A 211441-nucleotide genomic window follows, 5' to 3' on the forward strand; every position below is an offset into this window, starting at 1 on the left:
CTGCTCGCCAGCGGCGGCGGCCTTCGATGCCAGCAGCGCGCTTTCAATGGTTTCGGCGGTAGCCAGCAGGCGCTCGCCCGCCGCCGTCAGCGCGTAGCCGACGTGGCTCTTATGGAACAGCCGCGTGTTGAGCGCGCGTTCCAGCGCGTGAATGTGTCGCGCCACCGTGGTGTGCTCGGTGTCCAACTGCTGGGCCGCGGCCGATAACGTGCCGCCACGCGCCACCGCCAGAAAATATCGATAATCGTCCCAGTTGTCCTGGGTGCGCGCCGCACCGCGATTGACGCCAGGGCTGTCGGTTTGTTTGGCAACCATAGGAAACGATCCCGTTAAACGCTGGCCGTCGACGCATGGCGCCGATCGCGATGCGCCCGGCGATACGCGCCGGGACCGACGCCGAAATGCTGTGTGAAAACCCGGCCGAAAGCGGCTTGCGATGCGTATCCGCATTGCTCGGCAACGGCCGTTGCGGACATTCCGTCCTGACGGAGCAGACGCGCGGCGCGTTCCATGCGCAACGTCGTCACCAGTTCCAGCGGCGTCATGCCAAGCTGCGCAAAGCGCCGCGCCAGCGTGGCGCGCGACACGTTGCACACCGAGGCCAAGGCATCGATGGTCCACGGTTTTTCCGGATGACGCACCACGGCGTCGACGGCCCGCGCCATACGCGCGTCGGCCAGCAACGCCATCACGCCGTGCGACACAGCGCCCTGGACCAGCAGCGTGCGCAACAGCACCGTGAACAGCGCGGTCGAAAGATTGGCGATGATCGCTGCACTGCCCGGCCCCGCGGCGCTGGCTTCGGTATGCATCATGCCGATCAGCCCGCGCAGCCAGCCCGCATCGTCGCCGCGCGAGGCATCGCCGCTATCCGTGCCGACGCACAGCATTTCCGGCATGGCCCGCAGCAGGATCGCCGCCGAGCTGCCCAGCACGAACGTGCCGCACAGGATATCGAGCGGCGCCAGCGCGCCCGGCACGGACACTTCGGTCACCACGCCGTTGAAATGACGCGATTCGGCGGACCTGCGCCTGCCGTCCGGCTGCCCCGCCTGGGGCGATTGGCGTGACTGCATCGATTGCGCCGACAACGTATGCGCCGCGCCGTGCGGAAACAGCAGCACATCGCCGGCCTTGACCTGCAGGCGCTGCTCGCCGACCGCCAGGTCGGCCTGCCCGTCGAGGATCACGTGATACGGCACATGCCCCGGCGGCGCCTGCTCGTGATGGGCGGACCACGCCCCGGCCACCCGGCAATGCAAGTCCACGGTGCCCGAAGGCGCCAGCAGGCGCACCAGTTCGCTAAGACTATCCATATCGGCTTGAGACGATCGAGCAAAAATTTGAGCCGATTCTAATCGATACGGATCGCTGGCGCACCTACCATTGAGTCCAAGGCAGCGCTGTACCAAGCAACGCCCGAACGCAACGATCGAAACGCAACCACTGGCCGACCTAGCGGCCCACTCAGACTCGAAGGAGAAACGTCATGACCACGCGCCTGCATACCATCGCCACACAAGACGCCACGGGACAAACCGCTGAACTGTTCGGCGCCATCCGCAAGGCCGTCGGCAAGGTGCCGAACGCCTATGCCACGATCGGCAGCAACTCGCCTGCGGTCCTGGCGCAGGCGCTGCAGACCAACGCGGTGCTCAAGCAAGGGAGCCTGTCGGCCAAGGAACTGGAAGCCATCAACCTGGCCGTGAGCGAGCACAGCGGATGTGACTACTGTCTGGCCGCACATACGTTGTCCGCGACCAAGCAGGCTGGCTACAGCATCGAACAGACGCAACAATTGCGTCGCGGCAGCTTCCCGGAGGATGCAAAGATCGACTCGTTGACACGCTTCGCCGTGGAACTGGTGAGCACCAGCGGAACGGTGCCGGCAAGCGCTGTGGAAGCGGTGCGCGCGGCAGGATATACCGACGCGCAAATCGTCGAGGCGATCCAGGCAATCAGCGCGATCCTTTTCACCAACATGATCAATCGGGTCAACGACACCACGCTCGATTTTCCCGCCGTGGCATGACGCGCGGTCCGGCCCCGGCACGCAGGATGTGCGGGGCCGCACGTGGTCAGTGCCAGGCGCTGCCCACCTGGATATAGAACGCGTTCTGATCCTTGCTGTGGGCGACGTCGATACCCATCGACAGCCCCAGCTTGCGCGCAATCATGTAGCGGAATCCGCCGCCGACGCTGACCACGTTGCTGGCATCGGAAAAATCGTGCCAGCGCCCATACGCCCTGCCCGCGCCCGAAAACGCCAGCAGCGACCAGCGTGGCGTCAGGTCGTAACGCACTTCCGCTTCCACGGCCAGCGCATTACGGTCCTGAAAACGGCCGCGCTGGACGCCGCGCAAATCGACATAGGGCTGCGCGTAGAACGGCACATCGCCCGACGAGAATTTGGTATCGGCACGTAATCCGAGAATCCATTTGTTGGAAAGCGGCAGCCAGGTGAAGCCCCGTGCGTTATACATATTGAACGTCTGCGTACTGCCAAAACCGCCCCGTGCGAATTGCGCCTCCAGTTCGGCGTAGATGCCCTTGCGCGGATAGAAGATATTGTCGCGCGAATCATAGTCGATCACGAAACCGCCCTTGCCGATACGCTGAGACTTGTCGATCGATGCGAGTTCATTGACCGTATTGCCGAACTTGAAGGTCGCGGTGGTATCGGCAAAAACATAACGCGGACCGATATACCATCGCGAATCACCGACGCGCACCAGCAGTTGCTGCACCAACGCGAAACCTTGCAGTTCGTACGAACGCGCCTGGTTTGCCACGCCGAAGTATTCGAGATTGGCGTCGACCTTGCCGACCGCACCGAGATAGCGATAGCGATCGCCGTCCCAGCTGTGGAAGTGCGCGGCACCCGCGGCCCACGTACCGTTTTCCGTATATGCGCCGCCGATCACGGTGATATTTGGTGGCGCCGGTCCCTTGCCGCTTTCCTTTGCGCGCTGCGCGGCTTCCGCCATGGATTCCGAAAAGAACATCAGACCCAATCCGAATCCGTATCCCACGGCCGGTTCGGTAATGATCGTCGGTACCGGCAATGCACCTTTGTGATGCAACAGAAAATCGCTCAGATCGAGCATGCCGTCTTCCGGATCGAAGAAAGACAGCTTTTTTGGCGCGGCGGATGGCGAGATTGCGGCCGACGGTGGGGATCCAGAAGCGGCGGGAGCGTCGGCAGCGGCCGGGCTGGCGACTGGCGGTGCGCCGGCGCTGGCGGGCGAAGGCGGGCTGGTGGGCGGCGGCGCCGATTGTGCGTGCGCCAACGACAACGACGCTGCGGCTGCAAGCAGCGTCAGCGTCGTGCAAATCAAAATGGGGCGTGTCAATGTCATCGTCCGAAGTTCATATTCAATCCTGCAAAAATCGTCCACTGCGGAACCCCCGATCCCGCGTGCAACACGGAATACTGGGGCTCGATAAACGCGTTGAAAATGGTCTTGCCGTCCTTCCATGCCTTGCCGGCGCCGAATCCGACCGGCACATAGTAATTGCCGTGCTGCAGGTCGAATGTCCACACGCCGGTCGATCGCAAGTACCAGCCCTGCGGCAGATTGAAAATAACAAAGGGCTGCGCGGTAAGTGTCTGAACATCTGGCCGGCTGCTTTGTCCGGCAAATGAATGCTGCCACTGCAGCAGCATGCCCAACAGCCGCGCCTGCTTGGCGTCGACCACTACGGCGGCTGCGCCCGCCTGCCATTTACCGGTGCCGAGACTGCGATCGGTTGCGGTGGGAATGGTCAATAACGGCCCGGCGCCAATCTGTACGCCACGGCTGCGCAACAGGAATATATCGAACAGGCTGATATCGCCAATGCCGCTCTGATAAGAGCCGTCCAATGTGGGCCGAATGCTGACCGGCAGCGTGCCGCGAACGATCTGCGGTACGCCGATCCATTTGCCGGGCGCCAGCGGAAGGGTCGGACGCAACAGAAAGTCTGCGGTGTGCGCGTTGCTGTCGGACAGGCGCGGCGAATAATAGCTATGGATATTGAAGGACGGCGCCGGATTCAACGGATTATTGGTCTTGTTGGCGGCATCGGCGCTCCCCTGGGCGTGCGCGTGCGCAAACAGACAGACGGCGCACAAAACGGCCAGATTGCGCATGACTCTGACAGCAAGATCCAACGGCATTGCTCGACTCCCGGGCTGAAGCAAGATGACGCCGCCATGGAATGGTGGGCCAGCAGGTCTGGAGCAATGTACTGGAGCGCGCCGGCCATGGCGTGCCTTGACGTCATGAACTTTCTTGCGCCACTCGTTAAGTATTTTCCTATATCACCCAGACAGGTCGGATGCCGCGCCGCCCTGTATTGGCGCCGCTTGGCGCCTTGACATTTAAATGTCTGCTTATTTGATTAACCCATACGGGTGATTATCTCCGTACCTTGTTTGCATTATCAGTTAGCTATTGAACAGGTCTCGCGAGATTCATTTCTTCTATATCGAAAAATCACAAAATTGAATTCCCATCGGGATCGTCATTTGCCAGACTAGGACCCACTGAATGCCCCAGCCGGTGCATTCATCATTGCTGAAATCGATCACCCGAATGGGTATATTCCCCTAGCTGCAAGACCAGAGGAGCGACCGTGAAGCACTACACGCCGGAAAATTTTCAACTAACCCAAAGCATTGCCTTTCATTTGAACAAGGCGCGCAATAGTTTGTTGATGGATATGGACGCCGCATTACGATCGTTGGATATCAATGCCCAGCAGATGGGTATTCTGCTTTCCCTGACGCGCGGCATGGCCAGCACGCCATTTGAAATCAGCAAGCTGCTCGGCATCGACAGCGGCCTGATGACGCGCATGCTGGACAAACTGGAAGAGAAAGGCCTGCTTGAGCGCAGTCGCAGTATTGATGACCGTCGCGTAGTGAATCTGACCCTGACGCCCAAGGGCAAACACGTTTCCGAGGAACTCCCGACCATTGCGCCGGAAGTACTGAATCACCGGCTGAGGGAATTTTCAGTCGAGGAATTCGAAGAATTTCGCCGGCTGTTGCAGAAATTCGTCACTGGCAGCTGATGCCGCAATGGGCAGGCCCGTGTCGATTCCGGCGCGTCCATCGCACTGCCCAGATTCCCCTCAATACTGCCGCGTGGTCATTCAATTCGCTGCGTCCAGCGACGCGACGGCGCGCTGCGCCTGGTCGATAGCTGCAGTGACTGACGGGCTTCCCGCTGTATCGGCGCCGGCAATGCGAATATTGCCGACGCCGCGCTCCGCCATTTGCAGCGCGGCCTGCCACTGGCCATCATCGGACGACAGCGTCGATCCCATATAGCTATAACCGTGCGCCCAGCGATTCACCGTAATGGCCTTGATATCGCGCGCCGAGCGGAATCCGCCCGCACCCAGCACCCGATCGAGTTGCGTACGAATATCGCGCTCGAGCACATCGAACGGCGTGCCCAGCAGGAATGCCCTTCCCGCGCGAAACCGGTCGCGCGCCGGCATGCCGCTATCGGGCACGACGGGCACATAAAGCATATGCAGTACAACCGGGTCGCCGCTGCCGCCGCTGGGCGACTCCAGCCAGAAATCGGCATACGGCATGGTCGGCGCATGAATGCGCCAGGCTTTCAGCGCTTCGAATGCGCGCCAGTTGTCCAATGCCACTTTGCTATAAATCAGCGGCGCCTTGACGCATCCCCGCAACGCCGTTTTTGTCGCCGCCGGTAAGGAAGGCAGCAGAAACGGCACCATCATGTTGTAACCGGCCACGATCACGTGTTGCGCTTCCACGCGCTGCAAATTGCCTTGCCAGCCATACGTGACACGCGTAATCCGAACATCGGGTTCGATGGCGATAGCCGTACTGTTTAGTCGGATTCTCACCGGCCTGCCGTCGCGATCGAGCTTCGCATAATCGAACCTTGCCCCGCTCAGCCCTCCAGGACCGGGCGACGCGATATCTGGCACCAGCCGCTGAACCAGGGCGCGGGCCAGCGTCGCATTACCATCCGGAAACCAAAGCCGCGACGCCGGCGATTTACCGAGCCGGGGGTCGACCGCCGGAGCCGGCATTCCCGCGCCCGCGGGCAATCCAATCGAGATGGCCTGCGCCACGGAAATGCCGTCGGCATCAAGCGCGAATGCGTCAAGGCTGCGACTGCGCAGGAAACGCAAGGCCGACAGGCCCAGCCCCGCCTTGTCGCGCAGGAACACGGCATACCGCGTGGTTTCGATAAAGCGCGCGCGATTCTCCGCCGTCGTGCCCGCGAGGTAATCCGTTTCGCCCTGCAGCAGGCGTAGCAATGCCTGGCGATCCGCCGCAGAGACTGGCGCCTTGCCGAGAAAATCACGCAGCGGCTCGATATTCGACGTGGTGCCGCGATTGCGCGCATCGACCCATGCCGCGAAGGGATCGCCGGTCAGCCATTGATCGCGGCCGAAATGCTCGGCATTGAAAAATACGGCGCGGCCAAGTCCGCGTTTTTCGTACTCGTCGCCGGGCATTGGCCGGGTGCGGGCTGCCGGATCGATCCCAAGGCCTGCCAGCAGCGTACGCACCGCGGCATTATCGTTCACCGAGGGCGGCATTTCGGCGCTGCCGCCATAAGTCAGCAATGTGCGCCCGCGCACGGTAAATTCATTGCGTTTGGCGTGGCCGCCGAAATCGTCATGATTATCGAGTATCAGAATGCGCCGATTCATGCCGAATTTCCGCTGATAAAACCACGCAGCGGCCAGTCCGCTAATGCCGCCGCCCACAACCACCAGATCGTACGATTCACGCGCCAGTACGCCAGGATAGGTGGCGCCCTCGCGCGCCAGGCTGTGCGCCAGCGTGAAGGTGCCGGCGTGATTGCCGCGCAGGCCCGTCAGCGCCGGTGGATAAGCTGCCGATGACTCCGCCGCAGCCATTGCCGGTTGCGATGCCGCCGCGCGCGCCAGCCCGGCGGGCGCAATGCCGGCAGCAATCGTCAGCGCCGTACCGTTCAGAAAATCTCTGCGGGTGATCGTCATGGTGTGTCCGAAATGCGGGCGCGCGGCCCAAGCGCCTGCCGGCGTGCGGCGACGGCCTCGGGCGACACCGGTCCCGCGCGATTGCCCCAGCCGCCACGGATAAAGGTCAGCAGATTGGCCAGTTCCTGGTCTTCCATGGTCCAGCCATAGCCGGGCATGTGGTAGTCGCTAGGCGCGGTATTCACACGTGCGGTCACCGCGCCATCGAGCAGCAGGTTGATCAGCGAGGCGGGATTGGGATCTACCACGGTAGGATTGCCCGCCAGCGGCGGGAATACCCGCGCGAAGCCCTTGCCGTCGGCGTTGTGGCACGGCATGCAATAGGTGGCGTACTGGCGTGCACCGGGCGTGTCGAAGCGGCCCTGCGCGAGCCGCATGGCGGTCGCAGGGTCGTGCCGATACGGTTGCGCCTCGCCGCGTGCGCCCGGGATCGACTTCAGGTAGGTGGCCACGGCGACGAGGTCGCCCGCGCTCAGATATTGCGTCGACGCGGCAATCACGGTCGACATCGGTCCGAACGAGGTGGCGTGGGCATTGCGGCCCGTATGCAGGTATTCGACGATATCGGCCTGCGACCACGCGCCAAGGCCGGTCAGCACGTCGCCGGTCAGGTTGGTGGCGGACCATCCCTCCACGGTCGCGCCGGACAGGAAATGCCGGCTGCGTTCGTCGCCGGCCTTTTCGCCATAGAGCATGCCACGCGGCGTATGGCACGCGCCGCAATGCGCGACGGCCTTCACCAGATAAGCGCCGCGGTTCCACACCGGGTCATGCGCTGCATCGGTGCGCATCGCGCCGTCATCGAGGTTCAGCCAGTTCCACGGCGGCAGCAGCCAGCGCATGCGATACGGCCAGCGCAGCACGGTTTCGCGATTGGCCTGCCGCACCGGCTTCACTTCGCTGCGCATCCAGGCATAAATGGCGGCGACATCGTCGCGGGTCATCCTGGCGTACGACACGTAGGGCATGGCCGGATACAGCCGCGTGCCGTCGCGCGCCACGCCGCGCCTGACCGCGCGATCGAAATCGTCGAACGTATATCGTCCGATGCCACTGTCCGGATCGGGCGTGATGTTGGTGGAATAAACGTCGCCGACATCGGTCCGCAAGGCCAGCCCGCCCGCCATCGGCGCGCCGCCCTCGGCGGTGTGGCACGCCGCGCAGTTGGCGATGCGCGCCAGGTAGCGGCCGCGTTCGATCTGCTCGGCCGATGCGGGGGAAGTGGCCGGGAGCACCGAAGCAGGTGCCGAAGGGGGCGCAGCCCGGGCCATGCCGGCCGACATCGCGATGCAGATGGTCAGCGGCGCAAGCAGGCGAATAGCAATGACGTGTCGCATGGGCGTGGTCGGTCCGAAGTTACTGTGCACGATTGCGCTGGCTCCACCATTCCATCGCGCCAAATGCGCCCTGCACCGCCAGCGCCAGCACCGCTGCCGGAATGGCTCCGGCCAGCAGTTGGGTGGAATCGTTGAGCGCCAGGCCGGCGACGATGCGCTCACCGTAGCCGCCTGCGCCGACGAATGCGGCAATGGTCGCGGTGCCGACACTGATGATGGCCGCGGTCTTGATGCCGGCCAGCACCACGGGCATCGCCAGAGGCATCTCCACGTACCGCAGCACCTGCATCGGGCGCAACCCCAGCGCCCGCCCCGCGTCGCGCATGCCCTGGGAAATTCCCTGCAGGCCCGTGCAGGCATTGCGCACGATCGGCAGCAGCGCATAGAGAAACAGCGCGATCATCGCCGGCCACACGCCGATCCGGCCTAGCAGCGGGATCAGCATCGCCAGCAACGCCAGCGACGGCACGGTCTGCAGCACGCCCACGGCCGCCAGCATCATCTGTCCGATACGTCGGCGGCGCGCCGCCACGATTCCCAGCGGCACGCCGAGCAGCGTGGCAGCCCCGACGGCGCCGCCGACCAGCGCCAGATGCCGCGCGGTCAACCGCCATGTCTCGGCGCCCGTCAGCACGCGCAACAGGCCTTGACGATGCTCGTCCTGGCCCGGCGCGGCGTCGTGGCCCGCGAGAAAACGGCTCGCAATATCCGCGAACGACGCACCGTCGATCTCGGCCGACGCATTCATGTCGATCATGGCCGCCACGCCGATGCGCCCGGACAACTGTTGCAGCGCTTGCCACGCGGCAGGAAAGCGCTGCGGCACGTCTAGCCGGTAGACGATCACCGCGTCGTAGCGCGGAAATACATGGCGCGTGTCTTCTAGCACGCGCAGCTGGAACCGGCGGATCTTGGCATCGGTGGAATAGATGTCGATCGCGTCGATCTGCCCGCTGGCCAGCGCGTCATAGGCGATGCCGTGGTCGATCCCGACCGGCCGTTGCGGCAGGCCGTAGCGTTGCGCCAGCGCTGGCCAGCCATCGGCGCGGCCGATGAATTCGTGCGACAGGCCCAGCCGCAGCGTCGGCTGGCGCGCCAGATCGTCGAGTGTGCGCAGATTGCCGGCGCGCGCTTCGGACACGGCAATCGCATAGGTGTTCTCGAAGCCCAGCGGCACCGCGGCGCCCAGCCCCATCGGCGCCAACGCGCTGTTGATCTGTTCGAGCGACACCTTGCCCGGCAGCTTCAGGATCTCGCTGGCCAGCGTGCCGGTGTAGTCGGGATAAGCGTCGATGCTGCCCGCCTTGAGGGCCTCGAAGACGATGGCGGTATTGCCCAGCCCCGGCAGATGGCGCGTGTCGACATGGCGCGCCGCGGTCTGCGTCAGGATTTCGCCAAGGATGTATGACTCGGTGAAGCGTTTCGAGCCGATGCGCAGGGTGTCGGCATGCGCGGCCAGCCTCGGCGCAAGCAGCAGGCACAGCACGGCCAGCGCCGCGTTAAGCCAGGCGCGGTGCGACCGGGAGCGGGCCTGGCGGTACATGCGAGGCCAATGCAGTATCCGAGCGGGCACTGGCCAGAAAGGCGACGGCCAGGCGCGGTGCGACCGGGCGATATGGGGCAAGCCGGAACCTCCGGAGGGATCGTCCCGTCATCATAAAGCCATACGACGGCCATACAAGCGCGGCGTGTCCGGCGTCAGGCCTCAGGCCTCAGGTGTCAGGTGTCAGGCGGTTGGCGTCACATGAACGGCGAGCCAGATCGTCGGCTGCGCGGCGTCGGTGCGCGCCACGCGATGCCTGCAGCGCGCCGGCAGTTGCAGCCAGTCGCCAGCGCCCAGCGTATGCATGGTGCCGTCGTCGATTTCCACCTCGGCGCTGCCGCTGATGACCAGCACCCACTCGTCGTCGGCGCTGTCATACCAGAAGCCGGGCGGGCTCGCCTGGCCGTTCGACACAATTCGTTCGATGCGCACGCGGCCCGTGGCCTGCCACGTCAGCAGATCGGTAAAGACCTCGCCTTCGGCATGCACCGGTACGTCGTGCAGCAGATTGCCCTGAACGGATGCCATCGCCGAATGCTCCTGTGGATGCGATCTTGCGTTGTCCGGTCCGCCAGCCGCGCTGGCGTGCAGATCTAGTCGGGGCCGCCGGGCGCGAGGACTTCGCGCGTGCCGTTGCGGCCCATCGGCGAGACCAGTCCCGCCGCCTCCATCTGTTCGATCAGTCGCGCGGCGCGGTTGTAGCCGATGCGCAATTGCCGCTGAACCGCGGAAATCGAGGCCCGGCGCGATGTCAGCACAATCTGTGCGGCTTCATCATAGAGCGGATCCGCTTCGCCCTCGCCGCTGTCGCCCAGCAGGTCGCCAGCAGCGCCTTCGGGCACGTCGCCGGCCAGGATCGCTTCTTCATAGTCGGGCTCGCCAAACTGCTTCCAGTGCTCCACTACGCGGTGCACTTCCTCGTCGGCGACGAACGCACCGTGCACGCGCTGCGGATAACCGGTGCCCGGCGGCAGGAACAGCATGTCGCCCTGCCCCAGCAGGCTTTCCGCGCCCATCTGGTCCAGAATCGTGCGTGAGTCGATCTTCGATGACACCTGAAACGCCACGCGCGTCGGGATATTGGCCTTGATCAGCCCGGTGATCACGTCGACCGATGGACGCTGCGTCGCCAGGATCAGGTGAATGCCGGCCGCGCGCGCTTTTTGCGCCAGCCGCGCAATCAATTCTTCGATCTTCTTGCCAGCCACCATCATCAGGTCGGCCAGTTCATCGATCACCACCACGATCAGCGGCAGCGTGGAAAGCGGCTCGGGCGCATCGGGCGTCAGCGAGAACGGATTCGGCACCTTCTGCCCGGCCGCCTGCGCCGCGCGGATCTTCTGGTTGTAGCCAGCCAGATTGCGCACCCCCAGCGCAGACATCAGGCGGTAGCGCTTTTCCATCTCGCCCACACACCAGTTCAGCGCGTGCGCGGCCAGCTTCATATCGGTCACGACCGGCGCCAGCAGGTGCGGGATGCCTTCGTAGACGGACAGCTCCAGCATCTTCGGGTCGATCATGATCAGGCGCACGTCTTCCGGCGTCGCCTTGTAGAGCATCGACAGAATCATGGCGTTGACCGCCACGGACTTGCCCGAGCCAGTGGTGCCGGCCACCAGCAAGTGCGGTGCGCGCGCCAAGTCGGTCACCACCGGATTGCCGGTGATGTCCTTGCCCATCGCCAGCACCAGCTTCGATGCATGCGCGTGGAAGGCGCTGCCGCTGACGATCTCGGACAGGCGGATCATCTGGCGCTTCGGGTTGGGCAGTTCCAACCCCATGCAGGTCTTGCCCGGAATGGTCTCGACCACGCGAATCGAAGTCACGCCCAGCGCGCGCGCCAGGTCCTTCACCAGGCCGACCACCTGCGCGCCGCGCACGCCAACCGCGGGATCGACTTCAAATCGTGTAATAACAGGACCGGCGCTGGCGCCAACCACCGACACGGGCACCTTGAACTCGGCCAGTCGCTGGGAAATCAGTTCGCCGGTTTGCTGCAGCCGTTCTTCCGAGACCTGTTCGGCATGTTCGTCGGCCGGCTCCAGCAGATCGGCGCCCGGCAGGCGATAGTCGACCACCATGCGCGGCGCGGGCGGAATCACCGGAGCTGCTGCCACGGCGGGCGTCGGCGACGCGGCGACGGCCGGCGCAATCGACGACAGCGGCACGGTCCGGCCGACCACGGCCGGCAACACGATGCGGGGTTTCGGCGCCGGCTGCACGAACGCGTTGGCATCCTCGACCGCCGCAGCATCGTCGGCCGATGACGCATCCCCGCTTTTCGTGTCATCCGCGGGCGACGATGCATCGGCCGTCTCAGCCTCGTCGAATGCCACGCTCGGGCTCACGCCGGCGGCAGCCATCGATCCGGCTTCGCCTGAAAAAACGGCTTCAGCGCGTGCCCTGGCGTCGGCAGCGGCCTCTTCTGCCTCGGCTTCCGAGATCGACGCCGCGACGGCCTGCTCGATGGCCTGCACGACCGTCGGCTCGGCCGGCAAGTCGTCGACCGTCGGTTCGAGCGGGCCGATGTCGCCCGGCGCCTCGCTTTCGGGTGCCGGCGCGGTCATGTGATCCTCGCCAGCGGCGGCAATCGGCATGGCCACCAATAGCGTTTGGTCTTGCGAGGGCGTGTCGGCCTGCGCGGCCATTTGAGAGATTTCCGGCGCGCTGACGGCAGTCATCGCCGCGGGCGTCGCCATGCCCATCGGCCGACCGGCCAGTTCGCGCAGTTCGGCCAGCAGCGCCAGCGCCTCGTCACGGAGCGCATCGAATGTGACCGGCGGCGACGCGGACGTGTCCGCTTCAGGCGATGTGGGTGCAGGCGTGGCTGTCGCACCAGCGTCCGAAATGGTTGCGGTATGAGGATCGACCGATGCGGGAGCAACCTGGGACGCCCCCGCCGCTGCCGTCGCAACTTCGGCGGACGGCGACGGGCTCGCCGAGGTCGCCACGACGGCGCTGCTTTCCACTGCCACTTCCGCCACGACTGCCGTGGCCGCTGAGGCGTCCCCAGCCGGTGCCGGCTTCCTCATCGCTTCGGGCAGCGTCGTGATGGCCGAGCGCAAACCGAGCTGCGGATTGCGGAACGGGCTGCTCACGATGGTGGCCTGCGGGGCGGCTTTTGGCTCGGCGCGGGTCTCCGCGCGCGCAGCGGGACGCGCTTCGGGCCTGGCTGGCGTCCTGGGCTGCGGCTTCTGCGCGACGGTTTCAGCCCTGCCGGCCGGCTGTGCTGGCGCGGGCTTGATGGCTGCCGCAGAAGTCGATGCGGTGGCTGTGGCGGTGGCCGGATCGCGCCGGGTCGCGCCCGGCGCGGGAGCGTGATGGAGCCAGATCTCACCGGGTTGCGGAGGCGACTGGCGCGTGCGCGGCGGCGGCTGCCATGCCGGTTGACGCCGTGCCGATACGGCTTCGATGCCCTTGTGGCGCGCCGGCTGCCGCGCGGCAGCCGACTGCGCAGGCAGCGACGTGGTTTCCCAGCGTTGCGGCGCCTCGCGGGCGGCAGACGCTTGCGGCCCAAAGTCGGTGCGGTCGGTGCGGTCGGTGCGGTCGGTGCGGTCGGTGCGGATGTCGGTGCGCGGCTCGGCACGCGGCGCGATGGGCTCGTCGTCGGACACGGCGCGCGGACGACGCAGCAGGAACAGGCTGCGCCACGTCTCTCCAAATACCATTGGCGCCGCCAGCCCAAGCAGCGCCAGCATCATCAGCAGCGCGCCGGTCCAGCCGAGCAGGCCGGATGCCACGCCTGCCAATGCATGCCCGGCAGCGCCGCCGGCCGTGCCGCCCTCGCCGCCGGTCAGCGCCTCCAGCGTGGCGCTGGCGCCCAGCACCAACACCGTCCCCATCCACACGCGCAGCGAGCCGCGGCCAAATACACGGCGATCGCCGGCAAGCGCGCGGCCTACCGTTCGCCAGACGAGCGGCAGCAGCCACAAGGTCGACAATCCGAACCAGCCCAGACCCATTTTTGATATGACACGATGAAAACCACGGGCAGCGATTGTAGCGGGTCTGGCTGCGCGCAACGCCAAGCGTGCACGGAAACTTACGCTTTATTGCCCGGCGCGAAACGGATACTTCGCGAAGATCAGGCCAACCACCTTGTCGATCGCCGCCTGATTGTTCTGCGGATCGGTCTGGCCCGCTTCGCCCTGGGCCACGCCTTCCCAGACCAGCTGGTTCTTTGCGGCATCGACGATGTCGATGTTCAGCGTGCCCTCGGTATACGTATAGGTATCGCTGTACAAGCCATAGCCGGGCCATGGCGCGTACATGCCGCCGCGATAGGCGTAGTAGCCCATGTAGCCGGGCGGCGGCAGCGGCGCGGGGCTGCTGACGATTTTCTGCTGCAGTTGCATGTTGAAATTGAGCAGCAGATCGGGGTTGCGCGGCGCGTAGGTGTAGCCGCGCGCGGTCATCTCGCGCTGCGCGGCGGCTTTCAGGTATTGCGTGGTCAGGCTCTCGTAGCCCTGGCGGTCGGTGCCGACGCGCGGCACGAATGCGAACGTACGGTAATGCGAAAAGTCGTTGGCCCGGTTGTAGTCCGTACGAATCTCGGGGCCGATGGCGCAGCCTGCCAGCATCATCGCCACAAGCGCCAGCGCCGCGGGCTGCCACGAGGCGCCCGGGAAGGATCGGTGGCGCATGGCCGGCTCGGTCAATTCCATTTGCCGTCGTACCCGCCCACGCTGAGGCGCCCCGCGCCAAGCAGCGCCACGGCGAGCGCGGCGCCCAGGTACATCCCCTGCAACTCCAGCGCCCAGCCGCCTGTTGGCGCCATCTCGCCAAGCTGCTTGGCATGGACCAATGCGAAGGCAAACAGCATGTTGACCGCGATGATCACTGCGCCGAGGCGCGTCCAGAGTCCGATGATCAGCAGGATCGGCGCGACCACTTCGCCGATATAGACCAGATAGGCCACCGGCGCGGGAAGCCCCGCCTGCGTGACCACCTGGACGACGAAGCCGGGACCGGCCATCACCTTGGCGATGCCGTGCAACAGGATCAGCACGCCCAGTACGATGCGGAGAATGGCTTTGCCCAGATCCTGCGTTCCTTGCGTGCGGCTCATTGCGTTGGCTCCTTGCGGTTGTTTGCGTGCGCAGCATGTGACCTGCACAACTACCTTAGATCGTGCTGGCGTGAAGGTAAAGGCGCAGCGTCCGGCCCGCGTGGCGCCCGCGCATCGGCAAACGTCGATGCGACGCGGGTCTGCCTAGCGCGGCGCTTCCGAATCGTCCTGGTCCAGCGCCGGCGCCATCGGCGCCATCGGCGGCGCGGCATGCATCGGTGTGGTGGCGGTCATCATCCCGACCTTGCGCCCGTGCTCGGGCAACACCTCGGCCAGGAAATCGAGGAAGCGCCGCAACGCGGGCGTGACGCCCTGCCGCGAAGGAAACACCGCATGCAACACGCCCAACGGCAAATCCCACTGCGGCAGCAGCACTTCGAGTTCGCCGCGCTCGATTTCGTCGCGGCAATACATGCGCGGCAACATCGCCACGCCCACGCCCGCCACCGCGGCCTCGCGCAGCAGCGCGAATTCATCCGAAATCAGGCGCGGGTCGTAGCCGATGTGGACCGGATCGCCGGCCTTGTCGAACAGCGTCCAGATATGCCGGCCTTCATGCGGCTTCTGGGCAAGCCCCGGCATGCCCTCCAGCGCCTGCGGCGTTCGCGGCCGGCCAATGCTGTCCAGCAGCGCCGGGCTGGCCACCAGCTTGAGGTCGCTCTTGCCGAATGTACGAACCGCCAGGCTGGAATCGTCGAGCACGTTTCGCACGCGCAGCGCAAGGTCATAGCCTTCGCCAATCACGTCGACGCGCCGGTTGGTCGCATCGACTTCCAGCTGGATGCCCGGATTGGCGCGCATGAAATTGCCGATGTTGGGCGCCAGCAGCACCTGAACGATCGCCACCGGACAACTGATCTTGAGGATGCCGCCTGGTTGCTCGCGCGCGTTGTCGATTAGTTCGCGGGCGGCTTCCGCGGCCTGCAGCATGTCGCGACAGCGCGCGTAATAGGCCTCGCCAAGCGGTGTAACGCGCACTTGACGCGTGGTCCGACGCAGCAGCTGCACGCCCAGATCGCGCTCCAGCTGTGCAATGCGACGCGACAGGCGCGACTTGGGCACGCCCGTAGCGCGGCTGGCTGCGGAAAAACTGCCGTGCTGCACCACCTGCGCGAACAGCGATAAATCGTTGAGATCCTGCATGGGCCCGCTCCTTGGAGTCTCGTTGCACCGATAGAACAATCATTTGCATTTTGCCTCACTACCGGCATCAATGGGGAATCTCTATCTTTCACTCATCCCAACCGAACCCCCGTGGAGCCAAACATGAACATCCTGCAGATCGATTCGAGCGTACTGGGCGACAACTCCGTATCGCGCAACCTGACCGCCAGCATCGTGGCCGATATCGTCGCGAAGAATCCCGACGCCAAGGTCACCGTGCGAGACCTGGACCGCGAAGCCCCCGCTCACCTGGTCAACCATCTGCTGCCCGTGCTGGGCGGCCCGAAGGACGGCCTGAACGATGTGCAGCAGGCCGAACTGGAACGTACCGAGCAGCTCCTGGCCGAGTTTCTGGCCGCCGACGTGCTGGTAATTGGCGCGCCGCAATACAACTTCGGCATCCCCAGCCAACTGAAAGCCTGGATCGACCGTATCGCGCAGGCCGGCCGTACGTTCCGCTACACCGCCAACGGCCCGGAAGGTCTGGCCACCGGCAAGCGCGCGATCGTGGTGTCGTCGCGCGGCGGCGTGCGCCAGGACGCCAACGCGCTGGATCTGCATGAGATCACCATCGACACGGTGCTGCGCTTCCTCGGCATCACGGACATCACCTTCGTGCGCGCCCATGGCCTGGCGATGGGTCCCGAAGCGCGCGACGCCGGTCTGACGACGGCCCGCACTCAGATCGCCGCGCTCAATGACGCCGGCCGCGCCGCCGCCTAAGCGCCGTCCTATGCAGTCCCCCGCGCCTGCCACCGCGCAGGCGCGCCCGTCTCAGTGAAGTACCCGGCGCTGCCCCTTCGGCGCCGGTGCTGTTCCAGACAGGCATCCCGTTACGGGGTGCCTGTTTTTTTTCGACCGCAGCCGGAAACCGCACCATGGCCGGCGACGGGTTGGCGGCCCGCGGTCAAGCTGTAGGGGACCGCCTACAAGCGCGCCGGACTGCACCCCGCTCGCCGCGTCCGGCGTATGGGTCTATGATGGTTCGACCGATCGCCCGTCGGGGCCGACGGGCCCGCGCCTACCCGCCAAATCTCCATCCGTCTTCCGGGAGCCTGCATGACCACAGCCTCAGCACTGTTGCCTGCCGCCGTCAGCCATCCACCCCACGAGCCCGCGCTGCTAAGCCAGTATCGGCACGTGCGTGCGGCGACGGAAGCGCTGGTGGCGGACTTGTCCGATGCCGACGCAACCGTGCAGTCGATGGACGACGCGAGCCCCGCCAAATGGCATCTGGCCCATACGACGTGGTTTTTCGAGGAATTCGTGCTCGGCGCCCGACTGCCCGATTACGAGCCTGTCGATCCGCAATACCGCTATTTGTTCAATTCGTATTACGAGGCGGTCGGCGCGCGACATCCTCGGCCGCGGCGGGGTCTGCTGACGCGCCCGTCGCTCGACGAAATCCTGGCCTATCGCGAGGCGGTGGACGACAGCATGCTGTCATTGCTGATGACTGCCCAGACCGACGACGAAGCCGCCCTGATCACGCTGGGCCTGCATCACGAGCAGCAGCATCAGGAATTGCTGCTGACCGACATCCTCCACCTGTTCGCCCAGAATCCGCTGCGGCCCGCCTACGCCCCGGCGCTGACCGTACCGGTAGTTGCCGACCCTCGCCCGGCGCCCGAGTGGGTGTCGTTTGCGGGCGGCATCGTCGCCATCGGGCACGACGGCGACGGTTTTGCTTTCGACTGCGAAGGCCCGCGCCACCAGGTGCTGTTGCGGCCGTACACGCTGTGCACGCATCCGGTCAGCAACCGGCAATGGTTTGAATTTATCGAAGATGGCGGCTATCAGTCGGCCGGGCTCTGGCTTTCCGACGGCTGGCGATGGGTGTGCGACAACCAGATCGATGCGCCGCTCTACTGGGAAGCGCGCGAAGGAACGTGGTGGCAGATGAGCCTGCGCGGCATGCATCCGGTGGACCCGGACAGTCCGGTGACGCACATCAGCTTCTATGAAGCCGATGCGTTCGCGCGTTGGGCCGAACGGCGCCTGCCGAGCGAGGCCGAATGGGAGCACGCGGCGCAGAGTCTATCGGCCACCGGCAATTTCATCGAAGGGCGCGCGCTGCGACCGCTGCCGGATCGCCAGAACACATCGGGCGTCCTGCGCCAGATGTTCGGCGACGTATGGGAATGGACGGGCAGCGCCTACCTGCCGTATCCCGGATTTCGACCCAGCGCCGGCGCCGTGGGCGAATACAACGGCAAGTTCATGAGCAGCCAGATGGTATTGCGCGGCGGCTCCTGCGTGACGCCCGAATCGCACATCCGCGCCAGCTATCGCAATTTCTTCTATCCCCATCAGCGCTGGCAGTTCACCGGCCTCAGATTGGCCGACGACGCATGACGCGGCAACAGCAAGCCGGCTGCGCTGCGAGTCCCGAATTCCCAAATTCCCCGGACAAATCCTCCTTCTCTCTGAAAGCCAGGCATTTTGAGCCTCTTCCGCCTGCGGAAGAGGCTCAGGTCTTTCGATCGCCTCGTATGGCAGTTAATTGCAAACTAAAGAAACCAAAAAAGGATTGGGATGTGGGCGCGCGACAGTAGCCACGCAAGCACAGCGGAAAATCAGCCGTCGCGCAGGCGACGCCACAGCGTCGTCGCGCTGATGCCAAGTTGCGCGCAGGCCGCGGCACGGTTGCCGTCGCATTCGGCCAGCACACGCCTGACATGCTCTGCCTCGGTGGCGCGCCCCACTCCCGCCAATGAGCGTGGGGCGTCGCCGGTGGCATGGGCGGTGTCCGCTGGCGCGACGGCCGGCATACCGGCGAACAATTCCGGAACGGCGGCCTGCACTTCGCGCCGCAACGCCGCGGCATCGAGCTGCGCGCCGGCCACCAGCACGGCCACGCGCTCGGTCACGTTTTCCAGTTCGCGGATATTGCCCGGCCATGCGTAGTGCGCCAGCCTCGCCCGCACCAGTTCCGGCAACGGCTGCGGCGCGTCGAGCCCGAGCCGCTCCTGCGCGCGGCGATACAGCAGCGCGGCCAGCGCCGGCAGATCGGCGGAGCGCTCCCGCAGCGGCGGCATCTCGATGCGCAGGATATTGAGCCGGTAATACAAGTCCTGCCGGAACGATCCTTCGCGCACCAGCGCGCTCAGATCCCGATGCGTGGCGGCGATCACGCGCACGTTGACGGGCACGGCCTCGATGCCGCCGATCGGCAACACCTGCTTTTCCTGCAGCACGCGCAGCAGCCGCGTTTGCAGCGCCGGCGGCATGTCGCCCACTTCGTCCAGGAACAGCGTGCCGTTGTGCGCCGATTCGAACAGGCCGGCCTTGCCGCCGCGCCGCGCACCTGTGAAGGCCCCCTCCTCGTAGCCAAACAGCTCCGATTCGAGCAGCGTCTCCGGAAACGCCGCGCAGTTGACGGCGACGAACGGAAACGCGCGGCGCGGGCTGGCATCGTGCATGCCCTGCGCCAGCACTTCCTTGCCGGTGCCGCTTTCGCCGCTCACCAGCACGGTCGAATCGACCATCGCGTAACGCCGCGCCAGTCCGCGCAGATCGCGCATCGCCGCGGAGTCGCCCGCCAGATCGTCGAGGCTGTAGCGCACGCCGGCCGCGCGGGTACGCGTGCGCGAGCGCAAATTGCGGTCGGCGCGATGGATCGCGTTGGCGTCCTGGATCGTGAGCACCGCGCCCGACGTGCCTGTATCGCCGACGATGGGAATCCGGTTGACCACCACCATTTTGTCGCCGAGCCGATGAATCGCCTCGAGCTCGCGCGTGCCGCTGTGCATCACGCCGTCGAGCGACAAACCCGGCGCCAGCGTCGCCAGCTTGCGGCCGACGGCAACGCCAGCCGGCGTGCCCAGAAAGCGCTCCATGGCCGGATTGAACGCCTGCACGCGGCCTTCCGCGTCGACGGCCGCCACGCCCTCGTTCAGATGGGCCAGGATGGCGTTGACATAGTCGCGGCGCGTCGATTCGATGCGCCGCAGGCGCGCGGCCTCGATCGCGTCTTCCAGCGCCAGCCGCACGGCGTTGCCGGAGTACAGGAACACGCCAACCAGACCGTACTTGTCGGCCAGATCAGTGACCATGCCAGGCCCGACCACCACACGGATGCCCTCTTCCTTCAAAGCTCGCACGCGCGCCGTGGCGTCGTCTTCGGTCAGATAGGTGTAGCGTGGAATATCGAGCCCGAAGGCGCGCACGAATTCGTCGACTTCCGCGTAGGTCGATGCGTGCGTGACCAGCGCGACCTTCGGCGAAATGCGCCGGGCGGTCGCCAGCGCATTCATCACGTCGAAGCCCGTCACCTTGACCAGCACCACCGGCACATCGACATGCTGGCGCAGATAGGCGCCGTTGGATCCACCGGCCACCACCACATCGACGCGGTTCTCGCGTGCCTCACGGTTGATCGCGCTTGCAGCGGCTTCGAATGCGCGTCCGACGATGCGGAATTCGGCCCGCGCGGCATAGGCCGGGATCAGGTCGGCAAACGCGCGCGACAGGCGGCTGATGCCCATCGCCCAGATGCGTGGCCGGGCGCCGGCCGCCAGCGCGGGGGCGGGATTGAGGGGGATGGGGGATGGAAGCGATGACATGGCAATCCTGCGGTAAATCGCGCAAGCCCACGCCGAGGTCTGCCGGGAGCGCGAAAGTCCTGCCATTGTCTTCCCACGCGCGCCGATTTTCAACTTTGAAATCCATGAATTTCACAAATGAAATTCAACTCAACTTTACGCCGCATGAAGCATACTGCGCGGCGCCCCGAGACATCCCGCCAAGCCGCTGATTCGTAAGCACTTTTTAGCCGAAAAATGGCGTATGGCCCACCTTTTGAAAACGCACACCGCCGCTGGCACACCCCTTGCGCTTACCTGCGCCGCCCCTGTTTCGACAGGCTCACGAACATCAGACTCACAGATCCACACCCATGACTTTTTCCGCCAACGACCTCGCGCGCTCTGCCGGCGCACGCTTCCGCCAAGCCCTGATCGACGAAACACCGCTGCAGATTCCTGGCGCGATCAATGCCAATCACGCGCTGCTGGCCAAGCGCGCCGGCTACCGCGCAATCTATCTGTCGGGCGGCGGCGTGGCGGCTGGATCGCTGGGCCTGCCCGACCTGGGCATCTCGAACCTCGACGACGTGCTGACCGATATCCGCCGCATCACCGACGTCTGCGACACCCCGCTGCTGGTCGACGTCGACACCGGATTCGGTTCGTCGGCCTTCAATGTGGCGCGCACCACGCGGTCGCTGATCAAGTTTGGCGCCGCGGCCATGCACATCGAGGATCAGGTCGGCGCCAAGCGCTGCGGGCATCGTCCCAACAAGGAAATCGTCGGCCAGGATGAGATGGTCGACCGCATCAAGGCGGCAGTCGATGCGCGCACGGACGAGAATTTCGTGATCATGGCGCGCACCGACGCGCTGGCCGTGGAAGGCCTGGACCGCGCCATCGAGCGCGCCGTGGCCTGCGCGGAAGCCGGCGCCGACGCCATCTTCCCGGAAGCCATGACCGACCTGGACATGTACGCGCGGTTTGTCGATGCGGTGAAGGTGCCGGTGCTGGCCAATCTGACCGAATTTGGGGCCACGCCGTATTTCACGCTGGACGACCTGCGCGGCGTGGGCGTCGCCATGGCACTTTATCCGCTGTCCGCCTTCCGCGCCGCCAACAAGGCCGCCGAGAACGTCTATACGGCGATCCGCCGCGACGGCACCCAGCGCAACGTGGTCGACACGATGCAAACCCGCGCCGAACTTTACGAGCGCATCGACTACCATGCCTACGAGCAGAAGCTGGACGCGCTGTTCGCCCAAGGCAAGGCCAAGTAAGCGGCCTCCAATCATCCAGAAGACAACCGAGACGAGACGCAAGTCGCGCCACACACCATGGCAGCTCGCAAACCATCCACAAGAAGCAAGGAGACCCCAATGTCCGAAGCCCAACCGCTGGCCACGCCAAAACCCAAGAAGTCCGTTGCCCTGTCCGGGATTGCCGCCGGCAATACCGCGCTGTGCACCGTTGGCCGCAGCGGCAACGATCTCCACTATCGCGGCTACGACATCCTGGACATCGCCGATACCTGCGAATTCGAGGAAATCGCCCACCTGCTGGTGCACGGCAAACTGCCCACCCGCTCTGAACTGGCGGCCTACAAGACCAAACTGAAATCGCTGCGCGGCCTGCCCGCCAACGTCAAGGCGGCACTCGAATGGGTGCCGGCCAGCGCGCATCCGATGGATGTGATGCGCACCGGCGTGTCCGTGCTGGGCACCGTGCTGCCGGAAAAGGACGACCACAACACGCCGGGCGCGCGCGATATCGCCGACCGCCTGATGGCAAGCCTGGGCTCGATGCTGCTGTACTGGTACCACTACAGCCATAACGGCCGCCGCATCGAGGTGGAAACCGACGACGATTCGATCGCCGCGCACTTCCTGCACCTGCTGCACGGCGAGGCGCCGTCCAAGCTTTGGGAACGCGCGATGCAGACGTCGCTGATCCTGTACGCGGAGCACGAGTTCAACGCCTCGACGTTTGCCTGCCGCGTGGTGGCCGGTACCGGCTCCGACATGTATTCGGCGATCTGCGGCGGCATCGGCGCGCTGCGCGGTCCCAAGCATGGCGGCGCCAACGAGGTGGCGTTCGAGATCCAGAAGCGCTACGACACGCCGGACGAGGCCGAGGCCGATATCCGCCGCCGCGTGGAAAACAAGGAAGTGGTGATCGGCTTCGGCCACCCGGTCTACACGATCAGCGATCCGCGCAACGTGGTGATCAAGGAAGTGGCGCGCAAGCTGTCGAAGGACGCCGGTTCGATGAAGATGTTCGATATCGCCGAGCGCCTGGAAACCGTGATGGCCGACGCCAAGAAGATGTTCCCGAACCTGGACTGGTTCAGCGCCGTGAGCTATCACATGATGGGCGTGCCGACCGCGATGTTCACGCCGCTGTTCGTGATTGCCCGCACCTCTGGCTGGGCCGCGCACGTGATCGAGCAGCGCATCGACAACAAGATCATCCGCCCGACGGCCAACTACACCGGCCCCGAGAACCTGAAGTTCCTGCCGATCGACAAGCGCGCCTGATCGTCACCCGCAACAAGAACAGTGCCGCCGCCCGCGCCCGCGCACATGCCGGGCGGCCGGCACGACAGTCTCCACGACGCCATGAACACTGCATACCGCAAACCGCTGCCCGGCACCGCGCTCGATTACTTCGACGCCCGTGCCGCAGTCAACGACATTTCCCCGGGCGCCTGGGACAAGCTGCCGTACACATCGCGCGTACTGGCCGAGAATCTGGTGCGCCGCTGCGACCCCGCCACGCTGACCGCGTCGGTCAAGCAACTGATCGAACGCAAGCGCGACCTGGACTTTCCGTGGTATCCGGCGCGCGTGGTGTGCCATGACATCCTGGGCCAGACGGCGCTGGTCGACCTGGCCGGCCTGCGCGACGCGATTGCCGATCAGGGCGGCGATCCGGCCAAGGTCAACCCGGTGGTGCCGGTGCAACTGATCGTCGACCACTCGCTGGCGGTGGAATGCGGCGGTTTCGATCCCGATGCGTTCGCGAAGAATCGCGCCATCGAGGATCGCCGCAACGAGGACCGCTTCGACTTCATCAACTGGACCAAGAAGGCGTTCCGCAATGTCGACGTGATCCCGCCGGGCAACGGCATCATGCACCAGATCAACCTGGAAAAGATGTCGCCGGTGATCCACGCCGACCATGGCGTGGCCTATCCCGATACCTGCGTCGGCACCGACAGCCACACGCCGCACGTCGATGCGCTGGGCGTGATCGCTATTGGCGTGGGCGGCCTGGAAGCCGAAAACGTGATGCTGGGCCGCGCGTCGTGGATGCGCCTGCCCGATATTGTCGGCGTGGAGCTGACCGGCCGCCGCCAGCCCGGCATCACCGCCACCGACATCGTGCTGGCGCTGACCGAGTTCCTGCGCAAGGAAAAGGTGGTCGGCGCCTATCTGGAGTTCCGCGGCGAAGGCGCTGCCAGCCTGACGCTGGGCGACCGCGCCACCATTTCGAACATGGCGCCCGAGTACGGCGCCACGGCGGCGATGTTCTTCATCGATGCGCAGACCACCGAATACCTGCGCCTGACCGGCCGCGACGACGCGCAGGTGCAACTGGTGGAAACCTATGCCCGCACCGCGGGTCTCTGGGCCGATGCCCTGGTGACCGCCGAATACGAGCGCGTACTGCATTTCGACCTGTCCAGCGTGGTGCGCAACATGGCCGGCCCGTCCAACCCGCACAAGCGCCTGCCGACCTCCGATCTGGCGGCGCGCGGCATCGCGGGCAAGTGGGAAGAAATGCCGGGCCTGATGCCCGACGGCGCGGTCATCATCGCCGCCATCACCAGTTGCACCAATACCAGTAACCCGCGCAATGTGATTGCCGCCGCGCTGCTGGCGCGCAACGCCAATGCGCGCGGCCTGACGCGCAAGCCGTGGGTCAAGTCGTCGCTGGCGCCGGGATCGAAGGCGGTCGAACTCTATCTGCAAGAATCGGGACTGCTGCCCGATCTGGAAAAGCTCGGCTTCGGCATCGTGGCATTTGCCTGCACGACGTGTAACGGCATGTCCGGCGCGCTGGACCCGAAGATCCAGCAGGAGATCATCGACCGCGACCTCTATGCCACCGCCGTGCTGTCGGGCAACCGCAATTTCGACGGGCGCATCCATCCGTACGCGAAGCAGGCGTTCCTGGCGTCGCCGCCGCTGGTGGTGGCCTACGCGATTGCCGGCACGATCCGCTTCGATATCGAACGCGATGCGCTGGGCACGGACGCGAGCGGCCAGCCGGTGTACCTGAAAGACCTGTGGCCCAGCGACGAGGAAATCGACGCCATCGTCAAGCAGAGCGTGAAGCCCGAGCAGTTCCGCAAGGTCTACGAGCCGATGTTCGCGATTCACGCCGACAGCGGCGAGCGCGTGGACCCGCTCTATGACTGGCGTCCGCAGAGCACGTACATCCGCCGTCCGCCGTACTGGGAAGGCGCGCTGGCCGGCGAGCGCACGCTGCGCGGCATGCGCGCGCTGGCGGTGCTGGGCGACAACATCACGACCGACCACCTGTCGCCGTCGAATGCCATCCTGCCGGACAGCGCGGCCGGCGAATATCTGGCCAAGATGGGCCTGCCCGAAGAGGATTTCAATTCGTACGCCACGCACCGCGGCGATCACCTGACCGCGCAGCGCGCGACCTTTGCCAACCCGACCCTGACCAACGAGATGGCCGTGGTGGATGGCGCCGTGAAGAAGGGATCGCTGGCGCGTATCGAACCCGAAGGCAAGGTCGTGCGCATGTGGGAGGCGATTGAGACCTACATGGCGCGCAAGCAGCCGCTGATCGTGGTGGCCGGCGCGGACTACGGCCAGGGATCGTCGCGCGACTGGGCGGCCAAAGGCGTGCGGCTGGCGGGCGTGGAAGCCATCGTGGCCGAAGGCTTCGAGCGCATCCACCGCACCAACCTGATCGGCATGGGCGTGCTGCCGGTGGAGTTCTTCCCGGGCACCAACCGCATCACGCTCGGCATCGACGGCACCGAAACCTTCGATATCGTCGGCGCGCGCAAGCCGCGTGCGGAACTGACGCTGGTCATCCATCGCCGTACCGGCGAAAAAGTGGAAGTGCCGGTGCTGTGCCGTCTCGACAGCGACGAGGAAGTGTCGATCTACGAAGCCGGCGGCGTGCTGCAGCGCTTTGCGCAGGACTTCCTGGAATCGTCGCGCGCGGCGGCCTGAACGGGAACGAACGGGAAACATCACCATGTCTCACGCACCTCAAATCAAGATCCCCGCCACGTACCTGCGTGGCGGCACCAGCAAGGGCGTGTTCTTCCGCCTGCAGGACCTGCCCGAAGCGGCGCAGACGCCCGGATCGGCGCGCGACAAACTGCTGTTGCGCGTGATCGGCAGCCCCGATCCGTACGGCAAGCAGATCGACGGCATGGGCGCCGCCACGTCGAGCACCAGCAAGGCGGTGATCATCTCGAAGAGCACGCACCCTGATCACGATGTCGATTACCTGTTCGGCCAGGTGTCGATCGACCAGCCGTTTGTCGACTGGAGCGGCAACTGCGGCAATCTGTCGGCGGCGGTCGGCCCGTTCGCGGTCAGCAACGGCTTTATCGATGCCTCGCGCATTCCGCGCAACGGCACCGTGGTCGTGAAAATCTGGCAGGCCAATATCGGCAAGACCATCGTCGCGCATGTGCCGATTACCGACGGCGCGGTACAGGAAACCGGCGATTTCGAACTCGATGGCGTCACGTTCCCGGCCGCGGAAGTCCAGCTCGAATTCATGGACCCGGCCGCCGAGGAAGGCGATGACGGCGGCGGCGCGATGTTCCCGACCGGCAACGTGGTCGACGACCTCGAAGTGCCCGGCGTCGGCACGCTCAAGGCGACCATGATCAACGCCGGGATTCCGACGATCTTCGTCAACGCCGAAGCCATCGGCTACACCGGCACCGAACTGCAGGACGCCATCAACGGCGATCCCAAGGCGCTGGCGATGTTCGAGACCATTCGTGCCCACGGTGCGTTGCGCATGGGTCTGATCCGGAACATCGACGAAGCCGCGCGGCGTCAGCACACCCCCAAGGTGGCGTTTGTCGCTAAGCCGGCCGCCTACGCCGCGTCCAGCGGCAAGACGGTCAAGGCCGAAGACGTGGATCTGCTGGTCCGCGCGCTGTCGATGGGCAAGCTGCACCACGCGATGATGGGCACCGCGGCCGTCGCCATCGGCACCGCCGCCGCGATCCCCGGCACGCTGGTCAATCTTGCGGCCGGCGGCGGCGAGCGCCAGGCCGTGCGCTTCGGCCATCCGTCGGGCACGCTGCGCGTGGGTGCGCAGGCCACCTTCGCCGACGGCCAATGGGCCGTGACGAAAGCCATCATGAGCCGCAGCGCCCGCGTGCTGATGGAAGGCTGGGTGCGCGTGCCAGCGGACGCGTTCTAATCCATCCTCGCAAGTCTTCGCGCACGGTTGGCGGCGGCATCTGCCCGGGAGGGTAGATGCCGCTTTGTCTTAACGGGCATACGTTTGCGAGGGCGCGCATCACGCCAGGTTGTCGACGCAACGCACATGCGTCGGTATAGTTGCCGCTCCGTTGGCAAGACATGCCAGGCAGAACCCAGGCATGCCGTGCCGGCGAAAATCCGTGAAACGATGACAAGCGGCCCGCGCGTATCCACAAGACCCGCGCCACGCCGACAAGAGGAGAACCATGCAACGCACTGCCCATCTCAAGCCTTTGGCCGCCCTGCTGCTCGCCGCCAGCCTGCTGTCCGGCGCCGCCCACGCCCAGCTTTCCCCGGCACCGGCCGCGAGCCCGGCGGCGCCCGTCAGCGCCCCGGCCGAAGCGCGCAAGGCCAACATCGTGATCATCGGCACCGGCGGCACCATCGCCGGCGCCGGTGCATCGGCCACCAACACCGCGGCCTACCAGTCCGCCGTGGTGCCGGTCGACAAGATCATCGCGTCCGTCCCGGAAATCTCGAAGGTTGCCAACGTCAAGGGCGAACAGATCTTCCAGATCGGCTCGGAGAGCTTCAACAACGAGCGGCTGCTCAAACTGGGCAAGCGCGTATCGGAACTGCTCAAGCAGCCCGACGTGGACGGCATCGTCATTACGCACGGCACCGACACCATCGAGGAGACCGCGTATTTCCTGAACCTGACGCTCAAGAGCGACAAGCCCGTGGTGGTGGTCGGCTCGATGCGGCCGGGTACGGCGCTGGGCGCGGACGGTGCGCTGAACCTGTATGACGCCGTGCTGGTGGCGTCGAACCCGGTGTCCAAGGGTAAGGGCACGCTGGTGGTGCTCAACGATGAAATCCACACCGGCCGCGACGTCACCAAGACCAACACGTTCAAGACCGAGACGTTCCGTTCGCCGTTTGGCCCGCTGGGCTACGTGGTGGAAGGCCGCACGCTGTTCTACCGCATTCCGGCGCGTCCTCACACGCTGCAGACCGAATGGGACATCGACAAGATCGACAAGCTGCCGGAAGTTGCCGTGGTGTACGCCTACGGCAACGTCAATCCGGCCAGCATCGATGCCGCGGTGAAGAACGGCGCGAAGGCGATCGTTTATGCAGCCACCGGCAACGGCAGCGTGGGCGATTACATGGTCGAACCGCTCAAGGCCGCGCAGGCCAAGGGCGTGCAGATCGTGCGGGCATCGCGCACCGGCAGCGGCGTGGTGGTGCGCAACGCGGAACAGCCCGACGACAAGTACGGCTGGGTGGTCACCGATGACCAGTTGCCGCAGAAGGCCCGTATCCTGACCGCGCTGGCGCTGACCAAGACCAACGACCCGAAGGCGCTGCAGGAAATCTTCTGGAAGTACTGACGCGATAGCTAGCGAGGCGGCCCGACGATCGACACCGCGGGCCGCCGATGCGGCCTACCGCGCCCGGGAAAGCGCCATAGGGCAACACCACGCGCAGAACGCCTCCCCCGCCGCTATAGCAGGGCCGTGCTCATCAGCGCCTTGGCCGCGAGCACGGCCGCCTCGGCATCGCGCTGCGCGTAGACCGACACCTCCGTCACCACCTGGCGCTTGCCGCGCCGCACCACATCGGCCACGCCGCGCAGCGTTGCGGACCGTGCCGCCGCAAGGTACTGGATCGACAAAGACCCAGTTGCACCGCCCTTCACCACTTCCAGGTCGACGCCGGTAAATGCCGCGGCCGCGCCGGCCACGTCGATTAGCGTCGCGATCACGCCACCGTGGACCATATCGCCCACCGTGATGTGTTGCATGCTGAACGGCAGCAGCACCTCGACGTGATCGAGCGCCACCACATCGAATCGCATACCGAGCATGCGCGCCACCGGCGAGCCCATCAGCACGGCTTCCAGCATCGCGGCGTTGCGGGGATCGACGGTCGGGACGGATTCAGGGTTGGACATCAGCGGGCTCCGGTGATGGCAAACGGGAAAAATGGAAAAAGGGAAAAAGGGGAAAAACGAAATCGAAGGCACGGTTCAGCCTAGTCGCCATGCACGCCGACCACAATGACTTCCGGGGTAATCCCCCACCGTCGGGGGCGACCACCCGGCCCGTTTATAATGTGCGGCTAATTGCTGCCCCCGTCCCGCTTGATGCCCGCCGATCCTTCCGAAATGCCCGTCCCCACCGCCGCTGTCGACTCTGTCGACCCCGACCCGGCGCAGACGCGGCTGGAGCATCGCCCGGACCAGGGCCTGGACGACCGGCCGGACAGCCCGTGCGTCGGCATCTGTTCCACGTTGTTCGACGACGTATGCCAGGGATGCGGCCGAACGGCGGCCGAAGTCAGCAACTGGGTGTTTTATAGCGACGCCGAAAAGCAGGTGATCTGGGAACGCATCACACGGGAAGGTACGGCGCGCCGCTTCCAGCGCGGCTAGTCACCAAGCCGGGAAGCGGCCCGCCGGCGCATCATCCTCCGGCCAGGCGCCTTTCCATATCCTCGACCTCGCGATTTGCCACGCGCTGGCGCGCCAGCTTGCGCCAGCTTTCCGCCAGCGGCGCTAACTGCGCCATCTCTTCAAGCGCCGCGTAGTCGAGCCGGTCCACGTACAGCACGCGAAGCAGGCGCTGCAGGGTCCATTGCGGAAAAGGCCGATCGAGAAGCACCAGACGGCTACCGGCCGCAACCTCGCCGTCTTCGAGTACGCGGTAATACCAGCCCGTCCGCCCGCTGCCCTGCACCGCGCGCGACATGCCCGCAAACCCGAAACGGTGATTGAGTTTCCAGCACGGCTGGCGCGCCTGCGATACCTCGACCAGCGCCGACCCAAGCCGGAAACGGTCTCCCACACACACGTGGGCCTCGATCAGACCCGACGTGCTGAAGTTTTCACCGAACGCGCCCGCGCGATCAAGCATGGCGAGGTTCGCGCCATGCGCGGCAAGATTGTCGCGCCACGCGGCGTAGTGATCGCGCGGGTAGTGATGCAGCGCCTTCTCCGCACCGCCATGGTGTTTCGGATCGCCCTGTTCGTCGACTGCCAGGCCCGTGCGCGTCACGCGCACAGGGCCGTCCACCGGCGTTTTATCGATAGCGCTCGGCACGCCCTTCGGACCGAACGGCCGGATCGCGCCGGCCAATACCGTATCGATCGGAATATCGATATCGACCATGCTCACAGCCCGGCTTCCTCCATCCATCGCGCGAACATCAGTTCTCCGGCGCTGGCCACCGTTGCGCCAATCTCGGCGGTACGGCGGCGGATCGTACGCGGATCGATGCCCGCCTTGGACAGCTCCACTGTATGGCCGATCAGCCAGGTCTCGATGTCACCCGGCTTGACCTCGGGATGGAATTGCAGCGCCAGCACCTGCTTGCCGATGGCGAAAGCCTGATGCGGCGTGGCGTCGGTGGACGCCAATAGTTCGGCGCCGGCCGGCAGGTCGAAGGTGTCGCCGTGCCAGTGCAGCACCTCCCAGTCGGCGCTGGCCAGCGCGGCAAGCGGCGAGCCCAGGCCGGCCGGCGTCGGCGTGATGGGCGCCCAGCCAATTTCGCGCGTGCCGGGGTAGACCCGCGCGCCGGCCGCGGCGGCGATCAACTGCGCACCCAGGCACGCGCCGAGCATCGGCAGTTCGGCCTCCAGCCGCTGGCGAATCACGTTGATCTCGACTTCCAGCCACGGATAGGCCTCAGTTTCGTAGACGCCGATCGGCCCGCCCAGCACGACCAGCAGATCGGCGGGATCGCTTGCCACGAGTGTCAGGTCGTCGACCCCGGCCTGGAACAGGCGGATCTCGTGGCCGCGGTCGCGCACCACATCGGCGATGACGCCGGCATGCTCGAATGCGACATGCTGGATCACGTCGGTACGCCGTTGACGGTGTTCACTCATCAGATAACTCCTGCATCAATTACGTCGGTCGGTCTTGGATCGATTGGGGCGAACAGGAAAGATCGCACTGCACGTCGAAGTCGATGGCACCACAGCTTCAAACGGTTGCACGAACAATCAGCGAATCAGCGCTGGCCGTCGCGCGCTTCGGAATCGGGGCGCAACACCAGCGTTTCGAAACTGTCTCCGCCGGGATTGCGTCGGTGGGACCCGATGGTGATGTACTGCACGCCGGCCCACTTGTCCGTCCAGTCGCGATAGTGCGGCGACAGGGCATTGCCGGATTGTCCGGTCGAGGACATGAATCGGGAATCAGACAGATCTGAAAGATCGTAGATGGCGCGCAGGCTGGCCGCGTGCACGCTTTCAAACGGCGCCTTCTCGTCGCGGAGATTGTGACGTCCCACGTCGACTGTATAGGTATCGCCGCCGGTGCGCACGCGCACGTTGAACAGCCCCGCCAGATACGGCACCTTGCCGAACGGCTTGTGCTCCGAGCGCGCGGTATGGGCCTTGCCCCAGCGCCATTTGGCCGGATCGTCGCCATAGCGCTGGTCGAGGTCCGCGATGGCGCGCTGCCACGCCAGCCCGATGGTCTGCGCGCAGCTTTCGCGCGCGGTTGTGCGTGAGTTGTCGCACCAGAACGCGCCGACGCCTTGCGGATCGCGGATCGCGTTAAGCATCGGCAGCTGTACGTTGCGTTGCTCCCATAACTTCGCAAACATTGGATCGCCGACCTTGTCCTCGAACAGCAGGCGTGACAGTTCACGTAGCCATGCGGTGACCACCAGCGGCTCGGCGCGATCGGCCGACATCGTGCCATCCCACTTGCGCAAGGCTTCGAACAACGCGCGCTCACGCGGCGCGCGCGTGGCGTCGCTGGCCACCGGCGCGGCCAGCAGCAGCGGCAGTGCGTCGCGCACGGCCAACGACACAACGTCCTTCTGAATCACGCCGAAACTGTCGGGCGTGTGATGCGGCTCGGCCTCCAGCAGGGTCTGGATGCGCTGCGCGCGGTACGGCACGCTCCATTCGCTGGTGATGAAGAACGGATACTGGTCGTCGACAATCTTCTGGTTGGCCGTCACGATCATGCCGGTGGGCGGATTGAAACGCTGCGGCAGCTGCTCGAACGGAATGAAACCCTGCCAGTCGTAGCGCGCGTCCCAGCCCGGCGCTGGCGCGAGGCCCATCAGGTCATTGTCCGCCCTCCGGATCGGCACGCGGCCCGGCGCGATGTAGCCGATATTGCCGTCCACGTCGGCATAGACGATGTTCTGCTGCGGCGCATGGAAATCCCTCAGCGCCGCGACAAAGCCCTGCCAGTCGCCCGCGGTGCCGATCTTCAGGCCGGCCTGGAAAGTGCGGTCGTCCGGCCGCAGCGCGGTCCACTGGAAAGCCATCACGTACTGGGCGCCCAGCGGCTTGGCGGCGGCGCCGATCGGCTCGGCCACATCCGACATCACCGGCCCGTGGCGCGTGGCGCGCACCTTGAGCGTCACGTCGTCCGCGCCCTTGACGCGGATGGTCTCGGTGCGCGTATCGAAATTGGCCCAGCCGTCCGGCGTCTGATAGCGATCGGGATTGGCCGGATCGATCCGCTCGATGTAAAGGTCCTGCACATCGGGCGCGGTATTGGTGAAGCCCCACGCGATGCGCTTGTTGTGGCCCAGCACCACCAGCGGCGCCCCAGGCAGGGTGGCGCCGGTGATATCCAGGCCGGGCGCCTGCAGATGCGCGAAATACCACAGCGCGGGTGCCTGCAATCCCAGGTGGGGATCGTTGGCCAGTAACGGCTTGCCGCTGCGCGTGTGCGCGCCGGAGACGACCCAGTTGTTCGAGCCCATGCCCTCCACGTAGCCGCCCGGCGCCGCGTCCGCCACGCGCGCCATGGCGGTGGCCACCGGCGCCAGTTGGCGGTAGAAGCTTGCGTAGTCCATCGTGCGCATCGGCTTGTCGCCTGGATAGGGCGCCAGGATTTCGGCGATGCGCGAGGTCGGCAATTGCTGCGACAGCCCCATCCGCAGCACCTCCTGCGTCCAGTTCGCACCGAGATCCCACGCCATCATGGTTTGCCAGCCCAGCGTATCGGCCGGCTCCCAGTGTTCCGGCCGGGTGCCGAGGATCAGGAATTCGGGCGGCAGCGCGGCCTTGCGCGTGTCGATGAACGCATTGACGCCGTCGGCATAGGCCTGCAGCACCGCGCGGGTCTCGGGCGAGGACTGCGCGAGGATCGCCTCGGCGTTGCGCCGTACCCCGAGCGTACGCAGGAAACGGTCCGTATCGAGCGCGCTGGGGCCGAGGATTTCCGCGAGCCGGCCCGCCACGATGCGCTTGTTCATCTGCATCTGCCAAAGCCGATCCTGCGCGTGCACATATCCGAGCGCGTAATAGGCGTCAAGCGCATTGGCGGCCTGGATATGCGGCACGGCGTTGCGATCGCGCACCACCACCACGCGATCGCGCAGCCCGGGCAAGCGCATCGTGCCGGCCGTATCGGGCTGCGAGGCCTGCCGATACCAGATATAGCCGCCGATCGCGCCGGTCACGGACAGCAGCAGCGTGCCCAGCAGGATCCACCCCAGCCGTTTGAACCAGCGCATCGCATTTCCTCCCGATGGAAAGTCGCAAGCATCGCAGATTTCCGCGCGAACAAAAATGCCCGGACTGGCCGGGCATCGATGAAAGCGACAAAAACCGCCGGTCAGGCCGGCTTCTTCAATTGCAGCGACTTGTATTCGAGGAATTCCTCGAGGCCGAACTTGCCGCCTTCGCGCCCGTTGCCGGACTGCTTGAAGCCGCCGAACGGCGCGTTCATATTGAACGGGCCGCCATTGATGTCGACCTGGCCGGTGCGGATGCGGCGCGCCACGCGGATGGCGCGCGCCTCGTCACCGGACCAGACGCCGCCGCCCAGGCCGTAGATGCTGTCATTGGCAATGCGGATCGCGTCGTCTTCGGTGTCGTAGCAAATCACCGACAACACCGGGCCGAAGATCTCCTCCTGGGCCACGGTGGCCTTCGGATCGACATTGCCGAGCACCGTGGGCTTGACGAAGAAGCCGCGGTCGAAGCCGGCCGGGCTGTCCGGGCCGCCAGCCACCAGTTCGGCGCCCTCTTCCAGCCCGCGCCGGATGTAGCCGGTCACGCGGTCCTTCTGCACCGCCGAAATCAGCGGCCCGAGGCGCGTGGCGTCCGAATGCGGATCGCCGACGGTGAAGCCTTCCACCACCTTGGCGGCAATCGCCTTCACTTCGTCGTAACGGCTGCGCGGCACCAGCATGCGCGTGTGCGCCGAGCAGGTCTGGCCGGAATTCAGGAAACACGCGCTGATGGTGCCCTTGACCGCGGCCGGCAGGTCGGCGTCGTCGAGGATCACCGATGCCGATTTGCCGCCCAACTCCAGCGCCACGCGCTTGACCGACTGCGCGGCCAGCTCGGACACGCGCTTGCCAGCACGCGTCGATCCGGTAAACGACACCATGTCGACTTCGGGATGGCTGGCCAGCACCTCGCCGACCACCGGGCCATAGCCGGTCACCAGATTGAACACGCCCGGCGGCAGGCCAGCGGCCTCGATCACCTCCGCCAGCACAAACGCGTTCAGCGGCGCCACCTCGGACGGCTTGAGCACGACCGTGCAGCCCGCCGCCAGCGCAGGCGCGACCTTCAGCGTGATCTGGTTGAGCGGATAGTTCCACGGCGTGATGGCCGCCACGACGCCCACCGGCTCGCGCACGACCAGCGAATTGCCCACCTGCTCCTCGAATTCGAATGACTCGAGCAGCGTGGCGGCCTGGCCCCAGTTGTACACCGGTCCGCCCACCTGGATCGCGCGCGCCAGCTTGATCGGCATGCCGACCTCGCCCGCGATCAGTTGCGCCAGTTCCTCAGCGCGGTCCTTCAGCCCTTCGGCGATCTTGCGGATATACCGGGCGCGCTCGGCCGGCGGCGTACTGGCCCAGCCATCAAAGGCCGCGCGCGCGGCCGCGATGGCATCCTCGGCGTCACGGGCGTGCCCCTCGGGGATCTTGCCCATGATCGCCTCGGTGGCGGAATGCACGACATCGATGCTGCCCGAGCCGTGGGGCGCCACCCATTTGCCGTTAATAAAAAGTTTGTCTCGTTGTTGCATGGCCACAAGCCCTCATTAGTGGATCGGCGATTGCAATTTTTTTGTTACTTTTATGGTGCACCACATTGTAGAGCGGTTTGCCGATTCACTTTTCTTTCCCTGGCAACCGGCTCTGACAACAAGATGGCGATAATCGGCCGCGCAGTATCTTTCCGAAGGGACTCACTCCGCGGGCGGCCGATCGATAACAAAAGGAGCGAGACATGGTCGACCCGATCTATCACAAGACGGAGGCTGGTCAGGAGGAAATCCGCACGCGCGCGCGCAAGCTGGACCAGAAACTGCGGGCGTTGCTGCTGATGGTCAACGGGGAACGCGCCAGATCCGAGCTGCTGGCGCAGGTCAGCGGCATGGGTGTGACGCCCGACGCCATGGACACGCTGCTGGCGCTGGGGCTGATCGAGGCGGTACGCGATCCCGGCAAGGCCGCGCCGACCTCAGTGTCAGCGACTTCGGCTGCCTCGGCGCAGCCGGCGGCGGCGTCCGCCCAGAGCGGCGCGCGCCAGGCGCGCGGCGAGACCAACCTGTTCGCGGCCTATTCGGGCTTCAATTCGGCGGCTGGCAAAGGCATCGACGACCGCGTAGACGTGCTGGCGGACACCACGATCGCCCCGGCGCTGGCCCCTTCCACGCCCGTCACGGCCGGCCCGCTGGCCCCGGTGTCCAGTGGCGCCGACGGGTACAAGCGGCTCTACCACTTCTTTACCGATGTGATCGGCCATCATCTTGGGTTGCGCGGCTACGTCATGCAGGTCAAGGTGGAAAAGGCCGCGACCGTGGTGGAACTAGCCGCCCTGCGCGATGCGCTGGGGACCGCGCTGCAGAAATCGAAAGGCGAAATCACCGCGCACGCGATCATCGGCGAACTGGACGCGCTGCTGGCGGAAATGGGCGTCGCGCCCGCGCGCCAGGCGTAAAAAAACCGGCGCGCCTGTGACGGCGGGCCGGTTTTCTTTGTCATGCGACGCCGCGCGTCAGGCCGTGCGCAGGCCCGGCCGGGCGGCAGTCGTTGACGGTTACGCCTCGATGCCCTGCGACTGCAGATACTCGTCGTACGTGCCCAGATAGTCGGTGATGGTGCCGTCGGTGCGCACTTCGATCACGCGCGTGGCCAGGCCGTTGATCAGCTCCCGGTCATGCGAGACGAAGATCAGCGTGCCGGGATACTTGTCCAGCGCGATCTGCAGCGATTCGATCGACTCCATGTCCATGTGGTTGGTCGGCTCGTCCATCGCCAGCACGTTATGGCGGCCCAGCATCAGCTTGCCCCAGATCATGCGGCCCTTTTCGCCACCGGACAGCACCTTGACGTTCTTCTTGATGTCGTCGGCCGAGAACAGCAGGCGACCCAGCGTGCCGCGCAGCGACTGGTCGTCGTCGCCGGCCTGCGTCCACTGGCTCATCCAGTCCATCACGTTCACGTCGTTGGGGAATTCCTCGTACGTGTCCTGCGGCATATAGCCGACGTTGGCGTTTTCAGCCCACTTGACCGTGCCGCGGTCGACTTCGACGCCGCGCTGCACGCCGGTCTGAACGATGTTGTTCAGTAGGCTGCGCAGCAGCGTGGTCTTGCCCGCGCCGTTTTCGCCGACGATCGCCACCCGCTCGCCCGCCTGGATGGCCATCGACAGGTTGTTGATGATCTTGCGGTCGTAGGTCTTGGTAATGCCCTCGACTTCCACGGCCAGGTTATGCAGCTTCTTCTCGAATTCGAACCGCACGAACGGATTTTGGCGCGACGACGGCTTGATGTCCTCGACCTTGATCTTGTCGATCTGTTTCAGACGCGACGTGGCCTGGCGCGCCTTGGACTTGTTGGCCGAGAAGCGGCGCACGAAATCCTGCAGTTCGGTGATACGTTCCTTGGCGCGCGCGTTGGCGGCCACCTGGCGCTCGCGCGCCTGCATCGACGCCTGCATGTAGTCGTCGTAATTTCCCGGATAGACCTTCAGCGTGCCGTAATCCATGTCGGCCATGTGCGTGCACACCGAATTGAGGAAGTGGCGATCGTGGGAGATGATGATCATGGTGGAATTGCGCTCGTTGAGCACGTCTTCCAGCCAGCGGATCGTGTTGATGTCCAGGTTGTTGGTCGGCTCGTCCAGCAGCAGGACGTCCGGGTTCGAGAACAGCGCCTGTGCCAGCAGCACGCGCAGCTTCCAGCCCGGTGCGATGTCGCTCATCGGGCCCTGGTGCTGGTCGGTGGGGATGCCCACGCCAAGCAGCAGCTCGCCGGCGCGCGCCTCGGCGGTATAGCCGTCGTACTCGGCGTACTTGGCCTCGAGCTCGGCCGCGCGCATGTAGTCTTCGTCGGTCGCCTCGGGGTTGGCGTAGATCGCGTCGCGCTCGCTGGCGGCGGCCCACATTTCCGTGTGGCCCATCATCACCACGTCGAGCACGCGGTTGTCTTCATAGGCGAACTGGTCCTGGCGCAGCTTGCCCAGGCGCACGCCCGGCTCCAGCATGACGGTGCCGGCCGACTGTTCGAGATCGCCGCCGAGGATCTTCATGAAGGTGGACTTGCCGCAGCCGTTCGCGCCGATCAGGCCGTAGCGGTTGCCCTCGCCGAACTTGACCGAGATGTTCTCGAACAACGGCTTGGGGCCGAACTGCATGGTGATGTTTGCGGTAGAAAGCACGTCTGAACCTTGTCTGGAGTGTGGGCGCGCCGCCTGGGCACGCCGGATATGGCTGCTGCTGCCGGTCGGTCGACCCTGGCTCGCCCCGATTGGCGGGCCCGGCGCAGCGAAAATGCGGAACCCGGAATTTTACCACTCGCGCGCGCATCCCGTAAGACACGCGGCCCGCGGCGCCTACAGCGTCGGATATTCGGACAGCGACAGCGCAAAGCCGTCGGCCCGGACCACCAACCGTGCCTGGCCGCCCACCGGCAGTGTCAACTTGCGCGGGCAATGGCCGAACGGCAGGCCGGTCAGCAGCGGGATGCCCAACTGCGCACGTAGGTAATCGAAGACGGCGTCCATGTTGTAGCCGTTGTCGTAGTCGGCGGTGCGGTAATTCGAGAAATCGCCCAGCACAATGGCCTGCTGCGACGCCAGCACGCCGGCCTGTAGCAACTGCAGCAGCATGCGTTCGATGCGGTAAGGCGGTTCGTTGACGTCTTCGAGAAACAGGATGCCGCCGTCGACGCGCGGCATGAATGGCGTGCCCAGCAGCGTGCACAGCATCGCCAGGTTGCCGCCCCACAGCGTGCCCTGGACGGTAGCCGGCGCGCGGATGGCCTGCGGCGCCTCGATTTCGATGTGATGCGTCCGGTTGCGCAGGATCGCCTCGAAATGCTCCCACATGAACGGATCGACGTGCTCTTCGCCGAAATCGGCCAGCAGCATCGGGCCGGCAAACGTCACGCCGCCAGTGGCCGCCAGATAGGCCAGTTGGAACGCGGTGAAATCGCTATGACCGACGATCGGCGTGCCGCTGGCGCGCGCCTGGTCGGCAATGCGGGCGAAGTCGATCTGGCCGAGCAGGCGCCCCAGTCCGTAGCCGCCGCGCACGGCGAGCGTCAGTTCACGCGTGGGGCCGGTGCCGATCGCGTGCAGGTCGGCCAGCCGCTCCGCGTCGGTGCCGCCAAACCGCAGGTAGCGGCGCGCCAGTACATCGGGATTGCTGACGTGGTAGCCGTGATGCCTGAGCCAGGCGCAGCCGCGCGCGGCAATGGCAACGTCATGCGGATAGCCGGACGAGGCGATCAGTCGGACTTCGGTGCTGTGGCTCATGCTTCGGATTCTGGATCGGAAGCATGAATTCTGTCCGAATCGGCCGGCGATTGCGAGGGCGACGCGTCCAGCGCGTCATCCAAGGCGGGCAGTGCCGCGGCGCGCGCGGCCTGTTGGGCAGCCTTCTGCGCGCGGCGGCGGGCGCCGAAGAAATCGCGCAGCAACTGGCCGCATTCGTCGGCCATCACGCCGCGCGCAAGCGTGGTCTGATGATTGAGCGTGGCCTGCGCGAACAGGTCCACCACGCTGCCTGCCGCGCCGGTCTTAGGATCGGTGGCGCCGAACACGACATGCCGCAGCCGCGCATGCAGGATCGCGCCGCTGCACATCGGGCACGGTTCCAGCGTGACATAGAGCTCGCACTCGGGCAGCCGGTAGTTGTCCAGCACCTTGGCGGCGGCGCGCAGCGCCTGCATCTCGGCGTGCGCCGAAGGATCGACCGAGCGGATCGGCAGGTTATGCCCGCGCGCGATGATCTGATCGTTCCACACCACTACCGCGCCCACCGGCACTTCGCCGGCGGCTTCCGCCAGCCGCGCCTCTTCCAGCGCCGCCGCCATATAGAAGCGGTCGCGCGCGGCTTCGTCGGCAAATACGGGCGCGTCGGGCATGGCGTTATCGGGCTTTCAGTCCTGCGCCGGCAAGCGCAGCGGCGCGCTGACTTCGGCCCAGCAGTTCGGCGTTTCGAACAGTACCAGCCGGGTCAGTTGCAGATGATGGTTGAAGCAGTCCTTGAACACCGGCGCCAGGATGTCGAACGCCGCCTGAGCCAGATTCTCGACCGTCGGGATGCTATCGATCACCACGGTCTTGTGGTTATCCATCGATTGCAGGAAATTCAGCAGCGCGGTGTCGCCGCGATAGATCAGGAACGCGTGATCCCACTTCGATACCAGGTGTTCGTTGGCCAGCGTCTTGATATCGCCGAAATCGAGGATCATGCCGTCGTCGGGCGCGCCTTCCTGATGCAGGACTTCGCCGGACAGCGTCAAGTCCAGTCGATATCGATGGCCGTGGATGTTGCGGCACTGGCCGCCGTGGCTCGGAATGCGGTGGCCGGCGTCGAATTCGAGCCGGCGCGTGATGGAAACTTGTTTGCTCATGTGTCAGCGAATGCCCAGCAGCTTGTGGGTCTGCAGCGACAGGCGCCAGCGCGGATGACGCTGGCAGAAATCGACGGCAGCGGCCGTATTTTGCCGCGCCAGCGGGCCGTCCATGGCCTGCACCATGAAATAGCGGAAATCCAGTTGCTCGTATGCCGCGAAGTCCTGGCCGTCCTGCGGAATCACGACCTTGAGTTCGTCGCCCTTCTTCACCACCAGTTCCGCGCCCATTTTGGGACTCACGCAAACCCAGTCGATGCCGTCGGGCACGGCGATCGTGCCATTGGTCTCGATCGCGATCTCGAAGCCCTGCGCATGCAACGCGTCGATCAGCGGCGCGTCAAGCTGCAGCAGCGGCTCGCCGCCGGTGCACACCACCAGCGGGCTGCCGCCCGCGCTCGCCGGCCATTCCGACGCGACTACCGCGGCCAGTTCTTCGGCGCTGCGGTACTTGCCGCCGCGCGTGCCGTCGGTGCCGACGAAATCGGTATCGCAGAACTGACACACCGCGCGCGCCCGATCTTCCTCGCGGCCGGTCCACAGGTTGCATCCGGCAAAACGGCAGAACACCGCGGCGCGGCCGGCGTTGGCGCCCTCGCCTTGCAGCGTATAGAAGATTTCCTTGACGGCGTAGGTCATGCGATTGCGGGATGCGGTAGTTATGGCGGTGATTGTCGCTGAGTTTGCGATTTGCGCTGTTCTGCTGCGCCTCGCCCTGGCGGGACGGTCCGCGCGGATTGCTTAAAAACTAGGCAAAGGCCGCGGCGCGGGCGCGGCGCGGGTAACCGGTAATTGTATCAAGAACCTAGGGTTTCCGCTAAGTTCGACGTGATGCGCATCAAGCCTGCCGCAGACAGCCGCCCTCGACCGCCCTCGACCGCCCTCGACCGCCCTCGGCCGCCGCGGCAGCGTTCGGCCGATCGGGGCCGCGGCTATGGCAGCGCCCGCAACCGCTCCGACAGGAAATCGAGAAATACGGCGATCCGCGCCGACAACTGCGTATTCAGGTAGTACACGGCGTGGATGGGCTGCCGCACCTCGATGGTTTCCTGCGTCAGTACCTGCACCAGATCGCCGGCCCGACGGTCGGCGTCGGTCATGTAATCGGCAAGACACGCGATGCCCTGCCCGGCCAGCGCCAGTTGCCGCAGCGTTTCGCCGCTCGAAGCCGTCAGCGCGGGGCGGATCTGCAGTTCGTTGCCGGCGGCGTCCCGCAGCGGCCAGCGGTTCAGGGTTTCGGGCTGAGTAAAGCCAATCAGCGTGTGATTGTCCAGATCCTGCGTCGTCTGGGGCCGGCCATTGGCCTTCAGATACGCAGGGCTGGCCACCACGCGGATCCGGCTGGTGCCCAGCGGCCGCGCGTGCAGCGTGGAATCGCGCAGCGGGCCGATGCGGATCGCGACATCGGTACGGTGTTCCAGCAGATCGATGATCTGGTCGTTGGTGTTGAGTTCGAGCGTGATTTCGGGATACGCCTGCCGAAACGCGCCGACCAGCGGCACCACCACATGAAACATGAATGGCGACGCGGCATTGACGCGCAGGCGTCCCGACGGCTTTTGCCGCCGCAGCCGCATCTGCTCTTCGGCCTGGTCGGCGGCGGCCAGGATCTGCCGCGCATGCGCCAGCATCACCGCGCCCTCCTCGGTCAATTCCAGCCGGCGCGTGGTCCGCCGCAGCAGCGTGGTGTCGAGCTTGTCTTCAAGCCGCGACAGCGCGCGGCTGATACCCGACACGGTAAGGTCTAGCTGCTCGGCGGCGGCGGTGATCGACCCACTGTCGACCACGGTGACAAAGGCCAGGAGTTCTTCAAGTGTCAGCGTCATTCTTGAATTCTAGTCAAATATGTTCTGTCGATAACCGGCTTTTTCTGCAAGAAATTCGCCGGCACACTGCGCTCCAACCTGAAAAACCGGAGCGCATCATGCCTATTGCCTTATTGGCGCTGACCATCAGCGCCTTCGCCATCGGAACTACCGAATTCGTGATCGTCGGGCTGATCCCGACGATTGCCAGCGATCTGCACATCAGCGTGCCGTCGGCCGGGCTGCTGGTCAGTCTCTATGCGCTGGGCGTGGCCGTGGGCGCGCCAGTGCTGACCGCGCTGACTGGCCGGCTGCCACGCAAGGCGCTGCTGCTGTCGTTGATGGCGCTGTTCACGGCCGGCAACCTGCTGGCGTGGCGCGCGCCCAGCTACGAATCGCTGGTGATGGCCCGCATCCTTACCGGGCTGGCGCATGGCGTATTCTTTTCGATCGGATCGACCATCGCCACGAGCCTGGTTCCGCGCGAAAAGGCGGCCAGCGCCATCGCCATCATGTTTACGGGCCTGACCGTGGCGCTGGTCACCGGTGTGCCGCTCGGCACCTTCATCGGTCAGCATTTCGGCTGGCGCGAGACCTTCCTGGCCGTTTCGGCGCTGGGCGTGATCGCGTTCGTCGGCAGTCTGCTGTTCGTGCCGTCGTCGATCCGGCATACGCCGCCCGCGTCGCTGCTGCAGCAGGCCCGCGTGCTGGCCGAACCGCGTTTGCTGCTGGTCTATGCCAAAACCGCGATCGGTTACGGTGGCTCGTTCATTCCGTTCACGTTCCTCGCGCCGATCCTTCAAGACGTGTCCGGATTCAGCGCGAGCGCGGTCGGACTTGTGATGCTGGTCTATGGTGTGTCGGTGGCCTTTGGCAATATCTGGGGCGGACGCCTGGCGGACCGTCACGGGCCCATCGCCGCATTGCGTATCGTGTTCGTGCTGCTGGCCGCGGTGCTTTTCGTGCTGACATTCACCGCGCCGCATCGCTGGCTGGTGGTGGCCACCGTGCTGGCTTGGGGCGCCGTCGCCTTCGGCAATGTGCCGGGACTGCAGGTCTATGTCGTCAAGCAGGCGGAGCACCACACGCCGCAGGCGGTCGACGTGGCCTCGGGTCTGAATATCGCGGCGTTCAACCTGGGCATTGCCGGCGCGGCATGGGCTGGCGGATTGATCGTGGAACACCTGGGGCTGATGCACACACCCTGGATCGGCGCGCTGGTGGTGCTGGTGGCGTTGGGCCTGACCGAACTGAGCGGCCGTCTGGACCGCGCCGCGGGCATCGACGTGCGGTCCGGCGGCTTGCCCGCCGGCGCCGTGCAGCACTGATGGCTGCCATCGCATTCATTCATTTCGACCTTTTTCGCTGGAGCCTCTCATGCAAATGCCTCAACTCGGCCTTGGAACCTTCCGACTCAAGGATCAGCAGGTCATCGATTCCGTGACGATGGGCCTCGAACTTGGCTATCGGCATATCGACACCGCGCAGATCTACGGCAATGAAGCCGAGGTCGGCCAGGCCATCGCCGCCAGCGGCGTGGCGCGCGACGAGTTGTTCGTCACGACCAAGATCTGGACCGAGAACCTGGGCCGCGACGCGCTGCGCGCCAGCCTCGAAACCAGCCTGCAGAAACTGAAGCTCGATCGCGTGGATCTGACGCTGATCCACTGGCCGTCTCCAAAGGACGCCGTGCCGCTGCACGAATCCCTGCAAGCGCTGGCGCAAACCCAGGCAGACGGACTCACAACGGCCATCGGCGTATCGAATTTCACGATCGCGCACCTCAAGCAGGCCATCGACGTGGTGGGTGCCGGGACGATCGCCACCAATCAGATCGAAGTGCATCCGTTCCTGCAGAATCGCAAGGTCACCGCATTCATGGCCGAACACGGCATCCCCGTGACCGCCTACATGCCGCTGGCCTATGGCAAGGTCATGGACGATCCGGTGCTGCGCGATATCGCCGCCACGCACGACGTCTCGCCCGCGCAGATCGCGCTGGCGTGGCTGATGCAGCAGGGTTACGCGGTGATTCCCTCGTCGACGAAGCGGGCCAATCTGCAAAGCAATCTGGCGGCCCGGCGGGTGACGCTCACGGACGCGGAAATGGCCGCGATCGGCGGACTCGATCGCGGCGAACGGCTGGCAAATCCGGGCTTTGCGCCAAAGTGGGATTGACCGCAGCGCGCTGACATCAACCAGAAAAAAACGGGCCTGCGGGCCCGTTTGTCATGCTGCGCACGCAGATCGCTTCAGCGTGGGCCCAGATAGTCCATCTTGCCGATCTGCACGCCCTTGTGACGCAGGATGTCGTAGGCGGTCGTCACGTGGAAAAAGAAATTCGGCAGGACGAAACCGAGCAGATAGCTCTTGCCATCGAACGTCACGGCATTGGCGCGCAGCTTCAGTTCGATCACGCGCGTCTCGCTACCGTCGAGCTGTTCCGGGCGGATCGATTTCAGGAAGCCGATCGTCTTGGCGATACGCTCCTGCAACGCGGGAAAGGTGCTCTCGTCGTCGGCATAGGACGGCACCTCGATCCCGGCCAGACGCGCCGCGCAGCCCTTGGCCGCGTCACTGGCGCGCTGCACCTGGGCGGGCAGCGGATCCATGTCGGCCACCAGCCGGGTCTGGATCAAATCGGCGGCGTCCATGCCCTGCGCCTGGGCGTGGGCGGCGCCCTTGTCGAGGATTGCAGACAGGTTGGTAAGTGCGCGGATAAATACCGGTATCGATACTTCGTACATCGAGAGGGCCATGGGCGCTCCTTGGATGGGTCGTGGGATGTGTCTGGTGTGCGTGTTTTCCGGCCGCGTCTGGGAACCCGCCAGCGGGGGCTTGAGGGAACGCGTCCGGCCGCAGGCCAGAGCATAGACCGGATTGGCGCGGCATGCTGGCGCTGCAGGGGACGCGCCGCAGCGCATGCGGATCCCGGCCATCGCGGCGCGATCGATGCGCTACACTTCGGCCCGCGCCGCTGCGCCGCCATCCCCCATTTTCCAAGTTCGCCCCGCATGCACAGTCAACCGGCCCTCGATTCCGTTCCTGCCACCAAGGCCCCCACTTCGTCCTACGCCTGGAAGGCGCTGGCCGGCTCCACGCTCGGCTATGCCATGGATGGCTTCGACCTGCTGATCCTGGGCTTCATGCTGCCCGCGATCACGGCCGGTCTGGCGCTATCGACTGGCCAGTCCGGCGCGCTGGTGACGTGGACGCTGGTCGGCGCAGTGGCCGGCGGCATCATTTTCGGCGCGCTCAGCGACCGCTATGGGCGCGTGCGCGTGCTGACGTGGACCATCGTGCTGTTCGCGGTGTTTACCGGTCTCTGCGCGTTTGCGCAGGGCTTCTGGGATTTGCTGGTCTATCGCACCATCGCCGGGATCGGGTTGGGCGGCGAATTCGGCATCGGCATGGCACTGGCCGCCGAGGCCTGGCCCGCCAGCAAGCGCGGCCGCGTGTCGTCCTACGTGGCGCTGGGCTGGCAAAGCGGCGTACTGATGGCCGCCCTGCTCACGCCGCTGCTGCTGCCGCTGATCGGCTGGCGCGGCATGTTCCTGGTCGGCGTGATTCCGGCATTCGTGGCGTGGTATGTCCGCAATCGGCTGCACGAGCCCGAAGTGTTCGTGCGCAGCGCGCAGACCGCAAGCCGCGCCAACGCCTTCCGCTTGCTGGTTGCCGACGCGCGTACCACGCGTACCAGCATCGGCATCGTCATTCTGTGCGCGGTCCAGAACTTCGGCTACTACGGCATCATGATCTGGTTGCCGACCTACCTGTCGAAGACGCTCGGTTTCTCGCTGACCAAATCGGCCATGTGGACCTCGGTCACCGTGCTCGGCATGATGCTCGGCATCTGCGCGTTCGGCCATCTCGCCGACCGCATCGGCCGCAAGCCCACCTTCCTGCTGTTCCAGGCTGGCGCGGTGGCGATGGTGCTGACCTATTCGCGGCTGTCCGACCCGTTCACGATGCTGTGGGCCGGTGCGCTGATGGGCATGTTCGTCAACGGCATGATCGGCGGCTACGGCGCCCTGATCTCCGAGGCGTATCCCACCGCGGCGCGCGCCACCGCGCAGAACGTGCTGTTCAATATCGGCCGCGCCGTGGGCGGACTCGGGCCGATCGTGGTGGGCGCCATTGCCGCCACATGGTCATTCCAGATTGCCATTGCGCTGCTGGCAAGCCTCTATGTGCTGGACATGCTGGCCACGTTCTTCCTGATCCCCGAACTGAACGGCGTGGAGCTCGAATAACAGTCGGGCAGCACCCCACCGCGCCGCCGGTTCTCCGGCATGCTTGTTGCACAGGTACGGGCTCCAAAACGCAACCTCAAAGGAGACAGCGATGGAACCTACCAATCCCAATCTCGGATCGCATTCGGGCGCAACAATCGTCGGCGCCGGCGTGGGCGCCGGCCCGGGTCCGGAAGTGATGGCCGCGTCGAGTCTCGATGGCACGAAGGTCTATTCGTCCGACAACGAGCATGTCGGCGAGATCAAGGAAATCATGATCGATGTGCAGGGCGGACGGGTTGCGTACGCCGTGCTGACCACCGGCGGATTTCTCGGCATCGGCGATACGCTTCACGCCATCCCGTGGAGCGCGCTTGTGATGGACACCGATGCCAAATGCTTCCGGCTTGGACTGACCGCCGAGCGCATCAAGGACGCCCCGGGCTTCAACAAGGACAGCTGGCCCAGAATGGCTGACCCGCAGTGGGCCACCGATCTCTACAGCTACTACGAACGCACCCCGTATTGGACGGAACCGGGCGGCCCGCTTTGATCGCATGAAATACCGCGTCCGCGCGGGCAGTTCTACCATCGACGACGAGCTTACAGGCACGTCTTTCAAGCAGGGCCGTAGCGCGGCGCACAACGAGGCGCCGATCGTGATCGCCAGACGGCGGCAACGGCCCATTTCCCTTGTTTCACGACTCGCCCGCCACGCCGCAACCTCTGCGGCAGGGTCCGCACATCTGGCTGGCAGGGATCTTGCGATTTCCCGTTCCATTGAAACTTCTCACCGGTTCCATGGACGTTCGCGAAACCCTTGCCGCGCTGATCGGCGCCCATGTCGGGCGCGAGGATGTTCCCCTGCCCGGCCGCGGCAGGACGGCGCAGCGCTGGTCGCTGTTCGCGCGGATCGCCGCCGAGCATGGCGCGGTCGCCATCAAGCTGTTCGAGGCCCATGCCGACGCGCTGGCGATTCTCGCGGAACTGGCCGATGCGACGCCGCGGCGCGACACGCGCTGGGCAGTGTGGGCGGCCGAGCCGCCCGACGCGCGTGTGCGCGCAAGCGCCCGCGCGGACACAGCCGCAGCACGCGCCGCCGCGCACGAACTCGCCGCCGCCATTGGGGTCACGGACGTCCGTCCCGTCGTGCTCGATGGCCGCAAGGCATGGTGTTCCGGCGCGCGCGGGGTATCGCACGCCTTGATCACTTGCGAGGATCGCGACCACGGCGCGTGGCTGGCCGCGATCGACCTGAACGGCGCGGGCGTCACGATTACCGACGAAGGCTGGCATGCCGTCGGCATGGCCGATACCGGCAGCGGCGACGTCCTGCTCGACAACTGTCCGGCGCTGCTGATCGGGCCGCCGCGTGGCTATGTGGAGCGCCCGGGCTTCTGGCACGGTGGCGCGGGCATCGCCGCGTGCTGGTATGGCGCGGCGCTGCCGATGGCGCACGCCGTGCGACAGGCCGTGCAGCGGCGTGGCGATGCGCATGCGGCCGCCCACCTCGGCGCTATCCACGGCGATCTGCATGCGGCCGCGGCATTGCTGCGTGAAACCGCCGCGTGGATCGACGCCCATCCCGACGCCGATGCATTCGTTCCAGCTATGCGGGCGCGCACCACGGTAGAGGCCGTAGTGCAGCGCGTGCTGCACCGCGCCGGCAGCGTGCTCGGCGCCGGCCCGCTTTGTCGCGATGCGCGCCTGGCCGCGCTGTTCGCCGACCTGCCGGTTTTCCTGCGCCAGAGCCATGCCGAGCGGGACCTTGCTGCGCTCGGCATGGCGCTGCGCGAAATCGATACGGACATCACGCTATGACGCCCGCGACGACGACGCCCTCGTCCGATTTCGACGCGATCCTCGCGCAAGCGGATCCATGGGGATTCGAGTCACTCTGGTACGAAGCCCGCAAACGCGATGTGCTGATCGCGTGCCTGCCCGAACAGCGCTATGCGCGCGCGTTCGAAGCCGGGTGCGCCACGGGCATGCAGACCGAGCGACTGGCGGCGCGTTGCGATGCGCTGCTGGCAGTCGACGTGGCACCACGTGCCATCGAACGCACGCGGGCGCGACTTGCTGACCAGCCTCACGTCGACCTGCGCGTTGCCGAGTTGCCGCGCGACTTTCCGGCAGGCCGCTTCGATCTGATCGTACTGAGCGAACTCGGCTACTTCTTCTCGCCGCAGGACTGGGCCGACACTGTGCAACGCGCCGCAGCGGCGCTGGCTGAAAACGGCACCATCGTGGCCTGCCACTGGTTGCGTCCGTTCGCGGAGCGCCGCATGCCGACCCGCCAGATCCATGCGGAGATCGCGCGGCAGCCGGGATTGCATCGCCACGTGCGCCATCTTGAGCCCGACTTTCTGCTGGAGGTGTGGTCGCGCAACGCCACGCCTCTGCGCCAGCGGGAGGCCGCGCGATGATCGGCGTCGTGGTGCCCGTGCATAACGAGGAGGCTTGCCTCGAAGGCTGCCTGATGGCGCTGAGCGCGGCCGCGCTGCATCCCGATCTCAACAGCGAACCGGTGCTGGTGGTGGTGGTGCTGGACGGATGCGATGACGATTCGCATGCGATCGCCCAACGCCACGCCACCACGCCGCTTATCTGCCTGTCGATCTCGGCGCGCAACGTCGGCATGGCGCGCCACACTGGCGCCGAATATTTGCTGGCGCGCGATGCGCGCTGGTTGGCGTTTACCGATGCGGACAGCCGCGTGGCGCCGGACTGGCTGGTTGCGCAGCTGGCGTTGCGTGCAGACGCCGTATGCGGGCTGGTCACCGTGGACGACTGGAGCGAACAGCCCGCACACGTGCCGGCGCGCTTTGCGGCGCGCTATCGCCCGGAAGACAACCACCGCCATGTTCACGGCGCCAACCTGGGCGTGTGTTCGCACGCCTATCGTCGCGCGGGCGGCTTTCCGCCGCATGCGACTAGCGAGGACGTGGCGCTGGTTCAGCGCCTGATCGCCATCGACGCACAGATTGCCTGGAGCACGCAGCCGCGCGTCATCACCAGCGCACGTGCGCAGGGCCGCGCGCGCGGCGGCTTTGCCGATCATCTGGCGATGCTGGCCGCCCTATCGGCCGAGGCGATGCCGACGGATTGAACCGGGCGAGGCGACTTGCGACGCCCGCTTCATTGCGCGCCCGACTCAAGCCGCTTTGTCCTCCGACTTCTCCTTGCCTCGTTTCACGAACGTGACCTTGCCATTGCGCTCGACCACGATGCGCTCGACATCGGCAAGCGAATCCGATTGCAGCGACGCACGGATGTTCGCGGCGAGATCCTCCTCGCTGAGCATGGACCGCTGCATCGCGCTCCGGTCGAGGTTGCCGTGCTTGAGCAGATCGATGGCCGTGCCGCCCATCGCGCGATCGAGCCAGGGATGGCGGCTGGCCAGCCATCCAAGCAGACGATGCAGCGAGACCAGCATCAGCGCGGCGGCCAGCGTGGCACCCATCGGGCTCGCGCCAACAATCGCGCGCGACAGCACCGCGCCGAGCAACAGGATGATGCAGAGATCGAATGCGGTCTGCTGCGAAAACGCGCGCCGCCCCGCGCCGCGCAGCATGACCCATGCGGCGAAAAAGATCACCGCCGCGCGCAGCGCCATCTGATACCACGTCAGGTCGTTGCCGCGGCCAAACCAGTCGGAAAACTGCATCAGCGCGCTCGACATGCAACGATGTTTGCGCTCTAGCCGACGTAGCGCCGTGGATCGTGCTCAAACGAGCTGCGCGCGCGCACTTGCCCGTCGCGACCATGGATCAGCAATTCCACGTTGTCGCGCTGCGCTCGGGCCGTGCCCGCCTCGATCGCCTCGTCCTGCGTTGCGTAGAGCGTTCTGTGGCCGCTGCCGGCAGCTTCTACGGCCCAGCCCTCGCCCGCCGGCACGACATGGATGTTGGACGCCATTTTGGTTCTCCCTCGAATCCTTCGATGACAGCAGTGTTACGCGCACGCGAGCCATAACGCTATCGGTGGCGGTCTGACAAATCCACGGGATTTTCCAAGTGTGGGGCGCGCCCTGTTGGCCGTCGATGCAGGCATGGCACGCATTCTGCGGAGGTACGCGTTTGCGCTGGACGCGCGAGCGGCCAGAACGGTCCTTTTTCACGCACGACAACGGAGATAACGCCATGCCGAAGCAACCGCCGAACAAGCAGACGCCACGGAAATCCGCCTCGCAAGGCGATGCCGCAACGCAGCAGGGAATCGCGCAGCACGATCCGAATCCGAGCCAGAACACCGCCGCCGGCAACAACAACGACGGCTCCTACGAAAGCGCGGTGGCGGATCGGCTCGCCAAGCGGCCCGCACGGCTTGGGTCGCCAAGTGTCGGCAACCTGGTGTCGAACGCCGGCAGGACGCTGACCACCAACCAGGGGCTGCAGATTCCGCAGGACGACGATTCGCTCAAGCTGGGATTGCGCGGCCCGACCCTGCTGGAAGATTTCCATCTTCGTGAAAAGATTACGCACTTCGACCACGAGCGCATTCCCGAGCGCGTGGTGCATGCGCGCGGTGCTGCGGCGCATGGTTACTTCGAGTTGACCGAATCGCTCGAAGACTACACAACCGCTGACCTATTCACGCGCGTCAATGAGAAGACGCCGGTCTTCGTCCGCTTTTCGACCGTTGCCGGCTCGCGCGGGTCGGCCGATCTGGCGCGCGATGTGCGCGGTTTTGCCACCAAGTTCTACACGCGGCAAGGTAATTTCGATCTGGTCGGCAACAACATCCCGGTGTTCTTCATTCAGGACGGCATCAAGTTTCCGGACTTCGTGCATTCGGTGAAGCCGGAACCGCACAATGAAATTCCGCAGGCCGCCTCGGCGCACGATACGTTCTGGGATTTCGTCTCGCTGCAGCCGGAATCGATGCATATGGTCCTCTGGACCATGTCCGGGCGCGCGATTCCCCGCAGCTTCCGCACCATGGAAGGTTTTGGCGTGCATACGTTCCGGCTGATCAACGCGAAAGGCGAAGCCACGCTGGTCAAATATCACTGGAAGCCGGTGGGCGGCGCGCATTCGCTGATCTGGGACGAGGCGCTCAAGATCAACGGCAAGGACCCCGATTTTCATCGGCGCGACCTGTGGGATTCGATCGAGGCGGGCCAGTATCCCGAGTACGAACTGGGCGTGCAACTGGTGCCCGAAACCGACATGCTCAAGCTCGGCTTCGACCTCCAGGATCCCACCAAGCTGATTCCAGAGGAACTGGTGCCGGTGCGCCGCATCGGCCGGATGGTGCTCGATCGCAACCCCGACAATTTCTTCGCCGAGACCGAACAGGTGGCCTTCCATCCGGGCCACATCCTGCCCGGCATGGATTTCACCAACGATCCGCTGCTGCATGCGCGGCTGTTCTCGTATATCGACACGCAGATCACGCGGCTTGGCGGCCCCAACTTCCACGAACTGCCGATCAACCGACCGCTGTGCCCGGTGCACAACAACCAGCGCGACGGCTTTATGCGGCAAACCATCGTGCAGGGCAAGGAAAGCTACCAGCCCAATTCGGTCAGCGGCGGCTGTCCTTTCCTGGCTGGCGACGCCGACGCCTACCGGCATTTCCCCGCACCTGCCGAGGATGGCGCGATCAAGGCGCGAATCCGCAGCCAAACCTTTGCCGATCACTTCTCGCAGGCCAACCTGTTCTGGCGCAGCCAGTCCGATGTCGAACGCCAGCAGATCATCGCCGCCTATACCTTCGAGCTGTCCAAGGTGTCAGACCCGGCGATCCGGGCGCGCGTGGTCGGGCAGATCGTCCATATCGCGCCGGAGCTGGCGGAAGGCGTGGCGCAAAACCTTGGCATCGAAGTGGAACCTGTCGGCGCCGACATCCAGATCAACGATTACGGCATCGACGCTTCGCCGGCACTGAGTCTCGACGCGCAGCCCAAGGGCGATATCACGGGCCGCAATATCGCCGTGCTGGTCAATGATGGCGTCGATGATGGCGCGATCGCCTCGCTGCAGAAGCTGGCCAGCGCGGCCCGCGCCAACATCCGCATCGTCGGTCCGCGCGCCAACAGCGTCACCACCGCAAGCGGCGCGTCGCTGCCGGTCGACCATGCGCTGTCGTCGGTGGGGTCCGTGCTGTTCGACGCCGTCTATGTGCCCGACGGCAAGGCGCCGCCGGCCGATCCCGATCCCGCAGCGCTGTTGTTCATCAGCGAGTCGTACAAGCACTACAAGGCGGTTGGCGCGGGCGGCAGCGGCGCGATGCTGGTGGCAGAGGCTGCGCGGCGCACGGGCATCGACGGCGGTTTTGCGGGCCCAGGGCTGATCGTGGCGAAAGCCGACAATGCCAAGCAGCATCAAGCCTTCCTGGACGCCGTCGGGCAGCATCGCTGGTGGCAACGTCCCGACGCCGAAAAGATTCCGGTCTGATTGGCGGCATCACGCCGGCGCGCTGGATGCGCCGGCGTGATGGCGTGCGATGCGGTTCAGGGGGTGCGGCGCGATGATTCCAACGAGTGCCGCCACTTCGACGTCCTCCGCGTTGCGCGGTACGGCCTGCGTGGCATTGCGCCATCGCAGGCATCGTCTGCAGGCAATCAGATGCGCCGCATCGGCAATCTCGTCATGCTTACCAGAGCGTGGCGACAAAGCCGACCACGATCAGCGCGATACCGATCAGGAAGATCGGGTGCGTCCAGGTGTAGCGGCGCGTGCCGCGCAACTGCTGCATTTTCTGGTTGCGATCCTGCACATCGTTGTGAAGCATGTTGTATCTCCATGGCGATGAGCCCGACGGCTCGACATCGCATCCACGTGCAGGATACGTGCCATGGGTATCCATCCCGCGGCATGCGCCACGCCGGGCCATAGCCGTGGCCCATGCCGACTTGGGGCAGGTAAAAATCGCCTCTCGTGTGGCAGATGTACTGGTAGCCCCTGCATTGCCGCCGCGCCGAGCCGCTCTTGTTTCGTCCGTCGCTTCATCCCCATGTCACGAACAATCCAAAGTCTCGCGCGGCTCGGGGACGCACTTTCCGCCTCAACCACGAGCCAGCCATGTGCTATCGGCGCTTTGCCGGGAGTCTGCCAATGGGCCACATTCGGTCAGCAACCCGGGAATCGTCGCGCGTCGATCGATGCGGACAGCGCCGCGCGGGCAGGCGCGGGGCGCGAATCGACTAAGATGTATGCCCTTTTCGATTTCCGCTGTTCCCGCAACGCTTGCCATGGCCCGCCTCAAACTCGATCTGCCCGCCGACCAGTTGTGCTTTTCCACCCATCTCACGGTACGTGTCACCGATATCAACGCGGCCAATCATCTGGCCAACGATTCGATGATTTCCATGATTTCGGAGGCACGGGCCCGCTTCCTGTTTGAGTACGGCAGCGAAGGCGACCGGGTGGAAGGCGCCGGCATCATCGTCACCGATCTGGCGACGATGTACCGCAACGAGGCCCACGCGCGCGACCAGCTGTTGTTCGAAGTCGGCGTGATGGACTTCAACAAGTACGGCGGCGACATCATCTTCCGCATCACGCGGCCGCAGGATGGCGCCCTGATCGCCATGGCCAAATCCGGCTTTGTGTTCTTCGACTACGCCAGCAAGCGCGTCGTACCGATGCCGCAAGGCTTTGCCGCGCGTTTTCCCAAGGTCAACTGGGTCGCTTGATCCAATGCCCGGACGGCCCGGCCGCGCGTCCGGCAATCGGCCCGTCGCCTCATGCCTTTGCATGCAGCGCGCTGTGTCGTCCCTCACTCATTGAACACCCGCCGTTATGAATCAGAACCACGACAGCGCGCCGGAGACCGAATCTCCGCCGATCCATGAACCCAGGCTATGGCGCGACCGCGGCTGGACCGCGCGCGTCATCAAGAACGAAGATGGCGAAGGCTGGGCCGTCGAAATGATCCGCGATGGCAGTGCGGAACCCGCGTTGGTCGGTCCGTGGACCATGGGTCGCAACAAGGTCGATCCCAAGCCGCTCGATGCGACGGCGCACCAGACGCTGGTGAAGACCGCCTCGGAGGTCATCCGCCGCCACGAGCAGCAACTGCATGCGCAGCTCAATAAGCAGGTGACCATCGAGATCGAATCGGACACGGTGACGGTAAAGCTGGCGATCACGCCCGACGAGTTCGAGCCGTTTGCGACCCTGACGGCCGTCGGCGCCTTCGGTGACGTCCTTGCAACCGCGACCGTGCCGCCGGATTTCCGCCTGACTCGGGAAAGCGCCACGCGCTGGGCGACGGGCGGCTTTGCCGATATCCGGCGATAGCAGATTCGGGCAAAGCGACAAAAACCGGGCAAATCCAACACGCGTGCTACAGTTAGCGCCCTTACGTCTACGGCTTGCATGCCGCGTGGCGCAAACCGCCCCGCATTCGACGTGCCTGGGTTTGAATTTATATCGACGACTAATCGAGCCCGGCTGATAGATCGGGAGTCCGCTTGCCGCCCCCGATCGCTCGCTTCTTGTCGCCCGCCCCCACATCGAGCACCGCGTGGGTTTTTCACCTTTCTCATGCGCGTGCTGCTTATGGATCCTCGTCCTCAGTCTTCGAATGATGTGCTCTGCACGTCGCTGCGCCTGTTTTCGGCGTTGCCGTTATCGGCAGTGCATATCGCCGGCCGCTTGCTGGGGCGTCTGGTGTACGCGCTGCCGGGCGGTTATCGGCGGCATCTGCGCAGCAATGCTTCCCAGGCCGGATTCAGCGATCCGGATTTTGCCCGGCAGGCCGCTGGCGAGACAGGCGCGATGATGACCGAACTGTCGCGCGTATGGTTTCGCAGCCAGGTCAGTCTGGACCAGGTGATCTGCGACGACTGGGCCGTGATCGAAGAGGCGCTGGCCGAAGGCCGCGGGCTGATCATGCTGACCCCGCACCTTGGCTGTTTCGAACTGGCCGCGCGCTATGCCGCAGAAAGGATCTCGCTGACGATCATGTTCCGTCCGCATCGCAAGGCAAAACTGCGCGGGTTGCTGCAATTCGTGCGCGATACGTCAAAGCTGAAGGCGGTGCCCGCCACGGCCCAGGGGGTTCGTTCATTCGTGCGCGCCTTGCGGCACGGCGAAGCGATTGGATTGCTGCCGGATCAGGCGCCCAAGGGGGATGGCGTCTGGGCGCCCTTCTTCGGCCGCATGGCCTACACGATCACGCTGCCTGGCAAGCTCGCTGCGCAGACCGGCGCGCCACTGATCGTGGCCGCGGGCGAACGTCTGCCGGATGGAAAGGGATGGCGCATGCACGTGAAGCGGCTGACCGGGCCGCTGCCCGAGACGGTCGAGGCGCAAGCCGCATGGATCAATGCGGAGCTGGAAGAGATGATCAGACGATTCCCTCTGCAATATTTGTGGGGATACAACCGGTTCAAGGTCCCCGCCGGGGTATCGGCGCCGGCGGCGGCGTGAAGGCGCAGCGCCCGGCCGTGACACCGCGATAGCGACATCGATGTGGCATCGGCAGCGTCCGCCGATCGGCGACCGCCCCGGTTGCCTGCGCGGCGCCTGCTGGGTTGCTGCCGCGAGTCGGGTACACGCACAATCCACGGCGAAGCGCGCGCGGCTATAATCGGCGCAAACTTTTATTTGGCTTAAGGCGATGGGTTTCGAACAACTTGCAGCACTGAAGAAAGAACTGGCAGCAAAGGCAAAGCAGGCGGCGCAAGCCAAACGCGAAGCGCAGCCGTCGCGCGAATCGACGGCCAAGCCGGCACGCCCGCAACGCAAGCCAGGGGCCGGTGCGGCCAAGGCCGGCGGAGCGAAGGACGGCGCTGCAAAGGCTGGCGCGGCAAAAGCCGGCCCGACCAAACCTGTCGATCCAGTGGTCCAGACCATCGGCCGGCTGCAGAAGCGATTCCCTCAGGCATTTCCGAAAAAGCCGGCGCCCAAGGTGCCGCTCAAGATCGGCATCCTCGAGGACATCCTGCAACACGCGCAGGAACTGGGCCTGAGCGAGGCCGAATTACGCGATGCGATCCGCACGTGGTGCCGCGGCGCCCGCTACTGGATCGCCCTTGTGGAAGGCGCCCCGCGCCTGGATCTGACGGGGCAGCCGCAAGGCAGCGTCACGCAGGCCGACGCGCGACGCGCTCAGTATCTGCAGAACCGACGCCCCAAACCCGCGCCCGAAGCCGCCGCCGCAGCGCCGGCGAGCGAGCCTCCTGCCTCGGAGTAACGATCGGCGTAACTGCCGGCGTCAGCGATCGGTTGCCGGCTGCCCCGGCAACCGGCACCACATCCGTCGCCGTCGCAGAATGCCCGGCGACGCCGCGCGCCCACAGGTCCAGGCTGTTCCATATTTTCTGGAACGAAGCCAAGCCCATGACCTTCCGGCTCCAAATCGCAACGCCGTACGACATTGCTGAGATCGAGGCAGTCACGATTGCCGCCTTTGCCGATACGGCCACGTAAATAGTCGCCTCACCTTCCAGTAAACCTCGCCGGACGCCGTTCGATGAAGTGCGACACACCTTCCGTGAAATCCTCGCTCTGGATGCTCTCGAACATTTCGGTGTTGGCCAGTTGCGTGGCTTCGGCCAGCGTCTGGAACGGTTGCTCCCAGAGTTGGCGCTTCATTACGCCGATCGAGCGTGGCGAAACGTTTTCGGCCAGATCGTCCGCATAGGCCAGCGTGCTGGCCATCAGGCTGTCGGGCTCGTATAGGCGGTCCACCAGCCCCATCTGCAGCGCCTCCTGCGCGGTGACTTTGCGAGCGGAGTACAGCAGGTCCGCCGCATGGCCTGGCCCCACCACGCGCGGCAGCAGCCACGCGATGCCGTGCTCGGCAATCAGGCCACGCCGTGCGAAGGCTGTGCTGAATGCCGCCCGGCTACTGGCGAAGCGCATGTCGCTATATAGCGCGAAGACGAGTCCCAGCCCCGCCGCCGCGCCATTGATCGCCGCGATCACCGGTTTTCGCATCGCCGGAAAGTATCCGTATCGGGACTGGTAGTCGGCGCGCCGGTTCATGTCGTACGGCCGCATCCATTGCGCCGCGCGGATATCGCCTGGCGGCAGTATCTCAAGTTCGTTGATGTCCATGCCCGCGCAAAAGCCCTTGCCGGCGCCGGTCAACACCACCACGCGGATGGTGTCGTCGCGGTCCGCCGCTTCCATAGCGTCGCGCAGTTCGGCCTCCATCACCTTGGTCAAGGCATTGAGCTTGTCCGGCCGATTCATGGAGATGATGGCGACATGATCGTTCCGCTCGGAACGGGTCACCGTGATTTCCTGGTACATGCTGGAATTCCTGGAATTGGCTTACTGTGGAAACTGGACCGCGCGCGGCTCCAGGAACTCTTCGAGTCCGTAGACGCCGCCTTCACGCCCGACGCCGGACATGCCGAATCCACCGAATGGCGCGGCGGCGTTGAACCGCGCACCGTTGATATCCACCTGCCCCGCGCGCAGTTGATCGGCCACCGCCTCGGCGCTCGCGTCATCGGCTGCCCAGACGGTGGCGGCCAGCCCGTAGCGGGTGCCGTTTGCCAGCGCAATCGCTTCGTTGACGGTGTCATAGCAGAGCACGGCCAGCACCGGGCCAAAGATCTCCTCGGTGGCCAGGCGGCTGTCCGGCGATACGTTGCCGTAGACCGTTGGGGCCACGAAGTAGCCGCGCTCCGGGACGGCGGCATCGGGGCCGCCGGCGATGCGCTCGAAGCCGGCCCGCTCCGCCTCGGCGATATGGGCCAGCACGCGCTGGCGCTGCAAGGCGGAAAGCAGCGGGCCCACGCGAGTCGCGCCATCAGCCGGATCGCCCAACACCATGCCGGCGACGGCGTCCGCCAATAGCGTGCGGCATTGCGGATAGTCGGCCCGGGGAACGATCAGGCGCGTGGTCGCGCTGCAGGTCTGTCCGGCATTTAGAAAGCACGAAGCGACGGTAGCCTTGACCGCGCGGGCGAGGTCGGCGCCGGGCAGCACGATGGCTGGCGACTTGCCGCCCAGTTCCATCGACACGCGCTTCATGTCGCCCGCTGCCAGCGCTGCCACCTTGCGGCCGACCTGCGTCGAGCCGGTGAACGAGACCATCTGCACACCGGGATGCGTCACCAGTGCCTCGCCCACTTCGCCGTCGCCCCAGACGATGTTCAACACGCCCGGCGGCATGCCAGCCTGCTCGCACGCCGACATCAGATGCGCCGCGGCTGCCGGCGCCAGTTCCGAGGGTTTCAGCACCACCGTGCACCCCGCCAGCAGGGCTGGCGCGAGCTTGCCGGTGATCTGGTGCAGCGGATAGTTCCAGGGTGTGATGGCGGCCACCACGCCCACGGGCACCATCGTGACCCGCGAGTGACCGACTTCGCGCACGAAGGCGTAGGTACCGGCCAGTGCCGCCGTGGCACGCCAGGCTGCAACAGGTGCATCCACCTGAATGCGCTGTGCCAGCTTCAGCGGCATGCCAACTTCCCGCGAGATCTGTTGTGCCAGCGCCTGGCCGGTAAGCTCCAGCGCATCGGCAACGGCGCGCAGCACCGCCGCACGGGCATGCACGCCTAGCCGTTGCCATGCGGCCAGCGCGCGCGCGGCGGCCTTGACTGCCTGGTCGACGTCGCGGGCGTTGCCAAGATGCACGTCGCCCAATGGGGCTTCTGTCGCGGCGTCATGAATGCGCACGGTCCTGCCATCGGAAACCGCACATCGCTGGCCATCGATGAAGTGTTGGTTCCACTCGATCATTGTTTTTCCTTCGCATTGCGTTGGCTGAGAAATTCGGCCATTACGCGCTGTGGTTCACCATCGGCATAGCATTCAAGCTGCGCGCGGATGCCCGCCACGCAGGCGTCGTCAAAGCCTGGCTGGGTCATGGCGCGCAAGCGCTGCTTCGACAAGCGCACCGACGTCGGCGGCAACGACGCGAGCGAACGCGCGCGCGCCAGCGCGGCATCCATCAGTTCGGCCTCGGCATGCAATGCCGTTACCAGGCCGATTTCGTAGGCACGCTGCCCGGACACCAGTTCGCCAGACAGCGACATCTGCACGTTATGCGTGTGTCCCACGTGCAACGTCATCAGGTACGAGCCGACGATGCTGGCCAGGCCCGCCTTTACCTCGGGCTGTCCCCAGCGGCTGTCCGGCGTGGTCAGCCGCCAGTCCGCGCACAGCGCCAACTGGAACCCGGCGCCCGCGGCCACGCCCTGCACTGCAGCTACGCAAGGCTTGTCGAGATCGCGCACGGCCTGGTACATCGCCCGCTGGCGATTGAGCCACGGCACGATCTGCTGCCATGTCACCGCAGCGGCTTCGTCCAGGTCCTGGCCCGCGCAGAACGCGCGCCCACCCGCCCCGGTCAGCACCACCGCTCGCACGGACGTATCGGCATTGAGGCGGCCCAGCGCGGCGATCAGTGCGCCGCGCAGCGCATCGTTGACGGCATTCATGCGCGCCGGCCGGTTTAGTGTGACGACGGCCAGGCTGCCATCGCGCTCCACAAGCACAGATTCCATATCAGGCTCCATGAAGTTCCACCACGGCGTCGACGGCCAGGACGCCCTCGCCCGCGGCCATCACCATCATGGGATTGATGTCGACCGACTTCAGCGCGCCGCGATGGCGCAGCGCCCAGTTGCCGAGCGCCACGGCTGCCGAGGCCAGCGCATCGAGGTCCAGCGCGGGGATGTCGCGGTAGCCATCGAACAGCGGCGCCAGCCGCAGCCGCGCGCAAGCCGCCTTCGCCTGCGCCACGTTGAACGGCGCCAGCAACGTGACAATGTCCTTGCGCAACTCGAGCAGCGTGCCGCCCTCGCCGATCATCACGAGCGGCCCGAACACGGGATCGACCGATACCCCCAGCGCAAACTCATGGCGCCCCTTGACCATCGGCGCCACCACCACGCGCGGGGCGTCCACGCCCAGGGCACCCAGCGTGGCCAGGCAGTCTTCGGCGGCCTGCGCCACGGCGGGTACATCGGACAGCCGCAGGCGCACCAGTCCGTGCTCGCTCTTATGCGGGACCTCGGCAGCGCAGCCCTTGACCACGACCGGCCCGCCACCGAGCGCAGCAAACGCGGCCACCGCTTCGCTGGCGCTTGCGCAGAAGCGATACGGCACTACCGGGACGCCGGCTTCGGCCAACAGCGACAGGCTGCGAGCCTCATCCTGCAGGCCGTGGCCCGGCAGCGGCTGCGCGGCCGGAGGCACGCAATCCTCGGCAGCGGCCTCCAGCCGTGCATGGGCGGCGTACTGGGCCAACGCGGCAATCGCATCGGCCTCGGTCACAAAGGTGGGCACGCCATGGCGGACAAAGGCCTCGCGCACCGACCCTTGCGGCGCGCTGGCCACCAGCGGCTTGCCCAGCCGCTCGCTAAAAGCGGCCGCATCGCGGGCCAGCGCCTCCACGTCGTAGCCCGGGCCCGCCACGGGGATGCCGACCATGACCATATCGGCCTGCGGATCAGCGCCCAGCGCATCGAGCACACACGGGAACATGTCACCGTGGCCCATCAGTGCCGCCGTCATGTCCAGCGGATTATTCGCGGTACCGAATTCAGGCAGGATGGCGCCAAGCCGGTCCAGCGTTTCCGGCTGCAACTCCGTCAGCGGCAAGTCGTGGCGCTCCGCCAGGTCCGCCGCCATCACGCCGACGGCGCCGCTATGGCTCATCACCACGGTGCGGCCTTGCCCCGGTGTGCGGTTTTGCAGGTAGAGCGGCACGGCACGCACCAGTTCGCCGATGTCGCCGGCCCGCCAGATACCGTGACGCGCCAGAAAGGCGTCGATGGCCGCATCGTTGCCAACCAGCGCGCCGGTATGCGATGCCGCCGCGCGCGCGCCGCGCTGGCTGTTGCCGGCCTTGATCGCCACGATACTGACGCCACGGCTACGCGCCAGCGCGGCGGCACGGGCCAGTGCAGCCGGGTCCGAGATCGATTCCAGGTAGACCAGGATCAACCGCACCGCCGGGTCTTCGGCGACGGCACAGGTCATGGCACAGGCGTCCAGGTCTGCGTCGTTGCCGGTCGCAACCAGATAGCGCACGCCAAGTCCGGCCTGACGCAGCAACGCATAGGGCATGACGCTGGCCGCGCCGCTCTGGCTGATGATGGCGATGGGTCCATCCTGGGGCGCCACCTCCATGAACATTGTCGAGAAATTCAGCACGGCGCCGCTCGCGAAATTGGCCGTGCCCTGCGCATTCGGGCCCACCAGCCGCATGCCGCCCGCATTCGCCACGTCCACCAGTTGTTGCTGGCGCTGCCGCCCGGCCTCGCCGGTTTCGGCAAACCCCGACGCCATGATGACCGCCGCCTTGACCCCGGCCTCGGCGCAGAGCCGTACCTGCTCCAAGGTGGCATCACCCGATACCGCGATGACCACCGCGTCTGGCGTTTTTCCGATGGCGTCGAGCGTGGGATACGCGCGATAGCCCTGGATCGTGTCGCGCCCTGGATTTACCGGAAACACCTCACCCTGGTAGCCAAACTGGCGCAGGTAGTGGATCGGCCGGCCGCCCACCTTGTTGGGATTGTCCGAGGCGCCGATGACGGCCACCGAGGCCGGCGCAAACAGCGCGTTGAAGGTCTCAGTCAAGGGTCGCTCCCGATGCCTTGACCACGGGCGACCACTTGGCTGCGTCATGCTGGACCAGCTTTGCGAAATCGGCAGGCGTGCCCGGCAGTGGCCGCGCTCCCAGGGAGGCCAGTTGGCGCTGCACGTCGGCTTGCGCCAGTACCTTCTGCAGCTCGCCGTTGAGTTGGTGGATCACTTCCGGCGGCGTGCCTTTGGGCGCTGAGAGTCCGAACCAAATGGTGACGTCAAACCCCGGCAGCCCGGACTCGGCGATCGTCGGCACCTTGGGCAGCGTTTCCGAGCGCGTCGGGCCGCTCACGCCCAGTGCCTTGACCTTGCCGCTGCCGATGTACTGCACCTGGCTCGAGACCGTATCGAACATCATCGAGATACGCCCGCCCAGCAGGTCTGTAAATGCAGCGGCCGAGCCCTTGTAAGGCACGTGGACGATATCGATGCCAGCCATCGACTTGAACAGTTCGCCAGACAGGTGATTGGAGCTGCCGTTGCCGGCGGAGCCAAAGGTCAGGGAGCCCGGCTTCTGTTTTGCCAGCGCCACGAGTTCCTTGACGCTGGCGACCGGCAGGCTGTTGGGCACCACCAGCACGTTCACCGTAGACGCCACCGAGCCCACCGCATCGAACGCCTTGACCGGGTCGACCTTCATCGACCGATAGAGCGACGGGTTGATGGCCATGGTGCCTGTGGTGGCGAAGAACAGCGTATAGCCATCGGGCGCTGCGCCAGCCGCCGCTTCGGTGGCGATCGTGCCGCCCGCGCCGCCGCGGTTGTCGACGATCACCGGCTGGCCAAGCTGCTGCGAAAGATGCTGCCCGATCAGCCGTGCCATGGCGTCGGTTGGGCCGCCCGCCGGAAACGGCACAATCAGCCGGACCGGCTTGGTGGGATAGCCGGCGGCCGCGTGCGCCATGGCGCCGAACGCCAGCGGCGCCATGGCCAGCGCCCACGCGCATAACGGCCGGCGCAGCGCACCCCATATCTTCGGAAAGGTTCGCATCTTGTCTCCATATCGTTGGTCGCCCCTCTCTGCCATGGAGGGATGACCGCAGTGTAGGGAGACTTCAGCCGACGCAAAAGCGTATAGTCTGCGATACCTGATATCCATTTTTTGGATGGCTGCAGAAAATGAATCTAAAACAGCTGGAAACCGTGGCGCTGGTGGCCGAACTTGGGTCGCTCTCGCGCGCGGCGCGGGCGATGGGGACCGCCCAATCGCTGGTCAGCCGCGCGATTGCGCAGATCGAGTCCGAATGGGGCGACCGACTGTTCGAGCGGACTGGACGGGGCGTGGTCCTGTCGGAATTCGGCAAGCGCGTCTTGCCGGAAATCGAGCTGCTGCTGGTGCAGTCGGCACGCTTGCATGACGAGGTGCGCAATGCGGCCGGCGTGCCGACTGGCGTCGTACGGATCGGGGTGTTGCCTTCGATGACCCGACGGCTGATTCCGGCGCTGTTTGAGGATCTGAAGATCACCGCGCCGGGTGTGCGGCTGCGCGTCAGTGAGGGATTTAGCGGCCAGCTCGACGAACAGCTCGATTCCGGCCATCTCGACCTGGCCGTCATCAACCGCTACGGACCCAGTCCGCGCCAGAACGAAGACGTGCTCGCCAACGTGACAACCTATCTGATCGGCAAACCCGACCATCCGCTGGCAAGCCGGCGCACCGTCGATTTCAGACAGCTCGATGGCGTGCCGCTGGTATTGCCGCCCGCCCCCAATGGCTTGCGCTCGATCCTGGACCAGCATGCCCGGCAGCAAGGCGTGACGCTGGACGTGGCACTGGAAGTGGAATCGCTCAATACGATGAAGGAGGTGGCGCTATCGGGTCACGCCCTGACCATCCTGCCCGAACTGGCCGTGGATCGTGAAATCGGCACCGGACAGCTGGCTGCGGCCGAAATCGTCGAGCCGCGGCTGACACGCTCGATCAGCCTGGCGCTGACCCAGCATCATCCGCTGTCGCGAGCGGCCCGTTTGGTGCTGTCACGTCTGCACGGCCTGGTGCCGCGCGTGGCCAGCGGTGATTGGCCACGGTCGCAGTGACGACGTCCGGTTTCTTTGAAAACAAAAAAAAGATCACTAAACAGTGACCTTTTTTGGAATGGCAAACCTCCGGCCGGTGCCGCAATCGCTTCGGAATCGGTGGACGGGAATTCTTTGAGCCCAGCCTCCGGTTCTTACGGCAGGCTTTCTCGCCGACTTGTTTCGCTAGCCGGCGATAGCCCCGGAAGTACCTGATTTCACTCCCACTCGATTGTCGCAGGCGGCTTGCCCGATACGTCGTAGACGACGCGGTTCAGGCCGCGGACTTCGTTGATGATGCGGTTCGAGCAGCGGCCGAGCAGCGCATACGGCAGGTGCGCCCAGTGTGCGGTCATGAAATCGGTGGTCTGCACGGCACGTAGTGCCACGACGTAATCGTACGTGCGGCCATCGCCCATCACGCCTACCGACTTGACCGGCAAGAACACGGCGAAGGCCTGGCTGGTCAGGTCATACCAGCTCTTGCCTACCTGATGCGGCTCGCACAGGCCCGCGGCGGCGTCCTGCTCGGTCGCGATGGTCTTGCGCAGTTCCTCGATGAAGATGGCGTCCGCGCGGCGCAGCAGTTCCGCGTAATCGCGCTTGACCTCGCCCAGGATCCGCACGCCAAGGCCCGGGCCCGGGAACGGATGGCGGTAGACCATCTCGGGCGGCAGGCCCAGCGCCACGCCGAGTTCGCGCACTTCGTCCTTGAACAGGTCGCGCAGCGGCTCCAGCAGCTTCAGGCCGAGGGTCTCCGGCAGGCCGCCCACGTTGTGGTGGCTCTTGATGGTGGTGGCTTTCTTGGTCTTGGTGCCGCCCGATTCCACCACGTCCGGGTAGATCGTGCCCTGCGCCAGCCATTTGGCATTGCTGAGCTTTTTGGCTTCGGCCTGGAACACTTCCACGAATTCGCGGCCGATGATCTTGCGCTTCTGCTCGGGGTCGGTCACGCCGGCCAGATGGCCCAGGAACTGTTCCGAAGCATCGATGTGGACGACCTTCGCGTGCAGGCGGCCCGCGAACATGTCCATCACCATCTTGCCCTCGTCGAGCCGCAGCAAGCCGTGGTCGACGAACACGCAGGTCAGTTGGTCGCCGATCGCGCGGTGGATCAGCGCCGCCGCCACCGACGAATCGACGCCGCCGGACAGGCCCAGGATCACTTCCTCATCGCCCACCTGCTCGCGGATCTTTTGCACGGCTTCGGTGATGTGGTCGCGCATCACCCAGTCGGCCTTCGCACCGGCGATCTGCAGTACGAAGCGCTCGAGCATCTCGCGGCCCTTCGACGTGTGCGTGACTTCGGGGTGGAACTGCACCGCGTAATAACCGCGCGCCTCGTCGGCCATGCCGGCGATCGGGCAGCTCGGCGTCGATGCCATCAGCTTGAAGCCATCGGGCAGCGCCGTGACCTTGTCGCCGTGGCTCATCCAGACCTTGAGCATGCCGTGACCTTCCGGCGTGCTGAAATCCTCGATGCCCTTGAGCAGATTGGTATGGCCATGGGCGCGCACTTCCGCGTAGCCGAACTCGCGCGAATCGCTCCATTCCACCTTGCCGCCCAACTGCACGGCCATGGTCTGCATGCCATAGCAGATGCCCAGCACGGGCACGCCGAGATCCCACACCGCCTGCGGCGCGCGCAGCTGATGGTCTTCGTACGTGCTGGCGTGGCTGCCGGACAGGATCACGCCCTTGGGCGCGAACTCGCGGACGAACTCGTCGCTGACGTCGTTGGGGTGGATCTCGCAGTAGACGTGTGCTTCGCGAACGCGGCGCGCGATCAGTTGCGTGACTTGCGAGCCGAAATCAAGAATGAGGATTTTGTCGTGCATGATGAGCCGTTGGCAGTGCGTCCGGATCGGGTTCGGGCATCACCTCGGTGCCCGGACCATAGCCGGGCGGCGGCGTGATGACCGGCTCGCGCCGGTATTCGGGAGATACGGTGGATGCGTTGGCGCGCGCCGGACGGGCCGCGCCAACATCGGCGACGTCGGTGACGTCACGGACATCGTTCGGATGGTAGACAGCAGTTGCGCGTGCGTCGCGCTCGGCCTTGGCCTGGTCGGCCAGCACGCGCTCGCGCAGCCGCACCTTCTTGGCAGATGGAATCTGCACGATGGCGAAGAACAGCATCATCGCGGCCAGCGTGAGCAGCCAGACCTTGCCGGCGCCCTGCACGGGCATATCGAGGAACAGCGTCCAGACAGCGATCATGACGGCGCTGACCAGATTGGTATAGCCCACCGAGCGGGCCACGGGCACCGTCAGCTGGCCATTGATGGTGGCCAGGAACAGCAGCCATGACAGGCCGATCGTTGCCACGCCCAGCAACTGCCCGAACAGGGCCGGTTGGGCCGGGGGCAATTGCAGCGCGGCGTACAGCGTGGAAAAAGGCGACATCAGCAGCAGGATGCCGAGCAGCAAGTGAAGCAGCGCATCGAAAAACAGCACGGCTCGCAGCAATACCTTCATGGGCGCTCCTTATTGCGGCGCGGCCGCGCGGCCCCGTCGACTTCAACGAAACCAGCGCGGCCGTGATGCCCTGTCGGGCGGGGCCAGATCGAATCAATCGATATGGTAGTTCGGCGCTTCCTTGGTGATCTGCACGTCATGCACGTGCGATTCGCGCATGCCGGCCGCAGTGATCTGCACGAACTCGGAAGTTTCGTGCCATTGCGGAATCGAGCTTGCGCCGCAGTAGCCCATCGACGCGCGAATGCCGCCGGTCAGTTGGTGGATGATCGCCTGCACCGGACCCTTGTAGGCCACGCGGCCTTCGATGCCTTCCGGCACCAGCTTGTCGACGTTGGCAGTGTTGTCTTCCTGGAAGTAGCGGTCCGCTGCGCCGTCCTTCATCGCACCGACCGAACCCATGCCGCGGTAGCTCTTGAACGAACGGCCCTGGAACAGGAACACTTCGCCCGGCGCTTCCTCGGTGCCCGAGAACATGCCGCCCATCATCACCGTGTGGGCGCCTGCCGCCAGTGCCTTCGCCACGTCGCCCGAATAGCGGATGCCGCCATCGGCGATCAGCGGCACGCCCGTGCCCTTCAGCGCCTCGGCAACGTTGGACACCGCGGTGATCTGGGGCACGCCGACGCCTGCCACGATACGCGTGGTGCAGATCGAGCCCGGGCCGATGCCGACCTTGACGCCGTCGGCGCCATGCTCGACCAGGGCCAGTGCCGCGGCGCCGGTGGCGATATTGCCGCCGACCACCTCGACCTGCGGGAAGTTCTGCTTGACCCAGCGAACGCGGTCCAGCACGCCCTGGCTATGTCCGTGTGCCGTGTCGACCACGATCACGTCCACGCCGGCCTTGACCAGCAATTCGACGCGTTCGTCGTTGTCCGGGCCCACACCGACCGCGGCGCCCACGCGCAACTGACCATGCGCATCCTTGCTGGCCAGCGGGTTGTCCACGGCTTTCTGGATGTCCTTCACGGTGATCAGGCCGCGCAGTTCGAACGCGCTGTTGACGACCAGCACGCGCTCCAGGCGGTGGCGGTTCATCAGCCGCTTGGCCTCGTCCAGCGGCGCGCCTTCGGCCACGGTCACGAGCTTTTCGCGCGGCGTCATCTTGGCGCGCACCGGCGCATCCAGTTCTTCTTCGAAGCGCAGATCGCGGTTGGTGATAATGCCGACGACGGCCTTGCCTTCCAGCACCGGAAAGCCCGAAATGCCATGCTGCTGCGACAGTGCGATCACATCGCGCACTTTCATGTCGGGCGAAATGGTGATCGGATCACGCAGGACGCCGGATTCGTAACGCTTTACGCGCGCGACTTCGCGGGCCTGATCGGCGGGCTTGAGGTTCTTGTGGACGATACCGATACCGCCGGCCTGCGCCATGGCAATCGCCAGGCGCGCTTCCGTCACCGTATCCATGGCGGCGGACAGCAGCGGAATGTTGAGTTCGATCGAACGGGTCAGGCGGGTGCGGAGGGAAACATCCCGAGGCAGGACGGCCGAATAGGCCGGGACGAGCAGCACATCATCAAACGTGAGTGCTTTCTGGACAAGACGCATAGCGAATCCTCTAGGCGCAAAAGCAGATTATACAGGAATGCAGGATTTGCTGATGCGTTCCTGCAAGGCCTTTGCTATTCTCGGCCACCTTTTCAAACGGGATCGGCGGAGCATGGGAATTGGCGTGTTGTGCGGCCTGCTGGCCGGCGCGTTCTGGGGCATGGTGTTTATCGCACCGAAGCTGCTGCCGGTGTTTTCGCCGTGGGAACTGGCGATCGGCCGCTACCTGGCGTACGGGGTGGTGGCGTTCGTCGCGGCGCTGCCGCTGATGCGCCGGATCGCGCGCAAGCTGACGCGCGCCGATTGCGCTGCCCTGCTGCGCCAGGCCTTTACCGGCAACCTGCTTTACTACGTGCTGCTGGCATTCGGCGTGCAGCTGGCGGGTGTGGGGCCGACATCGCTGATCATCGGCATCCTGCCGATTTCCGTGACGCTGATGGGACGGCGCGACCACGGCGCGGTGCCGCTGCAACGACTTGCGCTACCACTGCTCGTGGTGGGCGCGGGCATTGCCTGCATCAACATCGACCTGTTCGGCGGCGCAGGCGCTGCGCACGGCGCCGCGGCCGGCGAAATCGCGCGCCCAGTGTGGCAGAAGATTGCGGGCGTGCTGTGCGCGGTCGGCGCGCTGATTTGCTGGACGCTCTACGCGGTGGACAACGCACGATATCTGCAGCGCAACCCGCACTTCAGCGGCAACGAATGGTCCGCGCTGTACGGGCTGTCGACCGGACTGGTGTCGCTGATGCTGGCCGCAATCGGCTGGGCCTTATTTGGCGACGCGCTGACCGCGGCTGACAGCGGGCGCGACTGGCGCTGGTTCTGGATGGTCAACGCGGCCGTTGCGCTCGGTGCGTCGCTTATTGGCAACAATCTCTGGAACATCTCAAGCCGTCGCCTTCCCCTGACGCTTTCCGGCCAGATGATCGTGTTCGAGACGCTATTCGCGCTGGCATACGGCTTTGTGTTCGACCACCGCTGGCCCCGGCCGCTGGAACTCGCCGCCATTGTGTTGCTGATGGTCGGCGTGGCATGGTCGGTCCGCTTGCACGCCACCGACAAGTCTCAGTAGACTGGCAGGCGATGCTGGCGGGATCACATCGAAGTCCACCCCCCACTGGCGCCAGATGGACCATACAACCCGCTCGACTGCACCTGCACCCGCCATGACACGATCGTCCGCGCTGTACCTGCTGATCGCCGCAAGCCTGGCCACACCGGCCGCCGCGTTCGCGCAATGGCAATGGAAAGACGCCAACGGCCGGACGGTCTACAGTGACGTCCCGCCGCCGCCATCGGTGCCCGAGCGCGCCGTGATTTCCGCACCGGGCCGGCTTGCGGGCGCATATCGTCCGCTGGAGGACGAAGCGGGCAGGACCGACGCCAAAGCGGATGCCAACGCAAAACCGGACGCAAGGATGACCGGCAACGCGCCGCGCATGCAGCCCGTCAGCGCAAAGCCAAAATCCGAGAAATCGAGCGATCCCGACGAAGCGTTCCGGGAACGCCGCGACGCGCGTATCAAGGCCGATCTTGAAGCGGCAACCAAGGAACGCGAACAATTGGCACGGCAGCAAAAGTGCGAGGAAATGCGCAACTACGCCACGGGTCTGAGCCAGGGCCTGCGGGTGTCGCGTGTCGCTCCGGATGGTTCGCCGGTACGTCTCGATGGCGCCGAACGCGAAGCGGAACTTGCCCGCGCCAATGAATCGCTGAACCAGGCCTGCAGCGGCTGACGCAACTTTTCAACTGGATCGCGCCAACAGGAATGGCGTCAGGAAAAGCGTGTCAGGCGCCCTGTCCGCCGGTTCCGTCCCGGCGGCGCAGCCACTTCTGGCCTTCGCGCACACCGGACTGCCGCACCTTCTGCACACGCTTGCGGCGCGCGGTTTTTGGGTCCGCAGTGAGCGCCCGGTAGACCTCCACCCGGTCGCCCTCACGCACGATGGTGTCGAGCGTCTTGAGCTTCCCGTAGATGCCGACCCGCGCCGCCGTGGGATCGACTTCCGGATGCGCTGTCGTCAAGCCGCTCAGTTGGATGGCATCAAGGATCGTCGTACCGGCCGCGACCGCGATCTCGCGCAGGAACACCGCATCCGGCAGCGCGTAGCAGACCGATAGCCGAATGTCGGCGCTTTCAGGACTGGCTGGCATAGACCACCTCGGCTCGCTTCACGAAGGCGTCGACAAAGGTATTGGCGATCATGCTGAACACGGGGCCAATGATCTTCTCCAGAATGACGCTGGAAAACTCGTAGTGCAGGTGGAATTCGATCTTGCACGCATCCGCGCGCAGCGGCGTGAAACGCCACGTCCCGTTGAAGGCCTTGAAAGGGCCGTCAGCAAACGTCATATCGATACGGGTTGGCCGTTCCTGCGTGTTGCGCGTGTGGAAATACTGCTTGATGCCGTTGAAATGAATGTGAATCTTGGCGTCGAGCAGCGTGTCGGTCTGCTCGAAGATCTCCACCCCGCCACACCAGGGCAGGAACTTGGGATAGTCTTCAACGCGCGTGACCAGGTCGTACATCTGTTCGGCCGAGAAACCGAGCAGGACGGATTTATGGACGTCTGCCATGTATTCGGGAAACTGGCCCCGTCCGGTCTGGGCCGAGGCGGAGCGGTTTGCTAAAATCATGATTTTAGCCGACGGCGGCCGATGCGGCACGCTGGGCGGCAACCACGGCATCACGCCACTGAACCACCGGCCGCTCGACCACGAGCGGCGACCTTGCCTAGGAACTCACCTCCCGCATGACGATCGCTGACAACAAGAAGGCCTTTTTCGACTACTTCATCGAAGAACGCTACGAGGCCGGGATCGTTCTGGAGGGCTGGGAAGTCAAGGCAATCCGCGCCGGCCGCGTGCAGATCAAGGAAGGCTACGTCGTCGTGCGAAATGCCGAGATGTACCTGATCGGCGCCCACATCAGCCCGTTGCAAAGCGCATCGACGCACGTAAAACCGGACCCCGTTCGGACCCGCAAGCTTCTGCTGAAGGCCGATGAGATCAAGAAACTCATCGGAAAGGTGGAACAGCGCGGCTACACCCTGGTGCCGCTGAACCTGCATTACACGCGCGGACGCGTCAAATGTGAGATCGGCCTGGGCAAGGGCAAGAAGCAATTCGACAAGCGCGAAACGGAGAAGAATCGGGACTGGCAGCGGGAAAAGGCGCGGATCATGAAAGGCGGCGAGAAGGAATAAGGTGGGCCGCCTGGTGTAAAGCTGGCAGCGCGGCCGCCGGTTGGCCGTGGTGCCTAGGCCGTGATTTCCTGCCACTGCGCGGCGACGAGCCCCTCAATATTCGACAGCACTGCGAAAATCTCGCTGGTCATTTCGTCGATATCCCTCGACATACTGAAATGATCGTCGAACGCGTCCAGCCAAGCGCGATTTAGCTTGTTACCCACAAATTGAATTGCCGGCATACGCGGCGGCGGGCGATGAACATCGGCTCGCAATCCCATGCGCGTGTAAAAACCGATCGCCGAATCCTTGGCCACCAGACGGAGCGTGGAAAGCCCCATCGTCGACGCGTGGCGACAAGCCAGGTACATCAGTAATCGGCCCACACCGGGAAAAGGATTGTGGGCGTCAGCCGCATTGCTATGGCCAAACACGTCGATTCTTTGGATCGACAATTCCGAATCGGCCTGACAGATTCTAAAACTGACCTCCCCTACGGCATCGTCGCGCTGCTCGTCGACCAGCATAAAGCTGCCCATCCGATTCTTGCCATATACCATTTCCGGTTCTACATGCAGCGTCAACGTACGATCGCTGCACCTATCAAGAAAACGTCTCAACTTCAAATGTCCTGCAATGAAGGGGGCGACTTGTCATGATCAATACATGGAGTGCCGGGGCGCTCTGGCAAACACGATAAGGGACTACAGCACCTTGTCCGCTTTCTGACCCTTTGCAATCTGCAAGGCCGACGCAATCATCGAACTCATTTCCCCGAGATTGCCGGGCACAATCAATGTGTTGCCCTGCTTGGCAAGATTGCCGAAGGCTGCCACATATTCCTCGGCCACCTTGAGGTTGACGGCTTCCGCACCGCCTTCGCCGCGGATGGCGTGACCGATTTTTTCGATCGCCTGGGCATTTGCCTCGGCCACTGCGAGAATAGCCGACGCCTCGCCCTGCGCCTTGTTGATCGCCGCCTGCCGTTCGCCCTCGGATTTCTGAATGGCCGCTTCACGCGCACCCGAAGCGAGGTTGATCTGCTCCTGGCGCTTGCCCTCCGATGCGGCAATCAAGGCGCGCTTTTCACGTTCTGCGGTGATTTGCGCCTGCATCGCGTGCAGGATTTCCTTCGGCGGCGTCAGGTCCTTGATCTCATAGCGCAGGACTTTTACGCCCCAATTTGCCGCTGCTTCGTCGAGCGCGTTCACTACGCTGTGATTGATGAATTCGCGCTCCTCGAAAGTCTTGTCCAACTCGAGCTTGCCGATCACCGAGCGCAGCGTGGTTTGCGAGAGCTGCGTGATGGCCACCACAAAATTGCTCGATCCATACGACGCCTTCATCGGATCGGTTACCTGGAAATACAGCACGCCATCGACCTGCAATTGCGTGTTGTCTTTCGTGATACACACCTGGCTGGGCACATCGAGCGGAATTTCCTTGAGAATGTGCTTGTATGCCACCCGGTCGATAAATGGCACGACAATGGAAAGTCCGGGCGTCAGCGTCGCGTGGTAGCGACCGAGACGTTCGAGCACCCAGGCATGCTGTTGCGGAACGATCTTGATCGACTTGGCGATCAGCACGATCGCGGCGATAAGCAGAATCAGCGGAAACAGACCGAGCTGAAAGGCAAGCATGTGGGACTCCGTCGAAAAATGGCCCAAACGGCCATGCATGGCAATTGAAAACCCGCTGCCCAAAGCAGCGGGTTGAGAATGCACACTAGAGCGGCGAAACGATCAACGTAGCGCCACGAACCTCGACGATCCGGTAGCGCCCGGCGGCCGGATCAGCATCGGGGGCCAACTCGACCGTCCATTCTGCCCCACGGTAAGGAACGCGGGCACGACGATAGTCATCCCAATCCGAAACATCGACTTCCTGACCGATATCGAGGTTGACACCAGGGTCGGTGGCCGCATCGCGCCGGCGTACCTTACCGAAGCGCGTGCGGCGCAGCGCAACGATGGCAATCAGCGCAACCAGCGCCGCCACAACGGTCTGCAGCGGGACATCGAGCCCCAGGATCGCGGCCAGGCCTCCTGCCACGACGCCGCAGGCGATCATCAGTAAATAGAAGGTTCCGGTGGCCATCTCGGCGATGACCAACACGACTGCAGCAGCGAACCAAAGATGGTACGACGTCATCTCGCTTCCTTCCTGGAAACAAGCAGCAAAAACAAAAACCCCCGCGTAACGCCGACGGCGCTGCGGGGGCAGTGGTAACACCTGCCACGAGGCCGGTGCCAGCCGGCGCGCTGGTCTTTCGACCGCGCGCCGCTCAGGTGTGGTGTCTTGCTATTGTGACGCGGAATGCCTTAGGAAGCCAGCTGCTGCCAGGTTTCCACCACGGAATCGGGATTCAGCGAGATCGACTTGATGCCCTCTTTGGCAAGCCAAGCGGCAAAGTCCGGGTGGTCCGAAGGGCCCTGCCCGCAGATGCCGACATACTTGTCCAGGCGCAGCGCCGTGGAAATGGCGCGCTGCAGCATGAAACGAACCGCAGGATCGCGCTCGTCGAAGTCCTTTGCCAGCAGTTCCATCCCCGAATCGCGATCCAGACCCAGCGTGAGCTGCGTCAGGTCGTTAGAGCCGATCGAGAAACCATCGAAGAACTGCAGGAATTCCTCGGCCAGAATCGCGTTGGAGGGCACTTCGCACATCATGATGATGCGCAGGCCGTTTTCGCCACGCTTCAGGCCGTGCTTCGCCAGCAGTTCGATCACGCGCTCGGCCTGGCCAAGCGTGCGCACGAACGGCACCATGATTTCGACGTTGGTCAGGCCCATTTCGTCGCGCACGCGCTTCATGGCCTTGCATTCCATTTCGAAGGCCTCGGCGAAATCGTCAGCGATATAACGCGACGCGCCGCGGAAACCCAGCATCGGGTTTTCTTCGTCCGGCTCATAGCGCGAACCGCCGATCAGCTTCTTGTACTCGTTCGACTTGAAGTCCGACAGACGCACGATCACCGGCTTCGGATAGAACGCCGCACCGATCGTGGCGATCCCTTCGGCGAGCTTGTCGACATAGAACGCACGCGGACTGGCGTGGCCGCGTGCCACCGATTCGACCGCCTTCTTCAGGTCGGCGTCGACCTGCGGATAATCGAGAATGGCCTTCGGGTGGACGCCAATGTTGTTGTTGATGATGAATTCGAGACGCGCGAGGCCGACGCCGTCGTTGGGAATCTGCGCAAAATCGAAAGCGAGCTGCGGATTGCCGACGTTCATCATGATCTTGGTGGAAATCGCCGGCATCTCGCCGCGCTGGACTTCCGTCACTTCGGTCTCGAGCAGACCGTCGTAAATCCGACCTTCGTCGCCTTCCGCGCAGGACACGGTCACCAGCGTGCCGTCCTTGAGCAGATCGGTCGCGTCGCCGCAGCCCACCACGGCAGGCACGCCCAGTTCGCGCGCAATGATCGCCGCGTGACAGGTACGGCCGCCGCGATTGGTGACGATCGCCGCCGCGCGCTTCATCACCGGCTCCCAGTTCGGATCGGTCATGTCGGCCACCAGGACATCGCCCGGCTGCACGCGTTCCATTTCCGACGGGTCGTTGATGACGCGCACTGGGCCCGTACCGATCTTCTGGCCGATGGCGCGACCGCTGGTCAGCACCGCGGACGTGCCCTTGAGCTTGAAGCGCTGCTCGGCCTTGCCGGCCGCCTGACTCTTCACGGTCTCGGGACGGGCCTGCAGGATGTAGATCTTGCCGTCCTTGCCGTCCTTGCCCCATTCGATATCCATCGGGCGGCCATAATGCTTCTCGATGATCATCGCGTAGCGCGCCAGCTCGCTGACATCGTCATCGGAAATCGAATAACGGTTGCGCAGTTCGGGTGGCACGTCGACGGTCTTCACGCGGCCGGCTTCGCCAGGCTTGGTGAATTCCATCTTGATCAGCTTGGAGCCGATCGAGCGACGGATAACCGGATACTTGCCGGCTTCCAGCGTCGGCTTGAAGACGTAAAACTCGTCCGGATTGACCGCGCCCTGCACCACCGTTTCACCGAGGCCGTAGCTGGAGGTGATGAAGACCACGTCCGGGAAGCCCGACTCGGTGTCGATCGTGAACATCACGCCCGAGGCGGCCAGGTCCGAACGGACCATGCGCTGCACACCGGCAGACAGCGCCACCACGTCGTGGGCAAAACCCTTGTGCACGCGGTACGAAATGGCACGATCGTTGTAGAGCGAGGCGAATACGTGCTTGATCTTGTCCAGCACGTCATCGATACCGCTCACATTCAGGTACGACTCCTGCTGGCCCGCAAACGACGCATCGGGCAGGTCCTCGGCAGTGGCCGACGAGCGCACCGCGAACGACGCCTCGGCACCCTCGCGCACCGAAACACGGGCGTAGTGTTCGCGGATTTCCGCATCCAGACGCGGCTGCAGCGGAGCCTCGACGACCCAGCGGCGGATTTCCGCGCCGGCTTCGGCAAGCGCCTTCACGTCGTCCACGTCGAGCGCCTTGAGGCGATCCGAAATGCGTGCGGTCAGGTTGTTGTGCGCAAGAAAATCGCGGAAAGCGAGCGCGGTGGTAGCAAAGCCGCCGGGCACGCGTACGCCGGCGCCGGCCAGTTGCGAGATCATTTCACCTAGCGAAGAATTCTTGCCGCCGACGGTTTCCACGTCCTGCATGCGCAATTCTTCGAACGGAAGCACATAAGCGCCGTTGTCTACCTGGTTGGTCATAAAAGCCTCAAAGCAAAGTAAGAAATCTTTTGCACCGACCGGTATGTTGTTGGAGTTCTGCCCCCGGCGGATCGCTTGGCTGAGCAATTCCGACTGCCATCGGAAAGCTCCGATGCTGCAATGCACATTGTCGACAATCCGGCCGAAAATCGTTGGCTGGCCGGCGTTGGCGGAATTGCTTAGCCAAAAGATCGCCGCTATTCTACCGTGCCGCATCGCACTTTCGCGCAGCGGCAGCTCCAAATTATTGTTAAGACATGTCCCTGCCCGACGCGCCCGACGCACTGCCACCGGCTTCCACCCCGCCATCCCAGACTGCGCCGGACGTGAGCGGCAATCCAGCGGCCGCGCCTGCGCCGGCCATTGCGAGCGCCGATCGCCCTGCTGTGCGTACGGTCTTTATCGTTTCCGATGGCACGGGCATTACCGCCGAGACATTTAGCCATTCGATCCTGGCGCAGTTCGAAATGCGCTTTCGCAAGGTCCGCATGCCGTTTGTGGACACCCCGGATAAGGCACATGTGGCGGTCGGCAAGATCAACGAGGCGTTCTATAACGAAGGCGTGCCGCCCATCGTGTTCACCACGCTGGTCAATGCCGAATCGAACAAGGCGATGCGGCGCGCCAAAGGCATGATTCTCGACATGTTCCAGACCTTTATCGAACCGCTCGAAAAGGAACTGGGGCTGAAGTCGACCCACGCGATTGGCCGCTTCCACCAAAATGCGGATACCGAGGCCTACAAGAACCGGATCGAAGCGATCAATTTCTCGCTGGCGCACGACGACGGGCAATCGCACAAGAACCTGCAGGAAGCCGATGTCATTCTGGTAGGCGTGTCGCGCAGCGGCAAGACGCCAACGAGTTTGTATCTGGCCATGCAATACGGCCTCAAGGCGGCCAACTATCCGCTGATTCCCGACGATTTCGAACGCGGCCGCCTGCCCTCGGCGCTCTATGCGTTCAAGCCCAAGATTTTCGGCTTGTCGATCGATCCGCAACGGCTGACGGAAATCCGTAACGAGCGGCGTCCCGGCAGCAAATATGCTGCGCTGGAAAACTGCCGCTACGAAGTGAATGAAGCCGAGGCAATGATGCGTCGCGAGGGCATCAAATGGTTATCCTCGACCCATAAGTCGATCGAGGAAATTGCCACCACGATCCTCCAGGAAATCAAGGTCGACCGCGACAATTACTGACCGGCCTGTCCACCGTATTATCCGAATCGTCTTACGGTGGCACCGACAGATAATTGCGACGGAGGCCGGCAGCGCGCCTGCGCCAAAAGCGCGCGATTATCCTGCCCGGCGCTGGCGCACCGTTTCGAACAGGCACACCGCCGTTGCGGCGGCAACGTTCAGCGATTCCAGGCCGCCTGGCTGAGGAATGCCGACGGTGCGCGCAACGCGGGCCATCCATTCCTCGCTCACACCGGACCCTTCGTTGCCGACCACCCAGCCCAGCGGTTGGCGCAGGTCGGTATCGAAGACAGCTGCGTCGGCATGTGACGACGTGGCCAGAAGCGGCACGCGCAGGCGGCTTTCCAGCATGTCCAGCGTGCAGTGCTCGACGATGTTCAAATGGAAATTTGCACCCATGCCAGCGCGCAGCGTCTTGACAGACCAGGCGAAAGCGCAGCCCGTGGTCAGGAATGCGTGCGGTATCCCAGCCGCGGCCGCGCTGCGCAAAATCGACCCGACGTTGCCCGCATCCTGAACGCCATCAAGGATGATGCAATCCGTGTCGATCGTTGCCGGCAGGTGCCCGCTGGGCGTATCGATGACAAGCATCAGCTCCACACCATTGGCGACGGGGCTGATCTGCGCGAACAGGGCATCGGCCAGTACGACCACCTTGTCCGGATCGATCCGGTCCAGCAGCGGGCGCACCTCGGCATGATCATAGTGACGTTCGCCAACGATACAGCTCACCGGCTGGCCCAGCGCCGTGATGTAGGCCTGCGCAAGATGCACGCCGTCGAGCACAGACTGCCCCGCCTTGCGGCGTTGATGCGTGGAGCCCGTCAGGGCCTTCAGATGCTTGAATAGCGCGTTATCGCGCGACGTGACGTGCTTCAAGGACGTGCTCAAAAAGGCGGCGCTTCTTGCGGAATGCCCGACAGGCGTTCCCTTTCGAGCGCCATGCGCACCGGTGCAAACGAGCGGCGGTGATGCGGGGTCGCGCCGTGCTCCTCGAGCGCGGCAAAATGCTGCGGCGTGGGATATCCAAAATGGGAATCGAATCCGTACTGCGGATATTCCTCGTGCAGCGCGAGCAGATTACGGTCCCGCGCCACCTTGGCCAGGATCGATGCCGCGGAAATCGCCCGCACCTTGGCGTCGCCTTTGACAATTGCCTCGACCGGATATGCCACTTGCGGGCAGCGATTGCCATCCACCTGTACCAGATCGGGAATAACACCGCTGGCGGCAAGGCCCTGCACCGCGCGCTGCATGGCCAGCATCGAGGCGTGAAGAATATTGATCGAATCGATTTCCTCAACCGTGGCGAAGGCAATATGCCACCCGAGCGCATGTTCGCAAATCCGCTCGAACAGGCTCTCGCGCTTGGCCGCCGTCAGGATTTTCGAATCGGCCAGACCGCGAATCTGCCGTTTGGGATTCAATACGACCGCTGCCGCATAAACGGGACCGGCAAGCGGTCCGCGCCCCGCTTCGTCCACGCCGCACAGGTGTTGAATGACGGCGACCGTCTGCGTCAGTTCCAACCCCATTTGTGGCGATTCATCGGATTTTGCACGCGGCATCAGCGCACTCCCCGGGCACGCATTAGATCGACGACCACGCCCGCAGCCAGATTAGCGGTGTCCCGTTTCAGCGTTTCATGCATCGCGGTGAAATGTTCGCGCAGAAAGGCGATATTCCCTTCGTCATTCAGTTGCAAAAGCGTTTCGCGCGCCAGTGCCTCCGGCGTTGCGTCATCCTGCAACAGCTCCGGGACGACAAAACGCCCTGAAAGGATATTAGGCAGTCCGACGTAAGGAAGGTAACCCTGCCGCTTCATGATCTGCGCAGTCAGCCAGGGCACCTTGTACGAAATGACCATGGGCTTTTTGTACAGCGCGGCTTCCAGCGTTGCGGTGCCGCTTGCGAGCAGCACGACATCCGAAGATTCCATCGCCAGGTGCGACTGTCCATCCACAATCGTCAGCGCGATCTCGGGATAGCGCGCGTGCAGCTCTTGCACGATTTCGCGCAATGCAGCATTGGCAGCGGGCAACACGAATGCCAGATTGCCGTCCATGCGCTGCATGCGCGCCATGGCATCGAAAAACGTGGCGCCAAGATTGCGGACTTCGGACTGGCGGCTACCGGGTAATACCGCGACGATTCGCTTGCCTTCCGGCAATCCCAGTTTTGCACGGGCGCCGGCCACGTCGGGCACCATTGGAATTACGTCAGCCAGCGGATGACCGACATAAGTAGCCGGAATTCCAGCCTTGGCATAGATTTCCGGCTCAAACGGAAACAGACAAAGAATATGGTCGACGGCGCGCGCAATGGTGCGAATACGACCGGCCCGCCAAGCCCAAATCGAAGGGCTGACAAAATGCACGACCGGGATCCCCGCGCGCCGCAGCGGCACTTCCAGCCCGAAATTGAAATCGGGCGCGTCGACACCGATGAAACACAATGGCGGCTGCGCCAGCAATTGCTCGCGAATCGCGCGGCGCGTGGCAAGAATTTCGCGCAGCGACCCGAGCACTTCGACATAACCATTGACCGACAGCGTTTCCATCGGCCAATGCGAGACAAAGCCCTGCGCCTGCATGCGACGTCCGCCAATGCCGGCGAACTCCACCGAGTCGCCGAGTCGCGCGTGCAGCCCTTCCAAAAGTAGCGAAGCCAGCAGATCGCCGGAGGCCTCGCCGGCCACCATGGCAATCTTGCCGCGTTTGTTCACGTTGGCTTCCACTTCCGCGGGAAGCGCGGCCTGGACGGCGGCGTCAATCATGTCCGGCGCGGATCAGCGAACGATGCCGCGCTGCGTCGCGGACAGAAATTCCACGAACGACTGCAGCGGCGCAGCGGTGACGGCGTCCGACTGGCCCAGCAGCGCCGAAATTTCCTGGCGCGCATCGTCGAAGCTCAAATCCGATTTGTACAGCAGCTTGTAAGCCTGCCGCAGCGCGGCGATCTGCGCCGCATCGAAACCGCGCCGACGCAGACCTTCGACATTGATGCCATGGGGCGTGGCCTTGTTACCGCTCTTGTCGCTCGCCGCGATCACGAACGGCGGCACGTCCTGGACCAGCGCCGACGCGCCGCCCAGCATGGCGTGCGCACCGATCCGCACAAACTGATGCACGCCGCTCATGCCACCAAGGATCGCCCAGTCGCCAACCTCGACGTGACCGGCAATCTGCGCATTGCTCGAAAAGACCGTGTGATTTCCCACGCGGCAGTCGTGCGCAATATGCACGTAGGCCATGATCCAGTTGTCATGGCCCAGGCTGGTGACGCCGCGGTCCTGGACCGTGCCGGTATGAATGGTCGTGAATTCCCGGATCGTATTGCGATCGCCAATCTCGAGTCGGGTGGGCTCGTTGGCGTATTTCATGTCCTGCGGAACGCCGCCCACCGACGCGTACGGGCCGATGCGGTTCCCTTCCCCAATCGTGGTGTGGCCTTCGATCGTGGAGTGCGAGCCGATTCGCGTGCCGCTGCCAATCCGCACATTGGGGCCGACGATCGAAAACGGACCGACTTCCACATCGGAAGCGAGTTCAGCCTTCGGATCGACCAGTGCGGTGGGATGGATTTGCGTCATACGTCGTGTCCTGTGGTGTCTCGGTTCTGCTCGATGCAGCGCATCAGGCTTCGGCTTGCTTGACCGTGCACATCAGTTCGGCTTCGCACGCCACCTCGCCGTCCACGGTGGCGCTGGCCTTGAATTTCCAGATGCCGCGAATATAGCGCTCGACGGTCACGTTCAAATGCAGCTGATCGCCGGGATAAACGACACGCTTGAAACGCGCGCCGTCGATACCGACGAAGTAATACAGCGCGCCTTCCTTGCGCTCCATGTCGGCACCGAACGTCAGCAGTCCTGCCGACTGGGCCAGCGCTTCCAGAATCATGACGCCGGGCATTACCGGTTGTTCCGGAAAATGCCCCATGAAGTACGGCTCGTTGATCGTCACGTTCTTCAGGGTCTTGATCCGCTTCTGCGGTTCAAATTCCAGCACGCGGTCAACCAGCAGGATCGGATACCGATGCGGTAGCAGCTTAAGGATCTTGCGGATGTCGATGTCGGAGGCTGTCATGATGATTTCTCTTCGTCTTGTTTGCTATTGGCCCCGGTGGATGCGCCGCGTAGCCGACGCTCCAGTTGAACGACTCGCTCGCGTAACTTCGACAAGCCGCGCACGATGGCGGCATTGCGCTCCCATTCGCCGTGAGACGTGAATGGAAAGACGCTTGTGAAATGCCCACCGGGCTTTGTAATCGATTTGGTAATCGACGTGCCGCCCGAAACCGTGGTTCGGTCGGCGATATTCAAATGGCCGGAAAAATTGGCGGCGCCCCCGATCACACAGAACTTGCCGATCTTCGTGCTGCCCGAAACTGCCGCCGTACCCGCGATGACCGTATGCGCGCCGACATGCACGTTGTGCGCAATCTGCACCTGGTTATCGATCTTGCACCCGTCCTCGATCACGGTGTCTGCCATCGCCCCACGGTCCACGCAGGTGTTCGCCCCGATTTCCACGTCGTTGCCCAGCACGGCCCGGCCGACCTGCGGGATCTTGACGTACTCGACTCCAGTCGGACCGATATCGGGCGCAAAACCAAAGCCGTCCGCACCGATCACCGCCCCGCTGTGCAGGATGTTGCGCGCACCGACCACGCAACGATGATAGACAGAAACGTTTGCGTAGATGAGCGTATCTTCGCCGATCTCCGCGCCTGCGCCGATAAAGGCATTTGCCAGAATCCGCACACGTTCGCCCAGCTTGGCGCCGGCTTCAATGACGACATTGGGGCCGACAAAGCAGGATGCGGGCACCGATGCATCGGCGGCTACGCTGGCGCGCGGGTCGATGCCCACACGCGGGTCGGTATTCGCCTCACGATCGAAACGCTGCGCGACACGCGCGAAACACACGTACGGATTACGCGCGATCAGCCAGTTGCGGCCGTCGGACGTCCCTTCGGCACGAATGCGGTCGAGATCCGAAGGCGACACGATAATGGCGCCGGCCTTCGATGCCAGCGCCTGTGTCAGGTACAGGGGATTCGAAAGAAACGAAAGATCGCCTGGACCAGCCTGGTCGAGCGGCGCCAGGCCGCTCACAGCCAGGTCGGGATCACCCACAACCTGCGCGCCGTTCTCGGTGGCGAGCTGACCCAGTGTGGGTGTCTTCATGGCAGTACTTCCTTGAAAAACGTAAGCGAGAGACCAGTGCGTCGCCGCTTACTTGCCCGAGCCGCTATTGAGCGCCTTCATCACGTCGTCCGTGATGTCGATGCGAGGGTTCACATAAACGGCTTCCTGCACAATCAGGTCGTACTTGCGCTGCTCGGCCAGTTGGCGGATCACGCGGTTGGCGCGTTCCAGAACCTGCGCCAGTTCTTCGTTGCGGCGCTGGTTCAGGTCCTCGCGGAATTCGCGCTGCTTGCGCTGGAATTCGCGGTCGAGATCGGCCACCTCGCGCTGACGGCGCTGCCGATCGGAATCCGCCAGTACGGCAGTGTCCTTGTCCAGCTTGTCCGCCATGGCCTTGATCTTCTGCGCCATGTCCTGCAACTCGCGGTCACGCTTGGAAAACTCCTGCTCAAGCTTGACCTGCGCCGCCTTGGCGGGCTGCGAGTCACGCAGAATACGTTCCGAGTTCACCGCGGCAATACGAGCCTCCTGCGCCATCGCCGGGGCTGCCACGCAAAAGGCCGCAGCGGCCAGCGCGGCCGCGCTCAGGGATTTCATCAATGGAGTATGGAGTTTCATCAAACAAATCCTTTTTGGGGATCAGAACGCGGTACCGATCTGGAACTGGAAGCGTTGAACCTTGTCGTTCTCGTCCTTCTTCAGCGGGAAACCCATGCTGACCTTGAGCGGGCCGATTGGCGACAGCCACGACATACCGAAACCAGTCGAGTACTTCAAATCGCTGAACGAAAGCGGCGCACCTTCCTGATAGACGTTACCGAAATCGAAGAATGTAAAGAGGCGCAGCGTGCGATCGACACCCGAGCCCGGCAGCGGGAACACGAATTCCACGTTACCGATCATCTTCGAGGCACCGCCCACCGGGTTGCCATTCTGGTCCTTCGGTCCCAGCGTGCTGGTCTGGTAACCGCGCACCGACCCGATACCGCCGGCGTAGAAGTACTTGAACACCGGGAACGGCGTGTTGCCGTAGCCATGACCGTAGGCCACTTCGCCGTTGAACGCCAGCGTGAAGGCTTTCGAGAGCGGATAGAAATACTGCTGCTGGAAGCTGGCGCGATAGTACTGCGTATCGCCGCCGGGCACGCCGATTTCCAGGTTGGCCTGGGTGTAGGGGCCCTTGGTCGGGATCAGTGCGCTGTCGCGACGGTCACGCGCCCAGCCGATCGTGAACGGGAAGTTGTTGATCGGATCGCCGCTGGCCTTGCCCACCTTCTGCAGCCACGCCGTGTACTGGCTCGGCGTATTGGTCGAGGTGTACACCTGCGTACGCTCGTAACCGATGCCGAAGAACACCGTGTCGTTTTCAGAGAACGGCACACCAAACTTGAAGCCGCCGCCGGCCGAAACGATCTTGTAGTCCTCGTCGCCGGTGTAATACAACGGGCGCGACGTACGGTAGTAGATATCCGTCGAACGGCTAATGCCATCCACGGTGAAATACGGATCGTACTGGGTCAGCGCAATAGTACGGAACGACTTGGCCGTGTTGACATCGAGGCCCAGGCTCGTACCCGAACCGAACACGTTGTCCTGACGCAGACCCGCCTGCAGCACGAGCTTGTCGGTCGACGAAAAACCGAGACCCAAGCTGATCTGGCCGGTCGGCTTTTCGGTAACGTTCACGTTCACGTCGACCTGATCGGGCGCGCCGGGCACGTCCTCGGTCGTAATGTTGGTGTCGGTGAAATAGCCGGTACGATTGATACGCGCCTGCGATTGCGTGAGCTTCTCGCTATCGAACCAGGAGCTTTCCATCTGGCGCATTTCCCGACGCACCACCTCGTCGCGCGTCTTGCTGTTGCCGACCACGTTTACGCGGCGCACATACACGCGGCGTCCCGGATCGACCATCAGCGTTAGCGCAACCTCGCGCTTTTCCTTGTCGATTTGCGGCTGCGGGTTGATCGTCGTGAAAGCGTAGCCGTAGGTGCCAAGCAGGTCGGTGATCGATTTCGTGCTGGCAGTGAGTTTCTCGGACGAGAAAATATCGCCCTTCTTCAACTGCAGCAGTTTCTCCATTTCCTCCTGCTTGCCCAGCAGTTCGCCCGCCAGACGGATGTCGGATACCTTGAACTGCTCGCCTTCGTTGATATTCAACGTCAGGTAGATATCCTTCTTGTCCGGCGTGATCGAGACTTGAGTCGACTCGATCTGGAATTCCAGATAACCGCGATTGAGGTAGTACGAACGCAGCGCTTCCAGGTCGGCCGTGAGCTTCTGCTTCGAGTAAAGATCGTTCTTGGTGTACCAGGACAGCCAGTTGGGCGTGGACAGCTGCATTTCGTCGCGCAGCGTGCTTTCCTTGAAAGCCTTGTTGCCGACGATATTGATCTGGCGGATCTTGGCGACCGGGCCCTCTTCCACATTGAAGACGACCGAGACGCGATTGCGGTCGACCGGCGTCACCGTGGTCTGCACTTCGGCGGCATAGTAGCCGCGCGCCACATACTGGCGCTTCAGCTCTTGCTCGGCCTTGTCGATCAGCGCCTTGTCGTAGTAACGCGCCTCGGCCACGCCGACGGCCCGCAGGGAACGGCGCAGCGTGTCCTTGTCGAATTCCTTGATGCCGACGAACTCGAGCTGCGAGATGCCCGGGCGTTCCTCCACCTGCACCACCAGCACGCCGTCCTCGGCGCGGATCTGCACGTCCTTGAAGAAGCCGGTATTGTAGAGGGCGCGAATCGCGTCGGCGCCCTTGTCGTCGGTGAAGGTTTCGCCGACGCGAACCGGGAGATAACCGAACACGGTACCCGGTTCCACGCGCTGCAGGCCTTCAACGCGAATGTCCTTGACCACAAACGGATCCGCGGCCCAGCCCGCCGGGCTCCACGCCGCGATAATGGCACTCGTCAGCAAGCCCAGCGAGATGCGCTTATTTCTGATCAAAGTCGATCCCCTCTTCCTCATCGATTTCATGCAGGGTAATGGCTCCAATGCCATTTGCAGCTACGCCTGATAATGCCGGCAGTACCGATCTGCTCCGATGGATACATGCCCATCGGAATACGACTGCCCCCGGCCGACTTACGCTTCTGGCTGCGCGAAACTAGCCGCGCGCAAGAAACAGTCGGCTGACGTCATTGAACAAAGCGAGTGAAGTCAGGAGCAAGATGCACGCGATGCCGACCTTCTGCAGCATCGCTTGCCAGTGGTCTGGTACAGGCCTGCCAGTCAAAAATTCCACGCAATAATACAGCAAATGCCCCCCATCCAGCACCGGAATGGGTAACAAATTCAGTACACCGAGGCTGACACTGACCAGCGCAAGAAAGCTGATGAAAGGCTGCCAGCCCATATGGGCGGCGCGTCCAGCGTAGTCGGCGACGGTCAGCGGACCGCTGAGATTCTGCAGGGACGCCTGCCCCACCAGCATCTTGCCGAGCAGTTTCAACGACAGGACGCTGGTGCTCCAGACTTGGTCCGTCGCGCGCGCCAGTGCCTGTACCAGCGGATATCGCACGATCTCGGTCCGCACGGCCTGATTCAGCGCGGCGCCGAGCTTGCCCACCGTGGCTGCCGGCGCGCCGCTCTGGTCAGGCTTGCCGCCGGCGGAGGCGTCCAGCTTGACTGTGACGTTCAACCGTTGCCCGGCGCGCTCGATGCCCAGTACGACGTCCTGGCCCGGCCGGGCGCGCACGCCGCGAATCAGGTCACCGGCTTGTGTCAAGGGCTGGCCCTGCCAGGCGACGATCGTATCGCCGGCTTTCAGCCCGGCCCGCTGGGCCGCGGAATCGGGCACGATTTCGGTAATGGTGACCGGGCCGCCCTTGAGCGCCAGGCCCAGCGTGGCGAGCGGATCGATCTCCGGATTGCTTCCCGTGTCCGGCAGGCGGCCCAGAGCGACATCGCGCTCTCCGCCATCGCTGCCGCGCACGCGCAAGGTGGCGCTGGTATCGCCGAACCCGCGCGAAAAAATCGCCATGCGCAGGTCATTCCAGGACCGCACGGCTTCTTCCTGGCCATTGGCTGCCAGGGACAGCACGGTGTCGCCGTCGCGCACGCCGCCTTGCGCAGCCACGGTGCCCGCCGCCGGCGCGGCAAGCTCGGGCACGGGCTCCCGCACCCCACCGGCGAACAACACCATATACAGCGCGATGGCCAGCGCGAAATTCGCCAGCGGGCCGGCCGCCACGATCGCAAAACGCTTGCCGACCGGTTGCCGGTTGAACGCGCGTGGCAGCTCAGCGGCGTCGATGGGCGGATCGGTTTCGGGGTCCCGCTCGCGCTCGTCGAGCATTTTGACGTAGCCGCCGAGCGGAATCGCGGCCAGCGTCCATTCCGTGCGGTCACGCCCCTTGCTGACCCAGCGCGCCAGGGGCCGGCCAAAACCGATCGAAAAGCGGAGCACTTTGACGCCGCACGCGCGCGCGGCCAGGTAGTGCCCCATCTCGTGCACGAAGATCAGGATGCAGAGGGCGACGACGAACGCGATAACGGTTTGCATGGCAATTCACCCTTTCCAGATCCGGCCGCGCCGCACAGCGGTCAACGGCCAGCCAATTGTTGCAGCATGGCCTGCGCGGAGCGGCGTGCTTCGCCATCTGCCGCCAGGACGCCTTCGAGCGAATCTGCCGAGCCTTGCACGGGCTCCTCCAGTACATCGGCCACCACGCGCGCGATATCGGTGAAACGAATCCGTCCCGCCAGAAAAGCATCCACTGCGATCTCGTTGGCCGCGTTCAGCACCGCCGGCGCCAGACCGCCTGCGCGCAGTGCATCAAAGGCTAATCCGAGACACGGGAATCGTTCAAGGTCAGGAATCTCAAAATGAAGACCGCCGGCCACCGTGAGATCCAGCGGGGTCACGCCCGAATCGATGCGTTCAGGGTACGCCATGCCATACGCGATCGGCGTACGCATATCCGGGTTACCCAATTGCGCCAACACCGAACCGTCCGCATAGGCAACCATGGAATGGACGATGCTCTGCGGATGGATCAGCACCTCGATGCGGTCGGCCGGCGCGCCGAACAACCAGTGGGCCTCAATCACTTCCAGCCCTTTGTTCATCATGGTGGCCGAATCGACCGAAATCTTGCGCCCCATCACCCACTTGGGATGCGCGCACGCCTGATCGGGCGTGATGTCGTGCAGCGTGGACGGGTCGCGCGTGCGGAAAGGCCCTCCGGACGCGGTCAGCAGCACTTTCGACACGCCGGCACCGTAACGCGGGTCGGAGGTCGGCAAGCACTGGAAAATCGCGTTGTGTTCGCTGTCGATGGGCAGCAGGGTCGCACCATGTTCACGCACCGCATCCATGAAGATGCCCCCCGACATCACCAACGATTCCTTGTTGGCCAGCAGCACCCGTTTGCCCGCGCGCGCGGCGGCCAGCGAGGAACGCAGGCCGGCGGCGCCGACGATGGCGGCCATCACGGCATCGGTTTGCGGATCCGCGGCAATCGATTCGAGCGCCTCGGGGCCGTATTCGACTTGCGTGTCGAGGCCAGCGGAGCGCAGTCTGGACGCGAGGTCGGCCGCGGCATCGGCCGATCCGACCACGGCGCGGGCAGGCCGGAACTCGACGCAAGCGGCGGCCAGCTTTTCAACCTGCCGGTGCGCGCTGAGCGCGTGCACGGTATAGCGGTCCGGGTGGCGCCGAACGACGTCGAGCGTGCTTTCGCCGATGGAGCCCGTGGCGCCCAGGATCGTAATACGTTGCATAGAACCAGATGAATTCAGTTGTGATCAGACCCAGGCCAGCAGCAATGCGGCCAGGGGAAATACCGGAATCAGCGCGTCGATGCGATCCAGAACCCCGCCATGACCGGGCAGCAGCCGGCTGCTGTCCTTCATGCCGGCCTGCCGCTTGAGCAGCGATTCGAACAGGTCGCCAACAACGCTGGCAGCCACCAGCAGGGTGGTGAGCGCAACCAGGAAGAGCAGTCCCCCGTGGTCCGCCATGAGCGAATACCAGGTCGGTGCAAACGCATGAGTGGCGGCAAGCCCCAGAGCGAGCGACGTTGCCAGCAGCCAGCCGCCAATCGCGCCTTCCCATGATTTGCCCGGGCTGATGGTCGGCGCCAGCTTGCGGCGGCCGATCGCCTTGCCAACGAAATATGCGCCGATATCAGCCGCCCAGACCAGCACGGCGGCCGTCAGCAGCACGCCGATGCCGGCCACGCGCAACGCCATGACGGCATGGCCGAACGCGGGGAGCATGATGAGGCCGAGCACAGCGCCCAGCACCGTGAAAGCGGGCGTCGGCTGGCGCACGCCGCGCGCCAGCAGCATGACTGCCACACCCCACGCCACCAGCGACAGTTCAAGCAGCCAGTTGATGGCATCGCCGGCGGGAGCCAGATGCCAGCCGATCATCGCCAGCAGGCAAAGCACCGCATAGACGTAGGGCCATGGATGCGGCAGCTTGATCAGGCGCCCGAATTCCCAGCCGGCCAGCAACACGATGACTGCCACCAGCACGGCAAGCGCCGTGGGCGGCGCCAGAAACAGAATGGGCAGGATCAACAGCAACAGGCATACGGCGGTGATGACGCGGGTAAGTAGCATGCGGCTGCGGGTCCCGTGATGGTGTGAAGGGTACGGCGACGATGGCTCAGGCCGTTCCGGACAGGCCGGGAGCCACCAGTTGCGCGCTGGTCCGTCCAAAGCGGCGTTCGCGCTGACGGTACGACGCAAACGCCTTGTCCAGTTCGGCAGCGTCGAAATCTGGCCAGAACGTCTCCGTGAAATACAACTCGGTATAGGCGAGCTGCCAGAGCAGGAAATTGCTGATGCGCTGCTCGCCACCGGTGCGAATGAACAGGTCTGGCTCCGGTGCATAGGCCATCGCCAGGTGCGGCGCCAGCACCGATTCGTCGATCGACTCGCTGTCGAGCATGGGCGACCGGGCCAGCATCTTGCGCATGGCCTGCAGCAGATCCCAACGCCCGCCGTAATTGGCGGCGATGGTCACGGTCAGACCCGTGTTGGCCGCGGTGCGGGCCTCCGCATCCTTGATCAGTTGCTGGATGCGCGGGCTGAAGCGGCTGAGATCGCCCACCACTCGCAAGCGGATGTTATTTGCGTGCATCTTGACCACTTCGCGACGCAACGCGGTCATGAACAGCCGCATCAGAAAGGACACTTCGTCCACCGGGCGGCGCCAGTTTTCGGAACTGAACGCAAATAACGTCAAATACTGCACGCCGCGCGCGGCGCATGCCTGCACGATCTCGCGCACTGTGTCGAGGCCGCGCGTATGACCGGCCACGCGCGGCAAGTGACGCTGCGTCGCCCAGCGACCGTTGCCATCCATGATGATGGCGACGTGTCTGGGCACATAAGTGGTATCTGGAACGCCGAGCGTCGAACTGATGTGCTGCATGGATGTGCGGACGGTATCGGGCAACCCGGCGGCAAGCCGCCGGGACGGCCTTACACCGTCATGATCTCCTTCTCTTTCTCGCCGACCAGCCTGTCGATCTCGGCCACGTATTTGTCCGTCAGCTTCTGAACGTCATCGACACCGCGACGCTCGTCGTCCTCGGAAATGGTCTTGTCCTTGACCAGCTTCTTGAACTGTTCGTTGGCGTCGCGACGCAGGTTGCGGACGGCGACCTTCGCACCTTCCGCCTCGCTCTTGACCACCTTGATCAGTTCCTTGCGGCGCTCTTCGGTCAGCGCCGGCATCGGCACGCGGATCACGTCGCCCATGGTGGCGGGATTCAGACCCAGGTCCGCATCACGGATGGCCTTTTCCACGGCCTGCACCATCTTCTTTTCCCACGGCTGCACGGTGATCGTGCGCGCATCGCCCAGGCCAACGTTGGCCACCTGGCTGATCGGCACGGGCGAACCGTAATAATCCACTTGCACATGGTCGAGCAAGCCGGTGTGCGCACGGCCGGTACGGATTTTCGCCAGATCGGCCCTGAAGGCTTCGATCGACTTCTGCATCTTCTGCTCGGCGCTCTTCTTTGTGTCGGCGACGGTCATGTTTACCTCCGGAAAACTGCCTGACAGGATCCCGCCGGGCGGGATCGAAAATGGAACATTCTACCCTCAGGCCGGACAGAATCTTCATTCTGCCGCGGCCAAAAGCACTTAAACGTGCACCAGCGTACCTTCGTCCTCACCCAGGATCACGCGCTTGAGCGCGCCGGGCTTGACGATCGAAAACACCTTGATCGGCAGCTTCTGGTCGCGGCACAGCGCGAACGCGGTGGCGTCCATGACCTGAAGGTTGCGCGAAATGGCTTCGTCGAAGGAAATCGTGGTGTAGCGCGTTGCGCTGGGGTCTTTCTTGGGATCGGCCGTGTAGACGCCGTCCACCTTGGTGGCCTTGAGGACGATTTCGGCGCCGATTTCCGAGCCGCGCAGCGCGGCGGCCGTATCGGTCGTGAAGAACGGATTGCCGGTGCCGGCCGCAAAGATCACCACCTTGCCCTCTTCCAGTTGACGGATGGCGCGAGGACGGATGTACGGCTCCACCACCTGGTCCATGCGCAGCGCGGACTGGACGCGGCCCTCGATGTTGGCGTGACGCATGGCATCCTGCAGCGCCAGCGCGTTCATCATGGTGGCCAGCATGCCCATGTAATCGGCAGTGGCGCGGTCCATGCCGGCCGCACCGCCGGCCACGCCGCGGAAAATATTGCCGCCGCCGATCACGACGGCAACCTGGACGCCCAGCTTCACGATTTCGGCAATGTCATTGACCATGCCTTCGATAGTGGCCCGGTTGATGCCGAAGGCATCGTCACCCATCAGGGCTTCACCGGACAGTTTCAGAAGGACGCGCTTGTAGGCTGGCATGTTCACCCTCGGGCTGGTTCTTGATCGTTCGTTTGAACGGATGGATGGGCGCGGGCGGCACGAAGCATCTGCGCACCGGCCGCGCATGAATATGGAATGCTTGACAGCTGATTAGCCGGTTTTCGCCGTCATCTGCAGGTATCGCGCGACTAAAATCCCGCAAACTGCCGGTGACTGCGAAAACTGACTGACATCGCGCCAGGCGCGTGCCGTACTTGTGCAGAGGGGCACCTCGCGGCGCCCCTCGGCATTATACGGTGGCGGGATCAGTGCTCCTCGGCAAACTGGCCCGCCACCCGGACATCAGGCCTTCTGGGCGGCTGCCACTTGGGCGGCCACTTCGGCGGCGAAGTCGTCCTGCTTCTTCTCGATGCCTTCACCCACCACGTACAGCGTGAAGCCCTTCACGACGGTGTTGGCGGCCTTGAGCATCTGCTCGACGGTCTGCTTGTCGTTCTTCACGAACGGCTGGTTCAGCAGCGACACTTCCTTCAGATACTTCTGAACCGAACCTTCCACCATCTTGGCGGCGATCTCGGCCGGCTTGCCCGATTCGGCAGCCTTTTGCTCGGCGATGCTGCGCTCCTTGGCGATCAGCTCGGCCGGCACCTGGTCCGACGACAGCGACACCGGCTTCATGGCGGCGACGTGCATCGCCACATCCTTGGCGGCCACGTCATCGCCTTCGAACTCGACCATCACGCCGATGCGGGTGCCGTGCAGGTACGACGCCAGCTTGCCGCCATTGGCATAACGCACGAAGCGGCGGATCGTCATGTTTTCGCCGATCTTGCCGATCAGCGCCGAACGCACTGCATCGACAGTCGAACCGTCCATTTCCAGCGCCGACAGCGCGGCCACGTCGGCCGGAGCCTGCTTGGCGACCAGTTCGGCAACCTTGGCGCCGAAGCCCAGGAAGTCGTCGTTCTTCGAAACGAAGTCGGTTTCGCAGTTCAGCTCGACCAGCGCGCCGGTGGTGCCGTCGATGTAGGTGACGACAATGCCTTCGGCGGTCACGCGCGAAGCGGCCTTGCTGGCCTTGTTGCCCAGCTTGACGCGCAGCAGCTCTTCAGCCTTGCCCAGATCGCCATCGGCTTCGGTCAGGGCCTTCTTGCATTCCATCATCGGCGCGTCGGTCTTCGCGCGCAGTTCTGCAACCATGCTTGCGGTAATTGCCGCCATTTGTCACTCCTTGTGTGGTTGGCCTCATCCGCGGCAAAGCTTATCCGCCACGGATGACACTGAATCTGTTTGCAAAAAGGGGGCGCCAGAAGTGCCCCCTTTCTTGGATGCCGCAAGGCGAGCGCCCGTGGCCGGTGTGCCCCGGCCTCAGGCGCAGGCGGGCAATCAGCCTTCCTGAACTTCGACGAATTCGTCGTCGCCGCGCACGGCTTCCACCACTTCCTGCACCGCGTTGGCACGGCCTTCCAGGATGGCGTCAGCCACGCCGCGCACGTACAGGGCCACAGCCTTGCTCGAGTCGTCGTTGCCCGGGATCACGTAGTCGATGCCTTCCGGGGTGTGGTTCGTATCGACCACGCCGATCACGGGAATGCCCAGCTTGTTGGCTTCGGTCACGGCAATCTTGTGGTAGCCGACGTCAACCACGAAGATGGCGTCCGGAACGCCGCCCATGTCCTTGATGCCGCCGATGGACTTTTGCAGCTTGTCCATTTCGCGCTCGAACATCAGCGCTTCCTTCTTGCTCATGGTTTCCAGCGCGCCGGCTTCCTTGGCGGCTTCCATGTCCTTCAGGCGCTTGATCGAGATCTTGACGGTCTTGAAGTTCGTCAGCATGCCGCCGAGCCAGCGGGCGTCGACGTAAGGCATGCCGGCGCGGCCAGCTTCTTCAGCCAGGATTTCGCGCGATTGACGCTTGGTGCCCACGAAAAGCACGGTGCCGCGGTTTGCAGCCAGTTGACGCACGTACTTCAGCGCGTCCTGGAACATCGGCAGGGTCTTTTCGAGGTTGATAATGTGGATCTTGTTGCGATGACCGAAGATGTAAGGGGCCATCTTCGGGTTCCAGAAGCGGGTTTGGTGGCCAAAGTGGCAACCGGCTTCCAGCATTTCGCGCATAGTCACGGACATGTGAGGGACTCCAATAGGGTTGTGTCTGAAGTCCGCCCCGACATTCCTGAAAAGGAACACCCCGGATGGGCGGACCAGCGATTTACAAAAAACGACCAATCAACAACATTTGCCGGCGAACTGCCCAATCAATTCGGGACCGCCACCAAGCAAGCCCACGATTGTAGCAACAAAGCCATGGTCTGCTCAAGCCCTGCTTGCAACCCGAAGAACCCCCTGCGAGCTTTAGTCAATCGACGAATCCCCGTATTTCCCTGCTTTCTCGTCACGAAGGTGAGATAATCCCGCTTTGCGAACAGATTTCGGCACAGCGTGTGGCTGCGCCATCACATTTCCAGGCAACGCAGCATGAGTATCCATATCAACACCGCCGAAGACATCGCCCAAATGCGCGTGGCTTGCCGCCTTGCCTCCGAAGTCCTCGACTACATCACGCCCCACGTGAAGCCCGGTGTCACCACCGGCGAACTCGACAAGCTCTGCCACGCCTATATGCGTGACGTACAGGGCACCGTGCCGGCGCCGCTGAACTACGCGCCGCCCGGATACCCGCCCTTCCCGGGCGCCATCTGCACTTCCGTCAACGACGTGATCTGCCACGGCATCCCCGGCGACCGCGTGCTCAAGAGCGGCGACGTGGTGAACCTGGACATCACGGTAATCACCAAGGAAGGCTACTACGGCGACACCAGCCGCATGTTCGTGGTCGGCGAAGCCTCGATCCTGGCCAAGCGCCTGTCGCAGATCACCTATGAATGCATGTGGAAGGGTATCCAGCAGGTGCGCAACGGCGCGCGCCTGGGCGATATCGGGCATGCCATCCAGGTTCACGCGGAAGGCGCGGGCTACAGTGTGGTGCGCGAGTACTGCGGCCACGGCATCGGCAAGGTATTCCATTCCGATCCGCAGATCCTGCACTATGGCCGTCCCAACACCGGCATGGAAATCAAGACCGGCATGATCTTCACGGTCGAGCCGATGATCAACGCCGGCAAGCGCGACATCCGCACGATGCCGGACCAATGGACGGTAAAAACGCGCGACCGCAGCCTGTCGGCGCAGTGGGAACACACGGTGCTGGTGACCGAAACCGGCTACGAGGTGCTCACGCTGTCGGCGGGCTCGCCCGTGCCGCCGGCCTTTATCACAGACACTGTCGCGGCCTGATCCCGCATCCACGCCAGGGCGCCCACCAAGGCGCCCTTTCTTCTTCCAGCCGTGCCCACGAACTTGCCCGCCTACCCCATGGACACCACGCCGGAATTGCTGCTCTGCCAGCGCATTCGCGACAAGCTCAAGGCCGACAAGCAGGCCCTGTTCGCTGATTTCGACGTCACCAATCAGGTCACGCCGCTGGTGACCAGGCTGCGCCGCGCCGTCGACGCCGCACTGGTGGAAGCGTGGACGAGCCTGGAATTGCCGGCCAGCGCCGCGCTGGTGGCCGTGGGTGGCTATGGCCGCGGCGAGCTGTTCCCGTATTCCGACGTTGACGTGCTGCTGTTGCTGCAAGCCGAGCCTGACGCCGACACGGCCGCCCGGCTCGAGCGCTTCATCGGCCTGTGCTGGGATCTGGGCCTGGAAATCGGCTCGTCGGTGCGTACGGTCGACGACTGCATCCGCGAGTCGGCGGCGGACATCACCATCCGCACGTCCTTGCTCGAAGCCCGGCTGCTGACCGGCAACAAGCCGCTGTTCCAGGCCATGCAGACGCGCTACCTGGCCGATATGGACGCCGCCGATTTCTTCCAGGCCAAGCTGTTGGAACTGCGGCAGCGCCACGCCAAGTATCAGGACACGCCCTACGCGCTGGAACCGAACTGCAAGGAAAGCCCGGGCGGATTGCGCGATCTCCAGGTCATCCTGTGGATGACCAAGGCAGCGGGCCTCGGCGACAGCTGGAAAGAGCTTTTCGAGCGCGGCCTGCTGACCGAGCGCGAATCGCAGGAACTGGCGCGCAACGAACGTCTGTTGCGCACGATCCGCGCGCGCCTGCACCTGCTGGCCGGGCGGCGCCAGGACGTGCTCGTGTTCGACTTGCAGACTGCGCTGGCCGAAGCGTTCGGCTATCGTCAGACCACGCACAAGCGCGCCAGCGAACAGTTGATGCGGCGCTATTACTGGGCCGCCAAGGCGGTGACGCAGCTCAACAGCGTGCTGCTGCTGAACATCGAGGCGATGCTGTTCCCGAGCGAATCGAAGGTGACGCGCGTCATCAACGAACGCTTCGTCGAACGCCAGGGCATGCTGGAAATCACCAGCGACGATCTGTACGAACAGAATCCGCACGCGATCCTGGAAACGTTCCTGCTGTACGAGCGCACGCCGGGCGTGAAGGGGCTGTCGCCGCGCACGCTGCGCGGGCTGTACAACGCGCGCACCGTGATGGACGCCAGTTGGCGCAACGACCCGGTCAACCGCAAGCTTTTTCTGGCCATCGTGCAGGAACCGCAAGGCATCACGCATGCGCTGCGCCTGATGAACCAGACCAGCGTGCTGGGCCGCTATCTGATCAACTTCCGCCGCATCGTCGGCCAGATGCAGCATGATCTGTTCCACGTCTACACCGTGGATCAGCACATCCTGATGGTGGTGCGCAACATGCGCCGCTTTGCCATCGTCGAGCACACGCACGAATTTCCGTTCTGCAGCCAGTTGATGGCCAGCTTCGACCGACCGTGGGTACTCTGGGTGGCGGCGCTGTTCCATGACATCGCCAAGGGCCGCGGCGGCGATCACTCCAAGCTCGGCACCGTCGATGCTCGGCGCTTCTGCAAGCAGCATGGCATTTCGCGCCAGGACACCGACCTCATCGCGTGGCTGGTGGAAAATCATCTGACGATGAGCCACGTGGCGCAAAAGCAGGACATGACCGATCCCGAGGTGGTCAAGGCGTTTGCGCAGGTGGTCGGCAACGAACGCTACCTGACGGCCTTGTACCTGCTCACGGTCGCCGATATCCGCGGCACCAGCCCGAAGGTCTGGAATGCGTGGAAAGGCAAACTGCTGGAAGACCTGTACCGCATCACGCTGCGCGTGCTGGGCGGCGCGCAGCTCGATCCGCATTCGTTGTGGGCGCAGAAGCGCGATGACACGATCGCGCAGTTGCGCCTGAAGGCGTTCGATCCCGAACTGGCCAAGCCGCTGTGGAACAAGCTCGACATGTCGTTCTTCATGCGCCACGATGCGCGCGACATCGCCTGGCTGACGCGGCACCTTTTCAACCAGGTCGATGCGGTCGAGCCGGTGGTCAAGGCGCGCATCTCGCCGGCCGGCGAAGGGCTGCAAGTCGTGGTCTACGTCAAGGACCAGCCCGACCTGTTCGCGCGGATCTGCGGATATTTCGAACGCAAGGCCTTTTCGATCCAGGACGCCAAGATCGAGACCACGCGCGATGGTTACGCGCTCGACACCTTCCAGATCACCGATCCCGGCCTGGACGGCGACTATCGCGACATCCTCGCGCTGGTCGAGCACGAACTGGCCCAGCACGTGCGCCAGGAAAGCCCACTGCCCGACCCCACCCAGGGCCGGCTGTCGCGCCAGTCGCGCAGCTTCCCCATCAAGCCGCGCGTCGATTTGCGTCCCGACGAACGCGGCCAGTATTACCTGCTGTCGGTGTCCGCCAACGACCGCACCGGCCTGCTCTACGCCATCGCGCGGGTGCTGGCCAAACATCGCGTGTCCGTGCATTCGGCGCGCATTAATACGCTCGGTGAACGCGTGGAAGACGTGTTCCTGGTCGACGGCTCGCGCCTGACCGCCGACAACCGATTGCAGATTCAGCTTGAACAGGATTTGCTCGACGCGCTGGCCATCTGACTCTTCCGATGGCCAGCGCATGAGCGCTTGGAACGATATGACCGATAGCACCCCTCCCGGCCGCAAGACGCTGGGCATCAAGACCACCTCCCCCTCCGACGCACCGCGCAAGGCGAAGCGGCCTGTACGCGTATCGGACTTGAACCGCAAGCGCGTCCAGGACGTGGTCACGGGCATCAAGCAAGCCAAGGAGCGCGCATCCGAAAAGGAAAAGCGCAAGCCCGCGGAAGGCGCGCCGCGCCCGGAACGCCAGGCCCGCCCAGCGCGCCCACGTCCGGCCGAAGGGGAACGCGCGCCACGTCGTTACAGCGATGAAAATCGCGCCGAACGTCCGCGTCGCTTCGACGACCAGAATCAGACCGACCGTCCACGCCGCTTCGCAGGCAACGAAGGCGCAACCGATCGCCCGCGTCGTTACGGCGATGACAATCGCGCCGAACGTCCGCGCCGCTTCGACGACCAGAATCAGGCCGACCGGCCGCGCCGATTTGCCGGCAACGAAGGCGCAACCGATCGTCCGCGCCGCTACGGCGATGACAATCGCGCCGAACGTCCGCGTCGCTTCGACGACCAGAACCAGTCCGACCGGCCGCGCCGATTCGCAGGCAACGAAGGCGCAACCGACCGTCCGCGCCGCTTCGCAGGCAGCGAAGGCGCAACCGATCGCCCGCGTCGTTACGGCGATGACAATCACGCGGAGCGTCCGCGCCGATTCGCAGGCAACGAAGGCGCAACCGATCGCCCGCGCCGTTACGGCGATGACAATCGCGCCGAACGTCCGCGTCGCTTCGACGACCAGAACCAGACCGACCGGCCGCGTCGCTTCGCCGGCAACGAAGGCGCCACTGATCGCCCGCGCCGTTACGGCGATGACAACCGCGCCGAGCGTCCGCGTCGCTTCGACGACCAGAACCAGGCCGACCGGCCGCGCCGCTTCGCCGGAAACGAAGGCGCAACCGATCGCCCGCGTCGTTACGGCGATGACAATCGCGCCGAACGTCCGCGTCGCTTCGACGACCAGAACCAGACCGACCGTCCGCGTCGCGATGACAACGGCCCGCGCCGTGGTGCTGCGCCGGCGCGTCGCTTCAGCGACACCGCAGACCGCGCCCGCCCGGTGCGCACCGAGCGCGACGATCGCCCGGCGCCGCGTCCCGCCGCTGCGCAGGCGCCAGCAGAGCCGCGCGACGACGGTCTCGTCCGTCTTTCCAAGCGCATGTCCGAAATGGGCCTGTGCTCGCGGCGCGAAGCCGACGAGTGGATTCCGCGCGGCTGGGTGCTCGTCGATGGCAAGCCGATCACCGAGCTCGGCACGCGCGTGCGCCCCGATGCGGAAATCGAAATCCTGCAGGAAGCGCGTTCGGAACAAGGCGAGCGCGTGACCGTGCTGCTGAACAAGCCGATCGGCTACGTGTCGGGCCAGGCCGAGGACGGCTACGAGCCCGCCGCCGTGCTGTTCGCGCCTGAAAACCAGTGGGAAAACGATCCCACGCGCAAGCGCTTTGCGCCGTGGCAGCGCAAGAATCTGGCCCCGGCAGGCCGGCTCGATATCGACTCCACGGGCCTGCTCGTGCTGACGCAGGACGGCCGCATCGCGCGCGCCCTGATCGGCGACGATTCCAATGTCGAAAAGGAATACTTGGTGCGCGTCGTGTGGGAATCGCCGCAGGGCCCGGTCGAGCGCAATATCAGCGCAGTATTTCCTGAGGACCTGCTCGAACGGCTGCGTTTTGGCCTGTCGCTCGATGGCGTGCCGTTAAAGCCGGCCAAGGTGAGCTGGCAGAACGAGGAACAGCTGCGTTTTGTGCTGCGCGAAGGACGCAAACGCCAAATCCGCCGCATGTGCGAACAGGTGGGACTGAAGGTAGTCGGCTTGAAGCGTGTGCGCATGGGCCGCATCGTGCTGGGCGATCTGCCGCCGGGCCAATGGCGCTTCCTGGGCGCGTTCGAAAAATTCTGACGCCTTGCCGACCGCCGTGCACCGCCGCCCGCGGCGCACGGCGCGACGCTTCGAATGCTCAGGCCGGCTGTGCGATGTCGCGCAGCGCCGGCAGCTTGCGCAACGCCGCCTCGGCGTGCTCGTCGGCCGGCACATAGACCAGCAGCCGTGCTCCATTACGCGGCGCGGTCCAGAAATTCGTCTGGGTCAGGTTGAACGGCCCAGTCGCGGGATGCGTAAAGCCTTTTACGTGGTTCTGAATGCCCCGCACCTGATAGCGCTGCCATAAGCCGCGAAAACGGTCCGACGCCGCCATGTAGCGCGTAAGCTGTGCCTCCCACAGCGGATCCTGCACGTGCTCGGCCATCGCCGCGCGATACAGCGCGACCATATGGCAGATCATGCCTTCCCAATCGATCACCGCGCTGCGCCAGCCCGGGTGCGTCAGCGCCAGGTAAATGCAATTGCGGTCTTCGGGCGGCAGGCGCGGAATATCGACGCCCAGCAGCCGGCAATACGCGTCGTTGTGCGCCACGATGTCGAATCGCGCGTTCTGCACCAGCGCCGGAATCGGATCGAGCTGGTCGAGCAGACGCTGCACGGTGATCGATACAGTTTCGCAAGCAGCCGTGCCCGCCAGGGCCGACGGACGTTGCAGACCAGCCAGCGTGAACAGATGATCGGTTTCCGATGCCGAGCACTGCAGCGCCGCCGCCACCGCGTTCAGCACCTTTGGCGAAACGCGAATGGGGCGACCCTGTTCGAGCTTGGTGTACCAGGTGATGCCGATGTCAGCCATCGCTGCCACTTCCTCTCGCCGCAAGCCCGGCGTGCGGCGGCGTCCGATCCGCGACAAGCCAAGCCGCGCCGGATCGAGGCTTTCGCGGCGTGCGCGCAGGAACGCGCCAAGTTCAGCCTCACGGCCCGTCGCCGCAATGGCCTCGTGTGAGTCGAGATCCGAATCCAATAACGATGAAGGGTCCTGGCGGGCGTTCACGATGCTTCACTCCTGCATAGCCTGACACTTTTTATACCAGTCTAACTGGACTCTTGTACCAGTCTGGATGGGTGACCATACTCCGGACCTCAAGCTTTGTCGAGGTCCTCCATGCGCACCCCACCCGCTACCGTTTCCACTGCAACGCCGGCTGCCACGCCAGCATCGACTACCGCCACGCCGACGCTTGGCCCCGGCGGTCTCTACGTGCTGCTGGCCGGACAACTGTTGCCGCAGATCGATTTCTCCATCGTCAACGTCGCACTGCATCCCATCGAGCACGGCCTGCATGCCAGTGCGACCGAGCTGGAACTGCTGGTGGCCGTCTATGGCGTGGCCTTCGCCGTCTGTCTGGCGATGGGCGGGCGGCTTGGCGACAACTTCGGCAGGCGCCGGATCTTCAATCTGGGAGTGCTGCTGTTTGGCATCGCCTCGCTGCTATGCGGCGTGGCCGGATCGATGCCGATGCTGCTCGGTGCGCGGCTGCTGCAAGGCGCGGCGGCCGCGCTGTTGGTGCCACAAATCCTGGCGACGATCCACGTCGGCCTGCGTGGTGCGTCGCACGCGCGTGCGCTTGCTCTGTTTGCGTCGGTGGGCGGCATCGCGTTCATCATCGGGCAGGTGCTGGGCGGTTTCCTGGTCGACGCCGACATTGGCGGGCTCGGCTGGCGCAACGCCTTCCTGATCAACCTGCCCGTCTGCGCGGCGATTCTCGCGCTTTCGCCGCGCGTGATTCCGGAAACGCGCCGCGACAATGCAGCCGGCGTCGACGTGCCCGGTACCACGCTGCTGGCCATCATCATCCTGGCGATTCTGCTGCCCATTTCGATGGGGCCGATGTTCCACTGGTCGTGGCCGTTGCTGGCGGTGCTGATGTCCGCCGCACCGCTTACGCTATGGCTGTGGCGCGTTGAACTGCGCCAGGAGCGGCGCGGCGCCCACCCCCTGCTGCCGCCTTCGCTGGTACGGCTGCCGAGCGTGCGCTTCGGCTTTATCGTGGCGATCCTGTTCTATGCGTGCTGGAGCGGTTTCATGTTCGTTCTGGCGCTGGCGTTGCAGGGCGGCGGCGGCATGACGCCGACCATGGCTGGCAACGCGTTCATTCCGCTGGGCTTGGCGTTTTCGGTCACCGCCTTGCAGAGTCCGCGCATCGTGAATTGGCTGGGCCGCACGCGCGTGCTGGTGTGCGGTTGCCTGATCCAGATGGCCGGTATGGCGGCGCTGGCCTGGACGCTGCGCCATGTCTGGCCGCATCCGGACCTGCTGAACCTGGCGGCGCCGACCATGCTGATTGGCGTGGGCAATGCGATGGTGGTGGGCTGCTTCTACCGCATCGGTCTGGCGGATATTCCGCCCGAACACGCCGGTGCGGGCAGTGCCGCACTGGCAACGGTGCAGCAGGCTGCGCTGGGATTGGGCTCCGCGCTGTTGGGCTCGGTATTCGCCCAGTCGCTCCATCATGGCGGCGGCTATCTCGACGCCACGTTGGCCAGCCTGGGCGCGGAACTGTGCGTGATGACGATCCTGGTGGCCGCGGCGCTGGTTTATCACACGCGCCACGGCCAACCGGTGCAGGCGCGCTGCGCCGCCGCCCCGGCTCAGTCGTCGTAGTTGGCCGGCAACTCCGGGAACAGCACTTCCGTAAAGCCAAAGCGCGTGAAGTCCTGGATCCGCATCGGATACAGCACGCCGATCAAATGGTCGCACTCGTGCTGTACCACGCGCGCGTGGAACCCCTCGGCCACGCGGTCGATCGGATTGCCCAACAGGTCGAATCCCGAATAGCGCAGGCTGACATGACGCGGCACTACGCCGCGCATGCCGGGCACCGACAGGCACCCTTCCCAGCCCTCCTCCATGTCGTCGGACAGCGGTTCGAGCACCGGGTTGATCAGTACCGTCTTCGGCACGGTGGGCGCGTCCGGATAACGCGGATTACGGTCGAAGCCGAAAATCACCACCTGCAGGTCCACGCCGATCTGCGGCGCGGCAAGCCCGGCGCCGTTGGCATGTTCCATCGTGTCGAACATGTCGTCGATCAGCACCCGCAACTCGGGCGTATTGAAGTGCGTCACGGGCCGCGCCTTCTGCAACAGCCGCGGATCGCCCATCTTGAGAATCTCGCGAATCATTGCGCGTCTCCGGTTTGCACTGCAGCGGAATCGGCCAGCAGTTTCAACATGCCGTCCTCGTCGAGTACCGGCACGCCAAGCGCCTGCGCCCGCTCGAGCTTGCTGCCGGCCTCGGCGCCCGCCACGACATAGTCGGTTTTCTTCGAGACCGATCCGGCCACCTTAGCGCCGGCCGCTTCGAGCCTTTCCTTGGCGTCCTCGCGCGACATCGTCGGCAAGGTGCCGGTCAGGACGATTGTCTTGCCCGCCAATGGCAGCGGCACGCGCGCGGCGGGCTCGGATTCCGGCCAGTGTACGCCGGCGGCGCGCAGCTGTTCGATCACCTCGACGTTGTGGGCCTCGGCCAGGAAGTTCGCGATCGACTGCGCCACCACGGGCCCCACATCGTTGACTTCCAGCAAGGCGGCTTCGTCGGCGGCCAGCAGGTTGTCGAGCTTGCCGAAATGCTTGGCCAGATCCTTTGCCGTGGCTTCGCCCACGTGTCGGATGCCGAGCGCAAAAATAAAGCGATTCAGCGTGGTTTCGCGCGAAGCGTCGATCGCCTGCACGAGGTTGGCGGCCGACTTGTCGGCCATACGATCGAGCGCCGCCAGCTTGGCCACGCCGAGTTTGTATAGGTCGGCCGGCGTGCGCACGATGCCCTGGTCAACCAGTTGTTCCACCACCTTGTCGCCCAGGCCTTCGATATCCATGGCGCGGCGCTGCGCAAAATGCAGCAGCGCCTGCTTGCGTTGCGCCGCGCAGATCAGTCCGCCCGTGCAGCGCGCCACGGCCTCGCCTTCGAGCTTTTCGACATGAGATCCGCATACCGGGCACGCCGTGGGCATGACAAACGCCCGCGCGTCGGCGGGACGCCGCTCCAGCACCACCGCCACAACTTCGGGGATCACATCGCCCGCGCGGCGCACGATGACGGTATCGCCGATATGCACGTCCTTGCGGCGGATTTCGTCTTCGTTGTGCAGCGTGGCGTTGGTCACCGTCACGCCGCCGACAAACACCGGCGCCAGCCGCGCGACCGGCGTGATTGCGCCGGTGCGGCCCACCTGCACCTCGATATCCTCGACTGTGGTGGTCATTTCCTGGGCTGGAAACTTGTGCGCCAGCGCAAACCGCGGCGCGCGCGAGACAAAGCCCAGTTGCTCCTGCTCGGGAATCGCGTTGACCTTGTAGACCACGCCGTCGATGTCGTAGGGCAACTGATCGCGCCGCTGACCGATATCGCGGTAAAACGACAACAATCCTTGCGCGCCCCGCACCACGCGGCGCTCGTCGCAAACGGGCAGACCCATTGCGGCAAACCCGTCGAGCATTACGCTGTGCGTCGGCGGCCGGTCGGCGCCCTGCAGTTCACCGAGCCCATAGGCAAAGAACGACAGCGGACGCTTGGCCGTGATGCGCGGATCGAGCTGGCGCAGACTGCCCGCCGCAGCATTGCGTGGGTTGACGAACGTTTTCTCGTCCGCCTCGGCCTGGCGCGCGTTGAGCTTGTCGAATTCGGCGCGATACATGAACACTTCGCCGCGGACTTCCAGCACCGCTGGCGCCTTGCCGCGCAGCTTCAGCGGAATGGCCTTGATCGTGCGCACATTGGCGGTCACGTCCTCGCCGGTCTCGCCATCGCCACGCGTCGCGGCCTGCACCAGCTTGCCGTCCTCGTAGCGCAACGACATCGCCAGGCCGTCGAACTTCAGTTCGCACGAATACTCGACCGCGTTGTCGGCGGCATCGGCCGCGCCGAACAGATCGTCCGCGGGTGCTGCGGCGGCGGGCGCGCGGCCCAGCCCCTGCGCACAGCGCCTGTCGAAATTGATTACGTCCTCGTCTTCGAAGCCGTTGTTCAGCGACAGCATCGGCACACGGTGACGCACGGTGTCGAATGCCGACAACGGCGCCCCACCGACCCGTTGCGTGGGTGAATCGTCGGTCAGCAGATCGGGGTGTTCGGTCTCCAGCGCCTGCAGCTCGCTGAACATCGCGTCGTATTCGGCATCGGGAATCGTCGGCGCATCGAGCACGTAATACTGATGGCTATGGCGCTCGATTTCGGCGCGCAGCCATTGCACGCGCTGCGCCGGCGTCGCATCGGCGGGCAAAGCGCCGGCGGGCGCCACGGCCGGAGCCGGCGCGCCTGGGGTCTTGGCAGTCATGGGACGGACTCCTGCTACAGGCTGAACAGGCGAACGGCCACCGGGGATCCGGCTGGCATGCCACGGGCTTCCAGCTTGTCGTAGAGTTTTTCGAGCTGGGTGAAGATCGCCACGAACGACGCCTCGGTGAGCGGACGCATATTGTCGTCGACCAGTTGCGCGCCCATGCGTTGCGCGAGGCTGTAGCCGTATTCGCAAACCGTCTTGAACGGCTTGATTTCCTGCGGCGCCTGCGGCACGTCCAGCAACAGCGTGATCTGGCGGCCCGCGTTGAGCGTCAGGTCATCGCGCAGGAAATTGGTGTCGCCGAACTGCAGCGTAAACAGCGGCTTCTGCACGCCGTCGGCATCGGGTTCGTAGCGGATGAAACGCGTGCCGTCGCGCGACAGCACGAGGCCGTCCTGCGTGGCCACGGTCTGCACATAGGCGGCGGACCACGGCGCGCCGTCCGAGATGACATTGACGCCAAGCTGCACATCGGCCCCTGCGGCAAAGCCGTCCAGCTCGCGCGCGTTGGCCACGGTTTCGGTCATGTCGGGCAGATCGGCCGACGCATCGAGCGATTCGGCGAGCGCCTCCACGGCGTTGACGAACTCGGAGAATTCCAGCGCGTTGAGCGGACCGCTGCGATTGGCCAGTTGCACCGCCACTTGCAGGTCTTCGTATTGATGGCCGGCCGTCACGGCTTCCCAGGCGTTGGTTTCCGCGCGCAGGCCTTCGATGTGCACCTGCTTGGTTCCGGCGCGGCGCAGGCGGCCCGTCAACGGCAGGATCCGGTCCCCCGAGGCCTTGCGTTCGAGATGCATCGGCACGATGCAGTCGATCAGCGGATCGATCAAGGCGGGCGTGGGCTGGCCGTCCGGCACCGCGGGCTCGGCCTTGGCGCTTGGCTGTCCGCTGGCCTGCGCGTGCGCTTCGGCGCGGCTGTCCGCGTGAGTTTCCGAATGGGCCTCGGAATGGGCGTCCTGACGTGTGTCCGCATGCGCATCCGCTTGCGCGGCTGCACCGGCTTCGGCGTGCCCGGCGGCTACCGCCACCTCGTCGGCCACGATCTCGTCGGCATCGGCCGAACCAGCGGCGGCGTGCGCGGCCACGGTCGCCGTGGCGACATCGGCCGGATCGTCGCGTTCCGGCTGCATACCCTTGCCGGCCTGACCCAGCGTGGGCTCGCGGCGCGATACGTGTTCGGGCGGCGCTTCCTTGAGCCTCGCCTGCGTCTCGGGCTGCGTGGTCTTGCCGACCACCGGCTCGCGCATCGGCGGCAGGTCATCCTCGGGCATCAGCGGGCGCACGCGGCGCGCCTTGTGAATCTGCCAGCGGTTATAGGCCACCAGCAACAGCAGCAATACAACCCCCGCGATGATCAGTGCGTTTTGCAGTTCCATCTTAAGCGGCCTCCGCCATCGATACGGCTGCATCCATGTCCACCGCCACGATGCGCGAAACACCCTGTTCCTGCATCGTCACGCCAATCAGTTGATGGGCCATCTCCATCGCAATCTTGTTATGGGAAATAAATACGAACTGGGTCTTGTCCGACATGCGCGCCACCATATTGGCGTAGCGCTCGGTATTGGCGTCGTCCAGCGGCGCATCGACCTCGTCGAGCAAGCAGAACGGCGCCGGATTGAGCTGGAACATCGCAAACACCAGTGCAATTGCCGTCAGCGCCTTTTCGCCGCCGGACAGCAGGTGGATCGTCGAATTCTTCTTGCCCGGCGGCTGCGCCATGACCTGCACGCCGGCGTCGAGAATTTCCTCGCCAGTCATGATTAGGCGCGCCTGCCCGCCGCCGAACAGCGACGGGAACAACTCGCCAAAGTGATGATTGACCTGATCGAACGTGCCTTGCAGCAGCGCGCGCGTTTCCTGGTCGATCTTGGCGATGGCGTCTTCCAGCGTGTTGATGGCGTCCGTCAGGTCGGCCGACTGCGCGTCGAGGAAAGTCTTGCGCTCGCGCGCGGCGGCGAGTTCGTCCAGCGCGGCCATGTTGACCGGTCCCAAGGCGTTGATGGCGTTGTTCAGGCGCGTGACTTCGCCCTGCAGGTACGACGGCTTGAGGTCCGCCGTCAGTTTTTCGGCCAGCGCGGCCTCGTCCACTTCGGCCGTGGCCAGTTGCTCGGTGAATTGCTCCTGGTTCAGGCGCGCCGCCTGTTCCTTGAGCTGGCATTCGGTGATGCGGTCGCGCAGCGGCTGCAGGCTGCGCTCGGCGGCCAGCCGCTGTTCATCGAACTGGCGCAGTTGCGCCGACAGCGCATCGAGTTCGATGCGCGCGGCGGACAGCTTCTGCTCCTTTTCGGCGCGGATCTCGAGCGCTTCCTGCAGCCCGGTATTGGCGGTCTGCTCGTTGATGGTCTCGAGTTCCGCGCGCGCGTTTTCGAGCGATTCCGCGATGCGTTCGCTCTGATCGCCGGCCATCTGGATATTGCGGCGCAATTCGTCGATGCGTCCGGCCAGGTTGCGCTCGGCAAACAGCGCTTCCTGCGCGGCGCGCTCCAGATCGCGCAATTGCTGACGGGCGCCGGCCAGCTTGGCATCCATCGCATCGAAGGCCATCTGCTGGTCTTCATGCGACGCCTGCAGCTCGGCCAGTTGCGCGTCGTGCTGCTCGAACGCGGCCTCGGACTCGGCGCGGATGGCGCGCTGCTCATCGATCTGCGCATCGATTTCGGCCAGTTCCTCGCGGATCTGTCCGCTGCGCGCGGAAAAACGCTCCATCGCCTGCGACAGCTTGAGCACATCCATCTGCAGCGCATGCACGCGGCGCGTAGCCTGTTCGGCGCGCGCACGCGCATCGATCAGCGCCGTGGCCGCATGCGTGTACGCCGCTTCGGCGCGCACCGATGCCGACTTGGCCTCATCGGCCAGCAGATTCTGCGCGCGCGACTGCTTCTGCAGGTTCTCGATCTCCTGCTCGCGCGCCAGCATGCCGGCCTGCTCGGAATCGGCGGCATAGATCTGGATCGCATTGCGGCCGATCAGATGGCCATCGGCGACCACGAACTGCGCGCCTTCGGGCAGCGACTGGCGCGCGGCCAGCGCCTGCGCCATGTCGGTGGCCGTGTAGACATCGGCCAGCCAATCCTGCATGACGGCGCGGATGCCGGGCTCGGTGATCTGCAGCAGCGACATCAGCGGACGCAAGCCCGCCGGGGTCTCCACCGGACGCGCGGCGGCCGGCGGCGTGTAGAACGCGAGCTTGGCCGGCGGCGCATCCGACAGGAACGCCTTGACCCAGTCCAGGTTGGAAACTTCCAGCGCGGCGAGTTTTTCGCGCAGCACCGATTCGAGCGCGTTTTCCCAGCCCGGTTCGATGTGTACCTTTTTCCAGAGCCGCGGCAGTTCTGCCAGACCATGGCGCTCGAGCCACGGCTGCACCTTGCCATCGGTCTGCACGTTTTCCTGAAGCTGACGCAGCGCGGCGAGGCGTGCGTCCAGCGCCGCGATCGCACCGGCTTCGCTCTGCACGCGCTCCTGCGCGGCGCGGCGCTCGGCGTCCAGGCGCGGCACCGCTTCCTCGCAATCCATCAGCACGGCCTGCGCTTCCTCGAGCATGGCCTCCTGCTCGGCCAGGTCGACGCGCAATTCTTCCAGGCGCACTTCGTCCGGGCGGTCCAGGCTCTTTTCCTCGCCCTGCAGACGTTCCTTGCGCTGCTCCAGCTGCTGCAGCAGCTGATTGGCGTTGCGTTGCTGCGCGGCTTCCAGCTTGAGCGCCTGCTCGGCCTGCATGATGCCGCCACGCTGGTCGTTGAGCATGGTCTGCGCATCGCGCCACTGCGCTTCCAGCGTCGGCAGCTCATCGCTCTTCTGTGCGACGGTTTCCTGCGCCTCGATGGTGCGGGCCTCGGCCAGCGCCAGGTTTTCCTCGGCCTGCGCCAGCTCTTCGCTGGCCTGGTCGGCCTTGCCCTGCCACTGTTCGCGCTGCGCGCTCAGGGCCGCGATCTGTGCCTGCAGACGGTTGCGCGACTCCACCACGTAGCGGATTTCGGCCTCGAGCTTGCTGACTTCGGCGTTGGCCTCGTACAGCGCGCCCTGCGCCGCGTGCATGCCATCGGACGCCGCGTAGTGCGCCGCGCGCATCGTTTCGAGCTCCGCTTCGACATGGCGCAGCTGCGCGGTCTGGGCTTCGAGGTCGATCTGGGCCTGCTCGATGGCGCGTGCATGGCGTTCCTGCTCGGCCTGCGCCTCGCGCTTGCGCAACAGCCACAGCAGGTGCTGCTTTTCTTCGCCTTCGGCTTGCAACTGCTTGAAGCGCTGCGCCACTTCGGCCTGGCCTTCGAGCTTTTCGAGGTTGTTGCCCAGTTCGCGCAGGATGTCTTCCACGCGGGTCAGGTTTTCGCGCGTGTCACCGAGGCGATTTTCGGTTTCGCGGCGGCGTTCCTTGTACTTCGACACGCCGGCGGCTTCTTCGAGGAAGATCCGCATGTCGTCGGGCTTGGCCTCGATGATCCGCGAGATCATGCCCTGCCCGATGATCGCGTAGGCGCGTGGCCCAAGGCCCGTGCCCAGGAAGATGTCCTGGATGTCCTTGCGTCGCACGGCCTGATTGTTGATGTAGTACGAGGACGTGCCGTCGCGCGTGAGCACGCGCTTGACGGCCACTTCGGCGTACTGGCTCCACTGGCCGGCCGCGCGGCCTTCGGCGTTGTCGAACACCAGCTCCACGCTGGCGCGCCCCGCGGGCTTGCGCGCGGTGGAGCCGTTGAAAATCACATCCTGCATGGATTCGCCACGCAACTCAGACGCGCGTGACTCACCAAGCACCCAACGCACCGCATCGATAATGTTGGATTTACCGCAGCCGTTGGGACCTACGATGCCGACCAATTGGCCGGGCACTTGAAAATTGGTGGGATCGACGAAGGACTTGAAGCCCGCCAGCTTGATCGAGGACAGTCGCACGGTTGTCGTGTGGTTTGGGCGATACGAGAAATGGAAAGGCCGGGCCGATGCCAGAGTCCGCGGCCGGACGTGACGCCAGCGCCGCAAATCACTCCCGGAGCCCGTGAGATTGGCGGTAATCATACCATCGCCAATCGCCCCTCCGGACGCTTTCTCGACCGTTGCGCGCATCATGAACACGCTGCCTGGCGCTACGAAAAACCTTTTTACATTCGCAACTTGCATGAGTTGCTGCAAGTATTTTCTAGTCCGTAAAACTGTTTCATGAAAACGTCATCGCACTAAATCCAACGGAAACTTCCTAGGGTTAGTGCTAGTCTCTGCAAATGCCTGCGTGATCCCGGAGGCCCTCTACGGGAAGCGCTCTCCCCGCCGCTCGGCCTCGACAAACACTGTCCGCCAACCCGAGCGGCCAGTCTGAAGCCTGATTGCAATCGGTACAGCAGCCTGGAGGACCCAGCATGACCGCACCATCATCGGCGCCAGTTTCCGCTGATCTCCCGTGGTCGATTTCGGACATCGACTACTCGTCCATCGATATCGCCAAGGTGCGGGACGATCGCACCCTGTTCTACCTGCTGACCGCGGCGTCGTTCATCGAAAGCGGCTCCGACACCTACGCAGGCAATCTCGCCCAGTACTACGCCGATGTGCCCGACGCCGCCGAATGGCTGTCCGACCATTGGGAAAGCGAGGAACTGCAGCACGGACGCGCCCTGCGCCACTACGTCGCGCACGTCTGGCCCGAATTCAATTGGGAGCGCGGCTACCAGCGCTTCTTCGAGGAATACAGCAAGACCTGTTCGATCGACAATTTCGAGCGCTCGCAGGCGTTGGAAATGGCGGCGCGCTGCGTGGTGGAAACCGGCACCGCGACGTATTACCGCGCACTCGAGCAGGCCACCGACGAGCCGGTGCTGCGCGACCTGACGCGCCGCATCGCCAATGACGAAGTCCGCCACTACAAGCATTTCTTCCGCCATTTCAATGCGCTTGCCGACCGCGAGCGGCTGGGGCGCACGCGGGTGCTGGCGGCGCTGGCGCGGCGCCTGCTGGAAATCAAGAACGAAGACGCCGAGATTGCGTTGCGCAACGTGCTGCGCATCGAGCAGGACCGCGAGGACGTATCCGAGCACGAGGTCCGCGCGCTCAATTCGCGCTGCAGCGCCGTGGTGCGCCGCCATCTTCCGCTCGAAATGACGGTCAAGATGCTGCTGCGGCCGCTGCACCTGCACGCCCGATTCGAAAGTTTTGTACGGCGGCCGATCGTCGCCATGGTGTCGCGCGTGATGTTGTATTGACATCCGCCGCGCCCCGCCCGGGGCGTGCCTTTTTGCGCGGATTCCGCAGGTAGGGGCGATACGCGGCATTCCTTTATAATGCTGCGTTTCAACCGCCCCGCCGCCAGCCACCGTGAATCCGCGCCTCGACCTGCTCCAGACCTATCCCTTCGAGAAACTGCGCGTGCTGGTGGCCGACGTGAAACCCGCCGACAAGCCTGCCATCAGCTTTGGCATCGGCGAGCCCAAGCATCCGACACCCCAGTTCATCAAGGACGCCATGACCGCGTCGCTGTCGGGCCTGGCCGTGTATCCGGCCACCGCCGGCACCGATGCGCTGCGCCAGACCATCGCGGGCTGGCTGGAGCGCCGCTATCGCCTGCCGAAAGTCGATGCGGCCACCGAGGTACTGCCGGTCAGCGGCTCGCGCGAAGCGCTGTTCGCGTTCGCCCAGACCGTGATCGACGCCAGCAAGCCCGATCCGCTGGTGCTTTGCCCCAATCCGTTCTACCAGATCTACGAAGGCGCGGCCCTGCTGGCCGGCGCGCGCCCGGTGTTCGCCAACAGCGATCCGGCGCGCAATTTCGCGCCGGCGTTCGACCAGATCGGCGCCGATGTCTGGCCCAACGTGCAATTGCTCTATGTGTGCTCGCCGGGCAATCCGACCGGCGCAGTGCTGTCGCTCGAAGACTGGAAGCAACTGTTCGAGCTGTCGGACCGCTATGGTTTCGTGATCGCCTCCGACGAGTGCTATTCGGAAATCTATTTCGACGAGGCCACGCCGCCGCTGGGCGCGCTCGAAGCCGCCCACCGTCTGGGCCGCGGGTTCGAGCGGCTGGTGATGTTCTCGAGCCTGTCCAAGCGCTCGAACGTGCCGGGCCTGCGCTCCGGCTTTGTCGCCGGCGACGCGGCAATCCTCAAGAAATTCCTGCTATACCGTACCTATCACGGCGCGGCGCTCAATCCCGCGGTGCAGGCGGCCAGTGTGGCGGCGTGGAACGACGAGGCGCATGTGCGCGAAAACCGCGCGGCGTACGTGCGCAAGTTCGCCCAGGTCACGCCGATGCTCGCCGAAGTGCTCGACGTGCAAATGCCCGATGCCGCCTTCTATCTCTGGGCCGACGTCTCGCGCACCGGCCTGAGCGACACCGAGTTCGCGGTGCGGCTGCTGGCCGAACAGAACGTCGCGGTGCTGCCGGGCAGCTACCTGGCACGCGACGCGCACGGCGTGAATCCCGGCACACAGCGCGTACGCATGGCGCTGGTGGCCACGCCCGACGAATGCCTGGAAGGCGCGCGCCGGATTGTCGAATTCTGCAAATCGCTTGGCTGACCCGGCCCGCGCACCGATTGCTTTACTGAACGCCCAGGCGCCGGGGCGCATGTCCCGACGCCGCATCTCCTACACAAATCAACACTGAGAAACTCGCCATGACGCAAGCTCTGCAAGCCCTGATCGACCAGGCCTGGGAAGACCGCACCAGCCTGTCGCCGAAGTCCGCCCCGAACGATATCCGCGAAGCGGTCGCCAACGTGATTTCGCAGCTGGATGCCGGCACGCTGCGCGTGGCCGAGAAGCAAGGCGCCGACTGGATCGTCAACCAGTGGGTCAAGAAGGCCGTGCTGCTGTCGTTCCGCCTGGAAGACAACGCGCCAATGAGCGCCGGCGGTTTCGCCCAGTTCTACGACAAGGTGCCGACCAAGTTTGCCAACTGGAGCCAGGAAGACTTTGCACGCGCGGGCTTCCGCGTGGTGCCGCCCGCCGTGGCGCGCCGCGGTTCGTTCATCGCGCGCAATGCGGTGCTGATGCCGTCGTACGTGAACATCGGCGCCTATGTCGATGAAGGCACCATGGTCGACACCTGGGCCACGGTCGGTTCGTGCGCGCAGATCGGCAAGAACGTGCACCTGTCCGGCGGCGTCGGCATCGGCGGCGTGCTGGAGCCGCTGCAGGCCAACCCGGTCATCATCGAGGACAACTGCTTCATCGGCGCGCGTTCGGAGGTGGTGGAAGGCGTGATCATCGAAGAAAACTCGGTGATCTCGATGGGCGTGTACCTGGGCCAGTCGACCAAGATCTACGACCGCGAAACCGGCGAGATCCACTATGGCCGCGTGCCGGCTGGCTCGGTGGTGGTGGCGGGCAACCTGCCGTCCAAGGATGGCAAGTACAGCCTGTACTGCGCCGTGATCGTGAAGAAGGTCGACGCGCAAACCCGCGCCAAGACCAGCCTGAACGACCTGCTGCGCGGCGACTGATCCCGCCAGCCGGTTGACGCAATCGCCGCCGGGCCATCCCCGGCGGCTGGAAGTCCCGCCGATGCCATCCCTTCGCAAGCGACTCATGGCCCTCGATCCCGCCACTGTCAGTACCGTGCTCTCCCTGCTGCCGACCATTCTCGAACAGGCCAACAAGACCATCGAGAAGCTCAAGAAAGGCAAGCGCCGGGACGATGGCGCGCAGCCTGACGCAACGGAGCCGCGCGACCCGGCCGTCCGCATCGCGGAGCTGGAGGCGGCGGCCGTGCAGCAGGCCGAGTCGGTCAAGATGCTGGCCGAACAGCATGCCATCACGATCGAGGCGCTGCGCCGCGAGGCCGCGCGCCTGGACCGGCGCCTGCGGCTGATGACCGCCGTGGCCATGGCTGGCGTGGCGCTCGGCCTGGGCGGACTGGTGATCGCCCTCAACCTGCTTTTCCGCTAACCCGGCCCCTCGCCAGGCCGCCGACCCGCACCACCATCATGACCGTCCTGCTTTACGGCATTCCCAATTGCGACACCGTCAAGAAGGCCCGCACGTGGCTGGATGCGAACGGCGTGGCATTCACGTTCCACGATTTCAAGAAGCAAGGCGTCGACGAAAAGATGCTTCGCGCGTGGCTCAGGCACGTACCGCTGGCCACGCTGCTCAACAAGAAGGGCACCACCTATCGCGCGCTGTCCGATGCCGACAAGGCAAAGGCCGAAAGCGAGGCCGGCGCGATCGCACTGATGCAGGCCAGCCCTTCGCTGATCAAGCGCCCCGTGCTGGACCGCGACGGCCAGGTCAGCGTCGGGTTCTCCGCCGACGCCTACGCCGCGCTGTTCTGACGTTTCTTGCTCCACCCTGCCCCATGAATCCGACCCTTGCCCTGACCGAAGACCTGATGCGCCGCCGCTCGGTCACCCCCGCCGACGAAGGCTGCCAGGCCGTGCTGCAGGCGCGCCTGTCCGCGCTTGGCTTTACCTGCGAAAACATCGTCAGTGGCCCTGACAGCTTCCGTGTGACCAACCTTTGGGCGGTCAAGCGCGGCACGCAAGGCGCCGCCGGCAAGCTGCTGGCGTTCGCCGGACACACCGACGTGGTGCCCACCGGCCCAATCGAGCAATGGTCGTCCGATCCGTTCGAGCCGACGCACCGCGACGGCAAGCTCTACGGCCGCGGCGCCGCCGACATGAAGACGTCGATTGCCGGCTTCGTGGTGGCGTGCGAGGAGTTCATCGCCAGCCATCCCGACCACGCCGGCTCGATCGCTTTCCTGATCACCAGCGACGAGGAAGGTCCTGCGCATGACGGCACGGTGAAGGTGGTGGAGGCGCTGCAGGCGCGCGGAGAACGCCTCGACTACTGCGTGGTGGGCGAGCCCACGTCGGTCGACACGCTGGGCGACATGGTCAAGAACGGCCGGCGCGGCTCGCTGTCGGGCAAGCTGACGATCCAGGGCGTGCAAGGCCACATTGCCTACCCGCACCTGGCGCGCAACCCGATCCATCTGGCCGCGCCCGCGCTGACCGCGCTCGTGAACGAAACCTGGGACCAGGGCAACGAGTATTTCCCGCCGACCACCTGGCAGATGTCGAACATCCACGCCGGTACCGGCGCCACCAACGTGATTCCGGGCCACGTCACGATCGATTTCAATTTCCGCTTCTCGACGGCCAGCACGCCCGACGGCCTGAAGTCACGCGTGCATGCGATTCTCGACCAGCACGGCCTGCAGTACACGCTGGACTGGACGCTCGGCGGAGAACCGTTCCTGACGCCGCGCGGCGATCTCTCCGAAGCGATGGCCGCTGCCATCGCGGCGGAAACCGGCGTCACCACCGAGCTGTCGACCACGGGCGGCACGTCCGACGGCCGTTTCATCGCCAGGATCTGCCCGCAGGTGATCGAGTTCGGCCCGCCCAACGCCAGCATCCACAAGATCGACGAACACGTGGAAGTGCGCTTTATCGAGCCGCTGAAGAATGTCTATCGTGGCGTGCTCGAACGCCTGATCGCCTGATCGCTGGAGCGACACCCGCCATGCCTACCCCATCCCCTCTGCAAACCGTCCGCGACCTGCTGCGCCTGGCGGTGTCGCGCTTTACTGCCGCCAAGCTGTCGTTTGGCCATGGCAGCGCCAACGCCTACGACGAAGCGGCCTATCTGGTGCTGCATACGTTGAGCCTGCCGCTCGATACGCTCGATCCGTTTCTCGATGCACGACTGCTGCCCGAAGAAATCGATGCGGTGCTGAAGGTGATCGACCGTCGCGTCACCGAACGCGTGCCGGCCGCCTACATCACGCATGAAGCGTTCATGCACGGCTTGCGCTTCTACGTCGATTCCCGCGTGATCGTGCCACGCAGCTTTATCGGCGAATTGCTGCAGGACGGTCTGCAGCCGTGGCTTGGCGACGTCGAGGAGATTGGCCCGGTACTGGAGCTGTGCACGGGGTCTGGCTGCTTGCCGATCATCGCCGCGCACGTCTGGCCCAATGCGCATGTCGATGCCGTCGATATCTCGTCCGATGCGCTCGCCGTGGCGCGCCGCAATGTGGCCGACTACAAGATGGAGGATCGCATCGCGCTCTATCAGGGCGATCTCTACGCGCCGCTGCCGTCGGGCGCCACGTACGACGTGATCCTGACCAATCCGCCCTATGTGAACGAGCAGTCGATGCGCGACCTGCCGGCCGAATACCTGGCCGAGCCGCGCATCGCGCTGGCTGGCGGTGACGACGGCATGGACATCGTCCGCCGTATCGTTGCCGGGGCGAAAAAGCGCCTGAATCCGGGCGGCGTGCTGGTGGTGGAAATCGGCAATGAACACGCCAACGTGCAGGCTGCGTTCCCGGAGCTCGATATCGTGTGGCTGTCGGTCAGTGCCGGCGACGATCAGGTGTTCCTGGTCACGTACGACGCATTGCCCGACTGAGCGGAGCGGATCGCCCCCTGCGCGCGCCGGCGCAGGCGAAACATCCGGTCGCCCAATAAAACGCGCCATGAGTGATCATGGCGCGTTTTCGTTTGGCAAGGCGCGCGCAATGGCGCGTCACATGCCGCCAGGGCCGACCGAGTAGATCGTGCCGTTGGACGACACCTGGTAGTAGTCGGCGCCAACCCCCACCCAGTGATAACCCTTCTTCGGCGCGGGCAGGTTGTAGTCCTTGTACTTGTCGATCACGTATTGCCGGTCACGGAACTCGGTGGGCAGCTTTTGCCCCTTGCTCCATTTCTGCGGCGTATACGGCGATTGCGCGCCCATCGGCATGCTGCCGCTGCTGCCGGATTGCATCCCTTGCTGCATACCGGGCTCCATGCCCTGCTGCATCGATCCGGGGCGCGATGGCGCCATGCCGCGTGGCGGGGTGCCGCCACGTGCCGGCGGCATCGGCGTGGCCGACGGTGGCATCGCGCCAGCCTGTCCGGGCGACGGCATCGGGGTCGGGCCCGACGGCTGGTTCTGGCCCGGCATCGGTTGCATCTGGCCCTGCATCGGCTGTTGCTGCTGCGCCTGCGCGAACGGCATGGTCAGCAGACCGGCGGCGACCATGACGGCGGGTATTAACGTCTTCGTTTTCATCGTGATCTCCTCACAGATGGAACACGGCAGACTGCCCGCGAACCGGACAGCCCCAACCAAGCTTAGTAGCAATTGCGGGGCCCGCATTGTCAGATATGCGGAAATCGTCCGAACAATGACGTTTTTTGCCAATCGATTCAGGTACTTGGGCCACCGCGGTGAAATCGGCGCAAGTCCGCGTGCCCGTTCCCGAATGCTGGCGCACGCAGATTCGGCCAGTATCGTGTGTAGCAATTTCCGCGACCGTGCTGCGGCGCGGCACATCTTCTTCTTGCGGCCATGCTGAAAGTTTCCTAGAAATTGGTCAGACCGCTTGACCATTTGTCCGCTGCTCGCCCGGGAAACCCCATGCCGCTTCAGCAGATCGAACCGCGTCGCCTGTACCGCCAGATTGCCGACCAGTTGCGACGGCTGATCGAAGGCGGCGAGTTTCCGGTGGGGTCGCGCCTGCCGCCCGAGCGCGACCTGGCGGCGCAACTTGGTGTGTCACGCCCATCGGTGCGCGAGGCGTTGATCGCGCTGGAAGTGGAAGGGCTGGTCGAAGTGCGGATGGGCTCCGGCATCTACGCCTGCGCCGCGGACCCCGCGCCGCTCGCCACGCCCGCCGGCAGCGTGGTGGCCGAGCCGCCTTTGGATGTCATCCGCGCGCGCCAGACCATCGAGGGCGAAATGGCCGCTAACGCCGCGCGCCAGTGCACGCCCGCGCTGCTCGATGCGCTGGCCGCATCGGTGGCCATGATGGAAGAAGAGGCCGCCGGGGGCAATATTCCCGTGCGCGGCGATCGCCTGTTCCACCTGCGCATCACGGAAGTTTCCGAGAACGCCGTGCTGTCGCGGCTGGTAGCCGAGCTGTTCGACGAACGGCACAACCCGCTGTTCGCGCAGTTCGGCAGCCATTTCGAGAACGCGGAAAGCTGGTCCGCCGCCATCGCCGAGCATCGCGCCGTGATCGCCGCAATCGCGTCGGGCTCGCCGGACGCGGCGCGCGCCGCAATGTGCGATCACCTCGAACAATCGCACAACCGTTTCTACGCCGCGTGGCCCGGCCATGCCGACGGCGCGACGCAACCCGCGCCATCAGCGCCAGCCGGCCCGACGTCTCCGGCACGCCAGCGGCGCAGGAAATCCGCGAAGGCCGATGTCGGCGCCAACACGCTCAGCGAGGAATCGTGATGTCCCTGACCTGCCATATCCACGCCAGCGAAGACCTGCGCTTCAGCGATGTCGTCCCCGTCGCGCCCGGCCCGCACGAGGTGCTGGTTCGCCTGGGCGCCGCCGGTATTTGCGGATCGGACCTGCATTACTACTTCCACGGCAAGGTGGGCGCATTTGTGATCAAGGAGCCGCTGACGCCAGGGCATGAGGCGTCGGGCATTGTCGAAGCCGTGGGTGGCGCCGTGACGCGCGTCGCGCCCGGCGTCAAGGTCGCCATCAATCCGTCGCACGCATGCGGCCAATGCGATTACTGCCGCACCGGGCGCGACAACCTTTGCCGCAACATGCGCTTCCTGGGCAGCGCCAGCATCTATCCGCATGTGCAGGGCATGTTCCGCCAGCACTTCCTGATGCACGAGCAACAGCTCACGCCTGTGGACGCCGACATCTCGCTGGGCGAGCTTGCCTTCGCGGAACCATTGTCGGTGGCGCTGCATGGCGTCAATCGCGCGGGCGAACTACTCGGCAAGACCGTGCTCGTAACCGGCGGCGGCACTATCGGCAGCCTGACGGTGATGGCGGCGCGCCTCGCAGGCGCGGCGCGCATCGTGGTGTGCGATATCGCCCAGCGTCCGCTCGATGTGGCACGCGCGGTCGGCGCCGACGAAACCATCCAGACATCGCAGGTCAGTCCCAACGCACTGCGCGATATTGCCGACGTCAGCCTCGAAGCCGCGGGCAGCGCGGCCGCGCTTGGCACCTGCCTGGCTGCCACGCGCCGCGGCGGGCGCATCGTCCAGGTCGGCACGCTGCCGGCCGAAGGCCTGCGTTTTCCGGCCAACGACATCATGGCGCGCGAACTCGACTACGTCGGCGCCTTCCGTTTTGGCCGCGAGTTCGACTGGTCGGTGCGCTATCTGACCAGCCGGCGGCTCGATGTACGCCCGCTGCTGTCGGCACAACTGCCGCTGGCGCAGGCCGTGGACGCCTTCCATCTGGCGGCCGACAAATCCCGCAGTACCAAGGTGCAGTTGACTGGCTGAGGCGAGCGCCTCGCAACCGACCGGCCCGACCGACAACGCCATACCAACAAGGGCCGGCGGCTTCAACCAAAAACAGGAGACAACCCATGATGCGAATCCGCCGGCAGTTCTCGTGCATGCTCGGTGCGGGCGTGCTGCTCGCCGCCACTGCGTTCTGCACGCCCGTCCTGGCGCAACAGGCGCCGATCAAACTCAAGTGGGCGCACGTGTACGAGACCTCGGAGCCGTTCCACAAGTGGTCGGTATGGGCCGCCGATGAAATCAAAAAGCGCAGCAACGGCAAATATCAGATCGATGTCTTCCCCGCGTCGCAGCTCGGCAAGGAAAACGATATCAACCAGGGCCTGGCGATGGGCACGGTGGACATCATCATCTCCGGCTCGAGTTTCGCGGCCAAATCGTTTCCGCGTATCGGCGTGACGTACTACCCGTACACGTTCCGCGATCCGGCGCATCTGCTGGCCTATACGAAGAGCGACATCTACCGGGAACTGACCACTGGCTACGAACAGAAAACCGGCAACCATATCGTGGCGACCACGTACTACGGCACACGCCAGTCCACCTCGAACAAGCCGTTCTCGCATTGCGCGGAAATGAAGGGCCTGAAGATGCGCGTGCCCGATGTGCCCGCCTATCTGGCGATGCCGCGCGCGTGTGGCGTCAACACATCGCCGATTGCGTTTGCGGAGGTCTATCTGGCCCTGCAGAACGGTACGGTCGAAGCGCAGGAAAACCCGCTGACGACCATCGAGGCAAAGAAGTTCTATGAAGTGCAGAAGTACATCGTGCTGACCGGCCATATCGTCGATCACCTCAACACGGTGATTTCCGGATCGCTGTGGAAGCGGCTGTCGGAACCGGAGCGCAAGATGTTCGGCGAGGTGGCGCAGGAAGCCGCCGCCCGCGCGAGCGCCGACGTGGAAGCGCGCGAAAAGGAACTGGTCGCCGTGTTCAAGCAGAAAGGCCTCACGGTCACTCCGGTCAGCGTGCCCGAATATCGCGACGCCGTGCTCAAGAACGTGAGCTTCGAATCGCAGGGATATCGCCAGGCCGATTGGGAAAAGATCCAGGCGGTGCGCTAGTCGCGCGCCAGGCCACTTCGCCCTTCCCCGGGCCCTGTCCCGCAGCACTGCCCTGCCCTTCAGCAGAACGGAGCCGATGCGATGCAAATGCGATCCCAAGCCATGGACGGCAATGCGCCCGCCCAGCCGCCGTCCGAAGGCGCGCCGCACATGTCCTCGGTCGAGGAAATCGTCCAGAGTTTCGAAGAGGCCGATGCGCAACCGGTGGACCTGTCTGGCTACGCTGCCGAGGACTGGTTCAACTTCGGCTTGTTCTGGCTGATGACACTGCTGGTCTTCCTGCAGTTCTTCACGCGCTACGTGATGAACGATTCGCTGGCGTGGACCGAGGAACTGGCCACCTACTGCCTGATCGGCGTGGTGTTTATCGGCGCATCGATGTGCGTGCGCAAGAGCCGCCATATCCAGGTGGACCTGCTGTATCGCTACCTGCCGCACCGCCCGGCGCGCGCGCTGTCGACGCTGGTCGACGTCGTGCGCACGGCTTTCCTCGGCTATGCGGTGTATCTGGTCTGGCGCTTCATCGGCATCGTCGGCGACGAGCCGATGACCACCGTCGCGTGGAACAAGAGCTACGTCTACTGGCTTGCTCTGGCCGGCTTCGTGCTGATGACCGCGCGCTCGCTGCAGGTGACGTGGCAGAACTGGCGTAACGGATATTCGATCCTGGAACGCCCCGCGGCGTTCGATGCGCTGGACAACTGAGGAGCAGCGGCAATGTGGATCCTGATTGCATCGTTTCTGCTGTTGATGCTGGTGGGCATGCCGGTCGCGATGTCGATGGCGCTGGCGTCGCTGCTCTATATCTGGGCCAGCGGCACGGCGCCCGACGTCATCCTGGCCCAGCGCATGATCGCCGGCGTCGAGAGCTTTCCGCTGCTGGCCGTGCCGTTCTTCATCCTCGCCGGCAACCTGATGAACGTGGCCGGCATCACCGGGCGCATCTACAACTTTGCCGTGGCGCTGGTCGGCTGGATGCGCGGCGGGCTCGGCCACGTCAACATCATCGGCTCGGTGATCTTTTCCGGCATGAGCGGCACGGCCATCGCCGACGCGGCGGGGCTGGGCACGATCGAGATCAAGGCGATGAAGGACCACGGCTACGAAACCGAATTCGCGGTGGGCGTGACCGCCGCATCGGCCACGCTCGGCCCGATCATTCCGCCATCGCTGCCGTTCGTGATCTACGGGATGATGGCCAACGTCTCGATCGGATCGCTATTCCTGGCTGGCATCGTTCCGGGGCTGGTGCTGACGCTGTTCATGATGGCGACGGTGGCGTGGATCGCGCACCGGCGCGGCTGGGGCGGCGACACCGCGTTTTCGTGGAAGCTGCTCCGCGCCGCCTCGATGGAAATCGTCGTGGTGCTGGCGTTCCCGCTGGCGATCTGGCTGGCCGTGTCGGCCGGCGTATCGACCAATACGGCCGCGATGATCGCGCTGGTGGTGCTGCTGGCGCTCGACTGGTATTTCGATTTCTCGGCCGTGATGGCGCTGATGGCGCCGGTGATCCTGATCGGCGGCATGACGCTCGGCTGGTTCACGCCCACCGAGGCGGCCGTCGCCGCCGTGATATGGGCGCTGTTCCTTGGCCTGGTGCGCTACCGGTCGATGACGATGCGCGCGCTGGCGCGCGCCACGCTGGACACCATCGAGACCACTGCGTCGGTGCTGTTCATCGTCACGGCTGCGTCGATCTTCGCGTGGCTGCTGACGACCAGCCAGGCCGCGCAGGCGCTGACCGACACGATCCTCGGTTTCACGCACAACAAATGGGTGTTCCTGCTGCTGGCCAATGTGCTGATCCTGATCGTCGGCTGCTTCATCGACACCACGGCGGCCATTACCATCCTTGTACCGATCCTGCTGCCGATCGTGCTCAAGCTCGGCATCGACCCGATCCACTTCGGGCTCATCATGACGCTGAACCTGATGATCGGCCTGCTGCATCCGCCGCTGGGCATGGTGCTGTTCGTGCTGGCGCGCGTGGCCCGGCTGTCGGTGGAGCGCACCACCATGGCGATCCTGCCCTGGCTCGTGCCGCTGTTCTTGACGCTGATCGCCATCACCTACGTGCCGGCCATCACGCTGTGGCTGCCCGGCCTGGTGGGCAGCAAATGACAACGATCACTCATGTCGATCTGATCCAGGTGGATCTGACCCCGCCGGTGGCGCGCTCCGATGCCATCCAGTCGTTCGCCACGCAGGAAACGCCGCTGGTGCGCATCCGCTGCGCGGACGGCAGCGAAGGTATCGGCTACAGCTACACGATCGGCACCGGCGGTTCGTCGGTCATGGCGCTGCTGCGCGACCATCTCGCGCCGCAGCTGATCGGCCGCGATCCGGCACCTATCGAGTCCATCTGGCGCGACCTGCTGTTCAGCACGCACGCCACCTCGGTGGGCGTCATCACCAGCCTGGCGCTGGCCGCCATCGATACGGCGCTGTGGGACTGGCGCTGCCGCCGCGACAACCAGCCGCTGTGGCTGGCCGCGGGCGGCGCCCAGTCGCGCGTGCCGGTCTACTCGACCGAGGGCGGCTGGCTGCATCTGTCGCAGCGGGCGCTGGTGGAACAGACGCTGGCCGCGCGCGAAGCCGGATTTCTCGGCGCGAAGATCAAAGTAGGCAAGCCGCAACTGGCCGACGACATCGAGCGGCTCCACGCGGTGCGCGAGGCGGCCGGTGCGCATTTCGCGCTGATGATCGACGCCAATCAATGCTTCACCGCGTCCGAAGCGGTGCGACGCGCCGCGCATTTTTCCGGGCTTGGGCTGGGCTGGTTCGAAGAGCCGCTGCCCGCCGACGATCTGGCCGGCCATGTGCGGCTGGCTGCGTCCACGCATCTGCCGATCGCCGTGGGCGAGTCGCTGTATTCGATCGGCCAGTTTGCCGATTACCTGCGCCTCGGCGCGTGCTCGATCGTGCAGGCCGATGTGGCGCGCATCGGCGGTATCACGCCGTGGCTCAAGGTGGCGCATCTGGCCGAGGCGTGCAACGTCCCGATCTGCCCGCATTTCCTGATGGAACTGCATGTGTCGCTGTGCGCGGCCGTGCCCAACGCGGCGTGGCTCGAATACATCCCGCAACTCGACGCGATCGCGCACAGCCGCGTGGCAATCATCGATGGCCACGCCCGGCCGCCCGATGCGCCGGGACTTGGCATCGCGTGGGACTGGCCCGAAATCGAGCGCCGCGCCAAGGCGCGCGCGAGCGTTTCCTGAACCGCTTACGCTTATCAAGGAGCTATCCATGTCGAATCGACTCGCCGGCAAGACGGCGCTGGTCACGGCCGCCGGACAAGGCATCGGCCGCGCCACGGCCGAGGCATTCCTGCGCGAGGGCGCACAGGTCATCGCTGCCGATATCAACGCCGAAACCCTGGCCGGACTGGCCGCGCTGCCGGGCTGCCGCACGCTGCGGCTCGATGTGACCGACGGCGCCGCTGTCGACGCCTCCGCGCGCGAAACGGGCCGCATCGACGTGCTGTTCAACGGCGCGGGGTTCGTGCATCACGGCACGATCCTCGAGTGCGATGCCGAGGCTTTCGACTTCTCGATGAACCTGAACGTGCGCGCGATGTATCGCATGATGCGCGCGTTTTTGCCGGCGATGCTCGACGCCGGCGGCGGATCGATCATCAACATGGCGTCGGTGGCGGGCAGCATCAAGGGCGCGCCCAACCGCTTCGTGTACGGCGCGACCAAAGCCGCCGTGATCGGCATGACTAAGGCGGTGGCCGCGGATTTCATCACGCGCGGCATCCGCTGCAATGCCATCTGCCCGGGCACCGTCGAATCGCCTTCGCTGCGCCAGCGCATCAGCAATCAGGCGGCCGCCAGCGGCAAGACGCTGGCGCAAGTGGAAGCCGATTTCATCGCGCGCCAGCCGATGGGACGCATTGGCACCGCTGCCGAAATCGCCGCGCTGGCCGTGTACCTGGCATCCGACGAATCGGCCTTCACCACCGGCACCGCGCAGATCATCGACGGCGGCTGGTCCAACTGAGCGGCCCTACAACACAGGCCCAGAACAACGCAGGCCCCAAACAGGAGTGGCGCATGTCAGCCGCACCCGCCGCGATCCGGATCCATCCCGCCGATGATATCGTCATCGCCTGCCGGCAGTTACTGCCCGGCACCGTATTGCCCGAGGAAGGCATCACCGTGGCCGGCATGGTGCCGCCCGGTCACAAGGTGGCCGTGCGTGCCATCGCAGCGGGCGCGCCGGTGCGCCGCTACAACCAGATCATCGGCTTTGCGCGCCAGGCCATCGTACCGGGCCAGCACGTCCATACGCATAATTTGGCGATGGGCGATTTCGCGCGCGACTACGCGGCCGGCAGCGACGTCCACGCGACGCCCGCCGCCAGCGATGCCGCCACGTTCGACGGCATCGTGCGCGCCGACGGCCGCATCGCCACGCGCAACTACATCGGCATCCTGACATCGGTAAATTGCTCGGCCACCGTAGCACGTGCAATCGCCGATCACTTCCGGCGCGACATCCACCCCGAGGCGCTCGAAGCGTTTCCCAACATCGACGGCGTGGTGGCGCTCACGCACGGCGCGGGCTGCGCCACCGACAGCGATGGCGAAAACCTGCGCGTGCTGCGCCGCACGCTGGCCGGCTATGCGCGCCATGCCAATTTTGCCGCCGTGCTGGTGGTGGGACTCGGCTGCGAGACCAACCAGATCGACGCGCTGCTCGACGAACCGGGCATGGCGGCGCTGGCTGCCGGCACGCGCTTCCATAGCTTTAATATCCAGGACACGGGCGGCACCGCAAAGACCGTGGCGCGCGGCATCGGCATCGTGCAGGCGCTGCTTGACGACGCCAACCGCGTCACCCGCCAGCCGGTTTCGGCCAGCCATCTCGTGGTCGGGCTGCAATGCGGCGGGTCGGACGGCTATTCGGGCATCACGGCCAATCCCGCGCTGGGCGCGGCGGTGGACCTGCTGGTGGCGCAGGGCGGAACGGCGATCCTGTCGGAGACGCCCGAGATCTACGGCGCCGAACATCTGCTCACGCGCCGCGCCGTATCGCCCGACGTGGCCGCACGCCTGATCGCGCGCATCCGCTGGTGGGAGCAATACACCGCGCGCAATGCTGGCAGCATGGACAACAACCCATCGGCCGGCAACAAGGCCGGCGGCCTGACCACGATCCTCGAAAAATCGCTTGGCGCGGTGGCCAAGAGCGGGACGACGAATCTGGTCGACGTCTACGAGTTCGCCGAACCGGTCCGCGCGCATGGGCTGGTGTTCATGGATACGCCCGGCTACGACCCGGTGTCGGCAACCGGCCAGGTGGCGGGCGGAGCCAACCTGATCTGCTTCACCACGGGGCGCGGATCGGCCTATGGCTGCGCGCCGTCGCCATCGTTGAAGCTGTCCACCAACAACGCGCTGTGGCAGCGGCAGGGCGAGGACATCGACATCAATTGCGGCGACATCATCGACGGCGCGTCGACCATCGCCGAGAAAGGCGCCGAGATTTTCCGGCTGATGCTCGATACCGCGTCGGGCCGCAAGACCCGCAGCGAAATCCACGGTTACGGCCAGAACGAATTCGTGCCCTGGACGCTGGGCGCGGTGATGTAACGGTTACGTCTTTCCCTATCCGGAGACCTGCATGAAGATCACCAAGGCGCGCGTCATTGTGTGTAGCCCGGGCCGCAACTTCGTCACGCTCAAGATCGAAACCGATGAAGGACTGACGGGCATTGGCGACGCCACGCTCAACGGCCGCGAACTGGCGGTGGTCAGCTATCTGCAGGACCACGTGATTCCGTGCCTGATCGGCCGCGATCCGCACCAGTCCGAAGACATCTGGCAATACCTGTACCGTGGCGCGTACTGGCGGCGCGGCCCGGTGACGATGAGCGCGATTGCGGCGGTGGATACCGCGCTGTGGGACATCAAGGCCAAGGCCGCCAATCTGCCGCTGTACCAGTTGCTGGGCGGCAAGAGCCGGACCGGCGTGATGGTCTATGGCCACGCCAACGGCAGCGACATCGCGCACACCGTCGACGAAGTGCTGCGCTACAAGGAAATGGGCTACAAGGCGATCCGCGCGCAATCGGGCGTGCCGGGACTCAACAAGGTCTACGGCGTATCGCGTGACCGCTTGTTCTACGAGCCGGCCGACGCCGACCTGCCGTCCGAACACGACTGGAGCACCGAGCGCTATCTGGAACACACCCCGCGGCTGTTCGAGGCGGTGCGCGAAGCGGTCGGCCCGGACATCCACCTGCTGCACGACGTGCACCATCGCCTCACGCCGATCGAGGCGGCGCGGCTCGGCAAGTCGCTGGAACCGTATCGCCTGTTCTGGATGGAGGACGCCACGCCGGCCGAGGACCAGCGCGCGTTCCGCCTCATCCGCCAGCACACGGTCACGCCGCTGGCCGTGGGCGAGATCTTCAACAGCGTCTGGGATTGCAAGACGTTGATCGAGGAGCAACTGATCGACTACATCCGTGCCACGGTCGTGCACGCGGGCGGCATCACGCATTTGCGGCGCATTGCCGACTTCGCGGCGATGCATCAGGTACGCACCGGCTGCCATGGCGCCACCGACCTGTCGCCGGTGTGCATGGGTGCGGCGCTGCATTTCGATATCTGGGTGCCCAACTTCGGCATCCAGGAATACATGCGCCATACCGAGGAAACCGACGCGGTCTTCCCGCACGCCTACACGTTCGCCGACGGCATGCTGGCGCCAGGCGATACGCCGGGCCACGGCGTGGAGATCGACGAAACGCTGGCCGCGAAGTACCCTTACCAGCGTGCGTATCTGCCCGTGAACCGGCTCGCGCACGACGGCACGTTGTGGCACTGGTAGGAGAGGACCATGAGCGATATCACGCAATTGCCACGGCTGCATCCGGACCGGCTCGGCGCGCTGCCCGCCGCGGTGCGACGGCCAGCCTATCCGCGCGAGCAACTGCGCGCAGGCATCGTGCATCTGGGCGTGGGCGCGTTTCATCGCGGCCACCAGGCCGAGATCACCGAGACCGCCATCGAGGCCGCCGGTGAGCGCGGATTGCAGTGGGGCATCGTTGGCGTATCGCTGCGTCGGCCCGATACGCGCGACGCGCTCAAGGCGCAGGACGGTCTCTATACACTGTCGCTGCGCAGCGCCGATACCGAGCAGTTGCGCGTGATTGGCGCATTGATCGATGTGCTGGTCGCCGAAGAAGACCCCGAGGTGGTGCTCGACCGCATCGCCCATCGCGATACGCGCATCGTCAGCCTTACTGTCACCGAGAAGGGCTATTGTCACGATCCCGCCACGGGCGCGCTGAACCGCGAGGATCGCGGCATCGTCGAAGACCTGTCCGGCTCCGCGCATCCGGTTACGGCGATCGGCTACCTGGCGCGCGGCCTGCAGCGCCGCATGGAACGCGGCCTTGGCCCGGTGACGCTGCTATCGTGCGACAACCTTGCCAGCAACGGCGACACGCTGCGCGGCGTGCTGCTGGCGTTCTGCGCCGAGATTGATCCCGCACTGCGCGATTGGGTTGCGGCGCGCTGCACGTTTCCCAATTCGATGGTCGACCGCATCGTGCCGAAGACGACGGCCGACGATATCGCGCGCGTATCGGGCGCGCTGGGGCGCTACGACGCATGGCCCGTGGTCGGTGAACCGTTCTTCCAATGGGTCATCGAGGAGCGCTTCGCAGCGGGCCGACCCGATTGGGAAGCAGGCGGCGCGCAGTTCGTCGCCGACGCCAAGCCGTTCGAAGTTCTCAAGCATCGCCTGGTCAACGGCAGCCAGTCGATGATGGCGTACATGGGCGTGCTGGCGGGCTGGCCCACCACCGACCGCGTGATCGCACAACCGGCCGTGCGCACGTTCATCTCCGACACCATGGCGCGCGAAACACAGCCCACCTTGCCGCCGTTGCCCGGGCTCGACGTCGACGCATATCGCGCCAGCCTGCTGCCGCGTTTCACCAACCCTGCGCTCGGGCATCGCACGCGGCAGATCGCCATGGACGGTTCACAGAAAATTCCGCAGCGCCTGCTTGCGCCGATCCGCGAGCGCATCGCGGCCGGGTTGCCGTTTCCGCGCCTGGCGCTGGGCGTGTCCGCCTGGCTGCATTTCCTGCGCGGTTACGACGAAGCTGGCAACGCGTTCCCGATCGAAGACCCACTGGCTCAGCCGCTGGCTGCCGCCATGGCGCAGGCGGCACGCGACACCGAAAAGCTGTTCGATGCACATGCGCGCGAGCGGGCGCGCGTGCGCATCATCGCCGGCTTCGCGCCGGTGTTTGGCGATCTGGGCCAGTCGCGCGAATTTGTCGATACCGTGGCTACGCAACTCGAAGCGCTATGCGCATATGGCGTCACAGGCGCCCTGACCCGCATCAACCAGACGGCATAAACGGCGCATGCGCGAATCGCCGGCAGCATAATCGCGGATCCTTGGATGACCGTGCGCGCACCGATGACATTCCCTTCAAGACTGGCGGCCCCGATCTCTGCCTTGCAGGCCACTTTCCTTCCCGGCTGGATCGCCGGCCTCTTCATCGCCCTCCTCGCCGGCCTTGTCCCGGTGCTGCCTGCCAGAGCCCTCGCCGCCGAACCCGTCTATGACGACTACGACGCCTTCTACGCCGCCCTGCCGGGCGCCGTGTTCGACACGCCGCTGACCACTTCGGACAACACGCTCTACTCCTATGCCGATCGGCCGGGCATGTACGTGGATGCGCAAACCTCGTTTTACGGCCAGCGCCTGAAGATCGAGATCGGCGAGGACCGCATCGTCGTCAACGGCAGGGATTTCCGCTTCCGGCGCGCCACGACATTCCGACGCGAGCAATTCTCGAAAATCTATCCAGCAAGTGCCACCGTGTTTGCCTCGGACGCCAACGGCAATCGACCTCCGATGCTATGCGTGACCGGTCACAGCGACGGCTCCGGCGAAGCGAATCGCCACGCGCAGATCTACCTGCTGCTTGACCCGCTGGGCATTCGCGGGCGGCCGCGGCTGCTGCATCTGCCGAGCCTGCTGTCATCGTGCCGCGCCGTGATCGCAAGCGAGGCCGGCGAGCTGCTGTTTCCGAAGAACACCTACGTCATCGATACCGAGGGCGAGGCCCGCACCGGGCTGTTGATTTCGTACTACACGTTCCGGAACAGGTTTGTCGCCGCGGATCGGCCGCCGCTGCGGCTGCGCTTTGCCGAACCCGAGAACCCATTCCGTTTTACCGTGCAAAACGGCGATTGAGATCTGATGCTCTCCGGCCGGCGCGCGGCTGGTATGCGCTGGCGTCATGGCGGCATGCGCAGAATTCGTTTCCGGTGTCACGACGCCGCCCCTAAGATCGGGCAAGCCCAACGGCCAGCCCCCACAAGCGCGGGCGCGCCGCAGCGGCGTTCAGGAGGAAAGGAGAGACATGCAAGCCAGCGCCCCCATCTATACCGGCACGGGGCCCCACATCGGGGCCAGCCAACGCCGCCGCGCCATCATCGCCACGGTGATCGGCAACGGTCTCGAATGGTTCGACTTCACGGTGTACAGCTTCTTTGCCGTGATCATCGCCAAGCTGTTCTTTCCCACCGGCAATGAACTGTCTTCGCTGCTGCTGGCCGTGGCCACGTTCGGCGTGGGATTTTTCATGCGGCCCGTGGGCGGCATCATCCTCGGCGTCTACGCCGACCGCGTCGGCCGCAAGGCGGCGCTGTCGCTGACCATCCTGCTGATGGCGGCCGGCACCACGCTGATCGGCATCGCGCCGACCTACGACCAGATCGGCCTGTTCGCACCGCTGCTGATCGTCCTCGCACGGCTGATGCAGGGCTTTTCCGCCGGCGGCGAAATGGGCGGCGCCACGGCCTTCCTGACCGAATACGCTCCGGAACACCAGCGCGCCTACTATTCGAGCTGGATCCAGGCCAGCATCGGCGTGGCGGTGCTGCTCGGCGCCGCCGTCGGCACCTTCGTCACCGCGTCGCTGAGCCCGGAAGCGCTCAACAGCTGGGGCTGGCGGCTGCCGTTCCTGATCGGCATGATCATCGGGCCGGTCGGCTTCTATATCCGCCACAACCTCGATGAAACGCCGACGTTCCAGGCCACCACCGACAAGACCGATTCCCCGCTGACCGAAGTACTGCGCGACTACCCGCGCCAGACCGCGGCAAGCTTCTCGATGGTGATCCTGTGGACGGTCTGCACCTACGTGCTGCTGTTCTACATGCCGACGTATGCCGTGAAGGTGCTCAAGGTGCCGCAATCGACGGGCTTTATTGCCGGCATGGCAGGCGGACTGGCGATCATGGTGTTTGCACCCCTGGTTGGCATGCTGGCCGACCGCATCGGCCGGCGCGGGCTGCTGTCCGGCGCCGCCGCGCTGATCTTCGTGCTGGCGTGGCCGATGTTCGCGTACATCAACCACACGCCGGGCCTCGTGTCGCTGCTCGTGTTCCAACTGGTGTTCGGCGTGCTGATCGCCGCGTACACCGGCCCGATCCTGGCCGCGTTTGCCGAGCTGTTCCCGGCCAAGGTGCTGTCGACGGGCCTTTCCGTGGCCTACAACCTGGCCGTGACGATCTTCGGCGGCTTCGCGTCGTTCTTCATCACATGGCTGATTGCCAGCACCGGCAGCACCATGGCGCCGGCCATCTACGTGATGATCGCCGCGGCCATCAGTTTCTGCGGCACGCGCCTGGTGCGCGAGCCCGCCTACCTCAACAAGAAGTAAATCCGCATGACCCAGATCCTGCTCAAGGGCGGCAACGTCCTGGACCCCGTACGCGGCGCACTGCTGGCGCGCCATGATGTGCTGATCGACGGCGAGCGCATCGTCGAGGTATCCGCCGCTGCAATCAACGCGCCGCACGCCAAGGTGATCGACGTGAGCGGCAAGACCGTGATGCCCGGGCTGATCGACCTGCACGTCCATGTGCTGGCATCGCTCGCCAACCTGGGCATCAACGCCGTACAGCCCAACGTGCTGGTGGCGTTCCGCGCCATGCCAATCATGCGCGGCATGCTCGAACGCGGCTTCACCACCGTGCGCGATGCGGGCGGCGCCGATTGGGGCCTGTCGCAGGCCGTTGCCACCGGACTGATTCCTGGCCCGCGCATCTTCCCGTCGGGCAAGGCGCTGTCGCAGACTGGCGGCCATGGCGATTTCCGCCCGCGTTCCGACACGCTGGAGCCGTGTTCGTGCGCGTTCCGTGCCGGCGCGATTGCCCGCGTGGTCGACGGCGTCGACGCGGTGCGTCTGGCGGTGCGCGAGGAAATCCAGAAAGGCGCCACGCAGATCAAGATCATGGCGTCCGGCGGCGTGGCATCGCCGACCGATCCGATCGGCAACACGCAGTACAGCGAAGACGAAATCCGCGCCATCGTGGCCGAAGCCGAGGCTGCGCAGACCTACGTGATGGCCCACGCTTACACCGGCCGCGCCATCACGCGCGCCGTTCGCTGCGGCGTGCGCACCATCGAACACGGCAATCTCGTGGACGCCGCCGCGGCGCGCGTGATGCGCGAGCATGGCGCGTTCGTCGTGCCCACGCTGATCACCTACGACGCGCTCGCGCGTGACGGCGCACGCCTGGGCCTGCCGGCCGATTCTGTGGCCAAGATCGAAACCGTGCGCCAGGCTGGCCGCGATTCGCTGGCGATCTACGCCGAGGCCGGCGTGCCGATGGGCTTCGGCTCCGACCTGCTCGGCGAAATGCACCAGTACCAGTCCGAGGAATTCCTGATCCGCGCGGCGCTGCTCGGCAATGCCGAAGCGCTGCGTTCGGCCACCTCGATCGCGGCGCAGATCCTGCAGCGCGAAGGCGAACTCGGCGCAATCCAGGCCGGTGCGCTGGCCGATGTGCTGGTGGTCGACGGCGATCCGCTTGCGGACATCGGCGTGCTGGCCGGCCCCGCATCGCGCATCGAGCTGGTCATGCAGGCCGGCAAGATCCACAATGCATAACGGACGGCGCACCGCGTAGTGCGCGCTGGAGCGCGCTTCGCGGGCACACCTTAGAAGCCGTCGCGCCCCGATGGCATGGGGCTTGCGTCTATCATTGGCAGCAACCTCGCCATTGATGACGCCTGCCCCATGCGCATTTCCCCACTCCCGCCGCTTGCCTGCCTGGTCGCCTTCGAATCGGCGATGCGGCACGGCAGCTTCACGCGCGCCGCCGCCGAACTCCATCTCACGCAAAGCGCGATCAGTCGCCAGGTGGCGCAGCTCGAGCGCTTTCTCGGCAAGAAACTGTTTATCCGCGAACCGCGCGCGTTGCGGCTGACCGTCAGCGGCCAGCAATACGCCGAGCAGGTGCAACGCCTGCTGGTCAGTTGTGCGCAAGCCACCGAGGACGTCATGAAGCGCAAGGGCCAGGTCGAATTGACCGTGGCCTGTTCGTCGGGCGTCGCCGTGCTGTGGCTAACGCCGCGGCTGGCCGCGTTTCGCGCGCGGCATCCCGATTTCCATGTGCGGCTGGTGGTCAACGACAGTCTGGCGTCGCTGTCGGACACCGATTTCGATATCGGCCTGTATTACCTGCGCGAAGGCGCGCCGAGCGGCATGGCCGCGCGCCGCCTGTACGACGAAGAGGTGTATCCGGTCTGTGCGCCGTCCTACCTGGCCGGCAGGCGGCTCGCCGTCGCCGACCTGCCCAGGGAGTCGCTGCTGGTACTGGAAGACGCCCAGCGCATCTGGATGTCGTGGCCTGCATGGTTTGCACGAAACGGCCTGCGTGAAACGCGCTTCGAGCGCGAACTCGTGGCCAATACCTATCCGGTGCTGGTGCAGATGGCCATCGAAGGCCAGGGCATCGTACTGGGGTGGGAACACATGATCGACCGCTGCGTGGCGGCCGGACTGCTGGTGCGCGCGTGCGACGCCAGCGCGTCGCTGGGCGGCGGCTATTACGCCGTGTGGCCGCGCGACCGTGCCGAGCCGGCGGCGGCGCGCGCCTTCCGCCAATGGTTGATCGAGGAAAGCGGCGCGGATGCGTGAGTCGAGCGCAGCGCGCCCATCAATGGCCGAATCACAGGCGCCTGAACCACATCGCCGCTATGACGTCAGCGCCTTGCGCACGGCATCGGTCACCTGCGTCACCACGCCTTCGCGCCAATCGTCGGCGTCGCCATAGAACGCCCGCCACACCGCGTCCTTGATCAGCGAGCACTGATTCTCGTCGGCCTCGGGATGCACATGTAGCCAGTGGTCGCCGCGCAATGCATCGAGTACTTCCGACAGCGGCAGCGTGCCGAATTCGAGCGCGATGCCGGCGTAGTCGATCGACGGCAACGTCTGCGGCACGGCCAGCCACGCCAGTCCGGTCAGATTGGCCGATGACGACGAGCCGTCATAGATCGAGGTCACGCTGGCGCCCCAGATCGTACGGGCGCGCGCCAGATGCGCGTTGTCGTCCGGGCCCATGTAGATTGGCTCGCCGTAGCCCCAAGGACCCAGCCCGGTATGTACGTCGATCCAGCGCAACGCGCTGCGGCCCGCGCCGAAGCGCGCCAGCACGCGGCGCAGCGTGTAGTTGCTCCACGTGGCCTTCTGCCCGCCGAAGAACATGCCGTGCGGATCCTGATATTGCCCGGCGCTGACCGCGGCCTGATACCACGGCATGCCTTTGCGCGCCACGGCCGTCATCAGCGCAGTGTGCTCGTCGCACGACGGCGGCCATTGCGATGGCAGCAACAGCGGCGCCACTTCCGCATAGGCCGGATTGAGCGGCAGCGGCCGATCGAAATCCATGAAGTTGCGGTTCAGGTCGACGTTGTCCTCGTTGACGCGCCGCAGATGCGAGAAACCATAGGGATTGACCGCGTGCACCAGCATCAGCGCCACGCCAGCGCGCCGGCAGTCCGCATGCAGCGCGGTGTCGTCGAGCATCGCCACCTGCGCGCCGGATCCGCAAAACCCCTCGGCGCCGTGCGTGCCCGATGTCACCAGCACCACTCGCTGCGCCTGCGCATCGCCAAGCCATGCGACATCCATCGCCAGCGTTTCGCCATCGCGGCCGGTCTCGGTGGGATGCGGAAACTCGGTCAGGGAAGCGCCGCACGCGTGCGCGGCATCGAGAAATTTTTGCCGCGCTTCGGCATAGCTGCGGGCGAAATACCGCGCGGAACGAACCTTCGGACTGGCAGCCATGGCGGGACGTTGGACCGGGGCCGAGTGGGGATGCCGTCAATGTAACGCCATTCGCCCCCGGACTGCCAGACGGCGCTAGAAACGTTCGGCCGCGCCGTCTTCGTCAGGCCATGCGGAACGGAATGCATGCGGATGCATGACGATGCCAGCCGCTTCGATCTGCGCGGCGGATAACACCAGATGTCTGGCCAGCCAGTCATGCAGGCTGCGCAGAAAACGTATGCGATCCACGCGGTTCGATGCGGCAATCAGCCACTCGAGCTTGACGTGCGCGGTGTAGACATCGAGCAGGTTGACGCTCTTGAGCTTGGGCGGCGTGGCGGGACTGCGTTCGATCGCCAGCACGCGCTGCGCTTGTGCCTGCGTCAACGGACGCCCAGCGGCGATCTGCTGGTAGAGGTCGTCGAGCGCGGCAAAGCGCACCGTCGGCTGCACGCGCGGCACCGATGCGACCTTTTCCATGCGCAGCACGACATAGCGCGTAGCCGCGTTGCGACGCTCCAGTTCCAGTTCCGCGGCGGTCGGCTTGCGGCGCGGCAGCGGCGCGAGCGCGGCGTCGAGGCGATGGATGGCGTCGCGCTCGGTATAGTCGGGAATCTGGTCGAGCATGCCCGGCGCCGCCAGCGCGGCCCGCGCGCATTCCAGGCCGAACGGATACTCGTGGCCGTCCGGCCCGCGCAGGATCCATGCGTGGCCTTCGGGAAAGCCATGATGCCGCCCACCCTTGGCACTGCGCGCATGGCAGCGTGTAGTCGACGGATCGGCAAAGTCCTTGCGAACGGGAATCCAGCTCCCGTGCATGGGTGAAGTCATCGGCGTGGCAAATGGGAAAACGGCCGGTATTGTCCCACTGTTTGGTCATCTTGCCGTTTTCCCGCACGGATCTGCGCGCCGTTATCTTGCAGCACCGATCTGGGCGAATCCCTTCGGCTCCGCGCATTTCCGCGCAGGCGCCACGCCGATCACTTGAGCATGAAAGACATCGCCGAGCAGCAGTTCAGCATCCGCACGGCGGCCTGCACGCTGGGCGCGACAAACGACAGCGTGACGCCGTCCACACGTTCGAAGGTGGGCCATTGGCAGAACAGGTCGGCATGCGCGGTGGTCTGCGTCTGCAATCGGCACGTCACCGGTCCGGCCAGCTCCAGGCAGCGCGCCTGCGGATGAGCGATCGCCTCGCGCGTCACGGCCTGCGCGGCGGCGGCAATCGCCTCGCGCGCGGCCCCTGGCGACAGCGTGGTGCCACTGCCCTGCCCGCCCGCCGTCTTGGTCTGCACGAAGCGCACCCAGGGCATCAGCGGCTGGGTCTCGGCGATGAAGACGTCGTCGCCGCTGGCCATCAGCACCGGCACATCGAACTCGCCGGCCAGCGCCGCGTAGATGCCCGCCTCGCCCAATTCGAGCCCATTGAACCAGACCCGCGCGAAGGCGCTGCTGTTGATCGTATGCGCCAGCACGCCGCGGCTCTGCGCACGGCTGTGGTAGCCGATCATGAACACGCCGTCACAGTCCTGCTCGACGCCGGCCATCATGCTCAGGTAGCGCGGCTTGCCCAGCACCAGCTGCGCGCGCGGATCGATCTGGTCGGGCAGCAGGTTGCGAAAGCCGCCATGCGAATCGTTGACCAGCACGGCCGTGGCGCCGCCCGCGAACGCGCCCTGCACGGCCGCGTTGGCCTCGGCGGTCATCCATGCGCGGGCGCGTTCATATTCGCCGTTGCCGGCGCGCGTCTGTTCGGTGTGGAATACGCCGGCCACGCCTTCGATATCGGCGGAAATCAGAATTTTCATGCGATCAGGTCTTGCAACGTCTCGCGCAGCGCGCGGCGGAAATGGCCATCGCGGCCATGGACGGTTTCGGCGTGCCACAGCGCACTGACGATGGCTTGTTCGACGCAGTCGGCCACGGCACGGAACAGCGGATCGATCCGCGCTTCATGCACCATCGCCACAGCGGGCATCGGCGTTTCGGCGCGATGCGGAACGGTATAGGCCGTCGAGAAGGCCAGCGCGATATCGCCCGAGCCATGCCCGTAGACCGACCCGGTCCGTGCCAGGCCGGCGCCGGCGCGCATCGCCAGGCGACGCAGTTGCCGCGCATCGAGCGGCGCGTCGGTGGCCACGATCATGATGATCGAGCCCTTCTCGGGCGATTTTTCCTGCTGCAGGCGCGCGGCGAGCGCATCGCCCAACGGCCGGCCGGCAAACACCAGCGATTCCGGCGTGCCGAAATTGGCCAGCACCAGCGCGCCGACGGTATGGCCGCCGGCGACACGCGACGCACTGCCAATGCCGCCTTTGACACCGAACGACGACATGCCGCGTCCGGCACCGACCGCGCCCTGCGCGAACTGCGCTGCCGCGGCGCCCAGTGCGGCGTCATAGTGCTGGGCTTGCACCGCCATGGCCTGGATATCGTTCAGATAACCGTCGTTGCATTCGAACACCAGCGGATTGACGGTGGGCCATGCACGGCCGATGTCGGGATTGTCGGCAATCGCAGCGCGGATCTGTGCCTGCGCGACAGCGCCCACCGAAAAGGTATTGGTAAGCGCGATCGGCGTCTCGAGCACGCCAAGTTCTTCGACCTGCACCAGCCCGATACTCTTGCCGAAGCCGTTGATCACGGCGGCGGCGGCGGGCGTCTTGTCGACATAGACATTGCCCGGGTGCGGGCGGATCACCGTGACGCCGGTCTGGCAGGCGCCTTCGGCAAGCGTGCAATGGCCCACCGTGACGCCGGGCACATCGGTGATCGCATCGCGCGCGCCGGCAGGCAGACTGCCGACAAACGGTGCAGGCGGCGCGATGCGCGCATGGGACGTGTCAGGCATGGATCAGCGGCGGTCGATCTTCGGGTCCAGCGCGTCGCGCAGGCCATCGCCGAGCAAATTGAACGCGAGTACCGTCAGGAAGATCGCCAGGCTGGGGAAGATCGCCACGTGCGGCGCGGTGACCATGTCGGCGCGCGCCTCGTTGAGCATCGCGCCCCACTCGGGCGTGGGCGGCTGCGCGCCCAGACCGAGGAACGACAGCCCTGCCGCAGTGATGATCGACGTGCCGATCCGCATCGAGAAATACACAACGATCGACGACACCGTACCTGGCAGGATATGCCGCATCAGGATCGTCCAGTCGGACGCGCCGATGCTGCGTGCCGCTTCCACATAGGTCAGGCGCTTGAGCATCAGCGTGTTGCCGCGCACCAGCCGCGCAAACGCGGGAATGCTGAACACCGCTACGGCAAAGATCACGTTGACCATGCCGTTGCCGAGAATCGCCACGATGGCGATCGCCAGCAGAATGCCGGGAAACGCGAACAGCACGTCGCAGACGCGCGTGACGATGCGGTCCCACCAGCCTTCGTAGTAGCCGGCCAGCAGGCCCATCACGGTGCCGATGATGGCGCCGATAATGACCGAGAAAAAGCCGGCGGCCAGCGAAATGCGCGTGCCGGCGAGAATGCGGCTGAAGATGTCGCGGCCCAGCGAATCGACGCCCATCCAGTGCGCCATCGACGGCCCGGCGTTCAGCGCGTCGTAGTCGAAAAAATTCTCCGCATCGTACGGCGCGATATACGGCGCGAGGATCGCGATGACCACTAGCACCAGCACGAACGCGCCGGCGCCCAGCGCCAGATGCTGCTTGCGGAACTTGCGCCAGAATTCGGTCCAGGGGGTGCGCACCGCTTCGGGGACCGGGTTCGATGCAACGGCGGCAGACGTGGAAAGCTCGGACATGTCGGCCTCCTTACTTGTAGCGGATGGTTGGGTTGATCACCGTGTAGAGCATGTCCACGACCAGGTTGATCAGAATGAATTCGAGCGAAAACAGCAGCACTTCGGCCTGGATGACGGGGTAGTCGCGCATTTCCACGGCGTCCACCAGCAGCCGGCCCAGGCCGGGCCAGTTGAACACTTTCTCGACCAGGATCGAGCCGCCCAGCAGAAAGCCGAACTGCAGGCCCATCATCGTGACCACGGGAATCATCGCGTTGCGCAGCGTGTGCTTGATCACCACCACGGTTTCGCGCACGCCTTTGGCGCGCGCGGTGCGCACGAAATCCTCCTGCAGGACTTCGATGAACGACGCGCGCGTGAAACGCGCCATCACCGCGGCCACCGCCGCGCCAAGCGTCAGCGACGGCAGGATGTAGTGCTTCCAGCTATCGGCGCCGATCGACGGCAGCCAGCCCAGTTGCACCGAAAACACTTCCATCAGCAGCATGCCCAGCGCGAAGGCGGGAAACGAAATGCCCGACACGGCCAGCGTCATGCCCAGGCGGTCGGGCCATTGGTTGCGCCACACGGCCGAACTGATGCCGACCGCCATGCCGAATACCACGGCCCACACCATCGAGGTAATCGTCAGGTAGAGCGTAGGCAGGAAGCGCTCGCCGATCTCGTCGGAAACCGGGCGCTTGCTGCGCAGCGATATGCCGAAATCCCCCCGCAGCGCGTTCGAGAAATAGCGCACGAACTGCTCGTGCATCGGCAGATCGAGCCCAAGGTCCTTGCGCACCAGCTCGACAGTGGCCGAATCGGCTTCCGGGCCCGCGGCCAGCCGCGCCGGATCGCCAGGCAGCAGATGGACGAACAGAAACACCAACACTGCCACGATCAGCATCGTCGGTATTACGCCCAGAAATCGTTTGAGGAAGTAATTCAGCATCCTGACACCAGAAAACCAGAAATTGAGACCGGCGGCCGCCCACCCTTTCACCCCGCGTACACGGGCAGGCGGCCTCACGGCTTACCGCATCGTTGAACAGCTTGTTATGGCACTGCCTGAGTGCTAGTTGCCACCACGGCCTGCGCGGCCGTGGCAGCGGCACCGCGTCGCGCCTTGTTTGCGCAGCGCGGCATGCGACACACGCTTACTGCTTGATGTCGATCTCGTCGAAGTTGAACGAGCCGTCCGGCATCACATAGGCGCCGGTGAGGCGCTTCGAACGCGCGTACAGGATCTTCTCGGTCACCAGGAAGGCCCACGGCGCATCCTTCCAGATGCGTTCCTGCGCGTCCTTGTAGAGCTTGGCCTTTTCGCCGCGATCGGTGGTGCGCAGCGCGCCGGCGATGTCGGCGTCGACCTGATCGTTCTTGTAGTAGGCCGTGTTCAGCAGCTTGGGCGGCATCGATTCCGACGCCAGCAGCGGACGAAGCGCCCAGTCCGATTCACCGGTCGACGACGACCAGCCGACGTAATACATGCGCACGCCGGCGTCCTCGGGCTTCTGCACGCTTTCCACGCGCTCCACGCGCTGGCCGGCTTCGAGCGCCTGCACCTGCGCCTTGATGCCAACCTGCTGCAGCTGCTGCTGCACGAACTGGATCACCTTCTGCGCGGTGGTGTGGTTATAGGCCGACCACAGCGTGGTCTCGAACCCGTTCGGATAACCGGCTTCCTTGAGCAGCTCGCGCGCCTTGGCCGGGTTGTACGGCCACGGGCCGAGCTTTTCGGCGTAGTCGACGCCCGGCGGCACCACGCCTTCGGCCGGCACCGCATGACCGGCGAACGCCACCTTGGTCAGCGCTTCCTTGTTGATCGCATAGTTGATCGCCTGACGCACCTTCGGGTCGTTGAACGGCTTGACCATCGTGTTGAACGACAGGTAGCGCTGGATGATCGAAGGCGAGTCGATCATGTCGACCTTCGGGCTCGCCTTGAGCACGGCGGCCTGCTCGAACGGAATGCTGAAAGCGAAGTCCGCTTCGCCGGTCTGCATCACGGCCGAACGCGTGTTGTTGTCGACCACCGGCTTCCACGTGATGGTGTCGATCTTCGGATAGCCGGTCTTCCAGTAGCCGGCAAATTTCTTGCCCTTCAGGTAGTCGGTCTGCTTCCACTCGACGAACTCGAACGGGCCGGTGCCGACCGGATGGAACGCGATTTCCTTGCCGTACTTCTTGAGCGCCGTGGGGCTGATCATCACGGCCGACGGGTGGGCCAGCACGTTGATGAACGGCGAGAACGGCTCCTTGAGCGTCACGCGGGCGGTGTACGGGTCCACCACCTCGGTCTTGGCCACGCGGTTGAACAGCGTGTAGCGCTTGAGCTTGTTGGCGGGATCGGTCACGCGGTCGAAGTTGGCCTTGACGGCCGTGGCATCGAAGGTGGTGCCGTCGTGGAACTTGATGTTCTTCTTGAGCTTGAACGTGTAGACCAGACCGTCCTTGCTCACTTCATAGCTCTCGGCCAGCACGTTGACCAGCTTCAGATCCTTGTCGAAGCCGAACAGGCCTTGATAGAACGACTTGGTCGCCGCTTGCGACAGCGTATCGTTGGCGTCGTACGGATCAAGCGTGGTGAAGGTGGAATACACCGCCATCACCGCATCCTTGGCGGCAAACGCCGGCGCGGCGGCCAGCATGCCGACGGCGCCTACTGCGGCAGCACCGGCCATCAGCCGGAAAGAAACCTTGGACATCTCTTCTCCTCTCAGGGAATACAGGGACTTCAGTACTTCGGTACAAAAACGGATCGATCAGTAGGCGCCGCCGACGGCGTGCCGCGCCACGTAATGGCCATGCGCACCGCTGCCCGCGACGGCCACCAGCGGCTGCACCACGGGCTCGTCGCCGACCGCGCGGATCGGGCTCGGGATTTCATCGGACAACGGTTCGCGCTTCAGATGGCGGCGCGCCGGATCGGCGATCGGCACCGCCGACATCAGCTTGCGGGTGTACGGGTGCTGCGGATTCTCGAAGATCGCGCGGCGCGGGCCGATCTCGACGATTTGGCCCAGGTACATCACCGCCACGCGATGGCTGACGCGCTCCACCACCGCCATGTCGTGCGAGATGAACAGGAATGCCACGCCGAGTTCGCGCTGCAGATCGAGCATCAGGTTGACAATCTGCGCCTGGATCGACACGTCGAGCGCGGACACCGATTCGTCGGCCACCACCACCTTCGGATTCAGCGCGAGCGCGCGCGCAATGCAGATGCGCTGGCGCTGGCCGCCGGAGAACTCGTGCGGATAGCGCGAGGCATGCGCGGCGGTAAGGCCGACTTTTTCGAGCAGCCATGCGACGCGCGCCTCGGCGTCCTTGCCGCTGGCCACCTTGTGCACCAGCAACGGCTCCATGATCGAATAACCGACCGGCACGCGCGGATCGAGCGATGCGAACGGGTCCTGGAAGATGAACTGGATATTGCGGCGCAGCGCCTGCAGCGCCGGGCCCTGCATCTTGCTGATGTTCTGACCGGCGAACTCGATGGTGCCGCTTTGCGCGTCGACCAGACGCAGCAGCGAGCGGCCCGTGGTCGATTTGCCGCAGCCCGATTCGCCCACCAGCGCAAGCGTCTCGCCGGGATAGAGATCGAAGCTGACCCGCTCCACCGCATGTACGCGACGCGTGACCTTGCCGAACAGGCCGCCCGGCACATCGAATCGCGTCACCAGATCGCGCACGCGCAGGATCGGTTCGGCGCCCGCCGGCACGGTGTCCTGCGGCAGCTCCACGACCGGCGCCGCGCCGTCACGCATTTGCACCAGCGGAAAGCGCGCCGGCAGATCGGTGCCCGACATTGCGCCCAGCTTGGGCACGGCCGACAGCAGCGCGCGCGTATAGGGGTGGGCCGGCGCGTGGAACACGTCGTCGGAGGTGCCCTCCTCGACTTTCTCGCCGCGATACATCACCAGCACGCGATCGGCTACCTCGGCCACCACGCCCATGTCGTGCGTAATGAAGACCACGCCCATATCCATTTCGGCCTGCAGGTTGCGGATCAACTGCAGGATTTCGGCCTGGATCGTGACATCCAGCGCGGTGGTCGGTTCATCGGCGATCAACAGCGCCGGCTTGCACGACAGCGCCATGGCAATCATCACACGCTGACGCATGCCGCCGGACAACTGGTGCGGATAGCGGTCCAGCACGCGGCGTGCCTCGGGGATGCGTACCAATTCGAGCATGCGCAGCGCCTCGGCGCGCGCCGCCGCGTTGTTCTTGCCCTGATGCAGGCGGATCGATTCCGCGATCTGCTCGCCGACCGGAAATACCGGATTCAGCGATGTCATCGGCTCCTGGAAGATCATCGCGATGTCGGCACCGCGCACCGTACGCAAGGTCGATTCGCCTGCCTTGGCCAGATCGAGCACTTCGCCGCCGCGACGGCGCAGCAGCATGCTGCCGCTGGCGAGCTTGCCGCCGCCATGCTCCACCAGCCGCATCAACGCCAGCGACGTGACCGACTTGCCCGATCCCGATTCGCCAACCACCGCGAGCGTCTCGCCGCGATCGACGTGGAACGAGAGGTCGCGTACGGCTTCAACCGTGCGCTCAGACGTGGCGAAGCGCACGGTGAGATTGTCTACCGCCACCACCCGCTCGGGGGGCAGCACGATGCCTTGCCTTGAAACAGTAGTCGCCATATCAGCCGTAAATCCAGACGTTGACCGGTTCGCCGACGCGGGCCACGCCGCGATACATGCCTTCGGTGTTGAACGGCAGCGTGACGTTGCCGTCCCGGTCGACAGCGATCAGCCCGCCACGGCCATGGATCGCCACGAGTTTTTCCATCACCACGCGGCGCGCCGATTCCTCCAGCGACAAACCCGCGTAGCGCATTTGCGCCGATACGTCGAACGCCGCAACGGTGCGAATAAACATCTCGCCGGTGCCGGTGGCCGAGACCGCCGCGATGTCGTCGGCGTAGCAGCCCGCGCCGATCACCGGGGTGTCGCCAACACGTCCCACCTGCTTGTTGGTGACGCCGCCCGTCGATGTCGCGGCGGCAAGATTGCCATTGGCATCGCACGCGACCGCGCCGACCGTGCCGAACTTCTTGTCGGCGTCGAGCGGATCGGCGCCTTTGGCCGCCAGCGCGGCGGCGTCGTGATCGAGCAGCGCCATGCCAGTGCCGGCCTGGGCGCGCTGCCATTGATCGTGGCGCGCCTGTGTGAAGTAGTAGTCGGGCGACACCAGTTCCAGCCCCTGCGCCTGGGCAAACGCTTCGGCGCCTTCGGCGGCAAACAGCACGTGCTCGCTGTGCTCCAGCACCGCGCGCGCGGCCAGCACCGGATTACGCAGGCGCTTGACGCAGGCCACCGCACCGGCGTTGCGCGTCGCCCCGTCCATCACCGCGGCATCGAGCTCATAGGTGCCGGCGTGCGTCAGCACCGCGCCCTTGCCGGCATTGAACAGCGGGCAGTCCTCGAGCAGGCGCACGGCTTCGGTCACGGCGTCGAGCGCGCTGCCGCCCTCGGCCAGCACGCGCTGGCCGCTTTGCAGCACCTGCTCCAGCGCGGCGGTGTATTCGCGCTCGCGCCGCGCGTCCATGGCCGCACGGGTAATCGTTCCGGCGCCGCCGTGAATGGCGATAACAGCTTGGGGCATAGATCCTTCTACTTCAGTCAGATTCAGTCAGATTCAGTCGGATGATTTCGGCGCCGCGCGGCCGTCGCGCGCACCGGGCGCGCCGTACAGCCACGGCAGCAGGAACTCGGTCATTGCGGCGGCGGCCTTCACCGAGCGCGCCGAGCGATAGGCCACCGCGCCGCACAGCGCTTCGATCAACGCCAGCACCGTGGCATCGGAATTGGCAGACAGCCGGTTGCCCGCGTTCGCGTACAGCGCGATATCGGCCAGCGGTGCCAGCGGCGACGTCGGACCATCGGTCAACGCCAGCAACCGGCCGCCGTGATCCTTCACGCGCTGTGCCAGCATCAACGAATCGGTAACGTAGCGCGGAAAGGCAATCACCACCACCAGATCTTGCGCAGTCAGTTTGAACAGCTGGCGTGCCGCGTGCGAGGCGCCGCCGACGGTGGAAACCGACGTCACCATATGGCAATGCATCTCCAGTCCGTGCTGCATCAGACCCGCCAAAAAACCGCTGGCGCCAAAGCCCATCACGTACACACGCTGCGCGCTCAGGATCGCGTCGACCGCGCGTTCGATCGATTCCGGGTCGAGGCTGCGGCGCGTCGATTCCAGATTGCGGGCGCCCTCGTCCAGCGACGCCGCAAAGACTTCGGCCACGGTGGTCGGACGCGCCAGTTCGTCGCGCAGGCGTTCCACGGGCGCCAGCGTCGCCTCGAAGCCGCGCACCAGTTCGGCGCGGAATTGCGGATAGCCGTCGAACCCGAGCGCCTTGGCAAACCGATTGGCCGTGGCCACCGATACATCGACGGCCGTGGCAAATTCGTCGATCCGCATGGTGGCCGCGCGGAACAGGTTGTCCAGCACGTAGTTCGCCATGCGCTGATGCGCCGGCGTCAGCGTGGGCAAGGCGCGTGCAATGCGTTCGGAAATCGACTGGCCGTTTGACATGCGGGGCAGCTCGGAGCGTGGGTTCGGAAAAATGCGTTGCACCACTTCGGCACCATTTCCAGGAAACGGCGATGAAAAGGCACTTTCGCAGTGCGTCAATTTATGTAAATAAATTTACACGCAATTCATGTGCCTGGAACCCGAAAAGTGCCCATTTAGGGGAAATCCCTGAAGACATGGACGCGAACATGCCGGCCGGGCCGGGCTTCGGCGCAGGGCCGTGCAAGGCCTTGCCACGCCAGCGGCGCGCTACAATGCCGGCCTGCCGAACAATCGGCGTCTTCCAGCTTCAAGCCTTCCTCCGTGATACGAATCGACCAGCTTGTCCTCCAGCGCGGCACCAAAGTGCTGTTCGACCACACCAGCGTGACGCTCAACCCCGGCGAGCGCGTGGGCCTTGTCGGCGCCAATGGCAGCGGCAAATCGACGTTGTTTTCGATGCTGCGCGGTGAACTGCATCCGGATGGCGGCGACCTGTTCGTGCCCGCGCAATGGCGCATCGCCCATGTGGCGCAGGAGACGCCGGCGGTAGGCCGCACCGCGGTGGACTATGTGATCGACGGCGACACGCGGCTGCGCGAGATCGAGGCCCGCATTGCCGCCGCGCAAGCCAGCGGCGACGGTTCGGCCGAAGGCGAAGCCCATGCGGCCTATGCCGATGCCGACGGCTACACCGCTGCGGCTCGCGCCGAGGCGCTGCTGCTGGGCCTGGGCTTCACGCTGCCGCAGGTGTCGCAGCCGGTGGCATCGTTTTCGGGCGGCTGGCGCATGCGCCTGAACCTGGCGCAGGCGCTGATGTGCCCATCCGATCTGTTGCTGCTGGACGAGCCGACCAATCACCTGGATCTCGATGCAATCGTCTGGCTGGAAGACTGGCTGGCGCGCTATCCAGGCACGCTGGTGATGATTTCTCACGATCGCGAATTTCTCGATGCCATCTGCAACGTCACTGTGCACATCGAAAACCAGCAACTGAAGCGCTACGGCGGCAACTACACGCAGTTCGAAACCATGCGGCTGCAACAGATGGCCCAGCAGCAGGCCGCGTATTCGCGCCAGCAGAAGGAAATCGCGCATCTGGAATCGTTCATCACGCGCTTCAAGGCCAAGGCCACTAAGGCGCGCCAGGCGCAGAGCCGCGTCAAGGCGCTGGAGAAAATGGAACGGCTGGCGCCGGTGCATGTGGCGGCCGGCTTCGCGTTCGAGTTCCGCGAGCCCGATTCGGCGCCCAATCCGATGATGGTGCTCGATGGTGTGGACTGCGGCTACGCCGAAGCCGATCCGCCCGTCACCATCCTGCACAATCTTGCGCTCTCGATCCAGAACGGGCAGCGCATCGGTCTGCTGGGCGCCAACGGCCAGGGCAAGTCGACGCTGGTGAAAACGCTGGCCGGCACCCAGCCGCCGCTCAACGGCACCGTGCGGCTCGGCAAAGGACTGGTCATCGGCTACTTTGCCCAGCACCAGCTGGAAACACTGCGCGATCACGATTCGCCGTTGCAGCATCTGGCACGGCTGGCGCCGGACGTGCGCGAGCAGGAACTGCGCGATTTCCTGGGCAGCTTCAACTTCCGCGGCGATATGGCGACTTCGCCGATCGAGCCGTTCTCCGGCGGCGAAAAGGCCCGGCTGGCGTTGTCGCTGATCGTCTGGCAAAAACCGAATCTGCTGCTGCTGGACGAGCCGACCAACCACCTGGACCTGGACACGCGCGAGGCACTGACCATGGCGCTGGCACAGTTCGAAGGCACGCTGATCCTGGTGTCGCACGACCGGCATCTGCTGCGCGCCACGTCGGACCAGTTCATGCTGGTGGCTGACGGCACCATCCGTCCGTTCGACGGCGACCTGGACGACTATCGCGACTGGCTGCTGCAACAGGCCGCCGCCAAGCGCAACGCCGCCACCGCCGCGCACGCCGCCGATATGTCGGCGCCGGCAGTCAACCGCAAGGACCAGCGCCGCGCCGAGGCGGACGAACGCCAACGGCTGTCCGTGCTACGCAAGCCGCTGACCCGCGAACTGGAAAAGGTGGAAAAGCGCATGGCGACGCTGCAAGCCGACAAGACCGCAATCGACGCCTTCATGGCCGACTCGGCCAGCTACGAAGACGCCAACAAGACCCGGCTGATGGAAATGCTCAAGCGCCAGGGCGAAGTCACCAGCGAACTCGATCAGTTGGAAGAGCGATGGCTGGAACTGCAGGAACAGATCGAACAGATTGCGTGAGACTGCGCTGAAAACAAAATGGCTGACATCGAAGTGTCAGCCATTTTTTTATTGCAGCGCGGTTCAGCGATAGTGTTTCTCGCGCCGGATCAGGCCGATGGCGAGCGTGAAGGTCAGGATCACGAGCCAGATCAGCGACCAGGCCGGGATCGACAGACCAAACAGCGGCGGCAGCGGCGCCGTGCACAGGCCGTCCGCGTAGAACACCTGCGGCAGCAGCTTGGCGGTGGGCAGCGCGTTAACCCAGTTTTCCAGCGGATCGATTCCGCACGACGCCTTGGGGTTGAGCAGCAGCGACACGTGGTAGCCCGCCACCGCAATGCCGGCCACGCCGGACAGCATGCCCAGCCCTTGCCACAGCGTGCGCGTGTTCTGCGCGATCGCCGCCAGCAGCGCGAAGATGCCGATACCCAGGAACGCGAAGCGTTGCATGATGCAGAGCGGGCACGGCTGCAGGCCCTCCACATACTGCATATAGAGCGCTGCGCCGAGCATCGCAAACGAGGCGACGGCGATCAGCAGGAAGTAGGCACGGGAATTGGCTTGCATGGGTCCATGGGCAAGGATTGCATCGACGCGAATTATTACCGATTTTTCGTGCGGCGATGGCAGTGTCGAAACAATCCGCCACACCTGTCGCCGTGGCGGATTGCCGCACCCTCTGAATCTGCGCGACGCATCGCGCGAAGTCCGAAAGGCCGGCGTCGGCGCTAGTCCAGATTGCGCACGCGGTCGATCGCGTGTTCGAGCCGATCCACCGCGATCACCTGCAGGCCTTCGATCGCCTGCTTGGGCGCGTTGGCCTTCGGGATAACGGCAATCGTGAAGCCAAGCTTGGCGGCTTCCTTGAGGCGCTCCTGGCCGCGCGGGCTGGGGCGGATTTCGCCCGCGAGGCCGACTTCGCCAAACACCACGAGGCCGCGCGGCAGCGGCTTGTTGCGCAGCGACGAGTGGATCGACAACAGCACGGCCAGGTCGGCCGCAGGCTCCGTGATTTTGACCCCCCCCACAGCATTCAGAAACACATCCTGGTCGAAACACGCGATGCCGGCGTGGCGATGCAGCACCGCCAGCAGCATCGCCAGTCGGTTCTGTTCCAGCCCCACGGCCAGCCGGCGCGGATTGGGCACGTTGGCCGTGTCGACCAGCGCCTGCACTTCCACCAGCAACGGCCGCGTGCCCTCCTGCGTTACCAGCACGCATGAGCCCGCCACCTGGTCTTCATGCTGCGACAGAAACAATGCCGACGGGTTGCTGATGCCGCGCAGCCCGCGCTCGGTCATCGCAAACACGCCAAGTTCGTTGACCGCGCCGAAGCGGTTCTTGAAGGCCCGGATCAGTCGGTGCGACGAGTGCGTGTCGCCCTCGAAATACAGCACGGTATCGACGATATGTTCGAGCACGCGCGGACCGGCCAGGCTGCCTTCCTTGGTGACATGGCCGACCAGGATGATCGTGATGCCGCTGCTCTTGGCAATGCGCGTCAGTTGGGCCGCGCATTCGCGCACCTGCGCCACCGACCCCGGCGCGGACGTGAGCGCATCGGAATAGAGCGTCTGGATCGAGTCGATCACCGCCACTTCGGGCTTGTCCGATTCCAATGCGGCCTGGATCTTTTCGAGCTGGATTTCGGGCAGCAAGCCGAGCGTGGCGGCTTCCACGCCCAGGCGCTGCGCGCGCAGCGCGATCTGCGCGCCGGATTCCTCGCCGCTGACATACAGCACGCGCCGCGAGGCCGACAGGTTTGCCAGCGCCTGCAGCAACAGCGTCGACTTGCCGATGCCGGGATCGCCGCCGATCAGCACCACCCCCCCCGAGACCAGGCCGCCGCCGAGCACGCGGTCGAATTCGTCGATGCCGGAAGAGAAACGCGGCACATCAGCCGCCTCGATCTCGGACAGCTTGCGCACCACCGCGGACGCCGCGAGCGGCTGGAAGCGGCGCGCGGCCGACGAGCCCGTATCGGCCACCGTTTCGACCAGCGTGTTCCAGGCATTGCACTGGGGACACTGGCCGGCCCAGCGCGGCGCGGTGCCGCCGCACTCGGTGCAGGTAAAGACAGTCTTGGTTTTTGCCATGAAATGGGAGCGGGATCGGGTCGGCTTGAGGATCAGGCGGATCAGGCGCGGGCGACGTCGTCCGCCGTGGTCAGCGTGGCGACGGTGGTCGGCACGCGCGGCGCCAATGCGCACATCAGCTCGTAGCCGACCGTGCCGCTCGCGGCGGCCACGTCGTCGATCGGCAGGCCGTGGCCCCACAACGTGACCGGCGACCCGATCTTCGCCTTCGGGCACGGCGTCAGGTCCACACAGATCATGTCCATCGACACGCGACCAACGAGGTCGGTGCGCACGCCATCGACCAGCACCGGTGCGCGCCGCTCGCCCCAGCCCAGCGCGTGACGCGGATAGCCGTCGGCATAGCCGCACGCGACCACGCCGATTCGCATCGCGCGGTCGGCCGTGAACATCGAGCCGTAGCCGACGGTATCGCCGGGCTGCAGATCCTGGATGGCGATCAGTTCGCTGTGCAGCGACATGGCCGGCTGCAGCCCGGTGTGCTCGATATCGGCGCTCAGGCCCGTGGGCGAGCCGCCGTATAGGATCACGCCCGGGCGCACCCAGTTGCGATGCGCCCCGGGATGCCACAGCACGGCCGCCGAGTTCGACAAGCTGGCTTCGCCCGGCAGATTCGCGGTGGCGGCGTCGAACGCCTCGATCTGATGCGCGATGCCGCGCGGGCTATCCGCATCCGAGAAATGCGTCATGTGGACGATACTGCCCACACAGGACATGGTGCGGGCCCGTTCCCAGGCAGCGCGATATTGCGCCGGACGGAAGCCAAGCCGGTTCATGCCTGTATTGAGCTTGAGCTGGATCGCAAGCGGCCCCTTCGGCCGGGCCTGCTCAAGCATGCGCAGTTGCTCTTCGCAGTGCACGGCCGTGGTCAGCCGGTATTGCTCGATCACCGCGATGTCCTGCGGATCGAAAAATCCTTCCAGCAGCAGGATCGGGCCCTGCCATCCCAGCTCGCGCAGCAGCACGGCTTCGCTGAGGTCTAGCAGGCCGAAACCGTCCGTAGCCTTGAGGCCGGCGAACGCGCGGCGAATGCCGTGCCCATAGGCGTTGGCCTTGACTACCGCCCAGACGCGGGCGTTTGGCGCGTGGCGGCGCACCACCTCAAGGTTGTTGGCCAGCGCGGGCTGGTGGATGACGGCGTGAATGGGTCTGGGCATGAAATATGACGACTTGGGCGGATTGCCTGGCGGGAGATCGCCCGGCGCTGCACCAGATCAGGGAAGACCCGGTCGGCAACCCGCAGAATTTGAGCGTTGAGATGGCACGGACTGTGCGGTAGCGGGCATCTGGGACAACCGGCGGCCGGCATCGTCCGGGCGACTTTCTCGCAGGCGATATTTGACCACATTAAAGCGAAGATTCCGGGAATCCATTGAGCGACATTGTGTCCAATCCGCGTTTGCCAGTGTGCTGAATCGTCGCAGTTTCGTGATATAAAGCCGGACGCTCCGGCCATGTTTTAAAAGAGAAGCAATATGTCAATGACGGCGAGGCAAGCCGCAAGGCGCGCGAAAGTTGCGCAGCAGCCCCAGTTTGACAAGGCCGGCGCAGCAGGTTCCCTGCAAGCCGCGACGCTGCCCGCCGGCGCGCTTTTGCCCGTCCACACGGACATCCGCGATGGAGACAAAGTCGACAGTATGAAGAAGGGTTTCTACACGATCATGGCCGCGCAGTTCTTCTCGTCGCTGGCCGACAATGCCCTGCTCATCGCGGCCATTGCCCTTCTGACCGAGTTGCACTCCCCGCAGTGGATGACACCGCTGCTCAAGCTGTTCTTCGTGCTGTCGTATGTGGTGCTTGCGGCATTTGTGGGGGCCTTCGCCGATTCGATGCCCAAGGGCAAGGTGATGTTGATCACCAATGCGATCAAGATCGTCGGGTGCGCCATCATGATGTTCGGGTTGCACCCGTTATTGGCCTACGGCATCGTGGGCTTCGGCGCGGCGGCCTACTCGCCGGCCAAGTACGGCATCCTGACCGAATTGCTGCCGCCCGAAAAACTCGTGATGGCCAACGGCTGGATCGAAGGCCTGACGGTCGGGTCGATCATCCTGGGTACGGTGGTTGGCGGTGCGCTGATCTCCGTGCACATTTCGTCGCTGTTGCTGCGCTTCGACCTGCCCTATATCGATACGGGCATCAACACGCCGGCCGAAGCAGCGATGGTGGTGATCATGCTGTTCTATTTCATCGCCTCGGTCTTCAACCTGTTCATTCCCGATACCGGTGCCCGCTATCCGCAACAGGAAAAGAACCCGATCAAGCTGATTGCCGAATTCGGCGACTGCTTCATCGCGCTGTGGCGCGACAAGCTGGGCCAGATCTCGCTGGCTGTCACCACGTTGTTTTGGGGCGTCGGCGCCACGCTGCAGTTCATCGTCCTCAAGTGGGCGGAAAAATCGCTGGGCCTGAATCTGTCGCAAGGCGCACTGCTGCAGGCCGTGGTGGCCGTGGGCGTGGCGGTCGGCGCGATCATGGCCGCCGCGCGCATTCCGCTGCGCAAGTCGCTGTCCGTGCTGCCATTCGGGGTCGCGATGGGCGCCACGGTCATGCTGATGGCGTTCTATACCAAGGACACCATGCCCGCGGTGACGCTCGATGTGCTGGGCATGCACATGCCGCTCTACATGGCCATCGCGTATGTGTTCCTGATGATCGTCGGTGCGATGTCGGGCTATTTCGTGGTGCCGATGAACGCTCTGCTGCAACACCGGGGCCACGTGCTGCTGTCGGCGGGCCACTCGATTGCGGTGCAAAACTTCAACGAGAATGTTTCCGTGCTGCTGATGCTGTGCCTGTACGCACTGATGATCAAGCTGAACATTCCGATCGGCTTCGTGATCGTCGCGCTGGGTCTGTTCATCTGCGTCACCATGGCGCTGGTCATGCGACTGCACAAGCACAACGTCAAAATCCATAACTCGCTGGCGATGATCGGCGAAGACAAGCACCACTAGCCCGCCAGCGGCATCCGGCGGCCTCGGTGCCGCCTCGATTGCCAACCGGCCGCACTGCGCTGGCCGCTTATCCCTTGCTCACACCCTCTTGATGGCGGCGCCGTCCCGGCCCGTCAGCGCGTGCGCAGCCGCGCCCGCGCCTCCCAGTCCAACGGCACGATAAATCCGCGCGAACGCTCCTGCCAGAAGCCTGGTTCGTCGGCGGGCTCCAGTTCGCAAACCATCACCGGCGATTCGCGCCGCCACGCATGCTCGGGATCGGCGAAGCGGCGTATCAACGCCGCATGCAGCGATGCAGCCGATTCGGTCTGCGACTCCGCCACCCGGGCGCCGGACAGCCAGTCCGCGCGCGGCAGCCGATACCACCGCACCGCAGCGCCGTCGGCAGCGGCTGCTCGCGCCATCCAGGCATCGAGGTTCGACCACCAGCCGTGCAGATGATCAGCCGCGATGCCCAGCGCATCGAGACCGGCCGGGATCTCTCCGTCGCGATAGAACAGCCAGCCGAGCAGATAGATTTCGCTGCGGTCGATGGTGTGCCCGAGCATTGCGCGCGCCTCGGCCGTGCGGCCCAGCGGCAATTGTCGATGGAGGATGTGATCGAGCTTGTCGCCCAGGCGATCGACCAGATTCGGCCCGACGAACGCGCGCCGGTCAGGCACTGCATCGGCCATTAGGTAGAACTTCGCGGCCATTTCCCAGTGCACGATCTGGCGCGAAGCGGGCTCGCGCCAGATCAGGTCCAGTTCGCCCAGCGTCTGCACGCCGTGGCCATTGGCGCGGCGGATCGGCACATTGGCGGCCAGCAGTTCGATGCCAGGCATCCGGGTAAACGCAAAATGCAGCAGCCGTTCGGCATGGCGGCCCAGCCGCAGGCTGCGGCTGGCGGTGGGGTCGGGATGGCCGCTCAGTTCCGCAATGGTCTCGGGCAACGTCGCGGGATCGGCATGGGCCAGCCACGAGGTCCAGTCGCTGGCGACGCCGGCTGGCAGACGCGCCAGCCGCACGTCGTCGTGCTGCACGCCGGGAGGCAGACTGGAAAGCAACTGCGGCGACAGCGAGCACCACGCCAGGTCGCGCGTGCGCTGGGACGCGGCGCTGCGCCAAAGCGGCGGCGCGTCGGCAGGCGCTACGCCGGCGGTGGCTGGTGGCCCGCCGGGGCACGCCATCTGGACAGGATCAGGCTTGAGCTCCCGCACGTTCATGTACCTCGCGCGCCAGACAGAGGTCTTCCCACGCGCGCGCCTTGTCGGTCGTCGTGCGCAGCAGATAGGCCGGGTGATAGGTCACCACGACCGGAATGCCTTCGTACTGGTGCACCGCGCCGCGCAGCTTGCCGATCGGCGTGGTGGACCGTAACAGCGATTGCGCGGCAAACCGGCCCAGCACCACGATCACCTTCGGCTTGATCAGCGCAATTTGCCGCTTCAGGTATGGCTCGCATTGCGCTACCTCGTCCGGTTCGGGATTGCGATTGCCAGGCGGCCGGCACTTGAGCACGTTGGCGATGTAGACATTGCGCCCGCGCGCCATGCCGAGTGAAGCCAGCATGTTGTCGAGCAGCTTGCCGGCCTGGCCGACGAACGGCTCGCCCTGGAGATCCTCGTTCTCGCCGGGCGCCTCGCCGACGAGCATCCATTCGGCATTCATATCGCCGACGCCGAACACGGTATTCGTGCGCGTTTCGCACAGGCCGCAAGCGGTGCAACCGGCCACGCTCTGCGCCAGTTCCGTCCACGGCATCTGCGCAATGGACGCCTCGCGCGATTGCTGCGCCGGCGAGGATTGACGCGGCGCCGGCGCGACAGCGCGCGCGGGATCAAGCGGCGGAGGCGCATCAAACGCTTCGGCCATCCGCGCTACATCGGCCACGTGAGCTGCCGCGGCTGCGGCATCGGCATCGACCATCGCGTCGGCGACTGGATTTGTCCTGACATCGCCTGCGGCATGGGCCGTGGCGGGCTGTGCCGGCGCGGACTGTTCGACCATGGCGGGTGCGGCAAGATCACGCGCTGGCGTGGCGCTGGTCGTGCCCGCTTGCGGCGCAACGCCGTGCGCCGGATCGGACGCGGCATCGGCATGCGAATCGGCTTGCGCGTCGTTAAGCCCGCGCGGCAGCCACTCGGTCGTGATGCCCAGCGCTTCCAGAAACATGACGCGGCGATTCATACCGGATCCCCCTCATGGGCATCCGACCAGACGCGCCGCAGCACCAGGGCGTCTTCGCGTCCCGTTGCAGTGGCCGGATAGTAGTGCTTGCGTCGGCCGATTTCGACGAATCCAGCTTCGGCATACAGCGCAAGCGCGCCGGTGTTCGACGGGCGCACTTCCAGCAGCATGGTATGCAGATGCTGCGCATGCGAGGTGGCCAGCGCCACGGCCAGCAACAGGCGCCCATAGCCTTGCCGCTGGTAGACCGGATCGACCGTGATATTGAGCAGGTGCATTTCGTCGACCACCGGCATCAGCATGACGTACCCGACCAGCACCGCCGCCGGATCGCGCAGCGTCAGGCCGAAGTGCCCCGCCTTGAGCGAGTTCTCGAAATTGCCGCGCGTCCACGGATGGCTGTACGCACGCTGTTCGATCTCGGCCACCGCTTGCAGATCCAGCGCACTCATCTGATGCAGTTGCCAACCTGGCGCCAGCGTCGGCATCTCTGGCACATCGGGCCACGCCAGCGTATTGGCGAATCGCTCCGGCGCGGCGCTCACGCGGCATCTCCCCGGCCCGGGGCCGCTTCCATGGCCTTTGCTGCGGTGGCGGCGGCTGCAGCCTTGGCCGCCGCGACGGCTTCGCGCTCGACGATAGTCTGCGCGACCTTATCGCGCACGTAGATCGGCATGGCCTGGGCCGCGTCGATGGTCTCGCCGCGCGCCAGCGCTCGCACGCCGATCGACACCATCGCGCGGGCGTCGGGCAACGCGTCCGGCAGAATCCGCGCCGCCTGCGCGGCTACCGCCAGGCGCTCGCCGAACACGGCTGCCGCATTGCCGGCCAGCCAGTAAGGCCCGGCGGGCGCAACAATTGCCTCGGGCGCGCCGACATGCATCGCCCCTTCCATCGACCAATCGCCGCGGCCTTCGTCCCAGCGGAACGCCGCGGCATAGACTTCGTCCATGCGCGCATCGAGTCCGACCAGCACCGACGCGCCGGCCGGCAGACCGGGCGTGGCGGTACGCGCACTTTCGGCGCAGGCCATCAAGACATTGACGGGAATGACGGGGAGATCCGCGCCGAAGGCCAGACCCTGTGCCACGCCGCACGCCGTGCGCAGGCCGGTGAAAGATCCGGGGCCCGCGCCAAACGCGATCGCGGCGCAATCGGCCAGACGAATGCCGGCTTCGGCCAGCACCTCGCCGGCGGCAGGCAGCACGCGCGACGACGAGCGCGCACCAGTATGCTCATGACGGAAAAAACACTCGACGGCGCCGCCGGAAACGGCACGCCCGAGTGCAACGGAACACCACTCTGTGGAGGTCTCGACAGCAAGAATCCAGGACATGGCAGCGATTGTATCCGCTCTCACGCGCAAAGCTGTACTGGCGATGGCCGTGCGCGCCAAACGCCTCGCGCGGCAAAGGCCAGCGCGCCGCCGACCGAGAGCTTCTTCGGATTTTTTTGTCCGATACGGACGGCGCCGCCCTATATCATCCGCAACTGTTATCGACAAACTGCCACCCCGGAGACACCATGAGCGACCTGCAGGCCCAATTCGACCAGGCTCAAATTGACGTCAAGACCCTGACCGAGCGCCCCAACAACATGACGCTGCTGCGCCTTTACGCGCTGTACAAGCAAGGCGCCGAGGGCGACGCGCACGGCGACAAGCCCGGCATGACTGATTTCGTCGGCCGCTACAAGTTCGAAGCGTGGGAAGCGCTCAAGGGCACCAGCCAGGACGATGCCAAGCAGAAATACATCGAGCTGGTGGGCGACCTGCTGGCAGGTCGCGCCAGCTGAGCCTCAGGCCGCCGGAACCGGCCGCGGGCGAATGCGCCACGCGGCCAGAATCGCGGTGGCAATCACCAGACCGACCGCCAGGAACGTCTCGTCGAATGCGTGAATGCGCGCGGCCTGGGCCGCCGCATCACCGCCCGTGCCGAGCACTGCCCCATGTTCGGCCAGCCGCCACTGCAAACCCACGCCAGCCAGCCCCACGCCAATCGCCCCGCCAAGCTGCCGCAGGAAGTTGATGCAGCTAGACCCCTGCGCGATCAGAGAAAAATCCACGCCGCGCATCGAACCCAGCGTCAGCGACGGCAGGATGCAACCCAGGCCGATGCGGCCAACGATTGCGTAAAGCACCAGCAGAAGATAGGGCGTGACCGTCGACACAGTCGCCATCAGCAGGAATGACCCGGCCAGCAGTACCAGGCCAAACGACACCTGTCGATGGGGCGGCACCCGGCTGGTCAGGCGCCCCGCCGCTGCAATCGTGAGCGCGAGCGCGATGCCCGCGGGCATCAGCACGATGCCGGCCGCCGACGGCGTATAAGACAGCGCCGTCTGCATGTAAACGGGCAGCAGGTAGGTGGATCCGAACAAACCCGCGCCGTAGATGAATGCCACCACGGCGCCGGCGGCAAACTGTCGGTAGCTGTAAAGCCGCATGTTCATCAGCGGATCGGCCGCGCGCAGTTGCCAGGCAACGAAGGCGACCAGCATCGCCACGCCGAAGGCGGCCAGGCCCAGCCCTTCGCCAAGGCTCTCGCGCATGGCGACCAGTCCGTTGAGCAGACTCACCGTGGCGACGCCCACCAGCGCCAGCCCACGCCAGTCCAGCGGCTTGCGCTCGCCCATCATCGCGGAATCCACAGCCATGAAGCGCCGGCCCATCCACAGGCCGATCAGCGTCAACGGCACCACGACGAAAAAGATCGAGCGCCAGCCGAAGGTTTCCACCAGAAAGCCGCCCACGCTGGGGCCGATGGCGGGCGCCAGCACCACGCCGAAGCCGAACAGCGATAACGCCTTGCCCTGCTCGCGCTCCTCGAACACGCGCAGGATGAAGATATTGGGCAACGGCTGCATGATGCCGGCGGCGATGCCTTCTGCCACGCGCATGGCCAGCATCACGCCGAAGGTCGGAGAAAATCCGCCGACGAAGCCGCCCAGGCCCAGTAACAGCAACGAGCCGATAAACGTGCGTCGCAGCCCGTAGCGGTTGAGCAGCCATGGCGTCAGCAGCATCGACAGCGTCATGGCAATCATGAAACTGGCGGCGACCCACTGGGCGCGTTCCTGTCCCAGATGGAAATGGCGGCTCAGATCGGGAACGGCCACGTTGACGATCGTCGACGACATGATCGAAGACATCGTCCCGAGCATCAGCGTCACCAGAATCAGCCAGCGCAGGCGGTCGCCATAGCGGGCGCGCAGCGTCGCGCGCGTGGGGCCGCCGCGCTTGTCACCGGACTTGCCGGGCTTGTCGTCAGGCTCGTCCGGCCCGCCGCTTCTGTCCGCCCTGCCTGCCGCATCCCCGCTGCCGGTACGTGCCGGCGCAGTGGACGGCCGCGTCACCCTAGCCTGCCCGTCAGCGCGATTTCACGGATCTTGCGCACGGTGTCGAGATCGGCCTCGTGGTATGCGGACTTGACGATCTCGGCATAGCGGTCGTCACCGCTGGCATCGACCGCCGGCATGGTCGTCTGATAGATAAAGCGCACCAGCAACGCGCCGGGCGCGGGCGTCTCGATGATCATTTCGAGCGTGCCGCCTGCGTGCTCGGCCGTGGCGGCCGATTCGTAGCGCACGGCCTGTCGCGGCTCGTACACCACGCGATCGCGCACATGGGCCTTGCCAAAATGCAACACCCGTTCGATCCAGCCGTCGCCGCGGTCGACAATTTCCGCGCTGTCGAGGCCCAGCATGAAGAGTTCCGGCGATTCCGCCCGCAATACAAGGCCTTGCCAGAGCTGGTCGGCCGACAACGGCTCCAGCGCCGGGTTGCCTGGGTCATTGATCTCCACCAGGTGTTCGAAACGCAACTTGACTCTCCCAATCGTGAATTTGCATATTATGGGCCCTCCCGCGCGAGGCTGCGTCGCCGACATGGGCGCGGCGTCCGTCATCACTGCTGACAAAATATGTCAGGAGCGGGCGCGCAGAATGCTGGCCCGGTGTGTGCAAGTGCGTCAGTAGTCGTCACCAGTCGTCACCAGTCGTCAGGAGCCGTCAGGAGCGGCTCCGCGGGCGCGCGCCGGAGAACGCTCAGGAGGCAGGCATGGAGTTGTTGATCAACATCGACGTCGATGACCTCGAACGCGGCATCGGCTTTTACGAGGCAGGGCTGGGGCTGCGGCTTCACCGCAAGCTGTTCGACGGCACGGTGGCCGAGATGCATGGCGCATGCGCGCCGATCTATCTGCTGGCCAAGGCGGCCGGCTCGCTGGCCACCACGCGCAGCGACACGCGGCGCGACTACACGCGGCATTGGACGCCCGTGCACCTGGACTTCGTGGTCGCGGCGCTCGAACCCGCCATCGAACAGGCGCTTGGCGCCGGCGCGGAACTGGAAGACTGGCCGCAGGATTTCCCATGGGGCCGCCAGGCCCGCCTGTCCGATCCATTCGGCCATGGCTTGTGCTTCATAGAATGGAAGTCCGGCGGATACGACGCGCCGGGCTCGCGACCGGTCTGAATCGGTATCAACAAAAAACCCCATGGTTTTGGCCATGGGGTTTTTTGCTGGCGGACGCCGGAACAACGAGCGACGCTCAGACTTCCTCGTACAGCGGCAGCGTCAGGAATTCGGCAAAGTCTTCCGAAGTCGACATCTGCTCGAAAATCTGCGCGGCGCGATCGTAGGTCTTCGTGTCGCCACCGACCACTTCCTTCACCTTGGCCAGTTCTTCCGGGATCAGGCCGCGCACCAGCTCGGCGGTCACCTTGCGGCCGTCTTCGAGCTTGCCCTTCGGCGAACGGATCCATTGCCAGACCTGCGAACGCGAGATCTCGGCGGTGGCCGCATCTTCCATCAGGTTGTGAATCGGCACGCAGCCGTTGCCGGCCAGCCAGGCGCCCAGGTAGTGGATGCCGACGTTGATGTTCATGCGCAGGCCAGCTTCGGTGATCGGCGCTTCGGGCTTGAAGTCGAGCAGATCGGCCGCCTTGACTTCGACGTCCGGGCGTTGCTTCTCGAACTGGTTGGGCTTGTCGCCCAGCACGGCCACGAATTCCTTCATCGCCGGCTCGACCAGCCCCGGGTGAGCCACCCAGCCGCCGTCATAGCCATCGGTGGCGTCGCGGCGCTTGTCGCCGATGATGCCCTGCATGGCGATCGCGTTCTTCTCCGGATCGTTCTTGATCGGGATCAGCGCGCTCATGCCGCCGATGGCCGGAGCACCGCGCTTGTGGCAGGTCTTCAACAGCAGCAGCGCGTAGGCGCGCATGAACGGCGAGGTCATCGTCACCTTGGCGCGGTCGGCCAGGCAGAAGTTCTTGTCCACCTTGAACTTCTTGATGCACGAGAAGATGTAGTCCCAGCGGCCGGCGTTCAGGCCCGCGCTGTGGTCGCGCAGTTCGTACAGGATTTCTTCCATTTCGAACGCGGCGAGGATCGTCTCGATCAGCACGGTCGCCTTGATCGTGCCTTGCGGCAGGCCAATCTCGTTCTGCGCCATCACGAAGATGTCGTTCCACAGGCGCGCTTCCAGATGGCTTTCCATCTTCGGCAGGTAGAAGAACGGGCCGGCGCCGCGGGCGATCTGTTCCTTGGCGTTATGGAACAGGAACAGCGCGAAGTCGAAAATGCCGCCCGAAATGCGCTTGCCGTCGATCGTGACATGCTTTTCGTCGAGATGCCAGCCGCGCGGACGCACCTGCAGCGTGGCGATCTTGTCGTTGAGCTTGTAGTGCTTGCCGTTGCTGTCCAGCGTCAGCGTGCGGCGCACCGCCGCCTTCAGGTTGACCTGCCCCTGCATCTGGTTGTGCCAGTTCGGGGTGTTCGAGTCCTCGAAGTCGGTCATGTAGCTGTCAGCGCCCGAATTGAAGGCGTTGATCACCATCTTGGCTTCGACCGGGCCGGTGATTTCCACGCGGCGGCATTCCAGCGCCTTGGGCACCGGCGCCACCTTCCAGTCGCCTTCGCGAATGGCCTTGGTTTCCGGCAGGAAATCGGGAATCTCGCCGGCGTCCAGGCGCTTGGCGCGCGCCACGCGCGCAGCCAGCAGTTCCTGACGACGCGGCTCGAAGGCGCGGTGCAGCTTGTCGACCAGGGCCAGGGCTTCCGGCGTGAGGATGTCTTCGTAAGCCGGCAGGATCTCGCCGGTAATCTTCATGCCCGCGGGCAGCGTGATAGCCATCAGTCTTCTCCTGTATGTGCGATGGTGTGTGAGGGGATGACCACGCTTGTCAGACCGTTGCGCCCGAGGCGGCAACGAAAGCAAGCAGGTCGTTCATGTCGTGCCCGGTGCCGGTGGGCGCCACGTCGAGGCGCTCCGCCGGGTGGCCGGCACGATTGATCCAGAAAGTGGTGTAGCCGAACCACGTGGCGCCGCATGCATCCCAGCAGTTCGACGAGACGAACAGGATCTCGGCGACCGGCAGCCGGAACGCTTGCGGTCCCAGCGCATACGCGGCCGGCGCGGTCTTGTACTGGCGCACCGCATCGACCGACAGCACATGGTCGAACAACCCGTGCATGCCTGCGCTCTTGACCGCGATGTCCAGCATCTCCGGATTGCCATTGGACAGGATGCCCAGCGGCAGATTCGCACGACGCAGGCGCTTGAGCGCCGCGAGGTTTTCGGGGAACGCCGACAGGCACGCATATTCCTTGAGCAAGTGAGCCTGCGACGCTTCGTCGAGGTCCAGCGCCAGCCGGTCCGCCGCATAACGCAGCGCGTCGATCGTGATGTCCCAGAACGGCTTGTAGCGCGCCCCGTCCGGCGCGGCCAGCGAGCGCAGCCGCGAATAATCGATCTGGCGTTCGCGCCACAGCAGCGCCAGCGCTTCGCCCTTGCCCGGAAACAATTGCTCCGCGCGCGCCGTGACGGAATACACGTCGAACAGCGTGCCATAGGCATCGAAAACGACCGCGCGGATCTTGTTCATCTATGGACTCTATAAACGCCAGGGACTGAATGGGGCTGTACACGATTGAATGCATCGAATTCTAGAGACACGTTGCAGTGCGGCAAAGCCAAGTGCGGTCACTTGATCTTTTACTTTTGCACTACTAATCTTGGCCTTCCTCATCAAGACTGTGTATCAGCGAGCGAACATTCGTGGACCATTTCAAGCAACTGGAGACTTTTGTATCGGTCGCATCACGTGGCAGCCTCTCCGCCGCGGCGGCTGCCGAGGGCGTGGCGCCGGCCATCATCGGCCGGCGCATCGACGCGCTGGAAGAGCGCCTGGGCGTCAAGTTGCTGGTCCGCACCACGCGCAAGATCACGCTGACCTTTGAGGGCTCGGCCTTCCTGGAGGACTGCCAGCGCATCCTGAACGATCTGCACAATGCCGAAGCAAGCGTCTCCGCGGGCGGCGTGAAGGCCAGCGGACACCTGCGCGTGACCGCGCCGGCCGGTTTCGGCCGCAAGCATGTGGCGCCGGTGGTGCCGCTGTTTATCGAATCGCATCCCGACGTCACGCTGACGCTCGACCTTTCCGATCGCGTGGTCGATCTGGTCAACGAAGGCTTCGATTGCGCGATTCGCCTCGGCGATCTGCCCGATTCGAGCCTGGTGTCGATCCGCCTGGCCGAAAACCGGCGCGTGGTGGTGGCGTCGCCCGAATACCTGGCGCGCTCCGGATCGCCGCAGCAGCCGGACGACCTGTCGCGCCACAACTGCCTGGCCTTTGGCGCCAGCGCCAATGTGCAGCGCGGCTGGGTATTCCAGCAGGATGGCCGCGCCATCACGGTCAAGGTTGGCGGCACGATGGAATGCACCGACGGCGCGGTGCTGCACGCCTGGTGCCTGCAAGGCCACGGCCTGGCATGGCGCTCCTGGTGGGAAGTCGGCCATGAGATCGCCAGCGGCCGACTGGTCACCGTGCTGGACGAATTCCAGGCGCCGCCGATCGGCATTCATGCGGTATTCCCGCAGCGCAAGCATCTGCCGCTGCGCGTTCGTCTGTTCATCGATCATCTCAAGAACACCTATGGCAACCCGGCCTACTGGCGACGCGCCGAACAGGCGCCGGCCAGCGGTGCCGACTAAGCTGGCCAGTGGCGCGGACCCACTGCGCGGACCAGATTCGCGGCCGACGCGACATCGCCGATTGCTTGAATCGCAATGCGCGCGATTGGCGGACAAAAGTTCCTTCGCCCACCAATCGGTTTGATATTTCGCAATGACGGACACTTCACACTGACTACAATCAATCAGACAGGCGCTGACTTGGCCTGCCCCACTCGTGAAAGGAGGTCCGGTATGTTCAAGCACATCCTGCTACCCACCGACGGTTCTGAGTTGTCCAAGAAGGCCATCGATGGCGGCCTGGAACTGGCAAAGGCGATCAACGCCCGCGTCACTGCCTATGTCTGCCTTGAGGAATATCCGTACACGCCCTTCAGCGAAATCGTGGTCGAGGCTCCGCAGGCGTTCAAGGAACGTATCGAGAACCAGGCCAGGCTGTACCTGAAGGAGATCGAAACCGCCGCGGTCGCCGCCGGGCTGCCGTTCGATGCGGACATGACCACCTTCGCGGTGCCCTATCTCGGCATCATCGACGCGGCGGAGCGTCATGGCTGCGACGTGATCTTCATGGCCTCGCACGGCCGGCGCGGCCTGTCCGGCCTGCTGCTCGGCAGCGAGACCCAGAAAGTACTCACGCATACGGATATTCCCGTTATCGTCTATCGATAGTCAGCCGCCCTGCCAAAAAAGCCGCGCCGCAGGTCATGCGGCGCGGTGCCAAACTGACGGCGTGATGGTCGCACGCCGTCCCCGAATTACCTTTCGCGTTGCCTGGCCGAATGGCTCAGGCCACCTTCTTGTCGAAGAACTGTTCGTCTTCGGTCGAGCCCTTGAGCGCGGTCGTCGACGACTGGCCGCCCTCGATGGTCTGCGTCACCGCATCGAAGTAACCGGTGCCCACCTCGCGCTGATGCTTCACGGCGGTGAAGCCCTTCTCGGCCGCGGCGAACTCGTTTTCCTGCAATTCCACGAACGCGCTCATCTGGTTGCGGGCATAGCCGTAGGCCAGGTTGAACATCGAGTAGTTCAGCGAATGGAAACCGGCCAGCGTGATGAACTGGAACTTGTAGCCCATCGCGCCCAATTCCTTCTGGAACTTGGCGATCGTCGCATCGTCAAGATTCTTCTTCCAGTTGAATGACGGCGAGCAGTTGTACGCCAGCATCTTGCCCGGGAACTTGGCGTGGACCGCTTCGGCAAAGCGCTTGGCGAATTCCAGATCGGGCTTGCCGGTCTCGCACCACACCAGGTCCGCCACCTCCGCATAGGCCACGGCGCGCGCAATCGACTGATCGATGCCGGGCCGCGTGCGGTAGAAACCTTCCACGGTGCGCTCGCCGGTCAGGAACGGCTGGTCGCGCTCGTCCACGTCCGACGTCAGCAGGTCGGCCGCTTCGGCATCGGTACGGGCGATCACCAGCGTCGGCGTGCCCGACACGTCGGCGGCCAGCCGCGCGGCGGTCAGCTTCGCCACGGCTTCGCGCGTGGGCACCAGCACCTTGCCGCCCATGTGACCGCACTTCTTGACCGACGCCAGTTGATCTTCGAAGTGCACGCCAGCGGCGCCCGCCTCGATCATCGACTTCATCAGCTCGAATGCATTGAGCACGCCGCCGAAGCCGGCCTCGGCATCGGCCACGATCGGCGCGAAGAAATCGGTGTCGCCGGTGCCTTCGCTCCATTGGATCTGGTCGGCGCGCTGGAACGTGTTGTTGATGCGCTTGACCACCATCGGCACTGAGTTGGCCGGATACAGCGACTGATCCGGATACATTTCGCCCGCCAGGTTGGCGTCGCCAGCGACCTGCCAGCCCGACAGATAGATCGCCTTGAGTCCGGCCTTGACCTGCTGCAGCGCCTGGTTGCCGGTCAGCGCGCCCAGCGTGTTGACGAACGGCTCGGTGTTCAGCAGGTGCCAGAGCTTTTCCGCACCGCGACGGGCCAGCGTATGTTCGACCTGCACCGAACCGCGCAGGCGGACCACGTCTTCAGCGGTGAAGTTGCGCTTCACACCCTTCCAGCGCGGATTGGTATCCCAATCCTTTTGCAGGGCTTCAATCTGTTGTTGGCGCGTAGTCATATTCACTCTCCTGATAGCAATGCCAGGGATTCGCTTCGAAATTTGCGACACGGCCCCGTTGCCGGGGAGACCGAGGCGACGCTGTGGTTCCAGCGTCTCAAGTCATGTGTCTTATATAAGAGTGTAGGGAACGATCCCGCGTCGCAACAGCGCCAACTGTGGTCAAGGCCTCGTTTTTTTATTCTTTACTTTCAATGAGTTGCCGATCGTATGCCACGATGTGGAAGGGAGTCTTCCATCATGAGAAACGGAGCTTGTGCTGCGCACCGACATGTTTTTGCGAAACAAAACAGCTTTCCGCATCATGAAATTTCAGCAGCCTCGGGATTCACACGCGCGGCCTGCAGGTCGGTCGATGCGGGCGCGCCGGCCAGATGGTCGACAAATTCGCCGATCATGGCGGCCATGCGTTGCGGGTGGGACAGCGGCAACCAATGATGCGCATCGACTTCGCGACGCCACAGATGCGCGACCCACCGCCCGAAACCCTCGGTCACGGCCGGCCGCACATAGCGATCGCGCAGCGGCACGATGATCTGCACCGGCGCATGGGCGCGCCTGTCGCGCGGCGCACGCAGGCGGACGCGAAAGTTGGCACGATACAGCCGCAGCCCGTTCACACCGTCGGCAGTCTGGGTGGGATTGGCCGGCGCATGCAGTCCTTCGGTCTTGCGCAGCCAGAACGGCCAGCTTCGGCCGAGCCAGACCTTCCAGTTCCATTCCGGCAGTTTCGGCAGATGAAAGAACACGATGTACCACGATGCCAGCGCCTGACGCAGCGCGGCGCCCCACTGCCGGAGCGAGCGCCGGCCGGTGCCGCGCAAGGCGATCGCGGCGTAATCGAGGCACGGCCCCGAACACGACGTGAACGAAGCGATGCGCCCATACAGGCGCGGATCGGTGACGAATTCCCAGCCCTGGATCGATCCCCAGTCATGCCCGACCAGGTGCACGGCGCGATCGGGCGAAACGGCGTCGATCACCGCGATGAAGTCGTCAGCCAGGCGTTCAAGCCGATAGTCGGACACGTTAGGCGGCGCGTCCGAGGCCCCCGCACCGCGCACGTCGTAGGCAATCACATGAAAACGCTCGGACAGCGCCTGCGCCACGCCGTGCCAGACGTGGCTGTTATCGGGATAGCCGTGCACCAGCACCACGACGGGATGGCTTGGGTCCCCCCACGCCGAGGCGGCGAGCCGCACGGTGCCTGTCTGGATATGAAACGCGAGCGGCGATGGCCGCGAGGAAATCGGCAGAGTCATGGCGTCGGGCATTGACAGTATCGAATGTCATCGTCGCCCATGCTAACGCCGCCGCATACCGCGCGACTGCGTTTGAAACGGCGAATCTCAGGCCGCCGCCGCATCGCGCGCGCGGCGCCACGCGACCCAGTCGCCGCCATCGATGCGCGGCAGGCCGGTCACGGCGCCGTCGGCCACCGGGTACATCAGGCAATCGAGCGCGACGCCATCGCACAGTACCGGCCGGGATTCGCGGATGAACAGCGTGGCCTGCCCGGGATAGACCTCCTCGATCTCGTCCAGCACCGGCAACAATGCATCGGGAATGTCGTAGATGTCGCCGGCCACGGGCCCGGCCGATGGATCGAGCACGAGACCCGGATAGCTGCCGAAGTCATAGAGCCGGCCCGCGATCGCGCCGCTGCCAACCAGCGTCGGCGGCGCAATGCCATGCCGCGCGGCGGCGTGATTCAGATCGTTGACCTCGCCTGCGCGCAGCGTGCCATAGACGAAAACGCGCGGCATCGATCAGGCCTCCAGTTGCTGGTCGGCGACCAGCACGCCGTCGGCATCGGCGTAGATCCAGTTGCCGGGACGCACCACCGTGCCGGGCATCTGCACCGCCACATCGGGCTGGCCGATATTGCGCTTCTGGCTTTTTTGCGGATGCACGCCGAGCGCGCGGATGCCGACGTCGCAGGCGTTCAGTTCAACGCTGTCGCGCACGCAACCGTTCACGACGATGCCGGCCCAGCCGTTCTTTTCGGCCAGTTCGCCGAGCATGCCGCCGACCAGCGCGCAGCGCATCGATCCGCCGCCATCGACCACCAGCACCCTGCCCTGTCCCGGCGTCTCCAGCGCGGCGCGCACCAGCGAGTTGTCCTCGTGCACCTTCAGCGTGGCGGCCGGGCCGGCAAACGCCACGCGCTTGCCAAAGTGGAGAAACCCCGGCGACAGCACCCGCAAGGTGCCGTCGGCCAGGCGCGATTCATTGGCGTCGCACAGATCGGTGGTGACGGGCTTCATCGATGACTCCTCTGACAGTTCGTGAGTGGCACAAAGCGGCCATGTTAGAGGAAATTCCGCGCCACCGGCCGTCGCATGCCTGGCGCGCACATGGCACGCTACATCTGCTTGAACAGATGCGCGTACTGTCTGGCCACCGGCAGCGATTCGGGCCGGTCGCGCAGCTTCAAAGACAGGCGGCCCAGCGACTGGTTGACCGCGCTGGCCACGCAATCGATATTGACCACGGTGCCGCGATGGATCTGCCAGAAACGGTCGGGATCGAGCTGCTGGGTCAGTTCGCGCAGGCTGGTGCGGATCAGCGCATCGCCGCTGGAAGCCACCACGTTCACGTACTTGTCGGTGGCTTCGAGATAGATCACCTCGTCGACCGGGATGATGCGCACTTCCTGCCCGACCAGCGCCTTGATAAACCGCAAGTACTGGCCGCGCGCGACAGCCGGCTTGTCGAGCGATTCCAGCCGCTGCAGCAGTTGCGCAAGCTTGTCCGCGTCGACCATCGCGCCGATCTCCGGTGCGGCGTCGCCGGCATGGTCATCGGTGCGACCGTCATGGGTGGGTGTGGCATGACGCAGCACGATGCGCGCTTTCAGGCGTTCCACGGTGGCTTCCAGTCGCTCGTGCTGTACGGGCTTGAGCACATAGTCGACCGCCGCGCGCTCGAACGCCTCCAGCGCGAACTGATCGTAGGCGGTGACGAACACCACGAGCGGCGGGTTGTCGAATTCGATCAGTTCGCGCGCCACGTCCATGCCGCTCATGCCCGGCATGCGGATATCGAGAAAGGCGACGTCGGGCCGGTGCGCGCGCGCGGCCTCCAGCGCGGCCACGCCATCGTGGACCACCGCGGCGATGGTGGCTTCCGGCCACAACGATTTCAGTTCGGATTCGAGCACGCGCGCGAGCAGCAGCTCGTCGTCGGCGATCAGCAGGGTCGGAGACATGGGGGCGCGAATGTCAGGGACTGCGGTTCAAGAAATTGGGCGATGCGCCGGTACCGCGGCCTCACGGACGCGAAATCGCCGGCGTCACGTTGGGCGACGCAGACGCGCGCGGCGGCTCCTGCGCTGGCCGCGCCGGCGCGACGGTCGGATCGGTGCTGCGCGTCAACGGCAGCGTCAGGCGCACCACCACGCCGCGCGGCACGTTTTCCTCCATCTGCATGCTGGCCGCGGCGCCGAAAATACGCGCCAGGCGTTCGCGCACGTGGGTCAGGCCCAGACCCGATCCACCCTTGCCGCTTTTTGCGCCCTGCGTGAAGCCCACGCCGGTGTCGGCGATGATCACCTGCAGGCTGCCGTCGGCGGTCTGCTGCGCGGACAGCAGGATCTTGCCGCCGCGCATGCAGGGCTCGATGCCGTGCGTGACCGCGTTTTCGACAATCGGCTGGATCAGCATCGGCGGGATCTCGGCGTCGGCCAGCGCCGCCGGCAATTCCACGGCGTGATCGAGCCGGGAACCGAATCGCATGCCCTGGATATCGAGATAGCTGCGCAGCAGTTCGAATTCCTGCGCCAGCGTGCAATGCTCCGCGCGCGTGTGCGACAGCGACATCCGCAGGAAGCCGATCAGCCGTTGCAGCAACTGGCGCGCGGCACGCGGGTCAGTCGCGATCAGACCATCGAGATTGGCCAGCGAATTGAACAGGAAGTGCGGTTCGATCTGGGCCTGCAGCGCCATCAGTTGCGCCCGCACCAGCTGCTTTTCGGCTTCCTCGCGCTGCAGCGCGTCCAGCGCGGCCTGGCGTTCCAGATAGGCCAGCTTCTCGCGCGACCAGTAGAAGTAGATCATGCTCGCCGATGCCAGCATGCCGACGATCAGGCACATGCGCAGCATATCGCCGGTGGCGGCCGGCGATTTTTCGGGCAGGTTCAGCAGTTCGCGCGTGGCCCAGCTGCCTAGCACCACGCCCATCGGCACGGCCACCACTGCCAGGCACATGAACGGCCAACGGCGCGGCCGGTCGTTCCACCAGATCAGCACGCGCGGCACATCGATCAGCACCCAGATCGACAACCCGATCAATTGGCTATAGACGAAGTTCTGCACCAGCGAGCCGCCGGTCCGGAACCCATAGTTGAGGCTGGCGGCAATGACTGTGTTCATGCAGACCACGAACAGCAGATCGCGCGCAAGAATGTTGAGCCGCGACGGCACCGCGCCTGGCATGCGCATGGTTCTCTCCCTCCTTCTGCTCCACAAGCCGCGTGCAAATCTGTGATGCACTGCAGCATAGGCAACGCCCCATGCATTCGGTCGGATGGGGCGGCTGCGATGAGAGGGAATGTACGCCTGACGGCGGCGCGAGGAAAGCGGCTTGCGACGAACTGACGACTGGCGGCGCGACCGGTTGGCGGATCCTACCGGCAGGTAGATCCGCGCGCGGCAAACGCGCGTATGAACCGCGCGGTTTCAGACAATTTCGGGCGCCATTCCGCGACGTCAGGCCGCCACGGCGATCCGGCTCGACGCCTCGGCCAGCGCGGTCGACACCGTGTCGCGCGACAGATGCGGGGCGAACATGTTGATGAACGCGTGCGCATAGCCGCGCAGGTAGGCGCCACGGCGCACCGCCACGCTGGTCGTATTCGGTTCGAACAGGTGGTCAGCCTGAATCCGCACGAGCCCGGCGTCCTTGCGTTCGTCATAGGCCATCGAGGCGATGATGCCGACGCCGAGGTCCAGTTCGGCGTAGGTCTTGATCACGTCCGCGTCCATCGCCGTGAGCACGATCTCGGGCTGCAAACCCGCGTCGGCAAACGCGCCGTCGATCTTGCGGCGACCCGTGAAGCCGGCGTCGTACGTAATGATCGGGAAATTGCACAGGTCTTCGAGCGTGGGCTCGGGCAAGCGCGTCAGCGGATGCTCGGGCGAGACCACGATCACGTGCTGCCAGCTGTAGGCCTCGAACGACGTCAGCCCGGCCTCGCTGGCCACGGCTTCGGTGGCGATGCCGATGTCGGCCTGACCGGTCAGCAACAGTTCCACGATATGCGACGGCGATGCCTCCTGCAGCGCCAGCGTGACGTGCGGATATTCGCGCCGGAAGCTCTGCACCACCTTGGGCAGCGCGTAGCGCGCCTGGGTATGCGTGGTGGCCACCGTCAGCCGGCCGGTATGGCGGCCCGCGAATTCATCGCCGGCCTGCCGGAGATTCTCGGCCTCCAGAAGCAGACGCTCGACGATCCGCACGATCTCGCGGCCCGGCTCGGTCAGACCCGTCAGGCGCTTGCCATAGCGCTCGAAGATCTCCACGCCCAGTTCTTCTTCGAGTTCGCGGATCTGGCGCGACACGCCCGGCTGCGATGTGTACAGCGCGTTGGCCACTTCGGTCAGGTTGAACTGGCGGCGCACCGCCTCGCGGATCGATCGCAATTGCTGAAAATTCATTTGGCCGTCCCTTGTTGTGCCGCGTTAGTCTGGCTGCGATTGAAGACGCGCAACTGGCGCGGCCGCACCGCCAACAGTTCGCCCTCGCGAAAGCCCTGGTGACGGAAGCGTTCGAGCGGCAACGCCACCTCGATCACGTCCTGGTTGTCTTCGCGCTCCAGTTCCAGTTGCGCCACCGGGCCCAGCGTCAGCGCGCGCCGCAATGTCACCGCGATGCCGTCCGTGCCCGGCGCATAGCGTTCGACTTCCAGATCGTGCGGCCGCACATACGCCACCGCATCGCCCGCGGTCTCATGTCCACTGCCGACCACCGGCAGCACGGCTTCGCCGGTGTGCAGAAGGCCGCCCGTATCGCCCACTTCCAGACGGCCGTGAAACAGGTTCACGTTGCCGAGGAAGCCGAACACGAATGGTGTGGCGGGATGGTTGTAGACCGCTTCGGGCGTGCCGAATTGCTCGACCTTGCCGCGATTCATCAGCACGACCTGATCGGCCACTTCGAGCGCCTCTTCCTGGTCATGCGTCACGAACACGCTGGTCACGTGCAGTTCGTCATGCAGGCGGCGCAGCCAGCGGCGCAGTTCCTTGCGCACTTTGGCGTCGAGCGCGCCGAACGGTTCGTCGAGCAACAGCACGCGCGGCTCCACGGCCAGCGCGCGGGCCAGCGCAATGCGCTGGCGCTGGCCGCCGGAGAGCTGCGACGGATAGCGGTCGCCCAGCCAGTCGAGCTGCACCAGTTCCAGCAGGGACTTCACCTTGGCGCGGATGACGGCCTCCGACGGGCGCTCGGCGCGCGGCTTCACGCGCAGGCCGAAGGCCACGTTCTCGAACACCGTCATGTGCTTGAACAGCGCGTAGTGCTGGAATACGAAGCCGACGTTACGCTGGCGCACGTGCTGGGTCGACGCATCCTGCCCGGCCAGCACCACCTGCCCCGCATCGGCGCGCTCCAGCCCGGCGATGATCCGCAGCAGCGTGGTCTTGCCGCAGCCCGACGGCCCGAGCAGCGCCGTCAGTTCGCCCTCGGCGAAGTCCAGCGAGACGTTGTCGAGCGCCACGAAATCGCCGAAGCGCTTCTGCACGTTCCTGACCTGAATGCTCATGATGGCTGCCCTTCCTGTGCGTGTTCCTTGCCGGCGCGGATTTCGACCAGCGTCTTGATACCGAGCGTGACCAGCGCGAGCAGCGTCAGCAATGACGCCACGGCAAACGCGGCCGCGAAGTTGTATTCGTTGTAGAGAATTTCCACATGCAGCGGCATCGTGTTGGTCAGCCCGCGAATATGGCCCGACACCACGGACACGGCGCCGAATTCGCCCATCGCCCGCGCATTGCAGAGAATCACGCCATACAGCAGGCCCCAGCGAATGTTGGGCACCGTGACGTGCCAGAAGGTCTGCCAGCCCGATGCGCCCAGCACGATGGCGGCCTCCTCTTCCTCGCTGCCCTGCGACTGCATCAGCGGAATCAGCTCGCGCGCGACAAACGGGAAGGTCACGAACACCGTAGCCAGCACGATGCCCGGCACCGCGAACATGATCTTGATGTCGTGCGCCTCCAGCCATGGGCCGAACCAGCCCTGCGCGCCGAACATCAGCACATAGATCAGCCCCGAGATCACCGGCGACACCGAGAACGGCAAATCGATCAGCGTGATCAGCAGATTCTTGCCGCGGAAATCGAACTTGGCGATGGCCCACGCCGCCGCCACGCCGAACACCAGGTTGAGCGGCACCGCGATGGCCGCCACGGTCAGCGTCAGCTGGATCGCCGCGACCGCATCCGGCTCGACCAGCGCATCGAAATAGGTTTGCACGCCCTTGCGCAAGGCTTCATAGAAGACCGACGCCAGCGGCACGAACAGGAACAGCCCGAGAAACAGCACCGCAACGGTAATCAGCGTGTAGCGCACCCAGGCGGATTCGCCCGTGGCGCCGTACGGATGCGCGGCGCCCGATGCGCCCAGGCGGGAAACGGCTCCGGCCATGTCAGTTCACCTCCGGATTGCCGTCAGGCAGCGCCGCGGCGCGGGCGCCGCTCTGATGGCGGCGCGTCCACGCCTGCAGCAGGTTGATCAATAGCAGCAGCACGAACGAGATCACCAGCATCACCACGGCCACGGCAGTGGCGCCGGCGTAGTCGTACTGCTCCAGCTTCGAATAGATCATCAGCGGCGCGATCTCCGACACCATCGGCATGTTGCCGGAAATAAAGACCACCGATCCATACTCGCCGGTGGCCCGCGCGAACGACAGCGCGAATCCGGTCAGCAGCGCTGGCAGGATGGCCGGCAGGATCACGCGGCGAAAGGTCTGCAGGCGTGTCGCGCCGAGGCTGGCGGCAGCCTCCTCGAGTTCGCGCTCGACGTCTTCGAGCACTGGCTGCACAGTGCGCACCACAAACGGCAGGCCGATGAAGGTCAGCGCCACCACCACGCCCAACGGCGTGAAGGCCACCTTGATGCCAAGCGGCTCGAGCCAGCGGCCGATCCAGCCATTGCCGGCAAACAATGCGGTCAGCGCGATGCCCGCCACTGCGGTAGGCAGTGCAAACGGCAGATCCACCAGCGCATCGATAAAACGCTTGCCGAAAAACCGGTAGCGCACCAGCACCCACGCCACGACGAGGCCAAACGCGGTATTGATGATCGCCGCCACCAGCGACGCGCCGAAGCTCAGTTCCAGCGACGCCACCACGCGCGGATTCGATACCGTCGTCCAGAAGGCATCCCACGTCATCGTGAACGTCTTCAGGAACGTCGCCGAGAGCGGGATCAGGACGATCAGCGTCAGATAGAAGATCGTGAAGCCCAGCGACAGCCCGAAACCCGGCAGCACCGTATAGCGCTGGCTGGCGGGTGCCGGGCGCAACTGCGCGGCGGGAACCGTGGGCGGGGGCGCGTCCGCCAGGGAAATTGTGGAAGGCATGTCGTCTCGTCTTTATGATCGCGGCGCATAAGGCGCCGGTCTACGAGACAAATTTTGAAGATGCGCCCTTATAAACAGAACGAATCTTTTCGAATTTTCTTAATCGTTTTAGATATAAGGAGCCGGCTGTACGACATCCGCGGACGCTTCCCAGGTGTCTGAGCCGTCACCCATGTTAAGAATGCGCCCCGTGGAGTCGATCCGCTGCAGCAACGTGGCGAGCAGCGCCTGTCCCGCGGGCCAGTCGTCGAGGTCCGAATCGGCGTTGATATGGCCGCGCGGGCCGGCATCGACCAGTTCGCTGCCCCACAGCGTGCCCCAGCTGAATGCCGTGCGCTGCGACATCCATGGATCGTTGGTGCTGGCCACCACGATGGTCGGAAACGGCAGGCGCCAGGTCGGCAGCAGCGTGCCGACGCCGAATTTGTCGGGATCGGCGGGAGCCACCAGCAACGCGCCGGCAATGCCGACCGGATCGAGCGACGCCTGGCGCAATGTTGCCAAGCATCCGAAGCTGTGCGCCACCAGCACCGCGCCGCGCGATGCCACGCGCTGCGCGCGGGACACGCCTTCGGATACGCGCTCGGCCCACAGCGGCAGGCTCGGCCGGCCCCAGTCATGCTGCTCGATGCGCTGCCAGTCCGGATACAACGCTTCCCAGCGGCTTTGCCAGTGCGCCGGCCCGCTGCCGTGCAAGCCTGGAACGGTGAGGATCTGCAGACCGCGCGGCACTTGCAGCCGCGCGCCGCCGCCCGATAGTGTCGATGCCACCATACGTTCTCCTTCTCTCGCTCGTGTTGTTCAGTGCTTATGGGGTGCTGCCAGCTACATCATGAGCATGCAAGGCGCGTGCCGACACCGGTCCGCCAGCCACGGCCTCGCCCTGTCCAAGTACGATGCCGGCGTTCTGCAGACGCTCGACGACCTCGTCGTTCTGCAAGCGCCGGCCGATCAGCGTCACGCCCGCGCCGTCCGCGCTGGCGCGCAGCCCGGCCAGTTGGCGGTCAGTCCAGGTGCGCCGCATGTCGAGCTTGAGCCAGTCGGGCAACGCATGCGCCATCAGCGCACCGGCTTCGGCCGGGTCCGACGCCTGCAGGCTCACGGCAAAGCCGTTGCGGCGATAGTTGCCCACCACATGCAGCAATAGCGGCAGGTCATCGTTGGCACTGGCGGGCACCTGGATCACGAACCGCTCGATCGGCAGGCCCAGCGATTCCAGCGCGCGCCGGAAAGCCGCACCGTGATCGTCGGCCACCGCGGCCAGCAACCGGTTATGCACATTGAGCACGAGCTTGTGCTCGCCGTGCGCCGCGAAATAGTTCATGGCGTGCACCAGCCGCGACAGGCGGTCCAGCGACACCAGCGACGCGTCGTCCGCCGCCATCGCAAACAGTTTCCACGCCGCCAGGCCGACGCCGTCCTCGGCATAGGTACGGATTGACCCCTCGTGCGCCACGACGTCGCGGCCGGACAAGGTCACCAGCGGCTCGAACGCGCTGGTCAGCGAGCAATTGAAGTACTGGCCCTGCACCTGTCCGCGCGTATCGCGCCAAAGCTCGCGGCCGGGGACCGGCTCGCGCGGCAGCGTTTCAAGATAGCGTTCGAGTGCGGTAGCAATGGTCATGCTCGGTCCATGTCGTTACGCGCGCGGTTCGGCCAATGGCTCATGATAGGAGCTAGGCGGCAACCGCGGCATGAAGATTCGTTGATGATGGGGCGTCGGGCGACAGTTTCATCACGCGACGCAGCACCGCTTCTTCCAGCCGGGCGAACGCCGCGTCGCCGCGTTGGCGTGGCCGGGCCAGCGCGACGGGCTGATCGAGCGCGATGCGGCCGTCTTCGATCAGCACCACGCGGTCGGCCAGCGCGATCGCCTCCGACACATCGTGGGTGACCAACAGCGCAGTGAAGCCGAGCCGGCGCCACAGCGATTCGATCAGCGCCTGCATTTCGATGCGCGTCAGCGCATCGAGCGCACCAAGCGGCTCATCGAGCAGCAACAAGCGTGGGTGGTGCACCAGCGCGCGGGCCAGCGCCACGCGTTGCCGCTGCCCACCCGAAAGCCGCGCCGGCCATTCGGCGGCGCGTTCGGCCAGCCCCACCTGCGCCAGCACGGCCTGCGCGTCGGCGCGGCGCTCGCGCGGCAAGCCCAGCGCGACGTTGTCCAGCACGCGCTTCCACGGCAGCAGCCGGGCATCCTGGAACATCACGCGGATACTGTCCTGCAAGTCGCGGCCGTTGCGATCATCGAGCGTGACGGCGCCGCCATCGGCATTTTCAAGCCCGGCCACCAGGCGCAACAGCGTGCTCTTGCCGCAACCACTGCGCCCAACAATGGCCACGAACTCGCCGGGCCGAACCTGCAGGTCGACGCAATGTAGCACTGCGCGACCGTTGTAGTGCTTTACCACCTGTTGCACGCGCAGCGCCACGCCGCCTTCGGCTGGCGTCGGCGCCGTTGCGGGACGCGCTGCCTCGCGGCGGGCCAGATCGTGTTCGAGCCAGGCCAGTGCGGCCTGTTCCACGGGATAAAGTGTCTGCATGAATCTCTCCTCGGTTCGCAACGGATCGCTACCGGTGACCTGGGTGGAATGACGTACCGCTATCCGCTACCGGATGCCTCGCTCGTTTCAAGCGGCCTGATAGCCGGGATGCCAACGCAGCCAGAAGCGTTCCAGCGCGCGCGATAGCACATCGGCCAGCTTGCCCAGCAGCGCATAGAGCAGGATGCCGACCAGCACCACATCGGTTTGCAGGAATTCGCGCGCGTTCATCGTCATGTAGCCGATGCCCGATTGCGCGGAGATCGTCTCCGCCACGATCAGGATCACCCACATCAGCCCCAGCGAAAAACGCACGCCGACCAGAATGTTTGGCAACGCGCCGGGCAGGATCACTTCGCGATACAGCCGCCATCCGGACAGCCCGTAGCTGCGCGCCATTTCCACCAGCGCCGGATCCACCGCGCGGATGCCGTGGAACGTATTGAGGTACACCGGGAAGAACACGCCCAGCGCCACCAGAAAGAGCTTGGCCGTCTCATCGATGCCGAACCACAGGATTACCAGCGGAATCAGCGCCAGCGTGGGGATGTTGCGCACCATCTGCAGCGTGCTGTCGAGCAGTGTGGCCGCAGTGCGGAACGTGCCAGTCAGCAGACCGAGCAGCAGGCCCAGCCCGCCGCCGACGGCCAGTCCGATCAGCGCGCGCCACGTGCTGACCCAGACGTGGCGCCACAGTTCGCCGGATGCAGCGAGACCCCACGCCGCTTCCACCACCGCCAGCGGCGCGGGCAGGACCCGGCTGGACAGCCATCCCAGTTGCGATGCGCCCTGCCAAGCCACGATCAGCAGCACCGGCACGATCCACGGCGCGACCGCCTGCGCCGCGCCGCGGCCACGCGTCGATGTCGATGTCGATGTCGATGTCGATGTCGATGTCGATGCCGATGTCGATGCCGATGCCGATGCCGATGCCGATGTCGATGTCGGTTGCGACACGGATTCCAGGTTCGCCATGATCACCGCCTCAGCTTTGCGAGGCGCGCGGCACGATGCCGGTGGCCATGACTTCGCCAAACGGGCCCGATAGCACCTGCCCCGGCAGTCTGTCGCGCAACTGGCGCGGCAGCAGCGGGAATACCAGTTCGGCAAACCGGTACGCTTCCTCCAGATGCGGGTAACCCGAGAAGATGAATGTGTCGATGCCCAGGTCCGCGTATTCCTGCATGCGCGCGACCACGGTGTGCGGATCGCCGACCAGTGCCGTGCCCGCACCGCCGCGCACCAGACCCACGCCGGCCCACAGGTTGGGACTGATTTCCAGCGCCTCGCGCGTGCGCTTGGCCCCGCCCGCATGCAGCGCGGCCATGCGTCGCTGCCCTTCGGAATCCATCTTGGCGAATACGGCCTGCGCGCGCGCCACGGTTTCGTCGTCGAGCCTGCTAATCAGTTCGTCCGCGGCGGCCCACGCGGCGGCTTCGGTCTCGCGCACGATCACGTGCAGCCGGATGCCGAAGCGCACCGTGCGGCCGTGTTTCGCCGCACGGGCGCGTACGTCGGCGATCTTGCGCGCGACATCCGCCGGCGGCTCGCCCCATGTGAGATACGTCTCCACCTGTTGCGCGGCGAGATCGTGCGCGGCGTCCGACGATCCGCCGAAGTAGACCGGCGGATGCGGCCGCTGCACCGGCGGGTACAGCACGCGTGCGCCCTTCACATGCAGATGCTTGCCCTCGAAGCTGATCTCGCCGCCATCGTGGCTGGCCGCCAGCACATCGCGCCAGATGCGGATGAATTCGGCAGACGCCTCGTAGCGTGCCGCGTGATCGAGAAATAGCCCGTCGCCTTCCAGTTCCGCGACATCGCCGCCGGTCACCAGATTCACCAGCAAGCGGCCGCCCGAAATGCGATCGAACGTCGCGGCCATGCGCGCGGCCAGCGTCGGCGTCATCAGCCCCGGACGCACTGCCACCAGGAACTTGAGCTGGCGCGTCACCGCGGCCAGCGCGGACGCCGCCACCCACGGGTCTTCGCACGAGCGGCCAGTGGGAATCAGCACGCCCTCGTAGCCGAGCGTATCGGCCGCGACGGCAATCTGCTTCAAATAGTCGAAGTTGACCTCGCGCGCGCCTTCGGACGTGCCAAGGTAGCGGCTGTCACCATGGGTGGGGATAAACCAGAAAACTTGCATGTCGTGCCTCGTGTGCCTGTTACCTGTTGTGGTCGGGATGGGCGATGGCGTGGATCAGCGCCGCGCCTGCTGTGCCGGCGGCGTCCATGCGGCATCGGCCACCTTGATCGGCTTGGGAATCAGCTTCAGCGTCACGAACGCGTCGGCGATACGCTGCTGTTCGGCGAGGACCTCGGGCGTGACGGGCTTCGCGCCATAGGAAAAGCGCGAGACGGCCAGCGCCAGCACGTTGGTGTCGAGTCCGGTCTCTTTGGCCAGGAACTGCGTGGCGTCGTGCGGATGCTTTTCGGCCCACTGGCCCAACTGCGCCAGTTCATCAAGGATTGCCTCGACCACGTCGGGCCGCGCATTCGCGTAGGGGCGCGAGGCCAAATAGAACTGATGATTGCTGACGACGTTCCGGCCGCTCGCATCGCGGCCGTCGGCCAGCACGCGCGCGCCGAGTTGCTTTTCGGCGGCGGCCAGGAACGGATCCCAGATCACCCAGGCGTCCACCGCGCCGCGTTCGAATGCCGCGCGGGCGTCGGCCGGCGGCAGGTACACGGGCTGGATGTCGCTCCAGGCCACTCCGGCCTTTTCAAGCTGGCGCACCAGCAGATAATGAACATTCGAGCCCTTGTTAAGCGCCACGCGCTTGCCGCGCAGATCGGTCACGCTTTTCAGCGTCGACGTCTTCGGCACGACGATCGCTTCGGACGTGGGCGCGGGCGGCTCATTGCCGATATAGGCCAGTTGCGCGCCGGCGGCCTGCGCGAAGATCGGCGGCGCTTCGCCGACCGTGCCGAAATCGATGGCACCGACGTTGAGCCCTTCGAGCAATTGCGGGCCGGCCGGGAATTCGGTCCATTTCACGCTGATGCCCTGCGACGCGAGGCGCTTTTCCAGCGTGCCGCGCGCCTTGAGCAGCGTCAGCGTGCCGTACTTCTGATAGCCGATGCGCAGCAGCTTTGGATTGGTGTTGGACGACTGGGCCCGGGCCGGCGAGGCGGTGAGGCCGTAGATCACGCCGGTGGCGATCACGAGTGCGCCGAGGATCAGGCGGCGGCGCAGCGAGGCAGGTTGGCGGGCAAGTGTTCCGGTTCTGGAAGTGGTCATGTCGGGTCCGTGCAAGGCGATGGCGATGAAATCTGTGGCGGCACGACGCCCTGCCGGCGCCTTCGCGCGGCATCGCAGGGGTCATGCGTGGGGAATCTTCAGATCAGGCGGGACATCGCTCCGGGGCGATGCAAGACACTGCGAGGCGGACGATGCGAGCAGCGGACATGGCGGACTCCTTCTTCAGGGGCGCCGGGGCAGCGCTGGCCGCCCCGGCGTCGCGATCATCGCTTGCCGGGCTGGTAGACCTGGTCGAACGAACCGCCATCGGCAAAGTGCGCCTTCTGGGCCTTGGCCCAGCCGCCGAATACCTCGTCGATCGTGAACAGCTTCACCTTGGGGAAGTTGGCGGCGTACTTGGCGGCCACCTTTTCCGAAATCGGACGGTAGTAGTTCTTGGCCGCGATTTCCTGGCCTTCGTCGGTGTAGAGGAATTGCAGATAGGCTTCGGCGGCCTTGCGCGTGCCCTTCTTGTCGACCACCTTGTCGACCACGGCCACCGGCGGCTCGGCCAGGATCGACACCGACGGCGCGACGATATCGAACTTCTCGGGACCGAGTTCCTTGATGGCCAGAATTGCCTCGTTTTCCCACGCAATCAGCACATCGCCCAGCCCGCGCTCGACGAACGTCGTGGTGGCGCCGCGCGCGCCGGAATCGAGCACCGGCACGTTCTTGAGCAGCGCACCGACGAACTCGCGGGCCTTGGCCTCGTTGCCGCCCGGCTGGCGCAGCGCATAGCCCCAAGCGGCCAGATAGTTCCAGCGCGCGCCGCCCGATGTCTTGGGGTTGGGTGTGATGACCTGCACGCCCGGCTTGATCAGATCGTTCCAGTCCTTGATCTGCTTGGGATTGCCCTTGCGCACCAGGAACACGATGGTCGATGTGTACGGCGAGGCGTTGTGCGGCAGGCGCTTCTGCCAGTCCGGCTTGATCAGCCCCTTTTCGGCGATGGCGTCGATGTCGTAGCCCAGCGCCAGCGTGACCACATCGGCGTCGAGTCCGTCAATGACCGAGCGCGCCTGCTTGCCCGATCCACCGTGCGACTGGCGAATCTGCACCGTATCGCCGCCCTGCGCCTTGTATGCCTTGGCGAAGGCGCTGTTCACGTCGACATACAGCTCGCGCGTGGGGTCGTAGGACACGTTGAGCAGACTGGTATTGGCCAGGGCCGTCTGGGCGGCGCCGAGGGCGGACAGTACTGCGAGGCCGATGGCCAGCTTGCGAATCATGTTCAGATGCTCCCGTCAGAGATGTCGTGAAATGTCCCCGTCGCAAGGCAACGGGGCTTCTTTGGCTTCTTGTCAGGGAGAAAGGCTACCGGTGCGGCTATCTGAACGGAACGAATGGTTTCGCCGATCCAAGCACGTTTTCCGCATAAGATCGCGCGGAAATATCGACATGCCCGAAGACGGCGAGGCGGGTCGGCCAGGGGGCGTCAGAATTTGGACCGGAATCCTGCGCCCGAGCGGGCTAGGCATGACGTCACGCCAAAAAGAAAAAACCCGCAGTGCCGGAGTTGCGCTGCGGGTCAAGTTTCCATTCCGGAAACGGGTAGACAAGTCATGAAGAGCGCCCCCGCATCTCCATGACGGATGTGATAGTAGCCAGCCGCACGCCTCAACAGGTTGACACAAGTCAATCACCAACCGATTCCAATCAAACCCATGCAATCTGTTGCGATTGGCAACCAGCCGCGCGGCGTTGCGGCTGGCTGGTGACGCCTATGCGGCGCTTACGGCGTAAAGGTATTGCCGAGCACGACGCCCTCGCGCCGCGGGTCGGTACCGCCTTGCAGCACCGACGCCCCACCGGTCTGGGTGCGCAGGATCGTATTGACGCCGCTCGACTGCGCGCTGGTCGAGATGGTGTGTCCGAGCGCCTTCAGTCCGGTGATCAGCGGATCGTTGTTGCCGCCGTTGCTGATGTCGATATTGGGATGCTCGCCGCCAATGGTCGTGGTGGGATTGTTGCTGGCGCCAAAATCGACCAGCCCGGAGGCCTGTTGCGCGTCGAGTCCCCAGTCGAGCACGCCGACCAGCGTCTTGACCACGTACTGCGGAATCGTGCCGCCGCCCGGCGATCCCGTGGCCATCAGGAAGTCACCCATCGATCCATCGGCAGCCTTGCGAAACACCATGGTGGGCGCCATCGAACTGCGCGGACGTTTGCCCGGCTGCACGCGGTTCGCAATCGGATTTCCGCTGGTATCGGTTGGCGCCGCACTGAAATCGGTGAGCTGATTGTTCAGCAGGAAGCCATTGGTCATATGGAACGATCCCATGCTCGATTCGACCGATGTGGTGGCGCTGACCACGTTGCCCTGCGCATCGACGATCGAGTAGTGGTTGGTGCCATGCTCGATCAGCGACGACACGCCGAGCGGCACCGGCCCGAGGTTGCCGGCGGTGGCCGTTCCCATCGAATGCGCGGGGTCGATCAGCGCGGCGCGCGACTGCATATAGGTCTTGTTGAGCATGGTGTCCCACGTGCCGCCGGGCAACGGCACGAAATCGGTGTCCGCGACGTATTTGTCGCGATCGGCGTAAGCCAGTCGCTCGGCTTCGCTGACCCGATGCACGCCCTGGACCGTCGGCTTGCCGCCTTCGCCATCGACAGGATTCGGCTTGAGCGACGCCATGTCGAAGTTCTCCAGAATCTGCATCGCCGCGGCCACCGTGATTCCGCCCGAAGTCGGCGGCGGCGCGCCGCAGATCCAGTACGCGCGGTACGTCACGCACACCGGCGTGCGCAGCTTGGCCTCATACGCGGCCAGATCGGCCAGCGTGGTCTTGCCCGGGGTGGTCGGTGTCCCATCGGCAGCTACGGTCGAGCCGATCTTGGCGATGATGTCGTTGGCAATCGGGCCCTTGTAGAGTGCGTCGGCGCCCTGCGCGGCCATCGCGCTCAGCGTATTCGCATAGGCGGGATTCTTCAGGATCGTGCCGAGCGCCTTGGGCGTGCCGTCGGCGTTGAAGAAGTACGCCGTCGCCTCGGGATCGCGCTTCAGATTCGTCGCGTTCGATGCGATGGCCTGGGCCAGCCGGCCGCCGATCGGGAAGCCGTTGGTGGACAGCGAGATCGCATCGCCGAACAGGTCTTTCCACGCCAGCTTGCCGTGTTCCTTCTGCACGCGTTCGATCAGCCTTGGCACGCCAATGGTGCCGATGGACCGGCCGCTGGCGCGCGCGTTGGGCTTTGGCAGGCTCGTGTCCGTGGCGTCGTCGACATAGCGCAGATAGTTTTCCGTGGCGGCGGCCGGCGCGCTTTCGCGCCCGTCGTAGGCCTGGATCGTCTTGGCGGCCGCATCGTAATAGAGCATGAACCCGCCCGATCCCATGCCCGTCGCTTCCGGCACCGTCAGACCCAGCACCGCCTGCACGGCCACGGCCGCATCGGCTGCACTGCCGCCCTTCTGGAGCACCGCACAGCCGGCGGCGCTGGCATAGGCGTTCGACGTCGAGACCATGTAGGTCTTCGCGTAGACCGGCTTGAGCGCGGTGCGATAGCCGGTGGCGGGCTCGGGCAGCGCGGGATCGCCGGGCTGGTTTGAACCCACCACGACGGTGCTGCCGTTACTGGCCAGCACTTGGCAACTGTTGTCAGCCTGCGGGGTCGTCGGGGTTGTCGGCGTGGTGGGCGTCGATCCGTTGTCGTCGCTGCCGCCGCAGGAAATGACCAGCAGCGCGCTCGCGACAGCGCACGCCACGGCCAGGGGGGCCTTCCGTTTTTGCAACACGATGATTCCTCCAGCTTCAAGAAGCGCCTGGGGCGCGGATTGCGATCGATCGTTGGAACGGCAGGCGCGGGGCAATGCGGCAGGCGCCTGTCGAGGTGTTCTTCTTCGTGAGGACGAACGCCATCCACCGGCGGTGAGTGTCCGGAAAAAGGCTGCGGCGGAATGGGGAAACACCGCGCATCCTGCGCGGGATGCGGGGCTCGGTGCGAAAGGCTAGGACGAGTTGGTCAGGACACTGCGGGGAATCGTCACGGTGGTGATCGTGGATATGTCAACGATGTGTCCAGACTAGTACATGTGCGGCATAAGACAAGCGTCTTATGCGCACATAGGGTTTTGCCAGCGTTGGCAATCAGACATTCACGCGGATGCCGCTTCGATTACAGCTTCGCAGCGGATCGGAAAATTGACCGAACGCGCGATGTAGCACTTCTCGTGCGCCACGTGATGAAGCTGCGCCGCGCGGTCGGCGTCATCGCCCGCCCGAATGGTCACGCGCGGGCGCAGCACGATTTCCGTGAACTGTCCGCCCTGCGGGCCGTCCCGCATCGTGCCTTCGGCTTCGTCGACATAAGCCACCACGGCGATACCGGCGTCCGAACAGAGATGCAGATACCAGAGCTTGTGACAGGCTGACGCCGATGCCACCAACAGGTCTTCGGGATTCCAGCGCGCAGCGTCGCCAAGGAACGCCGGATCCGACGAGCCCGCGATGTCCGGTTTGCCGCCCGCGCGGATCGTGTGGTCCCGGCCGTAGGCGCGGTAGCCGGACGTGCCGGTGCCGCGGTTGCCGGTCCATTCCACATTGACGTGATACTTGTGCTCGCCTTGAGCCATGAGATCGCTCCGGTTGGGAAATCGCGCAAGCCCGTATTGTGACGAAAAAAAAGGACCTCCGAAGAGGTCCCTTGCATGACGCGGGTGCGTACGGCGTTAATGCACGATGCGTCCGAACGTGAACTCGCCGTCCACGTAGTCCACCGGCACCACATCCTTGGCCGCGAACTTGCCTTCCAGGATGGCCTTTGCCACCGGGTTCTCGATCTGCTGCTGGATCGCGCGCTTCAGCGGACGGGCGCCGAACACCGGGTCGTAACCCGCGCTGGCGATCTTTTCGAGCGCCTTCTCGCTGATGTCGAGCGTCATGTCCATCCGCGCCAGGCGCGCCTGCAGACGCTGCAGCTGAATCTTCGCGATCGACTCGATGTTCTTCTGGTCGAGCGCGTGGAACACCACCACCTCGTCGATCCGGTTCAGGAACTCGGGCCGGAAATGCGTGCGCACTTCCTGCCAGACTGCTCCCTTGATCGCTTCCTGCGGCTCGCCCGACATCGCCTGGATCACGTGCGAACCGAGGTTCGACGTCATCACGATGACCGTGTTCTTGAAGTCCACGGTGCGGCCCTGGCCGTCGGTCAGGCGACCGTCGTCAAGCACCTGCAGCAGCACGTTGAAGACATCCGGGTGCGCCTTTTCGACTTCGTCGAGCAGGATCACCGCGTACGGCTTGCGGCGCACGGCCTCGGTCAGGTAGCCGCCTTCGTCGTAGCCGACATAGCCCGGCGGCGCGCCGATCAGACGGCTGACGCTGTGCTTCTCCATGAATTCGCTCATGTCGATGCGGATCAGGTGCTCCTCGGAATCGAACAGAAATTCCGACAGTGCCTTGCACAGCTCGGTCTTGCCGACGCCGGTCGGTCCCAGGAACAGGAACGACCCATAGGGCTTGTTCTCGTCCGACAGGCCCGCGCGCGAGCGGCGGATAGCATCGGACACCAGCCGCACGGCTTCGTCCTGGCCCACCACACGCTGATGCAGGCGGTCTTCCATCTTCAGCAGCTTCTCGCGTTCGCCCTGCATCATCTTGGCCACGGGGATACCCGTGGCGCGGCTCACCACCTCGGCGATTTCCTCGGCGCCCACCTGCGTGCGCAGCAGCTTGTTGGGCTGCTTCTGCTCGCTGGCCTCGGCCTTGTTGGCAGCCTGCAGCTTGCCTTCCAGCGCGGGCAGCTTGCCGTATTGCAGCTCCGCCACCTTGTCGAGCTTGCCTTCGCGCTGCAGCCGCGAAATTTCCAGCTTGATCTTCTCGATCTCTTCCTTCAGCGCGGCCGTGCCCTGCGCGGCGCCCTTCTCGGCGCGCCAGATCTCGTCCAGGTCCGCATATTCCTTTTCCAGGCGCGTGATTTCCTGTTCGATCAGTTCCAGACGTTTGCGCGAAGCCTCGTCGGTTTCCTTCTTGACCGCCTCGCGCTCGATCTTGAGCTGGATCGTGCGGCGCTCGAGCTTGTCCATCGCTTCAGGCTTCGAATCGATTTCCATCTTGATGCGCGCGGCTGCCTCGTCGATCAGGTCGATAGCCTTGTCGGGCAGGAACCGGTCGGTGATATACCGATGCGACAGCTCGGCCGCCGCGACGATAGCCGGGTCGGTGATTTCCACGCCGTGGTGCAGTTCGTACTTTTCCTGCAGGCCGCGCAGGATGGCAATGGTCGACTCCACGCTTGGCTCGTCCACCAGCACCTTCTGGAAGCGGCGTTCCAGCGCGGCGTCCTTTTCGATGTACTTGCGGTATTCGTTCAGCGTGGTGGCGCCGATGCAGTGCAGCTCGCCGCGCGCCAGCGCCGGCTTGAGCATGTTGCCCGCATCGATCGCGCCTTCGGCCTTGCCGGCGCCGACCATGGTGTGGATTTCGTCGATGAAGACAATGGTCTGCCCTTCGTCCTTGGCCACATCGCTGAGCACGGCCTTCAGGCGCTCCTCGAATTCGCCGCGATACTTGGCGCCGGCCAGCAGGCCAGCCATGTCGAGCACCAGCACGCGCTTGTTCTTGAGCGTTTCCGGCACTTCGCCATTGACGATGCGTTGCGCCAGCCCTTCGACGATGGCGGTCTTGCCCACGCCCGGCTCGCCGATCAGCACGGGATTGTTCTTGGTGCGACGCTGCAGGATCTGGATGGCGCGCCGGATTTCGTCGTCGCGGCCAATCACGGGGTCGAGCTTGCCGGCGCGGGCGCGCTCGGTCAGGTCCACGGTGTACTTCTTGAGCGCCTCGCGCTGCGATTCGGCGTCGGCGCTATTCACGCTGTCGCCGCCGCGCACGGCCGTGATGGCCGCTTCCAGCGACTTGCGCGACAAACCGTTTTCGCGCGCGATACGGCCCGTTTCGTTCTTGTCGTCAGCCACGGCCAGCAGGAACAGCTCGCTGGCAATGAACTGGTCATTGCGCTTGATCGCTTCCTTTTCGGTGGCGTTGAGCAGATTGTTGAGATCGCGTCCGACCTGGACCTCGTTGGTGCCCTGAACCTGGGGCAGACGCTGAATCGCCGCGTCGAGCGCCGTTTGCAGGCCGTTCACGTTGACGCCAGCGCGCGACAGCAGCGTGCGGGCCGCGCCGTCGTCCTGCGCCAGCAGTGCGCGCAGCAGATGCTGGGGTTCGATGTACTGGTTATCGTGGCCCAGGGCCAGCGATTGCGCTTCTGCCAGCGCTTCCTGGAACCGGGTGGTGAGTTTGTCAATTCGCATTGGGGAGACCTCTCTCTTTAGAAAGTGTGTCCGCATGCGGGGAGGCGAAGTGGCTGCGACGCGGCCACCACTTCGCAAATGCCCAGCCGGACACGTTACTCCCGAAAGATAGGGCTTTGCGTTGACATTTCAAGGGAACGGCCATGCAAGTTGTACAGACAGCAAATGCATGGCCGTGCACTTCGAGACACCAAGTCAGTTCGGCACGTCCACCGAAGTATCCGTCACCAGAATCACGTCCCCGGCTGCGGGCGTGAGCGAGATCGGCGGCACGTTGGACGGCAGAATTTGCGGTCCGACGACATCGGTATCGTTGCCGCCCCGCGGCGTGGTCCGCACCACCTGGGACGGCGGCAACGCCGTGCCGGTCTTCAGGTTGGTATAGACCGCGTCCAAAGCGCGGTTCAGGTAGACGTGCATCGGGATATACCGCTTGGCATAGCCCGGTACCGCGTCGATAAACCCATCGAAATGCTGGCCGTTGGTCACCTCGATATAGGACAGCTTGGTCGTTGGCCCTTCAACCCGACGATTCAGCCCGAGGTAGGGTCGCGACGTGTGGTTGACCGGCAGCAGCCCGTCGCTGCGGCCGTGGACGATCACGGTTGGCTTGCCGCGCAGGTTGCCATTGCGGTAGGTCTGGCCAATTCCGGTCATCAACGCCGAATTGCCGGTATCGAAGAGGTTGCGCAGGCACAGCGCCCCATCGAGATTGGCGTCCGCCACACTGTTGGACGGCGACTTCGACAAGAAATCGCGCATCGCGCCGCCCGGCGAGTCGTCGTTCATCAGCGTGACGCCAGTGGTGGGCGGAATGCCGTTGCCGGTGGAGAACAAGCCAGCCAGCGAGATCGCCGGAATGGCGGTGGGCACCAGCGTGGTGGCCGCCGGCGACGCAAAGCTGTAATGGCATAGCCGATCGGTGACGCTGGCGCGCGCATAGGCGTTGGCATAGGTCACGGAGATCGAACTGGCTACTTCCAGCAACGACAGCGAGGTATGCAACTCGTCCGACTCGACCTCCCAACCGGCGGCGTGCAACTGCGCCAGCGCTGCGCCTGCCTGCGCCGCCGTAGTGCCGCCGGCGACCTTGTTGGCGGTCACCAGCGAAGCGCAGCGGTCGATCGTCTGGCTCGGCAGCGAAGCGCCGATTTTCGGTGCGTTGGAGAGCGCCGGCACCTGGCTGGCGCACAGCTGGTACAGGTTGGCGATGGTCGTGTAGTCGTAGAGATGCTTGCCCGACGCAGCCACGGTCGCGCCGCCCCGGCGCACCACGATATTCGCGCCCGGCGGCATTTCCACGTTGGGCTCGCCAACCGCCACGCCGTCGATCAGTCCGTTGGTGTCCTGCTCGGCCGCGGCGATGGCCGCGCCGCCGCCGTTGGAAATCGCAGAGGCGATCACCAGCACGTTGTCGCGCGTGAATGTGGTGGTCGCCACGCCACTGGCGTTTTTCGCGCCGAACTTGTCGTTGATCGCGAAGAGTGTGAATTCGATGGCCTGCAACGTGTTCAAGCCCCAGTTCGCCTCGGGATTCTGTTTCGAGTGGGCATGCTTGAATGCCAGCCGGTGCGGAAATGCCGCGCCGAAATCGGCCAGCGACGTCGCCCCGGCGGGCGCCGCAAATGCGGCCAGCTTGCCGGCGGCCTGCCGCGTAGTGCGCGTGCCGTCGATCAATGGCACTGTGTCGGAATCGAGATCGTGCGGCGCGGCGCCGGTGCCCTTGTCCGTATAGGCCACGGCGCAGCCGCGCTTCAGGCCCCATTCGCCTACCGCAATGCCGCCATAGACGCCGCGCGATCCTGACGATGTGGCCGATATGATGCAGGGATTCTTTGGGTCGAACGAATCGGGGATCTGCGCCAGGACCGTCACGTTTTGCTGGCCAGTGCCGTCATCGGCAAAGGCGATGTATTCCGTCCCCGGCACCTTGCCCTGCCCCGCCGTCACGTTGCCTTGTGCATCGACATTGGGCCCGTAGAGCGTGCCGTAGCCGCCCGCAGCGGAGACGTCGACGATGGCGCGATAGTTTGCGTAGATCGCGTTTCGGCGCAGTTCGGCTGCCGTCGGCGCATTGGGATCGGCGAATGCCGGCGCCACGCCCGCCAGGCCATCCTTGCCCAGCCCGCCGGTGGCAAGATCGTCGGACACCCCATCGTAGTGTTTCACGCCGACCGCGCCCTTTACGAAGGCCGGCACGGCGACGGGCGTGCTGGTGTCGCCGGTGCCGGGACTAACAATCGTGGTGGACCCGCCGCCGCCGCATCCGGCGACGATCAGGATTGCGACCGCCGCTGCAACGGCAGTGGGATGTCGGGTGGGGGATAAACGGCTGACGAAGGCGCGGACATGACGGGGCTGCATGGGGATGTCTCCTTGTTATGAACCGAAGCGGGTAACACAGGGACTGCAACTGCCGGACGGATGGCAAGGGGCGCCTGGAGTATCCAGGGCGCTCCGGGCTGGCGGGAGGTGGCCGGCAAACGACTGGCGCAACTGGGGAAGCGGGAACTTCGGGAAAGCGTGCGAAAGCGCGTCGAGCGGCGCGCGGGGCACTCCGTAGCAATAGTAGACGGTCTCCCGCCGCCGGAGGAGCGCCAGCGTATCGGGATTGTTACCTAGGTCGCGCAGCGCGGATCGCGCGCCGGAGCGGGCCCAGTGCCCTGCGGCCAAGGCGGCCGCGGACGGCTTTAGGACAGCGCGCGATAGGTGTAGAGGCCCAGCGCCGTCAGCACCAGCGAGCCGCCGAGATGCATGATCAGGTGCGCCAGCGCCCAGCGGTAGTCGCCAGCTAACAGATTAGCGACCACTTCGCTCGAAAACGTGGAAAAGGTGGTTAGCCCGCCGAGAAATCCGGTGACGGCCAGCAGGCGCCATTCCGGCGGCAGCGACGGATGCGTCTGGAAAAACGCCACCGCCAGCCCGATCAGGTAGCCGCCAACCAGGTTGGAAGCCAGCGTGCCGTACGGCAGCGCCGGATTGGCCGCGTTCCACAGTACCGAGAAGAACCAGCGCAACCATGCGCCAACGGCAGCGCCGACGCCTACCGCCAGAAAGCCCATCGGACTCATTTGTTATTGTTCCTGGCCAGATTCGGAAGACCCTGCGTTGAACGATTCGATACCCCAGCGGCGTAGCGCGGCATCGTCGGACACGCGCGCGTCGACCCACTTTGCGGCGCCATCGGGTGTGACCTCCTTCTTCCAGAACGGCGCCTCGGATTTCAGGTAGTCCATGATGAACTCGCACGCGGCAAAAGCGCTGCCACGATGGGCGGACGCGACGGCCACCAGCACGATCTGGTCGAGCGGCGCAAGCAATCCGACCCGATGCACGATCGTCACGCCCAGCAGCGGCCAGCGCGCGCGCGCCGCGGCCTCGATTTTTTCGAGCGCCTTCTCTGTCATGCCGGGATAGTGTTCGAGTTCCATCGTGCTGACGCGCGCGCCGTCGCTGACGTCCCGCACGGTGCCGATAAAGCTGGCCACCGCCCCCACGCCGCGGTTATCGGCGCGCAGTGCGGCCACTTCGGCGCCCAGATCGAAATCGGCAAGCTGCACGCGCACCGTCATGTCAGCCTCCGGTTACCGGCGGAAAAAACGCCACTTCGCAGCCGTCGGCCAGCGGTGTCTCGGCGCGGGCCACGGCGTGGTCCACCGCCATGCGCAGTGCGCGGCCCTCGGCAAGGGCTTCGGCCCAGACGCCGCCGCGCGCCCGCAGCCACGCGCGCAGGTCGCCAACGGTAAGCACGTCGGCAGGTACTTCGGCACGCTCGGCGCCCTGCCCGACCTGCTCGCGCACGCTCGCGAAATATCGAAGTTCTAGTTGCATGTTCAGGCCAGCAAACTGGCGAAGGGAATGAATTGCACTGTGTCGCCGCGCCGGATCGGCTGGTTGGGCGGATTGTCGATCAGGCCGTCGCCCCATACCGTCGACGTCAGCACACCCGAGCTCTGATTCGGGAACAGATCGAGTCCGCCCGCGTCGTTGAAGCGCGCGCGCAGGAATTCATTGCGGCGATCGCCGCGCGGCAGGTCGAAATCGGCGCGCACGGCGATACGACGCGGCGTCACGTCGGCCACGCCCTGCAGACGCAACAGGAACGGTCGCACGAACAGCAGGAACGTCACAAAGCTGGACACCGGATTGCCCGGCAGACCGATAAAGAACGTCGGCTTGCCAGACCCGTTCGCAACCTGCCCGAATGCCAGCGGCTTGCCAGGCTTCATGGCAATCTGCCAAAGATCGAGGCGTCCTTCCGCGGTAACTGCCGGCCGGATGTGGTCTTCCTCGCCGACCGACACGCCGCCCGACGTAATGATCAAATCGTTGCCGGCGGCGGCGCGGCGCAACGTGTCGCGCGTGGCGGCCAGCGTATCGGGAACGATGCCGAAATCGGTCACTTCGCAGCCCAGGTTTTGCAGCAGGCCGCGCAATGTGAAACGGTTCGAGTTGTAGATGGCGCCCGGCTTAAGCGGCTCGCCCGGCATCGCCAGTTCGTCGCCGGTAAAGAACACCGCGACACGCACGCGGCGCACCACGTCGAGCGAGGCCTGCCCGACGGACGCGGCCAGCCCCAGCGCCTGCGGCGACAACCGCGTGCCGGCGCAAAGAATCTCGCTGTCGATTTCGATGTCTTCGCCCGCGCGGCGTATCCACTCGCCCGACGCCGGGACGTGATTGATCACCACGGCATCGCCATCGGCCTCGCATTGTTCCTGCATGACCACGGCGTCTGCGCCGGGCGGAATCAGACCGCCGGTAAAAATGCGCGCAGCGGTACCGGGCGCGAGTTCGGTGCCGACGTGGCCGGCGGGAATGCGCTGCGACACCGGCAACCGCGCGCCCGCGGCCGGCACATCAGCCGCACGCATCGCGTATCCGTCCATCGCGGTATTGTCGGCCGGCGGCACGCGCAGCGCACTGCGCACCGGGGCGGCCAGCACGCGCCCGTTGGCATCGAGCGTATCGACGGTTTCGGTCTCGGTGATCGGTGTGGCGCCGGCCAACAGGGCTTCCAGGGCCTGGGCCGTCGTCAGCATCGGGGGGCGCGCTGCGGTCTGAGTCATGGGATGTTCGAATTCAGGTTGGCCCCAACAGCAAAACGGCCCCCGCGAAACGCTGGGGGCCGTGGCAACGGAGCCCGGCAAACCCGATTGTAGCGAGTTGGCGCGGGAGACGTCGGCTGCAGCAGCAATACCGCTTATTACAGTCCGGTGTGCTGCGCGATGTACGCCTTGACCTTGTCGGCGTCCGCCGGCATGACCTCGAAGCGCTGCGGCAGCTTCTCGATGCCGTCGAATGCGGCGGGACGCTCGGGCTCGTGGCCCAGCGCTTCACGGATCGTGTCGGCGAACTTGGCCGGCAGCGCAGTCTCCAGCACCACCATCGGCACGCCAGCCGACAGGTGTTCGCGCGCCACCTTCACGCCATCGGCGGTGTGGGTGTCGATCGTCACGCCGTAACGCTGGTGGATGTCGCGGATCGTTGCCACGCGGTCGTCATGCGTGCTGCGCCCCGAGACAAAGCCGAATTCGCGGATGCGATCGAATTCCGGCTTGCCGGCCAGATCGAAGCCGCCCTTGGCATCGACATCGCGGAATAGCGCGGCCAGCTTGGTGGCGTCCTGACCGAGCAGATCGAAGATAAAGCGCTCGAAGTTGGATGCCTTCGAGATGTCCATGCTCGGGCTCGAGGTGTGATACGTCTGCGCCGACGTCCGCACGCGGTAGGTGCCGGTGCGGAAGAACTCGTCGAGCACATCGTTCTCGTTGGTGGCCACCACGAGGCGGTCGATCGGCAGGCCCATCATGCGCGCGATGTGACCGGCGCAGACATTGCCGAAGTTGCCCGACGGTACGCAGAACGACACCTTCTGGCCAGGGCCGTCCGTGGCCAGCAGCCACCCCTTGAAGTAGTACACGACCTGGGCCACCACGCGCGCCCAGTTGATCGAGTTGACGGTGCCGATGCGCTGCCGCGCCTTGAACGCGTGGTCGTTCGACACCGCCTTGACGATGTCCTGGGCATCGTCGAACACGCCTTCGATCGCGATGTTGAAGATGTTCGGGTCCTGCAGGCTGAACATCTGCGCGGTCTGGAAGGCGCTCATCTTGCGATGCGGGCTCAGCATGAACACGCGGATGCCTTCCTTGCCGCGCATCGCGTATTCGGCGGCGCTGCCCGTGTCGCCCGAGGTGGCACCAAGGATATTGAGCTTGAGCCCGGCGCGCTTGAGCGCGTACTCGAACAGGTTGCCCAACAACTGCATCGCCATGTCCTTGAACGCCAGCGTCGGACCATTCGACAGACCCAGCAGTTGCAGCTTCGTGCCGCCTTCCTCGCCCAGCGTGCGCAGCGGCGTGATATCGGCGGTGTTGTCGCCGGCGCGCGCATTGCAATACACCTCGGCGGTGTACGTCTTGCGCGTCAGCGCGCGCAGGTCGTCGGCCGGGATGTCGTCGCAGAAGCGCGACAGCACTTCGAAGGCCAGATCGGCATACGGCAGCTTGCGCCAGGCTTCGAGTTCATCAGCCGTGACTTGCGGATATTGCTTGGGCAGGTAAAGACCGCCATCGGGCGCCAGGCCGCCGAGCAGGATTTCGGAAAACGATTGCGGCACATCGTGGCCGCGCGTCGACTGGTAGTTCATGGGCGTCTTAATTCAGTTCTTCCATGCGCAGGCGCGTGACGGCGGACAGCACCGTGGACAGGCCCTCGATGCTGCGGATCGCGGCATTGACGTGCTTTTCGCGCGTGAGGTGCGTAAGGATGATGATGTCGGTCTGCGGCTCGCCTTCGCGCGATTCCTTCTGCAGCATCGCATCGATGCTGATGCCCGCTTCGGCCAGGATGCGCGTGATCTCTGCCAGCACGCCGGTTTCGTCGGACACGCGCATGCGCAGGTAATACGAACTGGTGACCTCGTCGATCGGCAGCACGGGCACGCTCGACAGTTCGTCGGGCTGGAACGCCAGATGTGGCACGCGATGGTTCGGATCGGCGGTGTGCAGGCGGGTCACATCGACCAGATCGGCGATCACGGCCGACGCGGTCGGCTCGGCACCCGCGCCCTTGCCGTAGTACAGCGTCGCACCCACTGCGTCGCCCTGCACCAGCACCGCGTTCATCGCGCCTTCGACATTGGCGATCAGGCGCGACGCCGGCACCAGCGTGGGATGCACGCGCAGTTCCACGCCTTCTTCGCGCCGGCGCGTGATGCCCAGCAACTTGATGCGGTAGCCCAGTTCCTCGGCGTACTTGATGTCGACGGCGGACAGTCGCGTGATGCCTTCGACGTGAGCGCGGTCGAACTGCACCGGCATGCCGAACGCGATCGCGCTCATCAGCGTCACCTTGTGCGCGGCGTCGATCCCTTCGATATCGAAGGTCGGATCGGCTTCGGCATAGCCAAGCTGCTGGGCTTCCTTGAGCACGACGTCGAAATCGAGCCCCTTGTCGCGCATTTCGGACAGGATGAAATTGGTGGTGCCGTTGATGATGCCGGCGATCCACTGGATGCGATTGGCGGTCAGGCCTTCGCGCAGTGCCTTGATGATGGGGATGCCGCCAGCGACCGCGGCCTCGAACGCCACGATCACGCCCTTCCTGCGCGCCGCTTCGAAGATCTCGTTGCCATGCACGGCCAGCAGCGCCTTGTTGGCGGTGACCACATGCTTGCCGTTTTCGATGGCCTTGAGCACCAGTTCGCGGGCGATGCCGTAGCCGCCGATCAGTTCGACGACGATATCGATATCCGGGCGCGTGACGACTTCGTTGGCATCGCTGACCACGTCCACCGTGCCACCGGTCAGTTCGCGGGCGCGTTCGGTGTTCAGGTCGGCCACCACCGCAATCTCGATGCCGCGGCCTGCGCGGCGACGGATTTCTTCCTGATTGCGCTTGAGCACGTTGAACGTGCCGCTACCGACGGTACCGATGCCGAGAAGGCCGACTTTGATGGGATTCATGGACGTCTGACTCTGGTTTGCTTGATACGGAAATGGGGGCGTTCGGCCGGCTTTAGCGCGTGCCGTGACGTTTGCGATAGCTTTCGAGGAAGCGCGCGACGCGGCTGACCGCCTCGCGCAGGTCTTCTTCGTGCGGCAGGAACACGATCCGGAAATGGTCCGGCGCGCCCCAGTTGAAGCCGGTGCCCTGCACCAGCAGCACCTTCGATTCCTGCAGCAGTTCGTAGATGAATTCCTGATCGTCCTGGATCGGATACATCGACAGGTCGAGTTTCGGGAACAGGTACAGCGCGGCCTTTGGCTTGACGCAGGTGATGCCAGGGATCTGCGTGATCAGCGCGTGGGCCAGGTCGCGCTGGCGGCGCAGCCGGCCGCCTTCGCCAACCAGGTCGTTGATGCTCTGGTAGCCGCCCAGCGCGGTCTGGATCGCCCATTGCGCCGGCACGTTGGCGCACAGCCGCATCGACGACAGCATGTTCAGGCCTTCGATGTAGTCCTGCGCCGGCCGCTTGTCGCCCGAGACCACCATCCAGCCTGCACGATAGCCGCACGAGCGGTAGTTCTTCGACAGGCCGTTGAAGGTCACCGTCAGCACATCGGTGGACAGCGATCCGATCGACGTATGGGTGTGACCGTCATACAGGACCTTGTCGTAGATCTCGTCGGCGAAAATGATCAGGCCGTGCTCGCGCGCGATGACCACGATCTCCTTGAGCAGGTCGTCCGAATACAGCGCCCCGGTGGGGTTGTTCGGATTGATGATGACGATGGCGCGCGTGTTGGGCGTGATCTTGCGGCGAATGTCGTCGAGGTCCGGCATCCACTCGTTGGCCTCGTCGCAGACATAGTGCACCGGCGTGCCGCCCGACAAGCTCACCGCGGCCGTCCACAGCGGATAATCGGGCGCCGGCACCAGGACTTCGTCCCCGCCGTTCAGCAGCGCATTCATCGACATCACGATCAGCTCGGAGGCGCCGTTGCCCACGTAGATGTCGTCCAGCCCCACGCCCTGGATCTTCTTTTCCTGGGTGTAGTGCATGATCGCCTTGCGCGCGGCGAAGATGCCCTTGGAATCGGAATAGCCCGCCGAATTCGGCAGGTTGCGCATCATGTCCTGCTGGATTTCTTCCGGGGCGTCGAAGCCGAACACGGCCAGGTTGCCGATATTCAGCTTGATGATCTTGTGCCCTTCCTCCTCCATCTGCTTGGCCTTTTCCAGTACCGGGCCGCGGATGTCATAGCAAACGTTCTGGAGCTTGTTCGATTTCTGGATGGGTTTCACGGCGATGTTGGCAAGGTCAGGGCAAGCTGCCGGTCTCCGCGGCAGCGGTCTTGGAAATTCTGCTGGATGGTCCTGGGTGTCTGGCGGCGCGTGTCGCCAGGCAACGGCGAGCGTGGCAGACCGGGGGGCAAAAGCTATAAGATATCGGATTATGACAGACTTCGGCATGGATTCTTGCATTGCAGCGAGCCTTTTGGGCGCTTGCGCGCACGATCCTGCCACCAACCCGCCGCCCGTCCTGCTGGCCCCCGACGCCGGACAACCGGACCATCCCCGCGGCATGAGGCCCCCGTCTTGAAACTCCACGCCGATAAGCCCCTGAACCTGAATACCGTGACCGGCTATGGTCCCGGATACATCGAAATCAACGCGGTCCGCCACAACCAGTCGGTCCTCGTGATGCCCGAAGGCGACATCGAACCCTGGCCAGCCAGCCGCTTCGAGGACCTCGACGCCGCCCACTTCGAAGCCTTGCTGGAAAGAAACCCGGAAGTGGTGCTGCTGGGCACCGGCGCCCGGCTGCGCTTTCCGCACCCGCGCCTGACCGCGGCGCTGGCTCGGCGCCACATCGGCGTCGACGCCATGGACTTGCAGGCCGCGTGCCGTACCTACAATATCCTGATGGCCGAAGGCCGCAAGGTCGCGGCGGTGCTACTGGTGGAGCCCGCGGCGCAGGACTGAGCGCCGCTTGGCGAGGCGCAACCGCCGGGTTATCGTCACGCCCTGCGCCCAGGTTAAGTGCGCGCCACGCTTGAAGTCCGGCCGACTGCCCCAATCTGCACCCGCCAATGGCGCAGGTCCGGAACGCAACGAGCCGCCGCCACCGATCACGCTTCGCCTTCCAAGGAGAGCCCCCAGCATGACCGTCAGTCTCAACAAGGCCGTCCCCGACTTCCACGCCCCCGCCACCGGCGGGGATTTCCGTCTTGCCGAACAGCGCGGCAAGACTCTGGTGCTGTACTTCTACCCGAAGGACAACACACCGGGATGCACCACGGAGGCGATGAATTTCCGCGATCAGTACGACGCGTTCGAAAAGGCCGGCGCCGTGGTCTACGGCATTTCGCGCGACAGCCTGAAGTCGCATGAGAACTTCAAGGCAAAACTGGAATTGCCTTTCGAACTGATCGCCGATGTCGACGAGGCGATCTGCAATATCTTCGACGTCATCAAGATGAAAAAGATGTATGGCAAGGAAGTGCGCGGGATTGAGCGCAGCACCTTCGTGATCGACGCCAAGGGCGTGTTGCGCCACGAAATGCGGGGCATCAAAGTGCCCAACCATGTCGACGACGTGCTGGAGATCGTGAAGGGCATGTAAGACGGCGCGCAGGCATCGCCCCGGCCGCGCGCGGGTGACGCAAGGAAGCCACAACAGCGTCGCAGCAACCTGAATCTGACCGATTGCCAAACCGAAAACGTTCGGATACATTGGCTCTCAATGCGTTCCGATCCCAGTTGCCACGCTGCTGTTTCGTACCGGCCCAGGAGCCTCAGTCCCCGGGCTGGTAGCGGACCTGCCGCGTCGCGGGTCCGCAAGCAAGCCGCCACACCTGTTCCACAGGCCTGGCGGCTTTTTTGTTTGTTCACGCCTGACCCCTTCGGTTTTCCGGTTTTCTGTCGTTGGTTGGTTTGTACGCCAGCTTTTTCGCCCCCGTTAGTCCCCTGAAAGGAAAGCCAAGCATGCCGCTGCCTACCATGCCCGCCAAGCCTGCCCAACTGCTGGACCCGAGCGAATTCGCCCCGGTCACACTACCCAAGGCCAAAGCCGCGCAGGGTAAAAAACCCGTGCCGGTGCTTGAGCGTGCAGCGCTGCTCGAGACCGGCGAAGCCGAGACCCCGGTTACCCAAGGCCGCGCCGCCAGCCCGGCCCGCGCCCGGACATCTGACGCCCCCGCGCCGGCCACCACCGCGCCCGCATCGCCTTCGGTCAGCCTGGTCAAGCCGTCCGCCGGCCCGACGCGCCGCTCGCGCAAGGCCTCCGGCCCAAGCAAGCTGTTCGTACTGGACACCAACGTGCTGATGCACGATCCAAGCTCGCTGTTCCGCTTCGAAGAGCACGACATCTATCTGCCGATGATGACGCTCGAGGAACTGGACAACCACAAGAAAGGGATGAGCGAAGTCGCGCGCAACGCGCGCATGGTCAGCCGCACGCTCGACCAGCTCGTTGGCGGCACCGACGGCGTGCTCGACGAAGGACTGCCGCTGGCCACGCTTGGCAACCGCGACGCCGCAGGCAAGCTGTTCTTTCAGACCCGCCTGAACGACATCAAGCTGCCCGAAGGGCTGCCCCAGGGCAAGGCCGACAATCAGATCCTGGGTGTGGTCAGCGCGCTTCAGCAGCAATACCCCGAACGCCAGGTGGTGCTGGTGTCGAAAGACATCAACATGCGCATCAAGGCGCGCGCTCTGGGGCTGCCGGCCGAGGACTACTTTAACGATCAGGTCCTCGAAGACAAGGACCTGCTCTACTCGGGCGTGATGCAACTGCCCAACGATTTCTGGGCCAAGCATGGCAAGGGCGTGGAAAGCTGGCAGGATCCGAAGTCGGGCACGATGTTCTATCGCCTGACCGGGCCGCTGGTGCCGTCGTTCCTGGTCAACCAGTTCGTCTATCTGGAGCCGATGGACGGCAGCCTGCCGCTCTATGCGCAAGTCAAGGAAATCAACGGCAAGACTGCCCTGCTGCAGACGCTGAAGGACTACACCCACAACAAGAACAACGTGTGGAGCGTAGTGGCGCGCAATCGCGAGCAAAACTTCGCGCTGAACCTGCTGATGAGCCCGGATGTCGATTTCGTGACGTTGCTGGGTCAGGCTGGGACCGGCAAGACGCTGCTGGCGCTGGCGTCCGGCCTGGAACAGGTGCTGGACCAGAAACTGTACAACGAGATCATCGTCACGCGCGCCACCGTGCCGGTCGGCGAAGACATCGGCTTCCTGCCCGGCACCGAGGAAGAAAAAATGCAGCCCTGGATGGGCGCATTCGACGACAACCTCGAAGTGCTGCAGAAGAGCGATGACAGCGCAGGAGAATGGGGCCGAGCGGCCACGCAGGAACTGATCCGCTCGCGCATCAAGGTCAAGAGCATGAATTTCATGCGCGGCCGCACCTTCGTGAACAAGTTCGTAATCATCGACGAGGCCCAGAATCTGACGCCGAAGCAGATGAAAACGCTGGTCACGCGCGCCGGCCCCGGTACCAAGATCGTCTGCCTGGGCAACATCGCGCAGATCGACACACCGTACCTCACCGAAGGATCGTCGGGGCTGACCTACGTGGTTGATCGTTTCAAGGGCTGGAGCCACAGCGGCCATGTCACGCTGGCGCGCGGCGAGCGCTCGCGCCTGGCCGATCACGCCGCCGACGTGCTGTAGCCATCGCACCAACGGCAATAGCGGTGTAAGTCTGACGACGCCATCGACTGGCCGCCTCGCGGTCGGTCGATGGCCGGATCGCATCGTGTGGTCTGGCGCACGGCGTCGGCGTTCCGCCGACAGCCAGCGCCGTCCAGCCCGGCTATGATGAGCGGGATTCGAGTCGATACGGAGGCGTCGATGAATAGACCGCAATCATTCAGCCGGTACTTGTCGAACAACCGGACGTTGTTTTCACACAGCGCGCGCACCGCGCGGCGCAAACGCATCGTGCTTTGCGCTTTGATCGGGGCAACCGCCCTGCTGGCCGCGGCATGGCAACCGGCCAAGGCGGCCGACGAAATGGTGATTCGCACCACTGGGCCGATCAGCTATGTGTGCGGCGGCATTGCCGAAGACGAGCGCGCGAAGTTGGCCGAGCAGGAAAAGAATTTCAACCTCGGCATTCTGTTTACGCAGGGCTCGAGCGGGGAATTCCTGGCCGATGTTGACGTAAAAGTAACAATGGATGGCCAGACTGTTGCCAGTTTCCGCGCGGCCGGTCCCCGCTGCCTGATACGTGCGCCCGAAGGCAGCTACAATATCGAGGCCAATTACAAGGGTCAGCCCAAGTCCATCAAGATCAGCACCGGCACTCGCAACGCGCAATTGCGCTGGTAGCCCGCGCTGGTAGCCCGTTTTCCTCCAGCTGAAGTTTTTGCCAGCTGGAATTTCTGCGGACTGAAATCTGACCCGGCAACTTTTGATGAGAAGGATGCCAGAGCGTCGGCTTTCACCACCCGATCCGTACCCGAATGCAGTGCCAAGAATCGCGCTGGCGGCCCTGTGCGCCGCGGCGCTTCTGCTCGCCGCTTGCGCCGGCGGCCCGCCTGCCCGCCACTCGGCGTCATCGCCGCGCGCGCCCGGCAAACCGATGGTGGATCCCAGCGCCGGACTCGAGGAAATCTCGATCCAGGCGATGTCCCTGGTAGGTACGCCCTACCGATACGGCGGCAACACGCCCGATTCCGGCTTCGATTGCAGCGGCCTGGTGCGCTACGTGGTGCAGCGGGCCGCCAACGTCAACCTGCCGCGTACGACCGAGCAGATGGGCCAGCGCGGCACATCCCTTGAGCGCAGCGACGTGGCTTCCGGCGATCTGGTGTTTTTCAACACCACCGGCCGCTCCAATTCGCATGTCGGCATCTATGTTGGCCAGAACCGGTTTGTCCATGCGCCAGCTACGGGCGGCACCGTTCGCCTGGAAGACATGAGCAAGTCATACTGGGCATCGCGCTACAACGGCGCACGACGTGTGGTGTCGGCCAGCAACCTGCCCATGACACCTGCGCCTTCGACGTCCCCGGCACCGCTGCCAATCGCGCCCGCGACGCCTCTCGCTCCGCCGGCATCAACCGCCGCAGCGCCGGCCGACGACGATCCCATCGCGGCGTTCGCTAATCAATAAAAAAGCCAGGCAAAATCGCCTGGCTTTTTGACATCGCGAACTGGCATTTATAGGATTTGCTTGCCGATCCACCAGGCAATGGCGGACATGAATGCAGACGCGGGAATCGTCAGCACCCAGGCCCAGACGATGTTCCCCGCCACGCCCCAGCGCACCGCGGACATTTTTTGCGCCGAGCCGACGCCGACAATCGCGCCGGTAATTGTGTGGGTGGTAGACACCGGAACACCCAATGCCGATGCGATGAACAATGTCATCGCTCCGCCGGTCTCCGCGCAAAAGCCGCCTACCGGCTTGAGCTTGGTGATCTTCTGCCCCATTGTGCGCACGATCCGCCAGCCGCCGAACAGCGTGCCCATGCCGATTGCCACATAGCAGGAAACGATCACCCACATCGGCGGCGCCTCGCCGCCCACCGCAACATGGCCGCTCGCGATCAGCAGCATCCAGATGATGCCGATGGTCTTCTGCGCATCGTTGCCGCCATGCCCAAGGCTGTAAAGCGACGCCGACACCAGCTGCAGACGACGGAACCAGCGGTCCACACGCGACGGCGGCGTGCGAAAGAACGTCCAGCCCACGATCACCATCATGATCGAGCCGAGGATGAAGCCCAGCAGCGGGGAGATCAGGATAAAGGCAACGGTCTTCAGCAGGCCATGGCCCACCAGCGCGCCGGTGCCCGCCTTGGCCACCGCGGCGCCCACCAGACCGCCGATCAGCGCGTGCGACGACGACGACGGAATGCCGTAGAACCACGTAATGACGTTCCAGGCTATCGCCCCGACCAACGCGCCGAAGATCACATAGTGATCGACGATATTGACGTCAATGGTCCCGGTGCCGACCGTGGCCGCAACTTTCAGATGAAAGATAAAGATCGCCACCACATTGCACATCGCCGCCATGGCGACCGCATGATGCGGTTTCAGGACGCCGGTGGAGACCACCGTGGCGATCGAGTTGGCGGCGTCGTGGAAACCGTTCATGAAATCGAACAGCAACGCGAGCACGACCAGCAGGCCGATCACCCATAAGCTCATTTGTACTGTATGCATGCAGTGTGAGCCTCAGGCGTTTTCCAGGACGATGCCTTCGATGATGTTTGCTACGTCTTCGCACTTGTCGGTAATGGACTCGAGCTGCTCGTAGATCGCCTTCAGCTTGATCAGGCGCTTGACATCGGTTTCCTCGCGGAACAGCTTCGACATGGCCGAGCGCATCACGCGGTCCGCTTCGGATTCAAGCTGGTCGATTTGCTGCGCAGTCTTCAGGATCGTGCTGGCGTTGCCCATGTCTTCAAGCAGTCCAACCGCGATCTTGACCTGATCGCAGCATTGCACGCAGATGGTGGCCAGGCGACGCGCCTCGTCGGTGAGGTGCGTCACGTCGTACAGCGAGATCGTCTCGGCAACATCCTCCATCAGATCGAGAATGTCATCCATGGTGGTGATGAGCTTGTGGATCTCGTCTCGATCGAGCGGCGTGATGAACGTCTTGTGGAGCAGATCGATCGTATCGTGCGTGACACGGTCTGCCTTCTTTTCCGTTGCCTGCACGCGGCGGGCGTGTGCCTCGGCGTTGGGCAGATCGTTGACCAACGCCTCGAGCTCGTGAGCGGCGGTCACTGCGCAGTCGGCGTGCTGGTTGAAGTATTCGAAGAACTTGCCCTCAGTGGGCATGAATCGACCGAACATGAAATGTCCTTGTGGCGCGCCTCACGGCAGCGCTCGGTTGTGTTGCAAATGGGAGGCAGAGCAATTGCACGACAGCCGCCTCGTGGGCGGCTGTCATCAAAGCGCAATATTTTACAGGGTTGCACCGTCCAGCGGTGTAACCCGTGGATATCAGGTGTCGTTGTCGAAGAACGCAGGACCGCCGCTGAAGTTGTCGAACTTCGTGAACTGACCGAGGAAAGTGAGACGGACCGTGCCGATCGGGCCGTTACGCTGCTTGCCGATGATGATCTCGGCCGTGCCCTTGTCCTGCGAATCGGGGTTGTAGACTTCGTCGCGGTAAATAAACAGGATCACGTCGGCATCCTGTTCGATAGCGCCCGATTCGCGCAAATCCGACATCACGGGCCGCTTGTTGGGGCGTTGTTCGAGGCTCCGGTTCAACTGGGACAGCGCGATAACCGGACAATTGAGTTCCTTGGCCAACCCCTTTAATGACCGGGAGATTTCCGAAATCTCCGTGGCGCGGTTCTCGCCGCCACCGGAACCGGACATCAGCTGCAGGTAATCGATGATGATCAGGCCCAACTGCCCGCACTGGCGCGCCAGCCGGCGCGAGCGCGCACGCAGCTCCATCGGGTTCAGGGCGGGCGTCTCGTCGATGAATAGCTGCGCATCGTTCATGCGCTGGATCGAATGCGTCAGGCGCGGCCAGTCCTCGTCGAGTAAGCGGCCAGTACGCAGCCGATGCTGATCGAGCCGGCCCACCGAACCAAGCATACGCATGGCCAGCTGAACGCCCGCCATTTCCATGGAGAACACGGCCACCGGCAAGCCTTGCTCGACCGCCACATGCTCGCCGATGTTCAGCGAAAACGCGGTCTTACCCATCGACGGGCGACCGGCCACAATGATCAGGTCGCCGGCCTGCATGCCGCTGGTCATCCGGTCGAGGTCGATGAAACCGGTTGGCACACCGGTCACATCCGTGGATGTGTCGCGATGGTAAAGCTCGTCGATGCGCTCCACCACCTGCGTCAGCAGCGGCTGAATCTCCTGGAAGCCCTTCTGGCCGCGCGATCCTTCTTCCGCGATGGCAAAAACCTTCGATTCGGCTTCGTCAAGCAGTTCGCGCACTTCGCGACCCTTGGGCGCGAAGGCGGCCGAGGCAATGTCGTCGGCAACCGTGACGAGTTTTCGCAACACGGACCGCTCGCGCACGATCTCCGCGTAACGGCGGATATTCGCCGCGCTTGGCGTGTTTTGCGCCAGCGAATTCAGGTAGGCAAGCCCGCCGACCTCCTCGGCTTTGCCCGCTACCTGAAGCATTTCATAGACGGTGATCACGTCCGCAGGCTTGGTCGCCGAAATCAGGCGCGCAATGCTCTGGAAAATCAGGCGATGGTCAAAACGGTAGAAATCCGCTTCGGAAAGGAAATCGGCAATCCTGTCCCATGCGGCGTTGTCCAGCAACAGCCCGCCGAGCACCGACTGCTCGGCCTCGATCGAGTGAGGAGGGACTTTGAGACTATCTAGTTGGGGGTCTGCGGCGGGCGCGTTCATGGGGGGCAATTATAGCGGCGCCAGAGGCCGCGCAAACAAAAAAGGCAGGAGCATGGCTCCTGCCTTTCGGCGCATGGGACGTGCCAGCGCTTTGCCGGCACATCGCAAGCAAAATACAACTTAGACGTGCTCGCCCAGAACGGACACGGTCACGTCGACCAGCACGTCGGTGTGCAGCGAAACGCCAACGGTGTAATCGCCAACCATCTTCAGCGGACCGTTCGGCAGGCGCACTTGCGACTTCTCGACCTTGAAGCCTTGGCCATCCAGGGCTTCGGCGATGTCGGCGTTGGTCACCGAACCGAACAGACGGCCGTCCACACCCGACTTCTGGGTGATCTGGACGGTCAGGCCGTTCAGCTTTTCGCCTTCGGTTTGCGCAGCGGCCAGCTTCTCGGCGGCGGCCTTTTCCAGCTCAGCGCGCTTCACTTCGAATTCGGCGATGGCGGTTTGCGTAGCACGGCGAGCGCGCTTGGTCGGGATCAGGAAGTTACGTGCGTAACCGTCCTTCACGCGAACGATATCGCCCAGGTTGCCCAGGTTGATGACTTTTTCCAGCAGAATGACTTGCATCGTATATTTCTCCTTGCGGTCCTGGGCTATCAGTTCTTGTGCAGGTCGGTGTACGGCATCAGCGCCAGGAAGCGGGCGCGCTTGATGGCCGTATCCAGCTGACGCTGATAGTGCGCCTTGGTACCGGTCAGACGGGCCGGCGTGATCTTGCCGTTGTCGCCGATGAAGTCCTTCAGCGTGTCCAGATCCTTGTAGTCGATCTGTTCGACGCCAGCCACCGTGAAGCGGCAGAAACGCTTACGCTTGAACAGCGGGTTCTGTTGCTGGAAGCGCTTCTTGTTCTTGTTGTCACGTTTGACGAATGCCATGATTCAATCCTTTTCGAATGCTTTACATCGAGTGATGTGAAAGATCAGTGTCTTGCTGTTGCGGTGCTTGCGAGCCAGAAATCCCTCGCAGTCGAGCAGCGCGCCAAGCGGGAACCGCTCGAGCCGCTGAGCCATGGCGCCTATGCCCATGGCCACGATCGCAAATTCCACCTGCCGGGGCGTTTCCGCCTCGACTGCCTCGCCCGCGTACTGCAGAAAGCAGTTGACGACGGGCACTCCGGCAGGGGTATAGCGCAGCGTGTCCCGCTCCGCGAGCGTGGCGGTCAGCCGTAGCTGGTTCACCGCGACACAGCAGTCCGCACTTAGGCGGCCTGACCTTCCGTGGTCGTTTGCGCTGCCTTGCGGGCTTCTTCGCGCTGAACTTCCTTCATCATCGGCGAAGGAGCGGTTTCGGCCTTCTTGGTCTGGACGATCAGGTGACGCAGCACGGCGTCGTTGAACTTGAACGCGTGTTCGAGTTCAGCCAGCGTGTCCTTGCCGCATTCGATGTTCAGGCAAACGTAGTGAGCCTTGGCCAGCTTCTGGATCATGTAGGCCATCTGACGGCGGCCCCAGTCTTCCACGCGATGAACCTGACCGTTTTGCGACGTGACCAGCTGCTTGTAGCGCTCGATCATCGCCGGAACTTGTTCGCTCTGGTCCGGATGGACGATAAATACGATTTCGTAATGACGCATTGACGCTCCTTATGGATGAGCCACCCGGGCGTCAAGTCCGGTGCGGCAAGGTTGGATAGCCGGCGAGTATAGCCCGAAAACCGGATGACCCGCAAGGATACGTACCGGATTGGCTTCAGTGTGCGGCAAACAGCGCCTGCAGCCGCTGCGGGTCGCGCGCCAAATGCAGATCAGCCGCCAACAGCAGCAGGAGCAACACGCGCGCCTTATAGGGATTCAGGTCTGTGGCTGATACAAACATGCCCACTTCCGGGCGGACCGTCTCGGGAATAGCAACGTGTCCGGCACAGGTGCGGGAGCTGCGCACCACCGCCACGCCCTGGCCAGCCGCATCGGCCAGCGCCGCCGCCAGCGTTTCGTGGATCGACCCATTGCCGGCCGCCGCGACGACAAGCCCCTGCACACCCGCGGCAACCAGTGCATCGATCGCAATGCGCCCGGGTTGCGCATAGCTCGACACAATTTCCACCTCCGGCCAGTCAGTCGGTACGGGCAGACGCTGCACCGGCACCCGGCCCTCGGCTGGTGCGCGATGGAATCGAATATAGGCGTCCTGGACGAATCCCAGCGGACCGCCCGCCGGCGAGGCGAACGCATCGACCGCCGATGTGTGCATCTTGGCGACATCGCGCGCCGCATGAATCTGCTGGTTCAATACCACCAACACGCCCTTCCCTCGCGCCCCGGTACTGCCAGCCACGCGCACCGCATCGAGCAAGTTCAAGGGCCCATCCGCCGACAGCGACGTGGACGGCCGCATGGCCGCCGTCATGACAATGGGAATCGGACACGTCTGCGTCAGGTGCAGGAACATCGCCGTTTCTTCAAGTGTATCGGTCCCGTGCGTGATCACTATTCCGTCGACATCCTCGCTGGTGGACCAGTACGCCAACCGTGCAGCCAGGCGCTCCCACAAGTCGAACCGCAGGTCCTTGCTATCGATCTGCGCCACTTGCTCGGTCTCGATCCGCGCGACGGCAGCGAGCGCGGGCACAGCGTCTACGAGCTGCGATACCGGCACGGTCGCCGCCTGGTAGCGCGCGCTGCTGGCGGGGTTTCCGGACGAGCCGGCAATCGTGCCGCCCGTGGCGAGGATGACGATTCGAGGCAAGGAAGCTGACATGTCTGATCAGTAAGTTGGAGCTCGGCGATTGTATCCGTCACGCCCGCGCGCCCCAACCGCGGCAAACCCGCGCGCAGCAACGGCCACCCACGGCTTTGCAAGCCCGCTGCAAATTGTGCTTGCACTTCACTCGATACTGTATAAAATCACAGCATACTGTTTAAACATACAGTGCTTCGGCACGAGACCGGCGAACCATGGCGACCCTGACACCCCGGCAGCAGCAGATTTTCGATCTGATCCGCGATGCAATTCAGCGTACAGGCTTCCCGCCGACGCGCGCTGAAATCGCCGCCGAATTCGGCTTCTCCTCTCCCAATTCGGCTGAGGAGCACCTGCGAGCGCTTGCGCGCAAGGGTGTTATCGAGTTAACGCCCGGTGCATCGCGGGGCATCCGGCTAAAGGTTTCGCGCAGCGATTCCGAGCGGCCGGACCAATTTTCCTTGCCGATGGCAGGCGTGCTGCAATTGACGCTGCCGCTGGTTGGCCGCGTCGCGGCAGGCAGCCCCATCCTGGCGGCCGAACATATCGATCGCCAATACCAGGTGGATGCCTCGGTGTTCGACGAGCGCCCCGATTATCTGTTACGCGTGCGCGGCCTGAGCATGCGCGATGCAGGCATCCTAGACGGCGACCTGCTGGCCGTAAAGAAAGCCAACGAAGCACCGAACGGAAAGATCGTGGTGGCGCGCATCGGCGAGGATGTCACCGTCAAACGCCTGAAGAAACGCGGCGAATCGATCGAACTGATCGCCGAGAACCCGGACTTCGCAAACATCGTGCTGGAGTCCGGACGAGACGAATTTTCACTGGAAGGCATCGCTGTTGGCCTGATCCGGTCGTCAGGATTCTAGCCTTAGCGAGACACCCAGGCTCCCAGTCTGGACCAGGCAGTACAACCTTCTGCCCTGGTCACCCGCTTTGCTTTGCCCATGCCGCCCCGTCCTCTCAGGACGACGGGCGCGGACTCTTGCTGTCGCAAATTACGAGGTGCTGCCATGCTGCAATCGAACACCGTCGCTTCCCGTCGCCCAGTCAAACCGGTGCCGTTCCGCCAGATCAAGGGCGTCCGCGTCTACCAGGGCGCCCAGCGCCGCACGATGGTCGGCAATATGGCGGCAATCTGCCGCATGCTTGAACTCGACGATCTGCCGGCGAAACCACTTGCTGTCTGAGGCCCCGAGGTCGAAGACGTGAAGGCCCGCGCCGATCGAATCGGCGCGGGGTGAAGGTGGGATAGAGACTATTAGCGCGCCGGGTCATGGATAGTCGATACCCGGCGGGAGCACACTGGAGATGGCTCCCTCAGAACGCGTTGGGCCGTGGCCGGAGAGTGCGCGTCACCTTGTCCCAGAGGGCGATGGACTCGCCTTCGGTTAGGGAAACGCGATCCAGCTCATGCAGATTTAACAGTTTGTTGGGCGCGCCCACATCCAAATCCAGAGATATCAACGGGGATAGCGGACTGCCGATCACGCTATTGGCTTCAAGGGAAAAATGGAACCCCTGGATGCGTAGCACCGTTTTCCCCGCCATCAACCATTCTTCGGCTGGCAAGTCCTTCAGGGCTACGGAACCATTCCGTAGCGTACGCCCGCTGCTTCGACTCAGCGCCGTCCTGATCTGTGCGCCTCGCTGCAATAGTGAATCCTCAGTTTGGATATCCGAATCCGTATCGATGTTGAAGCTGACATCGTCATGGCCGTTCAACACAAACATAGTGCTGGTATTCTCTCGATCACGCGCCTTGCCCTGCAAGAATCCACCTTGGAAACACACTCCCGGCTCGCCTGGAATCTCATCATCGGAGCGCCCTCTGGCCCTCGATAGCAGTGAGATGACTTGGCTAAGACGCTCGGAGACATTGGTCATGTCAGGATCGTCTCTGATAGAGGGTTGATCCTTGAAGTACAGCGAATCCTTTGCCGAAGACGCTGCGACCTGCATTTTGATTTGATGCCCACTGTTCCATCTGTAGGCTTCGATGATGCGTATGCTGTCCGGATCTTCGTAAATACTTCCCAAAGATACGAAGTACCGAGAATCCGGAATCCCTTTGACTTCCTGGTCGGCATACAGAAACCGATAGCCGAAATAGCTCTTTGCAGTCGTCAGCTCATCGCTACGATTTTGAATCGCCCGACGGTGTGCATCGATCGTCATGGGCTCGGTGCTGATGTGTACCCCCTCGACCTTGATGGACTGGAAGATATGGACGTCGGCCGGCATGTCGATCAGATAGCGACCCACGCAGCGTGGCGTCAGGTGTGCAGTCAAGTCTTTCACAATGGCTTGTTCCTGGGAGGTAAGGGGTCGGTGGCGGTTGCATCCCTGCAGTGAGAGAGCAAGACATACGGCCGCCGTCAGCAAGGCGACCTTCGGGCGCAACTCCATTTCATAGGCGCAGAAGTCGCGGGTCTGACGGGTTTTTGAAAAGCGGAAGATGCAGCCGGAGAATTGCCGAGGCTCGGAGCCGTCGCCGGGGTCGATCGAGAACGTGGCATCGCGGCGCACGTACTCCATCCGGTCCAGATCCATCGGATGGGTCAATCGGATCTTGACGCTGTAGGGCTCACCCAGGCGCTCCGTGGCTTCGAATGACACCACGGAGAGGCCGGCGGCACTATTCGCTCCGAGCACCTTCAGGTGATAGGGCTGCTGTCCAGTCACGGACCTTGGCAGCCCGTCGCCCCATGATTTCAGTTCATCCGTCACATCCATCACTGTTGCTTGCTCCTTACCAGCCGTGATCGCGTTCTCCGAACAGGCCGTCGCTTGCGACGCGAGGCCGACATCCTCGTGCGTCAAAACCTTACGCCGCTATCCCACAAGCGAGAACAGCCGATGCGTCGCGCAAACAACAGAAACTGAATAAAATCTAAAATAATGTTTTTATGATTTACAGATATTTATTTTTTCCTTATTAAAAGCACGAATTATAAAATACAAGATATTCCGATATATATATTTTTAACTCGGATGAGCCCCAGCCGGGGCGAACGACAAACCCTTCACCGGTGGCTAGGCGCAGGCAGAGCGGCCGCCTGCTGCAGCACTACCGGGAGACAAATGGAAAAGGCAATGTGAACCGGCAAGCGCGCCAAACAGCCCGGCGCCAAGCGCTGGGACATCATCGATGAGACGAGGTCCCAACCAAGCTACGAGAGTTGCAACAAGCGGGATGAGTGAGCAGGCTAAAGTGGAAGCGACCGGGGCCCACCGCCGTATGGATATCCAGAAAGCAAAACAGCCGCTTGTGTAAGCGGCTGTTTTGCAAGGAAATTTTTGGGGTGGCTGATGGGACTCGAACCCACGACGACAGGAATCACAATCCTGGACTCTACCAACTGAGCTACAGCCACCGTAGAGATTTTTCGCTGACAGATACGTCGATCAGCGAAGAACAAGACTATACAAGGATCTGGAGCGGATGGCTAGTATCCCGCACAAAAAAATTTAAAAAGATGTGAGACCCGTCACCGGCTTCCCACCCACTTCGCCTCCAGCAGTATGGCTTCCTTGATCGCCGCGATCGTGTCGGCCTCGGTCGGGAACAGCCCGAGCAAACGCTTCGATTTGCCGTTCAGCACGTCGCGCTGCAACGCCTTGCCAGATTCCATGGAGGTTCCCGGATGCCAGCAATAACGCGCGGTCCATTTCCCGTCCTGAAGTTGCTCCGCTACCCAGATCACCCGGTAGTCTTCAAACACCTCACCGAATGGCTCGTCCGTTTCCATTTGATACCTCCAGGACTCGCTGCCGACCCTTCGCGCTGATCCACTCGCTTCCGAGCGTTCCGCGCTTCGCAACTGGCAAGCCCTGCCGCATTTACTCCCCCACTGGAACCGCACAGTTTGCCTGTGCGATTCACCCCCCTATGTCGGCTGACGCGACATTGACCGGCATCCTAGTATGGTCGCGACGCAGAGCCTCAATCGCCCACCGATGCCCGTAAGGTGAGGCGGCAATGGCCGGTATCGACGGGGGCTGCACCAAAAATGCCGCCCCGTGCCCTACCAATGCAGGGTTCTGCCTCTTTTGGTGCTGTTAGATACTCTTTCGCGAGGGACATTGACCCCCCTCGACATTCCCGACAGGCGACGACTCTCACGAGTATCGCCTGCTTTTTTTGGCGGAACTCTTTCGTCACTTACCAATCGAAGCGCTTGCTCGACAAAAAAAAGAGCCCGCCGTAGCGGACTCTTAAATTAGCGATCTCAATGCCCTGAAGGCCTTTTCAATGTAGTCCAGCCATTTCTCGGTCGCCATCCGTGCAAACCCACGGTGGATGTTGCATCTTCGAGACGCAAAAAAAAGCCCGCACACGGCGGGCTCAATAATCAGTTGAAGAAAGCCCTGTATTCGAGGGCAGGCACAGTGTAAGAACATGAGGCAGCGCTGGCGAATTAGGGGAATCCCTTTGCCGGCGCGGGTTTCCGGCCAGAACCGTGGTCAGACACCGGTATGCGATACATTTCGCGCGCCATGCACAGAATGACCGTTCGAAATTAGAGCCTTTCTTCGACGCGCCCGCCTCAGCGTCGTCACACTAGGCCGCCTCCAGCATGTCAGGACGCAGATGTGATCGCGCCTCTCCGAACAACGCGTCGACATCCGTACGAATGCGTGCCGCATTCATTCGGCGCGAATCGGAAAGCACCCTGCGCCACCCTCTTCCACCAAAAACGCCGCGATGGAGGCCCAGCATATGGCGCGTTGCGGCCCCCATAAAGCCCCCATTCTCCACAATCTCACCGATATACGCCTGCATCGTAAGTTCCGCGTCGCCGCGCGTGGGAATGGGCGTGGTGGCGCCATAGTAGCGCTGGTCCATTTCCGCAAGAAAATACGGATCGTGATAAGCCTGCCGGCCAATCATCACGCCGTCCACATGTTGGAGATGTTCGGCGATTTCGACGTGGGACACGACGCCGCCATTGATCAGTATTTCGAGCTGCGCGAACTCGCGTTTCAATTGGTAGGCCACTTCGTAACGCAGCGGCGGTATCTCCCGATTTTCTTTCGGGCTCAGCCCTTTGAGAATCGCATTCCGGGCGTGAACGATAAATGTTTCGGAACCCGCCTCGGCTACCGTTCCCACAAAATCGCGCACGAAACCATAATGTTCAATCGTGTCGATGCCGATTCGATGTTTCACTGTCACCGGCACATCAACAACATCCCGCATAGCCTTGACGCAATCCGCCACCAATTGCGGCTCCGCCATCAGACACGCGCCAAACGCGCCGCGTTGCACCCTCTCCGAGGGACATCCGCAGTTCAGGTTGATTTCCTTATAACCCCACTGCTCCCCCAACTTGGCAGCCTTTGCAAGGTCGGCCGGCTCGCTGCCCCCAAGTTGCAGCGCGACAGGATGCTCGGCGGCGTTGAAATCCAGATGCCGTGCCACATCGCCATGCAACAGCGCGCCGGTCGTTACCATCTCCGTGTAAAGCCACGTGTGGCGGCTTAGCGCGCGATGAAAGGTGCGGCAATGGCGATCGGTCCAGTCCATCATGGGGGCCACGGAAATCCGGCGGGGCCTGATATTTCCTTGCATGCCGCTTGTGGACTCGGATTGCGGGGTGCTACGGGTCTGTTCCATTTCCTGCTGATTCTGCATATTTCGTCCCTTTTTTGCCCCTGAGTGCTACGATGTAGCACCATCAAAATGCGTGTAGCACTGGGGATATGGGGACGATCACTCAACGCGTGCGAAAGGACGGAAGTATAGGGTACACGGCGCAGATTCGCCTGAAGCAAGGCGGAGCCGTGGTGTTCACCGAAGCCAAGACTTTCGACCGCCGGCCGGCTGCGGCGTCTTGGCTGGAAAAGCGCGAACGGGAGCTGGCGCAGCCTGGCGCGCTGGATGTGGCAAAGCAAGAAGACCCGACGTTGGCCCAGGTCATCAAGAAGGTGACGGAAGAGTCAACGAAAGCGATAGGCAAAACCAAGGCACAGGTGCTACGCGCCATTTCGGATTCGGATTTGGGGCAAAAGCGGTGTTCCCAGATCGGCAGCGCCGACATCGTCGCGTTCGCGCGTAGCCTCAAAGTCCAGCCCCAGACCGCGGGCAACTATATGGCGCACCTGAGTTCGGTGTTCTCGATCGCGCGGCCCGCATGGGGATACCCTCTTGACGAGCAAGCGATGGCGGACGCCCGCAAGGTGCTGGGCAAGCTGGGCGCCGTCGGCAAGTCGAAGCGCCGGGATCGCCGGCCCACCCTCGAGGAACTCGACAAGCTGATGAAGCACTTCGGGGAAATCCGGGCAAAGCGCGTTGACAGCAACGACATGCAGGCCATCACGGCATTTGCCATCTTTTCGACGCGCCGGCAGGAGGAGATCACCCTCCTCACCTACGAAGATCTGGACGTCGTCCATAGCAGGATATTGGTGCGCGACATGAAGCACCCGGGCCAGAAGATTGGCAACGATCAATGGTGCGATCTGCCACCCGAGGCGATGCGAATCATCCAGGCGCAGCCGCACAAGACTGGGCGAATCTTCCGAGCGAACCCAGACGCCATTAGCGCTGCCTTCACGCGCGCGTGCCAGTTCCTGACAATCAAGGATCTGCGTTTCCACGACCTACGACACGAAGGCGCAAGCCGGCTATTTGAGATGGGACTGACCATCCCCCACGTCGCGGCGGTCACCGGCCACCGCAGTTGGTCGAGCCTTCAGCGCTACACCCACCTCCGACATACGGGCGATCGGTTTGCTGGCTGGAAGTGGCTGGACCAGATCGCCCCGCCGGGTTGATGGCGGCCTGATGCCCGCACCGCGCTATGTCGCGGTAGGAATGCCCATTACTGGGCACCCCCCGCACAGATCCCGGCGTGCGCGATTCGCGCACCGGGCTCCT

The 211441-nt window shown here is 64.6% G+C and carries 191 protein-coding genes, 1 tRNA gene and 1 pseudogene (1 of these 193 only partly in view); 68 read left to right on the plus strand and 125 right to left on the minus strand.

Features of this window, described 5'->3' with window-relative positions; genetic code table 11:
• On the minus strand, positions 1-315 hold the start of the coding sequence (locus AC1RKI_RS22745; RefSeq protein ID WP_492797382.1) for a LysR family transcriptional regulator. The gene continues 630 nt to the left of window position 1, outside the view; the window shows 315 of its 945 coding nt (coding positions 1-315); it begins with the start codon at positions 313-315; its stop codon lies beyond the left edge, outside the window.
• A 14-nt stretch (positions 316-329) separates the two neighbouring features.
• Complete coding sequence (locus tag AC1RKI_RS22750) at positions 330-1316, minus strand: AraC family transcriptional regulator (RefSeq protein ID WP_244787540.1); 987 nt, start codon at positions 1314-1316, stop codon at positions 330-332.
• Between the two features lie 173 nt (positions 1317-1489).
• On the opposite strand from AC1RKI_RS22750, the gene AC1RKI_RS22755 reads away from it, so the two are divergent.
• Positions 1490-2032: a carboxymuconolactone decarboxylase family protein gene (locus AC1RKI_RS22755; protein ID WP_061957705.1), complete on the plus strand. Its 543-nt coding sequence runs from the start codon at positions 1490-1492 to the stop codon at positions 2030-2032.
• Positions 2033-2078: 46 nt separating this feature from the next.
• Here AC1RKI_RS22755 and AC1RKI_RS22760 read toward each other — a convergent pair whose 3' ends face one another.
• On the minus strand, positions 2079-3161 hold the full coding sequence (locus AC1RKI_RS22760) for a BamA/TamA family outer membrane protein (protein WP_411800704.1): 1083 nt from the start codon (positions 3159-3161) through the stop codon (positions 2079-2081).
• Between the two features lie 194 nt (positions 3162-3355).
• Entirely contained in the window at positions 3356-4159 is an 804-nt protein-coding gene (locus tag AC1RKI_RS22765) for a hypothetical protein (RefSeq protein WP_061957707.1), read from the minus strand.
• A 458-nt stretch (positions 4160-4617) separates the two neighbouring features.
• Here AC1RKI_RS22765 and AC1RKI_RS22770 point away from each other — a divergent pair, with 458 nt between their 5' ends.
• On the plus strand, positions 4618-5058 hold the full coding sequence (locus tag AC1RKI_RS22770; RefSeq protein WP_061957708.1) for a MarR family winged helix-turn-helix transcriptional regulator: 441 nt from the start codon (positions 4618-4620) through the stop codon (positions 5056-5058).
• Positions 5059-5139: 81 nt separating this feature from the next.
• On the opposite strand, the gene AC1RKI_RS22775 is transcribed toward AC1RKI_RS22770, so the two are convergent.
• The 8 genes from AC1RKI_RS22775 to AC1RKI_RS22810 form a co-directional block, all read right to left on the minus strand.
• On the minus strand, positions 5140-7002 hold the full coding sequence (locus AC1RKI_RS22775; protein WP_492797379.1) for an NAD(P)-binding protein: 1863 nt from the start codon (positions 7000-7002) through the stop codon (positions 5140-5142).
• On the minus strand, positions 6999-8339 hold the full coding sequence (locus AC1RKI_RS22780; protein WP_492797377.1) for a cytochrome c: 1341 nt from the start codon (positions 8337-8339) through the stop codon (positions 6999-7001). The genes AC1RKI_RS22775 and AC1RKI_RS22780 overlap by 4 nt, the downstream gene beginning before the upstream one ends.
• 19 nt (positions 8340-8358) lie before the next feature.
• Positions 8359-9882, minus strand: coding sequence for an ABC transporter permease/substrate-binding protein (locus AC1RKI_RS22785; RefSeq protein ID WP_492797375.1), 1524 nt, complete (start codon positions 9880-9882; stop codon positions 8359-8361).
• A 183-nt stretch (positions 9883-10065) separates the two neighbouring features.
• Complete coding sequence (locus tag AC1RKI_RS22790; protein WP_404993431.1) at positions 10066-10410, minus strand: cupin domain-containing protein; 345 nt, start codon at positions 10408-10410, stop codon at positions 10066-10068.
• Positions 10411-10475: 65 nt separating this feature from the next.
• On the minus strand, positions 10476-13844 hold the full coding sequence (locus AC1RKI_RS22795; RefSeq protein ID WP_492797374.1) for a DNA translocase FtsK: 3369 nt from the start codon (positions 13842-13844) through the stop codon (positions 10476-10478).
• An 87-nt stretch (positions 13845-13931) separates the two neighbouring features.
• The gene (locus tag AC1RKI_RS22800) at positions 13932-14525 is read right to left on the minus strand and encodes a DUF4136 domain-containing protein (RefSeq protein WP_150979167.1); all 594 of its coding nucleotides are present in this window, start codon (positions 14523-14525) and stop codon (positions 13932-13934) included.
• A gap of 11 nt (positions 14526-14536) precedes the next feature.
• Positions 14537-14950, minus strand: a complete 414-nt coding sequence (locus AC1RKI_RS22805) for a DoxX family protein (protein WP_227459406.1) — start codon at positions 14948-14950, stop codon at positions 14537-14539.
• 144 nt (positions 14951-15094) lie between these two features.
• Entirely contained in the window at positions 15095-16093 is a 999-nt protein-coding gene (locus AC1RKI_RS22810; RefSeq protein ID WP_492797371.1) for a LysR substrate-binding domain-containing protein, read from the minus strand.
• Between the two features lie 123 nt (positions 16094-16216).
• On the opposite strand from AC1RKI_RS22810, the gene AC1RKI_RS22815 reads away from it, so the two are divergent.
• Both AC1RKI_RS22815 and egtB read left to right on the plus strand, forming a co-directional pair.
• The gene (locus AC1RKI_RS22815; RefSeq protein ID WP_492797369.1) at positions 16217-16837 is read left to right on the plus strand and encodes an FMN-dependent NADH-azoreductase; all 621 of its coding nucleotides are present in this window, start codon (positions 16217-16219) and stop codon (positions 16835-16837) included.
• Between the two features lie 336 nt (positions 16838-17173).
• Positions 17174-18469, plus strand: coding sequence for an ergothioneine biosynthesis protein EgtB (gene egtB, locus AC1RKI_RS22820; RefSeq protein WP_061957717.1), 1296 nt, complete (start codon positions 17174-17176; stop codon positions 18467-18469).
• Positions 18470-18690: 221 nt separating this feature from the next.
• On the opposite strand, the gene prpR is transcribed toward egtB, so the two are convergent.
• A complete protein-coding gene (gene prpR / locus AC1RKI_RS22825; protein ID WP_150979171.1) occupies positions 18691-20679 on the minus strand; it encodes a propionate catabolism operon regulatory protein PrpR in 1989 nt (662 codons plus the stop codon).
• 332 nt (positions 20680-21011) lie between these two features.
• Here prpR and prpB point away from each other — a divergent pair, with 332 nt between their 5' ends.
• The 5 genes from prpB to AC1RKI_RS22850 all read left to right on the plus strand — a co-directional run bounded on the left by prpB (position 21012) and on the right by AC1RKI_RS22850 (position 28471).
• Positions 21012-21920 carry a methylisocitrate lyase gene (gene prpB, locus AC1RKI_RS22830; protein WP_061957719.1) on the plus strand — a complete coding sequence of 303 codons (909 nt, stop codon included), beginning with the start codon at positions 21012-21014 and terminating at the stop codon, positions 21918-21920.
• A gap of 99 nt (positions 21921-22019) precedes the next feature.
• Positions 22020-23177: a bifunctional 2-methylcitrate synthase/citrate synthase gene (gene prpC / locus AC1RKI_RS22835; RefSeq protein WP_061957720.1), complete on the plus strand. Its 1158-nt coding sequence runs from the start codon at positions 22020-22022 to the stop codon at positions 23175-23177.
• Between the two features lie 81 nt (positions 23178-23258).
• Positions 23259-25856, plus strand: a complete 2598-nt coding sequence (gene acnD / locus AC1RKI_RS22840) for a Fe/S-dependent 2-methylisocitrate dehydratase AcnD (protein WP_492797366.1) — start codon at positions 23259-23261, stop codon at positions 25854-25856.
• 25 nt (positions 25857-25881) lie between these two features.
• Positions 25882-27075: a 2-methylaconitate cis-trans isomerase PrpF gene (gene prpF / locus AC1RKI_RS22845; protein ID WP_492797364.1), complete on the plus strand. Its 1194-nt coding sequence runs from the start codon at positions 25882-25884 to the stop codon at positions 27073-27075.
• A 268-nt stretch (positions 27076-27343) separates the two neighbouring features.
• Complete coding sequence (locus tag AC1RKI_RS22850; RefSeq protein ID WP_222156381.1) at positions 27344-28471, plus strand: asparaginase; 1128 nt, start codon at positions 27344-27346, stop codon at positions 28469-28471.
• Between the two features lie 113 nt (positions 28472-28584).
• Here the strand turns inward: AC1RKI_RS22850 and AC1RKI_RS22855 are convergent, their stop codons facing one another.
• A complete protein-coding gene (locus AC1RKI_RS22855; protein ID WP_341249580.1) occupies positions 28585-29034 on the minus strand; it encodes a PaaI family thioesterase in 450 nt (149 codons plus the stop codon).
• 192 nt (positions 29035-29226) lie between these two features.
• Between AC1RKI_RS22855 and AC1RKI_RS22860 the strand changes: the two genes are divergently transcribed.
• A complete protein-coding gene (locus AC1RKI_RS22860; RefSeq protein ID WP_150979177.1) occupies positions 29227-29514 on the plus strand; it encodes a DUF1289 domain-containing protein in 288 nt (95 codons plus the stop codon).
• A gap of 31 nt (positions 29515-29545) precedes the next feature.
• Here AC1RKI_RS22860 and AC1RKI_RS22865 read toward each other — a convergent pair whose 3' ends face one another.
• The 4 genes from AC1RKI_RS22865 to AC1RKI_RS22880 form a co-directional block, all read right to left on the minus strand.
• Entirely contained in the window at positions 29546-30250 is a 705-nt protein-coding gene (locus AC1RKI_RS22865; RefSeq protein ID WP_492797425.1) for an MOSC domain-containing protein, read from the minus strand.
• Positions 30251-30252: 2 nt separating this feature from the next.
• Positions 30253-30969 carry a glutamine amidotransferase gene (locus AC1RKI_RS22870; RefSeq protein WP_227459397.1) on the minus strand — a complete coding sequence of 239 codons (717 nt, stop codon included), beginning with the start codon at positions 30967-30969 and terminating at the stop codon, positions 30253-30255.
• 125 nt (positions 30970-31094) lie between these two features.
• Complete coding sequence (locus tag AC1RKI_RS22875; protein WP_492797361.1) at positions 31095-33572, minus strand: penicillin acylase family protein; 2478 nt, start codon at positions 33570-33572, stop codon at positions 31095-31097.
• Between the two features lie 101 nt (positions 33573-33673).
• On the minus strand, positions 33674-35104 hold the full coding sequence (locus AC1RKI_RS22880) for an aldehyde dehydrogenase family protein (RefSeq protein WP_061957728.1): 1431 nt from the start codon (positions 35102-35104) through the stop codon (positions 33674-33676).
• A 203-nt stretch (positions 35105-35307) separates the two neighbouring features.
• On the opposite strand from AC1RKI_RS22880, the gene AC1RKI_RS22885 reads away from it, so the two are divergent.
• Positions 35308-36021, plus strand: coding sequence for a hypothetical protein (locus AC1RKI_RS22885; RefSeq protein ID WP_227459394.1), 714 nt, complete (start codon positions 35308-35310; stop codon positions 36019-36021).
• Between the two features lie 99 nt (positions 36022-36120).
• On the opposite strand, the gene AC1RKI_RS22890 is transcribed toward AC1RKI_RS22885, so the two are convergent.
• The 6 genes from AC1RKI_RS22890 to AC1RKI_RS22915 all read right to left on the minus strand — a co-directional run bounded on the left by AC1RKI_RS22890 (position 36121) and on the right by AC1RKI_RS22915 (position 41770).
• A complete protein-coding gene (locus AC1RKI_RS22890) occupies positions 36121-37743 on the minus strand; it encodes an ABC-F family ATPase (RefSeq protein WP_061957730.1) in 1623 nt (540 codons plus the stop codon).
• A 174-nt stretch (positions 37744-37917) separates the two neighbouring features.
• The gene (gene ldcA, locus AC1RKI_RS22895) at positions 37918-38841 is read right to left on the minus strand and encodes a muramoyltetrapeptide carboxypeptidase (protein WP_492797359.1); all 924 of its coding nucleotides are present in this window, start codon (positions 38839-38841) and stop codon (positions 37918-37920) included.
• The gene (gene tadA / locus AC1RKI_RS22900) at positions 38838-39452 is read right to left on the minus strand and encodes a tRNA adenosine(34) deaminase TadA (protein WP_492797357.1); all 615 of its coding nucleotides are present in this window, start codon (positions 39450-39452) and stop codon (positions 38838-38840) included. Before tadA ends, ldcA begins: the two co-directional genes overlap by 4 nt.
• A gap of 15 nt (positions 39453-39467) precedes the next feature.
• Entirely contained in the window at positions 39468-39944 is a 477-nt protein-coding gene (locus AC1RKI_RS22905) for a 6-pyruvoyl trahydropterin synthase family protein (RefSeq protein WP_061960257.1), read from the minus strand.
• A gap of 3 nt (positions 39945-39947) precedes the next feature.
• Positions 39948-40583, minus strand: a complete 636-nt coding sequence (gene queE / locus AC1RKI_RS22910) for a 7-carboxy-7-deazaguanine synthase (RefSeq protein WP_061960258.1) — start codon at positions 40581-40583, stop codon at positions 39948-39950.
• A gap of 293 nt (positions 40584-40876) precedes the next feature.
• The gene (locus AC1RKI_RS22915; protein WP_150979184.1) at positions 40877-41770 is read right to left on the minus strand and encodes a LysR substrate-binding domain-containing protein; all 894 of its coding nucleotides are present in this window, start codon (positions 41768-41770) and stop codon (positions 40877-40879) included.
• A 98-nt stretch (positions 41771-41868) separates the two neighbouring features.
• On the opposite strand from AC1RKI_RS22915, the gene AC1RKI_RS22920 reads away from it, so the two are divergent.
• Both AC1RKI_RS22920 and dkgB read left to right on the plus strand, forming a co-directional pair.
• Positions 41869-43077, plus strand: a complete 1209-nt coding sequence (locus AC1RKI_RS22920; protein ID WP_341249574.1) for an MFS transporter — start codon at positions 41869-41871, stop codon at positions 43075-43077.
• Positions 43078-43126: 49 nt separating this feature from the next.
• Entirely contained in the window at positions 43127-43927 is an 801-nt protein-coding gene (gene dkgB / locus AC1RKI_RS22925) for a 2,5-didehydrogluconate reductase DkgB (RefSeq protein WP_227459391.1), read from the plus strand.
• A 74-nt stretch (positions 43928-44001) separates the two neighbouring features.
• On the opposite strand, the gene AC1RKI_RS22930 is transcribed toward dkgB, so the two are convergent.
• Entirely contained in the window at positions 44002-44508 is a 507-nt protein-coding gene (locus AC1RKI_RS22930) for a DUF1993 domain-containing protein (RefSeq protein ID WP_061958404.1), read from the minus strand.
• 255 nt (positions 44509-44763) lie between these two features.
• Here AC1RKI_RS22930 and AC1RKI_RS22935 point away from each other — a divergent pair, with 255 nt between their 5' ends.
• From AC1RKI_RS22935 to AC1RKI_RS22955, 5 genes are all read left to right on the plus strand, one after another.
• Positions 44764-46002 (plus strand): MFS transporter, encoded by a 1239-nt coding sequence (locus AC1RKI_RS22935; protein ID WP_061958403.1) that lies wholly within the window; start codon positions 44764-44766, stop codon positions 46000-46002.
• A gap of 91 nt (positions 46003-46093) precedes the next feature.
• A complete protein-coding gene (locus AC1RKI_RS22940; protein WP_061958402.1) occupies positions 46094-46534 on the plus strand; it encodes a PRC-barrel domain-containing protein in 441 nt (146 codons plus the stop codon).
• 248 nt (positions 46535-46782) lie between these two features.
• Positions 46783-47802: an acyl-CoA dehydrogenase family protein gene (locus AC1RKI_RS22945; RefSeq protein ID WP_492797353.1), complete on the plus strand. Its 1020-nt coding sequence runs from the start codon at positions 46783-46785 to the stop codon at positions 47800-47802.
• Complete coding sequence (locus AC1RKI_RS22950) at positions 47799-48407, plus strand: class I SAM-dependent DNA methyltransferase (RefSeq protein ID WP_492797351.1); 609 nt, start codon at positions 47799-47801, stop codon at positions 48405-48407. Before AC1RKI_RS22945 ends, AC1RKI_RS22950 begins: the two co-directional genes overlap by 4 nt.
• Complete coding sequence (locus tag AC1RKI_RS22955) at positions 48404-49090, plus strand: glycosyltransferase family 2 protein (RefSeq protein ID WP_061958399.1); 687 nt, start codon at positions 48404-48406, stop codon at positions 49088-49090. The genes AC1RKI_RS22950 and AC1RKI_RS22955 overlap by 4 nt, the downstream gene beginning before the upstream one ends.
• 45 nt (positions 49091-49135) lie before the next feature.
• Here the strand turns inward: AC1RKI_RS22955 and AC1RKI_RS22960 are convergent, their stop codons facing one another.
• Together AC1RKI_RS22960 and AC1RKI_RS22965 are read right to left on the minus strand one after the other, a co-directional pair.
• Positions 49136-49663, minus strand: coding sequence for a DUF421 domain-containing protein (locus AC1RKI_RS22960; RefSeq protein WP_150979191.1), 528 nt, complete (start codon positions 49661-49663; stop codon positions 49136-49138).
• Positions 49664-49680: 17 nt separating this feature from the next.
• Positions 49681-49899 (minus strand): DUF2188 domain-containing protein, encoded by a 219-nt coding sequence (locus tag AC1RKI_RS22965; RefSeq protein ID WP_061958397.1) that lies wholly within the window; start codon positions 49897-49899, stop codon positions 49681-49683.
• A gap of 224 nt (positions 49900-50123) precedes the next feature.
• Here AC1RKI_RS22965 and AC1RKI_RS22970 point away from each other — a divergent pair, with 224 nt between their 5' ends.
• Positions 50124-52382 carry a catalase gene (locus tag AC1RKI_RS22970; protein ID WP_150979192.1) on the plus strand — a complete coding sequence of 753 codons (2259 nt, stop codon included), beginning with the start codon at positions 50124-50126 and terminating at the stop codon, positions 52380-52382.
• A gap of 199 nt (positions 52383-52581) precedes the next feature.
• Here the strand turns inward: AC1RKI_RS22970 and AC1RKI_RS22975 are convergent, their stop codons facing one another.
• A complete protein-coding gene (locus tag AC1RKI_RS22975) occupies positions 52582-52719 on the minus strand; it encodes a hypothetical protein (protein ID WP_157779551.1) in 138 nt (45 codons plus the stop codon).
• A 460-nt stretch (positions 52720-53179) separates the two neighbouring features.
• Here AC1RKI_RS22975 and AC1RKI_RS22980 point away from each other — a divergent pair, with 460 nt between their 5' ends.
• The 4 genes from AC1RKI_RS22980 (at position 53180) to AC1RKI_RS22995 (ending at position 56130) form a co-directional block, all read left to right on the plus strand.
• Positions 53180-53623, plus strand: a complete 444-nt coding sequence (locus AC1RKI_RS22980) for a thioesterase family protein (protein WP_061958394.1) — start codon at positions 53180-53182, stop codon at positions 53621-53623.
• Positions 53624-53729: 106 nt separating this feature from the next.
• Positions 53730-54230, plus strand: a complete 501-nt coding sequence (locus AC1RKI_RS22985; protein ID WP_492797346.1) for a hypothetical protein — start codon at positions 53730-53732, stop codon at positions 54228-54230.
• Positions 54231-54521: 291 nt separating this feature from the next.
• Positions 54522-55364 carry a lysophospholipid acyltransferase family protein gene (locus tag AC1RKI_RS22990; protein WP_492797423.1) on the plus strand — a complete coding sequence of 281 codons (843 nt, stop codon included), beginning with the start codon at positions 54522-54524 and terminating at the stop codon, positions 55362-55364.
• Between the two features lie 190 nt (positions 55365-55554).
• Positions 55555-56130, plus strand: coding sequence for a ProQ/FinO family protein (locus AC1RKI_RS22995; RefSeq protein ID WP_061958392.1), 576 nt, complete (start codon positions 55555-55557; stop codon positions 56128-56130).
• Positions 56131-56375: 245 nt separating this feature from the next.
• Here the strand turns inward: AC1RKI_RS22995 and AC1RKI_RS23000 are convergent, their stop codons facing one another.
• The 5 genes from AC1RKI_RS23000 to AC1RKI_RS23020 are packed head-to-tail and all read right to left on the minus strand — an operon-like array spanning position 56376 to position 62481.
• Positions 56376-57194 (minus strand): enoyl-CoA hydratase, encoded by an 819-nt coding sequence (locus AC1RKI_RS23000; protein WP_492797344.1) that lies wholly within the window; start codon positions 57192-57194, stop codon positions 56376-56378.
• A 21-nt stretch (positions 57195-57215) separates the two neighbouring features.
• The gene (locus AC1RKI_RS23005; RefSeq protein WP_492797343.1) at positions 57216-58634 is read right to left on the minus strand and encodes an aldehyde dehydrogenase family protein; all 1419 of its coding nucleotides are present in this window, start codon (positions 58632-58634) and stop codon (positions 57216-57218) included.
• Entirely contained in the window at positions 58631-59401 is a 771-nt protein-coding gene (locus AC1RKI_RS23010) for an enoyl-CoA hydratase/isomerase family protein (RefSeq protein WP_492797341.1), read from the minus strand. Before AC1RKI_RS23010 ends, AC1RKI_RS23005 begins: the two co-directional genes overlap by 4 nt.
• 1 nt (position 59402) lies before the next feature.
• Positions 59403-61484 carry an acetate--CoA ligase family protein gene (locus AC1RKI_RS23015; protein WP_492797339.1) on the minus strand — a complete coding sequence of 694 codons (2082 nt, stop codon included), beginning with the start codon at positions 61482-61484 and terminating at the stop codon, positions 59403-59405.
• Positions 61477-62481, minus strand: coding sequence for a Bug family tripartite tricarboxylate transporter substrate binding protein (locus tag AC1RKI_RS23020; RefSeq protein WP_492797337.1), 1005 nt, complete (start codon positions 62479-62481; stop codon positions 61477-61479). The genes AC1RKI_RS23015 and AC1RKI_RS23020 overlap by 8 nt, the downstream gene beginning before the upstream one ends.
• A gap of 128 nt (positions 62482-62609) precedes the next feature.
• On the opposite strand from AC1RKI_RS23020, the gene AC1RKI_RS23025 reads away from it, so the two are divergent.
• Positions 62610-63527: a LysR family transcriptional regulator gene (locus AC1RKI_RS23025; protein WP_492797335.1), complete on the plus strand. Its 918-nt coding sequence runs from the start codon at positions 62610-62612 to the stop codon at positions 63525-63527.
• Positions 63528-63724: 197 nt separating this feature from the next.
• Here the strand turns inward: AC1RKI_RS23025 and guaA are convergent, their stop codons facing one another.
• From guaA to guaB, 3 genes are all read right to left on the minus strand, one after another.
• Positions 63725-65344 (minus strand): glutamine-hydrolyzing GMP synthase, encoded by a 1620-nt coding sequence (guaA, locus tag AC1RKI_RS23030; RefSeq protein WP_150979200.1) that lies wholly within the window; start codon positions 65342-65344, stop codon positions 63725-63727.
• Positions 65319-65984 (minus strand): hypothetical protein, encoded by a 666-nt coding sequence (locus AC1RKI_RS23035; protein WP_492797332.1) that lies wholly within the window; start codon positions 65982-65984, stop codon positions 65319-65321. Before AC1RKI_RS23035 ends, guaA begins: the two co-directional genes overlap by 26 nt.
• Before the next feature lie 93 nt (positions 65985-66077).
• On the minus strand, positions 66078-67541 hold the full coding sequence (gene guaB / locus AC1RKI_RS23040) for an IMP dehydrogenase (RefSeq protein ID WP_492797330.1): 1464 nt from the start codon (positions 67539-67541) through the stop codon (positions 66078-66080).
• A 112-nt stretch (positions 67542-67653) separates the two neighbouring features.
• Here guaB and AC1RKI_RS23045 point away from each other — a divergent pair, with 112 nt between their 5' ends.
• Positions 67654-68613: a DMT family transporter gene (locus AC1RKI_RS23045; RefSeq protein WP_492797328.1), complete on the plus strand. Its 960-nt coding sequence runs from the start codon at positions 67654-67656 to the stop codon at positions 68611-68613.
• A gap of 94 nt (positions 68614-68707) precedes the next feature.
• The gene (locus AC1RKI_RS23050) at positions 68708-69277 is read left to right on the plus strand and encodes a DUF4124 domain-containing protein (protein WP_150979203.1); all 570 of its coding nucleotides are present in this window, start codon (positions 68708-68710) and stop codon (positions 69275-69277) included.
• Positions 69278-69329: 52 nt separating this feature from the next.
• Here AC1RKI_RS23050 and AC1RKI_RS23055 read toward each other — a convergent pair whose 3' ends face one another.
• Together AC1RKI_RS23055 and AC1RKI_RS23060 are read right to left on the minus strand one after the other, a co-directional pair.
• Positions 69330-69695: an RnfH family protein gene (locus AC1RKI_RS23055; protein ID WP_492797327.1), complete on the minus strand. Its 366-nt coding sequence runs from the start codon at positions 69693-69695 to the stop codon at positions 69330-69332.
• Complete coding sequence (locus AC1RKI_RS23060; protein ID WP_061958409.1) at positions 69679-70119, minus strand: type II toxin-antitoxin system RatA family toxin; 441 nt, start codon at positions 70117-70119, stop codon at positions 69679-69681. Before AC1RKI_RS23060 ends, AC1RKI_RS23055 begins: the two co-directional genes overlap by 17 nt.
• Before the next feature lie 176 nt (positions 70120-70295).
• On the opposite strand from AC1RKI_RS23060, the gene smpB reads away from it, so the two are divergent.
• Positions 70296-70748 carry an SsrA-binding protein SmpB gene (smpB, locus tag AC1RKI_RS23065; RefSeq protein WP_061958380.1) on the plus strand — a complete coding sequence of 151 codons (453 nt, stop codon included), beginning with the start codon at positions 70296-70298 and terminating at the stop codon, positions 70746-70748.
• Between the two features lie 53 nt (positions 70749-70801).
• On the opposite strand, the gene AC1RKI_RS23070 is transcribed toward smpB, so the two are convergent.
• The 4 genes from AC1RKI_RS23070 to ppsA all read right to left on the minus strand — a co-directional run bounded on the left by AC1RKI_RS23070 (position 70802) and on the right by ppsA (position 75439).
• The gene (locus AC1RKI_RS23070) at positions 70802-71314 is read right to left on the minus strand and encodes a GNAT family N-acetyltransferase (RefSeq protein WP_492797325.1); all 513 of its coding nucleotides are present in this window, start codon (positions 71312-71314) and stop codon (positions 70802-70804) included.
• A gap of 120 nt (positions 71315-71434) precedes the next feature.
• Entirely contained in the window at positions 71435-72373 is a 939-nt protein-coding gene (locus tag AC1RKI_RS23075; RefSeq protein ID WP_061958378.1) for an SPFH domain-containing protein, read from the minus strand.
• A gap of 85 nt (positions 72374-72458) precedes the next feature.
• Entirely contained in the window at positions 72459-72884 is a 426-nt protein-coding gene (locus AC1RKI_RS23080; RefSeq protein ID WP_492797323.1) for an NfeD family protein, read from the minus strand.
• Positions 72885-73054: 170 nt separating this feature from the next.
• Complete coding sequence (ppsA, locus tag AC1RKI_RS23085; protein WP_061958376.1) at positions 73055-75439, minus strand: phosphoenolpyruvate synthase; 2385 nt, start codon at positions 75437-75439, stop codon at positions 73055-73057.
• A gap of 257 nt (positions 75440-75696) precedes the next feature.
• On the opposite strand from ppsA, the gene ppsR reads away from it, so the two are divergent.
• Positions 75697-76638 carry a posphoenolpyruvate synthetase regulatory kinase/phosphorylase PpsR gene (ppsR, locus tag AC1RKI_RS23090; RefSeq protein WP_223505749.1) on the plus strand — a complete coding sequence of 314 codons (942 nt, stop codon included), beginning with the start codon at positions 75697-75699 and terminating at the stop codon, positions 76636-76638.
• Between the two features lie 96 nt (positions 76639-76734).
• On the opposite strand, the gene AC1RKI_RS23095 is transcribed toward ppsR, so the two are convergent.
• The 16 genes and pseudogenes from AC1RKI_RS23095 to rpsB all read right to left on the minus strand — a co-directional run bounded on the left by AC1RKI_RS23095 (position 76735) and on the right by rpsB (position 92701).
• Positions 76735-77517, minus strand: a complete 783-nt coding sequence (locus AC1RKI_RS23095; protein WP_150979208.1) for a TrmH family RNA methyltransferase — start codon at positions 77515-77517, stop codon at positions 76735-76737.
• Between the two features lie 113 nt (positions 77518-77630).
• A pseudogene (rnhB, locus tag AC1RKI_RS23100) lies at positions 77631-78206 on the minus strand (ribonuclease HII); the annotation flags it as partial.
• Positions 78206-79414, minus strand: a complete 1209-nt coding sequence (lpxB, locus tag AC1RKI_RS23105) for a lipid-A-disaccharide synthase (RefSeq protein ID WP_492797320.1) — start codon at positions 79412-79414, stop codon at positions 78206-78208. The pseudogene rnhB and the gene lpxB, both read right to left, overlap by 1 nt.
• Positions 79415-79426: 12 nt before the next feature.
• Positions 79427-80230: an acyl-ACP--UDP-N-acetylglucosamine O-acyltransferase gene (gene lpxA / locus AC1RKI_RS23110; RefSeq protein WP_061958373.1), complete on the minus strand. Its 804-nt coding sequence runs from the start codon at positions 80228-80230 to the stop codon at positions 79427-79429.
• A 43-nt stretch (positions 80231-80273) separates the two neighbouring features.
• Entirely contained in the window at positions 80274-80726 is a 453-nt protein-coding gene (gene fabZ / locus AC1RKI_RS23115; protein WP_061958372.1) for a 3-hydroxyacyl-ACP dehydratase FabZ, read from the minus strand.
• Entirely contained in the window at positions 80723-81829 is a 1107-nt protein-coding gene (gene lpxD / locus AC1RKI_RS23120; RefSeq protein WP_061958371.1) for a UDP-3-O-(3-hydroxymyristoyl)glucosamine N-acyltransferase, read from the minus strand. The genes fabZ and lpxD overlap by 4 nt, the downstream gene beginning before the upstream one ends.
• Positions 81830-81877: 48 nt before the next feature.
• The gene (locus AC1RKI_RS23125) at positions 81878-82408 is read right to left on the minus strand and encodes an OmpH/Skp family outer membrane protein (RefSeq protein WP_061958370.1); all 531 of its coding nucleotides are present in this window, start codon (positions 82406-82408) and stop codon (positions 81878-81880) included.
• Between the two features lie 21 nt (positions 82409-82429).
• Positions 82430-84739 carry an outer membrane protein assembly factor BamA gene (bamA, locus tag AC1RKI_RS23130; RefSeq protein WP_061958369.1) on the minus strand — a complete coding sequence of 770 codons (2310 nt, stop codon included), beginning with the start codon at positions 84737-84739 and terminating at the stop codon, positions 82430-82432.
• A gap of 160 nt (positions 84740-84899) precedes the next feature.
• Entirely contained in the window at positions 84900-86297 is a 1398-nt protein-coding gene (rseP, locus tag AC1RKI_RS23135) for an RIP metalloprotease RseP (RefSeq protein ID WP_492797317.1), read from the minus strand.
• Positions 86298-86338: 41 nt separating this feature from the next.
• Positions 86339-87517 (minus strand): 1-deoxy-D-xylulose-5-phosphate reductoisomerase, encoded by a 1179-nt coding sequence (gene ispC / locus AC1RKI_RS23140; RefSeq protein WP_341249276.1) that lies wholly within the window; start codon positions 87515-87517, stop codon positions 86339-86341.
• Positions 87518-87541: 24 nt separating this feature from the next.
• On the minus strand, positions 87542-88363 hold the full coding sequence (locus AC1RKI_RS23145) for a phosphatidate cytidylyltransferase (RefSeq protein WP_061958366.1): 822 nt from the start codon (positions 88361-88363) through the stop codon (positions 87542-87544).
• Positions 88364-88409: 46 nt separating this feature from the next.
• A complete protein-coding gene (gene uppS, locus AC1RKI_RS23150; protein WP_061958365.1) occupies positions 88410-89180 on the minus strand; it encodes an undecaprenyl pyrophosphate synthase in 771 nt (256 codons plus the stop codon).
• A 50-nt stretch (positions 89181-89230) separates the two neighbouring features.
• Positions 89231-89791: a ribosome recycling factor gene (gene frr, locus AC1RKI_RS23155; RefSeq protein ID WP_061958364.1), complete on the minus strand. Its 561-nt coding sequence runs from the start codon at positions 89789-89791 to the stop codon at positions 89231-89233.
• 108 nt (positions 89792-89899) lie between these two features.
• Positions 89900-90610: a UMP kinase gene (pyrH, locus tag AC1RKI_RS23160; RefSeq protein ID WP_061958363.1), complete on the minus strand. Its 711-nt coding sequence runs from the start codon at positions 90608-90610 to the stop codon at positions 89900-89902.
• Between the two features lie 303 nt (positions 90611-90913).
• Complete coding sequence (tsf, locus tag AC1RKI_RS23165; protein WP_061958362.1) at positions 90914-91792, minus strand: translation elongation factor Ts; 879 nt, start codon at positions 91790-91792, stop codon at positions 90914-90916.
• 165 nt (positions 91793-91957) lie between these two features.
• A complete protein-coding gene (gene rpsB / locus AC1RKI_RS23170) occupies positions 91958-92701 on the minus strand; it encodes a 30S ribosomal protein S2 (protein ID WP_061958361.1) in 744 nt (247 codons plus the stop codon).
• A 348-nt stretch (positions 92702-93049) separates the two neighbouring features.
• On the opposite strand from rpsB, the gene map reads away from it, so the two are divergent.
• From map to AC1RKI_RS23185, 3 genes are all read left to right on the plus strand, one after another.
• Complete coding sequence (map, locus tag AC1RKI_RS23175) at positions 93050-93868, plus strand: type I methionyl aminopeptidase (RefSeq protein ID WP_061958360.1); 819 nt, start codon at positions 93050-93052, stop codon at positions 93866-93868.
• A 78-nt stretch (positions 93869-93946) separates the two neighbouring features.
• Positions 93947-96520 (plus strand): [protein-PII] uridylyltransferase, encoded by a 2574-nt coding sequence (locus tag AC1RKI_RS23180; RefSeq protein WP_150979214.1) that lies wholly within the window; start codon positions 93947-93949, stop codon positions 96518-96520.
• 37 nt (positions 96521-96557) lie between these two features.
• The gene (locus AC1RKI_RS23185; protein WP_492797313.1) at positions 96558-98480 is read left to right on the plus strand and encodes a pseudouridine synthase; all 1923 of its coding nucleotides are present in this window, start codon (positions 96558-96560) and stop codon (positions 98478-98480) included.
• A 58-nt stretch (positions 98481-98538) separates the two neighbouring features.
• Here AC1RKI_RS23185 and AC1RKI_RS23190 read toward each other — a convergent pair whose 3' ends face one another.
• Complete coding sequence (locus AC1RKI_RS23190; protein ID WP_492797311.1) at positions 98539-99456, minus strand: helix-turn-helix transcriptional regulator; 918 nt, start codon at positions 99454-99456, stop codon at positions 98539-98541.
• 111 nt (positions 99457-99567) lie between these two features.
• Between AC1RKI_RS23190 and AC1RKI_RS23195 the strand changes: the two genes are divergently transcribed.
• Positions 99568-101067 carry an MFS transporter gene (locus tag AC1RKI_RS23195; RefSeq protein WP_492797309.1) on the plus strand — a complete coding sequence of 500 codons (1500 nt, stop codon included), beginning with the start codon at positions 99568-99570 and terminating at the stop codon, positions 101065-101067.
• Here AC1RKI_RS23195 and def read toward each other — a convergent pair.
• The 4 genes from def to smc are packed head-to-tail and all read right to left on the minus strand — an operon-like array spanning position 101055 to position 108640.
• Entirely contained in the window at positions 101055-101588 is a 534-nt protein-coding gene (def, locus tag AC1RKI_RS23200) for a peptide deformylase (protein WP_404991090.1), read from the minus strand. The two genes, AC1RKI_RS23195 and def, sit on opposite strands and share 13 nt — an antisense overlap.
• Entirely contained in the window at positions 101585-103738 is a 2154-nt protein-coding gene (ligA, locus tag AC1RKI_RS23205; protein ID WP_492797306.1) for an NAD-dependent DNA ligase LigA, read from the minus strand. The genes def and ligA overlap by 4 nt, the downstream gene beginning before the upstream one ends.
• A gap of 14 nt (positions 103739-103752) precedes the next feature.
• Complete coding sequence (locus AC1RKI_RS23210; RefSeq protein WP_492797304.1) at positions 103753-105123, minus strand: cell division protein ZipA C-terminal FtsZ-binding domain-containing protein; 1371 nt, start codon at positions 105121-105123, stop codon at positions 103753-103755.
• A 1-nt stretch (position 105124) separates the two neighbouring features.
• Entirely contained in the window at positions 105125-108640 is a 3516-nt protein-coding gene (gene smc / locus AC1RKI_RS23215; RefSeq protein ID WP_492797302.1) for a chromosome segregation protein SMC, read from the minus strand.
• 461 nt (positions 108641-109101) lie between these two features.
• Here smc and AC1RKI_RS23220 point away from each other — a divergent pair, with 461 nt between their 5' ends.
• The 7 genes from AC1RKI_RS23220 (at position 109102) to prmB (ending at position 115099) form a co-directional block, all read left to right on the plus strand.
• Positions 109102-109941, plus strand: coding sequence for a ferritin-like domain-containing protein (locus tag AC1RKI_RS23220; protein WP_492797300.1), 840 nt, complete (start codon positions 109102-109104; stop codon positions 109939-109941).
• Between the two features lie 112 nt (positions 109942-110053).
• A complete protein-coding gene (gene dapC, locus AC1RKI_RS23225; RefSeq protein ID WP_150979221.1) occupies positions 110054-111253 on the plus strand; it encodes a succinyldiaminopimelate transaminase in 1200 nt (399 codons plus the stop codon).
• A 98-nt stretch (positions 111254-111351) separates the two neighbouring features.
• Positions 111352-112179: a 2,3,4,5-tetrahydropyridine-2,6-dicarboxylate N-succinyltransferase gene (gene dapD / locus AC1RKI_RS23230; protein ID WP_061959429.1), complete on the plus strand. Its 828-nt coding sequence runs from the start codon at positions 111352-111354 to the stop codon at positions 112177-112179.
• A gap of 85 nt (positions 112180-112264) precedes the next feature.
• Positions 112265-112624 (plus strand): hypothetical protein, encoded by a 360-nt coding sequence (locus AC1RKI_RS23235; RefSeq protein ID WP_223505753.1) that lies wholly within the window; start codon positions 112265-112267, stop codon positions 112622-112624.
• A gap of 38 nt (positions 112625-112662) precedes the next feature.
• On the plus strand, positions 112663-113010 hold the full coding sequence (locus tag AC1RKI_RS23240; protein ID WP_227459369.1) for an arsenate reductase: 348 nt from the start codon (positions 112663-112665) through the stop codon (positions 113008-113010).
• A 23-nt stretch (positions 113011-113033) separates the two neighbouring features.
• Positions 113034-114185 (plus strand): succinyl-diaminopimelate desuccinylase, encoded by a 1152-nt coding sequence (gene dapE / locus AC1RKI_RS23245; RefSeq protein WP_061959432.1) that lies wholly within the window; start codon positions 113034-113036, stop codon positions 114183-114185.
• Between the two features lie 20 nt (positions 114186-114205).
• Positions 114206-115099: a 50S ribosomal protein L3 N(5)-glutamine methyltransferase gene (gene prmB / locus AC1RKI_RS23250; RefSeq protein ID WP_061959433.1), complete on the plus strand. Its 894-nt coding sequence runs from the start codon at positions 114206-114208 to the stop codon at positions 115097-115099.
• A gap of 117 nt (positions 115100-115216) precedes the next feature.
• On the opposite strand, the gene AC1RKI_RS23255 is transcribed toward prmB, so the two are convergent.
• Positions 115217-115747: an RcnB family protein gene (locus tag AC1RKI_RS23255; RefSeq protein WP_233473805.1), complete on the minus strand. Its 531-nt coding sequence runs from the start codon at positions 115745-115747 to the stop codon at positions 115217-115219.
• A 348-nt stretch (positions 115748-116095) separates the two neighbouring features.
• Here AC1RKI_RS23255 and AC1RKI_RS23260 point away from each other — a divergent pair, with 348 nt between their 5' ends.
• The 14 genes from AC1RKI_RS23260 to AC1RKI_RS23325 all read left to right on the plus strand — a co-directional run bounded on the left by AC1RKI_RS23260 (position 116096) and on the right by AC1RKI_RS23325 (position 132003).
• Entirely contained in the window at positions 116096-116920 is an 825-nt protein-coding gene (locus tag AC1RKI_RS23260) for a FadR/GntR family transcriptional regulator (RefSeq protein ID WP_492797296.1), read from the plus strand.
• Complete coding sequence (locus AC1RKI_RS23265; RefSeq protein ID WP_492797294.1) at positions 116920-117945, plus strand: L-idonate 5-dehydrogenase; 1026 nt, start codon at positions 116920-116922, stop codon at positions 117943-117945. Before AC1RKI_RS23260 ends, AC1RKI_RS23265 begins: the two co-directional genes overlap by 1 nt.
• 86 nt (positions 117946-118031) lie before the next feature.
• The gene (locus AC1RKI_RS23270) at positions 118032-119030 is read left to right on the plus strand and encodes a sialic acid TRAP transporter substrate-binding protein SiaP (protein WP_423782081.1); all 999 of its coding nucleotides are present in this window, start codon (positions 118032-118034) and stop codon (positions 119028-119030) included.
• Between the two features lie 81 nt (positions 119031-119111).
• Positions 119112-119735, plus strand: coding sequence for a TRAP transporter small permease (locus AC1RKI_RS23275; protein WP_150979226.1), 624 nt, complete (start codon positions 119112-119114; stop codon positions 119733-119735).
• Between the two features lie 12 nt (positions 119736-119747).
• Complete coding sequence (locus AC1RKI_RS23280; RefSeq protein WP_061959435.1) at positions 119748-121151, plus strand: TRAP transporter large permease; 1404 nt, start codon at positions 119748-119750, stop codon at positions 121149-121151.
• Complete coding sequence (locus AC1RKI_RS23285; protein ID WP_492797291.1) at positions 121148-122251, plus strand: mandelate racemase/muconate lactonizing enzyme family protein; 1104 nt, start codon at positions 121148-121150, stop codon at positions 122249-122251. The genes AC1RKI_RS23280 and AC1RKI_RS23285 overlap by 4 nt, the downstream gene beginning before the upstream one ends.
• Before the next feature lie 28 nt (positions 122252-122279).
• Positions 122280-123035, plus strand: a complete 756-nt coding sequence (locus AC1RKI_RS23290) for an SDR family oxidoreductase (protein ID WP_492797289.1) — start codon at positions 122280-122282, stop codon at positions 123033-123035.
• Positions 123036-123088: 53 nt separating this feature from the next.
• Complete coding sequence (locus AC1RKI_RS23295; RefSeq protein WP_150979230.1) at positions 123089-124630, plus strand: UxaA family hydrolase; 1542 nt, start codon at positions 123089-123091, stop codon at positions 124628-124630.
• A 31-nt stretch (positions 124631-124661) separates the two neighbouring features.
• Positions 124662-125873, plus strand: coding sequence for a D-mannonate dehydratase ManD (gene manD / locus AC1RKI_RS23300; RefSeq protein ID WP_492797287.1), 1212 nt, complete (start codon positions 124662-124664; stop codon positions 125871-125873).
• 9 nt (positions 125874-125882) lie between these two features.
• Positions 125883-127418 (plus strand): mannitol dehydrogenase family protein, encoded by a 1536-nt coding sequence (locus AC1RKI_RS23305; protein WP_492797285.1) that lies wholly within the window; start codon positions 125883-125885, stop codon positions 127416-127418.
• 45 nt (positions 127419-127463) lie between these two features.
• Entirely contained in the window at positions 127464-128264 is an 801-nt protein-coding gene (locus AC1RKI_RS23310; protein ID WP_492797284.1) for a hypothetical protein, read from the plus strand.
• Positions 128265-128433: 169 nt separating this feature from the next.
• A complete protein-coding gene (locus tag AC1RKI_RS23315) occupies positions 128434-129738 on the plus strand; it encodes an MFS transporter (RefSeq protein ID WP_227459360.1) in 1305 nt (434 codons plus the stop codon).
• A 6-nt stretch (positions 129739-129744) separates the two neighbouring features.
• Positions 129745-130971 carry a metal-dependent hydrolase family protein gene (locus AC1RKI_RS23320; protein ID WP_061959419.1) on the plus strand — a complete coding sequence of 409 codons (1227 nt, stop codon included), beginning with the start codon at positions 129745-129747 and terminating at the stop codon, positions 130969-130971.
• Positions 130972-131100: 129 nt separating this feature from the next.
• Entirely contained in the window at positions 131101-132003 is a 903-nt protein-coding gene (locus AC1RKI_RS23325) for a LysR substrate-binding domain-containing protein (RefSeq protein ID WP_150979236.1), read from the plus strand.
• A gap of 57 nt (positions 132004-132060) precedes the next feature.
• On the opposite strand, the gene AC1RKI_RS23330 is transcribed toward AC1RKI_RS23325, so the two are convergent.
• Both AC1RKI_RS23330 and AC1RKI_RS23335 read right to left on the minus strand, forming a co-directional pair.
• On the minus strand, positions 132061-133155 hold the full coding sequence (locus AC1RKI_RS23330) for a M14 family metallopeptidase (protein ID WP_492797281.1): 1095 nt from the start codon (positions 133153-133155) through the stop codon (positions 132061-132063).
• A gap of 75 nt (positions 133156-133230) precedes the next feature.
• Complete coding sequence (locus AC1RKI_RS23335) at positions 133231-133968, minus strand: hypothetical protein (protein WP_341249449.1); 738 nt, start codon at positions 133966-133968, stop codon at positions 133231-133233.
• Here AC1RKI_RS23335 and AC1RKI_RS23340 point away from each other — a divergent pair.
• Positions 133955-134125, plus strand: coding sequence for a hypothetical protein (locus AC1RKI_RS23340; RefSeq protein ID WP_492797279.1), 171 nt, complete (start codon positions 133955-133957; stop codon positions 134123-134125). The two genes, AC1RKI_RS23335 and AC1RKI_RS23340, sit on opposite strands and share 14 nt — an antisense overlap.
• On the opposite strand, the gene AC1RKI_RS23345 is transcribed toward AC1RKI_RS23340, so the two are convergent.
• The 8 genes from AC1RKI_RS23345 to AC1RKI_RS23380 form a co-directional block, all read right to left on the minus strand.
• Positions 134118-134945, minus strand: a complete 828-nt coding sequence (locus AC1RKI_RS23345; protein ID WP_150979238.1) for a M55 family metallopeptidase — start codon at positions 134943-134945, stop codon at positions 134118-134120. The two genes, AC1RKI_RS23340 and AC1RKI_RS23345, sit on opposite strands and share 8 nt — an antisense overlap.
• The gene (locus AC1RKI_RS23350) at positions 134942-135988 is read right to left on the minus strand and encodes a DmpA family aminopeptidase (protein ID WP_492797277.1); all 1047 of its coding nucleotides are present in this window, start codon (positions 135986-135988) and stop codon (positions 134942-134944) included. The genes AC1RKI_RS23345 and AC1RKI_RS23350 overlap by 4 nt, the downstream gene beginning before the upstream one ends.
• A 3-nt stretch (positions 135989-135991) precedes the next feature.
• Positions 135992-136894, minus strand: coding sequence for a glutathione ABC transporter permease GsiD (gsiD, locus tag AC1RKI_RS23355; RefSeq protein WP_061959411.1), 903 nt, complete (start codon positions 136892-136894; stop codon positions 135992-135994).
• Between the two features lie 10 nt (positions 136895-136904).
• Positions 136905-137825: a glutathione ABC transporter permease GsiC gene (gene gsiC / locus AC1RKI_RS23360; protein WP_061959410.1), complete on the minus strand. Its 921-nt coding sequence runs from the start codon at positions 137823-137825 to the stop codon at positions 136905-136907.
• A 205-nt stretch (positions 137826-138030) separates the two neighbouring features.
• Positions 138031-139581, minus strand: a complete 1551-nt coding sequence (gene gsiB / locus AC1RKI_RS23365; RefSeq protein WP_061959409.1) for a glutathione ABC transporter substrate-binding protein GsiB — start codon at positions 139579-139581, stop codon at positions 138031-138033.
• A gap of 57 nt (positions 139582-139638) precedes the next feature.
• On the minus strand, positions 139639-141531 hold the full coding sequence (locus AC1RKI_RS23370; RefSeq protein ID WP_061959408.1) for a dipeptide ABC transporter ATP-binding protein: 1893 nt from the start codon (positions 141529-141531) through the stop codon (positions 139639-139641).
• A 1-nt stretch (position 141532) separates the two neighbouring features.
• Positions 141533-142495, minus strand: coding sequence for an isoaspartyl peptidase/L-asparaginase family protein (locus AC1RKI_RS23375; RefSeq protein WP_490713248.1), 963 nt, complete (start codon positions 142493-142495; stop codon positions 141533-141535).
• 33 nt (positions 142496-142528) lie between these two features.
• Positions 142529-143431, minus strand: a complete 903-nt coding sequence (locus AC1RKI_RS23380) for a MurR/RpiR family transcriptional regulator (protein WP_061959406.1) — start codon at positions 143429-143431, stop codon at positions 142529-142531.
• 303 nt (positions 143432-143734) lie between these two features.
• On the opposite strand from AC1RKI_RS23380, the gene AC1RKI_RS23385 reads away from it, so the two are divergent.
• Positions 143735-145660 carry an ATP-binding cassette domain-containing protein gene (locus tag AC1RKI_RS23385; protein WP_061959405.1) on the plus strand — a complete coding sequence of 642 codons (1926 nt, stop codon included), beginning with the start codon at positions 143735-143737 and terminating at the stop codon, positions 145658-145660.
• 63 nt (positions 145661-145723) lie between these two features.
• On the opposite strand, the gene AC1RKI_RS23390 is transcribed toward AC1RKI_RS23385, so the two are convergent.
• The 3 genes from AC1RKI_RS23390 to alr form a co-directional block, all read right to left on the minus strand.
• The gene (locus AC1RKI_RS23390) at positions 145724-146209 is read right to left on the minus strand and encodes a disulfide bond formation protein B (protein ID WP_492797272.1); all 486 of its coding nucleotides are present in this window, start codon (positions 146207-146209) and stop codon (positions 145724-145726) included.
• A gap of 161 nt (positions 146210-146370) precedes the next feature.
• Positions 146371-147738 (minus strand): DNA repair protein RadA, encoded by a 1368-nt coding sequence (gene radA / locus AC1RKI_RS23395; RefSeq protein WP_061959403.1) that lies wholly within the window; start codon positions 147736-147738, stop codon positions 146371-146373.
• A 41-nt stretch (positions 147739-147779) separates the two neighbouring features.
• Positions 147780-148895, minus strand: a complete 1116-nt coding sequence (alr, locus tag AC1RKI_RS23400; RefSeq protein ID WP_492797270.1) for an alanine racemase — start codon at positions 148893-148895, stop codon at positions 147780-147782.
• A gap of 480 nt (positions 148896-149375) precedes the next feature.
• Between alr and lplT the strand changes: the two genes are divergently transcribed.
• A complete protein-coding gene (gene lplT, locus AC1RKI_RS23405) occupies positions 149376-150695 on the plus strand; it encodes a lysophospholipid transporter LplT (RefSeq protein ID WP_061959413.1) in 1320 nt (439 codons plus the stop codon).
• A gap of 113 nt (positions 150696-150808) precedes the next feature.
• Here lplT and AC1RKI_RS23410 read toward each other — a convergent pair whose 3' ends face one another.
• Genes AC1RKI_RS23410 through tsaB form a run of 4 tightly spaced genes read right to left on the minus strand, consistent with a single transcriptional unit; the run spans position 150809 to position 154200 of the window.
• Positions 150809-151900: a DUF1853 family protein gene (locus AC1RKI_RS23410; protein ID WP_492797268.1), complete on the minus strand. Its 1092-nt coding sequence runs from the start codon at positions 151898-151900 to the stop codon at positions 150809-150811.
• Positions 151875-152864 (minus strand): uracil-DNA glycosylase, encoded by a 990-nt coding sequence (locus AC1RKI_RS23415; RefSeq protein WP_492797266.1) that lies wholly within the window; start codon positions 152862-152864, stop codon positions 151875-151877. The genes AC1RKI_RS23410 and AC1RKI_RS23415 overlap by 26 nt, the downstream gene beginning before the upstream one ends.
• A complete protein-coding gene (gene rimI, locus AC1RKI_RS23420) occupies positions 152861-153352 on the minus strand; it encodes a ribosomal protein S18-alanine N-acetyltransferase (protein WP_341248883.1) in 492 nt (163 codons plus the stop codon). Before rimI ends, AC1RKI_RS23415 begins: the two co-directional genes overlap by 4 nt.
• Before the next feature lie 53 nt (positions 153353-153405).
• Positions 153406-154200 (minus strand): tRNA (adenosine(37)-N6)-threonylcarbamoyltransferase complex dimerization subunit type 1 TsaB, encoded by a 795-nt coding sequence (gene tsaB, locus AC1RKI_RS23425; protein WP_492797264.1) that lies wholly within the window; start codon positions 154198-154200, stop codon positions 153406-153408.
• Positions 154201-154388: 188 nt separating this feature from the next.
• Here tsaB and AC1RKI_RS23430 point away from each other — a divergent pair, with 188 nt between their 5' ends.
• The gene (locus tag AC1RKI_RS23430; protein ID WP_061959398.1) at positions 154389-154658 is read left to right on the plus strand and encodes an acyl-CoA-binding protein; all 270 of its coding nucleotides are present in this window, start codon (positions 154389-154391) and stop codon (positions 154656-154658) included.
• A gap of 3 nt (positions 154659-154661) precedes the next feature.
• Here AC1RKI_RS23430 and AC1RKI_RS23435 read toward each other — a convergent pair whose 3' ends face one another.
• Both AC1RKI_RS23435 and AC1RKI_RS23440 read right to left on the minus strand, forming a co-directional pair.
• Positions 154662-156218, minus strand: a complete 1557-nt coding sequence (locus tag AC1RKI_RS23435) for a DHA2 family efflux MFS transporter permease subunit (protein ID WP_061959397.1) — start codon at positions 156216-156218, stop codon at positions 154662-154664.
• A complete protein-coding gene (locus AC1RKI_RS23440; RefSeq protein WP_061959396.1) occupies positions 156215-156685 on the minus strand; it encodes an SRPBCC family protein in 471 nt (156 codons plus the stop codon). The genes AC1RKI_RS23435 and AC1RKI_RS23440 overlap by 4 nt, the downstream gene beginning before the upstream one ends.
• Before the next feature lie 236 nt (positions 156686-156921).
• On the opposite strand from AC1RKI_RS23440, the gene AC1RKI_RS23445 reads away from it, so the two are divergent.
• On the plus strand, positions 156922-157338 hold the full coding sequence (locus AC1RKI_RS23445) for a VOC family protein (RefSeq protein ID WP_061959395.1): 417 nt from the start codon (positions 156922-156924) through the stop codon (positions 157336-157338).
• A gap of 76 nt (positions 157339-157414) precedes the next feature.
• Here the strand turns inward: AC1RKI_RS23445 and aceB are convergent, their stop codons facing one another.
• Positions 157415-159001, minus strand: coding sequence for a malate synthase A (aceB, locus tag AC1RKI_RS23450; RefSeq protein WP_227459349.1), 1587 nt, complete (start codon positions 158999-159001; stop codon positions 157415-157417).
• Between the two features lie 49 nt (positions 159002-159050).
• Positions 159051-159752: a haloacid dehalogenase type II gene (locus AC1RKI_RS23455; protein WP_150979248.1), complete on the minus strand. Its 702-nt coding sequence runs from the start codon at positions 159750-159752 to the stop codon at positions 159051-159053.
• Between the two features lie 173 nt (positions 159753-159925).
• On the opposite strand from AC1RKI_RS23455, the gene AC1RKI_RS23460 reads away from it, so the two are divergent.
• Complete coding sequence (locus AC1RKI_RS23460) at positions 159926-160861, plus strand: substrate binding domain-containing protein (protein WP_492797260.1); 936 nt, start codon at positions 159926-159928, stop codon at positions 160859-160861.
• 213 nt (positions 160862-161074) lie between these two features.
• On the plus strand, positions 161075-161509 hold the full coding sequence (locus tag AC1RKI_RS23465) for a universal stress protein (protein WP_061958255.1): 435 nt from the start codon (positions 161075-161077) through the stop codon (positions 161507-161509).
• Positions 161510-161624: 115 nt separating this feature from the next.
• Here the strand turns inward: AC1RKI_RS23465 and aceA are convergent, their stop codons facing one another.
• The 28 genes from aceA to AC1RKI_RS23605 form a co-directional block, all read right to left on the minus strand.
• Positions 161625-162920 (minus strand): isocitrate lyase, encoded by a 1296-nt coding sequence (gene aceA, locus AC1RKI_RS23470; RefSeq protein ID WP_150979249.1) that lies wholly within the window; start codon positions 162918-162920, stop codon positions 161625-161627.
• Between the two features lie 302 nt (positions 162921-163222).
• On the minus strand, positions 163223-164194 hold the full coding sequence (locus AC1RKI_RS23475; protein ID WP_492797257.1) for an alpha/beta fold hydrolase: 972 nt from the start codon (positions 164192-164194) through the stop codon (positions 163223-163225).
• Positions 164195-164269: 75 nt separating this feature from the next.
• Positions 164270-164686 carry a gamma-glutamylcyclotransferase family protein gene (locus AC1RKI_RS23480; protein WP_061958253.1) on the minus strand — a complete coding sequence of 139 codons (417 nt, stop codon included), beginning with the start codon at positions 164684-164686 and terminating at the stop codon, positions 164270-164272.
• Between the two features lie 3 nt (positions 164687-164689).
• Positions 164690-165187 carry a ribonuclease E activity regulator RraA gene (gene rraA / locus AC1RKI_RS23485; protein ID WP_492797255.1) on the minus strand — a complete coding sequence of 166 codons (498 nt, stop codon included), beginning with the start codon at positions 165185-165187 and terminating at the stop codon, positions 164690-164692.
• A gap of 98 nt (positions 165188-165285) precedes the next feature.
• Complete coding sequence (locus AC1RKI_RS23490) at positions 165286-166131, minus strand: LytR/AlgR family response regulator transcription factor (protein WP_492797253.1); 846 nt, start codon at positions 166129-166131, stop codon at positions 165286-165288.
• Between the two features lie 61 nt (positions 166132-166192).
• Positions 166193-167362 (minus strand): sensor histidine kinase, encoded by a 1170-nt coding sequence (locus AC1RKI_RS23495; RefSeq protein ID WP_492797251.1) that lies wholly within the window; start codon positions 167360-167362, stop codon positions 166193-166195.
• Between the two features lie 267 nt (positions 167363-167629).
• Positions 167630-168577 carry a CysB family HTH-type transcriptional regulator gene (locus tag AC1RKI_RS23500; protein ID WP_061958249.1) on the minus strand — a complete coding sequence of 316 codons (948 nt, stop codon included), beginning with the start codon at positions 168575-168577 and terminating at the stop codon, positions 167630-167632.
• Positions 168574-169680 carry a sulfate/molybdate ABC transporter ATP-binding protein gene (locus AC1RKI_RS23505; protein ID WP_244785331.1) on the minus strand — a complete coding sequence of 369 codons (1107 nt, stop codon included), beginning with the start codon at positions 169678-169680 and terminating at the stop codon, positions 168574-168576. Before AC1RKI_RS23505 ends, AC1RKI_RS23500 begins: the two co-directional genes overlap by 4 nt.
• Positions 169677-170564, minus strand: coding sequence for a sulfate ABC transporter permease subunit CysW (cysW, locus tag AC1RKI_RS23510; protein WP_061958247.1), 888 nt, complete (start codon positions 170562-170564; stop codon positions 169677-169679). Before cysW ends, AC1RKI_RS23505 begins: the two co-directional genes overlap by 4 nt.
• A gap of 1 nt (position 170565) precedes the next feature.
• The gene (gene cysT / locus AC1RKI_RS23515) at positions 170566-171504 is read right to left on the minus strand and encodes a sulfate ABC transporter permease subunit CysT (protein WP_150979251.1); all 939 of its coding nucleotides are present in this window, start codon (positions 171502-171504) and stop codon (positions 170566-170568) included.
• A 108-nt stretch (positions 171505-171612) separates the two neighbouring features.
• Positions 171613-172278: an RBBP9/YdeN family alpha/beta hydrolase gene (locus tag AC1RKI_RS23520; RefSeq protein WP_061958245.1), complete on the minus strand. Its 666-nt coding sequence runs from the start codon at positions 172276-172278 to the stop codon at positions 171613-171615.
• A gap of 34 nt (positions 172279-172312) precedes the next feature.
• Positions 172313-173128 carry an EAL domain-containing protein gene (locus AC1RKI_RS23525; RefSeq protein WP_227459344.1) on the minus strand — a complete coding sequence of 272 codons (816 nt, stop codon included), beginning with the start codon at positions 173126-173128 and terminating at the stop codon, positions 172313-172315.
• 52 nt (positions 173129-173180) lie between these two features.
• Entirely contained in the window at positions 173181-174047 is an 867-nt protein-coding gene (locus AC1RKI_RS23530) for an ATP-binding cassette domain-containing protein (RefSeq protein ID WP_492797247.1), read from the minus strand.
• Between the two features lie 87 nt (positions 174048-174134).
• Positions 174135-175022 carry an aliphatic sulfonate ABC transporter permease SsuC gene (gene ssuC / locus AC1RKI_RS23535; RefSeq protein WP_492797245.1) on the minus strand — a complete coding sequence of 296 codons (888 nt, stop codon included), beginning with the start codon at positions 175020-175022 and terminating at the stop codon, positions 174135-174137.
• Positions 175023-175032: 10 nt separating this feature from the next.
• Positions 175033-176196: an FMNH2-dependent alkanesulfonate monooxygenase gene (gene ssuD, locus AC1RKI_RS23540; RefSeq protein WP_341248876.1), complete on the minus strand. Its 1164-nt coding sequence runs from the start codon at positions 176194-176196 to the stop codon at positions 175033-175035.
• A gap of 54 nt (positions 176197-176250) precedes the next feature.
• Positions 176251-177291: a sulfonate ABC transporter substrate-binding protein gene (locus AC1RKI_RS23545; protein ID WP_492797243.1), complete on the minus strand. Its 1041-nt coding sequence runs from the start codon at positions 177289-177291 to the stop codon at positions 176251-176253.
• Between the two features lie 224 nt (positions 177292-177515).
• Positions 177516-178523, minus strand: coding sequence for a sulfate ABC transporter substrate-binding protein (locus AC1RKI_RS23550; RefSeq protein ID WP_061958240.1), 1008 nt, complete (start codon positions 178521-178523; stop codon positions 177516-177518).
• Between the two features lie 503 nt (positions 178524-179026).
• Positions 179027-181030: a gamma-glutamyltransferase family protein gene (locus AC1RKI_RS23555; protein WP_492797240.1), complete on the minus strand. Its 2004-nt coding sequence runs from the start codon at positions 181028-181030 to the stop codon at positions 179027-179029.
• Between the two features lie 360 nt (positions 181031-181390).
• Positions 181391-181867, minus strand: a complete 477-nt coding sequence (locus AC1RKI_RS23560) for an OsmC family protein (protein ID WP_341248878.1) — start codon at positions 181865-181867, stop codon at positions 181391-181393.
• A 96-nt stretch (positions 181868-181963) separates the two neighbouring features.
• The gene (gene clpB / locus AC1RKI_RS23565; RefSeq protein ID WP_061958237.1) at positions 181964-184552 is read right to left on the minus strand and encodes an ATP-dependent chaperone ClpB; all 2589 of its coding nucleotides are present in this window, start codon (positions 184550-184552) and stop codon (positions 181964-181966) included.
• A 195-nt stretch (positions 184553-184747) separates the two neighbouring features.
• Positions 184748-186916 (minus strand): 3-hydroxybutyrate oligomer hydrolase family protein, encoded by a 2169-nt coding sequence (locus tag AC1RKI_RS23570; protein WP_492797238.1) that lies wholly within the window; start codon positions 186914-186916, stop codon positions 184748-184750.
• 326 nt (positions 186917-187242) lie between these two features.
• Positions 187243-187623, minus strand: a complete 381-nt coding sequence (gene crcB / locus AC1RKI_RS23575) for a fluoride efflux transporter CrcB (protein WP_061958235.1) — start codon at positions 187621-187623, stop codon at positions 187243-187245.
• A 3-nt stretch (positions 187624-187626) separates the two neighbouring features.
• Positions 187627-188124, minus strand: coding sequence for a molybdenum cofactor biosynthesis protein MoaE (locus AC1RKI_RS23580; RefSeq protein WP_061958234.1), 498 nt, complete (start codon positions 188122-188124; stop codon positions 187627-187629).
• A gap of 1 nt (position 188125) precedes the next feature.
• The gene (gene moaD / locus AC1RKI_RS23585) at positions 188126-188383 is read right to left on the minus strand and encodes a molybdopterin converting factor subunit 1 (RefSeq protein WP_244785348.1); all 258 of its coding nucleotides are present in this window, start codon (positions 188381-188383) and stop codon (positions 188126-188128) included.
• A gap of 2 nt (positions 188384-188385) precedes the next feature.
• Positions 188386-189621, minus strand: a complete 1236-nt coding sequence (locus AC1RKI_RS23590; RefSeq protein WP_244785350.1) for a molybdopterin molybdotransferase MoeA — start codon at positions 189619-189621, stop codon at positions 188386-188388.
• Positions 189622-189758: 137 nt separating this feature from the next.
• Positions 189759-191204 (minus strand): threonine synthase, encoded by a 1446-nt coding sequence (gene thrC / locus AC1RKI_RS23595; RefSeq protein WP_061958231.1) that lies wholly within the window; start codon positions 191202-191204, stop codon positions 189759-189761.
• A gap of 7 nt (positions 191205-191211) precedes the next feature.
• Positions 191212-192522 carry a homoserine dehydrogenase gene (locus AC1RKI_RS23600; protein WP_150979262.1) on the minus strand — a complete coding sequence of 437 codons (1311 nt, stop codon included), beginning with the start codon at positions 192520-192522 and terminating at the stop codon, positions 191212-191214.
• Between the two features lie 52 nt (positions 192523-192574).
• Entirely contained in the window at positions 192575-193804 is a 1230-nt protein-coding gene (locus AC1RKI_RS23605; RefSeq protein WP_061958229.1) for a pyridoxal phosphate-dependent aminotransferase, read from the minus strand.
• Between the two features lie 294 nt (positions 193805-194098).
• Here AC1RKI_RS23605 and AC1RKI_RS23610 point away from each other — a divergent pair, with 294 nt between their 5' ends.
• The 5 genes from AC1RKI_RS23610 (at position 194099) to AC1RKI_RS23630 (ending at position 198632) form a co-directional block, all read left to right on the plus strand.
• Entirely contained in the window at positions 194099-194485 is a 387-nt protein-coding gene (locus AC1RKI_RS23610) for an Mth938-like domain-containing protein (RefSeq protein ID WP_061958228.1), read from the plus strand.
• 178 nt (positions 194486-194663) lie between these two features.
• Positions 194664-195125 (plus strand): peroxiredoxin, encoded by a 462-nt coding sequence (locus AC1RKI_RS23615; protein ID WP_227459336.1) that lies wholly within the window; start codon positions 194664-194666, stop codon positions 195123-195125.
• Positions 195126-195487: 362 nt separating this feature from the next.
• On the plus strand, positions 195488-197185 hold the full coding sequence (locus tag AC1RKI_RS23620) for a PhoH family protein (RefSeq protein WP_492797233.1): 1698 nt from the start codon (positions 195488-195490) through the stop codon (positions 197183-197185).
• A 180-nt stretch (positions 197186-197365) separates the two neighbouring features.
• A complete protein-coding gene (locus AC1RKI_RS23625) occupies positions 197366-197845 on the plus strand; it encodes a hypothetical protein (protein WP_099047609.1) in 480 nt (159 codons plus the stop codon).
• A 94-nt stretch (positions 197846-197939) separates the two neighbouring features.
• On the plus strand, positions 197940-198632 hold the full coding sequence (locus AC1RKI_RS23630) for a C40 family peptidase (RefSeq protein WP_492797231.1): 693 nt from the start codon (positions 197940-197942) through the stop codon (positions 198630-198632).
• Between the two features lie 47 nt (positions 198633-198679).
• Here the strand turns inward: AC1RKI_RS23630 and AC1RKI_RS23635 are convergent, their stop codons facing one another.
• The 8 genes from AC1RKI_RS23635 to AC1RKI_RS23670 all read right to left on the minus strand — a co-directional run bounded on the left by AC1RKI_RS23635 (position 198680) and on the right by AC1RKI_RS23670 (position 204573).
• A complete protein-coding gene (locus AC1RKI_RS23635; RefSeq protein WP_061958224.1) occupies positions 198680-199690 on the minus strand; it encodes an inorganic phosphate transporter in 1011 nt (336 codons plus the stop codon).
• Between the two features lie 12 nt (positions 199691-199702).
• Positions 199703-200329 carry a DUF47 domain-containing protein gene (locus AC1RKI_RS23640; protein ID WP_061958223.1) on the minus strand — a complete coding sequence of 209 codons (627 nt, stop codon included), beginning with the start codon at positions 200327-200329 and terminating at the stop codon, positions 199703-199705.
• Positions 200330-200479: 150 nt separating this feature from the next.
• A complete protein-coding gene (locus tag AC1RKI_RS23645) occupies positions 200480-201871 on the minus strand; it encodes a replicative DNA helicase (RefSeq protein WP_061958222.1) in 1392 nt (463 codons plus the stop codon).
• Between the two features lie 120 nt (positions 201872-201991).
• Positions 201992-202444: a 50S ribosomal protein L9 gene (rplI, locus tag AC1RKI_RS23650; RefSeq protein ID WP_061958221.1), complete on the minus strand. Its 453-nt coding sequence runs from the start codon at positions 202442-202444 to the stop codon at positions 201992-201994.
• A 29-nt stretch (positions 202445-202473) separates the two neighbouring features.
• On the minus strand, positions 202474-202752 hold the full coding sequence (gene rpsR / locus AC1RKI_RS23655) for a 30S ribosomal protein S18 (RefSeq protein WP_006163606.1): 279 nt from the start codon (positions 202750-202752) through the stop codon (positions 202474-202476).
• Positions 202753-202755: 3 nt separating this feature from the next.
• Complete coding sequence (gene priB / locus AC1RKI_RS23660; RefSeq protein WP_061958220.1) at positions 202756-203055, minus strand: primosomal replication protein N; 300 nt, start codon at positions 203053-203055, stop codon at positions 202756-202758.
• A gap of 20 nt (positions 203056-203075) precedes the next feature.
• The gene (rpsF, locus tag AC1RKI_RS23665) at positions 203076-203450 is read right to left on the minus strand and encodes a 30S ribosomal protein S6 (RefSeq protein ID WP_061958219.1); all 375 of its coding nucleotides are present in this window, start codon (positions 203448-203450) and stop codon (positions 203076-203078) included.
• A gap of 115 nt (positions 203451-203565) precedes the next feature.
• Positions 203566-204573 carry an asparaginase gene (locus AC1RKI_RS23670; RefSeq protein ID WP_492797226.1) on the minus strand — a complete coding sequence of 336 codons (1008 nt, stop codon included), beginning with the start codon at positions 204571-204573 and terminating at the stop codon, positions 203566-203568.
• Positions 204574-204770: 197 nt separating this feature from the next.
• On the opposite strand from AC1RKI_RS23670, the gene lexA reads away from it, so the two are divergent.
• Entirely contained in the window at positions 204771-205427 is a 657-nt protein-coding gene (gene lexA, locus AC1RKI_RS23675; protein WP_061958217.1) for a transcriptional repressor LexA, read from the plus strand.
• Between the two features lie 144 nt (positions 205428-205571).
• Positions 205572-205748, plus strand: a complete 177-nt coding sequence (locus tag AC1RKI_RS23680) for a hypothetical protein (RefSeq protein ID WP_167585519.1) — start codon at positions 205572-205574, stop codon at positions 205746-205748.
• Between the two features lie 130 nt (positions 205749-205878).
• On the opposite strand, the gene AC1RKI_RS23685 is transcribed toward AC1RKI_RS23680, so the two are convergent.
• The 4 genes from AC1RKI_RS23685 to dusA all read right to left on the minus strand — a co-directional run bounded on the left by AC1RKI_RS23685 (position 205879) and on the right by dusA (position 210133).
• The gene (locus tag AC1RKI_RS23685) at positions 205879-207381 is read right to left on the minus strand and encodes a T6SS immunity protein Tli4 family protein (RefSeq protein WP_492857638.1); all 1503 of its coding nucleotides are present in this window, start codon (positions 207379-207381) and stop codon (positions 205879-205881) included.
• 478 nt (positions 207382-207859) lie between these two features.
• Positions 207860-207935 (minus strand) — tRNA-His (locus tag AC1RKI_RS23690).
• Between the two features lie 114 nt (positions 207936-208049).
• Positions 208050-208310 (minus strand): hypothetical protein, encoded by a 261-nt coding sequence (locus AC1RKI_RS23695; RefSeq protein WP_061959865.1) that lies wholly within the window; start codon positions 208308-208310, stop codon positions 208050-208052.
• 812 nt (positions 208311-209122) lie between these two features.
• Positions 209123-210133, minus strand: a complete 1011-nt coding sequence (dusA, locus tag AC1RKI_RS23700; protein ID WP_492797421.1) for a tRNA dihydrouridine(20/20a) synthase DusA — start codon at positions 210131-210133, stop codon at positions 209123-209125.
• A 131-nt stretch (positions 210134-210264) separates the two neighbouring features.
• On the opposite strand from dusA, the gene AC1RKI_RS23705 reads away from it, so the two are divergent.
• Positions 210265-211338, plus strand: coding sequence for a tyrosine-type recombinase/integrase (locus AC1RKI_RS23705; protein ID WP_492797221.1), 1074 nt, complete (start codon positions 210265-210267; stop codon positions 211336-211338).
• Positions 211339-211441: the final 103 nt, after the last annotated feature.

Source organism: Cupriavidus sp. GW822-FHT06G04, from assembly GCF_058799075.1.

Coding starts and splice junctions, on each gene's coding strand:
- AC1RKI_RS23695 (WP_061959865.1), bottom strand. CDS start 208,310: ATGGAAACGGACGAGCCATTCGGTGAGGTGTTTGAAGACTACCGGGTG.
- ispC (WP_341249276.1), bottom strand. CDS start 87,517: ATGCAACGTATTACGATCCTGGGCGCCACGGGCTCCATCGGCGAAAGC.
- AC1RKI_RS23050 (WP_150979203.1), top strand. CDS start 68,708: ATGACACGATCGTCCGCGCTGTACCTGCTGATCGCCGCAAGCCTGGCC.
- AC1RKI_RS23630 (WP_492797231.1), top strand. CDS start 197,940: ATGCCAGAGCGTCGGCTTTCACCACCCGATCCGTACCCGAATGCAGTG.
- AC1RKI_RS22875 (WP_492797361.1), bottom strand. CDS start 33,572: ATGCGCTGGTTCAAACGGCTGGGGTGGATCCTGCTGGGCACGCTGCTG.
- AC1RKI_RS22995 (WP_061958392.1), top strand. CDS start 55,555: ATGGGTTTCGAACAACTTGCAGCACTGAAGAAAGAACTGGCAGCAAAG.
- AC1RKI_RS22750 (WP_244787540.1), bottom strand. CDS start 1,316: ATGGATAGTCTTAGCGAACTGGTGCGCCTGCTGGCGCCTTCGGGCACC.
- fabZ (WP_061958372.1), bottom strand. CDS start 80,726: ATGACAGCCTCCGACATCGACATCCGCAAGATCCTTAAGCTGCTACCG.
- map (WP_061958360.1), top strand. CDS start 93,050: ATGAGTATCCATATCAACACCGCCGAAGACATCGCCCAAATGCGCGTG.
- AC1RKI_RS23275 (WP_150979226.1), top strand. CDS start 119,112: ATGCAAATGCGATCCCAAGCCATGGACGGCAATGCGCCCGCCCAGCCG.
- prpB (WP_061957719.1), top strand. CDS start 21,012: ATGACTTTTTCCGCCAACGACCTCGCGCGCTCTGCCGGCGCACGCTTC.
- AC1RKI_RS23045 (WP_492797328.1), top strand. CDS start 67,654: ATGGGAATTGGCGTGTTGTGCGGCCTGCTGGCCGGCGCGTTCTGGGGC.
- prpR (WP_150979171.1), bottom strand. CDS start 20,679: ATGTCATCGCTTCCATCCCCCATCCCCCTCAATCCCGCCCCCGCGCTG.
- AC1RKI_RS22880 (WP_061957728.1), bottom strand. CDS start 35,104: ATGCAACAACGAGACAAACTTTTTATTAACGGCAAATGGGTGGCGCCC.
- lexA (WP_061958217.1), top strand. CDS start 204,771: ATGGCGACCCTGACACCCCGGCAGCAGCAGATTTTCGATCTGATCCGC.
- AC1RKI_RS23315 (WP_227459360.1), top strand. CDS start 128,434: ATGCAAGCCAGCGCCCCCATCTATACCGGCACGGGGCCCCACATCGGG.
- AC1RKI_RS23340 (WP_492797279.1), top strand. CDS start 133,955: ATGGGTGAAGTCATCGGCGTGGCAAATGGGAAAACGGCCGGTATTGTC.
- AC1RKI_RS23005 (WP_492797343.1), bottom strand. CDS start 58,634: ATGATCGAGTGGAACCAACACTTCATCGATGGCCAGCGATGTGCGGTT.
- AC1RKI_RS23075 (WP_061958378.1), bottom strand. CDS start 72,373: ATGCTTGCCTTTCAGCTCGGTCTGTTTCCGCTGATTCTGCTTATCGCC.
- clpB (WP_061958237.1), bottom strand. CDS start 184,552: ATGCGAATTGACAAACTCACCACCCGGTTCCAGGAAGCGCTGGCAGAA.
- lpxB (WP_492797320.1), bottom strand. CDS start 79,414: ATGATTGACGCCGCCGTCCAGGCCGCGCTTCCCGCGGAAGTGGAAGCC.
- guaA (WP_150979200.1), bottom strand. CDS start 65,344: ATGCACGACAAAATCCTCATTCTTGATTTCGGCTCGCAAGTCACGCAA.
- AC1RKI_RS23505 (WP_244785331.1), bottom strand. CDS start 169,680: ATGAGCATTCAGGTCAGGAACGTGCAGAAGCGCTTCGGCGATTTCGTG.
- AC1RKI_RS23430 (WP_061959398.1), top strand. CDS start 154,389: ATGAGCGACCTGCAGGCCCAATTCGACCAGGCTCAAATTGACGTCAAG.
- AC1RKI_RS23390 (WP_492797272.1), bottom strand. CDS start 146,209: ATGCAAGCCAATTCCCGTGCCTACTTCCTGCTGATCGCCGTCGCCTCG.
- AC1RKI_RS23635 (WP_061958224.1), bottom strand. CDS start 199,690: ATGCATACAGTACAAATGAGCTTATGGGTGATCGGCCTGCTGGTCGTG.
- AC1RKI_RS23020 (WP_492797337.1), bottom strand. CDS start 62,481: ATGCGAACCTTTCCGAAGATATGGGGTGCGCTGCGCCGGCCGTTATGC.
- tadA (WP_492797357.1), bottom strand. CDS start 39,452: ATGCCCGACGCGCCCGTATTTGCCGACGAAGCCGCGCGCGACCGCTTC.
- AC1RKI_RS23495 (WP_492797251.1), bottom strand. CDS start 167,362: ATGCGCATGCCAGGCGCGGTGCCGTCGCGGCTCAACATTCTTGCGCGC.
- ligA (WP_492797306.1), bottom strand. CDS start 103,738: ATGACTGCCAAGACCCCAGGCGCGCCGGCTCCGGCCGTGGCGCCCGCC.
- AC1RKI_RS23325 (WP_150979236.1), top strand. CDS start 131,101: ATGCGCATTTCCCCACTCCCGCCGCTTGCCTGCCTGGTCGCCTTCGAA.
- AC1RKI_RS23640 (WP_061958223.1), bottom strand. CDS start 200,329: ATGTTCGGTCGATTCATGCCCACTGAGGGCAAGTTCTTCGAATACTTC.
- AC1RKI_RS23490 (WP_492797253.1), bottom strand. CDS start 166,131: ATGTCTCCGACCCTGCTGATCGCCGACGACGAGCTGCTGCTCGCGCGC.
- AC1RKI_RS22905 (WP_061960257.1), bottom strand. CDS start 39,944: ATGAGCAAACAAGTTTCCATCACGCGCCGGCTCGAATTCGACGCCGGC.
- rplI (WP_061958221.1), bottom strand. CDS start 202,444: ATGCAAGTCATTCTGCTGGAAAAAGTCATCAACCTGGGCAACCTGGGC.
- AC1RKI_RS23520 (WP_061958245.1), bottom strand. CDS start 172,278: ATGGTGGCATCGACACTATCGGGCGGCGGCGCGCGGCTGCAAGTGCCG.
- AC1RKI_RS23475 (WP_492797257.1), bottom strand. CDS start 164,194: ATGCCCGACGCCATGACTCTGCCGATTTCCTCGCGGCCATCGCCGCTC.
- AC1RKI_RS23235 (WP_223505753.1), top strand. CDS start 112,265: ATGGCCCTCGATCCCGCCACTGTCAGTACCGTGCTCTCCCTGCTGCCG.
- gsiB (WP_061959409.1), bottom strand. CDS start 139,581: ATGTCCAAGGTTTCTTTCCGGCTGATGGCCGGTGCTGCCGCAGTAGGC.
- AC1RKI_RS23000 (WP_492797344.1), bottom strand. CDS start 57,194: ATGTACCAGGAAATCACGGTGACCCGTTCCGAGCGGAACGATCATGTC.
- AC1RKI_RS23035 (WP_492797332.1), bottom strand. CDS start 65,984: ATGAAGGTATTGCTGCGAGCCGTGCTGTTTTTCGATGCGCTGCTTCAC.
- AC1RKI_RS22975 (WP_157779551.1), bottom strand. CDS start 52,719: ATGCTTCACAACGATGTGCAGGATCGCAACCAGAAAATGCAGCAGTTG.
- AC1RKI_RS22780 (WP_492797377.1), bottom strand. CDS start 8,339: ATGCGACACGTCATTGCTATTCGCCTGCTTGCGCCGCTGACCATCTGC.
- AC1RKI_RS23320 (WP_061959419.1), top strand. CDS start 129,745: ATGACCCAGATCCTGCTCAAGGGCGGCAACGTCCTGGACCCCGTACGC.
- lplT (WP_061959413.1), top strand. CDS start 149,376: ATGAAGAAGGGTTTCTACACGATCATGGCCGCGCAGTTCTTCTCGTCG.
- AC1RKI_RS22795 (WP_492797374.1), bottom strand. CDS start 13,844: ATGGGTCTGGGCTGGTTCGGATTGTCGACCTTGTGGCTGCTGCCGCTC.
- AC1RKI_RS23570 (WP_492797238.1), bottom strand. CDS start 186,916: ATGCAGCCCCGTCATGTCCGCGCCTTCGTCAGCCGTTTATCCCCCACC.
- AC1RKI_RS22985 (WP_492797346.1), top strand. CDS start 53,730: ATGAATCAGAACCACGACAGCGCGCCGGAGACCGAATCTCCGCCGATC.
- AC1RKI_RS23375 (WP_490713248.1), bottom strand. CDS start 142,495: ATGCCCCAAGCTGTTATCGCCATTCACGGCGGCGCCGGAACGATTACC.
- AC1RKI_RS23345 (WP_150979238.1), bottom strand. CDS start 134,945: ATGAAAATTCTGATTTCCGCCGATATCGAAGGCGTGGCCGGCGTATTC.
- prpC (WP_061957720.1), top strand. CDS start 22,020: ATGTCCGAAGCCCAACCGCTGGCCACGCCAAAACCCAAGAAGTCCGTT.
- cysW (WP_061958247.1), bottom strand. CDS start 170,564: ATGGCCGGAGCCGTTTCCCGCCTGGGCGCATCGGGCGCCGCGCATCCG.
- moaD (WP_244785348.1), bottom strand. CDS start 188,383: ATGCAACTAGAACTTCGATATTTCGCGAGCGTGCGCGAGCAGGTCGGG.
- AC1RKI_RS23705 (WP_492797221.1), top strand. CDS start 210,265: ATGGGGACGATCACTCAACGCGTGCGAAAGGACGGAAGTATAGGGTAC.
- AC1RKI_RS23590 (WP_244785350.1), bottom strand. CDS start 189,621: ATGACTCAGACCGCAGCGCGCCCCCCGATGCTGACGACGGCCCAGGCC.
- dapD (WP_061959429.1), top strand. CDS start 111,352: ATGACGCAAGCTCTGCAAGCCCTGATCGACCAGGCCTGGGAAGACCGC.
- AC1RKI_RS23370 (WP_061959408.1), bottom strand. CDS start 141,531: ATGGCGACTACTGTTTCAAGGCAAGGCATCGTGCTGCCCCCCGAGCGG.
- AC1RKI_RS23255 (WP_233473805.1), bottom strand. CDS start 115,747: ATGAAAACGAAGACGTTAATACCCGCCGTCATGGTCGCCGCCGGTCTG.
- dusA (WP_492797421.1), bottom strand. CDS start 210,133: ATGCAAGGAAATATCAGGCCCCGCCGGATTTCCGTGGCCCCCATGATG.
- AC1RKI_RS22815 (WP_492797369.1), top strand. CDS start 16,217: ATGAACATCCTGCAGATCGATTCGAGCGTACTGGGCGACAACTCCGTA.
- AC1RKI_RS23560 (WP_341248878.1), bottom strand. CDS start 181,867: ATGGCTCAAGGCGAGCACAAGTATCACGTCAATGTGGAATGGACCGGC.
- gsiD (WP_061959411.1), bottom strand. CDS start 136,894: ATGTCCGAGCTTTCCACGTCTGCCGCCGTTGCATCGAACCCGGTCCCC.
- AC1RKI_RS23615 (WP_227459336.1), top strand. CDS start 194,664: ATGACCGTCAGTCTCAACAAGGCCGTCCCCGACTTCCACGCCCCCGCC.
- prmB (WP_061959433.1), top strand. CDS start 114,206: ATGCCTACCCCATCCCCTCTGCAAACCGTCCGCGACCTGCTGCGCCTG.
- AC1RKI_RS23445 (WP_061959395.1), top strand. CDS start 156,922: ATGGAGTTGTTGATCAACATCGACGTCGATGACCTCGAACGCGGCATC.
- AC1RKI_RS23350 (WP_492797277.1), bottom strand. CDS start 135,988: ATGCCTGACACGTCCCATGCGCGCATCGCGCCGCCTGCACCGTTTGTC.
- AC1RKI_RS22930 (WP_061958404.1), bottom strand. CDS start 44,508: ATGGCCCTCTCGATGTACGAAGTATCGATACCGGTATTTATCCGCGCA.
- rpsF (WP_061958219.1), bottom strand. CDS start 203,450: ATGCGTCATTACGAAATCGTATTTATCGTCCATCCGGACCAGAGCGAA.
- lpxA (WP_061958373.1), bottom strand. CDS start 80,230: ATGACGCAAATCCATCCCACCGCACTGGTCGATCCGAAGGCTGAACTC.
- AC1RKI_RS23260 (WP_492797296.1), top strand. CDS start 116,096: ATGCCGCTTCAGCAGATCGAACCGCGTCGCCTGTACCGCCAGATTGCC.
- lpxD (WP_061958371.1), bottom strand. CDS start 81,829: ATGAAGACACCCACACTGGGTCAGCTCGCCACCGAGAACGGCGCGCAG.
- AC1RKI_RS23010 (WP_492797341.1), bottom strand. CDS start 59,401: ATGGAATCTGTGCTTGTGGAGCGCGATGGCAGCCTGGCCGTCGTCACA.
- AC1RKI_RS23220 (WP_492797300.1), top strand. CDS start 109,102: ATGACCGCACCATCATCGGCGCCAGTTTCCGCTGATCTCCCGTGGTCG.
- ssuD (WP_341248876.1), bottom strand. CDS start 176,196: ATGCAAGTTTTCTGGTTTATCCCCACCCATGGTGACAGCCGCTACCTT.
- rraA (WP_492797255.1), bottom strand. CDS start 165,187: ATGAAGCCCGTCACCACCGATCTGTGCGACGCCAATGAATCGCGCCTG.
- AC1RKI_RS23055 (WP_492797327.1), bottom strand. CDS start 69,695: ATGCCAGCCAGTCCTGAAAGCGCCGACATTCGGCTATCGGTCTGCTAC.
- AC1RKI_RS22950 (WP_492797351.1), top strand. CDS start 47,799: ATGACGCCCGCGACGACGACGCCCTCGTCCGATTTCGACGCGATCCTC.
- AC1RKI_RS22775 (WP_492797379.1), bottom strand. CDS start 7,002: ATGACGATCACCCGCAGAGATTTTCTGAACGGTACGGCGCTGACGATT.
- AC1RKI_RS22810 (WP_492797371.1), bottom strand. CDS start 16,093: ATGCAGGATCTCAACGATTTATCGCTGTTCGCGCAGGTGGTGCAGCAC.
- AC1RKI_RS23525 (WP_227459344.1), bottom strand. CDS start 173,128: ATGACCATTGCTACCGCACTCGAACGCTATCTTGAAACGCTGCCGCGC.
- AC1RKI_RS23330 (WP_492797281.1), bottom strand. CDS start 133,155: ATGGCTGCCAGTCCGAAGGTTCGTTCCGCGCGGTATTTCGCCCGCAGC.
- rimI (WP_341248883.1), bottom strand. CDS start 153,352: ATGCCGACGCTGGCGCCAGGTTGGCAACTGCATCAGATGAGTGCGCTG.
- AC1RKI_RS23080 (WP_492797323.1), bottom strand. CDS start 72,884: ATGACGTCGTACCATCTTTGGTTCGCTGCTGCAGTCGTGTTGGTCATC.
- dkgB (WP_227459391.1), top strand. CDS start 43,127: ATGCAAATGCCTCAACTCGGCCTTGGAACCTTCCGACTCAAGGATCAG.
- AC1RKI_RS23025 (WP_492797335.1), top strand. CDS start 62,610: ATGAATCTAAAACAGCTGGAAACCGTGGCGCTGGTGGCCGAACTTGGG.
- radA (WP_061959403.1), bottom strand. CDS start 147,738: ATGGCAAAAACCAAGACTGTCTTTACCTGCACCGAGTGCGGCGGCACC.
- AC1RKI_RS23270 (WP_423782081.1), top strand. CDS start 118,032: ATGATGCGAATCCGCCGGCAGTTCTCGTGCATGCTCGGTGCGGGCGTG.
- aceA (WP_150979249.1), bottom strand. CDS start 162,920: ATGACTACGCGCCAACAACAGATTGAAGCCCTGCAAAAGGATTGGGAT.
- AC1RKI_RS23180 (WP_150979214.1), top strand. CDS start 93,947: ATGGACACCACGCCGGAATTGCTGCTCTGCCAGCGCATTCGCGACAAG.
- AC1RKI_RS22920 (WP_341249574.1), top strand. CDS start 41,869: ATGCCTATTGCCTTATTGGCGCTGACCATCAGCGCCTTCGCCATCGGA.
- AC1RKI_RS23410 (WP_492797268.1), bottom strand. CDS start 151,900: ATGAACGTGCGGGAGCTCAAGCCTGATCCTGTCCAGATGGCGTGCCCC.
- smpB (WP_061958380.1), top strand. CDS start 70,296: ATGACGATCGCTGACAACAAGAAGGCCTTTTTCGACTACTTCATCGAA.
- rpsB (WP_061958361.1), bottom strand. CDS start 92,701: ATGTCCGTGACTATGCGCGAAATGCTGGAAGCCGGTTGCCACTTTGGC.
- AC1RKI_RS22965 (WP_061958397.1), bottom strand. CDS start 49,899: ATGGCGTCCAACATCCATGTCGTGCCGGCGGGCGAGGGCTGGGCCGTA.
- AC1RKI_RS23265 (WP_492797294.1), top strand. CDS start 116,920: ATGTCCCTGACCTGCCATATCCACGCCAGCGAAGACCTGCGCTTCAGC.
- gsiC (WP_061959410.1), bottom strand. CDS start 137,825: ATGCTGAATTACTTCCTCAAACGATTTCTGGGCGTAATACCGACGATG.
- ldcA (WP_492797359.1), bottom strand. CDS start 38,841: ATGAGCCACAGCACCGAAGTCCGACTGATCGCCTCGTCCGGCTATCCG.
- AC1RKI_RS23145 (WP_061958366.1), bottom strand. CDS start 88,363: ATGCTACTTACCCGCGTCATCACCGCCGTATGCCTGTTGCTGTTGATC.
- AC1RKI_RS22860 (WP_150979177.1), top strand. CDS start 29,227: ATGCCCGCCGATCCTTCCGAAATGCCCGTCCCCACCGCCGCTGTCGAC.
- AC1RKI_RS23310 (WP_492797284.1), top strand. CDS start 127,464: ATGACCGTGCGCGCACCGATGACATTCCCTTCAAGACTGGCGGCCCCG.
- rseP (WP_492797317.1), bottom strand. CDS start 86,297: ATGCAAACCGTTATCGCGTTCGTCGTCGCCCTCTGCATCCTGATCTTC.
- AC1RKI_RS23210 (WP_492797304.1), bottom strand. CDS start 105,123: ATGGAACTGCAAAACGCACTGATCATCGCGGGGGTTGTATTGCTGCTG.
- ppsR (WP_223505749.1), top strand. CDS start 75,697: ATGTCCCTGCCCGACGCGCCCGACGCACTGCCACCGGCTTCCACCCCG.
- AC1RKI_RS22915 (WP_150979184.1), bottom strand. CDS start 41,770: ATGACGCTGACACTTGAAGAACTCCTGGCCTTTGTCACCGTGGTCGAC.
- AC1RKI_RS22805 (WP_227459406.1), bottom strand. CDS start 14,950: ATGAGCCGCACGCAAGGAACGCAGGATCTGGGCAAAGCCATTCTCCGC.
- AC1RKI_RS22855 (WP_341249580.1), bottom strand. CDS start 29,034: ATGTCCAACCCTGAATCCGTCCCGACCGTCGATCCCCGCAACGCCGCG.
- AC1RKI_RS22935 (WP_061958403.1), top strand. CDS start 44,764: ATGCACAGTCAACCGGCCCTCGATTCCGTTCCTGCCACCAAGGCCCCC.
- AC1RKI_RS22865 (WP_492797425.1), bottom strand. CDS start 30,250: ATGGTCGATATCGATATTCCGATCGATACGGTATTGGCCGGCGCGATC.
- AC1RKI_RS22945 (WP_492797353.1), top strand. CDS start 46,783: ATGGACGTTCGCGAAACCCTTGCCGCGCTGATCGGCGCCCATGTCGGG.
- AC1RKI_RS23295 (WP_150979230.1), top strand. CDS start 123,089: ATGTCAGCCGCACCCGCCGCGATCCGGATCCATCCCGCCGATGATATC.
- AC1RKI_RS23645 (WP_061958222.1), bottom strand. CDS start 201,871: ATGAACGCGCCCGCCGCAGACCCCCAACTAGATAGTCTCAAAGTCCCT.
- AC1RKI_RS22940 (WP_061958402.1), top strand. CDS start 46,094: ATGGAACCTACCAATCCCAATCTCGGATCGCATTCGGGCGCAACAATC.
- AC1RKI_RS23500 (WP_061958249.1), bottom strand. CDS start 168,577: ATGAATTTTCAGCAATTGCGATCGATCCGCGAGGCGGTGCGCCGCCAG.
- tsaB (WP_492797264.1), bottom strand. CDS start 154,200: ATGTCCTGGATTCTTGCTGTCGAGACCTCCACAGAGTGGTGTTCCGTT.
- AC1RKI_RS22765 (WP_061957707.1), bottom strand. CDS start 4,159: ATGCCGTTGGATCTTGCTGTCAGAGTCATGCGCAATCTGGCCGTTTTG.
- AC1RKI_RS23580 (WP_061958234.1), bottom strand. CDS start 188,124: ATGACGGTGCGCGTGCAGCTTGCCGATTTCGATCTGGGCGCCGAAGTG.
- AC1RKI_RS22755 (WP_061957705.1), top strand. CDS start 1,490: ATGACCACGCGCCTGCATACCATCGCCACACAAGACGCCACGGGACAA.
- aceB (WP_227459349.1), bottom strand. CDS start 159,001: ATGGCTATCACGCTGCCCGCGGGCATGAAGATTACCGGCGAGATCCTG.
- AC1RKI_RS22960 (WP_150979191.1), bottom strand. CDS start 49,663: ATGTCGAGCGCGCTGATGCAGTTTTCCGACTGGTTTGGCCGCGGCAAC.
- alr (WP_492797270.1), bottom strand. CDS start 148,895: ATGCCCAGACCCATTCACGCCGTCATCCACCAGCCCGCGCTGGCCAAC.
- dapE (WP_061959432.1), top strand. CDS start 113,034: ATGAATCCGACCCTTGCCCTGACCGAAGACCTGATGCGCCGCCGCTCG.
- frr (WP_061958364.1), bottom strand. CDS start 89,791: ATGACCGTCGCCGACACAAAGAAGAGCGCCGAGCAGAAGATGCAGAAG.
- guaB (WP_492797330.1), bottom strand. CDS start 67,541: ATGCGTCTTGTCCAGAAAGCACTCACGTTTGATGATGTGCTGCTCGTC.
- AC1RKI_RS23465 (WP_061958255.1), top strand. CDS start 161,075: ATGTTCAAGCACATCCTGCTACCCACCGACGGTTCTGAGTTGTCCAAG.
- AC1RKI_RS22790 (WP_404993431.1), bottom strand. CDS start 10,410: ATGGCATCCGTTCAGGGCAATCTGCTGCACGACGTACCGGTGCATGCC.
- tsf (WP_061958362.1), bottom strand. CDS start 91,792: ATGGCGGCAATTACCGCAAGCATGGTTGCAGAACTGCGCGCGAAGACC.
- AC1RKI_RS23550 (WP_061958240.1), bottom strand. CDS start 178,523: ATGATTCGCAAGCTGGCCATCGGCCTCGCAGTACTGTCCGCCCTCGGC.
- AC1RKI_RS23620 (WP_492797233.1), top strand. CDS start 195,488: ATGCCGCTGCCTACCATGCCCGCCAAGCCTGCCCAACTGCTGGACCCG.
- AC1RKI_RS23335 (WP_341249449.1), bottom strand. CDS start 133,968: ATGACTTCACCCATGCACGGGAGCTGGATTCCCGTTCGCAAGGACTTT.
- def (WP_404991090.1), bottom strand. CDS start 101,588: ATGATTCGCGAGATTCTCAAGATGGGCGATCCGCGGCTGTTGCAGAAG.
- AC1RKI_RS22800 (WP_150979167.1), bottom strand. CDS start 14,525: ATGCGCCACCGATCCTTCCCGGGCGCCTCGTGGCAGCCCGCGGCGCTG.
- ssuC (WP_492797245.1), bottom strand. CDS start 175,022: ATGGCGAACCTGGAATCCGTGTCGCAACCGACATCGACATCGGCATCG.
- AC1RKI_RS22970 (WP_150979192.1), top strand. CDS start 50,124: ATGCCGAAGCAACCGCCGAACAAGCAGACGCCACGGAAATCCGCCTCG.
- egtB (WP_061957717.1), top strand. CDS start 17,174: ATGACCACAGCCTCAGCACTGTTGCCTGCCGCCGTCAGCCATCCACCC.
- AC1RKI_RS23285 (WP_492797291.1), top strand. CDS start 121,148: ATGACAACGATCACTCATGTCGATCTGATCCAGGTGGATCTGACCCCG.
- AC1RKI_RS23680 (WP_167585519.1), top strand. CDS start 205,572: ATGCTGCAATCGAACACCGTCGCTTCCCGTCGCCCAGTCAAACCGGTG.
- AC1RKI_RS22885 (WP_227459394.1), top strand. CDS start 35,308: ATGGTCGACCCGATCTATCACAAGACGGAGGCTGGTCAGGAGGAAATC.
- AC1RKI_RS23600 (WP_150979262.1), bottom strand. CDS start 192,522: ATGAATCCCATCAAAGTCGGCCTTCTCGGCATCGGTACCGTCGGTAGC.
- AC1RKI_RS22955 (WP_061958399.1), top strand. CDS start 48,404: ATGATCGGCGTCGTGGTGCCCGTGCATAACGAGGAGGCTTGCCTCGAA.
- acnD (WP_492797366.1), top strand. CDS start 23,259: ATGAACACTGCATACCGCAAACCGCTGCCCGGCACCGCGCTCGATTAC.
- rpsR (WP_006163606.1), bottom strand. CDS start 202,752: ATGGCATTCGTCAAACGTGACAACAAGAACAAGAAGCGCTTCCAGCAA.
- AC1RKI_RS22785 (WP_492797375.1), bottom strand. CDS start 9,882: ATGTACCGCCAGGCCCGCTCCCGGTCGCACCGCGCCTGGCTTAACGCG.
- AC1RKI_RS23480 (WP_061958253.1), bottom strand. CDS start 164,686: ATGCCGCGCGTTTTCGTCTATGGCACGCTGCGCGCAGGCGAGGTCAAC.
- AC1RKI_RS23280 (WP_061959435.1), top strand. CDS start 119,748: ATGTGGATCCTGATTGCATCGTTTCTGCTGTTGATGCTGGTGGGCATG.
- prpF (WP_492797364.1), top strand. CDS start 25,882: ATGTCTCACGCACCTCAAATCAAGATCCCCGCCACGTACCTGCGTGGC.
- AC1RKI_RS22870 (WP_227459397.1), bottom strand. CDS start 30,969: ATGAGTGAACACCGTCAACGGCGTACCGACGTGATCCAGCATGTCGCA.
- uppS (WP_061958365.1), bottom strand. CDS start 89,180: ATGCAGCACATCAGTTCGACGCTCGGCGTTCCAGATACCACTTATGTG.
- AC1RKI_RS23530 (WP_492797247.1), bottom strand. CDS start 174,047: ATGCAGACACTTTATCCCGTGGAACAGGCCGCACTGGCCTGGCTCGAA.
- AC1RKI_RS23415 (WP_492797266.1), bottom strand. CDS start 152,864: ATGAATCGCCGCGTCATGTTTCTGGAAGCGCTGGGCATCACGACCGAG.
- AC1RKI_RS23240 (WP_227459369.1), top strand. CDS start 112,663: ATGACCGTCCTGCTTTACGGCATTCCCAATTGCGACACCGTCAAGAAG.
- queE (WP_061960258.1), bottom strand. CDS start 40,583: ATGACCTACGCCGTCAAGGAAATCTTCTATACGCTGCAAGGCGAGGGC.
- AC1RKI_RS23060 (WP_061958409.1), bottom strand. CDS start 70,119: ATGGCAGACGTCCATAAATCCGTCCTGCTCGGTTTCTCGGCCGAACAG.
- AC1RKI_RS22850 (WP_222156381.1), top strand. CDS start 27,344: ATGCAACGCACTGCCCATCTCAAGCCTTTGGCCGCCCTGCTGCTCGCC.
- AC1RKI_RS23670 (WP_492797226.1), bottom strand. CDS start 204,573: ATGTCAGCTTCCTTGCCTCGAATCGTCATCCTCGCCACGGGCGGCACG.
- crcB (WP_061958235.1), bottom strand. CDS start 187,623: ATGAGTCCGATGGGCTTTCTGGCGGTAGGCGTCGGCGCTGCCGTTGGC.
- AC1RKI_RS23195 (WP_492797309.1), top strand. CDS start 99,568: ATGCGCACCCCACCCGCTACCGTTTCCACTGCAACGCCGGCTGCCACG.
- thrC (WP_061958231.1), bottom strand. CDS start 191,204: ATGAACTACCAGTCGACGCGCGGCCACGATGTGCCGCAATCGTTTTCC.
- AC1RKI_RS23455 (WP_150979248.1), bottom strand. CDS start 159,752: ATGAACAAGATCCGCGCGGTCGTTTTCGATGCCTATGGCACGCTGTTC.
- pyrH (WP_061958363.1), bottom strand. CDS start 90,610: ATGCCAGCCTACAAGCGCGTCCTTCTGAAACTGTCCGGTGAAGCCCTG.
- AC1RKI_RS22980 (WP_061958394.1), top strand. CDS start 53,180: ATGGCCCGCCTCAAACTCGATCTGCCCGCCGACCAGTTGTGCTTTTCC.
- AC1RKI_RS23545 (WP_492797243.1), bottom strand. CDS start 177,291: ATGACCACTTCCAGAACCGGAACACTTGCCCGCCAACCTGCCTCGCTG.
- cysT (WP_150979251.1), bottom strand. CDS start 171,504: ATGCCTTCCACAATTTCCCTGGCGGACGCGCCCCCGCCCACGGTTCCC.
- AC1RKI_RS23290 (WP_492797289.1), top strand. CDS start 122,280: ATGTCGAATCGACTCGCCGGCAAGACGGCGCTGGTCACGGCCGCCGGA.
- AC1RKI_RS23185 (WP_492797313.1), top strand. CDS start 96,558: ATGACCGATAGCACCCCTCCCGGCCGCAAGACGCTGGGCATCAAGACC.
- AC1RKI_RS23305 (WP_492797285.1), top strand. CDS start 125,883: ATGAGCGATATCACGCAATTGCCACGGCTGCATCCGGACCGGCTCGGC.
- manD (WP_492797287.1), top strand. CDS start 124,662: ATGAAGATCACCAAGGCGCGCGTCATTGTGTGTAGCCCGGGCCGCAAC.
- AC1RKI_RS23380 (WP_061959406.1), bottom strand. CDS start 143,431: ATGTCAAACGGCCAGTCGATTTCCGAACGCATTGCACGCGCCTTGCCC.
- AC1RKI_RS23625 (WP_099047609.1), top strand. CDS start 197,366: ATGAATAGACCGCAATCATTCAGCCGGTACTTGTCGAACAACCGGACG.
- AC1RKI_RS23125 (WP_061958370.1), bottom strand. CDS start 82,408: ATGAAACTCCATACTCCATTGATGAAATCCCTGAGCGCGGCCGCGCTG.
- ppsA (WP_061958376.1), bottom strand. CDS start 75,439: ATGACCAACCAGGTAGACAACGGCGCTTATGTGCTTCCGTTCGAAGAA.